Here is a 209,728-nt window from a genome sequence, read left to right as displayed (position 1 = left end):
GCGCCTTGGGTCGCGGGTGGCCGGTGCGGGGCTTGTCAGAGTCGGTGGTGGAACGCGGCCGGCGTGCCGGGCTCCAAGGCGGAGGGCTCCCGACGAGGCTGGCGTGTTGCTCGGCGAAAAAGCGGCCGGCAGCGGCGGACAGGGTGGGTGCTCGGGTCGGGTTCGCCGGGCGTGCGTTCCCGAATGGGCCGGGTTCTTCCGGCGCGCGTCGCGCCTTGGGTCGCGGGTGGCCGGTGCGGGGCTTGTCAGAGTCGGTGGTGGAACGCGGCCGGCGTGCCGGGCTCCAAGGCGGAGGGCTCCCGACGAGACTGGCGTGTTGCTCGGCGAAAAAGCGGCCGGCAGCGGCGGACAGGGTGGGTGCTCGGGTCGGGTCCGCCGGGCGTGCGTTCCCGAGTGGGTCGGGCAGGGCATTTTTTCGAGATGCAGTGGGCGGGTGTGGGGCGAGAGTTCACGAAACCGGACGGCGTTGGGTGCCGTGGCCTCGGTGTGGGAGAAAACCGCAGGTCAGCGCGGAGAGGAGAGCGTTTGGGGTGCCTCGGGATCCGGTTTCGGCTCTCGCTGGGCACTTTCGGTCGTCTTGACGGCCTCTTTGGGGTGGCAGTGTTCGAAGCCGGCTCCGAGTGTGCGGTTTCGGTCTTCGCTCCGGCGTTGAGGGGGTCGGAGCGCACGAAACCGGCACTCGTCGCCCGACTTTCCGCCTCGACCTCGCAAAACCGCAGGTCACTGAGCCTCGAAGCCCACAACCACCCATCGCTATCCGGTTTCGAGCCCCAACTCCCCTCCAACGCCCCCGCAACGTCCCGACCCACCCGGGAAGGCTCCCCGGAGGGCACGACCCAAGCGCTCTCCGGCCCCCACTGCCGGCCGGTTTTCGCCGACCAACACGCCCGCCTCGCCGGAAGCTTCCGGTCTCGGAACCACGCACGCCGGCGGCGGCCCACCACCGACTCAGACCAACCCCGCACCAGCCACCCGCAACCACAAGCACAACGCGCGAACGGAAGCACCCGACCCACTCCAAAACGCACCCCCGGCGAACCCGACCCGAGCACCCACCCCGCCCGCCGCTGCCGGCCGCTTTTTCGCCGACCGACACACCCGCCTCGTCGGAAGCCCCAAGTCTCGGAGCACCGCACGCCGGCGGCGACCCACCACCAACTCAGACCGGCCCCGCACCAGCCCCCGCCACCAAACACCCAGGTTCGGTCGAGGCGGCGGTCGGTAGGGGCGGGGGTGGCGGAGGCGGTCTGGGGGCTCGGGTTGGGTCGGGCCCGTGGGTGGGTGTCGGTGGGGCGTGGGAGGGTGGCTGGTTCAAGATCGTTTGTACGGTGTCCGGGAGCGCGGCGTGGGTGGAATCGGCGAGGGTGTGTACGTGGTGCGCAATGTGCACAGTGGGCTCGTGCTCGAGGTCGAGGGGGGCCGGACCGGGGGTGGGGCCCGGGTGGTGCAGGGGGCCGACGACGGGACGACCGCGCAACATTGGCGGGTCTCGGCGGTCCATCCCGGTGGGGCCGTGTATCACCTGGAGCACGTGGTCGCCGGGAAGCGGCTGGACGTGATCGGGGCCTCCGTGGAGAACGGGGCCTATGTACAGCTCTGGCGGGCCAACAACTTCGGCGCCCAGGAGTGGATCCTGGAGGAGCACGCGGAGGAGGCGGGGCGGGTCACGCTGATCAACTACGTCAGCGGGCTGCTGCTCGAGGTCGCCGACGGCAGTACGGAGGTCGGCGGGGCCGTACGGCAGTGGGAGGACACCGACCACCCGTCGCAGTGGTGGACGCTCGAACCACGCTGAGCCCGCGTCCGCCGCCGAAGCGGCCGGGCCGTGCCCGAGGCGCCCGCCCCTACGCCGCGGCCACCACCTGGGCGCGTGCCAGCGCGGGCGTGGCCGGGTGGGGCCGGGCGCCCGGGCGGGTGAAGACGAACAGGCGCAGCACCACGAAGCGGCCGATCCCGGCCAGGCCGGACGCGCCCAGGTAGACGCCCTGTTCGACCAGCACGCCCGCGCCCGGGGCCGCCGCGTGCAGGCCCAGCATCGCGGCCGTGGTGACCAGGTACGCGGCCAGCGCGCTGAGCGCGGACTGCCCGTGCGGGCGCAGCCCGGCCCGGCCGCCGCCGAAGGTGAACCGGCTGTGCAACTCGGTGGCGGCCACCGTGGAGACCACGGTCACGAACGCGTTGGCGACCGCGATCGGCATCGTGCCGGAGAGTACGACCAGTGCACCGGAGGAGGCGATCCCGGTACCGCCGCCGAAGACCACGAAGCGCGCGAAAGCGGCGATCGGACCGGACTTCCCGCTCTCGCCGCCCGCCGCCTCGCCGCTGGTGTCCGCGCTGCTCTTCCCCGTGGTCTTCATAGGCTTCAGCCTAGAAACGAATGAGGCAAACGAGCTTCCTGATTCGCTCGATGCACGCGGGATTCTCGATAAAAACACAGAACCAAGCCTGGCGGAAGACACAGCCCCGACGCACCGGGTTTTTCACCACCGGCCCCACGCCCACCACCGGGCGCCCCGCCGCCCGAGTGCGCCCCGACCGAAGCCGATCGGAGCGCTCGCTCCCCGGGTGTCGTCGGGCGCTAGTTGGCCGACGTGAAGACCAGCGTCGCGTTGTGTCCGCCGAAGCCGAAGGCGTTGGCCACCGCGACGTTGAGCGGGCCGACCCTGGGTTCCTTGGCGACCACGTCCAGGTCGATGTCCGGGTCCTGCGAGTCCAGGTTGATGGTGGCCGGGACGACCCCGTCGCGCAGCGCCGACACCGCCGCGACCGCGGCGATCGCGCCGGCGCCGCCGCACAGGTGGCCGAGCATCGACTTGATCGCGGTGACCGCCGCGTGCGTACCGATCGCCTCGGTGATCGACGCGGCCTCCAGCACATCGCCGGCCGGGGTCGAGGTCGCGTGCGCCTGGATGTGGTCCACGTCGGCGCCGGTGACGCCCGCCTCGGCCATCGCCAGCCGCAGCGCCCGGACCTGGCCGGGGCCGTACCCGGCGGTGATGTGGTTCGCGTCCGAGGTGACCCCGGCGCCGGCCAGGTACGCGTGTACGAACGCACCGCGCGCCGCCGCGAATTCGGCCCGCTCCAGGACCACGAGCGCGGCCCCCTCGCTCATCACGAAGCCGTTGCGCGTGACGTCGAACGGACGCGACGCGGTCGCGGGGTCGCCGCCGTGCGTGGACAACGCGCGGGCCTGCGCGAAGCCGGCGATGGGCAGCGCGCCTATCGTCGCCTCCGCACCGCCCGCGACCACCACGTCGGCGCGGCCGAGGCGGATCAGGTCCAGGCCGTAGGCGATCGCCTCGGAGCCCGATGCGCACGCGCTCACGGGGGTGTACGCGCCGGCCCGGGCGCCCAGTTCCATGCTCACCTGCGCGGCCGGCCCATTGGGCATCAGCATCGGCACGGTGTGCGGGGACACCCGGCGCACCCCGGACTCGGCCAGCAGGTCGTGCTGCGCGAGCATCGTCATGGCGCCGCCCATGCCGGTGCCGACCACGACGGCGAACCGTTCCGGCTCGACCGCCGGCGCGCCCGCGTCCTGCCACGCCTCACGCGCCGCCACCAGCGCGGCCTGCTGACAGCGGTCGAGCCGCCGGGCCTTGACCCGGTCGAGCACCGTCTCGGGGCAGACCTTCATCCGCCCGGCGATCCGCACCGGCAGGTCGGCTGCCCAGGGATCCGTCAGCGCGCCGATTCCCGACTCGCCCGCCAGCAGGGCCGCCCACGTCGAGGGCACATCCCCGCCCAACGGCGTGGTCGCACCCATCCCCGTCACCACCACATCGGTCCTGCCGAGCGACATACAACGCACCCCAGCTCAGTCGAAGCCTTGTCAAAACGCGACACAGACGACCGGCGCACGATCGCGAGCCGGTCACTTGTCTCGCAACGCTGTCAGGGATACGTCGGCGCCGGGGTATCGACACCGATAAAGAGGACGTCCTAATACTTGTGGAGACTCGACAACCGACCGGTAACCGACCCAGCGTCGCAAATCACCCGAAACGCCCCGATACCGGCCGAAGTCAAACGCCCGCGGCCGGCATCTTCGGCCGGCGCGGGATACGTATCGAGCCGGCCCCGGAGTGGCTCCCGCCGGGGGGCATTATCGACGAATCAGGGATGGTTGGCTCGAATTTCCCAAAGATCGGCTAAAACCGTGCGAAGCGTCGTGACCATGGTCATTCGCGACTTTCCCGTAGTCGATCCCAGGGGGACCGCCATGGCCTGGTACTCCGGAGCCACCAAACGTGAACTACAACCCGAATCCGACTCCCAGCCCGGTATCCGCCCCACCCAGTTGATCCTCCACTCGATCGCCGCACCGTGGTCCGGGGAACGGATGTACGAGTACTGGCGCGACTCGACCAACCTGGAGTCGCACTTCGGCTGCGCGTACGACGGGGGTCTGTTCCAGTTCATCGGCACCGAGACCCGCGCCGACGCCAACGCGTCGGCGAACCGGCGGGCCGACGGCACCGGAGCGGTCAGCTGCGAGAGCGCGAGCAACCTGGAGCACACCGATCCGTGGACCGACGCCCAGGTCGCGAGCCTGATCCGGCTGGGCGTGTGGCTGCACCAACGGCACGGCCTGCCGCTGCGGGTGTGCCGCGCCTGGGACGACCCGGGCTACGGCTACCACCGGATGTTCGCCCAGTGGTCGCTGGGCGGCACCGCCTGCCCCGGTGATGCGCGGGTGCGCCAGTTCACCGAGCTGGTCTTCCCCGGGATCGTGGCCGCCGCCACGGGTGGCCCGGACGTCGAGATCCCGGCCCAGCGGCCCGCCGTGGACCTGGCCGAACTGGTCGCGGCGGCGCGTTCGGACCCGGAGCGGCCCGGGACGCCCGTCACCTACATGGGGACGCGCATGGTCGAGAACGCGCTGGTCGCGGAGGGGTTGCTGGCCGAGGGCCTGGCCGATGGGCACTACGGCACCGCGACCGTGCGGGCGTACGCGGAGTGGCAGCGCAGGCTCGGCTACAGCGGCTCCGACGCCGACGGGATCCCGGGCCGCCGCTCACTGGCCCGGTTGGGTGACCGGCACGGGTTCACGGTGGCGTAGGCGATCCGCGCGCCGCGCGCCGCGAGTCCGCCGGGGCCCGGAGCGCGGCGCCATACGCCCCGATCGGCGTCGCTATACGCCTCGATCGGTGGCCACGAGCAGGCCCGTGACCATCGCCAGGAGCGACCACACCAGCCACGTCCACGCGACCGCTTCGTAGACCGCGCTGTACAGGCCGAGAATGGTCAGCAGCACGAGCGTGCAGACCACCATGCCGCGACTCTGCGGACCGTAGGTACGGATCATCGTCGCCTCCTCCGTCGGAGTCCGGGAACGCACCCGTGCGAGCCACGGTAGCGCAGCGCGTTCGACCACCGACAGATCACGACCGGTCACAAACGCGCAGCGTGCGGGGCCGGCGTCCGAGAGATGGCCGTACCCGCCACCACACGGATGGCCGCACCCGTCACAACACCAGGAGGTCGAACAACCGATCCAGGTCCGCCGCCGGGTTCGCGGTCAACCCGCCGTGTACCGGGCCCGGTTGCACGATCGTGCTGCGCGGCGCGGTCAGCCAGCGAAAGCGCCGGCCGAGCGGTTCCGCGCCCGGCGCGCCGGCCGACTCGCTGCCCGCGCACACCAGCTCCCACGCGGCCAGTACCGCCCTGGCCTGAGTCGGGTCGGCCTCCGGGTCGAGCGCGCACAACCTGGACTGCTCGACGTGCGTACGCGCGCCCAGGAAGTCGAATGCCTGGCTGTACAGGGCCACCCCGACATTCAGACACTCCCCGCGCTCCACGCGCGGCACCAGCCGGATGATCGAGTACTCGAAGAACTCCCGCTGCACGGCCATCGTCATCACTTGAGCCAATCCGGACGGTTCGACGGCTGCGCGGCGCCCTGGCGCGCGGACACCTCGGGCGCGATCTCCGGCAACCACGCGCGCGGGGCGGCGGCGCGGGCCAGCAGGTGCGCGATGTACGCCTCGCGCAGCGCGCCGGGACGGTCCAGGCCGAGCGCCCGCTCCGCGTCGCCCGGTTCCAGCCACTCGTCCGGGACCAGTGCCAGCACTTCGGTCAGCAGCTCGCGGGTGATCCTCGGGGCCAGCTCGGCGTCGGCCTTGAGCAGGCCCGGTCCGCCGAGCGCGGCCAACACGTGGTCGCTCGCGTCGAACGGGCGCGTGGCGGCGGACGCGGCGGCCTGCCACGCGTGGTGGAACCACAACGAGGCGCCGTGGTCGATCAGCCACAACCGGCCGTGCCAGACCAGCAGGTTCGGGTTGCGCCAGGAACGGTCCACGTTGGAGGTGAACGCGTCCAGCCACAACACGCGCGCGGCCAGTTCGGGGTCCGGCTCCCAGGTGGCGGGGGTGAAGTCGGCCGAGCCCGGCAGGAAGTCCATTCCGAGGTTCAGCCCGGCGCTGGCCTGCACCAGCTCCTGTACCTCCTGGTCCGGTTCGCCGCGCGCGATCACCGGATCCACCTCGACCCGCACCAGCGCCGGCACCGGCAGCCCGAGCCGACGCGCCAGTTCGCCCACCACGACCTCGGCGACCAGCACCTTGGGCCCCTGCCCGGCACTGCGGAACTTGACGACATACGTGCCGAGGTCGTCGGCCTCGACGAGCCCGGGCAACGAGCCGCCCTCACGCATGGGCGTGACGTAACGAATGGCATGGACCAGGGGAAGCATGCCCGAAACAATGCCACGCCCTCGACGCCGAAAAACACTCGCCCCGCCGCGCCCGTCCCCGACACCCTGGGCCGATGACCCACACCGACCGCGTCCTGGTCCTGTCCCCACGCAGCACCGACACCGACCGAGCCCTGGCGAGCGCCGCCCATCGCCGCGACCTGCCGGTACGCCGCCTGCACACCTGGCAGGCGCCGGACGACCTGATGGGCACGCGGGCGCACCTGTACGCGGGGCCGCTGTTCGCCGACGCGACCGCGCGCGATCTGGACCTGGGTCTGCTGGAGGCGCCGGAGGACTGGTTGGCGCGGCTGCCGGTCGAGCTGACCCGGCGGGAGATCACCGCGACCACGTTGGCGCACGCGTGGACGCTGCGCCGGCCGATGTTCGTCAAGCCGCCGAACGACAAGTCGTTCCCGGCCAGGGTGTACCGGGACGGCACCCAGCTGCCGGGCAGCGACGCGGCGGACCCGGACACCGCGGTGCTGCTCAGCGAGACCATCGTGTTCCGGGCGGAATACCGGCTGTTCTGCCTGGACGGGGTGGTGCACGCGGCGTCGCGGTACGCCGTCGACGGCGACCTGGACATCGCGCCGATCGCGGCGTGCCGGCGCGGTCCGGACGCGCTCGCGTTCGGCGCCGACGTGCTGGCGGCGGCCGGGGCGGACCTGCCCTCGGCGATCGTGGTGGACGTGGGCGGCACCGACACGGGCTGGGCGGTCGTCGAGGCCAACGCGGCCTGGGCCTCGGGGGGCTACGCGTGCGAGATCGACCGGGTGCTGGACGTGGTGCTGCGCGCCGGTGGGCCGCGCCGGGAACTCCCGGCACGGGACGCGGCGTTTGTCCGGCACGCCCCCGTCATTCGGGACCGGGGGTGAGGGTTCGAGGCCGGCGGGCGACACGGCGATGGGGCCGGGCGACCGGTCCGGAGACAATGGGTGTACCCGGATCCATCAGGATCCCCGCTCCTCGGGACGTGACACGCGTGAGTTCGCCGGAATCCAGCTCGGCGCCGATCGGCGACCTGTTCATGCGCCTGGCCAAGCGCATCCGGATCCGCGCCGGCCGCGAACTCGCCCCGTTGGGTCTGACCCCCGCCCAGGCGCACGCGATGAAGGTGCTCGTGCACGCCGGTGAGCCGCTGCGGATGGCGGACCTCGCCGCGCGCCTGGAGATCGTGCCGCGCTCGGCGACGACGGTGGTGGACGACCTGGCGGCGCGCGGATTGGTCCGGCGCAGCGCCTCGGCGGTGGATCGGCGGGCGACGTTGGTGGAGCCGACGGAGCAGGGGCGCGCCGAGGTGCGTCGGATCCGGGCGATCCGTCAGGGCGCGGGGGCGGCCGTGTTCGATCGGCTCGGCGAGGCGGACCGGGCCGAGCTGCTGCGGTTGTTGCGGTTGTTGGATCGGGAGCTGGCCGAGCAGGAGTCGGTGGACCGGGACGGTGCGGGGCATCCGTGTGCGCGCGGGTCGGCGCGGTGAGTCGGGGGTGCGGGGGCCGGGTCGCCGCTGTGGATGCCCGAGTCGTCCCGGGTCGACGCCCGGGTGATTCCGCCGAGAGCAGAGGGTCCTTCCCGTGGCGGCCGTACGCGGGCAGAGTCTGATCATGAGAACTTTGATCCTGGGTGGTTCCGAATTCGTCGGCCGGGCCCTGACCGACGCCGCGCTCGCCAGGGGTTGGGACGTCACCGTGTTCAACCGCGGTCGGTACGAACTCCCGCCCGAGGTACGCCCGTTGGTCGGTGATCGCACCGTCGAGGGTGGTCTGGCGGCGCTGGCCGACGGCGAGTGGGACGTGGTCCTGGACACGTGGAGTGCCGCACCCAGGGCGGTGCGGGACACGGCCGACCTGCTGGCCGACCGGGTCGGGCGCTATGTGTACATCTCCACGTGCTCGGTGTACGCGGAGCCGACGCTCGCCGGGGTGGGCGAGGAGGCGCCGTTGGTCGAGGGTTCGCCCGACGACGGCGACGTGGCGTACCCGATCGCCAAGCGCGGCGCCGAGATCGCCATCGAGCGGGCCTTCGGCGACCGGTACGTGCACGCGCGCGCCGGCCTGATCCTGGGACCGCGCGAGAACATCGGCCGCCTCCCGTGGTGGCTCAACCGGATCGCCCGAGGCGGCCCCGTGGTCGCACCCGGCCCGCGCGAGTCCCCGCTGCAGTTCATCGACGCGCGCGACCTGGCCGAGTGGTCGGTGCACGCCGCCGAGGCGGGCCTGAGCGGCCCGTACAACCTGATCTCGCCGACGGGCCACACCACGATGGGCGAACTGCTCGACCTGTGCGTGCGGGTCACCGGCTCCACCGCCGAACTGCGCTGGATCGACCCGGAGACGATCCTGGCCGCCGACGTGCAGCCGTGGATCGAACTGCCGGTGTGGATCCCGGCGGGCGAGGACTACAACAGCATCCACCGCCGCGACGTGAGCAAGGCCCTGGCCGCCGGCCTCCGCATCCGCCCGACAGCGGAAACCGTGGCCGACACCTGGACCTGGCTCCGCACCCTGGGCGGAGTGGCTCCCCAACGCCCCGACCGCCCGGTGGTCGGCCTGCCCCCGGAAAAGGAAGCCGAACTCCTCAAGTCCTGAGAGGCCAAGGCGCCGTCGGCAACCCGGACCCCCGGCGGCGCCCCCCGGGGGACGCGAGCCCGCCCGCACCCTGAGCCGAAGCGGTTGGCACACGCCCCGGCGCACGTTGCGGTATGCCCGCGGCCTTGCGCGCCGGCTACCTGTTACCCGGATCGCGATGTCACCCTGAGGGCATGGACCACGACCTCCGCGACCCCGACCGGCCGACCATCGCCACCACCATCAATGGCGTCCCCACCGAACTCCCCGGCACCCTCGTCGACATCCGTGCCGCCCTCCCCGAAGACCGGCGCGACGCCTTCGACAAGGAGATCGACAACGCCCCTCTCAAGGACCTGGCCGCCATCGCCGTCCACTGGGCCATCCCCCCGGAGGAGCACGCCCGCATCGACGCCGACGCCGAGCGCATTCGCTCCGGCGACCTCACCGGCGTCGTCGACATCGACGGGAACCCGGTTGAGCCATGAGCAGCTACTACGTGCAGTACTCCGACCGAGCCCGCAGCGAATACGCCGCCCCCTCCGCCTCGACCCGCCGCGACCCGCCGCGACTTCGACCGCGCGGTAGCCGCCATGGCCCGCGATCCCTACGCCCACGGCGCCGCCATCCGAGGCAACAAGGACCGGCGCTCGGCGTGCCTCGCGGGGGTGATCACCGAGTACGAGATCAGCCGCGACGTCCTGGTGGTCACCATGCTCAAGGTCGTCGGGATCTGAACCAACGACGAGCCTCGCGACCACCACGCCCGACTCCCGCCCCATTCGTTCCCCAGTCGCCCGCCCGGCAAGGACAGGCGCGCGCCGGGCTCGCCCAACGCGTGAACGACCTCGGGACATCGACCTGGACGCACGGGCCGACGGATCGTCCGGCACCGCCCTTCCGAGCCCACGTGGCCGCGTCGGGCGGGCTGGACGCCGCGCAGGGCGTGGAGTCCCGGCGCCTCGCGGATCGCCCGCACGGGATGCACCGCGAGTTCGCCCCACACACGGGTGTGCCGACCGTGCGTGAGGTGGCCGAGAGGGTCGAGGCTGTCCTGGCGATGCCCTACCGGCGGGCAACGCCGCGAGCATGTCGGTGAGCCCGAGGACGCGTTCGAGTCGGATCGGGTCGAGTGGGTGCCGCTGAAAGAAGTGCCGGACCTGATCGCGCGCGGGGAGATTCGTTCCGCCAACGCCGTGGCCGCGCTGCTCATGCTGCACCGGCTCCGTGGACTGTGACGCCGGCCGAGGCGGTCGCGGTGGGAGCCGCGAGACGCGCCCCTCCGGCAACTGTGCCTGCGTCGGCTCCACCGGACACAGACCCGCGTCGGCCGCTCGTAGGCTTCACGCATGACGCATCGTGTGCTGTACGTCGTGGCCGGGGCTGCTCCTGCGCTGGGTGAGCTCGGGAGCCTGGTCCACGCCGTTCGCGCGGACGGCTGGGACACGTGTGTCACGCTCACTCCGACCGCCGCGGCATGGCTCGCCGCGAGTCTCGACGACCTGGCGGCCATCGCGGGCCGTCCGGTGCGCACCCGCGAGCGCGGGCCCGACGACCCGCGGCCGTTCCCGGCCCCGGATGCCCTGCTCGCCTGCCCGTTGACCTTCAACACCCTCAACAAATGGGCACTCGGCATCTCCGACAACGTAGCCCTCGGCACCCTGAACGAGGCGCTGGGCGCAGGCATCCCGGTGGTCGCCGTGCCTTGGTTCAAGAGCGCCCTGGCCGCGCACCCGGCCTCCGTCCGGAGCCTGGACACCCTGCGCGCCTGCGGTGTCGGCCTGGTCCTCGACGAGGACGGCTCACCACTCAACGGCGACGACGAACACGACTGGTCCACGGTAATCGGCCGCCTGCCCGCCCTCGACCCGGGCGCATAACCGGCGCGTGCTCCCTCCGAGTGCGCCGGCTACCGATCACGGTGGGCACGATGCCACGCTGACGGCATGGACGACACCCGCGACCCGCGCGATCCCGACGTCACGATCCACACCGGCGGCGCCCTCTGGCCCACCCCCGGCCAAATCCGCGCCGAACTCCCCGACGACGCCCGCGCCCAGTTCGAACAGGACTACCAACACGCACTGCGCGTCGCGGCCGAACTCGGCGACCTCGCCCAACTCGCCAACATCCTCGAACCTTGGCAACGGCGCCTCATCCACCACCGCGCCGGCGACTACGACGACATTCTCGACCGCGCCCGAGCCGTCCGCGCCGGCGAGGACGTGGGGGCGATCCCCCTCGCCCGACTCCAGGAGGCGGACCGGTGAGCTACACGATCGAGTACCACCCGAAGGCCGAGTTGGTCCGGCGGACCCTGCCACGCACTGCCCTCAACGCTCTCGACACCCTGGAGCACCGGCTACAGCGCGACCCGTGGGGTGCCGGGAAACGCATGGCCGGCGGTCTGAAGGACACCCTGGAAGCGCCGTTCGGCCGCTTCGGGTTCGCCACCTACGTAGTCCAGGACACGCGGGTACTGGTCAGCGTCATCAGCCTCACCTGGACCGGCTGACCATCACCGGACGCCGAGCACGCCCACCCGCCGCGTGTCGGGCCCCGCGGATGGGGTCGCACGGATGTACGGAAACCTTGTCCCATCACCGTGCCGGACCGCGGGAAGGCGCCGCCCGCTGCTCCCGGGAGTGGGCGGCGCCTGCTTGGGGTGGCCCGTGGTCGGGCCCGGCTACTTGGCCGTGTAGTGGACCTGGAGTTCCTTGATGCCGTTGATCCAGGCGTGGCGGAGGCGCCTCGCGTCGGCGGCCTTGGTGATGTCGGGCATCGCGTCGGCGATGGCGTTGAACATCAGGTTGATCTCCATGCGCGCGAGCGAGGCGCCGAGGCAGAAGTGCGGGCCGCCACCGCCGAAGCCCAGGTGCGGGTTGGGGCTGCGGGTGATGTCGAACTTCGTCGGGTTCTCGAACACGTCCGCGTCGAAGTTGGCCGAGCTGTAGAAGATGCCGACCCGCTGGCCCGCCTTGATCTCCTGGCCGCCGAGCACGGTGTCCTGGGTGGCGGTGCGCTGGAAGGACATCACCGGTGAGGAGTAGCGCACGATCTCGTCCGCCGTGGTCTCCGGGCGCTCCGCCTTGTACAGCTCCCACTGGTCGGGGTTGTCGAAGAACGCCAGCATCCCGTGCGTGATCGCGTTGCGCGTGGTCTCGTTGCCGGCCACGGCCAACAGCAGGACGAAGAAGCCGAATTCGTCGGAGGACAGGCTGCCGTCGGATTCGGCGGTGATCAGCCGGGTGACGATGTCCTGCGCCGGGCACGCCTTGCGCTCCTCGGCCATGCCCATCGAGTACAGCATCAGCTCGGCGGCGGCCTGCGCGCCCGCCTCCTGGGTCTCCGCGTACTCGGGGTCGTCGTAGCCGAGCATCTTGTTCGACCACTCGAAGATCTTCCGGCGGTCCTCCTGCGGTACACCGATCAGTTCCGCGATCGCCTGCAGGGGCAGTTCGCAGGCGACCTCGGTGACGAAGTCGCCCGAGCCCTTGGCCTTGGCGTCCGCCACGATCTGCGCGGCGCGTTCGGTCAGCGCGGCCTGGAGGGCGTTGATCGCCCGGGGCGTGAAGCCGCGCTGGACGATGCTGCGCAGCCGGGTGTGCTCCGGCGGGTCTATGTTGATCATGATGAGCTTCTGCGCATCGATGTTGGACATGTCCATGCCCTCGGCGAAGCGGATGATCGCGGTGTTCTTGTTCGTCGAGTAGATCTCCGGCTTGGTGGAGACCTCCTTGACGTCCGCGTGCCGGGTGACCAGCCAGTAGCCGTCGTCGCCGAAGTTGGACACCTCGGGCGTCTGCGGGACCCACACCACCGGGGACGTCTTGCGCAGCAGCGCGAACTCGTCGAGCGGGATGCGCGTGGTGTACAGGTCGGGGTCGGTGGGGTCGAAGCCGTGGTCGAGGACCGGACACGTCATGGTGGAACTCCCGTTGCCGGAGGGTGTGCGAGGTCGCCGCGGGATCCGGCCGGGGACGGGTGCCGAACGTCGCGGTGGAGCGGTGGTGCGATGGAGCGGTGGTGCGGTGAGCGCGTGCTCGATCAGGCCCCGGCGACCGGGCCCGGCGCCCTGCGGCGCGGGCCCAGGAGCTTGCGGACCACACCGCGCAGGATGCGGCCCAGCTCGTCGTCGGGCAGTTCGGGGAAGGCGGCGACGGCGGAGTAGATGCCACCCATCGCCACCGCCGTCGACACGCGGTATTCGATCGAGTCGTCGACGTCGTCGAGGACTTCGCGCACCCGCGCGGTGATCGAGGCGAGTCGGGGCTGAATGGCGGGGTGGCGGCCTATCGCGACGTCCCGGTCGAGGATGACGGCGAGGGTGCGATACCGGATGAGGAAGTCGACGTACCCCTCGAACAGCAGGCGTTGGCGAGCGGTGGTGCCACGCCTGCTCTCGGCGACCTCCAACACCCGGTCCAGATCGTTCAGGGCCGGGCGCAGCAGGGCGTCGAGCAGTTCGTCCTTGGTCCGGAAGTGGTAGTACAGGGCCGCCTTGGTCACCCCGACACGGTCGGCGATGGCCTGCAACGAGGTGCCGGCGAAGCCGTGTTCGCCGAACAGCTCCTCTGCCGCCAGGAGCACCCGGTCGTAGGTGTCCTCCGGTGCCGGAATCGCCACGGGTCCCCCTTCCTGTTGGCCATGAACATACGTCGACCTTTGCCAATCGACAAGGCTGATGGGCCGTCAATTTTGATCCTGGAACGGCTGTTCACAAGGAAACCGGCTTGCCGCTCGGCCAGGAGTGGACCCGGACGGGCTGACGATCCGGCCGGGCGGTGATCACCCGTCGACCGCACCTCGTTCACACCCCGATCGCACCCGCCCACCCGAATCGCCCCGCCGCACACGACGCGCCGGTAGGTTGCCGCCATGAGCGATTTCGAGGCCCGCATCGAGGCCGAGCGGCAGCGGTCGGCCGGCCCGGCATCCGGCGTCGGCCCGACCGCGGCCGCACGTCGACCCGCCGACTGGGCCGCGGTCGCCGAGCGCGTCGAGGCGCTGCTGGCCGCGACGGCGGCCGAGTTCGACCGCCGGGGCCTCGCGGCACTACCCGTACTCGGCTACCCGCCGCCCGGAATACGCTCGCGACTCACCGGCCGCCGACCGATCGTCGTGGCGCACCGCCGACCGGTGCGGGACCTGTTCTCGCTCGACCACGCGGGTCGCCCGTTCCTGGAGCGCGACCCGTTCCCGGCCCGGCAGATCTGGCTGCGCACGTCGCATCCTGGCCGGGCCAGGACCCTGGAGGCGGCCGTACTGCGCGCCGGCCTGACCCCGGACACCCTGATCCTCGACGAGGGCCCACCCATCCCCCTCGATCCGGAGGAGGCCGCCCGCGAGGGCCGGTTGGGCGGCCACTTCGCCGTCGCGGCCGACGGCACCCTGCTGGTGTACCCGACGGCGGCGCACGCCCCACCGATCCCGCTCGTCGAAGCGCTGACGGCCGCCGTGACGGGCGGCGGCACCACGCACCGCTAGGCCCTGTCCGGCGGATCTTGGTGGATCAGGCCGCGTCGTCCGGTGCCGTGCCTCGGCGTGCCGGAGAAGCAGCCGCATAGTGGTTCCATTCGGCTGTTTCTCCGGTGCGGCGAGGTGCGGTGCCGGGCGGCGCGGACCCGCCAAGATCCGCCGGACAGGGCCTAGGCACCACGCACCGCCGGCCCACGGCCGCCCGATTCACTCCACGCCCTCCACGTACATCCCCCCACCACTCGCCCGCGCCCGCAGCGCCGCCCGCAGGCGCGCGGCCCGCCCCGCCGGCATCGCCGCCGCGCCCTGATCCGGTGTCAGCAGGTGCCACGCCCGCAACTCGTCGGCCTGGAGCCGGATTTCCCCGATCCGATCGGCCGTCAACACACCCCCGTCGAACAGCCAGCGCATACCGCCGCGATGCCCGCCCGCCGGCGCCACCCACTGCGCCACGAGCAGGTTCGGCGCACCGTCGAGCACGATCCCCAACTCCTCCCGGACCTCCCGGACGCAGCCCTCCCACGGCGACTCCCCCGGTTCCAGGATCCCGCCGGGAAACTCCAACCCCGGCTTGTAGTCCGGTTCGACGAGCAGCACCCGCCCCTCGGCATCGAAGAACAACGCCCCCGCGGCGCCGGTGATCCGCACGTCCGCCGCGTCTTTCGCACGCCCATTCGCCTGACTGTCCATGCTCCGCAGTCTGGCCGAGCCGCCCGCACGCGCTCCGAGCGGGTCGCCGCGCATCCCACCCGCGTGTTCACCCGGCCGCCGACGCGGCGCGTACTCAGCCGCGCGTCGCCAGCCCGAAGACCACCACGTCGAGCAGCCGGGGCAACCGCTCCGGATCGTCCACCTCACGCTGCTCGTGCGCCCACGCGATCCCGTGCGCGAGGGTGAACAACCCGTCCGTGTCGATGTCGGCGCGCACCTCCCCCACCGCCTGCGCGCGGGTGAGCAGAGCCGCGCCGGCCTCGCGCATCGCATGGCAGGAGGCGTACAACTCCGACGTCTCGTCGGCGAGCGTGGCCATCAGCGTCGCGCTCATCCCCCGGAACGTACCGGCCCCCTCGATCAGCAACCGCAACCACGTGGCCAGCGCGTCCCGCGCGCCGTCGGCGTCGCGCAACGCCGCGGCCCGCGCGGTGAGGCCGTCGTACCGGTCCCGCACCACCGCCTCGACCAGCGCGTCGCGCGTCGGGAAATGCCGGTACAGCGTCCCGATCCCGACCCCGGCCCGCCGGGCCAACTCCTCCAGCGACGCATCGACGCCCTGCTCGCGGAACACCACCCGGGCCTCGGCGAGCAGCCGCTCGTAGTTGCGCCGCGCATCGGCGCGCATCGGCCGGCTCATCGGCACTCCCTCTCGAACGACACCACGATTGTCAAACGGAGCCTGCCTCCATATGGTGGAAGAGGCAAACCGGAGGACCCCTCCGGAATACCGGGCGGAGCCGTGCCCCCGGGCGGAGCCCTGTCTACAGGCGGAGCCCCGCCCACCGGGCGAAGCCATGCCGCGAGGCACCGCGGGTCCGACCCGCGCCCCACCCGCACACCCCGACGAACCGAAACGGAACCCGATGACGCACGACAAGACCGCCCTCGGCCGACTCGGCCTGTGGACCTTCGCGTTCGACGGTCGACCCGCCGGCGCGGTACGCGACGCGGCCGCCGAGATCGAGGCCCTCGGCTACGGCGGCCTGTGGGTCGGCGAGGGCATCGGCCGCGAGGCCACGACGCATGCCCAACTCCTGCTGTCGGCCACGCGTACGCTCCCGGTCGCCACCGGCATCGCGATCATGTCCGAGCGCACCCCACGCCTGATGGCCGCCGCCGAGGCCACGCTCAACGAGGCGTATCCGGGCCGCTTCGTGCTGGGCCTGGGCGGCCACCGCGCCGCCGGGCAGGCGGACATCCCCGGCATGCCCAAGGCGAACACCGCCCCGGCCGTCGCGGGCGTCGGCGCGTACCTCGACGAGATGGACGCCGCCGTACTCGTCGGCGACCCGCCCGAGCACCCCGCTCGCCGTGTGCTCGCCGCCCTCGGCCCCGGGATGCTCGCCCTCGCCGGCCGCCGGACCTGGGGCGCGCACACCTATCTGGTGACGGTGGACCACACCGCGCTCGCCCGGGAGACGATGGGCCCGGACCCGTACCTGTCCGTGGCGCTGACCGTGGTCCCGTCCCCGACCACCGACCCGACCCGGGCCCTGGAGGTCGCGCGCGGCTTCGTGGCCGGCTACCAGGCCGCCCGACACCAGGTGAACAACCTCCGCCGACTCGGCTTCAGCCAGGCCGAACTCGACGGCGAGGGCACGCGCCTGGTCGACTCCCTGTTCGCGATCGGCGACACCGAGACCATCGCCAAGCGCATCCGCGAACACCTCGACGCGGGCGCCGACCACGTCTGCCTCCAGGTCCTCACCCCGGACCAAGGCCGCATCCCGCTCGACGAATGGCGCGAACTTGCGGCGCTTATACCGGAGTTCGCCTGAACAAGCCGGGCGCATGCCGGCGTCCCTACCGAGGGGCGTAGACCACGTGCTCGAAGGGCCACCGGGCGGCGAGCCACGCGGACACCTCGTGGTGGAGCGGAGCATCGAGGTCGGCCCGATCGGCCCGCACCCACGAGCGCACGTTGGTGATCGACGGATCGTCGCGGTCGGGGTAGATGTACACGCACCCGATGACGTCCTCGACGCCCTCCATGCTCTCGGCGCCCTCCGCGCCCCCGACGGCGAGCACCGTATAGGTGAAGCCCACCCGCCGCGTGAAGTCGTCCGCGTGCTTGACCAGGTCGCGCAGGTTGTCCGCCGGGGCCATGCCCTCCGGCGGCGGCCAGTGGCGGCCGGCGAATCCCGGCGTGGCGCGGATGTGGTCGATGCTCGAAGTCCACGCGGCGAGGTCGGCCTCGTTGTGCCGGGCCGCCAAGGGCTCCAGCCGGAAGGACGGCGTGCTCGGCGGTGGGGGGATCACGAAGTCGTCGGGGACGAGAGTGCGTTCGGCCATGATCGGAGCGTACGACAGGAAGCCGGGGGTCACGCCCTGTTCCTCTCCCGCGTCCCCGATCGCATCCGCCAACGACGCGAACCCATACGTGCGTTCCGGGTCCCAATCGGTACTCCGCAACAACCGCTCCCGCATCCCCGCCCACCCCCGCGCCGCGCCCGCCACCACCCAGGCGTCCGGCGCCTGGGCGGTCAACCGCAGTGCCGGGCGCAGCCACGAGGCGGCCTGCTCGGGCCAGGACACGACGCTCACCACCTCGCCCGGCCAGGCCGCCGCGAGCGCGTGCGCGGCGGCGGTGGACGCGCGGTCCCGGCCGTGGCCGATCGCCAGCGTGCGCCGACCGGCCAACTTCCGGAGCAGGTCGGCCAGTTCCGCCTCGGTGTGCGGCGCGGGCGGGCAACCCTTCCAGCGGGCGTACTCGGCCGGCAGGCACACCGCGCAGGGCCGGAACCCCGCCGCCACCGCGTCCGCCTCGGTCGCGAAGAAGACCCGGCTCGCCACATAGCCGCCGCGCGCGATCGCCCGCAACGCGCTGCGGCAGTCCAGCCGCCCGTACAGCCGGCCGTTCGTGGTTCCGCCCAGGGTGCCGGCGGTCGCACTGCGGTAGGGCCGTCCGTCCGGCCCGATCAACGTGTACCCGCCACCCGCGCCGGCGGCACCGTCGTTCACGGCACGCACGGCACTCACGCCGCGTCGTGGAAGACGAGGCCGAGAGTGCGGCGCCGGCCGGAGTGGACCGTGCTGACCCCGTGTCGGATCGGGGCGGCCGACCAGCCCCGGGCCGAGCGGATCGGCCGGTCCCGGGTGGTGAAGACCAGCCCGTGCCCCTGCGGCAGGCTGATCGCGGTGCCGCGCGACTGCGCCCGGAAGCGCTGTTCGGCCAACAGGAATTCGCCACCCGTGTAGTCGACGCCGGGCTCGTCGAGGCCGATCACCACCTGCAGCGGGAAGAGCAGGTCGCCGTACAGGTCGCGGTGCAACGCGTTCCAGTCCCCCGGCCCGTAGCGCAGCAGGATCGGCGTCGGCCGGGTCTGGCCCGCCGCATGACACATCGTCAGCCACTCGTCCAGGGTGTCCGGCCAGGGCGCCGGCCGGCCCAGCCGCTCCGCCCACGCGCGGGCGATCGGCAGCAGGTGCGGGTAGCAGGACGCGCGCAGCGCCGCGATCGGCTCCGGGACGGGTGCGGCGAAGTAGCGGTACTGCCCGGCGCCGAACCGGTGTCGGGCCATGTCGATCGTGGCCCGGAACAGTTCGGGTCGGTCGTACAGATCCGCGATCTCCCGGCAGGTGTCCGGGTCCAGGATCCGGTGGGTCAGCGCGTGGCCGTGCTCGTCGAGGCGCGCGGCGAGGTCGGTGCCGGTCGCCGGTTCGGCGGCGAAGAGGGTGTCCACGGCGCTCACCCCAGCCGCGCCGGCAGCGCGCCCTCGTGGTCGAGCAGGTACTCCTTGCGGTCGAGCCCGCCGGCGTAGCCGCGCAGCGCACCGTCGGCGCCGATCACCCGGTGGCACGGGCGGATCAGGAGCAGCGGGTTGGCGCCGATCGCGGTGCCCACCGCGCGGACGCCCGCCCGCGAGGTGCCCGCACGTTCGGCGATCGCGCCGTACGTGGTCGTGGTGCCGTACGGGATCTCGTCGACCGCGGCCCAGATCCGCTCCTGGAAGGCCGAGCCGCGCGGGGCCAACGGCAGGTCGAAGTCGCGCAGTTCGCCCGCGAAGTAGGCGCCGAGTTGGCGCACCGGCTCGGCGAACACGGTCGCGTCGGCGCGCGAGTGGGCGGCTACCCGAGCCCCACCTTTCTGGCCGGGTACGGACAGCGAGGTCAGTGCGACCGTGCCGTCGGCTCGCTCCTCGCCGATCAGCAGCAGCTCGCCGAGCGGGCTGTCGAGGGTGGTGTGGACGGTCATCATGGCACCTTTCGCCAAGACCGCGGCCGCGGGCCGCGAGTACCGATCCCGGTGCGACACCGGGGCTTCCACCACCCACTGTGCGCGATCCGCGGCGCACCGTCCGGCGGGAATCGGACATGGCGTTGAGGGCCGAAGGCACCTCGCGTCGCGGCCCGACCCGGCGGTGTACGGAAGCCCGAAAATGCGTTCCCCGAGCCGCCGCCGGATCATGCACGATGGTTCCATGATCGAAACCGAGCGCCTCCTGCTCCGCCGCTGGCACGACGACGACCTGCCCGCGCTCACCGCGATGCACGCCGACCCCGAGGTGATGCGCTACGTCGGCGGCGGGCTGCCGCTTACCCCCGAAGAGAGCGCAGCGGCCCTGGCCCGCTACGAACGCGACTGGGAGGCACGCGGGTTCGGCCTGTTCGCGCTCGAGTTGCGTACGCCCGACCCGGGCCCGGTGGGCACGGTCGTCGGCTGGGCGGGCCTGGCCGTACCGGAGTTCCTGCCGGAGATCCTGCCCGCCGTCGAGATCGGCTGGCGACTGGCCCGGCCGTATTGGGGTCACGGCATCGCCACCGAGGCCGCCGTCGAGGTGCTGCGCTTCGCGTTCGAGTACGCCCGCGTCCCGCGCCTGGTGAGCGTGTGCCACGTCGACAACGCCGCCTCGGCCAACGTGATGACGAAGCTCGGCATGACCGAGGAGCGCCGCACCGTGGTCCCGGGCCGCGGCAATCCGGTCCTGGTCACCGAACTCTCCCGGGGTCGCTACCTGCGCGGCCGGGCCTGACCGCCCGCCGCGTGCCGCTCGCGTCGTCCCGTGCGTCGATGCTCTACTGATGCGCGGCTCCGGCCGCCGCCCGGTCCGATCCGGTTCGGTCCGATCCGAGACGAGTGCGCACAACAGGGAGAGTGGCGTCGTGGGTTCTGCTTCGGGTATTCCGCGCTGGGGTCGGACCGTGCCGGCCCTGGCCGGGGCCGCGGCCGGGGCGGTGTGGCTCTGGCGGCATCAGGGCGATCTGATGATGCGGCGTCCGGTGAACGAGTGGACCTTCACCCACATGCACGCGCTGATGCCCAAGACCGTCGTCCCGCGCGCCGCGACGCCGTCTTCGTGGCCGGAGCGGCCCGAGGCGATCGAGGCGACCTACACCCTCGACCGGGTCGAGCGCCCGCTCGCGGACCTGCACGCGCGCACCTTCACCACGTCGTTCCTGGTGCTGCATCGCGGGGCGATCGTGCACGAGAGCTATCCGGGCCGCTGCGCCGGGCCGGGTGTGCGCTTCCAGGCGTTCTCCCTGACCAAGTCGGTGACCTCGATCCTGGTCGGCATCGCGCTGGCCGAGGGCGCGATCACGAGTCTGCACGACCCGGTCGTGACGTACTGCCCCGACCTGGCCGGGACCGCGTTCGAGGGGCCCACCGTCGAGCAGGTGTCGGACATGTGCAGCGGCGTGGGCGCGGTCGAGGACTGGACCGTCCCGGAAAGCGCGATCAACCGCTTCGAACACGCGGTCACCGGCGGCGGATCGATCCTGGACGTGATCCGCTCGCTGCCCCGGATGAGCCCGCCGGGCACCGCGTTCAACTACTCGACGATCGACACGCAGGTGCTGGGGTGGGTCCTGGAGGGCGCGACGGGGATGCCGATCGCGGAGTACGCCGCAAGCCGGCTGTGGTCCCGGATCGGCACCGAGGACGACGCGTACTACTTCCTCACCCGGGGCCGCCCGCGCACCGCGCTCGGCGGCGGCTCGCTCAACGCGAGCACTCGCGATCTGGCCCGGATCGGCCTGCTGATGGCCCGCGACGGCGAGTGGGCGGGCGAGCGGATCGTGCCGAAGGAGTGGGTGGCGCGCAGCCGCGGCCGCGACGTTCCGCACATCGCGGTCGGCGCACTCGGCCCGAGCGGCCGACCGCACTACGGCTATTCCGGTCAGTGGTGGACCCTCGGCGGCGCACGGCGCGCCTTCACCGGCATCGGCGTCTTCGGCCAATACCTCTACGTGGACCCCGAAGCCGACGTCGTCATCGTCAAGACCAGCGCCTGGCCCACCGCCGACGACGAGTCCCTGGACCGGGAGACGATCACCGCGTTGCGGGCGTTGGCGGACCACCTGAACCGGCGCTGAGTCCGGGCGCCGCCGCCGCTACCCCGAGACGCAGAACTCGTTGCCGTCCGGGTCCTGCATGGTGGTCCAGTTCAGTCCGGGCGCGCTGCGATCCCCCACCACCGTGGCGCCGAGCCCGACCAGCCGGTCGACCGCCGCGACGCGGTCGGGGGCGGAAAAGTCGATGTGCAGCCGGTTCTTGCCGACCCGCGGCTCCGGCACCTGCTGGAAGCCGAGGACCAGCGGCTCGGCCGCGACCATGACGAACTCGCCGAAGTCCTGGGCGATCTCCACGCCCAGCGCGTCCGCCCACCAGGCGGCGAGCCGGCCCGCGTCGGCGCAGTCGATCGTGATCATGTGAGGTGTCAGTTCCATGCGCGCACGATATGAGCCCGGGCCGACATCGCGGGCGGACCTCCGCTGCCCGGAGTGTCGCAGCCCGCGCCGACATCAGGTGCGGGCGATGCCGCGCATCAGCGTGCGGGCGGTGCTCGCGGCGAATTCGGCCACGGGCGGGCCGTCCTCGACGCCCATGAAGTGCCGCAGGAACGCCCGCTGGTAGCACGCGCCCAGGAGCAGCGCGGCGGCCGCGTGGGGGTCGGCCTCGGGCGCGATCCGGCCCCGGTCGCGCTCCACCGCGAGGTAGTCGGCGAGCATGCGCAGCGGTACCTGCGGACCGGCGCCGATGCCCCGCAGTGCCTCGCGGTGCCGGTGCAGCAGCGCGGGTTCGGCGAACAGTGACGAGGCGATCGGCATGCTCTCCTCGTAGAACTCCACGGCGCGGCGCACGATCGCCGCCAACCGCCGCTCCACGTCGCCGCCGCCCGCGTCCGCGCCCGCCCCGGACACGGCCGACACGGCCGATTCACCCGTCTCGCCCGACTCGCTCTCCTCGCCGGAGAGTTGCGCGAGCAGCGGACCCAGTGGCGGCAGCCGCTCCTGGAGGACCGCGACGAACAGTTCCTCCTTGCCGGTGAAGTGCTTGTACAGCGCGGCCTCCGAGCACCCGGCGGCGCGCGCGATCTCCTTCGTGGTGGTCCGCGCCAGGCCGAGCGTACGCATCAGATGCTCGGCGGCGTCGACGATGCGCTGCCGGGTGGGCGCCGGCGCCTGCCGGTCCGCGCCCGAGTGGGGCGAGTGGTGCATCGGGGCGGTCGTCCGTTCGTCGTGGGCGGTCCGGGGCCGGGCTTGACGTAGTGGTGAGCAAGTATTCACCATGGAGGGGTGAGTGAACACTCACCCACCTCGGGAGGCGACACATGAGGCTCACCGTTCTCGGCGCGACGGGCGCCACCGGCGGACACGTCCTGCGGCAGGCCGCGGCGGCCGGACACAAGATCACGGCCGTGGTCCGGGCACCGTCCCGGCCCGACTTCGAACACCCGAACATCGACGTCGTCCGGGCCGACGTGACGAATCCGGCCGAGTTGCGCGAGGCGATCGACGGGCACGACGCGGTGCTCTCCGGCATCGGCCCGCGCAACCGCAAGGCCACCGGGATCGCCGCCGCCGCGACCGCCGCGATCATCACCGCGATGGCCGACACGGGCGTGCGGCGCCTGGTGACGATCAGCGCCGCGCCGGTGGGCCCGACACCGTCCGAGGACTCGATCCTCGTCCGCAAGGGCCTGATCCCGATCCTGCGCTCGATGCTCAAGGACGTATACGCGGACCTGGCGGCGATGGAGGCCGAACTCGCCCGCAGCGACACCGACTGGACCGCGATGCGACCGCCGAAGCTGACCAAGGCGGCCGTCACCGGTGTGTACCGCACGCAGATCGGCGGCAGCGTGCCACGCGGCGCCACGATCGCCCGAGCCGACGTGGCACACGCGATGCTCGCGGTCATCGACGACCCGGCGACGTACCGCCAACCGGTCGGCATCGCGTACTGAACACGCGCCGAACACGCACACGCGAGCGCACACGCGGCCCGATGGTGGGACCGCCCGGCGGCGGGGTACACGCGGGCATCCGGCACCGACCCCCAACCGGAGGCAGCCACCATGGCCCAGCGCACTTCGGCCGGCGGACCCACCATCGCCGTCCGCCGCGTCTACGACCCCGTCGACCCGGACGACGGCCTGCGGGTCTTGGTCGACCGCCTGTGGCCGCGCGGAATCACCAAGGCCGACGCCCATCTCGACGACTGGGCCAAGGAGTTGACCCCGTCCACGGAGCTGCGCCGCGCCTTGCACGGCGGCAGTCTCACCGAGGCCGAATTCCGCACCCGCTACCGCGCCGAACTCGATTCCCCGGCAGCCGAATCCGCCCGCACCGCGCTACTGACCCGAGCCGGCACCGGGCGGGTGACCCTGCTCACCGCCGTCCGCGATCCGTCCCACAGCCACGTCCCGGCCCTGATCGCATACCTGACCGAAAAGACCTGAAGACCTGAAGACCTAGGCCAGGTCCGCCCAGGTCCCGCCGACCATGACCGCCCTGACGGCGGTGAGTGCCCCGATGTGGCTGACGGGGTCGCCCTCGCACAGCAGCAGGTCGGCGTCGTGGCCCGCGCGGAGGCGGCCCTTGCGGGTGCCGAGGCCCACCGCGTCGGCGGCGAGGGAGGTGGCGGACGCGAGGGCGTCGGTCGCCGCGACGCCGCCAAAGACCAGGTCGGCGACGGCCGCCGGCAGGCTTCCGTGCGGCTTGGCGGCGCTGATTCCCGAGTCCGCTCCGGAGACGATGCGGACCCCGGCGCGGTGGGTGCGGGCCACATGGGCGAGCCGGACCTCCCTGGTCGCTCCGATGCGCTCCAGCAACTCCCGGGCCGCCGGCGGCGGGAGCGCTTCGGGGTCGGTTCCGAGCGTGGGGCACACGGGGATGCCCCGGGCTGCGAGTCGGTCCAGCAGGTCGTCGGAGATCCGCACGCCCTGCTCGGTCAGGCAGGTCAGGTGCTCGATCCCGTCGGCGTGCGCGGCGAGGGCCTGTTCGACGGCGGGCAGGTTGTGCGCGTGCACCGTCACCGGCAAGCCGGCGGCGTGTGCCTCGTCCACGATCAGGCGCAGCTCCGCCTCGGTGAACTGACAGTGCATCAGATCGGTGCCCGGCGTCATCGTGCCGCCGCTGCCCATCACCTTGACCACATCCGCCCCGCGCTCGGCCCGCTCGCGCACCGCCGCGCGTAGTTGCTCCGGCCCGCCGGCCTGGGTACCGAATCGCCAACAGTGGCCCCCGGCGCTGGTGATCGGCGGCCCCGCGGCCAGGATCGTCGGCACGGCCCGTCCGTCCGGCACCCGATCGCGCCGCCGCAGCACCGACCAGTCGCGGTCGCCGAGATCGCGCACCACGGTCACCCCGACGGCCAGTTCGCGCCGCAGCGAGTCGTCGATCACGGCGTCGAGTTCGGCGGCGGAGTACTCGGGCAACCGGTCGAGCGCGCCGTCACGACCGTCGCCGCCGAGGTGGCTGTGCAGGTCGAACAGGCCGGGAAGGATGGTCGCCGTGGGGTGGTCGACCACCTCCCAGCCGTCCGGCACGTGGGCCTCGCCCGGCTCCAGTGCGACGATCCGACCGTCCGCGACGAAGACCGACACCGGCCCGGGCAGTGCGTGTTCGCCGTCGAAGGCGCGTGCGGCTCGGATCACCAGCATGTCGTTCACGTCCCTTCGGGGGCCGGTCCCTGACACGGCAAACCCTAGCCGGGACCCGGCCGAAGAGACCGGAATACCGACCGAGAGGCACGGGATCGGCCTACCCGTGGGCGTTCTCCAACAGCGGCAACATCGTCCTCGGGTCCTGGCCCGCGAACCACATACCGATCACGATCGCAGCGGTCGCCTCCAGGTAGCCCGCCCGGTCCAGGCCGCCGACCGGCAGCGGTACCGATCCGATGTCGGCGACCAGGGTCTGTGCCACGGCCAGTGCCGTCGGGTCGTCACCGCACAGCGGTACGCCGAGGCCGGTGGCGTGCGGGCCCGCCCACACCTCGGCCGCGCCCAGGTGGAATGCCTTGACCACGTGCGCCCCGGGGGCCGCCGCCGCGAGCGCGTCGGCCGCCGCCGGGCCGCCGTCCGTGGTCAACATCAGGCCGCCCGGTCCGGGGACGATCGGGTTCGAGCAGTCGAGGAGGGCCTTGCCGATCAGGCTCGGCGCCAGCGGCGGGACCACCTCCCCGACCGCCGCGTGCCCGACCGCCACCAGCACCGCCTCCCCATGCCCGGCGGCCTTCGCGAACGTGCCCGCCCGCGCCCCGATCCGCTCGGCGAGCGCCGCGGCCCGCTCCGCCGACCGGGCCCCGACCAGCACGTCATGCCCGGCCCCGACCCACTTGGCCCCCAGCGCCGCCGCCATGTTGCCCGCGCCCAATATTCCGATTCGCATCGCACTTCTCCCATACGACCCACGACGTGTGTCTTTCCGACTCCACGACGCTAGGCGCGCCGATGCACACCGTTCGGTAAGTGACGGCCGGGTGAGAATGGGTGCCATGACCGAGCACGAAGGCGAGTACGTCGCCGACTGCCGCGCCCGCGTCGCCTTCGACCTGCTCACCAACCGCTGGAACAGCGTGGTCGTCTACGCGCTGGCCGACGGCCCGATGCGCCCGGGCGCACTGGCCGCGCGGATCGGCGGGATCAGCGCGAAGGTCCTCACCGAGACGTTGCGCCGGCTCGAATACCACGGCCTGGTCGAGCGCCGTACCTATGCCGAGGCGCCACCGCGCGTCGAGTACGCGCTGACCGACCTGGGCGAATCCCTCCTGGTCCCGTTCCGGGCGCTGGGCGAGTGGTCCCTCGAATACGGCCACCGCGTCCTGGCCGCCCAGGACGCGGCGGAGGCCGCGGCGAACACCGGATAGCACCCGCCGCGGCCCCGACCTCGTCGACGAACACCGGGGGCACCCCCGCGGCCCCCGAACCTCACCGACGCAGTCGCGCCGCCGGCACGGTGGTGACCAACACCGTCGCCGCGATCCACAACGCCGTCACCTCGCCCGCGTGGTGGAAGTCGCCGCCGACCGACAGGTACAGGGTGCCGAACACGGCCACCCCGAGCACCTGGCCGAGCTGGATCATCGTCACCATCAGGCCGGACGCGTCCGACGCCTGCGGCAGCGGCACCCGGCGCAGCGCCAGCGTCATCACCGGGCTGTACGCCACGCCAAGACCGAAACTGCCCGCCGCCATCGTGGCGAGCAGCACCGGCAGCGGTTGCCCGGTGCGGAACGTCCACGCGTTGGCCGCGAAGCCGAGCGCGCCGATCGGCATCCCGATCATCGGCAACCGCGGATGCCACGCGGCGGGCAACACCTGCCAGCGCAGCGACACCGTCGCGAACACCAGCGAGGCCGGGATGAAGGTCAACCCCGCCTCCAGCGCCGAGTAGCCCAGGCCGCCCTGGACGTACAGCGCGGTGGAGAACATCAACCCGCCGAACGCCGTCATCGCGAGCAGCAGCGTCACCGCCCCCGGCAGCACCCCGGGCACTCGCAACAACGACGCCGGAATCAGCGGATGCGACGCGCGCCGTTCGACGAAGCCGAACAGCACGAACAACACGACGCACCCGGCCAGGCTCACCCACCCCCAGGTCGGCCAGTCCAACTCGTGCCCCATCACCAGCGGGACGACCAGGGCCAGCAGGGCGGGGGCGAGCAGGGCCAGACCGGGCAGGTCCAGGCCGCGCGCCGAGGGGATCCCGCCGTCGGGCAGCACCCGCCGCGCGAGCACGTACAGCACGATCCCGACCGGGATGTTGATCAGGAACACCGGGCGCCAGGACAGCCCGAACAGGTCGGCGCTGACCAGGAGTCCGCCGAGCACCTGCCCGGCGACCATGCCGCCGGCGATGGTCGCGGCGTAGCGCCCCATCGCCCGGGCCCGGTCGGCCCCGGCGTAGGTCGCCTGGATCAGATTGAGCACCTGGGGCACCATCAGCGCGGCGCCGCCGCCCTGGACGGCGCGGGCCGCGATCAGCGACGTGTCGTCCCAGGCGAGCCCGCACGCCAGCGACGCGGCGGTGAAGACGACCAGGCCGACGCCGAAGACCCGGCGGAAACCGTGCCGCCCGCCGAGCCGGGAGCCGGTGACGATGAGCATCGCGTAGACGATGGTGTAGCCGGAGACGACCAGTTGCAGACCCGCGCCGCTGGTGTCCAGATCGGTACGGATGGTGGGGCCGGCGACGTTGACGACCGACGTGTCGAGCAGGGCCATGAACTGTGCGGTGAGCAACGCCGTCAGCAGGAGCGGATGGGCGCGCCGCGCCGTGGCCGGCGCGGCTGTTGTCGTGGTCATGCAAGGAGCGTGCGGGGGCGGCGATCCTGTTGCCGAGAGCCTGTCGATCCTGGTACCGAGAGCACCTGGCAGCCCGGCGGGAGAGCGGCGAGGATGGCCGCATGAGCACCAACACCGCCAGCCGGCGCACCGAGTTGGGCGCGTTCCTGCGCAGTCGGCGCGAGCGCCGCACCCCGGAGGAGGTCGGCCTGCCCCCGGGCCTGCGCCGACGCACGCCGGGGCTGCGCCGCGAGGAGGTGGCGCTGCTCGCCGGGGTGGGGGTGACCTGGTACACCTGGCTCGAACAGGGTCGGCCGATCAACGCGAGCATCCAGGTGCTGGACGCGGTCGCGCGCACCCTGGGTCTGGACCCGGCCGAACGCACCCACCTGTACCGCCTCGCGCAGGTGCCCTGGGAGGTCGCGCCGCCGCCGGGGGCGACGCTGCCGGCGGAGATCCAGGAGATCCTGGACACGCTGGTCCCGCATCCGGCGGCGGTGTACAACGCCCGCTACGACGTGTTGGCCTGGAACGGCGCGTACTCCAGGCTGTTTCCGAGCATGGCCGACATGCCGATCGAGGAACGCAACGCGATCTGGGCCACGTTCACGTCGCGGGAGACGTGCAATCCGTTCATCGACCGGGCCTTCGAGGAACCGCGCATGGTCGCCGAGTTGCAGACCGCGTTCGCCCGGCACGTCGGTGAGCCGGAGTGGGAGTCGTTCGTCAGCCGACTGACCGACGCCAGCCCGGAGTTCGCCCGACTGTGGGCTCGCCGCGAGGTCAATTCGGGCAGTCGGCACATCAAGCGACTCCTGCATGTCGCGGTGGGCCGGCTGGATCTCTCGGCCACCCGGTTGCAGCTGAACGTCCCGGAGACCCGGATGATGGTCTACACCCCGGCCGACGACACGACCCGTGCCCGGCTGGCCGAGTTGATGGCGATGCCGGTCACCCCGTGGTGCTGCGACGAATGCCATACGAAGGCCATGCGGCGGCGCCGCGAAACGCTCCACGACACGCCGAACGCACCCGGCACGGACCCCGACCCGATCCCGGAGCCGGCACGGATGTCGTAGGGGCCGGCCCGCGCGGACGTCGACGGGCAGGCCCGCGGGAATGCCGTGCGGACCCGCCCCGCTCAGATGTCGTACGCCACCGTCACCGGCGCGTGATCGGACCAGCGCGCGTCGTAGCTGTCCGCCCGCTCGGTCACCGCCGTGAGCGCCACGTCGGCCAGTTCCGGGGTCGCGACGTGGTAGTCGATCCGCCACCCGGCGTCGGTGTCGAACGCCTTGCCCCGGTACGACCACCACGAGTACGGCCCGGGGCCCTCGGGGTGGATCCGGCGGACCACGTCGTGCCAGTCGGCCGCGCCGAACAGGTCGGTGAGCCAGGCCCGCTCCTCGGGCAGGAACCCGGACTTCTTGACGTTGCCCTTCCAGTTCTTGATGTCGTGCTCGGTGTGCGCGATGTTCCAGTCCCCGCACACCAGCGACTCGCGCCCGCCGATCGCGGCCGTCGCGCGCATCACCTTCAGGTGCGCGAGCAGATCGGCCATGAACCGGTTCTTCTCCTCCTGCTTGGGCGTATCCGCCTCGCCGGTGGGCAGGTACAGGCTGGCCACGGTCACCTTGGGCAGGTCGACCTCGATCCACCGCCCGGACGCGTCGAACTCGGCCGACCCGAAGCCGATCCGGACCGCGCTCGGCCGGATCCGGCTGTACACCGCGACGCCGGCCCGGCCCTTGGCGGTGGCGGGCGCGTAGTAGGCGTACCAGCCCTCGGGGTCGCGGACCTCGTCGCTGAGCTGGTCGGGCGTGGCCCGTACCTCCTGGAGGCACACCACATCGGCCTCGGTGGCGCCCAGCCACTCGGTGAAGCCCTTGCCGGCCGCGGCCCGCAGCCCGTTCACGTTGGCGGTGGAGACGGTGATCATCGGTGCAGATTAGCCCGTTTCGGCCCGGCGGTGCGGCGGGGGGTGGGCCTGGCCCGGCCGTCGGACGCGGCGCGGAGGTGGGCCGGGCCGGGCGTCAGCGCGGCAGCCCCCGGTCAGCCGAACAACGTCGCGTGCAGCGGCAGCCAGGCGGCGCCCGGACAGCGGGCGGCGACCTCGGCCCGCCCGACCCACTCGGCCGCCCCGCACTCCGAGCCCGGCTCCGGGCGGGTGGGCGCGCCCGGGTCCGGCAGCCGCACGGCGTGGAAGGCCTGGAACGCCCGGGCCGGATACCGATAGCCGGCCGGCGGCGGATCCGACAGGGTGATCCGCTGGCCGCCGAGCAACGTCAACCGGCCCGCGTCCACGCGCAGCCCCGTCTCCTCGGCCAGCTCCCGCGCCGCCGCCAGGGCCGGCGTCTCGCCCGGATCCAGGTGCCCACCCGGCACCTCCCAGCCGCGCCCCGACCGGTCGACCCGGGTGAGCAACGTACGTCCCAGCGCGTCCACGGCGAACACGAAGCCGGTGGTCACGGTGTAGCCGGCGGGCACCTCGTCGCAGCGCAGCAGCTCCATGCGATGCGCGACGGGGATCCAGCCCACGGTGAGCGATGCCAACACGATCGACGCCATAAGCCCATCCTGGCGGACCGGTTCTTGGCCGGTGCCGGCGGAGTCGTCCTCGTCCGCCCGCACCGAACTCGCCCGAACCGCACCGCAGCTCGGGCGCTGTGGCACGGTGAGGGCATGACGAAGCTCGCCAAGGGCGCGAACGCCCCTCTGTCGACCGGGAATCTGCACGCCACCCTCAGCTGGCGACCGGGTCCGGGCGTGCCGGACGTCGACGTGTCGGCGCTGCTGCTGAACGGCGAACGCCGGGTGGGCGGCGACGCGGACATGGTCTTCTACAACCAGCCGGCCCACCCTTCGGGTGCGGTCGGCCATCGGGGCAAGCGGCCCGGCTCCGACACCGTGGTCCTCGACCTGGATCGGGCGCCCGACGACCTGGCGGCGGTAATCCTGGCTGCCTCGGCGGACGGTGGCGCGTTCGGCCGGGTGCCGGGCCTGCGGCTGGAGTTGACCGACGCGGCGACCGGCGCCTCGGTGGTCTCGTTCGACATCGACGACGCCACGACGGAGACGGCGTTCGTGTTCGGCGAGGTGTACCGCCGGGCCGGCGGGTGGCGGTTTCGCGCGGTCGGGCAGGGCTACGACTCCGGATTGGCGGGCCTGGCCACGGACTTCGGGATCAGCGTGGCGGCGGAGGAGTCCGCGCCCTCGGCGCCCGTGGTCGACCTCAAGAAGCAGCGGCTGATCTCGATGGAGAAGCGGCTGGCCCGCGACGGCCACGACACGCTGCTCTCGCTGACCAAGAAGGCCGCGATCGGCTTGGAGAAGCACGGCCTGGCCGAGCACACCGCGCGCGTCGCGCTGGTTTTGGACATGTCCATCTCGATGGACGAGATGTACGAGAGCGGCCAGGTGCAGGCGCTGGCCGAGCGGGTGTTGTCGCTGGCGCTGCGCTTCGACGACGACGGCGAGGTGGACGTGTTCCCGTTCGCGGCCTTCGCCCGGCGGTTCGGCGGCATGGACGCGGACAACCATCGGGGGCGGGTGGCGACCGTGTACGCCGAGGCCGACGTGGGCCCGTGGACCGACTACGGCGAGGCGATGCGCGCGGTGCGGGAGTACTACTTCGGCTCCGGCGACCCACGGTCGACGCCGCTGCCCGCGGCCGCGCCGCCCGAGCCGCCGGTGTTCGTGATGTTCGTGACGGACGGTGCGACGAGCGAGGAGGACGCGGCCCGCGAGCACATCCGCTCCTCCGGTTACGAGCCGGTGTTCTGGCAGTTCATGGCCATCGGCGAGCCGGACGAGTTCGAGTTCCTGGCCGAATTGGACGACCTGTCCGGCCGCTTCCTCGACAACACGGCCTATTTCACGGTCGCCGACCTGAACAGCCTGAGCGACGACGAACTCTTCGAGCGGCTGGTGGGCCAGTACCCGCAATGGCTCGCCGCGGCCCGGAGCCGGGGCCTTATCCGCTGACCGCGGCCGAGGGTGTCGTCCGCCTCGCGTCTGCCCAGGTCAGGGCGTTGTCGTGAGTGTTCCGGCGGACCCCCCTCAGGGGACCTTGGAAGACCTCAGGAGACCTTAGGCCGCCTTACGTCGACTTAGGCCGGCTCGGATCGGCTTAGGTACCCGGGGAGCGACGGATCCCCGGATAGATGCGGCATCCGCCTCATGCCCCGACCCCCACTGGGGCGCGAAGCTGTTACCACGAGCCGGGGAGACCGGGTCGAAGTAGCAGAAGGTGGACACAGTGATCGAGTACGAGCTTTACAAGAACCGTCAGCAGGAGCTTCTCACCGTCGCCAGTCGGGACCGGATGGTCGTGGCGGCCCTGCGCAGCCGGCGCACCGCGGCCAAGGCCCGTCGGGCCGAGCGGGTGCAGCAGGAGGCGGTACAGAGCGCCGCGGCGATCGAGTCGCTGCGCATGCGTCGGAACCTGCAGCTGCTCACCCGGTGACGGCGGCGATGACCCCCGACCCGCAGGCCGGCCCGACCGCACGATGTCGAATCCGGCCCGAGGAGCGGCACCGTCGCACGACGGCACCGAAAAGCACCTGGCGACCCCGAGTGGACATACGTCCCTCGGGGTCGTTTCACGTGTGCCCCCGATCGCCGAGACCGCCGCCGACGGGCGGTCGGGCCGGGGCCGGTCCTCGGCGCGGGCGGATACCGTGTCCGGGTCCATCGCAGTGATCCACGGGAAGGTCCGACCGATGCACGTCGCGCTGTTCACGCTCGGGGGCACGATCGCCATGGCGGGCACCGACGGGTCCACCGCCGGCCCGGTGGTGAACCGACTCACCGGCGCCGACCTGACCGCCGCCGTCCCCGGCCTGACCGAGTCGGGCGTGCGGCTGCGCGTACAGGACGTGCGGGCCGTACCCAGCGCCGACCTGACCTTCGCCCGGATCCTCGACGTGGTCGCCGCCGGATCGCGCGCGGTCGCCGAGGGCGCGGCGGGCGTCGTGGTCACCCAGGGCACCGACACCCTGGAGGAGACCGCCTACCTGGTCGACCTCGTGTGGCCGCACCCGGAACCGTTCGTCCTCACCGGGGCAATGCGCAACCCGACCCTGGCGGGCCCCGACGGGCCGGCCAACCTGCTCGCCGCCGTGCGGGTCGCGGCGGCCGAACCGGCGCGCGGGCTCGGCGCGTTGGTGGTCCTGGGCGACGAGATCCACGCCGCGCGCCGGGTCCGCAAGACGCACAGCACCAGCACGAGCGCGTTCGCCTCGCCCGACACCGGGCCGCTGGGCCGGGTGATCGAGGAGCGGGTCCGGATCCTGACCGCTCCCCCGCGACACACCCCGCTGCCGACGCCCTCGGCCGATGCGCTGGCCGCGGCCCGCGTGGCGCTGTACCCGGCCACGTTCGACGACGACGGCGCGCTGCTCGCGGGCCTTCCGGGCGGCCATCGGGGGCTGGTGGTGGCCGGATTCGGCGTCGGCCACGTCTCGTCGGCGCTCGCCCCGACGTTGGGTGCGCTCGCCGAACACATCCCGGTCGTGCTGACCTCGCGCACGGGGGCCGGACCCGTGCTGCGCCACACCTACGGCGCGATCGGTTCGGAAACCGACCTGCAACGCCGCGGCCTGCTCAACGGCGGCCTGCTCGACCCGTACAAGGCCCGCGTACTGCTGCGCCTGCTCCTCGCATCCGGCGCGGACCACGCGGCGATCACGGAAGCCTTCACCGAACACGGGTGAGCGGGGGCGGGCGAGCACATCGGCGCCGGCGGCTCGTGTCGGCGCCGGCGCAACCGGCGTGGCGCCGTCACGCTCCCGCGCCGGCGAGGAAGTGCCGGACATCGGCCGCCAGTACCGACATCTGCTCCCCCGCCGCCAACACCGTCGTCGCCGAAGCGGTCCAGCGGCCGTCGGCGCTACGCCACGGCCGCAGTTCCCAGGTCAGCTCCACCCGGCCCCCCGATCGGAACACCGCCCTGACGGTCAGATCCCGATCGTCCGTACGCCAGGTCCGCTCACCGTCCCACCCCCCGAAGTCCCGGGCGAGGTCCGTCAAAAAGCCGTCGATCTCGGTCGCCTCACCGCTCCAGCCCACCACCCGCTCCAGGCGCGCGGCCAGCCCCGGCCCGCGCAACTCGACCGTGTAGTTGACCAGTCGCGACGCCGGGGAGTGCGCGACCGCGACCTCGTCGTCCGGACTGAACGCGTCCCGAAGACATATCCGGGTATCCCGGTCGTCGGCACACCGAACAACCACGTCGCGCGCAGCGCTCGACTCGTCCGGCTCGTTCGCTTCATTCGCCGCGTCGAAGTGGGGATGCATCCGCCGAACCGTAGGGCAGACCGCCCACCCCCGTCATTCCGGTTACCCCGAAACCCGACCCGGGACTCGGTTTACCCGGCGGGTCAGGTTCGGGCGCGTTCCACGCGGCCCTCGTCCCATACCGGGCCGTCGGTTTCGCGGACGTGGCCGTCCTGGCCGAAGACCATGAAGCGGTCGAACGACGAGGCGAACCAGCGGTCGTGGGTGACGGCCAGGACCGTGCCGTCGAAGGCCTCCAGGGCGTCCTGGAGGGCCTCGGCCGAGACCAGGTCCAGGTTGTCCGTCGGCTCGTCGAGCAGCAGCAGGTTGGCGCCGGAGAGTTCGAGCAACAGCACCTGGAATCGGGCCTGTTGGCCGCCGGACAGGGTGTCGAACGGCTGCTCCGCGCCATAGGCCAGCTCGTACCGGTCGAGCACCCTGGCCGCACCCTCCCGGCCCAGGCCGCTGCGGTGTTCGTCGCCCCGGCCGAGGATGTCGACCAGGGTCTTGCCCGCGAACTCCGGATGGTCGTGCGTCTGCGCGAACCACCCGGGCCGCACCCGCGCGCCGAGCCGGGCCCGACCCGTGTGCGCGACCGGCGCGATCACCGTGTCGCCGACCGGTTCGTGTTCGGCCTCCGGGTCCGTGCCGCCGGCCGCGAGGAGTCGCAGGAAGTGCGACTTGCCCGAGCCGTTCGAGCCGAGCACCGCCACCCGGTCGCCGTACCAGATCTCCGTGTCGAACGGCTTCATCAGACCGCTCAGTTCCAGCGCTTCGGCGACCACCGCACGCTTGCCGGTGCGCGATCCGCGCAACCGCATCTTCACGTCCTGCTCGCGCGGGATGTTCTGCGGCGGGCCGATCTCCTCGAACTTGCGCAGTCGGGTCCGGGCCGCCTGCAACCGCGAGGCCAGGCCGTCGTTGTACGCGGCCTTGGTCTTGTACATCAGGACCAACGCCTTGAGCTTGGCGTGTTCTTCGTCCCACCGACGGCCCAACTCCTCGAAGCGCTCGAATCGCGCGCGCCGGGCCTCGTGGTAGGTGGCGAACGAACCCCCGTGGATCCAGACCGTGTTGCCCGCCGCGCCGAGTTCGATCGTGACGATGCGGTCGGCCGCGCGGGCGAGCAGTTCGCGGTCGTGCGATACCAGCAGGACCGACTTCTGGCTCTCCCGTAGCGACTGCTCCAGCCAGCGCTTGCCGGGTACGTCGAGGTAGTTGTCCGGCTCGTCGAGGATCAGTACCTGGTCCGGCCCGCGCAGCAGCGCCTCCAGGGCCAGCCGCTTCTGCTCGCCGCCGGACAGCGTGCGCACCTCGCGCCACTTGGCGATGTCGTAGGTCGTGCCGAGCGCCGCCTGGCAACACTGGTCCCACGCCGGCTCGATGTCGTAGCCGCCGGCGTCCCCGAACTCGGCCAGCGCGCCGGCGTAGCGCATCTGGTGCTTCTCGTCGTCGTGCTCCATCAGCGCGAGTTCGGCGTCGTCGACGGCGCGCATCGCGTCGCGGATCCGCGGCGGGGCCAGCGAGACCAGCAGGTCGCGCACGGTGGACGCGTCCCGGATCCGGCCGACGAACTGCGGCATGATGCCGAGCCCGCCCGTGCGGGCCACCGCGCCGCCGTCCGGTTTCAGCTCGCCCGTGATGATCCGCAGCAGCGTGGTCTTGCCCGCGCCGTTCGCGCCGATCAGCGCCACGGTGCTGCCGTCGCCGACCCGGAAGCTCACGTCATCGAGCAGCACACGTCCATCCGGCAAGGTGAATGAGATGGCGTTGACATCGATGTAGCCCATGGCGTGCGCGCGTCCTTCGTCCTGCGGTCGGGGTGGAGCGGTCGGGGGTGAGCGGTCGGAGTGGATCCGAGGTGACATCCCTTACTACCGGCTCGGCGCCGGACGGGCCAATACATTTCGGGCTCCGTCACCACTGTGGCGCCTCGGGGCCGCGCTCCGTACCCGATCGAGCGACCGACCGGCCCGCCGGCCGGCGCCCGACTCGGGACACCCTTTTCGCATAGTGCGCCTATTGCTTCGCGCATCGCGTCATGGAACGTTGACGGCCGATCGGTTTCCGGCCGATCGTCCGCTCCCACCCCGTCCAGTCAAGGAGTCGCAGTGGCGCACACGGAAGCGCAGCAGATCGCCCGGCAGGTGGCCCTCGGCGAGCGCGATCCGCTGAAGTTCGGGGTGTTCCTGGCCCCGTTCCATCAGGCGGGACGCAATCCGACCCTGCTGCTCGAACAGGATCTGGCCCTGGTCGAACATCTGGACCGGCTCGGCTACGCCGAGGCGTGGATCGGCGAGCACCACTCGGGCGGCTGGGAGATCGTCGCCTCCCCCGAACTGTTCATCGCGAGCGCCGCGGCCCGAACTCGACACATCCGCCTCGGCACCGGCGTGGTCTCGCTGCCGTACCACCACCCGCTGCACGTCGCGGACCGCATGGTCCTGCTCGACCACCTCACCCGCGGCCGGGTCATGCTCGGCGTCGGTCCAGGCCAACTCGCCTCCGACGCGCACATGCTCGGCATCGACACCGCGCGCCAGCGGGCCATGATGGAGGAATCCCTGGAGGCGATCGTGGCCCTGCTCGCGGGCCGCGAGCCGGTGACCCGGGAGAGCGACTGGTTCACTCTGCGCGACGCCCGGCTGCAACTGCGGCCGTACACCCACCCGTCGTTCGAAATCGCCGTCGCCGCGACCTTCTCCCCCGCCGGACCGCGCACCGCCGGCCGATTCGGCGCGGGCATGCTGTCGATCGCCGCGAGCCAGGAAGGCGGCTTCGACGCGCTCGGCTCGCACTGGGGCATCGCGAACGAGGTGGCCGCGCGCCACGGACGGACCATGGACCGGTCGGCGTGGCGGCTGATGGGCATGATGCACATCGCCGAGACCGAGGAGCAGGCGCGCCGCGAGGTCGCGTACGGCCTCGAAGGCATCCAGAACTACCAGGCCAAGGTGCTGCCGGTCCCGCTCGACGCGGACACCCCACTCGCGCAGCGCATCGATCGGGGCAACGCGACCGGTTCGTTCATCTGCGGCACGCCGGAGATGGCGATTCGGCAGATCGAGCGGTTGTGGCAGAAGTCCGGCGGTTTCGGCACCTACCTGTTCATGGGCGCAGACTTCGCCGACCCGGCGGCGACCAGGCGGTCGTACGAACTGATCGCGCGCGAGGTGATCCCGTACTTCACCGGCGCGGCACACGGCCCGATCGCGTCGCAGGACTGGCAGGTCGGCCTGTCCGAGACCTGGCGGGACCAGACGGCGCAGGCGGTCGGCGGGGCCGTGAAGGACTACGAGAGCACGAAGGGGGCCTCGACGTGAGCGGGCGGACGAACGGGGTGGGGTCGACCGGCGGGGGTCGGATCGAGGGCAGGGTCGCACTGGTGACCGGCGCCGCGGCGGGCATCGGGCGAGCCGTCGCGCGCCGGTTCGTGGCCGAGGGGGCCCTGGTGGTGGCCGGGGACGTGGATGCGGGCGGACTGGCCACGCTCGCCGAGGAGTTGGGCCCGGAGCGCTGCCGCACCCGGTTGTGCGACGTGACCGTCGAGGACGACGTGGCCGCGCTGGTAGGGGCCGCCGTGGACGATTTCGGCGGCCTGGACATCGCGGTGGCCAACGCGGGCGGCGGCACCGCGGCCGAACTGGTCGACCACGACTACGCGGCCTGGCGCCGGGTCGTCGACCTGTGCCTGAACGGCGCGTTCCTGACCGTCAAACACGCCGGCCGCGCGATGCGGGCCCGGCCTGGCGGGGGCGGCTCGATCGTCACCATGGCCTCGCTCAACGCGGTCCAGCCCGGCCGGGGCATGGCCGCGTACTGCGCGGCCAAGGCCGGCGTGGTCGCGCTGACCGAGGTCGCGGCGCTGGAGTTGGGGTCGGCGGGCATCCGGGTGAACGCGGTGGCGCCGGGCCTGATCCGCACGCAGGCCACCGCCGGCATGTGGCATGTCCCGGGCGTGGTCGAGGAGTACGTGGCCAACGCCCCGCTGGGCCGCTTCGCCGAACCGGAGGAGGTGGCCGCCGTGGTGCTGTTCCTGGCCTCGGACGAGGCGGGCTTCGTCTCGGGCAGCACGTACGGGGTGGACGGCGGCGCCCGGACCCGCCGCTACCCGGACCTGATCGCGGCACTGGAGCGGCTGCCGGGGACGTGAGCCGGGGTGGGGGCGGGCCGGGGGCCGGCGAAGGCCGAGCGAGCGCCGACCGGGAGCCGATCGAGGACCTGCCCGGGGCCGTTGCGACCGGCGCGCACCCTCCCCACCGCATCCGTGATCAAGCGGCTGATCAGGGATGAAACGGATCCCGGGGGTTCCCGTTCCGGTTGCTGACGCAGCGTCAAGTTTCTGTTCGGTAATGGCGCTATCGCCTTCGAATGGTCGCCCGCGCGATCGGTTGGCAGCCTGGTCCGGCCGGGTTCGACCTCTTCGATCCGAAGCGGTTTTCCGGCCTCGAACCCGGGCAACCAAAGGGCACCGAACGGGAGCGGGAGGGGACCTGACACCCCCGATGCGCGACGGCGCACCCCCCACCCCGTGGGTATGAAGGGCGCCGGCGGCCGGGTCCACTCCCCCGTGCCCGGCCGTCGGCCGCCGGCTCGACGAAACGCCCCACCCGGCGTCAGGGCCCCGGCGATTCGGCCCGCGTGGCGGTCGGCACGCGGCCGGTCACCGGCACCGTCCGAGAGCACGCCGCACCGCGCCGACGATGCACGGCGGCGAGCGCGGCGACCGCCAGGCCGAACAGCACCAGGACCCCCACACTTCCGTGGAAGGCGACCTTCCAGCGGGGGTCCACCCGTTCGTCGCCGAGCAGGGCGAAGAACACCGCGGTCGCGAGCACACCGCCGAGCACGCCGCCCATCTCCTGCGCCGTACCGATCACCCCGGACGCGGCGGCCACCCGCCCCGGACCGACCCCCGCGAGCACCGCCGAGGTCAACGGCGCCGGCACCAGGCCCATCCCGGCGCCGGCGCCGGCGACCAGCAGACCCATCGGCAACACCACGACCGTCGCCGACGCGCACCCGGCGACCCCGATCCCCGCCGCGAGCAACAGCGCCCCGGCGGTCGGCAGTCGATCGCCGAACCGGCCGTACCACCGCCCGGTTCCGGCCGCCGCGCCCAGAAAGCCGAGGTTGATCGACGCGGCCACCGCACCGGACGCCAACGGCCCGTATCCACATCCGAGTTGCAGGTACAGCGGCAGGATCGTGGACAACCCCGCCGAGGTCCCGAACAACAACCCGAGCGCGGCCACCCCCACCGGAAAACCCCGCTCCCGAAACACCGTCGGGTCCACCAACGGCCGCCGCCCGACCCGCACCCGCCCACGCTGCTGCCGCACCAAAACCGCCGTCGCCCCGATCGCCGCCACGATCCACGGCAGTTGCCGCGACACCGACCCCCCGTCGGCGCCGCCGCGCAACAACGCCCAGGCCGCGCAGCCCAGTCCCACCGCGATCAGCAACGCCCCCACGGGATCGAGCGCCCCTCGACTCCGGACGGTCGGTGCCGGCGCCGGCACCGACCGCGGCGTCAGCACCAGCGCCGCCACCCCGAGCGGCAGATTGACCAGGAAGCAGGCCCGCCACCCGAGTCCGACCGGATCGGCGGCGATCAGCAGCCCGCCCACCACCTGACCGCTCACCCCCGCCGGCCCGACCGTCGCCCCATATCGCCCGAACGCCCGCGCCCGTTCGGCGCCCCGTCGGATACAACGCCCCGATCAGCACCAGCACCTGAGGCGCCATCAGCGCCGCCGCCCCGCCCTGCGCGATCCGGCAGCCGACCAGGCCCGCCGCGTCCGCGGCCGGCCCGCAACCCGCCGAGGCGGCCGTAAAAAGGGCCACGCCGACCAAAAACACCCGCCGCTGACCGTAGAGTTCGCCCAGTCGCGCGGCGGTGATCAGCCCGGCGGCATAGGCCGGCCCGTAGCCGGCGACGACCATCCGCAGCGCGCCGGCCCCCGCGTCGAGGTCACGTTCGATCGCGGGCAGCGCCGCGTTGACGACGAAGAAGTCGAGCGTGGTGACGAGTACCGCGCTCAGCGGCACCGGCAGCGCCCACCGCGAACGCCCCGGCGCAGGCGGATGAGGGTTCCCCGGGCCGGGGACGACGGTCGACACGAGAAAGCTCCACTTTCGACGTGCACACACGGCACGGGTGGCACCGGCTGCACGGGCGATAGGACGACGGCAATTCCGCGACGGAACCGCGCACCCCGATGCAACCGCTCGGCGCGACCCCGCGCCGGCGCATATCGGCCATCACGTTGCCCGCCCGAGCCGGCCCGGCCCGACCACCCGGCCGGTGCTCCCGGCCCGACCTCGCCGCCCGACCGCCCTCAGTGCACGTCGATCCCCCGGAGATGCCGCATGTCGTTGTAGCGGATCCCCCGCAGCCGCCCGTCCCGAACCCGCCAGCGGGAAATGGACGCGTTGCCCACCGGGTCGGTCCGTACCAACCGGTCGACGTCGGTCTCGGTCAGCCCCTCCAGGACGTAACGCAGCATCAGGACGGTCGAGTCGTGCCCCACGATCAGCACACGCGCGCCCGGCGCCTCGTGCCGGAGATCGGCCAGCAGCGTACGCAACCGCAGCGCGACATCGGCCAACGATTCGCCGCCGGGCGGACGGTAGTAGAGGTCGCCGACCCGCCGCCGCCGCTCGGCCTCGTCCGGGTGAAGCCGTTCGATGGCGGCGGCCGTACGCAGCTCCAGCACGCCCATCTCCCGGTCGCGCAACCGCTCGTCGCGTCGGGGCGGGGGCAACAGCAGGCCCACTCGGGCGGCTTCGCGGGCGATGATCCGCATCGTCGAGCGGGCCCGGCGATACGGCGAGACCAGGACCACGTCCGGGGTCTCCCCCCTGAGTGCGAGCCGCCGCCCGACCGCGCCGGCCTGGCCCTCGCCCCGCGCGCTGAGCGCGATGTCGGCGTCGCGCCCGACCAGCGACGGGGCGAACTCGCCGTCCCCATCCGGCTCCTCCGCCTCCCACCCGCCGGCCGGATCCGCCGCGACGCCGGCGGACCGGGCGGCGGCGGAGCGAGCGGCGGAGCGGGCCGCCGCCGCGGCGAAAGCGGCGTTCGCCGTGCTTTCGCCGTGACGTACGGCGACGATCTCGGCCGGCCCGAAGGGCGCGGTGTCCGATGAACCGACCACGGTGCCCCCAAAGCCTCGTCCCTCTCATCGTTCTCACCCCCGGGGCGGCCCCGAAACGCGCCGGCCCGTCGAACGACCACACCGCGGCGCCGATCACCGCCCACGACGCCCGCGCCCGATCCGGCCCGAGCACACGCCCGGCCGAGTCATCCCACGAGACACCGCCCGACTTGTGTGATCATCGATCAGGGTGTCCGGTTAATCTGACGCCATGATCGAACCCCGCGTCGCCCTCGTCACCTGCGCCGAGCTGCCCGACCTCGACCCGGACGACCGTCTGCTCATCGCCCCGCTGGCCGCGCACGGCATCCGCGCCGAGGGCGCCGTGTGGAGCGACCCGACGGTGGACTGGGACGCGTACGACCTCGTGGTGCTGCGCTCGGTGTGGGACTACCCGTCGCACCACAAAGCGTTCGTGAAGTGGGCCGCGAGCGTGCCGCGCCTGGCCAACCCGGCGGCGGTCGTGGCCTGGAACACCGACAAGACCTACCTGCGCGACCTCACCCGGGCCGGCCTGCCCGTGGTCGAGACGATGTGGCTGGAGCCCGACTCGACCGTCACGCTGCCCACCTCCGGGGTACACGTGGTCAAGCCGGCGATAAGCGCCGGGTCGCGCGACACCGAGCGCTACGATCTGGCCTCCCCGGAGGAACGCGCGCTCGCCGCCGGGCACGCCACCGCCCTGCTCGCCGACGGCCGCACCGTCATGGTCCAGCCGTACCTGGAGGCCGTCGACACCGTCGGTGAGACCGCGCTCGTCTACTTCGACGGCGTCTTCAGCCACGCCATCCGCAAGGGCCCCATCCTCGACGGCCGCGGCGGCGAGTTGATCGACGGCCTGTACAAGGCCGAGACGATCGAGCCGCGCGAGCCCTCCGCCGCCGAACTCGCGGTCGGGGCCCGGGTCCTGACCGAGATCCCGATCTCCCCCCTGCTCTACGCGCGCGTCGACCTGGTCCCCGCCGCCGACGGCACGCCGACCCTGCTGGAACTGGAACTGACCGAGCCGTCCCTGTTCCTGTCCCACGCCGAAGGCGCTCCCGACCGCCTGGCCGCCGCGATCGTGGCCGCCCTGCACACCTACGCATAGCCGCGCACCGCCCGCGCGTACCCGCGATCACCGCGCCCGGTCCGAGGGCGACACGACCCGTTCAGTCGTCGCTTTCGTCCGTCTCCCGGGGGTCGGTGAAGTAGATCCGGTGCCAGTGCTCGGCCGAGCGGGCCAGGTCGTCGATGACGTGGAGGAGGAACCGGCTCGTATTCTCCAGTCGGGTGCCAGCGGGGGTGGCGGTGCCGAGTTTGCGGGCCACGACGCCGCACGCCTCGGCGATCAGGGCCTGGTTGTGCACGCCGGCCATGATGGACCGGAACGCTACGTCGTCGTCGACGGCGTAGCGTTCGGCGCGACTGCGGGGGTCGCGTTCGCGGGTGACGAGTGCCTGGCCCTCCAGGTAGCCGATGGCCTTGGAGATCGAGGCGGGGCTGACTCGCAGGCGTCGCACGAGTTCCGCGGAGGTGAGGCTGCCGCCGTCGGTGGTCAGCAACGCGGCGAGCACCCTGGCCATCATCTGCGGGAGCCCCGCCCGAATCATCAACTCCACGCTCTGCGCGTCCACCTCGTCCGCGATTCGTGGATCACGCCCGCCGGGGTCGGCTCCTCCCGGTGACGGTGACGGTGTCGGCGAAGATGTCCCGCGTGGCCGCGCGTCCCGGGTGCCGGCCCGGTGGGCCGCCTCGGCGTGGTAGCCGCGCGGCCCGCCGTTGCGCATCACTTCCCGGGTGACGGTGGAGGTCGGCCGCCCGATGCGGCGGCCGATCGCGGCGTAGGTCAGGTCCTCGCGCAGTCCCCCGGCGATCTGCCGTCGGTCCTGGAGGGTGAGTCTGTCACCGGGCATCGGCGTCCTCCTTGTGGGCATCGGAACCACCTTAATGCAACGTGCAACGTTGCATTAGCCGACACGGCCCATGCAATGATTTAGCCACTCCACCTGCATAGACGTCATTGCTTCACGTATTCATGATTGATGCTTTTGTGAATGCAACGTTACTTTCGTGGTGTGACAAAGGCGCCCCTCCGGCGCCGGATCTCACCCACGGGAGTGAAACAACCCATGACCACCGATCTCGATCGACCCGCGGTCGCGGCGACCGCGGTACGCAAGGCGTACGGCGACCACGTGGTGCTCGACGGCATCGACCTCGACATCCCCGCAGGGTCCGTCTTCGCGCTGCTCGGCCCGAACGGCGCCGGCAAGACCACCATGGTGCAGATCCTGTCCACGCTCATCCGCGCCGACGCCGGCGAGATTCGGATCACCGGCCACGACGTGGTCCTGGATCCGGACGCGGTCCGGGCCGCGATCGGCGTCACCGGCCAGTTCTCCGCGGTGGACGGCTTCCTCACCGGCCGGGAGAACCTGCTGTTGATGGCCGACCTGAACCGCCTGCCCCGCCGGGAACGGCGGCAGCGCGCCGCGGACCTGCTGGCGCGGTTCGATCTCACGGACGCGGCCCACAAGCCCGCGGCGGCCTATTCCGGCGGGATGCGCCGCCGCCTGGACCTGGCGATGACGCTGGTCGGCCGGCCCCGCGTGATCTTCCTCGACGAGCCGACCACCGGCCTGGACCCGCGCAGCAGGCGGACCACGTGGGAGATCATCCGCCGACTGGTGACCGACGAGCGCGTCACGATCTTCCTCACCACCCAGTACCTCGACGAGGCCGACCGGCTCGCCGACCGAATCGCCGTACTGCACCAGGGAAAACTGGTCGCGGAAGGCTCGCCGGAGCAGCTCAAACGCCAGGTCGGCGGCGGCCACGTCAGCCTGCGGTTCGCCGACGCACGCGGTTACGAACACGCGGCCCGGACGCTGGAGGTGACGTCCCGCAACGACGAGACACACACCCTGCAGATCCCCCATCGGGGCGATGTCCGGGCGTTGCGCGCACTGCTGGACCGGCTCGACCACGACACGCTCGCCGTGGACGAACTCCGGGTCCACACCCCCGATCTCGACGACGTCTACTTCGCCCTGACGAGCAACCCGGTCACGGAACAGGAGCCGGCCCGATGAGCAGTGCCGCCATCACCGCTTCGCACGCCTTCACCGACTCGGCGACCATGTTGCGCCGCCAATTGCGGCACATGCTGCGCTATCCGACGCTCGTCCTGACGGCCGCCGGGGTTCCGGTGATCTTCCTGCTGCTGTTCGTCTACGTTCTCGGCGGCATCCTCGGCGCCGGTCTCGACACCGGCCCCGGCGGGCCCTCGGGCGGCCGGGACGCCTACGTGAACTACGTCGTCCCCGGTGTCGTCCTGATGACCGTGGCGACCGCGGCCCAGGGCACGGCGATCTCGGTGTCCATCGACATGACCGAGGGCATCGTCGCCCGGTTCCGCACCATGGCCATCGCCCGGGTCTCGGTGCTCACCGGTCATGTGCTGGGCAGCCTGATCCAGACCCTGCTGGGTATCGCCGCCGTCGTCGGGGTCGCGCTGCTCGTGGGATTCGAGCCGACGGCGGACTTCGGCGCGTGGCTCGGCGCGATCGGCGTGCTCGTCCTGATCATCCTCGCGCTCACCTGGTTGGCGGTCGCACTGGCCATGCTCGCCAAGAGCGTCGCCGGCGCGAGCAACATGTTGACGCCGCTGATGGTCCTGCCCATGACGGGCAGCGGGTTCGTCCCGACCGCCTCGATGCCGGGAGGGCTGAAATGGTTCGCCGAGTACCAGCCGTTCACCCCGTTCATCGAGACTCTGCGCGGGCTGCTGATGGGCACCCCGATCGGCAACAGCGCGATACTGACCGTCGGTTGGTGCACCCTGATCACTCTGGGCAGCTACCTGTGGGCGAAGAGGCTCTACAATCGCGAGCCCACCAAGTGAGCGGAACCGCTCCCGGCGACGAGCACCGACGACACGTGCCGGCGTCCGGGACGGAAAGGCGACGTGATGGATCGGCAGACGCCGCAGGAGCGCAAACGCCTGAGCTACCTGAAGGATCGGCGCAACAGCTACGGCGAGAACGACAAGAGCAGCCGTCGCAACATCCGCCGCAACAAGGCGGCGGTGCACAGCGCCAACCGGCGCCACGAACACCTCGTGCTCGCCGCCCTGGCCGGCATCCGCGACATCGGCGGGGCCGAGGCCGTCGCGGATCGCCTGTACGTGAAGCGGCCGAAGCGGTGGCGCAAGGCACCGGACCAACCGCTCGCGGAGGCGGTCGAGTACGTCCTCGAACGCCGCGTCCGGCTCGGCATCCACGACGACGGCCGAGCCCGTCACCGGATCCACCGCATCCACCGCCGCCTCGACCGCCCGAGCTGACCGGACCCGACCGCACAGCCGCGCCGACCGTCCCCGGCCTGTCGCAACCGGTACGCCCGCGTCGATCGAGGGACGATGGGGCCATGAAGCGCGACATTTCCCTCGAATGGGACAGTGACCCGGGTGCCGACCTCCGGGCCGCGACCGAGGTGTACGCCGCCGCCGGACTCCCGGCGCCGACGGCGCCCTCCGACGTCACCACCTCCGCCGATGCCGGCGATCCCGGCGACCGCATCGGCACGGTCCGCGCCCGCCGTGGCGGGCGGCTGCTCGGCTGGTTGAGCCTGTACGGGAACGGCGAGGCGGGTGTCACCGCCCAGGGTGAGCGCGCCGACCGGCTCGCCCGTCGGCTGGTCCACGGCTCCTATGGCGCGGATCCCGGCGCCACCGCCGAGGAGCGGGCCGCCTTCGTATCGATGTACCGCCGAGCCGCCCGGCGGGCCCGCGCCGGCGGCGCCTCGATGCTGCACTGGAGCGGTACCGACACCGGTCCGGAAGGCGACGCCGCCCGCGCCCTCGGCGCCCGCGCCACCGGCGAGATCGCCCGGATCTGGACCGTGGACCCGCGCGGCTGGTGGGCCCCGGGCGGCCTGCCCGCGATCCGCGCCCGCACCCTCTTGCCGCCGCCCGTGGGGCTGATCGGCGAGGGCGCCGAGCTCACCGTCGACGTCGCCGACGACCGGGCGTACCTCAACGCCGGCGAGGCGATCACCGCCCCCGGCGTCGCCCCCGACATCCTCGGCGCGCTGGTGGCCGCGCTGGTGGACCTGCTGCGTCGGGAGTGGCCCGACGTCCGCGAGTTGGCCGTGTTCGAATTCGACGGCGACACCGAGGGCGCCGTCCGCTTGGCCCTACCCCTCGCCGGCCTGCGCATCGCACACCGCGTGGTGGACTTCGAACTCCCGCTCACCCAGCCGCCCGACGACCCGACGCCCTGACCACCCGCGACCCGGCGACCACCGGGACGCGGGATCGGCCGGGGTGAACCACCCGGCGATCGCACCGCGCTCCGCCGACGCCTTCGCCCTCACGTGCGACTGTACGTCGCCACCGACGTCCCCCCGGCAAGCACCGTCCCACCCGTGTGGGTGAACGCGTGTGCCCCGAACACGCCCGACATCATGGGTATCCCGCTGCCGATCAGGACCGGATAGGTCTTGATCACCAGCTCGTCGATCTCGTCGATCAGACTGCCCGCCAGGCGCCCCCCACCGGCCAGCCAGATGCCCTTGCCGGTCGGTTCGGCCTTCAACTCGCGCACCTTGGCGACCGGGTCGCCGGCGATCAGGGTCACCGCGGGGTCGAGGGTCTCGGTGATCGTCTCGGTGACCACATAGGTCCGGAGATGGCCGTACGGATTGGGAAGCCCCTCCCGAATACCGGGCTCGTAGGTGCCCCGACCCATCACGACCGTGTCGAAGTGCCGGAACTCCGTGTCCGGAGCGACCCCCACGTGCGGGGCGAGGTGTGTCGGCAACGTCTCCGGATACTCGGCGACCAGGTGTGCCACCACATCCTCGCCGACCGGGAAGAAGTCGTAGCCGCCGTCCTTGTCGGCGATGAAGCCGTCGATGGTGGTGGCGATGAAGTAGGTGAGCTTTCGCATGCGGTCTCTTTCCGTGGTGCGTTCCGAACCGGACGACGGCTCAGCAAGATGACTACAGTTATAGTACTTCAGCTGTAGTGGTGCAAGCGTCGAGCCGGGCAGGTTTCCTCACCAGGGACGCGAGTCCGGACCCGGCAGCGGGCGCAGTCCCGGCCAGGACGCCAGCAGACGGCCGCGCAACTCCCGTGCCAGCAGCCCCAGTTCGTGCAACGGCTCGGTCGCGGTGTCGGCCACCACGCCGAGCCGGTGCACCAGCCGCTCACGGGCCGAGATGTAGCCCCATTCGAAGTCCTGCACCGGCACCCGGTCCAGGTGGTCCACGCTGTCCCGGTGCGCCCGCTCGACCAGCGCGTCGCCCCGGATCAGCCAGCCCGCGCAGGCGTCGGCGACGGACGCCTCCGGGTCCAGGTCGCGGCCGGTGTGCGCCCGCCAGGTCGCCGCGTAGACCGCCTCCACCTCGGCCGCCTGCGGTCCGGGCAGCGACATCGCGCACCAGCACGTGGGGAACCCGATCCGCAGGTAGGCCAATTCGACCAGCCCGTCGCCCAGCGCGGCCTGCTCGAAGTCGACGAACCGCACCCCGTCGACGGTCCGCAGGTCGTTGCCCGGACACGGATCGCCGTGCAACAGCGCATACCGCCCGGTCGGGTCGAGCCGGGTCAGCAGGGCGGCCAACTCGGCGGCCACGCCCGCCGGGATCGGTACCTCCAGCGTCGCGGCCAACCGCAGGAAGGACTCGGCGTCGGCGGCGGTCGGCGCCCGCCAGGCCGGCAGCGCGCCCGCGTCCGCCGGCCCGGTGAGCGCATGCAGCCGGGCCAACGCCTCGGCGTAGCCGGGCAGCCAGTCGTCGGTCCGCCCGAGGTCGTCCAGATATTCCAGCACCATCACGCACGCGTCGGGATCGGTGGCCAGCACCCGAGGCCCGACCGGCCCCCGCTCGGCCAGCCGCAACCCGGCCACCTCGCGGGCGAAGCGCGCCGACGCGCCGTCCCGGTTGTCGCCTCCGTCGGTGATCCGCTTGACGATCGCCCGCTCGCCGCCGAACTCCACCCGCCACACCCGCGAACGCGGGCTGCTGTCCAGCAACTTCACCCGCTTCGGCGCACCCAGGCTCGTCCGCAATTCGTCACCGATCGGCACCCTGAATCTCATGGGTCACACACCTACCCAGGCAACACCCCTCACGCAACCCGACCCGACGACCGCCGGGCCGGCCTCACGGATAGTCGAAGAACCGGATCCACCAGGTCGGCGCGTCCTCGACCGTGTAGTGGTCGGCGAGCCGGCTCGCCCCGTCGTACGTGGTCCGCAACAGGTCCTCCGGCACGACGGTGTAGCCGAGGTCGTCGAGCGCGGCGGCGACCCGTTCCGTCTCCTCCGGCCCCACGTAGGCGGGCGCTGCGCCGACGGGGTGCTCGTCCGGCGCGTCGACCCCGATCACCGCCAGGTCGCCGAAGTTGCTCACCACCACGATGATCCGCCCGGTCCCGGACAGCGCGCTCGCGGGCACCACGATCGCCCCGTGCCGACTCGCCGCCCCCGCCTCGCCCTCGACCGGGCACCGACAGTCGAAGTCCGCGTCCAGGCGCGCCACGAGCCGGTCGAACCGCTCGCGCGCGGCGTCGGGGTCGTAGTCCGCGGGGGCGGTCAGGTGGTCCGGGTCGTCCAGGGCACGCAACAGCGCCCAGGCGTGCTCGTCGTCCAGTGTCATCCTCAGCCGATCCATATCCGATGCGCGGCGCCGGCCCGTACCCGACTCCCGGACCGCGCACACCCGGGCCCACCCGACCGCCGCCCATACCCACCCGGAGCCGCCGGTGGGATGATCTTTCTCCGCAGCGGTATACACCCCGCCCGAACCGGTTCGCGAGCGCCCCGCCCGGGGCGGGCCGGGCTCGTGCGGCACGCTGTGGATCCGTGCACCTCGTCCCATCCCCGATCTGGTGGTGAATCCGGCATGACCGCCCTGGACCCGGCCATACCCGAGTCGGCCCGCCCCGCGTCGGCCGATCCCGCGTCCGCCGACCCCGAGCGGGTCGACCGCTCGGACCTGCAACGGCGGACCGTCCGTACCCTGATCGCCGCGCAGGTCGTCGGCGGCGTGGGCATGGGTTCGGCGCTGACCGTCGGCGGGCTGCTGGCCGAGGATCTGTCCGGGTCCAAGAGCTGGTCCGGCGTGGCCACCACCGCGATCACCCTGGGCGCGGCCTTGTTCGCGCTGCCGATGTCGCGCGCCGCGACCCGGTACGGACGTCGCGTCGCGCTCACCGCCGGCTGGGCTGTGGCGGCGGTCGCGGCCGGCGGGGTGATCCTGGCGGCGGTACTCGGGGGGTTCCCGCTGCTGATCGCCGCGCTGCTCGTGTTCGGCGCGGGGACCGCCGCCAATCTCCAGTCGCGCTACGCGGCGACCGACCTCGCCGACGACGCCGGCCGGGCCCGGGCGTTGTCGGTCGTGGTCTGGTCGACCACCGTCGGCGCGGTCCTGGGCCCCAACCTGAACGAGCCGGGCGCGGTGGTCGGCCGCGCCCTGGGCCTGCCGGAGCTGGCCGGTCCGTTCCTGTTCTCGATCGTCTCGTTCGCCGGCGCCGGGATCATCCTGTGGGTGGCGCTGCGCCCGGACCCGCTGCTCGTCGCGCGCGCCGACCTGGGCGACCGGGTGCCGCCCCGGGCCGGTCTGCGCGGCGCGTTCGCGGTGATCCGCCGGGCGCCGCGCGCGCTGCTCGGCCTGGCGACGGTGGCGTTCGGGCACGTGGTGATGGTGTCGGTGATGGCGATGACACCCGTACACATGAAGGACCACGGCACCGCGTTGACCCTGGTGGGGCTGACGATCAGCCTGCACATCGCCGGCATGTACGCGTTGTCCCCCGTGGTCGGCTGGGCGGCCGACCGGTTCGGCCGGATCCCGGTGATCCTGGGCGGCCAGTTCGTGCTGCTGTTCGCGGTGTTCACGGCCGGTACCTCGGGCCACTCCACCTGGCGCACCATGGTCGGCCTGGTCCTGCTCGGCCTCGGCTGGTCGTGCTGCCTCGTGGCGGGCTCGGCGCTGCTGGCCGAGTCGGTGCCGGCGGGTGAGCGGCCGGGTGTACAGGGCGTGTCGGACCTGCTGATGAACCTGGCCGGCGCGGCGGGCGGCGCGGCCTCCGGATCGGTCCTGGGCATGGCCGGCTACGGCGGCCTCAACCTGGTCGCGGGCCTGCTCACCGCCCCGGTCCTGTGCGTGGCGGCCGGCTTCGCGCTCGGTCGTGGTCGCCGCCGAACCGCCTGAGCCCGCATCCGCCGGCGCTCTTCCGGGCCCGTCGCCGCCCGCCGGCGCGCCGCCCCCCGGATGGCCCGTCCCGCTCGTGGCCTCCCCCGCTCGGCCATATGTTTGGACAAAATGTGCCAAATGGTCGCGGGTTTCCTGCCCGGGCCTTCCCGGAAGGGGCAGCCATGGTGCAGCGGGTGGTCGTCGTCGGAGCAGGGTTTGCGGGGTTCGAGACGGTGCGCAGGTTGGAGCGCTCCCTCGGTCCCCGCGAGGCCGAGATCGTGCTGGTCAGTCCGATGGACTACATGGTGTACCGCCCGCTGCTGCCGCAGGTCGCGGCCGGGGTGTTGTCCTCGCGCACCACGGCGGTACCGCTGCACCGGATGTTCGACCGCACGCACGTGCTCCCCGGCGGCGTGATCGGCGTGGACCTGGCCGCGAAGGTCTGCGTGGTGCGCAAGATCTCCGGCGACGTCGGCAACGAGCACTACGACAAGCTGGTCCTGGCTCCGGGCAGCGTCACCCGCACCTTCGACATCCCCGGCCTGACCACCTACGGCCACGGCATGAAGAACCTGGCCGAGGCGGTGTATCTGCGCGACCACGTGATCGCCCAGCTGGAGATCGCCAACTCCAGCACCGATCCGGCCGAGCGCGCCTCGCGCTGCCAGTTCATCGTGGTCGGCGGCGGCTACGCGGGTGTGGAGACCGCCGCCTGCCTGGAGATGTTGACCACCAAGGCGCTGCGGCACTTCCCGCGCCTGGACCCCGCGCAGGTGCGCTGGATGATCGTCGACATCGCGCCGCGCCTGCTGCCCGAACTCGGCGAGAACCTGGGCAAGGCCACCCTGCAGATGCTGGCCAAGCGCGGCGTGGACGTGCGGCTCGGGGTCAGCGTGCAGGAGATCACCGAGGACGCGGTCACCCTGACGACGGGTGAGAAGTTGCCGTGCCGCACGCTGGTCTGGACGGCGGGGGTCACCGCGAGCCCGCTGGTCGGCACGCTGGGCACCGAGTTGGTGCGCGGCCGGCTGGCGGTCGCCGCCGATCTGGCCGTGCCCGGGCATCCGGACGTGTTCGCGCTCGGCGACGCCGCGGCCGTACCGGACCTGGACAAGGGCGACGGCGCGATCTGCCCGCCCACCGCGCAGTACGCGCACCGCCAGGCCAAGATCGCCGCCGCCAACGTGGTCGCCGCGCTGCGCGGCCAACCGCTGAGCCCGTTCCGGCACAAGGACCTGGGGCTGGTCGTCGACCTCGGTGGCACCCAGGCGGTGGCCCGCCCGCTCGGCTACGAGATGCGCGGTCTGCCCGCGCAGGCGATCACGCGCGGCTACCACCTGCTGACGGTGCCGTCGATCCGGGCCCGCACCCGGGTGTTGTCCAACTGGATCCAGCACGCCTTCGCCGGCGACGACCTGGTCCGGCTCGGCTTCATGTCCGACCAGGACGGCCGGATGGGCAACCTGGAGAAGACCGACGCGTACCTGTCCGGCGACGAGATCACCGCCCGCACCGGCTCGCGCGCCGCACACCCGTAGGCGGGGCCACGGTGCCCGCCGCGCGCCCCGATCAGGCGTCGCGTTCGGCGCGCTCCTTCAGACCCTCCGCCTCCATCCGCAGATAGCGCCGGGTCAGATTGCCCGCCACCAGGCCGATCAACGGGGTGAGCAGGCCGCTCTGGCGCAGGATCAGCTCCACCGTGACGCCCTCGTCGCCCCGGATGCGGTGGTCGGCGAAGGTGGTCACCCCGCCGCTGCGCGACGTCCAGGTGAACGATCGCCCCGGTTCGCATTCGGTGACCACCCATTGCGTGGCGGGCAGCCGGGGCTGCTTGACCCGCACCCGGCTGCCGACGCCGAACGGCTCCCGATCCAGTCGGTGCACCTCACTCATGGACGCGGTCCAGGTGGGCCAGCGCTCGACGTCCATCAAGATCTCCCAGACCCGCTCGGCCGTCGCCTCGATGCGAATGCTCTCGTGGTAGGTCACCGTGTCCCCATTCCGCCGGCGAACGCGTCGGTCGTCGTCGGCCCATGGTCCACACGAGGGGGTGGTGGGGCAAGAGGGATGCGTGGCGGTCCAGGGGGCGCGCGTTGCGCGGGCCGGGCGCCGTGCCGGGTGCCGACGGGCGCCGAGGTGGGTACACGGGGGCCATGAACGACGAGCGCACGTCGGCCCGGCTGCGGAACGCGCTGGTGGAGCGATTGCGGCTGGGCGGGAGTGTACGCACCGAGGCGGTCGCGAGTGCGATGGCCGAGGTGCCGCGCGAGGTGTTCATGCCCGGCGGCACCTCGTCGGCGCGTGCGTACGAGGACCGTGTGGTGGTGTTGTCGATCGACGCGCGCGGGTTGCCGGACAGTACGGTCAGCCAGCCGGCGATGATCGCGCTGATGCTCGAACAGCTGGCCGTGCGGCCCGGGATGCGGGTGCTGGAGATCGGCACGGGCAGCGGCTACAACGCGGCGCTGCTGGCGCATCTGGTCGGGGCGACGGGCGAGGTGGTCAGCGTCGAGGTGTCCGCCGAGTTGGCGGGCGCGGCGGCGCGGCGGTTGGCCGGGCTCGGGATACACGTGGACGTGCGGGCCGGGGACGGCTGGGCCGGCGTCGCGGACCGGGCGCCGTTCGACCGGATCGAGGCCACGGTGGGTGTGCCGGATCTGCCGCCGGCGTGGGTGGAGCAGTTGGCCCCGGGCGGGGTGCTGGTCGCGCCGATGTGGTTGCGGCCCGGGTTGGAGTTGGCGGTCGCCTGGGAGCGGACCGGGGGCGCGGCGCTGACCAGCGTGTCGGTCGCGCGCTGCGGATTCCTCCAGTTGCGCGGGCCGCACGCCGGTCCGGGGCGCACCCACGCGCTGACCGGTGATCTCGCGGTGATCGGCGAGGATCTGCCACCGGCGGCGTTGGACGTGTTGCGCGACCTGATCGATCACGGCGCGGTGGACGCGGGTCCGGTGCTCGGCCCGGTGGACGCGCGGCTGACCGGGTTCGCGCTGGCCGAACCGCGCTCGGTGTTGTTCCTGGGGCATCCGGGCGACGGCACGACGTGGGGGCTGTTCGACCCGGAGCGGCCCGCGCTGGCGGTGTTGATGCGTGATCGCATCCTGGTCTACGGCGATCGGGACGCGGCGGTCGATTTGTACTACGGGGTGGCGGGCGCGCCGGTCGTGGACGCCGAGCGGCTGCGGGTCGAGGCGGTTTTGGCGGGTACCGCCTTCCCGCCCGCACCGCGCCCGGACGGGCGGTCGTGGACGGTCGAGCGGGAGCGGTACCACTACCGGCTGACCGAGATGTAGGCCCCGCGCGCCGGTGGGCGAGGTGTTGTCGCGCCTACTGCTGCGGGAGCGCGCGAACGACCTGGCCGAAGCGGGCGGATCCGGTCAGGCTCGCGTGTTCGGGGCCCTTCCACTCGACCTCCAGCTCTTCCAGGATGCCCTCGTGCCACCAGAACATCCCGGTGGACAGGGGCTGTTGGTCCCGGGTCAGGCCCTGTGCGGTCTTCAGTACGAATCCGGCCATGCCCACCGTGCGCTGCGAGTTGAGCGGCAGCGCGAGCAGACCGTTGTCCACCGGCGCGCACACCAACGCGCCGGCGCGCAGCGGGTCGCCGATCGCCTCGCCGAGGCGGAACAGTTGCGCCGATCCGGGCCAGCTCTGGCCGAGCAGCGAGTGCAGCGTGGCTCCGGGGGAGATCTCCATCGGCGTGCCGCCGTAGCCCTCCATCCGCAGGTTGGTCGCGCCTTGGAGCCACACGTCCTCGACGGCCATCCCCCACTGCTGCACCATCGGCGTCTCGATCGTGACCGCGGTGCCGTCCGGCCCCTTCACGCACGCCACGGCGACGATCTCGCCGCGCACACCCAGCGGCCACACCACGCCCTGCGCACCGAGGTGCGGGCCGGCGCGGCTGATCATCAACCGCAGATCCTGCCTGATCCGCTCCGGCGGCGCGCTCATCAGGACACCGCGCACGTCCTGTCCCCAGGCGGTGTTCTGCTGATTACGCGACTGGCGACGAAACAACGCCACGAAAAACTCCTAGCAAGGGGGTGCCGACCGGCCCTGACAAGTCATAGTCAACACCCGCCCCTCGACGCAACATCACCCGCACGCCCGCCGACCATCGGCCGTGAAAGCGTGACGCGGCAGGCGACGGGCCGCACGGCCCGGCACCGCGGTGCCCGATCGCGCGACGAGCCGGGGGGCGGCGCACCGGACGGTGGGGACGCGGTCCACACCTGCCGGCCGTGGGCGGCGCGGCGGGCAGGGCAGCCGGTGGCACAGCGGCGGGCGGAAAGCGAGCCGCAGGCGGAGGGCAGCGGGGTAGGCGGTGGCGCGGCGGCCGTTGGCGCGGTGGGCGACCCCGGCGGCACGCCCTGCGGTGGCCGGCCCCCGCCGGCCGTCGGCCGTGGGTGGTGCGGTCGGCGGTGGTCAGGCCTGGTGGGTGGGGAGGATGATCAGCTGGCGCAGGTTGATGTGGCGGGGGCGGGTTGTGGTGTAGACGATCAGGTCGGCCACGTCGGCCGGGGACAGGGCGCCGATCGTGTCGAACATGGCGCCGAGTTGGCCGGCCTCGCCGAGGGCGGCGTTGTCGATGTGCGAGCCGAGTTCGGTGTCGGTCAGACCGGGCTCGATGTTGGTGACCCGGACGTCGCGCGGGCCCAGTTCACTGCGCAGGGACGCCGACAGGTGGGTGAGCGCGGCCTTGGTCGCGCCGTAGACGGCGTAGTTCGGGAAGGTCACGTGCGCGCCGATCGAGGAGACGTCGACCAGGTCCGCGGTACCGTCCTCGGCCGCCGCCGCGACCAGGTCGGCGGTGAACGCCCGGATGATCCGCAGCGCGCCGGTGACGTTGGTGTCGATCATCCGGGTCCACTCGTCGATCCGGCCGTCGTCGAGCGGGTTGGGCAACATCACCCCGGCCGCGTTGACGACCAGGTCGACGCGGCCCAATTCGGCCCGGATCCGGGCCGCGCCCGCGTCCACCGAGTCCTGGTCGGTGACGTCGACCACGACGGCGAGCGCCGTACCGCCGCCGGCCTCGATCTCGGCGGCGAGGTCCTTCAACCGGTCCTCCCGGCGGGCGAGCAGGGCGACCCGCGCGCCGTTCGCGGCGAGCTGCCGTGCGGTCTCGGCGCCGATGCCGCTGGCGGCCCCGGTGACGACGGCGGTGCGACCGGTGAGTGCGGTGGGTGCGGTGTGGTTCATGAGGGTCTCCCGGGTTGATCCGTACTGCGTGACCTGCTGACTCGGATCACTGTGCCGCCGGACCGCGCGGACACCCAGAGCACACGTTTACCTGGGTCCGGCCGTACCACCTTCGCGCCCGGTCGCCGCGGCGGCCGGGGGCCCGGCAGTAGAGTCCGATCATGAACACCACGTCCGCCGACACGTCCTTCGAGCAGCTGGGCGGGTTTCTGCGCGCCTGCCGCGCCCGGGTCGGGCCCGAGGAGGTCGGCCTGCCCGTGTTCGGCCGCAAGCGCCGGGTGGCGGGGTTGCGGCGCGAGGAGGTGGCGCAGCTCGCCGGCGTGAGCGTCGACTACTACGTGCGCCTGGAGCAGGGCCGCGGACAACACGTCTCGGACGCCGTGCTGGACGCGATCGGGCGGGCGCTGCGGCTGGATCCGACCGAGTACGCGCACATGTGGGATCTGGCCCGGCCGACCCGGGTGAGTGTGCGCCGGCCCGCACCCTCGACCGCGCGGCCGGGCGTACAGGTGCTCCTGGACCGGATCGACGCGCCGGCGTTCGTGCTGGGCCGCTGCATGGACGTGGTGGCGTGGAACCCGCTCGCCGACGCGCTGATGGGACTGAGCGCGGTGGCGCCGCACGCGCGCAACATGGCGCGGCACGCGTTCCTGGCCCCCGACGCGCACACCTTCTACCCCGAGTGGGAACAGGTCGCCGCCGACACCGTCGGGTATCTGCGCCTGGACGCCGCGCGGCACCCCGGAGACACCCGAATGGCCGCCCTCGTCGAGGAGTTGTCCGCCGGCAACCCGCGCTTTCGCCCGCTGTGGGACGCCCACCAGGTGGCCGAGAAGACGCACGGCACCAAGCGTTTGCGCCCCGCCGGCGGCGACCCCGTGGACATCACCTACGAGACGTTGTCCCTGCCCGGGGATCCGGATCTGCTGCTCGTCGTCTACACCACCGGCCCGCGTGCCGAGCCGGTCCGCGCGCAGCCGGACGCGGCGCGCGACCGGGTCTGACCGCCCCGGCCCGACCCCGCCCGCCTCGGCGCGACCTACGCGCTCAGTTCACGGTCCAGAGGGACGCGGAATCGCGGGGTGATGTGGGCGCCCGCCAACCACGAGGTGTGCCGGGCCACTTCCGCCTCGATCGCCTTGGACGCCTCGGGGTCGAGGTCGACCAGGGCGCGCCAGACGAGGTCGCCGTCGGGGCGGGTGGACCAGCCGCCGACCACGCGGCCGTTCCACCAGACGGTCGGGCCGATGTTGCCCATGCGGTCGAACAGGTGCTCGCGCAGGGCGGGGGTGATGTACCAGTCGCGGGCCTTCCACCCCATCGGGGTGGCGTCGAGGGCCGGCAGCAGCGCCGCCCATGGCTCCGGCGCCGGCTCGGGCTCCTCGTCGCCGGGCAGCACCCAGCCGGTCGTGCCGCCGTCCAGCCCCACCTCGACGGCCCGGACCGCGGCCAGGGCATGCCGCACGTCGGCCGTCGTCCAGCCCGTCCACCACTTGAGGTCGTCGGCCGTGCCCGGCCCGAACGCGGCCAGCCAGCCGCGCACCAACTCGGCCTTCGCCTCGGTTTTTCCGATCTCGGGCAGCGGCGGCATGGTCGTGTAGCGGAAGCGACTGGAGAGCCACGACCCCTGCGGCTCGGCCCGGACGATCCGACCCTCGCAGGAGAGGGTGAACAACAAGCGTGTGGAAACCCCCTGGTTCGCCTCGTAGGGCTTGCCCACCGCGACCCGGATCTGGGTACGCAACAGCGGTACCCGCGCGCCCAGTTCGATCGCCGTGGCCTCGCCCAACTCGGCCAGCGCGGCTACCGTGTCCGCCTCGACCCGCTCCAACCACGCCTCGTCGTAGCCGCCGGACGCGAGGAACTGCAGCAGCACCCGGCGCTGCGTGACCGCGACCGCGTCGGTGCTGGAACGCTGGACCACGTGGACGAGTTCGCGCGGGACCACGTAGACGGTGCGCCGCATGCCGGGCATCCGCACCAGGCTGCGGTCGGTGTACAACGCCCGCCGGACCTCGGCAACGGACGGTTCGGCCAGGCGCGCGCAGGTGGACACGTACACCGTCGCCGGGTCGGTGGCGTGCAGCAGGAGCACGGACCGGACCGCGTCCTCCGCGTGCGCGGCGCGCGCGCCGGCCGCCAGTCGGTGCCGAGTGCCCAAACGCGCTCGTCGCTGGTCGTCGGTGATCCGTGGCAACGCAGAGGTCATGCGCCGACCATAGGGGTCCGGTGTGACATGTGGCCGGGAATCGTACGGCGCGGCGATTCCGGATCGCCTTACCGTGACGGGGTCGCGACACGAAAGAATCAAGCGTCGAGTTTTTCCGGTATCACCGCACGTCCGTGTGAAGGAGTCACCATGCCGTCTGCGGGGTCGTCCCGATTCGATTGGCGTCGCCTGACGCCCGCCCGTCGGGCGCCGAGCGCGGGAGGTCCGCCCCCACCGAAATCCGGGAACAATCTGGTGATCGGGGCGGTGATCGTCGGGGTGATCGTGATCCTGGTGTGGTGGGTGCTCTCCGGCGACGACGACAAGAACGACAAGAAGAAGAACGCGTCGAGCACCGTCTCGCCCGGCGCGTCGGGGTCGGCGAACCCGTCGGCGAGCGGGACGGCCGTGCCCTCGCCCACGTCGACGGTGAAGATGGCGGTGATCGCGCGCCAGGCGATCGGCCTGGAAATACGCGAGAAGCCGGGCAAGGGCAAGACCATCACCGAGGTGACCGCGGGCACCCAACTGACCGCGACCTGCCGGGCCAAGGGCGTTGCCCCCGTCTACGGCTGGCGAGGTGGCAAGAGCGACCAGTGGGTGCTGGTGACCACGAGCCAGGGCGCGGGTTACGCGCCCGAGGCGTGGTTGGAGACCACGGGGTCGGTGAAGGACCTGCTGCCCATGTGCTGAGCGTGCGCACGCCGGTGTGGGCCGGCCGGTGTCGAGCGCCGTACGGTCACCGACGCCGGCCGGTCGCCGCGCATGCGTTCGCGGCCGATCACCCACGGGGCGACCGGGGTTCGCGCGACCAGCCAGGCGAACCCGGCCGACCCGGTGGCGACCACCGCCACGAGCACGATGGTGTCCACCGCCGGCGACCACGGCAACGCGGCGGCGAATCCGCTCAGTTCCAGCAGCCGCAGGATCATCGGGTGCACGAGGTAGACACCGAAGGCCAGTTGCGCCCCCAGCGCGGCGGCCCGCCGGCCGGGCACGGGTCGGCGGGCCCGTTCCCAGCGGCCGGCCAGGGCGTACAGCGCGATCACCGCGACCGGGCCCCACAGCAGGCTCACCGGCTGGGTCGCCATCGACGCGGTCGCGGTGTCCCGGCCGCCGGCGACGGTGTGCCGATACCACAGCCAGGTCAGCGCGAGCGTGCCGAGCGTGCCGGCCCACACGGTCCGGGTGTGCCCGACGATCCACGCGTGGAAGGCGTCCAGGTGCACCGCGGCCAGCGCGCCGGACAGGACGAAGAACCCGTAGGTCGGCAACAACATCCCGCCGTGCGTGCGGTACCACTCCAGCGGGCCGCTCAGCGGCGTGGGGTGGAACAGCACCACCAACGCGGCCAGTTGCACCGCGGCGGTGACCACGAGCAGCGGCAGATGCCGACCGGTGGCGACCCGGACCAGCTTGAGCAGGAGCGGGAACAGCACCGCGATCTGGAGCGAGACGAGCAGGAAGTACAGGTGATACCAGGACCCGCCCCAGACGATGCCGCCGCGCAGATCGCCCAGCGCGCCGGGCAGGTCGTCGCGGATGCGCGCGTGGTCGCCCAGTGCCCAGTAGGCGGTGGACCACAGCAGATACGGCGCGCCGAGCAGCTTGAAGCGCCTGCCCAGGAAGGCGCCCACGCGCAGCGGCCGGTGGTACGCGCTGTGGAAGAGCACGAACGTGCTGACGAAGAAGAACACCGCGCGGGTCGCGTGCAGGACCAACTGGGTGAAGGCGGGGCCCTCGCCGGGGAACGGGTAGGTCACGCCGATGACATGCACCACGATCACGCACAGGAAGGCGATGTCGCGGATCAGGTCGACCCGGTGCAGGTGGGGTCGGCGGGCGGTCGCGGGCGGATCGGTCCGGGCCGTCGGGCCGGCCGACTCGGCGGGCGGGCGTGGCTCGGCCGGCTCGGCCGGCGGGCGCGCGGCGGGGGTCGGGCGGGCCGGGGCGCACGCCGGGCGGGCGGGTCGGGTGCGCTTGTCGAAGGTGCCGAAGGAGACTGACATCACCGGACGCCTGCCCCGACCACGCCGATCCGCTCACCGCCCGCCCGATGTTTTCCCCGGGGCGTGACCGGCGGTCGTGCCCTCCCCACCGGGTGCGAGCCGGATCGAACCGCAGGACGCGGGGTGCCACAACGCGGAAAGTCCATGTAGGCAGCATGGACGTGCTTCATGAGTGAATGATTAAAGCCGTCCGAGGGTGACCTTGACGTTGCGTCAGGTTCGGGCAAAGCCCGCTGGCGCGCCGCGAGGACCGGGCGCGCCGGGGTGTGACCATCGGTGTGGTGCGAGTGAAGCGGTCGGCGCCGTGTTCGGGCCGTCGCCGGTCAGCCGCCCGGGGTCGGATCCGGGACGAACACGGCCCGGTCCCGGTGGAAGGTCATGGTGCCGGCGGTGGAGCCGTCCCAGCCCAGGCCGCCGGGTTCGTAGCGCTTGCTGACGGTGGCCCACCACAGGTTGGACGTCATCACGTGGCCGACCTCGTCGAGATAGGCGCGCATCCCCGGCTCCCCGCCGTGCGGGCCGGCCATGATCCGGTCACGCAGGTCGAGGAACTTGCGTTCGGTGGCGTCGATCAGGCCGCAGATCTTGTTCATCGCCCCTTCGAGGTCGAGCCCTTCGGCCTCGCCGAGGTAGTAGACCAGGTTCACCCGGTCGTCCATGACCAGCTCCTTGCGATAGGAGACCAGGTCGTTGATCAGCGTGTAGCCGTCGATCGCGGTGTCGTGGATGGCCACCATGTCGGCGGTCCGGAACGCCTCCTGGGACAGCGCCACGCCGGGCACGCCCTCCTCGGCGAACCCGAACAACCAGCGCACCCCCAGGCTGTGCCGGCGGTCGTCCATGTACGTGTCGTAGTCGGATATCCCGGCGTCGCGCCAGCTCTCCAACTCGGTGGTGAACCCGTGTGCGAAGTCCTCCATGTAGGAGACGAATCGGATCCAGCGCGCGGGCGGCATACGCTCGCGCAACCAGGAGAAGTCCTCGCGCAGGGGGGTCGAGCCGTCCCCCCAGCCGAGCAGGTCGGCCATGAAACGGCCGAAGACGTTGCGGGTGGCGAACGAACTGCCGCCCAGGCCCGCCTTGTCCACGAGACTGTTCTCGATGCCGATCAGATAGTTCATCACCTTGGCCGTGGTCAGCGCGAGTTCGTAGTCGGCGTGCGGAACGGACAACGACACCAGCAGTGTTCCGTCTACGTTCTTGTCTATCCGGGCGGCGTCGCCCGCGTACGCGAAGCCGAGGTGGCGGTGGGCCCACCAGCGGGACTCGCGCATCAGCCGGTCCGTTTCCGGATGGAACGTCATCGGCAACAGGTTCGCGAGCTTCGGCAGGTGGAAGCTGATCGGGAGGTCGACGACGGTCGGTGTGCTCACGCCGGGCTCCTTTCGCCGGTCTGCGTCGGGGTATTCCTGCCCCCACCGCGCGATCCGGCGGAACCGGGCGCGGGGGCACGCAGGGCCGAGGGGTACGCCGACTGCGCGCCGGGGCCCCGCGGGGCGCTCGGGCGGCGCGTCCGGGCGGCCAACCGACTGCCCAGGTGGCCGAGGGCCAGCAGGGTGAAGTGGTCGGCCAGGCTGGGGATCACGTACAGGAACGGCCGGGTGCCGAGCATGTCCGGCACCGAGTCGATCCCGCCGTCGGCGCGTTGTGTGCTCAGCAGGTACTCGACGCCGCGCGCCGCGGGGCGGGGGTCGGCCTGGCGGCACAGCGCAATCAGCGCGTACGCGGTGCTGATCGCGTCGCTGGGGTCGCCGGGTTGTTGGCCCCAGCCGCCGTCGCGGTTCTGCCCCTCGCGCACCGCGGTCAGCGCCCGCTTGACGGTGGCCCGGTAGGCGTCGGGACCGCACGCGTCGATGGCGAGCAGGGCGCGGAAGATCGCGTGGTAGCGGCTGCGGCTCCAGTCCGGGTCGAAGGTGCCGTCGGCGCGCTGCGCGGCGGCCAGGAACCGGCGTGCGGCGGTGATGCGTTGCACGTGCCGGGGCGCGCGTACGCTCAGCGCGTTGACCGCGGCCGCGGTCATGCACGCCTCCGAGGGCGCGCCCGCGATGTACGTGGGGAAGCCGCCGTCGGCGCCCTGGTAGGACCACAGGGCGCGCAAGCCGCAGTCGATCGTGCGCCGGTAGCGCAACGGGTCGGTGGCGTGCAGGAACTCGATCGCCACCGAGGTGTCGTCGACGTCGGCGAGCGCCGCGGCGTCGGTGTACGACCAGCCGCCGTCCACCCGTTGGCGGGCCGCGAGGTGGTCGCCGATCCGGCGGCGGACCTCCATCGGGGCGCCCGACGCGTCCAGCGCGACGCCCGCGGTGACCGCGCACCAGGTGTCCGTGTCGGTCACGAACGGCACCCCGCCGTCCACCCGTTGGTGGACCAGCGCCTTGGCCACGCCGTTGACCAGCACACCGTCCAGGTGCGGCCGACCGACCAGCGCGTGCAGCACCAGGAGGTGCACGAGCAGATTGCCCTCCCACACCCCCGACACCTGCTGGGTGTCCACGAGCAGGCGCACCTCGGACTCGGCGATCTCGTCGGCGTGACCGGTCAGATCGGCCGACGCGACCTTGAGCGCGATGGTCTGCACGTGCGCCCACGGGTGCAGGTTCCCGGTGTCGAACGCGCTCGGGTCGAACGCACGCCGGCGCGCGCTCCGGGGTGGGCCGAGCAGGGCCAGCACCGTTTCGAGCAGAACCCGCTTGCGCGCGTTCAGGAACGCCGGCGCCCGCTGCAGGAAGCGGTCGAGCAGGGCGTCCGTGCCGTGTTCGGCAAGGTCGTCGGGGTGGCGTAAAGCGATCGTCGCGAGCAGCCGATCGAGCGGTTCGGCGTCGTCGGGGCGATCGGCGAGGAACCGGGCGACCCGACGGTGGTGGTCGGATTCGATCCCGGTGCGCTCCAGCAGGCGCAGCAGCAGCGCCGATTCGAGCACGCGGCTGCGACACGGGCTGCGCACCGCCCCGTCGGGTTGCACCGAATCCGCGACCCTACGACGCAGCCGCGCGGTGGCCACGGGGAGCTCCGGCACGAACATGTCCGCAGGCCACCCCGGCATCCGGGTATCTCGCACGCGCATCGGTCAGCGCCTCCCCCATACGTCCTGTCGCAAGCTGTGCCGTTGTGTCGGTAGGGCGCCGAGCGGGGGTTGGGGTGACGCGATCGGGGTACTCGGCGCGGAATGCACGCCCCGGCGGATGAGCGTCCCAGTCGCCCGGTCCGGGTGTGTTCCCAACACGAAATCACCCGAAGGTGTGAATGCGGAAGCCTGTACTCGTTTGTTGTCTGAATTGGTGAGTAATCGCCATCAAATGTGCTGGAAATGAACGGCTATTGACTGCACTTCAGGTGGCCGGGAGCAGTCCTTCGAGCCCGGGAGCGGTCCTGGAGGGCGCGAATTCGACAACGTCGTAGGTGGCCGCGCCCGCCTTCCGGAAGGGGTCCTCCGCGAGCACGGCGTCGAGCGCGGCCCGGTCGTCGGCGCGGGCCAGGATCACCCCGCCGGTGCGGGGGACACGACGCCCGGAGGCGAGCAGGGTGCCGTCCGCGTAGTACCGGTCGAGCCATTCGAGGTGGCCGGGCATGAGCGCGTCGATGTCCTCGACGGGGACGACGTAGGTCAGCGTGATCACGAACATGACTCGATCGTAGGGCGTGGCGGGGGGCCGGGTGCGGGCTACCGCGGAAGAGGGTGGGGCAGGATTCGGGCGGACCGCGGGAGGGCCTGTTGGAGGTGGAGTGGGGCATACTATGCAGCATTACGGGGCATTTCGACACGGCGGCGGCGATTCCGGACGCGGGGTGGAAGTTCCGCGTGGGGACGGGAATGCCGGGCGGGGCGTGCGGGTTGTAGGGGGCGGTCGGTGAGATCGGTGCCCCCGGGCCCACTGATAGCCACTGCGGACTACCGTTCGGCTGGAGCCGCAGTGAGCCTTTCGCCGCGAGGCGGCCCGTCTCACCGACCGTCGACGTGAGCGGTCGCGGTCGGGTTCGGTCGGCGCGACGAAGGTCGCGGTACCGGGCGCGCGGGGCGCGACTTTGGTCGATCGGGATTGCCCGCTCGGCCGTTTCGAAGATCAAGAGGCGTCGATAACGTGACGCCCATGCGCAAGTTCCTGGACATTTTCGGATTGTTCCTGGTCCTCCAAGGCGTCGGTGGGATCGTTCACCACTTCGTCGGTTGGTTCCGGGCCTGGGGACTGCTCGCCCGGCAAGCCTTTTTGCACGGCTATCAGCTGCCGGCGAGCTTCGCCCTGATCGTGCTCGGGTTCGTGGTGTGGGTGCTCGGAGAAACGCTTTTGCCCACAGAGGAGGAGAAGCAGAAAAAGGCATCCTCGAAATCCGCCGTCGAGGATGTACGGCGGAAGGAGCACTGATAAAGGGGTCGACTCGCGTGGCGGGTGTGACCCGGTGGGCGGGAGGTGGCGGCGCACCGAGAGCGCGCACGCGGGGGCTTCGGGGGAAACGTCTTGTTGGAGCGGGGGTGCGTGGGCCATCCTCGGCGCATGATCATTCCCGAGACCAAGAGTTGGACGTGGGTTCTCGACACGTCCTGTCCCGACTGCGGCCTGGACACCCCTGCCGTTCCGCTCGCCCGGATCCCCGCACTGACCCGCGCGAACGCCGCCGCGTGGCACGAGTTGCTCGTCTCCGGCGGCGACGAGCTGCGGAACCGGCCGAATCCGGACACGTGGTCCCCGCTCGAATACGCGTGCCATGTCCGCGACGTCTTCGTGCTGTTCGACGAGCGGCTACGGCTGATGTTGACCCGCGACGCCCCGGATTTCGCGAACTGGGACCAGGACGCGACGGCGATCGAGTCGCGCTACGCCGAGCAGGACCCCGTACGCGTCGCGGCCGATCTCGCGGCGGCGGGCGGCACATTGGCCGACGCGTTCGCGGCGGTGGCCGACGACCAGTGGTCGCGTACCGGCAACCGCAGCGACGGCACGGTCTTCACGGTGGAGTCCTTCGCCCGCTACTTCATCCACGACCCGGTCCACCACCTGTGGGACGTCACGGGCGTGCGGGCGGATTGAGCGGCCGAAACCCGTGTGGGTCGTCCGCCTCCGTGCGCGGGGCGGGCGGGCTCGTGGGGGGACGGCGGGTGAGTTCGCGAAGCAGGGCGTCGGCCACCGCGTCGCGGACCGCCGCCTCGGTCGGGGCGGGGCGACCGGCCTCGGCGGCGAGTTCGGCCAGAGAGGTCATCGTCGTGTCCGGGAGCGCACACGCGGTGAATGTGGTGAACGCGCTCAGGTCGGGGTCGATGTTGAGCGCGAAGCCGTGGCTGCTGACGCCCCGTCGGATCCGCATCCCGATCGACGCGAGCTTGCGGTGGTCCGGTGTCCAGATCCCGACCAGGCTCGGCGCACCCGCCGGGGTCTCGCGCCGTACCGCCGGGAAGCCCAGCGCGTCGAGCGCGGCGAGCAGGCCGTTCTCCATCCGGCGCACCAGGTCGCCCGGGCCGAGCGCGCGGACGTTCAGCACCAGGTAGCCGATCAGCTGACCCGGGCCGTGGTAGGTGGCGTGTCCGCCCCGGTCCACCTCGACGAGCGGGATCGGCGAGGCCGGGTCCGGCAGGTCCGCGGCGGGGGTGCGCGCGCTGTAGGTGATCACCGGAGGATGGGTGAGCAGGAACAGCCGGTCCGGCGCGTCGCCCCGTTGCCGCTCGGCGACCCAGCGCGCCATCTCGGTCTGCGCGAACGGGTAGGCGAGCCGACCCAGGTCGACCCGGACCGGCGTGCCGTCCTCGCGTGCGTGCGGCGACGCCGGTAGGCCGTCAGCCGTGTCGATCGACATCCGTGCTCTCCGATCGTTGCCCGTCGTGGGTCGGCCGACGGCGCCAACGCATCGCGGTCGCGTCGGCCAGGTCGATGAAGTCGGCGTCCGGGAAGACCTCGGCGTAGCGCTCGCGGTACTGCGCGCGGGTGAGGTAATGGTGGGACATCAGGTGGTCCAGCCAGGCCGTGCCGGTGCGGAAGCGGTACAGCCACCAGGCGTCGCGAACGCGCAGCCGGCGCAGGTCCCGGGCCAGTTCGCGGACGGCGAGCAGCACGTGTTGCCGGCGCGTCACGGCGGGCTCGGTGGCCACGTCGTCGACCAGGACGAGTTCGCCGCCGGGGCGGACCAGCGACCCGAGATGGGTGAGCGCGCCGGTCAGGTCCGGGAGATGGTGCAGCGTGCCGATGCTCAGAACCAGGTCGAAGCCCTCGGCGTGGTGTACGTCCAGCAGCGAGGCGACCTCGTAGCGGACCCGCTCGTGCGGCCGGCGGACCCTGGCGACCTCGATCAGCGGCGCGCTCACGTCGGCGGCCACCACCTCGGTATAGGAGCCGGCCAGGGCGAGCGCGTGCCGGCCGGAGCCGCACCCGGCGTCCAGGGCACGGTCGCCGGCGAGTTCGAGATCGGCCAGCCACGCGCCGAAAGGGTCACACAGTCCGGCATATCGGTCGTAGTCGCCCGCGAACGCGTCGAACGATCGGGGATCGGCCTTGAGCGGTTTCATTGACTTGGTCAAGAATGGCTCGCGTGTCCCGAACCACGTACGGGTTCCGAACCAGCCATGGGCCCCGATCCGGGCACGCACCGCCGACCGGATCCGCGCCCCGAACCACCGACGCGCCACCGGACGTTCGCCCTCGATCGGCGTGCGAACGCTCGCCCGATCGGCGACCGGACGCGCCACGCCGATCGTCGGCGCCGGGATCGGATCCGCGCTCTTCGGTACCCCGGTCGCCCGGTCGGACGCCGTGCGACTCGCAGTCCTTCGCCCCTCCATCATGCCGAGGATGACGCCCCCATGTCTTTCGTACTCGTCGACAAGCCCCGCCCCCACGTCACGCTCATCACCCTCAATCGACCGGACCGCATGAACGCCATGGCGTTCGACGTCATGGTCCCCTTCCGTGAGGCTTTGGAAGCAGTGAGTTCCGACAACGATACGCGTGTCGTCATATTGACCGGTGCAGGGAGGGGGTTCTGTTCCGGTGCGGATCTGGAGAATTCCGGACGCATCCCCGGGGTCAAGGGCCTGACCCGGACGAGCATCGCGCGCCGGTCGATGGAGATCCTGGACGACGTGATCCTCGGGCTGCGCCGGCTGCACCAGCCGGTGATCGGCGCGATCAACGGCCCCGCGATCGGCGGCGGTTTCTGCCTCGCCACTGCCACCGACATCCGAATCGCCTCCGACACGGCCTACTTCCGGGCCGCCGGGATCAACAACGGGCTGACCGCGAGCGAGCTCGGAATCAGCTATTTGCTCCCCCGGGCGATCGGGTCGTCTCGGGCATTCGAGATCATGTTGTCCGGGCGGGACGTGGACGCGACCGAGGCCGAGCGGATCGGACTGGTGTCGCGCGTGGTGCCGGGCGAGAAATTGCTCGACGACGCGTACCAACTCGCCGAGCGCATCATCGGGTTCAGTCGAGTGGGGGTGGAGGTGACGAAGCGGTTGCTGTGGTCGGGTCTGGAGGCCGGCAGCATGCACTCGCACATGGATCACGAGGGGCACGCCCAGTTGTACGTCAGGCTGACGACCGAGAACTTCGAGGAGGCCATTCGGGCGCGCCGGGACGGGCGGCGACCGGAGTACCGGGATTGAGGCAGGGATCGAGGCGGGGTCGAGGCCGGATCGAGACCGGGTTCGAGGCAGGGTTCGAGGTGCCGAAGGGCGATCGCATCGAGGAGTCGGTGGATGTACGGCCGAGCGCGGGCGTGAGATCGGCCCCATGTCGGTGTCACATGTCGGTAATTGGTTGGTGCGGACTTCACACGTTGAGTGAATGTTGAACATGTGTTGACCGGGAACGGGCAAGCTCAGGCTCATAGTGCGGCGGTCCGGTCGGATCCGGCGGGGCCGCCGGGCACACCACGGGGGTGTGAGCGAGAAGCGAGGAGATTTTCCGTGCCACACGGAAGGAACGACGAACTGGCCGCCGTCACGGCACTGCTGCAACGGACGCGCGCCGGTGACGGCGGAGCCGTCGTGCTGCGCGGCGCCGCGGGGACGGGCAAGACGACGCTCCTGGCCGAGGCGGTGTGGGCGGCCAAGGGGATGACCGTCCTGCGGACGAGCGGTCCGCGCGGCGGCGGCGCCCTCCCCTATACCGGCCTGCGCCAACTCCTCGCCACGCTGCACCCACGCATCGGCCGGCTGCCGCACACCAGGGCCCAGGCGCTGCGCACCGCCCTCGGCCTGGCCCCCGGCGCCGCCGACCGCACCGTGGTCGCCGCCGCCGCGTGCTCCCTGATCGCCATCGCGGCCCGCGAACAACCGATCCTGGTCCTGGTCGACGACGCCCACTGGCTCGACGCGGCCTCGGCCGCGGTGGTGGCGTACATCGCGGCCCGCGCGGAGGGGCTGCCGATCGCGGTGCTGCGCGCCACGCGGGAGGGGGCGGGCGCCGCGGCGGAGGGTGTCGAGTCGGGTACCGGAGTCGCCGGGGCGGACGACGCCGCGGGGGCCGGGCTCGCCGAAGCGGATGGGCAGCGGTCGGAGCGGGCCGAAGCGGGGGCATCCGGTGGGGCGTTCCGAATGGGTGCAGCCGAGCGGGTGAGCGACTCGGGGGCGCGCGGCGCGGCAAATGCCCCCGGGGACGACCCGGCCGCCACACGAGGGGCCGAGCACGTCGCCGCCGCGGAGTCCGCGGCCGGTCCGGCCGGTTCGCGGAATGCGGGCACGGACGAGGCGACGCGTACGGCCGAACAGGCGACCGACGCCGAATCCACGGCCATCCACGACGGGGCCGCCCGGGCCACGTGTGACGCGGGTAGCACGGCCCGCGTGGCGGCGGAGGCCACCCGGGACGAACTGCCCGAGGACGCCCGGCGGACGAGCGGGGCGGGTGACGCCGAGGCGGGCGCGCGGGCGGGTGACGCGGCCCGGGGGCGCGACGGCGACTTGCCGGTGGCTGCGGGCGGCGGGGCCGCGGCGGCCACGGATGGTCGGCGGGGCGAAGCGGCCGACGGCGTGTTCGCGGCGTCGTCTGCGCGGCGTACGGCGGACGGGTCCCGTTCGGGTGCCGGCTTCGGGGCGAACGAGGCTGCCGGACGAGAGGCTTCGGGCACGGGATCGGGATCGGGCTCGGGCTCGGGCGTCGGTGGGCGGTCGGGGCGGGCCACCGGTACCGACGTCTTCTGGGGTGGCGGACTCGATGCCGGCACGGACGCGGACGCCCGGGGCACGGGCGGCGGCACCGGTACCGGTACCGGGAACGACCACCGGCCCGAGTCCGCGCGGGCCACGCGGTCGGGCGTCGACCGTGACCACGATCGGGTGACGGCGGGTACCTCGTCCGGGTCGACTGTCCGCAGCGGCGAGCGATCGGGTGCCGGCCGCGTCGCGGGCGGTGGCGGGCCGGCGGCCGGCCTGCCCGAGGAGGCGCGCCGACTGCTCGCGCTGGCCGCGCTCGAACCGGCCGCCGACCTCGACCAGTTGGCCGTCGCCGGACGGCGCATCGGCATCGGGCGCGGCGCACGGCTCGCACTCCTGCGGGCCGACCTCGTCGACACCACCGAGCATCGGGTGCGCTTCCGCAACGCGTCGGCGCGCGAGGAGGTACGCCGTTCGCTCAGCGCGGCGGAGCGCCGCTCCCTGCACGGAGCACTGGTCTACGCCGCGAGCGGCGCCCTCGCGTACCGGCGTCCCTGGCATCTGGCCGCGCTGGCCACCGGGCCCGACGCCGATCTCGCCGCGGCTCTGGAGGCCGGCGCGGGCCGTACCCGCCGCGAACTCGGCGCCGGCGCCGCCGCAGCGACGTGGGAGCAGGCCGCCCGGCTCACTGCCGACCGCCCGACCGCCCGCCGCCGCTTCGTCGCCGCCGCGTACGCCGCGTGGGAGGCCGGCTTCCCGGTCCGCGCCCGCGCCCTGCTCGACACCGCCGACGCCACCGATGTCGAGGGTGTCACCGACGAGGGCTCGTCGGCGCACTCCTCCGGTACCGCGATCCGGCTCCGCGCCGCCCTCCGGCACGCGGAAGGGCATCGTTCCGAGGCGGGCGCGCTGCTCCTGGACGCGGCCCATGGTCGCGCCGCCCTGCTGCTCGCCGCGACCGGCGCCGCGTGGGAGGCGGGCGACCGCGCCCGCACCAGCCAGGCCCGGACCGCCCTGGCCGCACTCCCCCTCGCCTCCGACGACCCGCTGCGCACCGTGGTCGCCGCGCTCGGCGCCGACGGCGTCTCCCCCGCGATGGTCGCCCCGGCCACCCGGGCCCGGCTGTACGGCCTGGGCATCGCGCTCTGGGAGGTGACCCCGCTCGCGGTCCACGCGGCGGCGACCGACCAGGCGGCGTACGAGGTCCTGCTCGACGAGGCCGCGGTGCTGCGCACCCACGGCGCGCGGGGCGCACTCGCCGCGGCGCTGATGCCGCTGGCCGTCGCGGGCGCGCTGTCCGGCCGGGCGGTCGAGGCCGAGACCCACGCCGCCGAGGGCCTGCGCCTGGCCCGCTCCACCGGCCAGGGCACGCTGGCCGCCTGGTTCCTGGCCGCGCTGTCCATGGCCGCGACCACCCAGGGCCGCATCGCCGAGGCCCGCGACGGCGCCTGGCAGGCCCTGCGGCTGACCGGCACGCAGGGCCTGACCCCGGTCGGCGCCTACGCCCTGTACGCCCTCGCCGTCGTCGAACGCGCCGAGGGCCGCACCGAGGCCGCCTGCGAACTCCTGGCCACCGCCCTGGCCGCCCCCGCCGGCGCCCTGATGGAGGTCCGCATCCGCGCCGAGTTGGCCACCGCCGGTCCCAACCGCACCGGCCTCGCGGCCCTGCCCCCACGCCCCACCCACCCCCAACTCCCGGCCCTGACCCTGACCGGCCGCATCCCCAGAACCCCCCAACTGGCCGCCGGCAACGGCGCCTGACCCCACCCCGCTCGCGGTCCGGCCGGCTCCCGGCCCGGTGGCCGCGGATCGTCACCGCCACCTACCGGGCGGCGTTCGACCGGGTCGAGGGCCGCCCGACGGCCGAGATCACCTTCGGCCTCGAAGGCGCTCGGGTCGGCACTCGGAACGGCCGCGTCGATCGGGCGGGGGAACGGCCGATGCGGATCGTCGAGAAGATCGTGGCTCGGCACCGCGCCGCCCCGGCACACCGGCGTGGCCGCGGGCCGACCGTCGCGCGGTCGGGCGCCCGAGGGGCGGGCCCGTGTCTCGGCGACCCGCCGCGCCGGCCTCCCACCACGCGGGCGATCCGCTCGTAGGGTGGGTGGCGCAGCGATTTCGCGCGACTTTGATTGCGCCCGGTCCCCGAGGAGAGCGAGAACCAGGCATGCGCGACGCGACAGCGACGTCTCGCGGGACTTCGCGGCGAGTTCCGTGCGCCGGGTGCGGCGGGGCGGACTTGTTCGCCGGCCACGTGGGTAGATCGTCGGCGTGACCGAACGAGGCGCGATCGAGGACTGGGACACCCGGCTGGGTTGGATGCGCGCGCTCGTTTCGGACGACGAGGTCGCCCATCGCCGCGCACTGGACCGGTATCTGCTGGTGACGCGCGACATGCGCGCGGCGCGCGAGGCCTACGACACCATCGTGTTGCGGGTGCCCCGCTCGGTCTCCGCCGAGGAGGGCGCGTGGCGGCGATTTCGCGATGCGTGGCTGCTCGCCCCCGATGCCGCGCTGCTCGCCGACTCGCCCCCGCCCGCCGAGGTCCCGGACTGGGGCGGGTTGCCATACGCGCTGACCTATCTCGAATGGGAGGCCCGGTTCCCCGCCGAGTGGACCCGGCACGCCAAGGTCTGGAGCAGCAAGCAGCGCCTGATCCGGCTGCTCGCCGTCCCCGGTCACCACGGCCCGGCCCGGGCCCGGCTGCTCGACCTGGTCGAACTCGTCGTCTACCGGCGCCACCGCTGCAAGGACCGCGACTACTCGCGGATCGCCCGCGTGATCGACGGCGACGATCTGCGCGCGCGGCTGGAGAAGGCCCGCGTTTCGGGAGAGTCGTGGACCCGCGACCAGGCGGGCCACGTGTTGTGGCTGCTGCGCAACCCGCAGGTCCCGATCAACCGGACGAACTGGTTCCGGTGGATGTCCGCGAAGGCCGACGCGGACGACCCGCTCGACATCGGGACGGAAGGCTTCATCGGACACCCCGAGCAATCGCGACACCGTGAACACCCGGAACACTCGCAACGCCCGGAACACCGCAAGCGCCCGAAACACCCCGGACGCCCGGAAGACCCCGAACACCCGAACACCCAGCCCTCGAAGGCGCCTTCGAACCCGCCCCCGAACCCGCCCGACACCCCGCCGAACCCGCCACCCGCCACCCCTCCCCCCACGCACAGCTGACGCGCCGTCATTCCCGGTACACGGAGCGGCTTCCCGCCATAGGTTGTGCTGCAACATCGGCAACAACCATTCGGGGGCGACATGGGTCGAGCCGACCCACGCGCGACGCGCCGCGTCGTGATCCGCGACGAAGGTGCGTCCACCGAGGCCACCCCGCGAACACCGATCCCGGGCAACCACCCCCACCCGCACCCGAATTCGTCCCCCCATCCGTACCCGGAGCCCCGCGAATCGCGGACTCCCGAAACGGAGGCCGCGATCCGGTGACCGAGGCTCCCGCAACCCCCACCCCGACCCCCACCCCACCCCACGTTCTGGTCGTCGACGACGACCCCTCCATCCGCCGGGCCCTGGAACGCGGCCTGCGCCTGGCCGGCTATCACGTCACCCTCGCCGCCGACGGCACCCGCGCGCTGGACCTGATCGAGCCGGCCGTGCCCACCGCCGCGCCGCAGGTCGTGGTCCTGGACGTGGCCATGCCGGGGATCAGCGGCATCGAGGTGTGCGCCGAACTGCGCGCCCGAGGCGCCGCGACCCCCGTCCTGATGTTGTCCGCCCGCGACGAGACCGCCGATCGCATCGCGGGCCTGGAGAGCGGCGCGGACGACTACCTGGTGAAACCCTTCGATCTGCGCGAACTCGACCTGCGGTTACGGGCGTTGCTGCGGCGCAGACCGCCCGGGCCGGTGGGGGACGTGCCGCTGCGGGTCGGCCCGGTCACGGTGGACGTGTCCGCGCACATCGCCTCCTGCGCCGGCGTCCGGCTCGACCTGACCCGTCGCGAGTTCGCCCTCCTGGAGGTCTTCACCCGCAACCCCGGCCTGGTGCTGACCCGCGATCAACTCCTGGACCGGGTCTGGGGTTACGACTTCGACGTACGCACCGACGTGGTCGACACCTTCGTCAGCTATCTGCGCCGCAAGCTGGAGGCGGACGGTCGGCCGCGCGTGCTGCACACCGTTCGCGGCGTGGGCTTCGTACTTCGGGCCGGCGGCGGTCCCGGATGAAGCTCTCCACCCGCGTCGCGCTGTCGGTCGCCGTCCTGGTGCCCCTGCTCGTGCTGGGCGCCGGCACCCTCGTGGTGCACTGGGTCCGGGCCGATCTGTTGGCACGTCAGGACCAGCAACTCCAGCAGCGCGCCGAGCGGTTGACGCCACCCGCCCGCGCACTGTTGCGGGCCGATCTGGACGTGCGCCAACAGGCCCTCCGTACCCGCCAGTACCGCGTGCTCAGCATGGCGCTCGACGTCGGCGTGCGGGTGGATACCCCGGACGGGCCGCTGATGGTCGGTCCGCAACCACCGCAGACCACGACGCTGCCCGCCCGTGCGCCGAACCCGGTGACCGTACACGCCGGTCGGCTCTCGTGGCGGATGGTCACCCGGCCGCTGCCGACGGGGCCGATGTACGTGTTCCTGCCTTCGGGCGAACCCGAGGCGCAGGCCGCGCTGTTGCGTCGGCGGGTGTACGTGGTGACCGCGTTCGCCGTACCGCTGTCCGCACTCGCCGGGCTGGCCGCCGGGACCGCGGCCACCCGGTCGCTGCGCGCGCTGCGCCGGCGTGCGGCCCGGCTGGATCCGGACGACGGCACGCACGAGGCGGTACACGTGCCGTCGGGCGTGGTCGAGGTGGACGAACTCGGCCGCACCCTCGACGACGTGCTCGGCCGATACGCCGAGCAGACTGCGCGCACCCGCGAAGCCCTGGAGACCGCGCGCTCGTTCGCGGCGACCGTCGACCACGAACTGCGCGGCCCGCTGACCGGAATGCGCACCGACCTGGAGGTGCTGACCACCTATCCGAACCTGGCCGCGACCGAGCGTGCGGACGTGCTCGCCGACCTGTGGGTGGGCCACGAGCGGGTGTTGTCCGTCCTGGCGGCGCTGCGCGCCCTCGCCCAGGGCGACCTGGTGGACGCGACGGCGTTCGAGGAGGTGGAACTGGGCGAGGTGGCGCACGCGTCGGCCCGGAGCGCGCCCGCCCACCGGCCCGGCGTCGAACTCCCGGTCGAGATACGGGTGGAGGCGCCGCACGAGGTGGTGGTGTACGGACTCGCCGCGGGATTGCGGCTGTTGGTGGACAACCTGGTGGGCAACGCACTCGTGCACGGCGCGAGTCGGGTCCTGGTGAAGGTGCTTCCCGGGCTGGACTGCGGCGTGCTGTGCGTGGACGACGACGGGCCCGGGATCGCACCGGAGTTGCGCGACGTGGTGTTCGAGCGTTTCCACCGCGGCCCCGGCAGCGGCGGCGCCGGGCTGGGTCTGACCCTGGTCGCTCAGCAGGTGGCGCTGCACGGCGGGCGGGTCACGGTGGGCGTCCCGCCGAGCGGCCGCGGCACCCGGATCGAAGTGGTCCTCCCCCTGCGCGCCGACCCGACCGCCGCCCGCGAACGCGCCTGGCTCGGCGTCCTGGGCCGCGTGCGGGACGAAAGCCGAACGGCGGACCGGGAGAAACCCGAACCCGCGCCCCCACTCCCCGCCGCGCCCACCGCCCCCACCGTGCCGAAATCCCGATCCGCAGCTCGATCCGGAACGGGATCCGCCGTGAATTCCCGCTCTCCGACGGCCCATTCACAGAAAACCCACAAGGAACGCCCCTAGCCTCCTGCTACGCCGTGCCCGCCCGGGGTGGGGCGGGCCCGGCGTTTCGGGGAGGCCGCGGATGCCTGAACCCCACCGCAGGCGAGGAACGTTCCTCGCCGCCTCGACAACCTCGGGGGCGTTGTGCACCTCGCCCCCCGCGTATGCGGCAACGCCCGGTGGCGGCGGCCACCGGACGACCGCGCAGCCCTCGTGGCACCCGCGCGAGACCGACCTCGGGGCGGTCTCGCGCGGTGTGCCGAACGAGCGGTGAGTCCGGCCGGGTGAGTCGCGGCCTGGCGCTGCCCGGGACGGCGGCGTGCATGCTCGCGGCGGTGATCTCGACCGTCATCGGACTGACCGCGTGCGGCGACGCGACCCAAGGTGGTCCGGGCACGCTCGAGTTGGGGACCACGGGGCCCGCGGCCGCCCCCCGATCCGCCCCGCCGTCCACGTTCGCCTCGCTCGTGTCCGGCCCACGGTACGTCGTTCGCCCCGCACCCGCGGCGGCGGAGATGCCGACGCCCTGAACCTACGGACGGTCCCGTGGGCCGGTGTGGGACGCGCGGATCCCGGAGGGGGAGATCCGCGCGTCCCACACCGGCCCTGCCCCAACCCGTGCGGCGACGGTCACAGCTGCAGGTAGCGCAACACCGCCATCACCCGTCGGTGATCGGTGTCCGAGGGCGGCAGATCCAGTTTGGTGAAGATGTTGCCGACGTGCTTCTCCACCGCCCGCTCGGTCACCACCATCTTCTTCGCGATCGCCGCGTTGGTACGTCCCTCGGCCATCAGGCCCAGGACCTCGTGCTCGCGCGGGGTCAGCGTGTTCAGCCCGCCGCTGCGCAGGCCCGCGCCGAACAACTGGGTGACCACCTCGGGGTCCAGCGCGGTGCCACCGGCCGCGACCCGCTCCAGCGCGTCGGTGAAGTCCCGGGTGTCCACCACCCGTTCCTTGAGCAGGTAACCCACCCCCGCCGCGTTGCCGCCGAGCAGTTGGGCGGCGTAGCGGGTCTCGATGTACTGCGAGAAGACCAGCACGCCGATGCCGGGATGCTCGCGCCGGATGTCGATCGCGGCCCGCAGCCCCTCGTCGGTGTGCGTGGGCGGCATCCGGATGTCGACCACGCACACATCGGGTTTGTGCTCGGCCACCGCCGCCCGCAGCGCGTCGGCGTCGGGGACGGCCGCGGCCACCTCGTGGTCGCGGTCGAGAAGCAGTTGGACGAGGCCGTCCCGCAGGATGGCGGCGTCCTCGGCGATGACGATGCGCATGGGCTCGATCGTCCCATGCCCGGGCCGGCCCCCCGACCGGCGGCCCGGCGACCGGCTCAGCCACGGATCGGCAGGTCCACCGTCACCTGGGTCGGCCCGCCGGTCGGGCTGTCGATGCGCAGTACGCCGTCCACCGTGCGGGCCCGCTCGACCAGTCCGGTGAGGCCGCTGCCCTTGCCCCCGTGCGCGCCGCCGCGCCCGTTGTCGGTGACCGACAACCGCAGCAGGCCCTCGCGCACACTCACGTCGACGATCGCGGCGGTCGCGCCAGAGTGGTGCGCGACGTTGGTGAGCAGCTCGGCGGCGCAGAAGTACGCGATGGTCTCGATCGTGGCGGGCGGCCGGACCGGGATGTCGGTGCGCACCTCGACCGGCACCGCGCTGCACGCCGCAAGGGTGGCCAGCGCGGCGTCCAGGCCCTGGTCGAGCACCGGCGGGTGGATCCCCCGGGCGAGGTCGCGCAGTTCCACGATCGCTTCCCGGGCGTTGCCGAGCGCGCTGTCCACGAGGATGCGGGCGCGGTCCACGTCCATCGGGCGCTCGGTGTCCTCGGCGTCGAGTTTCTCCCTGGCCAGGCTCAGGTTCATCGCGAGCGCCACGAGTCGGGCCTGTGCGCCGTCGTGCAGGTCGCGCTCGATCCGGCGCAGCGTGGCGGCCGAGTCGTCGACGGCGATCGCGCGGGTCTCCTCCAGGTCGGCCATGCGCTGGGCGGACTTGCTGGGCCCGAGCAGGGCGGGGATGAGCAGGCGGTCGAGCAGTACGACGCCTCGGACCGCCCACGGCGCGAGCAGCAGGATCAGCACGCCCACCACGGACACGACCAGTTGCAGCGGCAGGGTGTCGAAGTACAGGTCGTTGATCTGGATTCCCGAGTGGTGCACGACGCCGTCGGAGTCGGTGACGTGCGGGTCGAAGGCGGCCATGAGCACCGGGTAGACCAGCAGGACCAGGCCGTTGCCCCAGAACATGCCGGTGACCATCACGATGAGCAGGCCCAGTGGGAGCTTGAGCACGGTGTACGCGACCGCCCGCCAGCCCTCGGCGTTGCCGAGCGCGGATCCGAGCAGCCCGAGCGGTCCGGGCCGGCGCCGGAAGGGGCTCAGCGGCGGTACCTGGACCCCGAGCATGGCCCGGGCAAGGCCGCGATGCACGCCGCCCCACGCGCGGGCGCCCATCACGAGCAGGGCGAGGAGGGGCAGGCCGATCAGGGTGACGGTCAGGGCGATCCCGAACGCGGCGAGCACGAAGGCGACGCCGAATCCGAACACCGCGAGCGGGAAGGTGAGGATGGCGTAGCCGAACTCGGCCCATGTTCGTCGGGTGAACGGGGCCTTCAGGAAGGTGGGCATCGGCATCCTCGGAGTGCTGCGGACGTGACGGTGGAGTGTGCCCATGCTCTCCGGCACGGGGACGCGGATGCGAGGGTGACAGCCCCCGACGTCACGGTTCGGTTTGCCCCACCTCCCATCACGGACATTGTGCCGCGTAGTCCCGCGGCGACCGGCCGCCGCATCCCCGGGGACCTCGCCGCGCCGGGTCCCCGTTCACCGCCCCGGGCGGGCCGCCCCCGTGTGTACCGCCTCGGCGACCGCGTCGGCCAGCGGGCCGGTCTCCTCGGCGGTGAGCGTGGCCACGGTGATCCGCAGGCCGGGCGGCGAGGTGATCCGGTAGCGCGCGCCGGGGGCCACGACCCATCCCCGGGCGAGCAGGCCGGCGACCGCGGCGGTCTCGTCCCGGACCTCGATCCACACGTTGATCCCGGTGTCGCCCACCGCCCGCACACCCCGCTCGCGCAGTGCCTCGATCAGCCCGGTCCGGCGCACCCGGTACGCCTCCCGGGCCACGCGGATGTGTGCGGCGACCTCGGCGGAGGTCCACGCGTGGGCGACCGCGTGCTGGAGCGCGTGGCTGATCCAGCCGGGGCCGAGCCGCTGCCGGCCGATGATCCGGTCGATGGTGATCGCGTCGCCGGCCAGCATGGCGCAGCGCAGGTCGGGCCCGTACGCCTTGGAGGCCGAGCGGATGTGTGCCCAGTGCGTGGTGATGCCGGCGAGGGTGTGCAGGTCGCGGCCGGAGATGTCGTTGCCGTGGTCGTCCTCCAAGAGCACGACCCGCGGGTGTGCGGCCAGGATCGAGCGCAGCGCGGCGGCGCGTTCGGCGGACACCGAGGCGCCGGTGGGGTTGTGCGCGCGGGCGGTGACCACGAACGCGCGGGCGCCGGCGCGCAGCGCGTCCTCGGTCGCGGCCGGGTCGGGTCCCTGGTCGTCGACGGGGATCGGGCGGGGGGTGAGGTTGAGCGCGCCGAGCAGGTCGAGCAGGTTGCTCCAGCCCGGGTCCTCGACCGCGACCAGGTCGCCGGGGCGCAGGTGGGCGGTGAGCGAGCGCTCGATGCCGTCGAGCGCGCCGGAGGTGGCGGCCAAGTGGTCGGTGGGTACGCCCGCCGCGTCGAGCACGGTGCGGGCGGCGTCCTCGAACGGCCGGTACAGCGCGCCGTGCACGTACAGGGGTCGCCAGTGGCTCGGCTCGGGGAAGACCGGCGAGGGCAGCAGCGCGGGGTCGGGCTCGCCGCTCGCCAGGTCGCGCGCGCCGGGCGGCACGCTCGGGCCCAGGGTGTTGCGCTGGGTGGTGGCCGGGCGAGCCCGGATGCGGGTGCCGGCCCGGCCGTGGGTCTCCACGATGCCGCGTTCGCGCAGGGTGCGGTAGGCGGCGGCGACGGTGTTGGCGTTCACGCCGAGTTCGGCCGCGAGCGTGCGCACGGGCGGCAGCGCGTCGCCGGGGGCGATCTCGCGCGCGTGCAGGTCGCGCTCGACGGATGCGGCGATGTCGGCGGCGGTGCGACCGGTGGTGGCCATGCTTCTCCTGCGTCCTGGACACATTCCGGGAGGAGGTTATGCCGTTGACAGCCTCCCCAGGTCCGGCTTTATTGTACTACTCCAAAGAGCGTTTTGAACTAGTACAAAGGATCTTCGTGATGGCCGAGTACCCCGTCACCGCCGCCACCGCCCCGAAGCGTCACCGCGACCGCATGCGCTACGACGTCGACGTGGTGCACGCGATCCTGGACGCCGGCTTCATGGCGCACGTCTCGTTCACCGTCGGCGGCCGACCCCAGCTGATCCCGCTCGCGTTCGGACGCGACGGGGAGCGCCTGTACCTGCACACCTCCAGCGGCGGGCAACTCGCCCTCGCCGCCCGGGCGAGCGGCGCCGAGGGGGTGCCGGTGGCGATCTCGGTCACCCACGTCGACTCGGTGGTGCTCTCCCGCTCGGCGATGCACCACTCGGTGGACTACCGCTGCGTGATCGCGCACGGCCCGCTCGTGCACGTCACCGACCCCGACGAACAACTGCACGCCTACCGGGTGATCATCGACCACCTGGTGCCCGGCCGTGCCGACGACGTGCGCGCGCCGAGCCCGAAGGAGAACGCGCAGACCACGGTGTTGCGCCTGGACCTGGACCAGGTGGCCGCGAAGGTCCGCGACCACGGCCTGGCCGAGGACCCCGACGACCTCGACCTCCCCTACTACGCGGGCGTGGTCCCCCTCACCACCACCCGGGGCCCCATCCGCCCCGACCGCGCCGACCAGGCCCTCCCGCCCTACCTGGCCACCTGGCTGGGAGCCTCCTGAGCGGTGACGGTGCGGGGGGGACGCCGCCGATGACGCCCCGTCAGTCGTGTTCCACCCGGGCGGCCATGCGGCAGGTCAGGGCGATGGCGACGACGAATACGCCTGCGGTGACGGCCAGTTGGGTGGTGGGGAGGGTGATTTCGTCGTTCGTGGCGGCGTCGGTGAGCACCTTCAGCACTCGGGCCGCCGGGCTGCCGGGGGTGACCAGGGCGGCGAGGGTGAGCAACGCCGCGATCGGGACGGCGTACGCGGCTCGGCGCAACACCGGACGGTTCGTCAGCGCGCCGATCGCGACGCCGGCCAGGATGGTGACGAACTGGGCCATCGCGCCGGCGGCGAGCGCCTCGCCGCGACCGACGCCGTGCGTGGCGTGGTTGGCGATGTGGTCCGTGCCGGCGGCGAGCGCGCCGGTGCAGATCGCGGCGAGCAGGCAGGTCAGGGTCAACGCGACGAGCAGCCCGGCCAGGTGCGCGCGCCCGGGTCCGACCGCCGCCGAGGCGGTGTGCCGGGCCGCCGCGGGCTCGACCGTGACGGCCACGCGCGTCAACCACACCGCGGTCGGCATGATCGCGGCCGCCGCCCACGCGAACGAGGACAGCAGCGGATCGCCGCCCGCCACCCCGATGCCCATCACCGCGGCGTAGAGCAGGACCGGCGGCACCCACCGATACGAGAGCAGCAGCAGCGCCGCCTGATAGCGCACCACGGCGGAGATCACGCGCCGTCTCCTTCCCGATGGACCGCCCGGACGCTGATCCCGGGCACGGCGGTGAGCAGATGCCGCAGCAGCGCGTCGGAGTGCGCGGTGCTGCTGTGCAGGCGCACCACGCCGGGCCTGCTCTGCTCGCGGACGGGATCGCCCGGGAGTCGGTCCAGTTCGGGGCTCGGCCCGGTGTCGATGTCGATCAGCACCCGGATCGCCTGGGCCTCGGGTATCGCCGCGACGACCGCGCCCGCCTCGACCCGATAGGTCTCGTACACCTGGTCGGCGAGCCGCCGGGGGTCGTGGTCGACGAAGACCACGGTGGCGCCCGCCTCGATGCGCTCGACCACACAGCCGTCCAGGACGTCGCGCGAGGGCTGGTCGAGCCCGGTCCATGCCTCGTCCAGGACCAGCAGATCCGGTTCGGCCAGGAACGCCTGGGCCACCGCCACCTTTTGGCAGGTGCCCTTGGACAACCCGCGCAGCGGCGCGCGTATCTTGTCGGCGAAGCCGAGGCGTTCGGCCCACTCGTCCGCGCGGCGCCGGCTCTCCCGGCCGGTGAGGCCGTGCAGTCGGCCCAGGTGGGTCAGGTATCGCCGGGCGGTGAGCGGCAGTTCGGGCGGGAAACGCTCGGGCACGTAGGCGGCCGAGCCGCGTTCGGTGACGCTGCCGGTGGTCGGCTCGCACACGCCGGCCAGCACCCGCAGGAGGGTGGACTTGCCGCCGCCGTTGCCGCCCTCGACCCGGATCAGCGCGCCGCGCGGCAGATGCAGGTCCACCGCGCGCAACACCCACGGGCCGCGCAGGCCGTACCGCTTGCCGACACCCGTCAGGTGCACCGTCGTCCCCCTTCGCCGAACCTCGGCAGCAGACCTTACGGCAGCACGGGGTCCGGCACATCCCGCGGCCGGCCCGGCAACGGCGCCAACTGCCTTGACCGGCAGGGCGGAACGCGCGGACGGGCCCGTCGCCGAGGCGACGGGCCCGTCCTTGCCGAACTCCGGTGCGCGGTGCCCTACAGGGCGGTCTTGGAGACCTTCGGGGCGTCCGCCTTCAGCTTGGCCCCGGCCGCGTTGGGGACCGGGTCGGGCTGCTTCTGGCAGACCGCGTCGGCCGCTCCGTGGCCGTTGCCCTTCGGGGTCTTGCCGGTGATCAGGTACTCGTTCAGGTAGTCGTCCAGGCAGGTGCTGCCGCTGAGCGAGATGCCGTGGTTGCGCCCGCCCTGCTCGACCACGAGGGCCGAGTCGCGCAGCAGGCGGTGCATGGTGACGCCCCCCTCGTACGGGGTCGCGGCGTCGTTGGTCGCCTGGAACAGCAGCGTCTTGGGCAGCTTGTCGTTGGCGACGTTCACCGGCTTGAGGCTGCTGGTGGGCCAGAACGCGCACGCCGCGTTGAACCAGACGTTGTTCCAGGTCAGGAACGGCGCCTTGGCGTAGGTCTTGACCGCGTCCCGGTGCCAGGTGGCCCAGTCCTTCGGCCACGCCGCGTCCCGGCACTGGGTGGCCAGGTAGCCGCTGTTGATGTTGTCGTTGCCGGGACTGGCCGCCGCCAGGTCCTCGTAGGCGGTACGCAGCGGACCGGTGACGTGGTCGACCGCGTAGCCCGAGAAGCCCTCGGCCAACTCGGCCCAGTAGGCGTCGTTGTAGCCGCCCTGCGCGAACGCGTCCTCGAGTTCGGAGGCGCCGACGACACCCTCCGCCGGCGCCTTGGCCAGCGCCGCGCGCATCGTGTACCAGGACTTCTCGACCTGGGCCGGGTCGGTGCCCAGGCGGTAGTTCGCGTCGTACTTGGCGACCCAGGCGAAGAACGCCTTCATGTTGGCGTCGAACGCCACGTCCTGGGTGAGCTGGCCGCCGTACCAGACACTGTCCCTGCTCGGGTCGACGATGCTGTCCAGCACCAGGCGCTTGACCCGGCTCGGGAACAGCTTGGCGTAGACCGAACCGAGGTAGGTGCCGTACGAGTAGCCGAAGTAGCTGATCTGCTTGGCTCCCAGCGCGGCGCGGATCGAGTCCATGTCCGCGGCCTGGGCCGGCGTGTTCATGTACTTCAGGAAGTCGCCGTACTTGTCACCGCACGCCTTGGCGAAGGTGTACACCCGCTTGATGTTGGCGAATTCGTCGCCGAAGTCGTCGGGGACGGTGTTCGGACGCACCGGGTTGTTGAAGCCCGGGACGCAGTCCAGGTGCGGCTCGCTCGCGCCGGCGCCGCGGGGGTCGAAACCGATCACGTCGAACTGCGCGGCCACCTCGGGGCGCAGGTTCTTCGCGACGTAGCCGGCCAGACCGCGGCCGGGCGCGCCGGGGCCGCCGGGGTTGACCAGGAGCGGGCCGAGCGACTTGGCGGCGGTGTGCGGAATCCGCGACACCGCGATCGTGATCTTCTGCCCGTCGGGACGGCTGTGGTCCATCGGGACCTGCAACGAACCGCATTCCAGCTTCGGATAATTCGAGCTGCCGCAGTTCTTCCAGGCGATGGGGGTGGACGCGGACTCGGCCGAGGGTGCCGGGGAGTCGTCCGCCAAAGCCGGCGGGGCGAGGGTCAGGAGCCCGCCCACCAGCGTCGTGGCGGCTGCGAACGCGACGAGAGTGTGTCTCTTCACGTGGGTGTTCCTCCATGTGACGGAGCTGTCACGAGTGACATCGACGCCGCAGATGCTGCCGTGCGAAGGACCGATGCGACGAGGGGACGGTCGGTACGGAACGGAAATCCTTGCCAAGGGGAGTGGTTACCGTTACCCAAATTTTGGGTTTGAACCGTGATACGTCCGTTTGGCCGCTTATATCAGCAATCTGATGGGCAGTCAGCCGCCTGCGGACCGTATCCGACGCGCGTAGCGGCGGAGTCGGGTCGGCTCCCGTTCGGGTTCGGGTCGGGCCCTCGTCGGGCCCGACCCGCGATCCCGTCGGCCGTGCGCCGGCCGGGCGTGTGCTCAGCCCCGATACGGCGGCGTCTGGCCCCAGTCCCAGCGCGGCATGGGTGTTTCGGGCAGCGGCGGCGGGTTGGGGCCGGAGTAGATGATCGCCATCCGGGTGCCCCACTCCAGGTAGTAGGCCAGCACGCCCCGGAACTCCGGGTCGGCGGGCAGTTCCACGTCGTCGGCCGTCTCCAGGAGCAGGGCCACCCAGCGCCGCCGCTGCGTCTCGCTGATCCCGCGGCCCAGGTGCTTCGAGGCCATGTGCCGGTGCCCGCCCAACTCGGTGCTGTAGCGCGCCGGGCCGCCGAACACCTCGGCCAGCCACGCCGCGACGTGCTCCGCATGGTGCGCGTCCATGTCGGCGAACACCGGGGCCAGGATCTCGTCCTTGGCCACCCGCTCGTAGAACGTGGTGAACAACTTCTCGAACGCGGGCGCGCCGCCGGCCCACTCGTACAGCGTCGGCGTCGACCCGCCCCGGCCGACCACTTCGGTCACCGCGTAGTGCCGCATCTCCTCGATCGCGGCCACGTACGGCCGGATCGCGGCGAAGAAGGCGGCGAAGTGCGGACCCTTGCGGAAGCCGTTCAGGTGCTCGTCGGCCGAAGTCCAGCGAATCCGCAGGATGTACGCGGACGGCTCCTCCGCGCATCGGCTCAACTCGTAGTCCACACACTCCGGCGCGGCGGCCAGCGACTCGGCCGCGCGGGCGTAGGCGGCCTCGAATTCACCGGCCTGCCCCTCGGCGATCGTGTAGCGGATGTATTCGACGATCATGAACGGTCCCCCATGCCAGGCGCTGGTTCGATCGCGTCAACCATAGGCAGGATCACCGGCGCGGTGATCATCGACGCGGCCCGATTTCGCCGACCGCGTAAGGGCGTAGGCACCCGTGAAGCGCCGAAACCCGTCCCCCGATCCCGCCGGGCGCGACGCGGCGGGATCGGGACGGACGGGTCCCGGGCCGGCCCGGGTTGGCGGGCCGACTGCGGGGTGCGGCGGATCGGACGATGCGCCCCGCAGAGTTCGGCGACGATCTTTTCATACTTACTCGACGCTGCGCCGGTTGCTCCCGCACCGGGTTTGCGGCACCGGCTTTCGGGTGCCGTGGCGCGGTCGATATCGGCACAGCCACGGCAAAGGATGCACTATCCGAAACTCCCCATCCAACCGGTGTGATCGCGAGGGTGGTCATTCGCGCACCGACGCCTCCCGCAGCAGTGCCACCGTCCGCGACCACGCGTCGGCCGCCGCCTCCGGTCGGTACGTGTCGCGCTCGTCGCAGAAGAACCCGTGCGGGGTGTCCGGGTACAGCACCACCTCGTGCCGCGGGCCCGACCGGGCCGACTCGCGGGCGATCCGGGCGCGGTCCTCGGCCGTGTACAGCGCGATCTCGCCCGTGGTCAGCCATCCCGGGTAGAACGCCACGAGCGCCGCCAACGGCACCTCCGTCGCCGCGTAGTACGCGATGTGCCCGCCCGCGCTCAACCCCACCACACCCGCTCCCCGCCCACGAACGTCTCCACCACCTGCGTCGACCCGATCTCCCCCGCCGCCCCCGCGAACGGATCCCGATCCAACACCACCAGGTCCGCGTGGTTGCCCACCACGATGCTCCCGGTGTCGTCCAGGTGGTTCACGTACGCGCTGCCCGCCGTGTACGCCGCCAGCGCCGCGTGCAGATCCAACCGCTGCTCCGGGAAGAACACCGGGGAGTCCGACCCGAGCACGCGCCGGTTCACCGCCACGTGGATCCCGTGCAGCGGATCGGGGCTGGACACCGGCCAGTCGCTGCCCGCGGCCAAGGTCGCGCCGCAGCGCGCCAGTTCGCCGAACGGGTACTGCCACGCGGCCCGCTCCGGGCCCAGGAACGGGATGGTCAGCGTGTCCATCTGCGGCTCGTGCGCGGCCCACAACGGCTGCATGTTGGCGCTCGCCCCGAGTGCGCGAAAGCGCGGGATGTCGTCCGGGTGCACCACCTGGAGGTGGGCGAGGTGCGGCCGGGTGTCCTTCCAGCCGTTCGCCGCCCGCATCGCCGCGACCGCGTCCAGCGCCTCCCGCACCGCGCGGTCGCCCAGCGCGTGGAAGTGCACCTGGAAGTCGTGCGCGTCCAGGGCCGTCACGTAGCCGCGCAGCGCCTCCGGTTCGATGAAGCTGATCCCGCTGTTGTCCGAGGCGCAGCCGCACGAGGTGAGATACGGGCTGAGCATCGCGGCGGTGAAGTTCTCCGCGATCCCGTCCTGCATGATCTTCACCGTCCGGCAGGACAGCCGGCCCCGGGTGCCCATCTCGCGGCGCGCGAGCAGGTCCTCGATCTGCTCCGCCCCACGATCGCGTTCCCACCACAACGAACCGACCACCCGGGCGGTGAGTTGCCCACGATCCACCGCCGTCAGGTACGCGGAAGTGGCGTCGGTGATGTTGGCGTGCGCGCCCAGGAGCGCGTCCTGCCACGCGGTGACGCCGAGCGAGTGCAGCACCGCCTGTGCCCGCAGCAGCCCGGCGACCTGGTCCTCGGCGGTCGATGGCGGCAGCAGCCGGCCGACCAGGTTGGCAGCCCCCTCCTGGAGCACGCCGGTCGGCTCGCCGTCCGCGTCGCGTTCGATCCGCCCGTCGGCCGGGTCGGCGGTGTCGCGGGTGATGCCCGCGAGGCGCAGCGCGAGGCTGTTCGCCCAGGCGCCGTGGTGGTCGCGGTTGGGCAGGTACACCGGCCGGTCGGGGACGATGTCGTCGAGCATCGACCGGTGCGGCAGGCCGCCGGGGAAGGCCTCCATGGACCAGCCGCCGCCGGTGATCCACTCGACGTCGGCGTCGGCCTCGGCGTACTCCCGGATCACCCGCCGGTAGTCGGCGAGCGTCTCGTACTCGGACAGGTCGCACTGTCCCATCTCCATGCCGGCGCCCACGGGGTGCACGTGCGCATCCTGGAACCCGGGGATCAGCAGTCGGCCCGCGAGGTCCACCACCTCGGTGCGGGTCCCGATCAGTTCGCGCACCTCGTCGTGCCCGACCGCGACGATGCGCCCATCCCGTACGGCGACCGAACTCGCCCGTCCGCGGGCACCGTCGACGACGTACACCGGCCCACCGGTGAAGACCAGGTCGGCGGCCACCGAGGCCGACGCCGGGCGAGTGATGATCGTGGTGGTGCTCATGCGTGCCCCCTGGCCTTGAATGCGTCGAAGTCGGCGGCGTCGTTGTAGCGGTCCATCGGCAGTTCGATCGCGTCACCGTCGGTGCCGCGACCGGTCTCGAAGTAGGGCGATTTGCGTACGTACTTGGCGTAGGCCGCGAAGCCCAGACCGACGAGGATCACCGCCATCGGTACCGAGAACATGAACCAGCCGTTGTCGGGGCTGAGTTCGAAACTGTCGCTCATGGTCAGGTAGTCGTAGGAGAGGTACGCCCCGACCCCGAGCAGCGCGAGGCCGCTGAGCGCGGGAATGACCACCGCCCGCACCCCCTCGCGCGGATCGGTGCGCAGCGTCGGCCCGAAGCGCACGGCGCACGCGATCGCGGTGAGGCCGTAGTAGAAGGCGACGATCAGGCCGATCGAGTTGACCGCCGCCAGGATCATGTCGTTGAGCTTGGGGATGCCGATCGCCAGGACGGCGGTGCCGGCGGCGATCGCCATGATCAGCACCGTGCCGATCGCGGGCGAACCGAACGTCGGGTGGATCCGGGTCCACACCTTGCCGAGCGTCTGGTCCCGGCCCATCGCCAGCATGCCGCGCGCGGTCGGGATGACCCCGGACTGGAGCGAGGCGACCGCGGAGAAGATCAGCGCCAGCAGCGGCAGGCTTGCCCACGGATCGGCGGCGAGGTGGGCGCCGAGGAAGGTCAGGCCCTGCGGCCCGTTCTCGGTCATCTCGGGCACGGTCATCACCCGCTGGAAGGCGATCGCACCGAGCAGGAACATGCCGAGCATCACGAACAGCGCGATCAGTCCGCCCCGGGCCGAGTCCTCGGGGTTCTTGGTCTCCTCGGTGACGCTGAAGGCCGCGTCCCACCCCCAGAAGAAGAAGACCGCGAGCACCAGGCCCTGCGCGAAGTGCGGCGCGGAGTCGATCTCGAACGGGTTGAACCAGGAGAACGAGAACGGCTGCTCGCCGACCGCGATGGCCCAACAGCAGAAGATCAGCAGCACGCTGTACTCGAAAACGAGCAGGAAGGTCTGGAGCCGGGTGGCCTGGTGCACGCCGGTGACCGCGAGCACGGTGACCACCACGAGTACGACCAGCCCCAGCACCGTGCTGAGTTTGGTCGAGTTCGGGTCCAGGGCCAGCCCGACGAACTCGTGCCACCCGGCCTTGTTGGCGAACTGGAGCAGCACCGAGCCGGTGATCGCGCTGGTGTAGGCGAGGAAGATGACCGACCCGGCCAGGGCGACCCAGCCGGTGAGGAAACCGGACCACGGGCCGATCGACTTGCCGACCCAGACATAGCCGCTGCCGCAGTTGGGCTCGACCCGGTTGAGGCGGGCGTACGCGCCGGCGATACCGAGCATGGGCAGGAACGCGATCAGGATGATCACCGGGGTGCTCGACCCGACGGTGGCGGCCAGGCTGCCCATGCCGACGCCGATGCTGGTGGTGGCGGCCGTGCTGGACGCGGCGACCGCGACACCGTCGAGGACGCCGAGCGACTTGCGCAGCGCGGGTGGGCCGTCGTCCCGGGGCAGGTTCGTTGACATCGGCGCTCCAAGGAGGGCAAAAGCTGATGGGGGGTGGACGCCGATGAAACAGCTTGCGTCGGAATTACGTCAATGGTGTTGACATAAGGTGGATCCCCATGGCGGGCACGTCCCCGGAGGAGCAATGGACCCGACAGTCGAGACGAATACATCGAACAGGGCAAAGCAAACACAATCGAACAGTGCGGAGCAATCATCTCGGACAAATCGCGTCATAGGCGAGCGCCGGCGCCGCAGGCCGACCAAGTCCGGGGTGGTTTTGTCCGAGGATGTCATCATCGAGTGTGCCGTACGGCTGATCGGCCACCACGGCGCGGAGGCCCTGACCGTCCGCAGACTCGGCGCCGCCCTGGGGTGCGACCCGACCGCCGTCTACCGTTACTTCCGCAGCACCGACGACCTGCTCCTGGGCATCGCCGACTTCCTGATCGGCGAGACGTTGACCGGCTACCGGCCCGGCCCCGACTGGGTGGCGTCACTGCGCGAACTGGGCCTGCGGGTCCGGGACGGCCAACTGCGGCATCCGCGCGTGGCCACCATCGCCGCCGCGCGGGTCACCCGGCGGCACAACGAGTTCCGGGCGGTGGAACTGGGCGTCTCCCTGTTGCTCTCGGCCGGCTTCTCCCCCGCCGACGCGGCCCGCTACTACCACGTGTTCATCGACACCGTGCTGGCCCACGCGGCTCTGGAGGCGTCCTATGCCACGCTCGCCCCCGAGGTGCGCGAGGCCGACGACCGGTCGTGGGAGGAGACGTACCGGATGTTGCCCACCGCCGACTACCCGGCCATCGGCGCGGTACGTCCGCACCTGGCGGCGGGGATGTCGGGCAGTCCGTTCGAGGACGTCCTGGACCTGCTGCTCGAATCGCTCGCCCGTCGGGTGTGAATCGGTCCGCACCGGCCCGGCCGGGTGCGCCGCCCCCCTTCGCCGCCTCGGCCGCTCGGCGAAAACGGCGGCGGGAAGTGCCACCACCCGTACCGTGGCCACCAGCCGACCCTGTGTCAACAGCACAGGTGGGTACACGCGTCGTGGGGGTGCCGCAGACTCGATAAGGTGGCGCGTGTTTTCAGACCTCACCACTCCCACGGGGGATCCGTGCTGATCGACAAGTTCATGCATGGCGTCGTGGCTCCCACCGCGAAGGCGATCTACCGCCCGCGCACCGAGGGCCGCGAGAATGTTCCGATGACCGGCCCGGTCATCATCGCCAGCAACCACCTGTCGTTCGTTGACAGCGTCGCGATCCCCGTGGTGATGCCACGCAAGGTGTCGTTCCTCGCCAAGGCCGAATACTTCGACGGCCCCGGGCTCAAGGGCCGGGTCAGCAAGGCCTTCTTCACCGGCATCGGCGCCGTCCCCGTGCCCCGCGGTACACACAGCGCGGCGAAGGCCGCGCTGGAGACGGCCCTTTCGGTACTGGAGCGCGGCGACGCGTTCGGCATCTACCCCGAGGGCACCCGCTCGCGCGACGGCCGGCTGTACCGGGGCCGGACGGGCGTCGCGTGGCTGGCCCTGGCCGCGCGGTGCCCGGTCGTCCCGGTCGGGATCATCGGCACCGACCGAATCCAGCCGATCGGCTCGAACATCCCCAAGCTGTCCCCGCGCGCGCTCGCCCGCTTCGGCGAACCGCTCGACTTCTCGCGCCACTACGGGCGGACCGACGTGGCCCGGGCCCGGCGCGAGATCACCGACGAGATCATGGAAGCGATCCAGAAGTTGTCGGGGCAGGACTACGCGGGCGTCTACAACGAGACGCCCGCCGAGGTCTGAGCCGACGGGCGCCCCGCGCCCTCCCGGATCGGGTGGGCGCGGGGCGTTGCGGGCGGAGCGGTGCGCCGGCCGCGCACGGGTCCGCAGGCGGGTTCGCCGGCGGTCCGCGTGCGGCTCAGCGCACGCGGCCGTCCCAGTTCCAGGCGCCGGCCGACACCCGTGGTCTGCCCGGCAGTTCACCCCGACCCGTGCACCACAGCAGGGTCGCCGCCGGCGCCGGCCCCGGCGGTGCGTCGGGGAACAACCGGGTCAGCGCGGGGCCGGCGAGGCCGTCCGGGGGCGTCCAGGCGATGCCGAGCGCCCGGGTGATGTCGTGCGTGTGCATCAGCAGTTCGACCACGCCCATCGCGGCGAAGCCGGTGCGATCCGCATGCCCCCATGGGTGCCACGCGCGCGCCTCGGGCGGGGCGTGCCGCACCGTCGTGGCGAGCAGGGTGCCGGCGATCCGCAGTCCGTCCAGGCACGCGTCGATCGGCGCCTGTGGGTCGAGCGACGCGAACAGCGTGATGTAGCGATCGGTCGGGCGGGCGATCAACAGGCCGGTATAGCCGACCAGGCCGAGCGCGAGGTGGTCGAGCAGTTGCCGGGCCGAGCGCTGCTCGTCCGCGAGGCGGTGCCAGGCGGACGGGTCGGCGGTGGGTGTGGTCGCCGCGGCTCGGGCCAGTACGTCGAGGCAGGTCGCGGTGGCCCGGGTGACCGCGTCGGACCACGTGGGCGCCTCGGTCGCGGGCGCCCCGTGCCCCGCGCCCTGCGTCGCAGGCGCCGCGACCGCTGTCGTCCCGGCGCTCACCCGCGCAGCCCTTCGATCACGCGGGCGTACCCGTCCGCGCCGTGCCCGGCGGCGATCGCCCGCTCGGCGTAGGCGCGATACAGCTCCGGCAGCGCCGTGTCCACGCCGCGGTCCCGGCTCGCGTGGACCAGGTGGTCCATCGTGGCCAGGTGCACGTCCAGCGTGGCGTCGTCGCCGGGGTAGGCGCCGGCGTCCACCTGGGCGGCGTAGTGCCCGATGAAGCCGGTCACCGCCTGGGACAGCCAACGGTTGGCAATCGGAGTGAAGTCGGCGGCCTTGACCCCGTCGGCGCCGACCACGGCCGAACCGTGCAGCCAGCCGGTCAGGGTCGCCCACATCACGCCGAGCAGGGCGGTGTCGTACAGGCTCGCCACGCCCGCGTCCGGCCCCAGGTCGAGCGCATCGCCGAGAGCCCGGAGCGTGCCGACGTGCCGGGCGAACGCGGCGGCGTCGCCGCTGTACAGCAGCATCGACTCCGGCCGGCCGATCCCGGGCGGCGTGGACATGATCGCGCCGTCGACGTAGGCCGCGCCGAGCCGGGCCGCCCACACCGCGGCCTCGCGGGCCTGTTCGGGCGAGCCGGAGCCGAGGTTGACGACGGTCCGGCCCGCGAGCGTGGCCTGGGCCGCGGCGAAGGTCGTGTACATCGCGTCGTAGTCGAGCACGCAGACCACGATCAGCGGGCTCGCCGCGATCGCGTCGGCCACCGTCTCGGCCCGGACCGCACCCCGCGCGACCGGCCCGGCGGCCTTCGCCGGGGAGCGGTTCCATACCGTCGTGGGGTGGCCCGCCGCCCGGAACGCCTCGGTGAGCGCCCGGCCCATCGATCCCATCCCGATGACCGTCACGGCTTCGTGGTTCATGTTCGTCCTTCGTGCTTCGTGCTTCGTCGTTCGGCGGTCGTCGTCGAGCGGTCGCCGTTCGTCGGCCGTCGTTCGCCCGACCCGGACCACCCTCGCAGCGCCGAAACCGCGCCGACAGTGGCAGGAATGCCTCTCATCGCAAAATTCCTGCCGATCGGCGGACTAGGCTGTCCCGTCATGAACGACGACCGACCGCCGACACCCGCCCGCCCCGCGAACCGGGGATCGGGCCCGGGATCCGTGGCCGTCGCGGTGGTCGACGACGCCGCCATCGCGACCTGGGACGTCTACGAACTCGCGATCGCCTGCGCCGTGTTCGGCACCCCGCAGCCGGAACTCACGGACACCTGGTACGACTTCCGCGTCTGCGCGGAACGCCCCGAGCCCGGGTCCGGGGCAGCGGCGAGCGACGCGCCCGGCTTCTCCTTCGGCATCCGCACGCCGTACGGCTGGGACGCCCTGGCCGGCGCGGACACCGTGATCGTGGCGGCCGTCCCGCAGGAGTGCGTCGACCACGACGTCGACCTGCCCGCCCCGTTCCTGACCGCACTGCGCGCCGCCGCCGACGCCGGCGCGCGCATGGTCTCGCTGTGCACCGGCGCCTTCGCCCTCGCCGCCGCCGGCGTCCTGGACGGCCGCCGAGCCACCGCACACTGGGCGCATACCGAGCAACTGGCCCGGCGCCACCCGAAGGTCACCGTCGACGACAGCGTCCTGTACGTGGACGACGGCTCGGTGCTGACCAGCGCCGGCATGACCGCCGGCCTCGACCTGTGCCTGCACATCGTGCGCACCGACCTGGGCGCGCACATCGCCAACCAGCTCGCCCGCCGCCTGGTGGTCCAGGCGCACCGCCCGGGCGGCCAGGCCCAGTTCGTGGACCTGTCCGTCCCGGCCACCGACGACGAGGGCCTGGCCCCGGTGCTGCACTGGGCCGGCCGGCACCTCGACCGCCCGCTCACCGTCGACGACCTCGCCCGCCGGGCCCGGATGAGCCCGCGCACCTTCTTCCGCCGACTCCAGGCCGCCACCGGCACCACCCCGCTGCAATGGCTGCTCACCCAGCGCCTCGCCCGCGCCCAGTCCCTCCTGGAAACCACGGACCTGCCGATCGAACAGATCGGCGAGCGCAGCGGCCTCGGCACCACCGCCAACCTCCGCCACCACTTCGCCGCCCGCCTCGGCACCTCCCCCGCCGACTACCGCCGCGCCTTCCGCCCTTGACCCGTGCCGGCGACGACGGCGGCGACCGTGCCGGACCTGGACCCCGGGCCGCCCGAGTGACAGGCTTGAGACATCAGCCATTCGTCCCGATTTGTCATGAAAGGCGGCGAAACATCATGGCCGAGCACGCACACGCCGCACTCGTTCGCCGAGGATACGAAGCCTTCTCCGCCGGCGACACGGACACGCTTCGCGCCCTGCTGACCTCCGACTGCACACACCACGTCCCGGGCAACCACCCGCTGTCCGGCGACTTCAAGGGCATCGACGCGGTCCTCGGCTACTACGCAAGCCTCGCCACCGCGAGCGACGGCACCTTTCGGGTCGAGTTGCAGCACCTCTTCGTGGACGGCCGGGGCCACGTGATGGCCGTACACCGGGCCACCGCCCGGCGCGCGGACAAGGCGCTCGACCAGGCCGGCGGCATCGTCTTCCGCATCGTCGGCGACAAGGTCTCCGACCTCGACGAGTGTGTGGCGGACCTGGAAGCGGCGGACGCCTTCTGGGCCTGAGCGCCTTCCGCACCGACCCGCGAACCGGACCCGTCACCCGATCCGGAACGTCCCCCCGGGCGGCGCCGGCGACGCCGTGGCCGTCTCGTCGGTGACCGGCGCCCCGTCCCGCGAGAACACCCGCGCCTCGATGCCGGACAACACCCGGGCCGGCGTCTCGTCGCCCGCGGTCCGCCGGGCCAGCGAGGACACCGGCAGCGGCGCCGTGGACGCGACCACGACGAGGTTGCCGAAGCGCCTGCCGCGCAGCACACCCGGCTCGGCCATCAGCGCCACCTCGGGGAACACCGAGCGCAGGGTGGCCACTTGCGCCCGGGCGAAGTCGAGGTCGCCGCCGTCGGCGATGTTGGCCGCGTACACCCCGCCCTGCCGCAACGCCCTGGCCACCTCGACGGCGAACTCGCGCGAGGTGAGGTGCGCGGGTACCTGCGCGCCGCCGAAGACGTCGGCGATGATCAGATCGGCCGAGTCGTCGGGGCGTGCGGTCAACTCCTCGCGGGCGTCGCCCGTACGTACGTCCACCGCCGCCCCGGCCGGCAGCGGCAGGTGTTCCAGGACCAGGGCGACCAGTTCGCCGTCGAGTTCGGCGACCGTCTGCAACGAGCCGGGCCGGGTGGCCGCGATATAGCGGGGCAGGGTCAGTCCGCCGCCGCCCAGGTGCAGCGCGGCGAGCGGTTCGCCCGGCGCGGCGGCCAGGTCGACGACATGCCCGAGCCGTCGGGTGTACTCGAATTCCAGGTGCTCGGGTTTGTCGAGATCCACGTACGACTGCGGCGAATCGTTCAACGTGAGCAACCACGCGCGGGGCCGGTCGATGTCGGGCATCAGCAACGCCGCGCCGAGATCGGTCGCCCGCCCCACCGGGATCGACTCCGGGGCTTCCTGCTGATCCTGATCGTCGTACATGGATCGATTCTCTCGCAGCCGGGGCACCCTTCCCGCCGCATGTCGGCCCCGCACTTGGCATGATCGACGAGGGCCGCGGCAAGAAGCGCCGGGGACGTATCGCGGCACCGACCGCGCGACCCACAGCAGACCCACCGACCCGGGAGAGCAGAGCCATGCGATTCACCAAGCTCGGTCACGCGTGTGTACGTCTGACCACGGCGCACGGCACCGTCGTGATCGACCCGGGGGCGCTCAGCGACCCCGACGCGATGGTCGGTGCGGATGTCGTCCTGATCACCCACGAGCACTTCGACCACGTGGTCCCCGAAACGCTACGGGCCGCCGCGGCGGCGAACCCGGATCTGGAGGTGTGGACCAACCCGGCCGTGGCCGCGCAGTTCCCCGACCTGACCGGCCGGATCCACCCGGTCACCCACGGGGACACGTTCGAGATCGGCGGCGCGCAGGGCGTGTCGGTGCACGTGTACGGCGAAAAGCACGCGGTGATCCACCGCGACATCGACGTCATCGACAACGTCGGCTTCCTGATCGCGGGCGAGGTCTTCCACCCGGGCGACGCGCTCACCGTTCCGGAGGAGACCACGCCCACTCTCCTGGTCCCGGCCGGCGGGCCCTGGCTCGCGCTTCGCGACGCGGCCGACTTCATCCGGGAAGTGGATCCGGCCCGGGCGCTGCTGATCCACGACGGCGTGTTCAACGACACCGGGCTGGCCATGACCGAGCGCCTGCTGGGGCAACTGGCGGGCACCGACAGCCGCTCCGTACGACGCCCGGTCGACGGCGAGGGCATCGAGCTCGCGACGGGCTGATCCGAGCCCGATCGGCGTACCCGCTTCGTCGCGGCGCCGTCACACTCTGGTACCCGCCCGGGCGCGCCACTACCGTGACGAATATGACCGCCGACGACGGCAGACCCGAGAACCAATGGCCGGTACCCCCGCCGTGGATGTGGGGTTGCCCGGAGTGTGTGCGCCTGTATCGCCGGATGAAACGGGTCCAGGAGGAGACCGACGAGCGACGCCGGAGCGGCGATCGCGGCGTCGATCACGACCCGCTGGACAGCATGATCGGATCCCGGATCCGCCTGGCCCGGCACCTGGTCACGGGTCACCGTGAGCATCTGCCGGACTGGACTCCGGGCTGCGAACGTTGCGCCTGGCACCATCGCATCCTGGACGCCGGCCCCGAACCCCACCATCCGGGCAGCGCCGCCGCGATGGTGGCCGCGGAGCATCGGGCCTTCCACCTGTTCGTCCCGCCCCGGGTGGTCGGGCTGATGTAGGCACCCGTCGCCGCGCCGTCCACCGGGTCCGCCGTAGGGTCGTGGGGTCACGGTGGGCGGGTCGCGGGTGGGGAGAGATCGACGGAGCACGGGCGCGTGGATCAGGGACGGGCCGCCGGGGACCGGGTCGGGGTGGAACCGGGCCTGCCCGGCGGGCACTTCGGGGCGGCGGGGCGGCGTCGGCGGGACGCCGCCGAGGCGTGGCGGTTGCGGGAGCACACCGCGCGACTGGTCGCCCTGGACACCCGGTTCGGCGCCGGCGAGCTGCTCGGGCCGGCGGTCCGCGCGGCCGACGCGGCGGGGCGGGCCGTCCTGGGCGCGGCTCCGTCCCGGGAGCGGCTCGCCGCAGTGGCGGAGGCGGATCAGCTCGCCGGGTGGCTGGCCTACGACGCCGACCGGCACCCGCTCGCCCGGCGGCTCACCACGCGGGCGGTGCGGACCGCGCGTCTGGCGGGCGACCGCTCCGCCGAGCACTTCGCGCTGTCCCAGCTCGCGATGCAGGCCATCCACCTGCGCCGGCCCGACGTGGCGCTGCGCATCTGCGACGACGTGTTGCGGGACGAACTGCCGCCCGGCGTCCGTACGTTGTTCGTGATGCGCCGGGCCCGCGCGGTCAACCAGTACGGCGAGCACGCCGCGGCCCGCCGACTGATCGCCGAGACGTACGGCCGACATCTCCAGGGCCCCGGCACCCGCGATCCGGCCTGGGCGTGGTGGCTGGACGCCGCCGAGATCACCTGGCACCACGCGATGACGCACGCCGACAACGGGCATTGGACACGCGCGATCCCCCTGTTCGAGCAGGCCGCTGCGGGACGGATCCCGGGCAGCCGCACCGCGCACAACGACCACGCGTACCTGCTGCACGCCTTCGCCCACACCCGCGCCTGGTCCGACGCCGCCGACCTGCTGACCACACGCGTGCTGCCGGCGCAGCCGGGCGTCTCGTCGGCCCGGATCACCCGCCTCCTGGCCGACACCGCCCGGCTGTTGCACGTCCCGGGTCGCCGACCGGCCGGCCGCGACCTGGCCCACGAGCTGCGGGCCGGGCTCAGCCGAGGCGCACCTCGCTCGGGTGGGGTGTGACGAACGCGAGCAGTCGGGCCGCCTCCGCCTCCAGTGCCTCGCGCGAGGCGGCGTCGATCGGCCGGAACGGTTGCAGTTCCAGGACCAGCGGCGTCCCCGAGGCGGCGCCTGCGGCGACCGAACCGGCCGTCACCGGTTTGCCGCCCCGGGTGAGCCGCCAGATGCCCGCGACGAAACCGTCCACCAGGAACGTGGCGCGGACGATGCCGTTGACCGTGAACAGTCGCTTGCGGTCCGGCTCGGAGATGATCCGCGCACGTTCCGCGTGGGACAGCAGCGCGTTGTCGAACTCCGGCAGGAAGCGCGGCGGCACGGGCGTGTCCTCGGCCGGCAGCGGCGCGTCGGGGACGTCGTACAACACCCGGCCCGCCTCGTCGCGATGGACCACCAGGTTCGGCCGCAACCGCTCGACCACCTCGCGCAGTCGGCCGAGGCCGGACCAGGCCTGTACGTCGGCGACGGTGGCCGGGCCGAACGCCGCCAGGTAGCGCAACACCATCGCGTCGGGCGTGGTGTCCGTACCGAGCGGGCGGCCGAGCCAGTGCTCGGCGGTGGTGCACGCGGACTGCCCGCTGCGCCCCCACAGCGCACGCGGCGGCACCTGGACCAGCGCAGCCTGACTGCGCAGCGCATGCGCCAGCGCCGCCGGGTTCTCGTCGGGGAAACGTTCGCCGAGCGCGAGCCCGAGTTCCTTGGCGGTGAGCGCCCGCTCGACCAGCAACTCGCGGCCGGCGGCGACGAGTTTCCCGACGTCGATGGTGGACTCGCCCAGCCCGTGCTGGGAGTTGCGGTACAGGTCCGCGTCGTAGATCGGCTGCACCACCGGCCTCAGCGCGAGGCAGTCGGCGGCTGTCACGAGGTGCACCGTGCCGCGCATCAGCCCGACCCGGACCACCCGACGATCGGTCAGCGCGTCGGCCAGGTCGGCGGGAGCGAACTCGGCGAGCCGGGTCCACAGCCCGACGTAGGGCGGATGCGGGGCCTGCGCCTGCATGCCGACCAGGTGGGTGATCGCCGCTTCGGCCGAGATCGACTGCCGCCGCGCCAACAACTGGCGTTCGAGCAGGGCGCGGTTGAGCCGACGGACGCTGAGCGTGGTGATCTCCATGCCCGCAGACTAGAAGCGAATGCGGTCGAAAGCTTGCCGCAATGTCCTCGGTTCCCGGTCCTGGAGCGAATCATTTCTTGACCGTTCATTCTCGAATGCCCTAGAGTCACATCCGTGGCCAGGACCAAGGAATTCGATCCCGACGCCGCCTTGCAGTCCGCGCTCGAACTGTTTTGGGAGCGCGGCTACGAGGCGACCTCCATGGCGGACCTCGTGGCGCACCTCGGCATCGCCCGGGCGAGCATCTACGCGACGTTCGGCAACAAACACGACCTCTACCTCGCGGCGCTCGACCGCTACCGCGAGGCGCGCAATCCCGAGCTTTTCGAGGAGTTGTCCCAGCCCGGTCCGGTACTGCCGGCCGTACGGGCGCTGGTCGAGCGGTTCGCCCGTCAGGCGTCCGAGGAGCCGACCCGGCTGCGCGGTTGTTTCCTGACCAACACCGCCGCCGAACTGGCCGCGCACGACGCGGGCGCGGCGCGGATCGTCGAGTGCGGCTGGAATCAGATGGAGACCAATCTGACCCTCGCGCTCACCCGGGCCAGGGCCCAGGGCGAGCTGGGTCCGGATCGGGATCCGCAGGCCCTGGCCCGCTTCCTGCTGGTGGTGCTCCAAGGGATGCGCGTGGTCGGCAAGGCCGGCCCCGACGCGCATCGCCTGCGCGACGCGACGCAGCAGGCGCTGAGCCTGCTCGACTGATCCGGGCGGCGCGCGCGGGGAGCCTCGTCGGCACTCGGGCCGGACCTGCCCGCCGTGATGCGCTCCGTCACTCGATCACTCGATCACTCGATGCGGCATGCCCTGCATCATGCTCTCAATCAAGAACGATCGATCCGAAAAGACTGTCGGCAGCAAGGGGGAATCGACATGACGAGCATCGGGATCGGCAGCAGGCCCGACCACGCGCTCGGCAGCTCGACCGACCGATCGCCGGGCGCCGGGGGCGGCGGAGCCTCGACCGCCGGCGCCTTCGCGCTGCTCGGCACCGTGCAGGCCACGCTGATCTTCACGATCACCATCATCGGCGTGCCGCTGCCCGACATCGGCCGCGAGTTCGGTCTCGGTTCGGCCGATCTGGTGTTGCTCAGCGCCGCCTACGGGCTGCCGTTCAGCGGGTTGTTGCTGTTCGGCGGGCGGCTCGCGGACCGGTACGGCGGGCGCTCGATGTTCACCGCGGGCCTGGTCGTCTTCGGCCTGACCTCGGCGGTCGCCGCGTTCGCGCCGGGCTTCGCGATTTTGGTCGCGGTGCGCTTCGGGCAGGGGCTCGGGGCGGCGCTCGCCGCGCCCGCCGCGATGGCCGTGCTGCGCGCGGTACATCCCGAACCGGACGCGTACCGGCGGGCGATGGCGACCTGGGGCGGCCTGTCCGTCCTGGGCGCCGCCACCGGCAACCTGGCCTCGGGCGTGCTCACCACGTGGGTGTCCTGGCGCTGGATGTTCGCCGTGCCGGTCGCCGTCGCCGCGCTCGGTCTGCTGCTTGCGCCCTCGCGACTGCCCCGCGCGTCCGTACCGGCGGCGCGGCGCCGCCCCGGCCTCGATCCGCTCGGCGCGGTCCTGGCCACGATCGGCATCACGCTCGCGGGCTACGGGCTGACCGTCACCGGCGACCACGCCTGGACGTCGACCGTCGTCCTCCTCCCGCTCGGCGCCGGCGTGGTCCTGCTCGCCGCGTTCCTGGCGGTCGAGCACCGGGTGGCCGATCCGCTGCTGCCCGCGGGCTTCGTCCGTGATCGGCGCCGGATCCTCGGCCTGGTCGGGGTGTTGCTCGCGGCCACCGGCACAGGTTCGATCAGCTTCCTGATCTCGCTCTACCTCCAGCAGGAACACGGCTGGTCTCCGCTCGCGACGGCCGGCGCGTTCGTCCCGTTCACCGCCGCCCTGATCGGGGCGGGCCGGGCGGCCGGGCCGCTGATCGGGCGGTACGGTCCGGTCCGCGCGACCGTGGCGGGGCTGGTCGTGGGCGCCGCCGGGTTGCTCCTGCTCGCCCGGATCGACCACCCGAGCCGCTACGCCGTCGACCTGCTGCCCGGCCTGGTGCTGCTCCCGATCGGCGCCGCGCTCGTCTTCGCGGGCACCGCCGTGCTGACCACCAGGGACGTACCCGCCCACCGGGCGGGCCTGGCCGGCGGCGTCCTCAACACCGCGATGGAACTCGGCCCCACCGTCGGCCTGGCCGCGCTGATGTCGGTGGCCGCCACGCGCACCGACCCGATCCGCGGCTACGCCTGGGCCTTCGGCACCGCCGGAGTCGTCTTCCTGCTGACCGCGGTGGCGGCGGCGGTCCTGGTCCGGGACGGGGGTCCGGACCAGGACCGGGAGCGGGACGGCGAGCAGGCCCGAAATCCCGACCGCGCCCCGTAGTTCACCACCGAACCCGACCATCCCCACCAACCCACCATCACCGCACCACCACACACCTCGGGAGACACCACCATGTCCGCACGTTTCACCGCCAAGACCGTCCTCGTCACCGGCGCCGGCTCCGGTGCCGGCCGGGCGATCGCGCTCGCCTTCGCCCGCGAGGGTGCCGCGGTCGCGGTCGCGGGCCGTAGCGTCGCGCCGCTGGAGGAAACCGTCCGGCTGATCGAGGCCGACGGCGGGCGCGGCGCGGCCATCACCGCCGACGTGACCGACTCGGCGAGCGTGGCCGCGCTCGTCGCCCGCACCGTCGAACTCTTCGGCGGCCTCGACGTCGCGGTCAACAACGCCGGCGCGATCGTCGGCGTGGGCCCGCTCGCCGACCTCGACGAGGCCGACTTCCGGGCCACCCTGGACATCAACGTGACCGGCACGTGGTTGTCCATGAAGCACGAGATCGGCCACATGCGGGCCAACGGCGGCGGCGCGATCGTCAACATCTCGTCCAACCTCGGCGCGCACGGCCGACTGGCCAACCTCGGCGCCTACGTCACCTCCAAGGCCGCGGTCAGCGCACTCACCCGCAACGCCGCCCTCGACCACATCGGCGACGGCGTCCGGATCAACGCGGTCAGCCCCGGCCCGCTGGACACCTCGATGTCGCTGCGCAGCGGCGAGACCGAGGCCGAGCGGTCGGACCGGATGAAGGCGCAGAACCCGTCCGGCCGGGTCGGCGACCTCGCCGAACTCGCCGCCGCCGTGTTGTACCTGGCCTCGGACGAAGCGGGCTTCGCGGTGGGCACCGACCTGGTCCTCGACGGCGGCGCCACCGCCTGACCGGCGGATTCACCCCCCAGCGCCCAGCCCCCGGCCCGGCCGCCGTCCTCCGACGCGCGCCCGGGCCGGCTCGGCGTTTCGCGCCGGGTCAGGCCGAGGTCGTCGGGATCGCCAGTTCCAGACTCCCCGGGATCGCCGCGAAGGCCCGCTCCAGATGCCCGGCCAACCCCGGCCCGGCACCCCGCGCGGTCCACTCCCGCTGCGCCCAGTGCCACGCCGCGAGCATCGTGTCGAGCGGCAGATGCAACAGGATCCGCTCCGGCGCGTCCGGACCGAGCCGGTCGGCGAGCGTATCCACCGCCGCGTCGGTGGTGTCCGCGCAAAACCGCAGGCTGAGCGCGTTCAGCGCGGGGGTGGCGTCGGCGATCCGCCGGCTGGCGGCGAAGCGGTCCGCCCAGTCCGCCGGCATGGCGCCGAGGGTCTCCGTGAGGGCGTCCTGATAGATCGTCAGGACGCGTCCCGCCAACGGGCGTTCGGCCAGGTCGACGAGATAGGCGGTCCACAGCTCGCGCTCGGGGGCGAGGGCCACGTCCTCCTTGGACGCGAAGGTGCGAAAGAACGTGCGCTTGGAGACCTCCACCGCGCCGACGATCTCGTCGAGCGTCGTCGCGTCGAAGCCCTTGGTGGTGAACAACTCCAGGGCAGCCGCGGCCAACGCCTGCCGCGTGCGCAGCTTCTTGCGTTCCCGCAGCGGCAGTTCGGTGGTCATGATCCCACTCTACCCACACATGCCCATCGGCCGCCAAAGCCTCTTGTAAGCAAATGCCACTCAGTGGCACAGTGGGCGCGGCGAGCCCCACACTCGGGCTCGGCAGTCCAGCCCGTACCAGCCCCGGAGCCACCATGCGCGCCCTTGTCATCGACCACGCCGTCGCGTCCCACCTCACCCTCGCCGAGGTGCCCGACCCCGAGCCCGCGCCGGACGAGGCGCTGATTCGGGTCCGGGCGATCTCGATCAACGCGGGTGAGGTGCTCTTCGCGGTGCCGTCCGGGGCGAACGGCACGATCCCCGGCTGGGACGCGGCCGGCGTCGTGGAGCGCGCCGCCGCGGACGGGTCGGGCCCCGCGGTGGGCACCCCCGTGGCCACGCTCGGCGGGGACGGCGCCTGGGCCGAGTTGCGTGCCGTGCCGACGCGACAGTTGGGCGTGGTGCCCGCCGGCCTGCCGATGGCGTCGGCCGCGGCACTGCCCGTGGCGGCCCTGTCCGCCCTGCGCGCCCTGCGCCGGATGGGCCCGATCCTGGGTCGGCGCGTGCTGATCACCGGCGCGGGCGGCGGGGTGGGCCGGTTCGCCGTACAACTGGCCGCGCGCGGCGGCGCCGAGGTGGTCGCGGCCACCGGGGATCCGGCCCGGGTCGACGAACTGCGGGCGCTGGGCGCGGCCGAGGTGCTGACGGGCGGTCTGCCGTACGAGACGGCCCCCGTGTACGGCGTCCTGGACAACGTCGGCGGGCCGCATCTGACCGCCGCCCACGACCTGTTGGCCTCCGGCGGCACGCTCGTCGCGCTCGGCCATTCCACGGGCGAGGGCGAGCAGTTCGCATTCGGCGCGCTGTTCGGCGACGCGGGCCGGCACAACCGCTCGATCGTCACCTATTTCCTGCTCGACGACCTCGCGGGCATCGACGCCGACCTCGCCTGGCTCGCCACCCGAACCGCACACGGCGACCTCGACCCACAGATCGCGTGGCGCGGCTCCTGGACCGACATCGCCGAGGCGGCGACCCTGCTGAGCGACCGCAAACTCGGCGGCAAGGCGGTGTTGACCGTGACCGACGACTCGACGCAGGCATGAACACCGCACACCCGACCGGACGGGGCGAACCGCGTGGCGCCCCGTCCGGGTCGGACCGTCAGGCCACGTCCAGTACCTCGAACAGCGCGTCGGCGAATTCGTCCGGGCGCATGATGTGGCCCACGTGGTCGGCCGGGAATTCGGTGAGGGGGAGATCCAGGCGCTCGGCGAGCACCGCGGCGGTGCGATACAGCGGGGTGTGTGCTCCCTCGTCGCCGGCCACCAGGCGCAGCGGCGCGCCGCGCAGTGCGGCGAGATCGGCTTCGTAACGGGCGAAGGACCGGATTTCGAAGGCCAGGTTGAAGTCCACGTTGGCGAACACCCGGTCGAGCATCTCGCGCGCCGAGTCGGACAGTTCGCCTGGTTCCACGGTCGGGACGGACACGTCGAACAGCCGGATCAACTCCTCCGTCGCGGCCTCCCGTCCGCTGCGCAGGAAGAGGTCGTGGATCTCGTCGAAGGTCTCGCGCCAGTACTTCGCGTCGGGCAGCACACCGGGCAGGAACGGCTCGTGTGCGATCAACAGGCGGACCTGGTCGGGGTGTCGGGCCAGCAGGTCGAGCCCGATGGTGGCCCCGGTCCCGTTGCCGAAGACGGTCGCCGGTTCGTCGGTGAGGGCGGCCAGGAGGCGGTGTGCGTCGTCGGCGTGCTCCTCGATCCGCTGCTCGGTGGGCGGTTCGGTGAGTCGGCTGTGCGAGTTGCCGCGCCGGTCGTAGGTGACGACGGTGTGATGGGCCGCGAGTCGTTCGGCCAGGGTCGTGTACAGGCCGGTATCGGCGTTGCCGCCGCTGATCAGCAGCAGCACGGGCCCCGACCCGTGCACCTGGTAGTACAGCTCGGCTCCGGGTACGGCCAGGGTGGCGGAATCCATGAGTTCTGCCTTCCCGTCGGAAGTCGCTACCCCTCCAAGCTACGGACCCCAAGGACTGCGTGTCCGCCGAATCCGGCTTCCGTTCCCGCCCGGCCGGCCATGTGCGCGATCGTCTCGGCGTCGACGGGCGTGCCCACCAGCACCGTCGCGTCGGGCGCCTCGGCCGGTGTCAGCAGGGACAACGCGAACCGCGGCGACACACCGCGGATCGGCCGGGTCGCCACCGTCCTGGGCGCGAACACCCCGACCGCCCGGCAGTCCCACCATGGCGCCAAGTCCGGGCGCGCCGAGCGCAGTTCGGCGGCGATCTCGGCGCCGCGCGGCTGTTCGGCGCGGGTGCGCAGGTGGCGCACCAGGTCGAGGGCGATCGTCTCGTGCGCGGGGAAGTGCACACGATACGCGGGGTCGGTCAGCAACATCGACAGCAGGTTGCGGCGCTCGGTGGGCAGCTCGGCCGGGTCCGGCGCAATCAGCCGCCAGGCGTGGTTCCAGGCCACCAGGTCCAACGCGGGATCCAACACCAGCGCCGGACTGATCGGCCAGCCCTCGACCATCGCCCGCAGTGCGTCGACCGGCATCGGGCCCGGCCCGGCCGGCACGTGGAAGCCGGCCAGTTCCAGGACGTGCCGGTGGGCGTCGGCGTCCAGGCGCAGCGTGCGCGCCACCGCCTCCAGCACCTGCCGCGAGGTGTCCACCCGGCCCTGCTCCAGCCACGTGTACCAGGCCACGCCCACCCCCGACAGCGCGGCGACCTCCTCGCGGCGCAGCCCGGGGGTGCGGCGGCGCGGCGAGCGGGGCAGCCCGATGTCCTCGGGGGCGAGCAGTTCGCGGTGCGCCCGCAGGAACGCGCCCAACTCGTGCCGGTGATCGTGCTCGTCCCGAATGCCCATCGGCCCAGCCTATGACCGCCGCTCACCGTATAAGCCGGAGCCTGGCTCGACGCCGGCGGCGGCGCGAGGGTGGCGGACGTACCGACGCACACCGCCGGGCGGCACCACCGAGGGCCGCCGGCCACTGGCAAAGGAACCGTTCCGATGACCGACACACCCGTCACCACCCCCGCATGGGCCGAGGCCGCACCCACCGACCCCACCGCGGACATCATGTGGCGCCGCAGCAACGACTCGTCCACGCTGACCACCCCGCGCGCGTTCATCCGCGTCTTCGTCGAGCCCGGCGGCCTGGAGGCGGCCGCCGGGTTCTACGAGGAACTCCAGGGCGTGGAGCGCGACATGTGGTTCACCTTCCGCGAGTTCGGCATCGCCCTCGCCGCGGTCGGCGGCTTCCTGCTGATCGAGGGCGAGCCGGCCACGGTGGAGCGATTCCGCTCCACCACCGGCACCCTCCTGGTACCCGAGCTGGCACCCTACCTCGACCGTCTGGCCGCGGCCGGGGCCGAGATCACCGAGGCGCCGCGCCGCGTCCCGACCGGATCCGGGTTCACCGCGCGGCACGCCGACGGCACCGTGGTGGAGTACGTCGAGCACCGTCCGACGACGGACGGCCGCTGACCCGTCCGCTACCCGGTGTGCGCGGCGCGGTCGCCGAGCACCCGCTCGCACTCGTCCCGGGCGGCGGTGCTGAGCAGGGGGCGAAAGCCCGCCAGCAGGTCCCGAAGGCCCGCGCCGTAGCGGTCGCGGGCCTCGGGGTCGACCCGGACGATGTCGAGTTCGTTGGCCGCGGTCAGTTCGGCGAAGTCGCGGCGTTCGGCCTCGGCGGGCAGGTAGGTCCGGCCGGTGAAGCGGTCCCGGAACGGGCCGTCGACCAGGGTGGGGTGGCTGGTGGCCCGGTCGCAGCTCGCGTAGAAGTAGACGATGCGCTCGGCGTCCACTCCGATCCGGCCGGCCAGCTCCGCGCGGCGGTCCAGCGGGAGCAGGTGGGGGGCGAAGCCGTCCGTGCCGTAGAACGCGTGACACAGGCCGGCCGTACGCAGCGCCGGTCGCGCGCCCCAGGAGTCGAGCAGCGCCTCGACCCGGGTCAGGTGGGCCAGCAGGGTTCCGCCGGGATGTTCGATGCGGTCCGCTCCGAGCATCCGGATGTAGTCGACGATCATGTGCACCCCTTGCCATGTAATGGGTCGGCGCCGGTTGTCCGGTGGCCGCCCGATGACGTCGGGGCAAACGATAGCGCTGACGGACCGTCAGATCACAGCACCTCGGTCATACACCTTGCGAGGAGGCGCCCGGCCGCGTCCCACGACACCACGGACGATCGACGTGCCGGGAATGCCTGCGCGAGCGTCCGCTTTGTGGATAGGGATGGATCGGAAGCGGTAACGAACGAACGAGTACGGAGATCTGCATCGTGGGACCCGATCAGTTCTGTCTGGTGTTGTTGCGACGCATGGGCGATTACCAACCCGATCTGGTCGCGGATGCCGTCCGCGAGTTGGAGTTCACCCGATCCCGGATGCGCGAGGTGAACGCGCAGTGGCAGCGCATGGTGCGCAGCCGGGCGGTCGGCGGCCCCGGGCGCGCCTATCGGGCCGCACTGGGCGAACCGCACGGACGCACCCGACGCGCGATCGGGGATCTCACCGCCGAGGCTCAGTGGTGGACGTTGCCGTTGTGGCCGCAGTTGCGGTTCGAGATCCTGACCGGCCCCGACGGACGGGTCTGGCAGGAGTGGCTGGTCCGCGCCGACCCCGCCACGACCCCGCCCGCCGAAACGGTGGCGGACCTGCGCCCCTGGGACTTCGTGATCGCCGACGTCGCCGCGGCCTTCCCGACCCTGCGCCACACCGAGGGCTCCGCGCCCGGTCGCTGGGCGAGCGTGATCACCGAGAACGGCGTCGAGCACCGCGTCGACTTCACCTGGGGCCTGCTCCAGAACGTCACCCGCCTCGACTGAGCGGGCGCCCGCCGCGCACACCGCCTCCCTAGAGGCGCGGGAGGCGCATCCGGGTGAGGCGGCCGCCCTCCACGGGGGCGGCGTCCGTGGTGCGCACGGCCAGGGAGCGGTAGGTGCCGGGGACCGTGGCCACCCAGAAGCGGTCGGCGAAGATCGTGGCGGGCGCCTGGAGCACGAAGCGGCCTCGGCGGAACTCGATCCGCGGCGGCACACCGTCCTCGGGCAGCACACCCCACGCCAGCGCCCAGGCCGGCTCGCGGCGAGCCGAGCGCAGCGCGCCGCGCAGCAGCGTCGGCGCCAGGGTGGAACCGGCCACCGCCACGTCGATCAGGCGGTAGCCCGCGTATACCTCCAGCGCCGGGCGGCCCCGCGAGCCCCGGCCCACGCGCATCGTGCAGTCGCTGAGCCGCAGATACAGTTCGGCGGTCGTGTGCTGCATAACGTCGGTCATGGCGCCCCCGTTCGAAGCCCCCGACGGGTCAGTCCCCTCGGGCCACACCAGGATTCGCCTTCGGGGTACTTCGCCGCATCGGCTGTACGAACCGTTTCCGCATCACCGTCTACTCCCCCTGTAGGACGGAGATTCCGCGCGTCACTCCCCCGAACGAGCGAGGCGCGCGATTCAGGCGGCGCCCGGCACGGCCAGCCCGGTCTCGTAGGCACAGATCACCGCGTGCACCCGGTCGCGCAGGCCGAGCTTGCCCAGGATGCTGCTGACGTGCGTCTTCACCGTATGTTCGCTGACCACGAGGGCCTCGGCGATCTCCGCGTTGGACATCCCGAGGGCCAGACAGCGCATCGTCTCCCGCTCGCGCGTGGTCAACACGGCCAACCGCTCGGAGGGTTGGGGCTGCTGCTCCGTACGGGGTAGTCGGCGCGTGTAGTCGGCGATCAGTCGCCGGGTCACCGACGGCGCGAGCAGCGCCTCGCCGCTCGCCACCATGCGCACCGCGTGCACCAGGTCGTCGCGTCGTACGTCCTTGAGCAGGAACCCGGCCGCGCCCGCGTAGAGCGCGTCGTAGACGTACTCGTCGACGTCGAACGTGGTCAGCATGACGATCCGACACGCCGGCGCCTCGGCGGACACCACCCGGGCCGCCTCGATGCCGTCCATCCGCGGCATCCGGATGTCCAGGAGCAGTACATCGGGCCGGTGCGCGCGCACCGCCTCGATCGCCGCCACCCCGTCGCCCGCCTCGGCCACCACCGAGATGTCGGACTGCGCGTCCAGGATCATCGCGAAGCCGCTGCGCACCAGTCCCTGGTCGTCGGCGACCACCACCTTGATCGTCATCGCGCCACCCGCGTCGCGTCGAGCGGGATGCGCAGCGCGACCTCGAACCCGGGACCGGTCACCCGCGGTCCGACCACCACAGTGCCCCCGCACGCGCTGGCCCGCTCGCGGATGCCGATCAGCCCGTGGCCCCCGCCCGGACGCGGCCGACCGCCCCGCCCGTCGTCGGTGATGGTGATCCCCATCGTGTCCTCGCCCCATTCGAGTCGTACGGTCACCGTCGTGGCCTGCGCGTGCCGGACCGCATTGGTCAGCGCCTCCTGGACCACACGGTACGCGGCGATCTCCGCGTCGGAGCGCAGCGGTCGACGCTCGCCGACGCTCTCGTACACCACCTTCAGATCGGTCCGCCCGACCTCGGCGACCAGGTCGGCGATATTGGCCACGGTGGGCTGCGGCGCCCGGGCCCCGGCCTCCGCGTCGTCCTTGAGCGTGCCCAGGATGCGCCGGAGTTGGACCATCGCGTCGCGTCCGGCGTCGGCGATCGCGTCGAACGCCGCCTCCGCGCGGGCCGGATCGCTGCGCACCACCACCGGCCCGGCCTCCGCCTGTACGGTCATCAGGCTCACCGCGTGCGCCAGGATGTCGTGCATGTCGCGGGCGATCCTGGCCCGTTCGCGGGCGGCGGCCCGGGCCACCTCGGCGTCGGCGCGCCGGATCTCCAGGTCGCGCTCGTGCTCCAGTCGCCGGGTGCGCTCCTCGATCTCGGCGATGTAGGCGGTGCGGTGCCGGGTGGCCAGCCCGAAGGCGGCGGCGGCGGTCAGCGTCAGGATGTCCAAGGTGGCCTGTTGCGGCGGCTGGTCCTTGGCGAACTCCACCATCAGCGTGATCGGCAGGGCCAGCACCGCGACGGCGATCCGCTCCCAGCGCCGACCGAGCGAGAAGACCGTGTAGATGGCGATCGTCATGCCGAACTGGAAGGACTGGCCGGGCCGATGGTGCAGCGAGGCCGGCACCGCGAACAGCGCGACCACGCACGCGACCACGAACGGTTGCCTGCGCCGCCAGATCAGCGGGATCGCGGTCCCGCTGAGCAGCAGGAACCCGAGCCGGTACGGCGAGCGCAGGTAGATCAGGAACGGCAGCGACACCAGGAACTGCACCAGCAGTGCGATCATGACGTCGAGCAGTTGCGGATCGATCCGCCGCATCAGATCGCGGGTGTGCCGGGCGCGGTCGCGGACGTGCCGGTCGGCGTCGCGCGCGGCGAGGTGATCGACGCAGGGATGATCGGCGTCGTGCGCGGCGAGGTGGTCGGACATACGGCGTACTCCTGGGTGGGCGTCCCCGACAGTGTCGCGGTTGCGCGTTCGGCGGCGCTTCGCTCTCGCGGGGGATCTGCCCACCCGGGATGGGGGAACGCGGCGGGGCCGCTCGGGTAACGATCGAATCCGTGCGCCGGCGGCGAACGCGCGCCCTGTTGGCGATTCGGGTGCCGTCGCGTCTGGTACGACTGGGGGCATGGCTACCGGCAACCGCTTCGTCCCCGACCGCGACCGTTCGACGCCGGCGGCCCGGTGCGGCCGGTCGGCGGGTGCGGTCGCGCGCACATTCGGCCGCCGAAAAAGAGCGGGGGCGCGGCCGTGCGGCCACTGAGGCGGGGCCAGGTGTGGACGATTCCCACCGTCGGCCGCGAACGCACCTTCATGATCGTGCAGAACGACCACGTCGCCGCGCTGCATCCGGGCGCGGCGTTGTGCGCGCTGGTGGACACCATCGGCGACCGCCGCGAGTCGCTGGTCACGGTGCGGATCACCAGCCCGGTCGAGGGTGTGGTGCTCGCTCCGGACCTGTACACGTCACGGCATCACCGCTTCGAGCAGGGCACGTATCTGGGCGACGTCGGGCCGGAGGAAATGGAGCAGGTGGACGTGGCGTTGCGGGCCGTTCTCGGGTTGTGAGCGGGCGGGGCGCCGATGTCCGGACACGGCCGGATCGTTCAGGTCTCCAGCGGCAACAACTCGGCGGCGAACGCGGTCAGGAACGTGGTCCACGAGCGCGGTGTCGTGGCGGGGCGGATCACGAACTTGCTCACTCCGGCCGCCGCGTAGCGCCCGATCAACGCCCGCGTCGCGGCCCATCCGGTGGGCGCCGGCCCGGCGATGTCCACGTCGGGTCGCCGCCGGCGCAACGCGCCGAAGTCGCGGCCCGGTTCGTCCTCGAACGCGACGGTCAGGCTCATCCCGTAGTGGTCGTCGTCGACGGTACGCCCGGCCTGTGCCGCGGCGGCCTCGATCGTGCGTCGCGCCTCGGCGGCCTCGTCGGGGGTCAGCGCCGCGCCGAGCCACCCGTCGCCGAGCCGGCCCACCCGGCGCAACGACCGCGGTCCGGCGCCGCCCAGCCACAGGTCCAGGGGGCGCGCCGGGCGCGGGCCGATGGTGACGTGGTCGAGGGTGTGGTACTTGCCCTCGAACGAGACGTCCTCCCCTTCGAGCAGCAGCCGTACGACGGTCAGCGCCTCGTCCATCACCTCGCCGCGCGGCCCCGGAATCGGGAACAGCGGCCGCTCGCGCCCGGTCGCGTGTTGCACGCCGAACACCGGCAGGATCCGGCCCGGCGCGAGCGCGGCCAGGGTCGCCAACTCCTTGGCCACCGCGACCGGGTTGCGTCCCGGCAGTACGGTCACCCCGCTGCCGAGCTTGAGGCGCGAGGTACGGCCGGCCGCGTAGCCGATGCCGACGAGGGGGTCGGGCAGGTCGCCGCCGAGCAGGTCGGGCAACCACAGCGAATCCACCCCCAGTTGCTCCATGTGCACGACCAGATCGCCGAAGGTGACCGGGTCGGCGGGGTCGCGCGGCCCGAGGCCGACGCCGATGCGGAGTTTCATGGGCCCAGCCAAACCCGGATGCCGGACCCGGTCAAGGAAGGAGCGGGCAGGCGGCCGACAACCGCTCCGCCGCGGTGCGCAACTCGGTGATGTAATCGCGGCGTTCGCTCGGGCCGACGGCGGCCCGCAGCGGGCCGATCTGGAGTTCGTGGGTGGGCCGACCGCGGGCGTCCCGTACCGGCGCGGCCAGATGGCTCAGCGGCAGCGTGCGATCCGAGGTCAACTCGGTGTCGGTGTAGGCGTGTGCGCTGATCGCGGCGAGTTGGTCGAGCACGCGGGCGCGCAGTTCGGCCCGTCCGGGGTGTTCGTCCAACAGGCCCACCACGTCCCGCAGTACCGGCAACAGCTCGGCCGCGTCACGGCGCGGTCGCCAGGCGGCCACGCCGTGCGCGCGGATGGTGTCCAGCACCGGGGCCAACTCTGGTGCGTGTGCGAGCCAGACGGCACGTTCGGCGGCCGGCCGCCAGGGCATCACCGCGGCGCCGGCGGGCGGGCGCAGCGGCAACCGGGTGCCCACCTCGATCCCGGCCGGCACCCGACCCGGTCCCGGCTCGACCGCGACGAACACCACCTGATCGACGCCGACGAGCGACAGGGCCACCCCGCATCCGACCCGCGTCGCGAGTTCGGCCAACACCTCCGCCGCGGCGGCCGGCAGCCGTACCCGGGCCCGGACCGCGTCGGCGACGGCGAGCAGTCCGGCGCCGAGCGTGTACAGCCGATCCGGCCCGCGCAGCACCCAGCCGGGCGCCTCCAGGGCGGCGAGCACCGCGGTCGCGGTGGACCGGTTCAGGTCGAGCCGGGCCGCCACCTCGGACACGCTCAACCCGCGCGGCGCGGCGGCCAGCAACTCGACGACGGCCACGACCCGTTCGGTGGGTGGTGACGCGGCCATGGGCACCCCTTGCTCCGGTCGGACGGCATCCCTAGAGTCAACGAATATACGTCACTTCGACGACGAATATTCGTCACCCGGTCACACCGACGGGCTGCCGTCGTCGCCGGAGCTTCGGCCGAGGAGGCTGGATGACCGTCGACCCGTTCGACCCCCGCGCGCCCTTCGACATCGAGGGCCACGACTTCGCCTTCGACGACATCCCCGACCTGCACGGCGTGCTCGCCGCCGCGCGGGCGCGCAAGCCGTACGCCGTCGTGCCGTTCCTGGGGACCAGGGCACTGCTGTTGCTGACCCACGACCTGGTGACCGCCGCGTTCAAGGACGAAGAGGCATTTCCCGCGTCCGCGATATACGCCGCCACCACCGAACCCGTGCTCGGCCACACCATCCAGTGCATGCGCGGCGCGGAGCACCGGATCAACCGCAAGCTCGTGGTGCCCGCCTTTCGACGTCGGGTGGTCACCGAGCAGGTCGAGGCGATCCTGGAACCGCTCGCCCACGAGCTGGTCGACGGCTTCGCGGCGCGCGGCGAGGCCGATCTGGTCGCCGAGTTCACCCACGGCTACCCGGTCCGGGTGATCACCCGGCTGCTCGGACTGCCGATGGACGACGAGGATCGTTTCCGGCGCTGGGCGGTCGACCTGTTCCATTTCCCGATGGCGCCGGAGGCGGCCGAGCGCGCGTCCCGCGAATTCACCGCGTACGTGACGCCGATCGTCGCGCGTCGGCGGCGGGATCCCGGCGACGACCTGCTCTCCACCCTCGCGCACACCGAGGCGGAGGGGCGTCGGCTCACCGACGAGGAGATCCTGTCCTTCCTGCGGTTGCTCTTCCCGGCCGGCGCCGACACCACGTATCTGGGCCTGGGCAACGCTCTGTTCGCCCTGCTCACCCATCCCGAGCAGTTGTCCCGGACACTCGCCGACCCGGATACCGAACTCGAGTGGGTGGTCGAGGAGGCGCTGCGCTGGGAGCCGCCGGTGGGCCTGCTGCCGAGGATGTGCCCCGCTCCGGTATCCGCCTGGCAGGGCCTCGGCCTCGACATCCCGGCGGAGACGCCGCTGATCTTCGCGATCACCGCCGCGAATCGGGACCCGGCCCGGTATCCCGATCCCGACGTGTTCGACATCGGCCGCCGGACACGCGCCACGCTCGCCTTCGGCGACGGGCCGCACGTGTGCCTGGGCACATGGTTGGCGCTCGCCGAAATCCGCGCCGCCCTGAAGGTTCTCCTCGAACGCCTGCCGGCACTACGACTCACCGCACCCACCCGGGTACGCGGCCTGCTCGGCACGGCACTGCGCGGCCCGGAGTCCCTCCCGGTCCGCTTCGAGCGCCGAACCGGCGCGCACCCGTCCCCTGTCGGCCGCCAACCGGCAACGTGGTGCGGTCGGCGTGGGCAATACACCTAGCGCGTGTCTTCAAACCCCCGCCGAGCTCCACGACGCCCGGCACCGCACCTCGCCGCCCCGGAGAAACACGCCCCGGAGAAACAGGCGAATAGAAAACCACTATGCACCTGCTTCTCCGGCACTCCGATGCACGGCATCCGCCCTTCGGGCTCCTCGCCGCGCTCACGCCGCGGAGCCCGGCGGGGGCCTGAAGACACGCGCTAGCGCGGCAGGGTGATGCGGAAGGTGGTGCGGCCCGGTTCGGAGTCGACGGTGAGCGTGCCGTCGTGGCGTTGCACGATGATGCGGTACGAGATGTCGAGGCCCAGGCCGGTGCCCTCGCCCAGGGCCTTGGTGGTGAAGAACGGCTCGAAGATCCGGTCCTGGATGTCGGGCGCTATGCCGGGGCCGCTGTCCTCGATCTCGACCACCACCGACGCGGTGTCGGCGCGGGCGCGCAGGGTCAGCGTGCCCTTGCCGCCCATCGCGTCGGCGGCGTTGTCGATCAGGTTGGTCCACACCTGGTTCAGCTCGGCCGGATACGCCTGGATCCTGGGCAGGTCCTCGGCGTACTCGCGCTCGACCCGGATGTCGCGCAGCGGGCCGGCCAGCATGGCCACCGTGCTGTCCAGGCCCTTGCGCAGGTCGGTCTCCTGGTAGGGGGCCCGGTCCATCTGGGTGTACTGCCCGGCGGCGGCGAGCAGATCGGTGATCCGGCCCAGCGCGTCGGCGACCTCGTCGAGCAGCGCCTCACCCTCCAGGTTGGCCGCGAGCCAGGTCAGTCCGGGGCGCGCCGCCGCGCCGAGCGCCGTGCCCGCGTCCCGGGCCCAGTCCTCGTACAGGCCGACGTTGACGAACGACGGCGCCGTCTCGTACGCATCCGGCAGGTCCAAGTCCTCGAAGATCTCGGCCACTTCGTCGGTCCGGTCGGCGAACTCCAGCGGGCGCAGCCGGGGCGGCTCCACCTCCCGCCGGGCCAACACCTCGGCCTGGAGCCGGTCCAGCGCCTCCAGCGCGTCGGCGGCGGCGCCGCAGCGGGCCAGTTCGGCCCGGGCCCGGCGCAACTCCCCCAGCCGGGTGCGCAGGTTCGCCGCGGCCCGCTCGGCCGCCGCGGCCGGGTTGCCCAGTTCGTGGGTGAGCCCGGCGGTGAGCGTGCCGAGCGCGACCATACGCTCGCGCTGCCCGACCGCCGAACCGGTCCGGCGCCCGCCGAGGAACATGCCCGCGACCAGGTGCGCGGCCATCGGGAACCACTCGGTGAAGGCCTGCGCCAACTGGGCGGCCGGCAGCACGAAGAAGGTCGAATCGACGTGTGTGCGCGCGGTGTTGCCGTACGCGTGCACCGCCGGGGTCGCGCCCTCGCCGTCCAGGGCCAGTGCCGCGCCGACATAGGCGCCGCGCATCGACGAGCGGTGCACCTCCAACTCGCCGCCGCGCACCGTGCGGTTCATCGTGACCTCGCCGGTGAGCAGCACGAAGAAGCACTCGCCGGGATCGCCCTCGTGGTAGAGCGTGGTGTTCGCCGGGAACGCCTTGACCTTGCCGTGCGCGCACAGCCAGTTCAGGTGTTCGTCGGGCAACTTCTCGAACAGGAACAGGGTGCGCAGTTCCTCCGGCGGCAACACGTCGCACACGCTCATCGTGATCCCTCCGTCGCCGGGGTGCGGGTGTCGGTCGGGGTCGGCGCGTCGGCCGGCCCGCCCGGATCGTGGCCCGGCTTCCGGGTGTCCAGGGTGTCCAGATAGCGGTGCACGAGCATCACCGTCATCGCGCCCTCCCCGACCGCCGAGGCGACCCGCTTGACCGAGGCCGCGCGCGAATCGCCCGCGGCGAACACCCCGGGCACCGCCGTCTCCTGGACGAACGGCGGGCGGCTCCAGCCGTCGAGTTCGCCGTCGCAGTCGTCGAGCAGTTCGCCGCCGGTGAGGATGTAGCCGTCCCGGTCGCGCCGCACGCCGCTGCCGTCCAGCCACCCGGTGCGCGGGCTGGCGCCGATGAAGACGAACAACCACGACGCGGGCACGGTCTCCTCCGTACCGGAGTCCCGGTCGCGCAGGGTGAGTTCGCGCAGGCGCCCGGTGCCGTGCGCCCGGGAGACCTCGGTGCGGACCCGGACCTCGACGTTGGGGATCTGCTCCAACTGCTCGATCAGGTAGTGCGACATGGACGCCTCCAGGCCCGCGCCGCGCACCAGGATGATCACCCTGCGGGCGTAGCGGGAGAAGAACACCGCCGCCTGCCCGGCCGAGTTGGCCGCGCCGACGATGTACACGTCCTGGTCGCGGGTGTCGGGCCCGGTGGTCAGCGCGGCGCCGTAGTACACGCCGCGGTCGGTCAACTCGGCCAGGCCCGGCGCGTCCAGGGTGCGGTAGGACACCCCGGTGGCGAGCACGACCGCGTGTCCGCGGGCGACGACGTCGCCGTCGCAGGAGATGGTGCGCACGTCGCCGTCCACGTGCAGACCGGTCACGTCGCGCGTACTGACTATCTCCGCGCCGAACTTGAGCGCCTGGCGGCGGGCACGGCCGATGAACTGCGAGCCGGAGATGCCGTCGGGGAAGCCGAGGTAGTTCTCGATCCGCGAACTCTGCCCGGCCTGCCCGCCGGTGGCCTGGCGCTCCACGAGCAGCGTGCGCAGCCCCTCGCTGGCCGCGTACACCGCGGCCCCCAGGCCGGCCGGGCCGCCGCCGACGATCACCACGTCGTACAGGTCGTCGGACGCGGTCACCGACAGTCCGACGTACTCGGCCAGTTCGCCCTTGGACGGGCCGCGCAGCACGGTCGAGTCGGGGGCGATCACCACCGGCACGTCGGCCTCGGTGGTGCCGGTCTCGCGCAACAGCCGGCGCGCCTCGGCCTGGCCGACGTCGTACCAGCGATACGGCACGCCGTTGTTGGCGAGGAAGTCGCGCAGCTCGAACGACGGCGCGGAAAAGCGCGCGCCGATCACCGTGGCCCAGCTCTCGTCCGGCACCGGCGCGGTCTCCCACGCGGTGATCAGCGAGTCGAGCACGGGGTAGAGCCGTTCCTCCGGTGGATCCCACGGCTTGAGCAGGTAGTGGTCGATGTCGACGTCGTTGATCGCCCGGATCGCGGCCCCGGTGTCCGCGTAGGCGGTGAGCAGCACCCGTTTCGCGCGTGGGTACCGGTGTGCGGCCTGTTCCAAAAAGGCCACGCCGTCCATCTGCGGCATGCGCTGGTCGGCGATCAGCACCGCGACCTGCTCGCCGCGCTCGTGCAGCTCGGCCAGCGCCTCCAGGGCCTGTGCGCCGGATTCGGCGCGGACGATCCGGTGCCGGTCGCCGTACTGTCGCCGCAGGTCGCGGGCCACCGCACGGGAAACGGCCGGGTCGTCGTCGACGGTCAGCAGGACGGGCTTGTCCACGGTTTTCCTCACGGGCCTGGAGTGGTGCACAAAGGGGGGCCACTGCCCGGTACCGGCCTCGACCATGCGCCGGGCAGTGCGTGCGCCACGTTATCCCGTATCCGAAATCCGCAGCCGGGGAGTTCGAGGGCCGGCCTCGGCGGCGACACCTTCGGCGAAGTCGGGCGCTTTGCCTATCGGTCCACCACGAACATGCCTAACGTGGCGCTATGTCCGAGAATCGACGCCGCCCGCAGCGCGAGACCGTACAGGCCCTCGTCGGCGTGACGGTGATCGTGATCGGCCTGCTGGTGACCCTCGTCCTGCACCTGACCCACGACTCGCACGACCCGGAACCGAGCCCGAGCCCGCTCCCGACCGCCACCGCGCCGACGGCATCCCCGTCGGTGGCGGCGGCCGGACATTAGCCGCGGCGCCGAGGCAGGCGCGCGGCCAGGATTCGCAGAGACTTCTCTGCAAAAGATGCAGAGAACTCTTTGCAGAGAACTCTCTGCGTAATACCGTGGGCATGTGAACGACTCCCGCCGGCGGATCGACGCCCGCAGCCTGCGCGCCCTCGCCCACCCCCTACGCATGCGCCTGCTCGAAATGTTGCGCCTGGATGGCCCCTCGACCGGGACCCACCTCGCCGCCCGGGTCGGCGAGAGCACCGGGACGGTCAGCTGGCACCTGCGCCACCTCGCCGAACACGACTTCATCGAGGACGTGCCCGAGCGCGGCACCCGCCGCGAGCGCTGGTGGCGTGCCGTGGTCGACCCGCGCGACCTGCACACCAGCGAGTTTCGCCAGGACCCCGAGGCCCGGGGCGCGCTCGACGTCTACATCCACGAGTCCTTCCGGCAGCAGGGCGAACGCCTGCTCCAGTCGTTCTCCGACGCCGATGAGATGGGCCCCGAGTGGGTGCGCGCCCGCACCGTCTCGGACTGGAGCGGCGTACGCCTGACCGCCGAACAGCTGGCCGACCTCAACCGCCGGGTCGTCGAACTGGTCCACGAGGCCACCCGCGGCCCCGAGCAACCGGGCGCCGCCACGGTCGTACTCCAGTACCAGTCCTTCCCGCGCCGGCCGAAGGACGGGACCGCATCGGCCGATCCGAGCCCAACCGCCGAAGCCGAAGCCGATCCCCCCTCCGAACCCGACGAGGACCCCTCATGAGCGGCCTGCTGCACCGCCACCGCGACTTCCGCCTGCTGTGGTTCGGCGAGACCACCGGCAAGTTCGGTGCGTCCGTGACCGGTGTGGCAATGCCGCTGATCGCGATCTCGACCCTGGACGCGAGCACCTTCGAGATCGGCCTGCTCGGCGCCGCGGCCTGGCTGCCGTGGTTGCTGATCGGTCTGCCGGTCGGCGTCTGGGTGGACCGGATGGCCCGCCGCCCGATCATGCTCGCCGCCGCCGCGACCTCGTGTGCGCTGTTCCTGGCGGTGCCCCTGGCGCACCGGGCGGGCCTGCTGAGCATCGGTGTGCTGCTCGCCATCACGCTGGCGACGGGGGTGTCCGCGGTGTTCTTCCAGACCGCGTACACCGCCTACCTGCCCGGCATCCTGCTCCCCGCCGACCAGGCCGAGGGCAACAGCAAGCTGCACGGCAGCGCGTCCGCGGCGCAGATCGCCGGGGTCGGCGCGGGCGGCCTGATCGCACAACTGGCGGGCGCCGTTAACGGCATGTTCGTCAACGCCGGCACGTTCCTGACCTCGTTCGTCTGCCTGTTCCGCATCCGCCACCGCGAGCCCGAGTCGAAGCCGGCGCCCGAGGAGCGCGCCGAGCGCTCGCTGATCGGCGAGATCGGCGAGGGCCTGCGCCTGGTCGCGCACGACCCCTGGCTGCGCGCGTTCGCCCTCTTCGGCGGCGTGTCCAACCTGGGTCTGGTCGGCCTCCAGTCGCTGCAACTGGTGTTCCTGATCCGCACGGTCGGCGTCGACGAGGGCCTGGCCGGCGCGCTGATCGCGGGCGGCGCCGTCGGCGGCGTGGCGGGCGCGTTCGTCTCCCACAGGGTGTCCTCCCGGATCGGCACCGCCCGTGCGTTCCTCGTCTTCGAGCCCGGTGTGTCGAGCCTGGTCCTGCTCATCCCCCTGACCACCGCCGGCGCGGGTCTGACCGTGTTCGTCTGCGGCTCGTTCGCGATGTCGGCGGGGGTGGTGGCGAGCAATGTGATCAAGTCGAGCTTCCAACAGCGATACTGCCCACCGCGGTTGCTCGGCCGGATCACCGCGAGCATGCAGTTCGTCAACTACGGCACCATCCCGCTCGGCGCGGTCCTGGCCGGCGCGCTGGGTTCGGCGTTCGGGGTCCGGCCCGCCCTGTGGGTGATGGCCGCGCTCATTTCGGCCTCCGGCCTGATCCTGATCCTGTCCCCGGTGGGCCGCTGCCGCGACCTGCCGACCACCGTGCGAGCCGTCGCCGTGTCCAAGGCCCCGCGCACGGTGGCCTGATCCACAGGCGCGGGCCGACGGGGCGGCCGACACCGGGAGTTCCCGGCGTTCGACCGCCCCGCGGTCGCACGGGATCGGGATCAGATCCGCACGGACCGGCGCCCCGCCGATCGCAGGTACACCGCCCAGGTCAGCACCAGGCAAAACGCGTAGTAACCCAGGAACCCCAGATAGGCGGCGTCCCCGCGTCCGGAATTCAGAAACGACTCGCGAAACGCGATGTTGACCAGAACCCCGCCCAACGCGCCGACCGCTCCCGCGATCCCCATCAACGCCCCCGAAGCGCGCCGCGCGGCCGGTCCCGGGCCGAGCCTGACCGCGAATATCGCGGGGATCATCTTGTACGCCGAGCCGTTGCCCAAACCGCTGAAGACGAACAGCGACACGAATCCGGTCAGGAACAGAGCGAGCGATTCCTGCCGCGAGGCGACGTAGACCACGAACGCGGCGCAGGCCATCGCGACGAAATTCCAGAACGTCACCCGCGCCCCGCCCCACCGGTCGGCGAGCAACCCGCCGACCGGACGCACCAGCGACCCGAGCAGCGGCCCGAGAAAGGTCAGATAGGCGGCCTTGACCGGCGTCGCGAACTCGGCGTGGAACTGCACCTGCAATACCTGCCCGAAGGCGAAACCGAATCCGATGAACGACCCGAACGTGCCGATATACAGCAGCGACATCACCCACGTGTGCGGATCCCGCGTCACCTCCCGCATCGCGCCCTTGTCGTTGCGCAACGACGGGAGGTTGTCCATGTACCGCCCGGAGAGCACCGCGGCGACCACGATCAGCGGGATGTACACCGCGAGCAGCAGCCGAGGATGCTCGGCGCCGGCCGTCGCCAGCACGGACAGCCCGACCAGTTGCACTGCGGGCACCCCGAGGTTGCCGCCACCGGCGTTGACCCCGAGCGCCCACCCCTTCAAGCGCTGCGGGTAGAACGCGTTGATATTGGCCATCGACGAGGCGAAGTTGCCGCCCCCGACGCCGGCCACCGCCGAGACCACGAGCAGCGTGCGATACGAGACACCGGGCTCCAGCACGATCGCGATGGAAATCGTCGGCGCCAGCAACAACAGCGCACTCGCCACGGTCCAGTTCCGCCCGCCGAAACGAGCGACCGCGAAGGTGTAGGGAATCCGCATCGCCGCGCCGACGAGCGTCGGTACGGCGGTCAGCGTGAACTTCTGCGCGGGGTCGAACCCGTACTCGGGCCCGAGGAAGAGCACGATGACCGACCACAAACTCCATACGGAGAAGCCGATATGCTCCGACAGCACCGAGAACACCAGGTTGCGCCGGGCGATTCGAGCGCCCACCCGATCCCAGAATGCCTCGTCCTCGGGCCGCCAGTCGTCGAGCGGCCGATCGCTCCGGACCGGTGCGCTCGCGGTTGTCGTCGTTGTCGTCACGGGAACCTACCTGTCCGGAAGGGCATAAGAACCGACGTCCCGTGACGGTAGAAACCCCAGGTTTCCGTACCGCGCGCCCGCCGCCTCGACAACGCTACATCTCGCTCAACACCCCGATCCCCGGCTGTGAGAATCCGTCGAGCGAGCGTCGCGGATCGGCCGACGCCCACGGCCCGCGCCCGCCTACCTGACACTCACCCGACTACTTGACGGCCACTCGGCCGGTTTCGGGAGAGAGTGGGACGCGCATCGGCCGCCCGAGATCAGGAGTCACCCGTGACCGCGACCAACGCCCCCTCCCCCGCCCCCGAGCACGACCCGGAGTTCGCCGTCGCGGTCAAGGCCCTGAACACACACCTGTCCGGCGCCGCGCTCACCCCCGAGGTCCCCGGCTACGACACCGAACGCACCGGATTCCAGACGGCGTTCCGACAGCAACCGGCGCTGATCGTGGCCGCCGCCTGCGCCGAGGACGTGCGGCTCGCCGTCGAGTTCGCCCGCACGCACGCGCTGCGCGTGTCGGTCCAGGCCACCGGACACGCGCCCGCCGACGCCGCGCCCGGGGGCCTGCTGATCTCCACCCGCCGGATGGCCGAGGTACGCGTCGACCCGATCGCCCGGACCGCGTGGGCCCAGGCCGGCGCCCGCTGGGAGGCCGTGGTGACCGCGAGTACCCCGCACGGGCTTGCCCCGCTCAACGGCTCGGCGCCGCACGTCGGCGTCGTCGCCTACACCCTCGGCGGCGGCCTGAGCCTGCTCGCCCGGGAGTACGGCTACGCGGCCGACCACGTCCGCGCCATCGACGTCGTCACCGCCGACGCCACGCTGCGCCACGTCACCGCCGAGAGCGACCCGGACCTGTTCTGGGCGCTGCGCGGCGGGCGGGACAACTTCGGCATCGTCACCTCGATCGAGGTCGACCTGGTGCCGGTGGCGCGGGTGTACGGCGGCTCGCTGATCTTCGACGCCGACCTGGTCGAGGCGGCGACCGCGGCGTATCTGGCCTGGACCGAGACCGTCCCGGAGGAGCTGACCTCCTCGATCCTGTTCATCGGCCTGCCCGACATCGAGCAGGTGCCGCCGCCGCTGCGGGGCCGGCACACCGCGGCGATCAAGATCGTGTACAGCGGCGACGCCGCCGACGGGGAGCGCCTGGTGGCCCCGCTGCGGGCGATCGGCCCGCGCCTGGTGGACAACCTGGCCGACCTGCCGTACGCCGACTCGCACACGATCCACGCCGACCCGACCTACCCGCACGCCTACCTCGGCGACAACGTCCTGGTCCGCGACCTGGACGCCGCCGTGGCGGGCAAGGTGTACGAACTGACCGGTCCGAACGCGCCGATGATGGTCGTGCACGAGGTGCGCCACCTCGGCGGCGCGCTGTCCCGGCAGCCCTCGGTGCCCAACGCGGTCGGCGGGCGCGACGCGGGCTACATCGTGCGCGTGGTGGCGATGGTCGAGGGCTCGGGGCCGGACGCCGCGCGCGCGTTGCTGGCCGACGTCCACGCCGTGCTCGACCCGCTGTCCGTCGGGCGCAACCTCAACTTCGTCTACGGCGACGGCGTTCCCAGCGACCCGGACAAGGTCGCGTCGATGTACGACCCGCGGAGTTGGACCCGGCTGCGCGACCTCAAGGCGGCGCACGACCCCGACAACCTCTTCACCGGCAACCACAACATCGCACCCGCCGACGCGTCGTGACACCGGGCCGCCGGGCGAGAACGCGACGCTGCGCCCTCGCCCGGCGGCGATTCAGGAACGGGCCCGCACCCGCCAGGTCGACAGCGCCGCCGGCGTCCCGTCCGGCGTGGTCGGCTCGTCCAGGCACTCGCCCGTGCGCAGGTCGAACGCCTGCTGGTACATCGGTGACGTGACGATCGGCACCTCGCCGCGCCGACCCACGATGCCGCGCGACATGACGTAGGCGCCGCTGAACGGGTCGCGGTTGCCCAACGCGTACAACTCGCCCGCGCGCGTGCGGAAGACGGCGACCTGCTCGCCCTCGATCAGCGCCGCCACGCCCCGCCCCGGGGTCAGCCGGTCGTACGGGCAGATCGTGACCCACCCGGTCCCGGCGGCGATCTCGACCGTCGTCTCGACGGCGGTCCCGGTCGTACCCGTCACCCGCGCACCTCCCCTGTCCCCAACACCACGGATCCGCCCCGCTCCCGCTCGGCCGCTCATCGCCCGCGCACCTCCAACCTCTCGAACAACACCGGCTTGATCTGCTCGCGCTCCGCGGTGAACCGCACGGTGGGGTCCGGCACGCCCGGCGCGTTGGCGAACGACACGAAGCGGCGCACCCGTTCCGGGTCGGCCAGCGTCGCGGCCCATTCGTCCTCGTAGGTCTGCACGTGCCGGGCCATCAACTCGTCCAGGTCGGCGCAGATCCCCAGTGCGTCGTCCATGACCACCGCGCGGACGTGGTCGAGGCCGCCCTCGATCCGGGTCAGCCACGACGCGGTGCGCTCCAGGCGGTCGGCGGTGCGGATGTAGAACATCAGGAAGCGGTCGATGGTGCGGATCAGCGTGTCGTGATCGAGGTCGCTCGCGAGCAGTTCGGCGTGGCGCGGGGTGGTGCCGCCGTTGCCGCCGACGTACAGGTTCCAGCCCTCGGCGGTGGCGATCACTCCGAAGTCCTTGCTCTGCGCCTCCGCGCACTCCCGGGTGCAGCCGCTCACCGCGGACTTGAGCTTGTGCGGCGAGCGCAGGCCCCGGTAGCGCAGTTCCAACTCGATCGCGAGCGCCACCGAGTCCTGCACGCCGTAGCGGCACCAGGTCTGCCCCACACACGACTTCACCGTGCGCAGTGCCTTGCCGTACGCGTGGCCCGACTCGAATCCGGCCGCCACCAGGCGCTGCCAGATGCTCGGGAGCTGGTCGACGGTGGCGCCGAACATGTCGATGCGCTGACCACCGGTGATCTTGGTGTAGAGGCCGAAGTCCCGGGCGATCTCGCCGATCGTGATCAGCCCCTCGGGGGTGACCTCGCCGCCGGGGATGCGCGGCACCACCGAATAGGAGCCATTGCGCTGGAGGTTGGCCAGGAAGTGGTCGTTGGTGTCCTGCAGCGCGGCCTGTTCGCCGTCCAGGATGTGCCCGCCGGACAGGCTCGCCAGGATGGAGCCGACGGCGGGTTTGCAGATCTCGCAGCCGTCCGCGTCGGGCCCCTCGGCGCTGCCGTGTTCGTCGATCAGCCGGGCGAAGCCGCCGATGCCCTTGACCCGGACGATCTCGTACAGCTCGGCGCGGGTGTAGCGGGCGAAGTGCTCGCACAGCCCGCGCCGGGTCTCGATGCCCGCCGCGGCCAGTTCCTCCGTGACGATGCTGCCGATCAGCTTCACACAACCGCCGCAGCCGGTACCGGCCTTGGTGCACCGTTTGATGCCGGGTACGTCCACCACGTCGTGTTCGGTGACCGCGGCCCGGATGGTGCCCTTGGCGACGCCGTGGCAGGAGCAGACCACGGCCGTGTCGGGCAGCGCGAGTCGCACGCGCGGGCCGGCGGTGGCGGGCAGCACCAGCTGTTCGGGCGGGACGGGAAGCGGGCTGCCGGTGAGCGGGCGCAGCTGGGCGTACGCGTCGGCGTCGCCGACCAGGACGCCGCCGAGCAGCCGGCCGTCGGCGCCGATCACCAGCTTCTTGTACACGCCGGCGAGCGGATCCGAGTACAGCACCTCCACGCAGTCCTCGGCGACCCCGTGCGCGTCGCCGAAGCCGGCCACGTCCACGCCGAGCAGTTTGAGGCTGGTGGACAGGTCGGCGCCGGTGAAGGTGCGGTCCGGGTCGGGCGGGCCGGCGGCGAGCTGCCGGGCGGCCACCTCGGCCATCGCATAGCCGGGCGCGACCAGGCCGTACACCCGCCCGTCGACGGCCAGCGCGCATTCCCCGATGGCCAGCACGTGCGGGTCGTCGGTGCGGCAGTACTCGTCCACCACGATCCCGCCGCGTTCGCCGACCGCCAGCCCGGCCGCGCGGGCGAGCCGGTCGCGGGGGCGTACCCCGGCGGAGAAGACCACGAGGTCGGTGGCCAGTTCGGTGCCGTCGGACAGCACCATGCCGGCGACCCGACCCGCCCGGTCCACGATCGCTTGGGTGCCGGCGCCGGTGTGTACCGTCACGCCCAGGTCCTGGATCTTGCGGCGCAACACCCGGCCGCCGCCGTCGTCGATCTGCAACGCCATCAGGCGTGACGCGAACTCGACCACGTGGGTGTCCAGGCCCATCGCGGTCAGCGCCCCGGCGGCCTCCAGGCCGAGCAGCCCGCCGCCGACCACCACGCCGATCCGGGCCTGCTCGGCGGCGGCCTTGATCGCCTCCAGGTCCTCGATCGTGCGGTAGACGAAGCAGCCGGGGGTGTCGTGTCCGGGCACGGGCGGCACGAACGGGTAGGAGCCGGTGGCCAGGACGAGCGTGTCGTAGCCGACGGTGTGGCCCGCCCTGGTGGTCACCGTGCGAGCGGCGCGGTCGATCGTCTCGACCGGGTCGCCGAGCCGGATGTCGATCCCGTGCTCCGCGGCGAACCCGTCGCCGCACAGGGACAACTCCTCGGCCGTGGTGCCGGAGAACCACGAGGTCAGGTGCACCCGGTCGTAGGCGCGCCGGGGTTCCTCGGCCAACACCGTGATGCGCAGCCCCGGCGGTCGCGGTTCGGCCTCGGTCAGCGCTTCGAGGAAGCGCTGACCGACCATGCCGTGGCCGACCAGGACCACGTGCGTCTGTTGGGCGTCGGTCACGGATGGGCTCCTTCGAGGCGGGGGCGGGGCGGGCGACTGCTGCTCACCGAAGCGTCCCGAGTCGCTGTTACGGGTCCTGGTCCCCGATGTTGCGCGAGCGGTACGGCCGGCTCACCCGGGGCGCCGGCGACGGTGAGAAGCCCGACACGATCGGGCGCCTTTCGGGCACACGGCCTTACCCCGGGGTGATCGCCCGGCAATACGTCCGTAACACCGGTCCGTCAATCTCACGACATGGTTACTCGTACAGGTGCGGCCGAACCCCTCGTCGGGCTCACGGTCGGGGTCACCGCGGCCCGGCGGCGCGACGAACTCGTCGCGCTCCTGGAGCGCCGGGGCGCGAAGGTCGTGGGCACTCCGACGATGAGCATCGTGCCGCTGCGGGAGGACCGGGAGTTGCGCCGGGCGACCGAGCGCTGCCTGGTCGAGCCGCTGGACTACGTGGTGGCCACCACCGGGGTCGGTTGGCGCGGGTGGATGAACGCGGCGGAGGGGTGGGGGCGTTCCGGCGAGGTGCGGCGGGTGTGCGCGGCGGCGACGGTGATCAGCCGTGGGCCCAAGGCCACCGGCGCGGTGCGCGCGTCCGGGCTGCGCGAGATGTACTCGCCGGGTTCGGAGGCCAACGACGAGTTGCTGCACTGGTTGTTGGCGCGTGATCTGCGCGGGCGGCGGATCGCGGTGCAGGAACACGGCGCGCCGCTGGAGGGCTTCGCGACGGCGCTGCGCGAGCGCGGCGCCGAGGTGATCGAGTTGCCGGTGTATCGGTGGGGGCCGCCGGAGGACCCGGCGGCCGTGCGGCGCCTGGTGGAGCAGGTGGTCCGGGGCGAGGTACACGCGATGACGTTCACCAGCGCGCCGGCGATCGACGCGTTTTTGGCCGCGGCGGGCGAGTCGGGTCGGCGCGAGCAGGTGCTGGACGCGCTGCGCGCCGATGTGTTGACGGTGTGCATCGGCGCGATCTGCGCGAAGCCGCTGTCGGAGGAGGGTGTGCCGGCGTTGTGGCCGGAGCGCGGGCGGCTGGGGTCGATGGTGCGCACGGTCACCGAGACGCTGCCGGCGCGGGTGCGGCGCGAACTGGACACCGGGACGGACCGGCTGGTGCTGCAGGGCAACGCGGTGCTGGTCCGGGGCGGGGTGATCGCGCTGTCGCCGGTGCCGGCCGCGGTGTTGCGGGCGCTGGCGGAAAAGCCGGGGTGGGTGCTCAGCCGCGCCGAACTGCTGCGCCGCGTCTGGCAGGGCGCGAGCGCGGACGAACACGCGGTCGAGGCCGCGGTGGCCCGGCTGCGGAGCGCCCTGGGGCCGCACAAGGGGTTGGTCAAAACGGTGACGAAGCGGGGATATCGGTTGGCCGTGCCGGTGTGATGGGCGGCGGGGCCGGCGCGCTGCGAGGGCGCTTTTCGGCCATCGCCGGGAGTGGGCACGGTCGTCGACGACACGCCACATTCCCTCGGACGGCCCGGCGACGATCGGCACGAGAGCCGCCCGCCGCGGCGGCCGAGGCAACCGTCGGCATCGGCCGGATCCGGCCGAAGGGTGGAAGGCCCCTATCCGGAGCGCCGCGTGTTCATACGATCATTCGAACGATATGGACGGCGACGGGCTTGGGGGCACGGCGGTGCGGGTCGAGGATTTGTTGGGCATGCCCGAGCTGCGACTGGCCCTGCTGGCGGGTACGGGGCGGCTGGGCCGCGAGGTGCGGCGCGTGTCGGCGTACGATCCCATTGCCCCGGGCCGGGGTCTGGCCGGCGGCGAACTCGTGGTGGCCGGCGAAGTGCCCGCATCCCCCGCCGAGTCCGCACACCTCGTCCGCGCCCTCGCCACGAACGGCGCGGCGGCCCTGGTGCTCTCGCCCCGGCCGCCGGTGCCCGAGCCCGGTCCCGACGATGTGCCATATCCCCTGGTCGAGGCCTGTGTTCGGGCCGGCCTGCCGCTGTTCCTGGCGCCGCACTCGATCCCGGCGCTCCGCATCGCCGAGGTGGTCGCCCACCGCATGGCCCGGGAGTCCGATCCCACCACCGAACGCTCCCCCAGCCGCCAGACCCGTCTGCTCACGGCCCTGACCAACGGCGCCGACACCCAGGCCTTGCTCACGGTACTGGCCACCGAACTCGACGCCCCGTGCCATGTGATCACCCCCGCGGGCCGCCTCCTGGCAACCGCGACCCCGTCGCCGGAGGGGAGGGCGGGGTGGAACGGGTCGGCCGACGCGGGGGCGTCCGACCGGTCAACCGCGCCGGAGCGACCCGCCACGAGCACCCCCACCGCCGCACCGGCCCCGCCCGGCTCCACGACATCGCGCGAACCCGTCGTCCCACAGGGGGCGGCGTTCGGTGATGGCCCGCCGGGGGGCCGTTCTCTCGGCAGGTCTGGGCGCCGGGAGGTGGCTCGGGTCATGGCTCGGGGTGGTGAGGGGTTGCCGATTCTGGTGGGTGGGGACACCGTGTTCGCCGTGGGGCGCGGGGCCGGTCCGGTCGGGTATCTGGTCTGCGGTGGCGATCGCCGTACGGACGAGGCTCTGGCGCGCGTGGCCGACCTGTTCGTGCTCGGCGATGCGCGGCGCGCCGAGCGGGCGGCTGTGGAGCAGGGCCACGCGTGGGAGTTGGTCGACCTCGTCGAGTCGGATGCGGCCCCGGACACGATTCGGGCCCGCCTGGGTGCGGCCGGCCTCCCGCCCGACGCGGCGCCGATCGTCTGCTCGGCCGCGGGCCACGGCGCCGACGCGGCGACCGCACGCCTGGTCATCGACCTGATCGAGTACGCACTGGACGAGGAGCCGACCGCACGGTGGGTGGTGGCCGTCGGCAAGGCCGAGGTGGTCGTGTTCGCCGCGGCCGGAACGGGGCCCGGCGGCGCGACGCGCGTCGCTCGTGCGCTGGAGCGGGCGGCCGACTGGTGGGAGCCGCTCCTCGGGGCCGAGCGCCTGGCGATCGGCATTGCCGGGACGTCACCCACGTGGGGGACGGCATTGGCCGAGGCCAGGGGCGCGCGGGACCTCGCATGGACGCGCCCCGGCCGGCTCACCGTGGCCGAAGGCCCCGAGATCGACGCATACCCGGCACTGCTCACCGCGGTCCCCCCGCCCGTGCGCGCCGCGTTCGCGGAGCGGGTGTTGGGCGGGCTGCGGGCGTACGACGCGGAACACGGCACCGACCTGATCGACACCCTGGCCGCGTTCCTGGCCGCCAACGGCGCCTGGCAGCGCTGCGCCGGGGCGCTCGGCGTACACGTCAGCGCACTGCACCAACGCATGGGCCGGGTACGGGATCTGACGGGCCGTGACCTGTTCTCCGCCCGGGACCGGGTGGACCTGCTCCTGGCCCTGGAAACCGACCCGGCCGGCTGACCCCGGACCGAGCAACCGCGCCGACGGCCCGGCTACTTGGCGCCGCTGTCCTGGAGGTCGGCGAGCGATGCGGCCCAGCGGAAGTACTTGTTGCGGCCCAGGTCGCCGATGGTGGTGATCTTCAACGACGCCAGGTGCTCGGCGTGCGCGTCGGTGATCCCGGCCAGTCCGGCGACCGGCGCGGCCAGGACCTCGCTGAGCGTCTTGTTCTCGTAGGCCTTGTCGAGCAGCTTGTCGAGGTCGGCGGTCACGGGCATGAGTACTCCCTGCGGGTTCGTAGCGGCCGTTCGCCGCGATTCGCCCCCATGTTCCGTCGGAATTGTCATCGATTCCGACATTTGCCCGATCGCGCGTGTCGCAGATCGAGTGCCGGACCGCGTACGGGATCGAGCGCCCGATCGCGCGTCCGACCGCATGGCGCCACATGGCACGGCGGGATGGACAGCGGCCGGCGCGACCTCCCGACCGGCGAGCCGATCGGTGCGACGCCGCGCGATCTCCCGCTGCCGACGCCACCGCTCCAACGGCGCCAGGGCCGCGAGGATCAGTACCGCGCACAGCAGCGGAATCGGCACCGGATGCGGTAACGGCCAGACGCCGCCGGACACTTCGGGTGCGGCCCACATGAGCTGTCCTCTCCGCTGCGTGCTTCGGACGTCAGGACCGACGGATCACGATGTCGCCCGAGAGCGTGCGGGCACGCACGTCGACCGTGTCGTCGGTCGGCGCCGGGCCGTCGACCGAGTCCAACGAGGTATGCACCTTGCCGGCCATGGAGTTCAGGTCGAGCCAGGCGGCGGTACCCTCGCGGATCCCCACCTCCAGTTCGCCGGACGCGGTCTCCAGCCGGATCGCGCCGTGCACCACCTCGCCGATCCGGACGCTGCCGGACACGGTCTTGGCGCCGACGGTGGTCAGCGCCCGGTCCACGGTGATGTCGCCGAGTGTGCTGTTCAGGCGCAGGTCGCCACTGACCGCGCCGAGCGAGATGCCGCCGGCGGTGTTGCGAACCACCGCCGTGCCGTCGATCTTGCCGACCCGGATCTCGCCCGCCGCCGCGCTGATGTCGGTGTGGCCCACCGAATGCGCCACCGAGACGTCACCGGAGGTGGAGTTCAGCCGTAGTGCGCCCGTGCGATCCAGTCGGATGTCCCCCGAGGCGACCGAGAGCCGGGTCTCGCCGACCCGCCCCTCGACGTGGATGTCCGCGGCGGCAGCCTGGCCCTCGATTCGAGAGCCGGTGGGCAACTCGATCGTGACGTCCACCGAAGCACTGCGCCCGAAGAACGAACGGCTCTTGTTCCTGGGCACGCGCACCGACAGTCGCCCCGAGGAGCAGGCAACCGACGTCTGCTCGGCGGCCTGCACGGACGCGGTGTGCGACGGGTCGGTGGGGCGTACCTCCACGACCGTGTCGACGCGGTCGCTCGCGCTGATCCGAAGGCTGCCGACGACCAGGTCGACGGTGGCGAAGATCGGCTTGGGAGTATCGAAAGTAGGCATGGCATCCCGTCCTGGGAGTTGAAGGTCGTACTCCGTAGGGGCGTACTCGGTTGCGCACGCACACGCCGCCCGCAAGGCACGCATGCGGCGCGGGCCGATCGGGCGTGTCTCGCGGCAGGCGCCGTCGAGTGCCGGCTGCCGGCGTTTCCCGGGGTCGCCGGCCGCGCATCGGGTCACCGCACCCAGCCGGTGTACCGCTGTCTGGTGCGTGACGTGCCGCGCCGTTCCCGCCCGCGCTCCTCGGCGGGGTCGAGCGCGGCGGTCACCGTACGGGCCAGCCAGGCGTTGACGGACAGGCCCGCCCGACCGGCGGCCTGTTCGATCCGAGGCTTGATGTGCTCGGCGAGCCGCAGCGTGATCCGCGCCGTACCACCCTCCTCGGGCTCCGGCGCGGACGCGGCCGGCGGCGGCCCGGGACGCTCGTCCGGCTCGTCGTCGAAGGCACCTCCGCCGGCCTCCTCGAACGAGCGGGCGACCGCCGGCGACACCACGAAGTCCGGGTCGAGCCCCCGCAATCGCATGTCGACCGACCCCGGCGCCAGGTCGCGGCTGATCTCGTCGGCGGCGGCGGACAGCGCACTCAGCAGCGCGAGCCTGGTCGCCGATTCGAGCGGCCCGATCAACCGCTCGGCAAGCGCCCGCGCCTGCGCACCGTTCGCCTCGGCGGCAACCGCCAGTTCACGGCAGAGCTTGTCGACATAAGGCGTGAGGTCCATGACGTCATCATGACGCCACAATGACGTCATGGCAAGCCGACTACGCCACAACTTGACGTCACATGACGTCAAAACCCCCCGGGACACCACCACGGGCCCTCAGCGGCAACGCCGCCCGCACTCCCCTACGCTCCGCCACAGCCGACGCCACGACCCCGACGCCCCACCCCGGCCCCTGTCCCACTCACCCGCCCACCCCGGCACCCCGACCACGCCGCCGGACACCGGGCGAACGCCACCGAGCCGAGTCGACACGCCCAGGAGTCGAACCGACGGGCAACACACGGGCAGAACCGGGCCGACGACCTGAACGCCCGCCCCGCCCCCTGCCCGCTCCCACCCTCTCGCCCGGCCCCGGCCCCGGCGCCTCGCCCGACCCGCCCCGGCCACCCCACAACTCCCGCGTACGCCCCCCGACCTCACGCCCCCGACCCCCAGACCGACTCACCGCATCTCCGGCCCGTCCCGGTCGCCGGCAACTCCCGCGTGCAGCACCCCACTCGACCGCACACCCCCGGCGCCCCGCCCCACTCACCCCGTGCCTCTCCCCCGCCCCACGCAACCCACCGCGCGCCGGCCCCACCCCGCGAGGCACCGGCAACAAGCGGCAACCGCCCCGGTGTCGGCGCGCCTTAGACTTCGGGCCGTGAGTGAGAACGAGCTTGGTGACTTCCTCCGTAACCGTCGCGCGGCGGTCACGCCTGCCGAAGTCGGGCTGCCCGACGGGCCCCGGCGCCGTGCTCCGGGGTTGCGGCGGTCCGAGTTGGCGGGCCTGGTGGGGGTCAGCGTGGAATACCTGACGCGATTGGAGCAGGGGCGCGACCGACGCCCCTCCGGGCAGGTGCTGGCCGCGCTCGCCGACGCGCTCCGGTTGACCTCGGAGGAGCGGGTCCACGTGCGCCTGCTCGCCCGGGCCGCCACCGGCAACGCGTTCTCGTACGCGGCGGTCGAGCCGCCCACCCGCACGATCCGGCCCACCGTTCGCGCCCTGCTCGACCGGCTCGAACCGGCCCCCGCGCTGCTGGTCGACCGGCTCGGCGACGTCTTGGCGTTCACCAACGGCTACGAGCGGCTGGCCCGCCCCCTCGGCATCCTCGACCCGGACCAACCCAACCTGGTGCGCTACGTGTTCACCGATCCCCGGGCCCGCGCGGCCTACCCCGACTGGGAGCGGATAGCCGACGAACACGCCGCGATCCTGCGCACGGCCGCCTCGTTCGCCGATCCCTACGTCCAGGATTTCCTGGACGGCCTCGCGATCACCGCCGGCACCGTGTTCAGCCGCCGACTGGCCGCGCCGGCCACCCCGCCGCGCCGGGTCGGCGTGGAGCGGCTGGCTCACCCGGAGGCGGGCGAACTGCGCCTGGAACGCGAGATCCTGGACCTCGCCGACGTCGACCAGACACTGGTCGTCTACCTCCCCTGCGACGAACCCACCTCCGCCGCGCTCGACCACCTCACGGGCCGCCACCCGGGCGCGCTGCGCGCGGTCTGACCACCCACCTCCCCCGCCGGCGCCCCGGGTGGCACAACTCGGTGATCAGGTACCGGACTTGCGGCCGTACACGTACACCTCGTCGCCGGTGTGCAGCAGGTCCCAGTAGGCCTTCGCGTCCGCCGGCCGCATGTTGACGCAGCCGTGCGAGCCGGGCGGCGAGGTGACCGAGCCGTCGATCGCGTGGAAGGCGATGCCGCCGTCGAAGAACTGGCTGTATGGCATCGCCACGTCGTAGAGCGTCGACCAGTGGTTCAGCGCCCGGTAGTAGACCTTGTGCAACCCGGTGCGGGTGGCGAAGTCGGCCCGCCCCGAACGAATCTGCACCGGCCCGTACACCCGCTTCGCGCCGTCCTGGATCCAGCTGACCTGCCGGCCGAGGTCCACACACGCGATCCGCCCGACATCGGTCGGACACCCACCCTCCCCGCCGGCGGACCGCCGCTGGAGCGCCGCGTAGGTGACCGGACCGGCGTAACCGGCCGCCGGGCGAATGCCGTTGTCGGCCTGGTACGTCCGGATGGCCCGGCAGTCGGCCTCGGACTCCCGTCCGTCCACCGGCAGTCCGAGCGCCGCCTCCACCTGCCGCTGATACGGCCCGGTCCGCGAGGTACACGCCGTGGCCGCCGCACTCGTCGGCGCCGCGACCACCACCCCCAGCGGCACCACGACCCCGGCCGCGACCACCACCGTCACCACCCGCCGACACACCCGCCCGAGCACACCCATCGCCGCCCCCTTCGCAGTCGACTCCGCCCGCCCGCACCGCCGTTCGACCCACGGACGCTCCGGTCACCGGCAGGTACCCGACCTGCCACACTCCGTCAATCCTGCCCGCGCCCGACGGTGCCGCACACCCACCAACGGGTCCTTTCACCACGACGCGGCAGCACGGCGCACCTCGACGACCCACACCCGACGCCCGAACTCTCCTACGTCATCGTCGACTTCGTCGGCACCAGCAGCACCGCGAGCACCGCGGCGACCAGCAACAATCCACCCGCCGCACCGAGCGATACCGCGTAGCCGTGGGCGAGTTCCCGCTTCGACGCGCCCTCGTCGGGTCCGGTCACCGACGCGGCCAGGGTGACCAGCGCGGCCAGCCCGATCGAACCGCCGATCTGGCGCGAGCTGTTGATCAATCCGCCCGCCATGCCCGCCTCGTGCGCGGCCACGCCGGAGGTGGCGGCGGTACCCAGCGGTACGAAGCACAGGCCCGCGCCGATGCTCGCGACCAGCGACGGCCCCAGGATCGAGCGCAGGAACGTACCGTCGGCATCGAAGGCCAGGCCGAACCACCCGAAGCCGACCCCCACCAGCACCCCGCCCAGCGCGAGCAACCGCCCGAGCCCGACCCGGGCCACCACCTTGGTGGCCAGCACCGAGCCGATCAACACCCCGAGCGAGAAGGGCAGGAACGCCACCCCGGCGGCGGCCGGACCGTAGCCGAGCACCTGCTGGAGATACAGCGAGGTGAAGTAGAACGCGGCGAACTGCCCGGAGAACAACAACAACATGAACAGGTTCGCCCCGACCACCGGCCGACGCCGCAACAGCCCCATCCGCAACAGCGGCGTGGCGACCCGCAGTTCGACCAGGACGAAGGCAACAAGCAACACCACCGCGGCCGTGAGCGTACCGATCGTGACCGCCGAGCCCCAGCCCTGCCGTTCGGCCCGCACCACACCCAGAACCAGCGTGGTCGCCCCGGCGGTGACCAGCAGCGCCCCCGCCGGATCGAGCCCGCCGCCGGCGCCCCGCGCGGGTCGGTCGCCGGGCAGTCGCCGGGCGGCGAGCAGCGCGAAAGCCACGATCGGCACGTTGATCAACATCACCGCCTGCCATCCCGCCGACTCGGTCAGCAGTCCGCCGATCAGCACCCCGCACGCACCCCCGGCCGCCGCCGTCGCACCCCACAGGCCGAGCGCCCGGGAACGGGCCGGCCCGGCCGGGAAGGTCACCGTGATCAGCGCGAACGCCACCGGCGCCAGCGCCGCGGCTCCGACCCCCTGTACCGCACGGGCGGCGATCAGCGCCCCGGGCGAGGAGGCGAAGCCGCCCGCCAGCCCGGCCAGGCCGAACACGGTCAGGCCGCCGATCAGCGTGCGCCGCCGTCCCGCCAGGTCGCCGACGCGCCCGCCGAGCATCAACAACCCGCCGAAGCTCAGCGCATACGCGTTGACCACCCACGGCAACCCGTCGACGCCGAAGCCCAGGTCGTCACGGATGTCCGGCAGCGCGACATTGACCACCGACATGTCCAACGCGACGGTGAACTGCACGGTCAACACGACCAGCAGCAACAACCGGGTACTCGGCTGCCCCCGCCCCGCCCCACCCGAAGCCGCGATCGTCACGGTCGCCCCCGTCGTCGTCCCACCCCTCACCCCGGTCATCCCCGCACCCCGGCCCCGACGGCGCGCGGCTCCGGGCGCGTACCGGCGCGCACCCCGATGGACATCACCTCGGCGGGCCCGTCCGCCTCCGGTCGGTGCCACCGCCCCCGTGGCACCACGAACGCCCCGCCGGGCCCTTCGCGCAATCGCACCGCGGATTCGAACAGGTCGACATACGTCATCGAAACTCCTTGCCACAGGGAAAAGCACGCCGGGAAACACGCCGGCAACGCGTTGACGTACTCTGTACGTGAACAGCCTCAGTCGAACACGTACGCCGTACGTACGTCAAGGAGGAGCAGCATGCCCGCGCCCCGAAAGTTCAGCCGCGAACAACTGCGCACCGCGGCCCTGACCCTGGTCGACACGCACGGCCTGGCCGCGCTGACCATGCGCAGCCTCGCGGCGGCACTCGGCACCGGGGCGATGACCATCTACAACTACGTGGACGGGCGCGAGGGCCTGGAGGGACTGCTCGTCGAGGCCGTCCTGGCGGACGCACTCCCCGCGACCGAACCCGGCGCCGAGGCGGACGACTGGCAGGCCGAGGTCCGCCGGCTGGCCGAGGCGAACTGGCGTGCCGTCCGCGCCCATCCGGACGTGATCCCGCTGATCCTCACCCGCCGGATCACCGACGAGGCGACCCTCGTACACGGCGAGGCGCTGCTGCGCGCCCTGGCCCGAAGCGGTCGCCGAGGCGTCGAACTGCTGTACGCCTTCCGCACCGTGACCGGCTTCGTCACCGGCTTCGCCCAGGCCGAACTCGCCGGCCCGCTCTCGATCGCGCCCGACGAGGATGTGCGGTCCATCACCGACCGGGCCCGAGCGCTGCCCGCCGACCGTTTCCCGTACCTGATCGAGATCGCCGGCGCGGCGGCCGAGAGCTCACCGTCCGACGAGTTCCGGGCGGGCCTGGATCTGCTGCTCGCCGGCCTGGAGCAGCGCCCGGCCGGACCGAACACCGGCCGCCTCGACCCCGGCGCCGCATAGGACGTGTCTTCGAACCCCGCCGAATACCTGCCGAAATCGCCGGGAATGACCCCGGTGGCTCGTTCGTTGTACGGAGCAGTCGGTGAGCGGGTGTCCCCGGGCCCAATCATTGCCGCTGCGAGTTACCGTTCGGCTGGAATCGCGGTGTGCCACCCGCCGAGAGGTGATCCCGTTCACCGACCCGAAGACGACGGCGTCGCCCCCTCCCCCCGAGGGCGGCGCCGTCCCTCGTCTTTCCGGCCCGCACAACCCGCGCCCGGGCCGGCCTCCCGGCATCCGGGACAATCCGCGCTGCAACCGTCCCGCGCCCGAGATCGTCCGTCTTCCCGAAGGCCACCGGCGCAATGATCCGCGACCGGTACATGTACGGTCCGTTCCGGCCGCCCGATACGGTGTCGAGCCAGTCCGCGGCAACGCGACGTCGGTCCGACGACAGCACTCTCGGGGGTTGGTTTGAATTCCGTTCCGGAGCACGGCGGGCGCCGCCGGCGTACTCCCGAGTCCGCGTCCCCCGACCCGGTCGTGCCCACCGATTCCGCGGTCGAGGGCGGCCCCGAGGCGGCCGGAGCCGACGACACCGGCGCGGGCGTACCGCGCCCCCGACGCGCCGACGGCCGGGGCCGCGCCCGCTCCGGACGCAAGGCCAAGCCCACCGGCCACGGCAAGCCGCGCCGCTTTCGCAAGCTCAAGATCACCGCAATCGTCGTGTCGTTGGCGCTGGTCGCGATCGGGATCACCGGCTTCGTGATCTATCAGAAGCTGAACGGCAACATAAAACACAGCAAGCTCAACATCAGCGATGTGGACGTGCCCAAGGAGGCCCCGGACGCGTTCGGGCGCACCCCGATGAACATCCTGATGATCGGCTCGGACGGCCGGGACGACCCGACCGACTGCAAACTCGGCGGTGCATGCGACGGCGGACCGCCGCGCGCGGACGTACAGATGTTGCTGCACGTGTCCGCGGACCGGAGCAACGCGTCGGTGATCAGCATCCCGCGCGACACCCGGGTGCAGGTCCCGACCTGCACCGACCCGAAGACCAAGCAGCGGTTCAACCCGATCAACACCACGATCAACGAGTCGCTGGGCCGCGGCGGACCCGGCTGCGTGGTCGGGACCTGGCAGTCGCTCACCAAGATCCACATCGACCACTTCATGATGGTCACCTTCTCGGGCGTGGTCTCGATGGCCGACGCGGTCGGCGGGGTCGAGGTCTGCGTGCAGTCCAACATCCAGGACGAACAGATCGAGTACGTCAACGGCGTGCGGCACGAGTACGGCTCGCACCTGAAGCTGACCGCCGGCAAGCACACCATCCAGGGCGAGGACGCGCTGAAGTGGCTGCGCACCCGGCACGCCTTCGAGGACGGCGGCGACGTCGGCCGTACGCACGCGCAGCACATGTACCTCAACTCGATGGTGCGCACGCTCAAGTCGAACAGCACGATCACCAACCCGATCAAGCTGTTCAAGGTCGCCGAGGCGGCGACCAAGGCGCTGACCGTGGACGACGGCCTCAACGGGATCCCCAAGCTGACCTCGCTCGCGAACACGCTGAATAAGGTGAACACCAACCGGATCACCATGACGACGATGCCGCACGCACCGGACCCGCAGGCACCGAACGAGCACCTGATCCCGGCCGCGTCCGCGGAAACCCTGTTCAAGATGGTGCGTTCCGACGTGGCCTTCGACAAGAACGGCCCGCCGCCCGGTACCGAGACCAACCCGCCGACCACGCCCGATGCGCCGCCTGCCCCATCCCTGGACAAGGCCGCGGTCCGGGTCACGGTGGTCAACGGCACGACCAGGACGAGCCTGCCGGGCCTGGTCACCGACCGGCTGATCGCCCAGGGCTTCACCAAGGCCGTCCGGGACTCGACCCCGCTCAAGCGGCAGACCACTACGGTGATCCACCCGGCCGACGCCAAGGACCAGGCCCAGGCCGTCGCGGACTCGCTCGGCCTGCCGGCGAGCGCCCTGTCCGCGCAGCCGAACGCGACGCACATCACGGTCCAGATCGGCACCGACTGGGGTTCGGAGGCGACCTTCAAGGGCGGCAAGGGCAGCACGACCTCCGCGCCTCCGTCCGCCCCGCCGCCTCCGCCGGCGGGCGAACTCCCCAAGGATTCGGCCGCGTTGAACGGTGCCGACGAGGGTGCGTGCATGAAGGTCTACACCGAGGCCAAGGACCGCAACGGAAAGCCGATCTACACCTGGTGATCCGGTAACCCCGGTGACATGACGGGCCGGTGGCGAACCGCCGCCGGCCCGTTCGTCGTGTGGTCGCGCCCGACCCCGACCCACCGGCCCGATCGCGCCACTTCTTCGTTCACCATCCCGAACACGGCTGCAAATAAAGCCGGTTCGGGATGGTATGTGCCGACGCCATGTCGGCCTCCCGTCGAAATGACGGTAAGGTGGCTGTACCGAAGACATTCCGTACGTCGGCTTCCTTGTCGACGCCGTCCTCGGTGGGCGACGACGCCGGCCGTGCCGGCGGGTCCGAAGGCGAGTGCACCGGCTGTCCGTGCAGCCCGCCTTGCGTCCGCCGACCAGCGCACAGCGCCATCACCCGGCGCGGGCCCGGCCGCCCGCATCGAGTCCCGTGACCTCGCCGCCTCTTCGGCCCCGCGCGCCTTCGCGCGGCCGTGCGACGACACGGGCCCGGGTGCCCCGCCGCCCGACTCCGGTCCCACCGGACGACTCGAAACCAGGTGCATACCCGATGACCAACCTCCCCCACCATCCCCCCACCGCCCCCGGCATGCCCACCGTCGCCCACGCCATGCGACCTGCCGTGGTGCGGATCGACGCGAACACGATGGTCGACAAGGCGATCGACCTCGTACACGCCGCCGACGCCGACCACGCGATCCTGCACGCCGAGGACGGCCGCTGCCTGGGCATCGTGCGCCGCGCGCAACTCGCGCCGTACCAGACCCGTTCCTGGTACACCGCGCGTACGCCGATCCGGAACATCTCCCACGAACGCGGCCCCTTCGCCCGGCCCACGACACCCGCCGCCGAGGCGCTGGCCACGATGCGCGCCCGCGGCCTGCGGGTATGGGCGGTGACCGACCCGGAGGGCCGAGCCGTCGGCGTACTGACCCCCGAGTCCCTGCGCGCCGTGCTCGCCGACACCGACCGCCCGATCGGCGCGGCGGCATAACTCTCGGGCATCCGACGGCGGTTCGTTCGGTACGGCTCCCGTACCGGCCGAACACCCGCCCGCCGCACCACGATCCACCTTCGATGCGCACATCACCCCCCGGATCGTGCGCCTTTGCGAACTCCGAGCCCAACCCGACCCGTCCCTAGACCCGCTCCGGGACGGTGATCGCCGGATAGTCCACGTAGCCGCGCGCACCGCCGCCGTACACATCCGCCACCGGCGGCGGGGCCGGCGCCAATCCCCGGGCGATCCGCTCCGGCAGGTCGGGGTTGGTGATGAACAACCGGCCGAACGCCACCACGTCGGCGAGGCCGTCGGCGATCAGTCGCTCGCCGGTGGCCGGGTCGACCGGGGTCGGGCCGTTGTGGTTCGCGATCAACATGCCGGACCAGCGCGGCCGCAGGTCGGCGAGCGCCGCGTACGCACCACGTTCGAGGACGTGCAGGTAGGCCAGGCCGATCGGGTCGAGCGTGTCGACCAGCGCCCGGTAGGTGCCGCGCGCGTCCGGCTCCACGAGTTGGTTCTCCGGGTTGTCCGGCGAGATCCGCAGCCCCACCCGGTCCGCGCCGATCTCCGCGGCCACCGCCTCCACCACCTCGAACACGAAACGCAGCCGGTTCTCCCGCGAGCCGCCGTAGCGGTCGGTGCGCAGGTTGCTGTTCTCGGCCAGGAACTGCTGGAAGAGGTATCCGTTGGCGCCGTGGATCTCGATGCCGTCGAATCCGGCCTCGATCGCACGGCGTGCGGCGCGCGCGAACGCGGCCACCACCTCGGCGATTTCGGCGACGGTCAGCGCGCGCGGGACGACGTGCGGGAGCAGGCCGTCGCGGGTGTAAATAGGCGCCTCGGTGATCCGCACCGCCGACGGCGCGGTGGGCGTCTCGCCGTCCAGGGTCACCGGATGGGTCATCCGGCCGACGTGCCACAGCTGGGCGAAGATCCGCCCACCCGCGTCGTGCACGGCGGCGGTGACCTCGCGCCACCGGGCCACCTGTTCGTCCGTACGCAGTGCCGGAATGCCCGGTCCGGCCTTGCCGAGCGGGTGCACCGAGATGCCCTCGGTGATCAACAGCCCGGCGCCGGCGCGCTGTCGGTAGTAGGTGGCGGCCAAATCGCTCGGCACGCCGGTGGTGTCGTCGGCGCGGCCTCGGGTCATCGGGGCCATCGCGATCCGGTTGGGCAGATCCAGGCGGCCGTGGCGATAGGGGGCGAGCAGCGGGTTGGCGGTACGGGTCGGAGAGGTCAACGCGGTATCCATTCCTGTGGGGGTCGGGCGGTCCGGCGGTCGGGTGGCGGCGGTTTCGCGGACTCAGCGGTCCAGCGCGGTGACCTCGACCTCGATCAGCCAGTCGGGCCGGGCCAAGGAGGAGACCTCGACGAGGGTGTCCGCCGGGTACGGCAGGGACAGGAACTCCTCCCGCAGCCGGATCACCTCGTCCAGGTTCTCGGCCATGTTCCGGACGTAGATGCCGACCTTGACCACGTCGGCGAAGGTCACCCCCGCCTCGGCGAGCACCCGCTCCACATTGCGGAAGGCCTGCCGGCCCTGGGCGAGGAAGCCGCCCTCGACGGTGCCTCCGCTCTCGTCGAACCCGGCCTGCCCGGATACGAAGATCAGGCCGCCGGCGCGGATGGCCTGGGAGATCCGGTACGGCTCGTACCAGTCGGGGGTGGTCGCGATGCGCTCGATCCGGGCGCGGGTGGTGTCGCCGGCGGCGTCGTGGGTGGTGGTGACGGTCATCGCATGCTCCAGGGTCAAAAGAATCTGCATGCACATGCATGATTTGCTTGCGCATGCATAATCTGGCACTGCATGTAATCTGCTGTCAACAGCGGATCGATCCGCGCTCGGCCCACCAACGGCCGGACACGGGTTCGACCGGACCGGAGAAAGGACGGGGTCATGGACGCGAAGCTCTGGGAGCAGGTCGTCGTGCTGCACGCGCGCGTCGAGCACGACCTCGGCCGGACACTTCAGCGGCGACACGGCATCGGCCTGTCCGAGTACCGCGCGCTGTCCCGACTCGCGGTGGCGCCCGACGGCGAGTTGCGTATGCAGGAGCTGGCCGACTCGATCGGGCTCAACCAGAGTTCGGTCAGCCGCCTCGCGGTCCGCCTGGAAACCGACGGCCTCACCCGACGCGACCTGTGTCCCAAGGACCGCCGAGGGGTGTACACGGTCATCACCGACGACGGCCGCGCCCGCCTGACCGAGGCCGCCCGAACCTACGCCCAGGCCCTGACCACAGCCCTGGAAAAGGCCGCCGGCGACCCACAACTGACAGAGATCGCCACAGCCCTGGGAGCCGTCCCGACCCCGGTGGGCTGAGCACCCGGCCCACCGGACCGGGAAGCACCTTCCCGGCGCCCGGCTCCGCCCCCCGTGCCGGGCTCAGCGGCCCACTCGGCGTCCGGCCAAAAATCGCCCCTGGTCGGCGAGATAGCCGTCGACGAACAGGTCACGCGGTGCGAAGACCGCGGTGAAGAAGGTTTTCGTCTCCGAACCCTCGATGTCCGCGTCGACCGTCGAGTGCGCCGCGTCCGGGTAGTGACGTACCGTCAATTCGGCCCGCCCGGCGGGCAGTTTGCGACACTCCGCGTCGGTCTCGACGACGTCCACGTTCACGTCGCGCCCCCCGAGCATCAGCAGCACCGGCACCCGCACCCCGGCCAGGTCCGCACTCGCGTCGGCTCCGGCGTTCTTGCGGACGAAGCTCCACCGGTCCGCCGGCATGGTCGCCGCCGAACCCAGCGCGGCGCGGTACTGCTCGTACCCGGCGCCCTGTGCAATCAGCCGCCGAACCTCGTCGCTGCGCCGGACCTCGGTGTCGATCCGGGCCTGCGACGCATGCTCCGCGCGCAACTCGGCGAGCAGGTTGGACCGGCCCTGCCGCAGCCAGTTGATCGCGGGCGACACGGCGATCACGAATTCCACGTCGGGCGTGCGCGCGGCCACCTTCGGCAGCACCCAGCCCGCCTGACTGGCGCCCCACAGGCCGACCCGCGCATGATCCACGTCCGGGCGCGACCGACTCCAGGCGATCGCCGCCTCGGTCTCCCGGGCCCGGTCCTCCATGCTCTGGTCCAGCCAGTTGCCCGGCGACCCGGCCACGCCCGGCTTGTTCCACGAGAGCGTCGCGTAGCCGGCCCGCGCGTACGCCTCCATCTGCGGCCGATAGAAGCCGTCGTTGGTGGCATTCCGCGCACAGGCTCAGCACCCGATGGCGTCGAACGAACCCTCGGATCCCCATGTCGTCATCTCCCTTCGGACAGCGCCTGCGATACCGTAGTTATCAAATCAAAAACGCTCGTTACGGTAATGAACGTTTTTGCATAATGACCCGAATGGCCCGGCCGCAGCCCCGCTCGCCCGCCGGGCGCCACCCACCGGCCCCGGAGGCGGCAATGGACCAGGAACAGGCACCACCCGCGCACGGCAGCCCGAAACCCGCGCCCCCGGCCATCGGTCGCGGGCTGCCGGAGGGCGCGCGGCGGCGGGCGGCCGAGCTGTACTGGGAGGCGTTCGGTCGCAAGTTGGGCGCCGGGCTGGGCCCCGCCGAGGCCGGGATCGCGTTCCTGGCCGAACACCTGCACCCGGACCGCGCCGTGGTCGCGACCCGGGACGGCGAGCTGGTCGGCCTGGCCGGCTACGCCCACGGTGGCCGCGGCCTGACCGGCGGAACCGCGGGCGACGTGCTACGCGCCTACGGCGGAATCCGCGCGCTGCCCCGGCTCGCCGTCCTGGCCCTGTTCGAACGTCGGCCGGGACGTGGGGAGTTGGTGATGGACGGCATCTGCGTCGATGCCGCGCAACGCGGCACGGGCGTCGGCGGCCTGCTCCTCGACGAGGTCGCCGCCGTGGCCCGCGAGCTCGGCTGTCGGCGGATCCGGCTCGATGTGATCGACGTCAACCCGCGGGCCCGGGCGCTCTACGAGCGGCACGGCTTCGTGGCCACCTCGACCCAGCGAACTCCCTTTCTGCGCGGGCTGATGGGCTTCGGCGCGGTGACCACGATGGTCCGCCGGGTCGAGCCCGCGCATCCGGGCGGGCGCGGGTGAGCGCGGGGCCACGGGTGCCGCGCTCGTATGCTCGGGACATGCCAGGAACGCCGGACACGGGCCGCGTCGAAATCCCCACCCGCACCCTCGTACACGCGCTCGTGCGCGGCGACGGCAGCGTCGACACCGGGGAGCTGTACACCGTCGCGGGCGCGCTCGGCATGTCCGACCAGCAGGTGCGGCTGTGCGTCAAGCGCCTGGTCGCCGAGGGCCGTTTCACCCACGAGGGGCGCGGACGCAAGGCGGTGCTCAGGGCGACCGAGGATGCCCGACGCACCCTCGAACCCAACGTCGAGTTCGTGCGGCACGCGTTTCGCCAGGACCGGGGCGAGGCGCCGTGGGACGGCGCATGGCGGCTGGTCGCGTTCGCGATCCCGGAGTCCGCACGATCGGCACGCGACGCGCTGCGCGACACGATCGTGTGGCTGGGCGGCGCGGCGCTGCACGGCGGGCTGTACGCGTGCGCCAACGACTGGACGGAACTGATCGCGGCCGAGGCACACCGCCTGGGCGTGTCCGCCGCGGTCACCCAGCTCACCAGCCGAGACCTGCGCATCGGCGCCATCGACCAACCACGCGCCCTGGCCGCAAAGTTGTGGCCGCTGGACGAAATCGCCGGACGCTACACCCGATTGCTCGACATCGTCCGCCCCCGCCTGACCCGCCTGGAATCCGGCGTCGACCTCACCGACGTCGAACTCCTCACCATCGGCGTCGAGTTGGGCGTCGAGTTCAGCCGCGCAATCGAACCGGACCCGCTCCTACCCCCGGAACTGCTACCCACCCCATGGCCCGGCCGGCAGGCCCGCACCCTACTCACCCAAACCTGGTCAAAACTGTCCAAGCAGGACCAAACCAACACAACAAACCGGCTGTACCGCCTATACGAGAACCTGTCCCACCCCTGACGCATCGCGCGCTTCGTGGTCGTCGAGTCCGTATCCGGCACCGCCCCCCGGGTTGGATATTCGGTGTCTGTGCGTCTCGTGAGGACGCAAGATGGTGCGCATGACTTTGGCCACTCCCGTGCTGTATACCGCTCGCCTGCGGCTGCGGCCGTTCACCGATGGCGACGTGGACTCCCTCTTCGCGCTGCACAGCAGCACCTACGTGATGCGCTACTGGGACTCCCCACCGTGGACCGAACGGGCCCGTGCCGAGCGGTTCGTCACGATGTGCCGGACGATGGCAAACGACGGCACCGGGGCCCGGGTGGCCATCGACCGTGTTTCCGATGGGGCTTTCGTCGGCTGGTGCGGTCTGACCGCGTGGGACGAGGACTGTCGCAGCGCGTCGTTGGGCTACTGCCTCGGCGACGCGATGTGGGGCCACGGCTTCGCGACGGAGGCCGCGCACGCCGTGCTGCGGTGGGCGTTCGACACGCTGGATCTGAATCGGGTTCAGGCCGAGACCGATACGCGCAACGTGGCATCCGCCCGGGTCCTGGAGAAGATGGGATTCATGCGGGAAGGGACGCTGCGGGAAGACTGCGTCGTGAACGGCGAGGTCTCCGACTCGTGGATATTCGGGTTGCTCAGGCGAGAGTGGCAGCCGTCGGCCGTGCAACCATCGAGGCCGTGAGGCCCGGGTGCAGAGGGAGTGGTCGTGGACGTCGAGCAGTTCGCCGTGGTGCTCGGGGAGCGTATGGGGCGTCCACGACGCAACGAGCGCCGCTCCCGTGGTGAACGGCTGTCCGACGCGCTGCGCGACCTGGTCGAGGGTGGCGAATTGCTGGCCGAGACCCGCCTGCCGTCCGAGCGTGCGCTCGCCGACGCCCTCGGGTTCAGCCGGGGCACCGTCGCGACCGCCTACCTCTCGCTGCACCGGATCGGCCTGGTCGAGCGCCGCCACGGCAGCGGGTCCTACGTGCGCGCCGGCGGCCGGCCGACCTTCGCCCGCTGGCTGCGCGAGGGCACCATCGTCGTGGACCTGGCCAAGGCCGCCGTACCCGACACCACACTCCTGCCGCACACCGCGCTGCGCGTCGAGGACCTGCTCGACTCCCGTCCCCCGGACGGCTACGGACCGACCGGCGACCCGCGGCTGCGCGAGCTGATCGCGGCGCACGAGTTGCCCGCCGGCTTCACCGCCGACGACGTCGTGGTGACCTCGGGGGCGCAGCAGGCGATCCACCTGATCGCCGACGCACTGCTCGTGCCCGGCGACCGGGTCCTGGTCGAGCCGACCACGTATCCCGGGATGCTCGCGGCGGCGTACCGCTTCGGCGCCGAGGCGATCCCGGTCCCGGGCGACCGCCACGGCTTCGACCCGGAGGCGCTGCGCGCGGCGATCCGCCGGCATCGGCCCGCCTACGTGTTCTCGCTGCCGGTGCACAACCCGACCGGCGCGGTGGTCTCGGCCCGACGGGCGAAGGCGATCGCCCGGGTCGCTGCCGAGGAGGGCGGGCTCCTGGTCGAGGACCGCACGCTCGCGAGCCTGGCCGACGGGCCGGTGGCCTCGGCGATCGAGCACGGGGCGGACCGTACGGTCTGCCTGGGCTCGTTGTCCAAGACCACGTGGGGCGGCCTGCGCCTGGGCTGGATCGCCGCGCCCCCGGGCGTGCGCTCGCTCCTCGTCGAGGCCAAACAACGTACCGACCTGGCCACCTCGACCCTGGACCAGCAGCTGGCGATCCACCTGCTGCGCGACCCGGGCCGCCCGGCCCGGGTCGGCGAGTGGTTCGCCGATCTGACCCGGCGCCGCGACCACTTCACCGCCGAACTCGCCGAGCGCCTGCCCGAATGGGAGTGGACGACGCCCCGCGGCGGCCTGTCCCTGTGGGCCCGACTGCCCGGCGTGGACGGCGAGGACTTCGTCGCCACCGCACTGCGCCACGGCGTCGCGGTCTCCCCCGGCGCGGTCTTCGCCCCCGCACCGCACACCGCCGGCGACCGCATCCGGCTCAGCTACGCGTGGCCCGAACCGGTCCTGTCCCAGGCGGTGGACCTCCTCGAAGCCGCCTGGCGCGAAACCCCGAAGAGCGCCTGACCCGCCGCTCGTTCGCCGGACGGCGACCTGCCCGTCCCGATCCGCGAACACCCCTAGTGGACCAATATCGATACGGCTAATGTGCCACTTGGTAAGTGGCACATCGACATGCTTGCCAACGATCCACTTTCTCGACATCGAGTCGAGCGACCCCGGTGGGAGCAGCCATGGCACTGATCGAAGCGGACCGGATCTGGATGAACGGCACGCTCGTGCCGTGGGCCGATGCCAAGGTGCACGTACTCAGCAACGGTCTGCACTACGGCACGGGCGTGCTCGAAGGCACCCGCGCGCACGCCACCCCGCGCGGACCCGCCGTGTTCCGGCTGGACGACCACCTGCGCCGGTTTCGGGAAAGCGCGCACATCCTGGGCTTCGAACTGCCCTACGACCCGGCCGCGCTGCACGCCGCGACGCTGGAGTTGATCGCGGCCAACGGACACGACGAGTGCTACCTGCGCCACCTCGCGCACCTGGGCTACGGCGAGATGGGTCCGGGCTTTCGCCCCGGGCTGCCGGTCGAGGTGAGCATCGCGGGCTGGGAGTGGCACGCCTACCTCGGCGACAGCGCCGAGCGCGGCGTCCGGCTCGCCACCAGTTCGTGGCGGCGCAACGACCCCAACGCGATGCCGCCGGCGGCCAAGGCCACGGCCGGCTACCTCAACTCGGCGCTGGCCAAGACCGCCGCGCTGCGCGCCGGTTACGACGAGGCGCTGCTGTTGAACGCGGACGGGTACGTCAGCGAGTGCAGCGCGGCCAACGTGTTCGCGGTGCGCGAGGGCGTGCTCTGCACTCCGCCGCCGAGCGCCGGCGCGCTGCGCGGGATCACCCAGGACACCGTGCTCACCCTGGCTCGCGACCTGGGCCTGGAGGTGCGGGTGCAGAACCTGCTGCGGAGCGATCTGTACACCGCCGAGGAGGTGTTGGTCACCGGCACCGCCGCCGGCGTGATCCCGGTGGCGTCGCTGGACGACCGCGAGGTGGGCAGCGGTCCGATCACCCGCAAGATCCAGGCCGCTTACACCGCGGCGGTCACCGGCCGGGACGAGCGGTACGCGCACTGGCTCACCCTCGTGGACCAGTGACGGCGGCCGAACGGGTCGCATCCGACGGTCGACACACCCCCAAACAGGGGAAATCTCCCATGATGTGCAGTTTTTCGGATATTCGCAGCTCGCCCCGCTCACGCACACTCCACCATGGGAGATGAAATGCGTATCCGTACCACCCTGGTCGCCGTCGCCGGCGCCGCCCTCTTCGCGTTCGCCGGTGCCGGTACCGCCCAGGCCCACGAAAGCGGCGTCGAGGTCGACCACACCACCGTCTCCGGAGTGCTCATCGCGCACGGCTGTGGCCACGGCGGCAAGGTCGCCGCGTTCCACGCCTCGCACACACACGTCTCGATCCGCTGACGTACGCCCGCAGCGAACGCGGAAAGCGGCCCGTCCACCCCCGAGGTGGGCGGGCCGCTCTGCTGTGTACGGTGCACAAGGGCCGGCGACGACCCCAGGGCATCGACGCATCCCGGTCGCCCGCGCCTTGACTTCAAGTCGACTTGAAGTTTTACGGTTCGAACCGAAGTCTCCACGGTTTCGACGTATCGCCCGGGCACCGTCGCCGACCCGCGTCCGGCATCCTGGACCACCCACGGGGAGATCCGCCATGCACAGCCCGCCGTCCACCGACGTCCGCCCGCGCCGCCACCCGGCCGACGTGCACAATCCGATCGACCGTTCCGGCCACGGGCACTACCGTCGGGAGCAGGACCCGCCCCGACGACGCGCGCCCGACCCATGCCCAGGACCGGTGCCCCGCACGAGCCCCGGCCCGAGGCCGCTCCCGGCCGCCGCCTCCTGTCGGCCGCGCTCCCTTGACCCGAAGAGGACATCGTGCTGATCCGACTGCTGCGCGCACATCTGCGCCCCTACGCCAAGCCGATCGGCCTGGTGGTGCTGCTGCAACTGGTCCAGACCCTCGCCACCCTGTACCTGCCGACCCTCAACGCCGACCTGATCAACCACGGCGTGGTCGCGGGCGACACCGGCTACATCCTGCGCGTCGGCGGCGCGATGATCGGCGTCACCCTGGTCCAGATCGTCTGCGCCGCGGTAGCCGTGTACTTCGGGGCCCGCATCGCCATGGGCGTGGGCCGCGACATCCGCTCCGCCGTGTTCGACCGGGTGCAGACCTTCTCCGCGCGCGAGGTCGGCCGGTTCGGCGCCCCGTCCTTGATCACCCGCACCACCAACGACGTGCAACAGGTCCAGATGCTGGCGCTGTTGTCGCTGACCCTGATGGTGTCCGCACCGATCATGTGCTTCGGCGGCATCCTGATGGCGGTCAACCAGGACGTCCCGATGTCCCTGCTTTTCCTGCTGATCGTGCCCGTGCTGATCCTCGCCGTGGGGTGGATCGTACGGGCGATGCCGCCGCTGTTTCGCACGCTGCAGGGCCGGATCGACAACGTGAACCGGATCATGCGCGAGCAGATCACCGGGATCCGGGTGATCCGCGCGTTCGGCCGCGACGGCCACGAACAGGCCCGCTACGCGGACGCCAACGCGGACATCCGCGACGTGTCGCTCTCCGTCGGCCGGCTGATGGCGTTCATGTATCCGTCGGTCCTGCTGGTGTGGGAGACCTCGGCGATCGTCATCGTGTGGATCGGCGGACACCGGATCGGCGACGGGTCGATGGACATCGGCGCGCTGGTCGCCTTCCTCAGCTACCTGATGCAGATCCTGACCTCGGTCATGATGGCCACCTTCATGACCATGATGATCCCGCGCGCGGCGGTGTGCGCCGACCGGATCACCGAGGTCCTGGACACCGAGACCAGCCTGACCGTGTCGAAGGCACCGGTGACGGCGCTGCACGCGCACGGCCGGCTCGAACTGCGCGACGTGAGCTTTTGCTACCCGGGCGCGGAGGAGCCGGTACTGCGCGGCATCGACCTGATCGCCCGGCCCGGCGAGACCACCGCGGTGATCGGCAGCACCGGCGCGGGCAAGACCACGCTGCTCGGCCTGATTCCGCGCCTGTTGGACGTGACCGGCGGCTCGGTACTGATCGGCGGTGTGGACACCCGCGAACTCGAGGCCGGGCTGCTGTCGCGCACGGTGGGTCTGGTCCCGCAGAAGCCGTACCTGTTCTCCGGCACCGTCGCCTCCAACCTGCGCTACGGCAATCCGGACGCCACCGACGAGGAGTTGTGGCGGGCCCTGGAGATCGCCCAGGCCCGCGACTTCGTCGAGGCCCTGCCCGAGAAGCTGGACGCGCCGATCGCCCAGGGCGGCGGCAACGTCTCCGGCGGCCAGCGGCAACGCCTGGCGATCGCCCGGCTGTTGGTGGTCAAACCGGAGATCTACCTGTTCGACGACTCGTTCTCCGCACTCGACTACGCCACCGACGCGGCGCTGCGCGCGGCGCTGCTCGCGGAAACCGCCGAGGCCACCGTGGTGATCGTGGCCCAGCGGGTGGCCACCATCCGGCACGCGGACCGAATCGTGGTGCTGGACGAGGGCCGTGTGGTCGGCACCGGCACCCACGCCGAGTTGATGGCCGACAACGACACCTACCGCGAGATCGTGCTGTCCCAGCTCACCGAGGAGGAGGCGGCGTGACCACCACCGACGAGGGCGCCGGCCCGCGCGAAACCGAGAGCGACACCGAAACCGAGGCCGCCGTCCCCGCCCGCCGTCCGGGACCGCAGGCCGGCGGTGGGCCGATGACGCGGATGATCGGCGGCCCGCCCGTCGAGAAGTCGATGCACTTCAAGGCCAGCAGCCGGCGACTGCTGCGCATGATGGCCCCCGAACGTGCCCGGCTGTACGCACTGCTGTTCTGCGGCATCGCGGGCGTCGGCCTGTCGGTGCTCACCCCCCGGCTGCTCGGCAAGGCCACCGACGCGATCTTCACCGGCGCGGGCCGCGGCGGAGGCATCGACTACGACCACGTCCGCGACATCCTGCTCGTCACCTTCGCGGTGGTGGCCGGCTCGGTGTTGTTCGCGTTCGTCCAGGGCCGACTGACCGCGACCATCGTGCAGCGCACCACCTACCGGCTGCGCGAGCAGGCCGAGACCAAGCTGTCCCGGCTGCCGCTGAACTACTTCGACAAGCAGCCCCGGGGCGAGGTGCTCTCGCGCACCACCAACGACATCGACAACATCGCCCAGACCCTCCAGCAGGCAATGGGCCAGATCGTGCGCTCGCTGCTGACCATCGTCGGCGTGCTGGTGATGATGTTCTGGATCTCCCCGCTGCTCGCGCTGGTCGCGCTGATCAGCGTGCCCACCTCGATCCTGGTCACCATGGTGATCGGCAAGCGCGCCCAGCCGCAGTTCGTCAAGCAGTGGTCGAGCACCGGCAAGCTCAACGCGCACATCGAGGAGATGTACACCGGCCACGCTCTGGTCAAGGTGTTCGGCCGACAGAAGGAGTCCGCCGAGGTCTTCGACAAGCACAACGAGGCGCTGTACACGGCCGGGTTCAAGGCCCAGTTCATCTCCGGCCTGATCCAGCCCGCGATGTCCTTCGTGGGCAACCTCAACTACGTGCTGGTCGCGGTGATCGGCGGGCTGCGGGTGTCCTCGGGCGCGATGACGCTCGGCGACATCCAGGCGTTCATCCAGTACTCGTACGAGTTCAACGGACCCGTCACCCAGGTCGCCGCGATGTCCAACCTGCTCCAGTCCGGGGTGGCCTCGGCGGAGCGGGTGTTCGCGCTGCTCGACGCCAAGGAGCAGTCCCCCGATCCGGAGCCGGCCGTACGCCTGGAGAAGGTGACCGGGCACGTCGCCTTCGAGGGGGTCTCCTTCCGCTACGAGCCGACCAAGCCGCTGATCGAGAACCTGGACCTGGAGGTGCACCCGGGCCAGACGGTGGCCATCGTCGGGCCGACCGGCGCGGGCAAGACCACGCTGGTGAACCTGCTGATGCGGTTCTACGAGGTCACCGAGGGACGGATCACCGTCGACGGCGTGGACATCGCCACGATGACCCGCGAGGACCTGCGCGCGCCGATCGGGATGGTGCTCCAGGACACGTGGCTGATCGGCGGCACGATCGCGGACAACATCGCGTATGGCGTCGGCGACGTCTCGCGCGAGCGCATCGTCGAGGCGGCCCGGGCCACCCACGCCGACCGCTTCGTGCGCACCCTGCCCGACGGATACGACACCGTGCTCGACGACGAGGCCGGCAACCTCAGCGCCGGCGAGAAGCAACTGCTCACCATCGCCCGGGCGTTCCTGACCGAGCCGCAGATCCTGGTGCTCGACGAGGCGACCAGTTCGGTGGACACCCGCACCGAGGTGCTGATCCAGAAGGCGATGAACTCGCTGCGCCGGGGCCGGACCAGCTTCGTGATCGCGCACCGGTTGTCCACGATCCGCGACGCGGACGTGATCCTGGTGATGGAGTCGGGCTCGATCGTCGAACAGGGCACGCACGAGGCGCTGTTGGCTTCGGACGGCGCCTATGCCCGGCTGTACGCCTCGCAGTTCGCCCAGCCTGCGGCGGAAGTCCTGTAGCCCGATGGGCGGTCCGGTGCCGGTGGGTCAGGTGCCGGGCCGCCGGGCGGGTTCGGCGGGTTCGGGTTCGGCGGTGCCGGTCGCGCCGTGGCCGCCGGACAGCACCAGGCCGACCAGGAGTTGGCCGACGGCGGTGACCACGAGGGCCGCCATCGGCACCGTCCAGCCGCCGGTGGCGCCGTGCATCAGGCCGAGCGCGAACGGGCCGGTCGCGGCGACCCCGTAGCCGAGCGATTGGGCCAGCGTGGACAGCGCGGTCGTCTCGGCGGCGCCGGCGCCACTGCCGCCGATCACCGAGAGCACCAGCGGGAACGAGCAGAAGCCCACCCCGACCGCCACCGCCCACACCACCGGCGCCGCGACCGGCGCGATCAGCAGGCCGGTGAAGCCGATCAGCATGCTCACCGAGACCAGGACGAACGCCGGCCGCAGCCGCCCGGTGGCCCGCACGAACGCGAGCAGCGCGAATGTGGCCGGGATGCCCGCGCCCTGGGTGATCGCCAACATCGCGCCCGCGCCGCCGTGGCTCATCCCCCGGTCCGACAGCAGCGTGGGCAACCACCCCACCAGCGCGTAGCAGTTCAACGCCTGCAGCGCGAAGTAGGCGGTGACCAGGCGACCCAGGCGGGTGCGCGCCATCGCCCACGGCGACACGTACCCCGCGGCGCCGGTACCGCCGGCCGCCGCGTGCGGGGCGCGGACCAGCGACCACACGAGCAGCGCCGCCACCGCCGGGATCGCCCACACGGCCAAGCCCAGCGAGGGCGAGTCGAGCCCGTCGGCCACCGGCACGGCCACCGCCGCGGCCAAGGTCGCGCCCAGTGCCATCACCGTCGTGTACACCCCGGTCAGCACCGACACGCGGTGCGGGAAGTGTCCGCGCAGCAGGGCGGGCAGCAGCACATTGCCCACGGCCAGCCCCGACATGCCCACGACGGTGCCGGTCAGCAGCGCCCAGGTGGCCGGCACCATCCGCAGACCCAGCCCGGCGGCGAGCGCGACCAGCGCCACCAGGACCGCGCGCTCGGTGCCGAACCGGCGGGCCAGTGGCGAGGCGGTCAGCCCGGCGGCGGCGAAGCACAGGGTCGGCAGGGTGGGCAGCAGCGACGCGGTCACCGAGCCGAAACCCAGCGTGTCGCGCAGCGCCTCCAGGAGCGCCGCCGCGCTGCTGATGCCGAGCCTCAGGTTGAACGCGATCAGCACGATGCCCACGCCGGCCAGCCACGCGGCCCGCCGACGGGCGGCCGGATCGGCGGCGGTCGGCACCGCGAGCGAGGTGGAGGCGGAGGCGGCGGGAGTCATGGGTCAAAGGTAAGACGTCTGATGAATCCTGTCCAGATGACGTCCGATCATCCGACGTGTACGGAGGTATCCTGAGGTCCGGCGACGGTTTCGGGGCCGGTCGGCGAATTCCGGTCGTCGCCGGAGGGGGCGGCCGTCCCGGTCGCCGCCGACGTCCCAGGTCAGGAGCCCGCGCGCGATGAGCAGCCTCGAATCCGTGCGCCGGCCGGCGCTGTCCGCCGAGGTGATCGCCCGGCTGCGCGAGCGGATCACCTCCGGTGACTGGCCGGTCGGCGGTCGCATCCCGCCCGAGCCCGAACTGATGACACAGCTCCAGGTGGCCCGGGGCACGCTGCGCGAGGCGGTGCGCGCGCTCGCCCACGCGGGCCTGCTCGACGTGCGCCAGGGCGACGGCACGTACGTCCGCGCGGTCAGCGAACTCTCCGGCGCAGTCGAACGCCTCTACGGCGGCAGCGACATCGGCCAGGTCCTGGAGGTACGCCAGGCACTCGACCTCCAGGCCGCCCGGCTCGCCGCGATCCGTGCCGAGGAAGGCGACCTGGCCGCGCTCGACGACGCGCTGCGCCGGCGCCGGGCGGCGTGGGACGCGCGCGACTTCGACGCATGGATCGCCGCCGACTGGGAGTTCCACCTGGGCGTCGCCGACGCGGCGCACAATCCGCTGCTGGCCGAGCTGTACCGCAACCTGTCCGGCCCGGTACGGGCCTCGGTGGCCGACTCCTGGACCGACCCGGGCTACCAGGGCGCGGCACCCGCGGGCCACGAGGATCTGCTCCGCGCGCTGCGCGACCGCGACCCGGCCGAGGCCGCGCGCCAGGCCGATGCCAACCTGACCGACACCCACGACTGGCATGCGGTGCGTTCGACGAACCACCCGACGCCGCAGGCGAGTCGCGCGAAGGCGCAGGCGAATCCTCCGGAGGCGGAGGCGCGGCGTTAGGCTCGACGGTCATGATCTCCGAAGACTCCTCGCCCCGGTCGCGCCCGTCCGGCCCGGGGGAATCGCTGGCCACGGTGCAGCGTTCGCTGGGCGATCCGAGTGTCGAGTTTCCGCTGTGGCCGCCGCTGCTGTCCGGGTGTCCGGTGACGAGCACCGACGAGGTCGCCTTTCCGGTCGAGGTGGACTACGCCTACGACCGGGTCGAGCCGGAGCTGTTCGCGCCGGGTGGCCCGCGCGCCGGACTGGCCCGCTGGGCACCGCTGTTGCCACCGCTGCTCGGGCTCGGTCTGGGCGAGGGCGACACGCCGCTGATCGAGTTCGGCGACGGGGTGTACGTCAAGGACGAATCGCGCAACCCGACCTGGAGCCACAAGGACCGGATCAACCGCTGTACGGTCTCCGCCGCGCTCGCCGTGGGCGCGCCCGGCGTCGTGGTGTCCTCCTCCGGCAACCACGGCGCGTCCGCGGCGGCCTTCGCCGCCCGGGCCGGGCTGCCGGCGGTGGTGTTGGCGTCCTCGGACGCGCCGCCGGCGGTGCACTCGTTCCTGGAGGCGTACGGTGCGACCGTGCTGCCCGTACCGGCCGAGGCGCGGTGGGGACTGATGCGCGAGATCGTCGACCGGCTCGGCTTCCATCCGCTGAGCAACCTCACCACCACGCACACCGGCCATGCCTTCGGCCCCGAGGGCTACAAGACCATCGCGTACGAGATCCACGCCGAACTCGGCGTCCCGGCGGCGGTGTTCGTCCCGACCGGCTACGGCGAGCTGCTGTTCGGGGTGTGGAAGGGCTTCGCCGAACTGCGCCGCCTCGGCCTGACCGACCGCACGCCCCGACTGTTCTCGTGCGAGCCGGCCGCCGGCGGCCCCCTCGCCGCGGCGGTGCGCGCGGGCCTGCCTGCCGCACACGTCCCGGTCGGCCGGACCACCGCGTACGCGATCGACTGCCCCGTCGGCGGCTACCGGGGCGTCCTGGCCGTGGAGCACGACGAACGGCGGGCCCTGCTCCTCACCGACGCCCAACTGGCGGCGGCCCGCGCGGAGTTGAGCCGCCAGGGGATCTGGGTCGAAACCTCCGCCGCGGCGGGCCTGGCGGGCCTGCGGGCACACGGGCCGATCGACGGCCCGGTGGTCTGCGTGGCCACGTCCAGCGGCTTCAAGGATCTCGACGTCGGCACCCACCGACCGGACCCGGTGGAGCCGACGTGGGCGGGGGTCGAGGCCCGCCTGCGGGCGGCGGGAATCGCGGCATAGCGGCGGCGTCGCCGGGGCCCGGTCAGCCCGCCGTCACGCGCTCGCCCGCGCGCAGGACCCGGAACACGTGCTCCACGGTGGACTGCTTCTCGCCGACCGGGGCCACGTAGTCGATCGCCGCCCGGGCCGCCGCCTCGCCCAATGTGCGGGAGATCGTCCAGGCGGCCAGATACTGCGAGGCCATGCAGCCGCCGGCGGTGGCGATCGGGCCGCACGCGTGGAACGGGGCGTCCAGAACCTCGACACCGGCCGCCTCGACCCACGGCCGGGAGGTGGCGTCGGTACAGGCGGGTAGGTCGGTCAGCAGGCCGAGTCGGGCCAGGACCAGGGCGCCGGAGCACTGGGAGCCGACGAGTTGCCGGCCGGGGTCGAGCGGCAGGCTCGCGAGCAGCGTGTCGTCGGCGACCACGTCGCGGGTCCTGATACCGCTGCCGATCAACACCACGTCGGCCTCGGGGATGAAGTCGAACGCGCGTTGCCCGGTGATCTCGACGCCGTTCATCGAGGTGACCGTCGGCGTGGGCGTGGTGATGTACGCCGTCAGACCGTCGCGCCGACAGCGGTTGACGATGGCCGCGGCCACGAAGCTGTCCAGTTCGTTGAAGCCGTCGAAAGTGACCACGGCAACCTGTGTCATCGACCCATCCCCGTTCGAATCGGTGTACCCACACTCTCCCGGCAGGCTACGCCTCGACGGCCGGTACACCCCCACCCCACGGCGGTCGGGCGCGGCCCCGCCTCTACACCGTCCCCATCCGCCGGGTCACCGCGATCTCGATCACCACCCGCTCCGGATTCACCCTCGGCTCGCGGTAGCGCTCGGTGTATCGCCGCACCGCCTCGGCGACGGCCTCCGGATCGCGGTTGACCGTCGCGATCCCCTCCAGCGTGGACCAGCGCCGCCCGGCGACCTGGGAGAGCGCGACGCGGGCGCCCGGTGCCGCCGCGAGCACGTTGCGGACCTTCTTGCTCGCGCCGTGCGAGATGACCCGGGCGATCCCGGACACGTCGTCGTACGTGGCGCCGACGGGCACCTGGTGCGGCGTGCCGTCGGGGCGGTGGGTGACCAGCAGGCACAGGTGTCGTTCCTGCCAGAAGTCCCGGAAATCCGCGGTGATGGTCGGCGGAACGTGCAACGTCATCGAGATCAGATCTTTCACGATCGAGCCGGCCGAATCCGGCGAAGCCGTCCCGGCCCCACCGCCCAGCAGTATGCCGCCCACCGCATGGGTCCGCGCCCGGGGTGGGCCCGCACGGCCACCCGCACGGCCACGCGACCCGGTCTCAGTCCGCCCGGTAGACCTCCGACATCGCCTGCGCCTGTGCATACGTCGGCGCGTCACCCGCCGTCGCCTCCCCGTCGTGCGCGACCGACCACGCCAGGTCCACCGCGCTCCGCACCGCGACCCGGAACAGCAGCGACCCCGTGCTGATCCGTCGTACGCCGAGCCGCGCGAGGCGGGCCCGGGACAGGCCGGTGGGGCTGTACAGGATGTTCAGCGGCGCGTCGGTGGCGCCCACCAGCTTCTCGATCACGGCCTCGTCCTGGACGCCCGGTACGAACACGCCGTCGGCCCCCGCCGCCCGGTAGGCCCGGATCCGCCGCACCGTCTCGTCGAGCGAGGCGCCCGGGCCGCCCGCCCAGTAGGTGTCCGTGCGCGCGTTGACGAACAGCGTCGGCGCGGCCTGCTTGATCGCGGCGATCACCGCGACCTGGTGGTCCGCGTCGGTCAGCGTCCCGTCGGCCCGCCCGTCCTCGATGTTGATCCCCGCCACCCCGGCCCGCACCAGCTCGGCGCCCAACGCCGCGACGTCCTCCGGGCGCTCGGCGAAACCGCCCTCGACGTCGACGCTGACGGGCACCGGCAGCCGCGCGATCCCGACCCCCAGGCGCACCGTCTCCTCACGCGTGCCGCCGACCCCGTCCGGCTTGCCCACCGCGATCGCGACGCCCAGGCTCGTCGTCCCGATCGCCGAGAACCCGCGCTCGACCAGCGCCGCCGCCGTGGCGTGGTCCCACGCGTTCGGCAACACCAGTGGCGTGTCGGCCCGATGCAGGGCCAGGAATTCCGCGTAACGATCGGCGTTGGCGGCCTGGTTCACAGTACTCATCGAGCATGCCCTCCGGATCGACGACGACCGCCCGATCGCGGCCGGCCCCCACGATCCTCCCCCACCGCCCCGGGTCCCGACAGCCGAAATCCCGGCCCGCCCCCCGAACCCGCCGCCCACCTGCGGTAGCGTCCCGGCGAGAAGGTCGGAGGCCCCATGCTGCTGCACGAGATCCTGGTCGCCGCGGCTCGGGAGGTACCCGATCGCACCGCGCTGATCGTCCCCGGACACCCGTTCCGCACCCCATCGGCCACAGCGGTCGCCGACCCGTCCACCACGGCCTGGACGTTCGCCGAACTGGCTGCCCGCTCGCGAGCCCTGGCCACGACCGTGGCCAAGCGCACGTCGCCCGGCGCCCGGGTCGCGATCCTCGCGCACAATCGGGCCGAGTACGTCGCCGCCTACTACGGCGTCCCGTGGGCCGGGCGCGTCCTGGTCCCGCTCAACCCCCGACTGCACCCGCGCGAATGGGCCGACCAACTCGCCCGCTCCGGCGCGGAACTGCTCCTCGGCGACGCCGACCTGCTCGGCACACTCGCGTGGCCGGGCGGCCCGAGCCTGGAACTGGACGCGGCCGTCACCGCCGAGCACACCGGTGCCGAGTGGAGCGCCGACGACCCGCCGACCGACGCCGCCTTCGACCCAGCCGCCGACGAATCCGCCCTGACCTGGCTGCTGTTCACCTCCGGCACCACCGGCCGGCCCAAGGGTGTCCGGCTCACCCACCGCAGCCTGATCGCGGCCATGCGCGCCTCGCTGGCCTGCCGCCCGGTCGACCCGGACACCGTCGTACTGACCCCCTTCCCGCTCGCACACGTGGCCGGCTACCAGGTGTTGGCACACCATCTGGCCTGCCGCCCGGCGGTCGTGCTGCGCCGCTATCTCCCGGCCGAACTGGCCGCCGTGGTCCGCGAGTTCGAGGTGACCAGCCTGTCCCTGGCGCCGACCATGATCGACGCGCTCCTCGACCACGTGCGAGAGGGCGACGGCTTGCGCGAGCGCATCCGCTCGATCAGCTACGGCGCCTCGCCGATCACGCCCGAGCTGATCCGCCGGGTCGACGGGCTGCTCGGCTGCGGCCTGGGGCAGGGGTACGGAATGACGGAGTTGTCGGGCAACGCGGTGTTCCTGAACGCCGCCGACCACCGCAACGCCGCGAGCGATCGCCCGCACCTGTACGCCGCCGCCGGGCGCCCCGGCCCGGGGGTGGAGATCCGGATCGTCGACGACGCGAACCGGCCGCTGCCCGCCGGCGCGGTCGGCGAGATCTCGGTCCGCTCCGAGCAGGTCGCGGACGGTTACTGGCAGGTGGACACCGGCGAGTTCGCAGCGGGCTGGTTCCGCACGGGCGACCTGGGCCGACTCGACGCCGAGGGCTATCTGTACGTCCTGGACCGCAAGAAGGACGTGATCATCACCGGCGGCGAGAACGTCAGCGCCCGCGAGGTGGAGGCGGTCCTGCGCGAACACCCCGGCGTACGCGAGGTCGCGGTGGTCGGCGAACCCGACACCCGGTGGGGCGAACGGGTGGTCGCCGTGGTGGTCCCGACCGCCGGACACACCGTCGACCCGGACGAGTTGGTCACGCTGTGCCGCGCACACCTGGCCGGCTTCAAGGTCCCGCGCCGGGTGGTGTTCACCGACGCGCTGCCGGTCACCGGCACCGGCAAGATCAGCAAGCCCGCCCTGCGCGAACGCGTCCTGGAATGGAGCCGCGCCGACTCCCCGGCCGGACACACGGGGGCCTGAACTACTCCGCGCCCGACGACCCCGCGTCGGCCTGCGTCGACCCCGCCTCCCGCGGCCGGATCTCGTACGCACAGTGCGGGGCGCCGGCCACCATGTGGCTCACCCGCCGCACCTCGGTGTCCGGCAACGCCTCGCGCAGGAACGTCAGTTCCGACGAGCACGCGGTGCCGCAGCGGATCGCCACGTCGAAGATCGCGCAGTTCTGCTCGACGATCAGCCAGCCGCCGCCGTCCGCCAGCGGTCGCGCGGCGGCCAGGTAGCCGTCCTCGTCGAGGATGGCGGCGATCGCGGCCACCCGATCGGCGAGGTCGGGCGCGGTGGTCCGGGTCCGGGCGCGCTCCAGGCGCCGCTCCCGACGCCGGTCGAACAGGCGGTCCACAAAGCCGGGTTCCTCGGCCTGAGCGGTCTCCAGGAGGTCCCCGACCAGGTCGCCGTAGCGCCGGGGGAACAGGTTCTCGCCGGCCGTGGTCAGCCGGTACACGTGCTTCGGCCGGCCCGGCCCCAATCGGGCCTGCCGGTGGGTCACATACCCCTCGGCGACCAGCCCGGACAACTGCTGGCGCATGCCGCTCGCGGTCATCCCGACCGCCTCGGCCAACTCCTCCGCGCGCAGCTCACCCGCGCCCTTGAGGCGCCGCAATATCTCCCGCCGGGTCTCGGGCAACAGTGCGAACGCGTCCTGCTCGCTCACCCCGCTCGCCTCCCTCGTTCGTCCCGAGTACCCCGAGTGTGTGTCACCCCCACCGGACAGGGCCGCACGGGGAACCCCCGCGCGGCCCCGGACCGGACGTCGTTCCTCAGGCGCCCTTGGCGGCCGAGAGGCGCGCGGCGACGTCGTCCCAGTTGAAGACGTTCCACACGGCCTTGAAGAAGTCCGCCTTGACGTTCTTGTACTGGAGGTAGAACGCGTGCTCCCACGCGTCGATCGCGAGCAGCGGCACGGTGCCCTGCGGGATGTTGCCCTGGTGGTCGTAGACCTGGGTGACCACGATGCGCTGCGACAGCGGCTCCCACGCGGCGACGGACCAGCCCGACCCCTGCACGGTCATCGCGGTCTGCGTCATGTGCGCGCGGAACTGCTCGAAGCCGCCGAAGTCGACGCCGATCTGCTCGGCGAGGTCACCGGTGGGCTCGCCGTTGCCGGTCGGGCCCAGGTTGGTCCAGAACAGGCTGTGCAGCACGTGGCCCGAGACGTGGAAGGCCAGGTCCTTCTCCAGCTTGGAGATGGTGCCGTAGGCCTCCTTGTCGCGGGCGTCGGCGAGCTGCTCGAGGGCGGTGTTGGCACCGGCCACGTACGCCGCGTGGTGCTTGTCGTGGTGCAGCTCCATGATGGCGCCGCTGATGTGCGGCTCCAGGGCGGCGTAGTCGTAGGTCAGGTCGGGGAGCGTGTAGACCTTGTCGGCCACGGGAGTTCCTCCTGCGCAGTGGTTGCGGTGACAGAGTCGACCCTATGCTTCTCCCGGGAATACCGGCAAGTTAGGCAAGACTTAACTGTCCTAACCGGAAGTCCCCGGTCCACACTCGGCACACGAAGGAAACGAACGATGCGACAACAAGCCGCCGACGCCTTGGACGAAGCATTCGCACGTCTGCACCGCACCGGCTCCGAATTCGACGACAAGCTGTCCAACCACGGGCCGATGGCCGTCGAAGCCCTCGTGCACGCGGGCCAGTGGGAAGCCGTGCCCGCTTGGCTCGACTCCTACACCCGCCGGCTGGAACCGGTTTCGCGACCCACCGAGCGCATCGCCCGCGACGCGTGGCGCGAGGCACTGGGCGACCGCGCCCGGGACGGCGACTGGATCGCCCTGTTCACGGACGAGATCGCCGAACGGCCGTGGCGCGAGGTGCTCGCGCTGTGGTGGCCCAGGCTGCTCCCGGGACTGCCCGGCGGCGCCACCCACGGGGTGATCCGGGTCGGACACGCGGTCCGCGCCCTGCTGGACCCCGGCGAGAGCCCGGTCCGCCTCGCCGAGTTCGCCCACGCGATGGCGTACTTCGCGTCCAGCAACCAGGCCCTGCCCGAACTGCCGCGGCTCGCGGGGGGCCGCACGCCGTTCGAGGCCCTGGACGCGGTCCCGCCCCTGCCGATCGAGGAGAAGGACCACATCAGCCGCCGGCTCGACTTCCTGGCCGGGTGGGACGCGTGGCTGACCCCGACCCTGTCGGTACAGGAGGCCACGACCCCCGAGCAGGCGCAGGCGCTGCTCGCCGACACCGTGCACGCGGCAACCCTGCGCTACCTGCGCCGCGGACACGGCAGCGGGGTGATGAACGTGCACGCGGTGACCGCCCCGAGCGCGGTGTTGCGGGTGTTGCCGGCGCTGCCGCGCGAGCAGTGGATCCCCTCGTACACCACGGCCTGGGCCACGAGCAGTGCGGTCTTCGCGGTCTACTCGGGCCGCGAGGACGCGACCGGTACGCCCGCTCCCGCGCCCGATCCCGTCGAGGCCGGACAGCGTGCCCTCGCGCACGGCGACGAGCACGTGATCAAGCTCGTGGACACCGCGGTGGACGTGTTCGCCCGCTCCGGCGACACCCGCGCGCTGGCCGCCGGCACGCTCGCGGCGGAGTTGATCGCGCCGGAGCACTGACCGGTCGCGCCGGGCAAGGCGACACGCCCTCGAACGAGTGAGATTCCCCCACTCGGCGCAGCCGATTGCGTTCGCTGGTGCCGCGCACACGCCGTGCGGCACCAGCGAACCATCCAGTGAACGGAGCCCCCATGCGCATCACCCCGCTGCTCACCGCCGTGACGGTCGGCGCCCTGCTCGCCCTGACTCCGGCCGCCCCCGCGCTCGCCGACGGCAACGCGGACACCATCACGAGCGAGACCAGCCGCATCGGCTCGGGCGGCCCGGTCGGCATGATCGGCGAGGACGACGTGCTGCACGACCTGCGTCCGGCCGTGGTGGGTGTGCACCAGGGCATCTCCGGCGGCTTCGTGGAGGTGCCCGCACCGGTGGTCCAGGCCCCGCAGATGCCGCCCATGCCCACCTTCTGACGCCCGCCCGTCTTCCCACACCCACCTCCCGAACGGCCGGCCTCGACCCGGGCCGCGGCGGGCCGGCCCGCCGCGGCCCGGGTCGGGCGCACCCGCTGGATCGGCGCGGTCGACAATGGCCCCATGACCGCACCGAACGCACCCCGCCCGGCGCGCCGATGGTGAACGTACGACCGATCACCCCGACCGCCCTGGTGGACGAGCTGGTCGAGGCGATCGCCCGGCGCGCCGCCGACCGGCCGTGGACCCGGGTGGCTCTGGACGGCGCGGACGCCGCCGAACCGGGCGCGCTCGCCGACGCGTTGGTGGCGCCGCTGCGCCTGCGCGGGCATCCGGTGTTGCGGGTGCGGGCCCGCGACTTCCTGCGGCCGGCGTCGGTGCGCCTGGAGTACGGGCACACCGACGCCGAGTCGTACCTGTGGGGCTGGCTGGACGACGCCGGGCTGCGCCGCGAGGTGTTGGAACCGCTGGCGCCCGGCGGCACCGGGCGGGTGTTGCCGAGCCTGTGGGACGCGGCCCGGGACCGGGCCACCCGCGCCGACTACACCGTGCTGCCCGAGGGCGGGGTACTGCTCCTGGACGGGCCGTTGCTGCTCGGCAAGGGCCTGCCCCTGGAGCTGACGGTGCATCTGTGGTTGTCCCCGGGAGCGCTGCGCCGGCGCACCCCCGCCGAGGACGCCTGGACCATCGAGGCGCTGACCCGCTACGCCGAGGAGATCGTGCCCACGACCGAGGCGGACCTGACCGTGCGCTACGACCATCCCGCGCATCCGGCACTGGTCGAGCCGCAACGCCGCTGACGATCGGCGCGGTCGGCCTCAGTCGACCTCGTCCGGGTCCGGGCCGAGCCGCTCGCCCCGGTCCAGCCGACCGATCGCGTCCAGTTCGGCCGCGTCCAGGTCGAAGTCGAACACCTCGAAGTTCTCCCGGATCCGCGCGGGCGTGACCGACTTGGGGATGACGATGTTCCCCAGGTGCAGGTGCCAGCGCAGCACCACCTGGGCGGGCGATTTGCCGTGCGCGCGGGCCGCCTCGGTGATCACCGGGTCCGCCAGCAGCGCCCCGCCCTTGCCCAGCGGGCTCCACGCCTCTGTCGCGATCGCGTGCGCCCGGTCGTACGCGCGGACCCGGCCCTGCTGGAGGTAGGGGTGCAGTTCGACCTGGTTGACCGAGGGCATCACGGCGGTGTGTTCGAGCAGTCGGGTCAGGTGCTCGGGTTGGAAGTTGGACACCCCGATCGTGCGCACCCGGCCGTCCGCGAGCAGCTTCTCGAACGCGCGCCAGGTGTCCAGGTAGCGGTCCCGACTCGCCGCCGGCCAGTGGATCAGGTACATGTCCACGTAGTCCAGGCCGAGCAGCCGCGCGCTCTCCTCGAACGCGGCGAGCGTCGAGTCGTATCCCTGCTCGGTGTTCCACAACTTGGTGGTGACGAACAGTTCCTCGCGCGGGACGGAGGAGGCGGCCAGGGCCCGGCCCACACCCGCCTCGTTGCCGTAGATCGCGGCGGTGTCGATGCTGCGATAACCCACCTCGATGGCGTTCGTCACGGCGGCGGTGGCCTCGTCGTCGCCGACCTGGAAGACCCCGAAGCCGAGCTGCGGGATGGTGACGCCGTTGTTGAGGGTGACGTCGGGTACGGGGGTGGAACTCATGATGGGGACGGTCCTTCGCGGTGGGGGATGGGGGATGGAGGGCTCGCGGTCAGCGGGAAGTCGGACGGGCCGAGGGGCCGCCGACTCCGGCACGCCGGAGTCACCCTGCCCGCTCTGCCCGCCGGCGGCCCCGGCCACACCGGGGAGGTGTCCGGCGACCGTGCGCGAACGGGTGGGTGGTACTGAGCCGCAGCGCAACCACGCACCTGGTCACCCGGCTGGAGGAGCGCGGACTGCTCTCGCGCCATCTGTGCGACACCGACCGTCGGGGCATCTACACCGAGGTCACCTCTGCGGGCTGCACACTGCTCTCCGCCGCCCGCCCCACCCACGACCGCACCCCGCGCGAAGCCCTCGCCGAGGCCGCGGAGCACACCGAACCGGCCCCGCTGGTCGGCGCGGTCAAGTCGCTCGGCGCGTAGGGCGCGGCACGGAATCGAGGCACATCCGGCCCGACGCCGGACGGATCGAGGCGACCCGTCCGGCGGGCAGGCGGGCCCGGGAGCGGCTAGGCCAGGACGCTGGTCGGGCTGCCGGTCGCGAGGGCGACGCCGAGGGCGGTGAGCCGGCCCGTGCCCGGGTCGCAGCGGAATGCGGTGATCGTGTCGCCGCGCTGGTTCGCCGCGTACAACACGTCGCCGACCAGGGTCAGATCACGCGGCCAGGCCCCGCCCGTCGGGATCTCCTCGACCAGGGCCAACTCCGCGCCGTCGACGGCGAGCACCGAGATCGTGTCCGGCCCCCGGTTGGCCGCGTACACGAAGCGCCCGTCCGCCGAGGCCACAATCCCCGACGGCGCGCCCTCGCCGCCGGACAACACGAACGGCTTGCCCGCCACGGTCAGCGCCCCCGTACGCGGATCGCCGCGCAGCGGGGTGACCGTCGTGTTCAACTCCCCCGCCAGCCAGGCCAGGTCCTTCGGCCCGTACGCGATGTGCCGCGGTCCGGTCCCCGGCGGCAGGGTCACCTTCGGCCCCTCGGCGATGGTCCCCGCCTCGGCGTCGAAGTTCAGGTGGTACACGGTGTCCGAACCCAGGTCGCACACCACCAGCCACCCGCCGCCGGCGGCGAACGTCACCTGGTGCGCGTGCGAGGCCGCCTGCCGGTCCGCCACCGGCCCGGACCCGGTCAGCCGTACGTGCGTGGCGGCCTCGCCGAGCGTGCCGTCGTCGGCGATCGGGTGCACGGTCACACTGCCGCCGCCGTAGTTGGCCACCACCACGAACCGCCCTGTGGGGTCGGCCGCCAGATGACACGGCCCCGCGCCGAGCGTGGAGACCTCGCCCAGCGGCACGAGCCGTTCGTCCTGCACCGAGTACGCGCCGACCGCGCCCTCGCCGGCCCGCTCGCTGACCGCGTACAGGAAGCGGCCCGAGGGGTGCCGGGTCAGATACGACGGCGAGATCGCAGGAATGGCCGCGGACGGCGTACCGAGCAGTCCGCTCTCCGGGTCCTGCCGGCACACGGTGATGCCGGTGCCGTGCCCGTCCATGTCGGGGGTGTACGAGCCCACGTACACCAGCGGTCCGCGTCGGTCGGAAGCATTTGGTGAGGTCACACGGTTCTCCTGTGGTCCGGCCGGTGGCGGCCGATCATCGGTCGACTCCTGATCCATCGACCGAGCCGGCGACGCCGACCACGCAGATCATCGCGGATCGAACGCGCCGCCGCGGCCGATGTCATGCTCCTCCCCGACCCCACCGCCGGCACACCCCCGCCGGAACGCCGGAGCCGGCTCACTCGGATCCGCGAACCGCGTAGCCCAGCACCTCGGCGCTCAACAACGTTTCGACCGCGTCCAGTTGCTCCAGCGCCCGGTCGGCCGTCTCGTCCGGATCGACGCCGTCGGCCAGGCGGCGGCCGATCCCCCGGAAGACGGCCTGCTGGATTCCGGCGAGTTGGCCGGCGATCAACTCCGGTACCGGGTCGGTGGGCGCCACCCCGGCCTCCTCGGCGAGGGTCCGCGCCAGCGCGTCGGCGCCGGCCTGCTGCATCCGCCACAGCCGGCCCACCAGCACCGGCGATTCCAGCATCACCCGCGCCCACCGCTCGTAGCCCGGAAACAGCCCGGCGTAGAGCGAGCGCTCCTCCACGTCCCGGCGCAGCACCGCCAGCACCGCGCGCGTGGCCGACTCGCCCACCGCGCGCTCGCGCACGATTTGGGACAGGCGGTCCACCAGTTCCGACTCGCGGTCGAAGAACAGGTCCTCCTTGGCCGGGAAGTAGTTGTACACGGTGTTCACCGAGACCTCGGCCAGTTCGGCGATCTGCGCGACGGTGACCGCGTCGAACCCGCGTTCCATGAACAACCCGGTCGCGATGTCCGAGATGTGCGTCCGGGTGCGGCGCTTCTTGCGCTCACGCAGACCCTCGGCGGGTTCGGTCTCCGTCATGTCGCCATTGTAGTCATCTTGGTGGTTCTTAAATTTTGGGGCCGTTGCAAAAATTAACCGACTGTGTTTCGGTGGTCCCATGACACCCGTCATCCACACCACCGGGCTCGCCCGGACCTTCCGAACCAAGCGCGGCACGGTCGAGGCCGTCCGCGGCATCGACCTGACCGTCCCCGCCGGCGAGATCCTGGGTTTCCTCGGGCCCAACGGCGCCGGCAAGACCACCACGCTGCGCATGCTCACCACGCTGCTCGCCCCCACCGGCGGCAGCGCCACGGTGGCCGGTCACGACCTGCTGCGCGATCCGGCGGGCGTACGCCGACGGATCGGCTACGTCGCCCAGTCCGGCGGCCTCGACCCGGGCGTGTCCATGCGCGAGGAACTCACCACCCAGGCCCGGCTGTACCGCCTCGACCGGGCCGCCGCCCGGGCGCGCACCGCCGAACTGGCCGCCGCACTGGACCTGGCCGACCTCCTGGACCGGCCGTGCGCCGCGCTCTCCGGCGGCCAGCGCCGCCGGCTCGACATCGCGATGGGCCTGCTCCACCGCCCCGAGGTGTTGTTCCTGGACGAGCCGACCACCGGCCTGGACCCGGGCAGCCGGGTCGACCTGTGGGACCTGGTGCGACGGATCCGCGACGAGTGGGGCACCACGGTCTTCCTGACCACGCACTACCTCGACGAGGCGGACGCGCTCGCCGACCGCCTCGTGGTCGTCGACCATGGCCGGGTCGTCGCCGAGGGCACCGCACACGCACTCAAGACCGAGTACGCCGGCTCCCCCGACGCCTCGCTCCAGGACGCCTTCATCGCCATCACCGGCCGGCGCGCCCCCGCGCCCGCCGAGACCCCGATCGCCGTCTGACCCGCCGAGGTGACCATGTCCACGCCATCCGCGGCGTCCACGCCGGCCACTCCCGCGCCGACCGTGCCGTCCGCGCCGGCCGCGTTCCTGGCCGACACCCTGCTGATCTTCGGCCGCTATCTGCGCCAGACCCTGGCCGCCCGGGTCGGGTTGGTGTTCGGGCTGCTCCAACCCCTGCTGTTCCTGGTCCTGTTCGGGCCGCTCCTGCGCGAGGTCCCCCTCGGTGGGGAGGGCGACTCCTGGCAGACCCTCGTCCCCGGCCTGCTGGTGCAACTCGGTTTGTTCAGCGCCGCGTTCGCCGGTTTCGGCATCCTGATCGAAAAGCAGCAGGGCATCCTGGAGCGGATGCGGGTGACCCCGGTGAGCCGCGTGGCGCTGTTGCTCGGGCGGGTGCTCAAGGACATCGTGCAACTGCTGGTCCAGTCGCTGCTGCTGGTCCTGGTCGGGGTGGCCTTCGGGCTGCGCGCGCCGATCCTCGGGATGCTGGTCGGATTCGGCTTCGTCGCGCTGATGACCGCGTCGATCGCGTCGCTGTCCTACGCGTTGGCGATGCGGGTGGACAGCCCGCAGGAGTTCGCCCCGGTGGTCAACTCGGTCAACCTGCCGGTGATGCTGCTGTCCGGGATCCTGCTGCCGATGTCCCTGGCCCCGGACTGGCTGGACGGGCTCTCCCGGGCCAACCCGCTGCGGTACGTGGTCCTGGCGGTGCGCTCGGCGTTCGTCGGGGACTACGGGGGCACGGTCGGCACGGGGGCACTGGCGGCGCTGGGCCTGACCGCGGTGTCGGTCCCGGTGGCGGTACGGCTGTTCCGGCGGGCCGGGGCGTAGCGGTCGGCCGGTCCGGGCCTCGGCGGCGCGGCGCGGGTGCCTACCCGTACCGCGCCGCCGTCGCGCGTGCGCCTGCGGCGATCGCGGCGCGCAGCTCGGGCGGGCCCAGGACCTCCACCTCCGGCCCCAGTCGCAGCAGTTCGGCCACCCCCACCTCGATCGTCTCGATCGGGAGCCGGGCCCGCACCCGACCGTCGGGCAGCGGCTCCCCCGCGCTCGCCTCCACGACCTCGGCGACATGCGCGCCGAACAGGGGCCGCACCAACCCCCGCGCGCCCTCGGTCAACAACACCTCGGCGTCGATCGGGCGCAACCGCTCGGCGAGCTCCCGCGACGAGTCCTCCCAGTAGGCCGCCAGATCGAAGTCCGGATCACGCTCGAACACCTCGTCGAGCACGTGCAACTCCTCGATCCGCACCACCCGATAGGTGCGCTCGCGGCGCTCCCCCGTCCCGACCGAGCGCGCCACCAGGTACCACTGCCCCGCCTTGAGCACGAGCCCGTACGGCTCCAGCTCGCGGATGACCTCGCCGGCCCAGCGCCGGTAGTGCACCCGGATCCGCCGGTCGGTCCACACCGCGCCCGCGATCCGGGACAGCTCCGGCGAGCGGTCCGCCTCCCGGTACCACCCCGGCGCGTCCAGGTGGAAGCGCGGTCGGGCCCGCTCGACGCGCTCGCGCAGTTCGGCGGGCAGTCCGGCCCGGACCTTGAGCTGCGCGGAGGCGACCACCGCGCCCAGACCCAGTTCCGCCGCCGGGCCCGGCAGCCCGGCCAGGGACAGTGCGTGCGCCTCGTCGTCGGTCAGCCCGTTGATCCGGGTCCGAAAGCCCTCCAGGAGCCGATAGCCGCCCGCGGGACCGCGCTCGGCAAGGACCGGCACCCCGGCCGCCGCCAGCGCCTCCACGTCCCGGTAGACGGTCCGGACGGACACCTCCAACTGCTCGGCCAACTCGGTCGCGGTGACGAGCCCCCGGTTCTGCAGGGTCAGCAGGATGGTCAACAACCGACTCGCACGCATGGTCGCAATTGTGGCGGAGCGGACCCCGGCGGCGCCGAACGAGTGAAATGCCCGGCCGAACCGGTGCACTCGGCTTCGGGATCCTCGATCGTGCGCCGTTCGTTGATCGAATATCGAGTGGACTGTGCACGACTGTGATCTCGGGGCCGGAACGAAACGGAGAACGGCGCCATGAGCGGCTTCCTCGACAAGGCCAAGAAGATGGCCGAGGACACGATGAACACCGGCAAGCAGAAGGTCGAAGAGGTCCAGGTCGGCCGGGACGCGTCGGCGCTGCTGAAGAAGTTGGGCGCCGCGTACTGGAAGGAGCAGCGCGGCGGCGGCTCACACGAGGAGGTCACGCGGGCCCTGGCGGCGCTCGACGAGCACGTGGCCAAGCACGGCGACGCGGCACTGCACGGCTGAACCACCGCCTGGGCCGGGCCCGGGCACACCGAAGGGGGCCGGGTCCACGACCTCGCCCCCGCTTTTCCGTCGCGTATGCCCGCCGCCCGATCAGGCGACGCTGTCCTCCCGGGTCGCCGACGTGGCCCCCGCGAAGTCGCGACGCGCGTCACCCGACGCGGCGTCGGCGGTGGGATCCGCGAACGCCGAGGAACCGTCCTCCTCGGCCTTGCGCCGCCGCCGGCGCCGAATGAGGGTGACGGCCCCGGCCACGATCCCGATCGCCACGATCGCGGCCCCTATCCAACCGGGCACACTCGCCGCCGACGGGTACGCGCTGCCCGCGAGCCGGCCCAGCATGATCGAGCCCGGCACCCACACCACGATGCCGACCGCGTTCCACGGGGCGAACCGTCGATAGGGCATCCCCGCCGCCCCGGCCAATCGCGGCAGCAGCGTACGAGCGAATGCGACCCAACGACCCAGCATCACCGTCACGCCGCCCGCGCCCCGCCCGCGGGTGAACATCTCCTCCGCCCGTTCCCACCGATGCTCACCCACCCTGCGCCCGATATGCCCGGTTCGTATGCGTTCGCTGCGATGTCTGCCGGAGAGGTAACCGAGAGTGTCCCCGGCGAGCGCGGCCGAGGTCGCGATGATCAGTACCGGCACCAGTGCCAGGTGTCCGGTCGAGGTGAGCAGTCCACCGAGCAGGAGCACCGGTTCCGCGGGGGCGAAGACGCCGAGCAGCAGACCCGTCTCGATGATGGCGACCAGTGCGATCACGACATAGGCGTATAGCGGTGGGAGATCTCCCAGCCGGTCCACCCACTCGTGCACGGCATCCACGTGGAACCTCCCCGTTAGGCCGCTTGCCATGTGGCCTGACAAGCATCCGCCCTCAATGGTGTCAACGGATCCTGCGCGCGGCCGAATTCCCGCCTACTCCCCTGGCGGTATGGACCTGACAAAAGTCATCCGGTCCCGCGCGTCTACGTTGGGCACCATGAACGACATCCAAATCCGGCCGGCGAACCGCGACGACCTGGCCGCCATAGTCGGCCTCCTGGTGGACGACACCCTGGGTTCGGGGCGTGACTCGCAGGAGGACATGACCCCCTACCTGGCCGCCTTCGACCGCCTGTCGGCCGACCCGAACCAGGAGGTGGTGGTGATGACCCGCCCGGACCCGGAAACCGGCGCCCCGAAGGTGATCGGCACCCTACAACTCACCATCATCCCGGGCCTGTCCCAACGCGGCACGACCAGAGCCCTGGTGGAGGCGGTCCGCATCCACAGCACCGAACGCGGCAACGGCCTCGGCACGACCCTGATGCACTGGACCATCCAACGCGCCCGAGAACGAGGCGCCACCCTGATCCAACTAACCTCCAACAACACCCGGGAAAACGCCCACCGCTTCTACCGAACCCTGGGCTTCACAGACTCCCACGTAGGCTTCAAACTCCCCCTGCAATAACCACCACCAAAACCCAAGCACCCGCCCACAAGCCCACCCAGCCCGAGCCACCCCACAAAACCAAACAACCCACCCGGCACTCGAGACCACCCAGCCGGTCCGACACTTGAGACCAAGCAACCCGGCCGGCGCATGAGGCCAAGCAACCCGGCCGGCACTTGAGGCCAATCAGCCCGGCCGGCGCTTGAGGCCACCTCGATCGGAGGCCGGGTCACTCAGCCCGGCCGGCACTTGAGGCCAAACAGCCCGGCCGGCGCTTGAGGCCACCTCGACCGGAGGCCGGGTCACTCAGCCCGGCCGGCACTTGAGGCCAAGCAGCCCGGCCGGCGCTTGAGGCCACAGGCCGCCGCACGGCCCGAGTGCGCTTGAGGCCACAGGCCGCCGCACGGCCCGAGTGCGCTTGAGGCCACAGGCCGCCGCACGGCCCGAGTGCGCATGAGACCAACCCGGGTGCCACCAGGCCCGGGCGCCTACTCGCACCCCCCGAGCACAACGCGCACACCCACCGTCCCCGCAACCCCCCGCCGCACCCGGCTCCCGAGCAGCGTCACCCACCCCACCACGCCGAACTTGCGCCGGATCAACCCCCGATACCGCTCCGTCCCGGCCGCGTCCAACAACGACGCGGTCCCCGGCACCGCCTCCCCCCGCACACGCCCCCGCGCATCACACTCGGCGACCGTGACCCGCCCGCTGTTACGGATTCGCTTCACCTTCCCGGACGCCCGCGCCGTCCACACCCCGAGCGCGTCGCCGTCGCGGAAAACCCACACCGGCGTGCCCACCGCCCTCCCGTCCCGGCGAAACGTGGTCAGCAGGACGTATTTGCCCGCCGTGAGTCGATCCAGATCCTCGGGCGTCCCGGGCGAAGTCATGCGCGCGAGTCTAGGGCGCACGCGCGGCGCGGAGGCGGCGCACACGAAGCCGTAGCCAAGATCGTCCGCCGCCCGACCTGCCCGGCGCGCCGCCGCGGATGGGACGATGATCCGATGTCGCGCACATCGGAGGAAACCCGCGTCCAGGTCCGCTCCGCCGTCGAGGCCGACGGGACCAGTCTTGCCGAGATAGACCACCTCACGTGGTCCCCCGACGTCACGCCCGCCCCCCGCTGGGCGGTCGACAAGGTCTTCTTCCGCGACGCCGACCACGTGCGCGACACCCTCGTCGCCCACGAGGGCGACCTCGTCGTCGGCTATCTGCAACTCGAACGCTCGACCCTGTGCCCGGCCTCCGGCCACGTACAGATCATCAACGGCCTCGCGGTGCACCCCGACCACCAGGGCCGCCGGATCGGCCGACTGCTGCTGACCGCAGCCGAGGCCGAGGCGCGCCGGCGCGGTGCCCGCCGCATCACCCTGCGGGTGCTCGGCGGCAACGCGTCCGCGCGCGCCCTGTACGCGGCCTGCGGCTATCGCATCGAGGGCGTCCTGGAGGGCGAGTTCCTGCTCGCCGGACGTTATGTCGACGACGTGCTGATGGCGCTCGACCTCACGAACGAGGCCTAGCCGCCGCGTACTTGACCGCCTCGGCGACCGGCACGTCGCCGCCGACCGCCTCGAGCGTGCGGCCGATCGTCCCGGGCTCGGTGATCAGTTCCGCCAGGATCGCCGCCACGTCGTCCCGACGGATTGCGCCGCCGCCCTCACGTTCGGACAGCGCGATCAGTCCGGTGCCCGGGTCGTCGGTGAGCCGGCCCGGGCGCAGGATGGTCAGGTCCAGCGCACCGCGCGAGCGCAGGTCCTCGTCGGCCTCGCCCTTGGCGGTCAGGTAGAGCGCGAAGTCCGGGTCGGTGTCGGGCGGCGGTGCGGTCGAGGCGCCCATCGAGGAGACGATCACGTAGCGCCGCACTCCCGCGTCCTCGGCCGCGTCCGCCAGCAGGACCGCGCCGCCGTAGTCGACGGTCATGGTGCGCTCGCGGGTGCTGTCCGGGCCCGCACCGGCCGCGAACACCACCGCGTCCGCGCCCGCCAGGTGCTCGGCGACCTCCTCGACCGGGGCCCGCTCCAGATCGCACACGACGGGCTCGGCACCGGCCGCGACCAGGTCGTTCGCGTGATCGGGGTTGCGAATGAACCCGACCACCGTGTGTCCGCGATCGGCGAGCAGGCGCTCCAGCCGAAGGGCGATCTTTCCGTGTCCACCCGCGATGACAATGCGCATGTATGACACGATAAATTCACAAACCGGGACATTCACCACCGTCGACCCGCGACACGTCCAGGTTCCACTGATCGGCCGCGCCCCGGACCCACGCCCCGCCCATGCGCCCCTGCGCCCCTGCACACTCACGCCCGCACCGAACCACCCTCGCCCGGCGCCGCTTCCACCCGCCCCTACAGTCACATGCCATGACAATCACCCCGGGCCCGACCATCGACACCGACCTCACGCACACCCGCGACCTGCTCTTCGCGTACTACAACGCGACCGCCGAGGAGGTCGGCCACCCCGGCTGGGCATCCCCCGACCTGCTGCCCGAGTGGTGCCGCACCGATCACGACGACCCGGCCGACTACTACGCGCACCCCGGCGCCTACTTCACCGCGCACCTGGCCGGCCGGCCCGCGGGCGGCGTCGGCGTACATCTGCTCGACCCGGGGACGGCGGAGGTCAAGCGCCTGTACGTGCTCCCGCACGCCCGGGGCCACGGCACGGCCCGGGCGCTGATGACCCGTCTGCACGCACACGCCCGCGCCGTCGGCGCCGACCGCTGCGTCCTGGACTGCCTCCCGCAGCGCACCCGCGCGATCGCCCTGTACGAAGCCCTCGGCTACCGGCCCATCCCGCCGTATCGGGAGTACACCGCCCACGCACCGCTGTCGTGCTTCGAACTCCGCCTCGACGCGCAGGGGTGAACCCGACTTCAGGTCGACGCTCGCCGACCGCCGAAGTCGCCCATGATCCCCCATTTGCCGTAACCTGCCACGTCGCTTCCCCGCACGATCGGGCGGATTTCGCCCTTTGACCTCCCCCGCGCCCCGCAGCCGTTCTATCGTCGCCCCGTTCGGTGTCACCCGTACGGAAGGGGCCGGTCGTGACCCGAGGAGGCATCGGTGCGGCGCGCGTCGGCAAGGCACTGGGGCTCGTCCCCCGCCAGGTCCGCCTCGCCGCCCGAACAGGACTGCTCGCCCAACACCAGGACGGCACCTTCGACGCGGACGCCGTCGCCCGCGCCGCCGCCGACCCGGGCCCCTTCCTCACCGCCCTGCAACGCGAGGAACCGCTGACCGCCACCGAGGCCGCGCACCGCCTCGGCATCAGCCGCGAGCGCTTCCGTCGGGTCGCCCGGGCCGCCGGGCTGGCGGTCGTCGACCGGGTGCGGGTCACGCGCTACGGCCGCGACATGGAGGTGCGCTACTACCGCACGGCCGACGTGGACACCCTGCACCCGCACATCGCCGCCGACCGCGAACTGCGCGAGGCGGCCCGTACCGTGTCCCGCTCGCTGGCCGCCACCAAGGCCGCCGCCACCCGCGCGCACAACCGCGAACGGGCGCACCACGCGCGCCGCTACCTGGCCACGCTGACCCCCGACCGGCAGACCGACCCGGCCGACGTGATCGCCTTCGCCTGCGCGCTGGCCCGCCTGCACGGCACCGTGCCCGCCCGGCTGCGCCGCTTCATGGCCGACCCGCGCGTACGCGACATCGCCGAGATCGCCGACCAGTGCCGCTACAAGCCGGAAGAAATCGCGGACCTGCTCACCACCTCCGCGCCGCGTGCGATCGCCGCGCTGCGGGCCCTCGCCCGGCCGCACCGGGTCTGGGCCACGCTCGGCGTGCCCGCCGAGGACATCGCCCACCGCGTGCCCTCGATCGATCACCACATCAGCGTCGACCTGCTGCACGAACTGGCCACCGACCCCCCGCGCTGGCTGCTCGAACTGCACGCCGACCGCGAGCTCGAACACGCCTCCGCGGCGGTGACCCGCTGGTTGGACCGGGAGTGGCACGCCCAACAACGGCGCGCCGAGGCGGTGTGTCGCGCGGCCGAGGCGGTGATCGACCAGCTCGCCGACGACGCGGTCGCCGAACTGTTCGCGCTGCCGGTGGAGGTGGTCGTGGAACTGCGCCCGCGCAGCAACAAGTGGACGACCGCGTACGTCGAGGAACTGCTGCACACCCGCCCGCTGTGGTTGCGCAGCCTGGCCCTGGCCCATGCCGAGATCGCCCGCCGCACCGCCGCCCGCACACGCCGTGAGGCGGCCCGCACCCAACGCCGCCTCAACTGGCGCCGCACCTGGGCGAGAGCCCTGTCCGTCCCCCTGGACACCGTGCCCGACACGGTCGAACGCCCCACGCCGGCGGCCCTGCACACCGCGCAAACCGACCCCCCGCCCTGGGCCCGCCCCCACTGACCGACCCGGAAGCGGGCCGGCGTAGCGGTTCAGGCCGGGGCCAGGCCCAGCGCGGTGCGGGCCTCGCCGACCAGTTTGTGCGAGCCCAGGACCACCACCAGGCCACCCTCCCCGGCCAGTTTCCCGGCGCGGCCCAGCGCCGCCGTCACATCCGGCTCGACGCAGTCCGAGCGTGCCGCCCCGGCCGCCGTGCGCAGCGCGAACAGCGCCGCCGGGTCGGCCGCGTCGCCCGAACCGCTCCGGGTCATCACCACGGGCCACTCGACCGGCAGCGCGGCCAACATCCGCGCCGCGGGCTTCTCCCGCATGACGCCGAAGACGACCACCGGCGGCACCCGATCCACGGCCCGCGCGTGCCGGGCGATCTCCGGCGCGACGGTGGCCAGCCCCTGGACGTTGGTCGCCCCGTCCAGCAACACCCGTCCCGACCACTGCCCCACGCGCGCCGACGCGACCAGTTCGAGCCGTCCGGGCCAGCGGGTCGTGGCCAGCCCCGCCCGCAGGCGCTCGTCGCGGTACGCGGGCACATGGCCGCGCTGTACGAGCGCGTCCACGCCGGCCACCGCGAGGGCGAGGTTGTCGTACTGGTGCACGCCCGGCAACGTGCACACCAGGTCGCGATGCACCCCCAGGGGCGTTCGAACGTCGACGAGCGGCGCGCCGCCCGGGCCGCCGTCCCGCGCCTCGACCAGGATCTCCCGCCCCAGCCGCCACACGGTCAGCCCCGCGTGCCCGGCCAGCACCTCCGAGGCCGCCGCGGCGGCCTCCGCCGACAGGCGGCCGAGCAGCACGTGATCCCCGTCCACGGTCGCGCCGACCTTGGCCCGGGCGATCTCCGCCTCGCTCTCGCCCAGCCGCTCGGTGTGGTCCAGGCCGACCCCGGTGAGCACCTTCACGTCCAGCCCGAATTTGCGCACCACCGTGCGCTGCCCGCCGATGTTGGCCTCCGCAGCGACCAGTTCGACCCCCGCCCGCCGAAAGTGCGCCGCCGCCGCGGCCGCGTGCAACGACGAGGCGTTGTAGGCCAGTCCGGTCGCCCGGATCGCATCCACCGCCTCCGTGCAGGCCGCCGCGTACTCCTCCTCCGACACCGGCACCCCGTCGACCCGGATCCGCTCACGCGGCTCCTGCAGATGCGGACTCGGCATGCTCCCCACCCGCAGCCCCATCCCGTTCAACGCCGCGACCGCGAACGCGCACGTGGACCCCTTGCCGTTGGTCCCCACCACCTGCATCCCGCGCAGCGCCCGCTCCGGATGCCCCAATGCCGCCAACAGCTCCGGGAAATGCCGCCCGTTCCCCCGCACGCGGTGATACTCCTCGACCACGTGCGCACACTCGCGATAGTCCATGACCCTCGATCGTGTCACCCCGAGCCACCCTGCGGCCACCCACCGTCGCGACCTTCCGGCGACCCGCAACGGCCGGGCCCCGTCCGAGAGTTGCCGGCCGCCTCGCGGTGCGCGGCACACGCCGTGCGCTCGTGGGGTGATGTCGGGTGAGCGGCCGACCGGGTGAACGCGGCTCGATCCCGGCGCTTTCGGTGTTCCTCGTCGGTGTGGCGACGGAGGGAGGCCGCTCGCGTGGTGGGGCCTGGTACGTGTACAACTCCTACAACACCTCCGTACGGCCCGCGCGCACGACACGCCGGGACTCCGGACGAGCACGGTGCCGCGCCGCGACGCGTCGAAGCGTGTCGTCCGCGGGGGCGAAATGGTGCGACGCGGCCCATTGGGGGAACGATTGCGCCACCCGGCGGGCGCACACCACCCACACCCGTGCCGCACCACCCCGGGGTCTGACCTGCACCGATACCACGTTTGCCCAGGTCAGTGCATTGTTGACACCGCGCCCGCATCGCCCAGTACGTTCGACCCGGTCCACCGCAGGACGACCGGCAGGAGAACACCCTCCCCGAGCACGCGCACGCCTCCGGGCCACAGGTGGCACAGCCACCGGGCGCCAGGTCCGGAACCGACGTGACGCGCGCCCGGGAGGCCGCCCCACGCGGCCACGAACGGCAGAGCGGCACCCGTGCAGCCGCCCCGCCGGACGCGAGCACACCCCACGCCGGAAGGTGAGACCGCGGCAGAGCCCGGTCGCCCAGTAGACAACGACCACCGCGACCGACAGCCAGCCGGTCCGGGGCCGGCCCGAAGGGCGACCGGGTTCCCGCTGCCATCCACCCATGCCGTCGAGCCACCCGCACCGTCGAGCGGGCCACGGGTCTGTCCCAGGGCGAAACCGAATGGCCGGCTCGTCCGTTGTACCGTCACTGCATCACCCGCCCGGCGCACCACCGTGTCGAGCGCGACCGCAGCGATCCACGACGACCCGGCGAGGGGGCCACACGGTGCCGCAGTTCGACCGCGACGCGGCGCCCCGCGCCCGCCACGCGGTCGGCCGCACCCGCGCGTTCCGCCCGCGTACCCCGCCTCCCGCCGCCGCGCCGCGCACCGGGCGCACCCGCGCCGGCCGGCTCGGTTCGGCTCCCGGGGCGATCCTGACTATCGTCGGACACCGCGCCCGCGCCGACACCGGACCCGGAGCCCACACCATCGACAACGCCATCGAAGCCAACGCCATCAAGGAGATGATGTGACCGACCGCGAGCAGACCAGCTTCGCCGATCTCGGCAAGGTGCTCGTCATCATCCCCACCTACAACGAATCGGAGAACATCGAGCCGATCGTTGCGCGCCTGCGCGCCGCGGTGCCCGACGTCGACGTGCTCATCGCCGACGACAACAGCCCCGACGGCACCGGCGACATCGCCGACACCCTCGCCGAGCACGACCCGCACGTCCAGGTCATGCACCGCGCGGGCAAGGAGGGGTTGGGCGCCGCCTACATCGCCGGCTTCCGCTGGGGCATCGATCGCGGTTACGACGTCCTGGTGGAGATGGACGCCGACGGGTCGCACCAGCCCGAGCAACTGCCCCGACTGCTCGAAGCGGTCCGGGACGCGGACCTGGTGCTCGGCTCGCGCTGGGTGCCCGGCGGCGGCGCGGTCAACTGGCCCGGCCACCGCAAGCTCATCTCCCGGGGCGGCAGCACCTACTCGCGGCTGATGCTCGGCGTCGACATCCACGACGTCACCGGCGGCTTCCGGGCGTTTCGCCGGGACACCCTGCTGGGCATCGGCCTGGACGAAGTCGCCTCGCAGGGCTACTGCTTCCAGGTCGACCTGGCCTGGCGCGCGATCCGCAAGGGCTATCGCGTGCTGGAGGTGCCGATCACCTTCATCGAGCGCGAACGCGGCAACAGCAAGATGAGCAACACCATCGTCGCCGAGGCGTTGTGGCGGGTCACCGCGTGGGGCGTCGGCCGCCGGGTGGGCAAGTACGCGGACGAGCCGACCCCGGAACTCGCCCCGAGCAAGGCCGCCGATCGCACCAAGGACGCCGCCGCCGTGCCGGCCCCCGCCGCCCCGACCGACGCCGAAGCCGCCAGTACCTCCGGCACCACCACCGGTGCCACCCCGCCGAGGACGTGATCTCGTGAGTACCCCGCTGCGCCGAGCGGTCAAGCTCCTGCCGATCGTCGCCCTGCCGCTGGCCGAGATCTACGTGATCACCCTGGTGGGCGGCGCCATCGGCGCGGGCGAGACCTTCCTGCTGATCCTGGCCGGCATCGCGGTGGGTTCGCTGGTGATCCGGTACGAGGGCCGCCGGGTGCTGAACCGGCTGCGCGCGCTGGGCGAACGGGCGCAGCGCGAGGGCCAGTCCGACCCGGCCGTGATCGCGGCCCAGGGCAAGGAGGCGACCAAGGCCGCCGCCGACGCCGGTGTGGTCATCCTGGGCGGCGTGCTGCTGATCATCCCGGGCTTCATCAGCGACGCGCTGGGGCTGCTGTGCGTGCTGCCGTTCACCCGGCCGCTGGTCCGCCGGCTGATCGGCACCGTGGTGGCGGCGAAGGTGGCGGGCAGCACCCGGCTGAGCGGCATGACCCGGCAGGCCCGGATCCATCGCCCCGACGGCAAGATCATCCAGGGCGAGGTGATCGACCCCGACCCGCGGCGGGACGACGAACCGCCGCCGCCGCCGCGCCCGCTGCCCTGAGCGCGCCCCGGGCGGTCGGGCGTCGACGGCGCCCAGCACGACGCCCGGGGCGCCACGACCGTGAAGGTCGTCGGCGCCCCGGGCGTCGGTGCCACCTGTCGACGGGATCCGCACGGGCCCGGAGCGGGCTCGTGCGGGGATCGCTCAGGCGCTCTTGCGGTTGTCGCGCGGATCGTGGTGGAGGTTGATCCCACCCGACCGCAATACGGCGAGGCGCTCGGCGAGCACCTCTTCCAGCTCTTCCCTGGTCCGCCGCTCCATGAGCATGTCCCAGTGCGTGCGTGTCGCCTTGTTCTTCTTCTCCTCGGGCGGCGTGCCGTCCACCAGCTGCGCCACGGCGCCGCAGCTGCGGCACTCCCATGTCGACGGGATCTCCGCCTCGACGGAGAACGGCATCTCGAAGCGGTGCCCCCGGGGGCATTCGTATTCCACGGTGCGACGCGGCGCCAGATCGATACCGCGATCGGTCTCGTAGCTGGTGGCGCCAAGGCGTGTGCCGCGGAGAGCTCGCTCACTCATGAATCGTGCCTCCTGGCTGGTAACCCACATCGACAGGTCTTGCTGTCTCGTTCGATTGCAGAACGCGTGACGGGCCTCGAAGATTCCCGACCGAGGGGTCGACGGGGACGGCTCGGGGTCCGTGACGGTGGGTAGCTACCCGAAAACGGATGATTCATTACATCACCGGGAGAAAGTGACATAAAACTCGCACGGTCCACCGGAATCGCGACAACGCGCCGTCGGCGACGTGTACCGCCACGCAGCGAATCCCCACAGGGTGTCACCGGTCGCGGATCTCCGCCCAGACGATCTTCCCGGTGTCGGTGGGCCGCACACCCCAGTCCGTACTGAGCCCGGCCACGATGCACAACCCGCGATGCCGCTCGTCGTGGCCGGGAGAGGCGATCTCCTTGGGCAGTCGCCCGTCGTGGTCGACCACCTCGACGATCAGCCGGCCCGGATGGTGGCGCAGCCGCAATTCCATGGGGGTGCGGGCGTGTTCGGCGGCGTTGGAGACGAGTTCGGTGACCACCGAGCAGGTGGTGTCGCTGTGGTCGACCAGGCCCCAGCGGGCCAGTGTGGCGCGGACGAAGTCGCGCGCCTCGCGGGCCGAGCGCGGGGTGGGCGGCAGGTCGAGGCCGGCGGTGCGCTCGACGCTGTGCCGGGCGCGCACCAGCAGCAGCGCGACGTCGTCGGGCTCCTGGCCGGTGAGCATCGTCTTGGCCAGCAGGTCGGCCACGTCGGCGACGGTGCAGGTACCGCCGGTGGTGCCGTCGATGTGCTCGGTGAGTTCCTGGAGCCGATCGGTGAGCGAGGCGTCGTGCGATTCGACCAGGCCGTCGGTGTACAGCAGCAGTTGGTCGCCGGCGTCGAAGCCGACCATCGCGTCCTCGAAGGTGGTGCCGTCCAGGCCGAGCGGGACGCCGAGGTCGTCCTCCAGGAGTTCGACCTTGCCGTCGGCGCTGATCAACGCGGGCGGCAGGTGTCCGGCGTTGGACCAGTGCACGGTGGCGTCGCCGGGGTCGTAGACGGCGTAGACGCAGGTGATGATCTGGTCCTCGCCGCCGAGCCCGGTCACCAGCCGGTTCAGGTGCCGCATCACCTGCGCGGGCGGCAGGTCCATGACCGCGTACGCCCGGACCGCGGCGCGCAGTTGGCCCATCACGGCGGCGGCCTGGAGGCCCCGGCCCATCACGTCGCCGACCACAAGCGCGATTCGCCCGGCGGACAGCGGGATCACGTCGAACCAGTCGCCGCCGACCTGCTGGCCCTTGGCCCCGGGCAGGTAGCGGAAGGCGATGTCCAGCTCGTCCAGGTCGGGCGGGACCTGCGGGAGAAGGCTGCGCTGGAGTTCCACGGCGGTGTCGCGGACGCTGCGAAACAGCCGGGCGTTCTCGATCGCGGTGGCGGCCTGGGCGGCGATGCCGAGGGCGAGTTGTTCATCGCGTTCGGTGAACACGTCGGCCCGAGTGTGGCAGAAGGAGAACGCGCCCAGGTCCTCGCCGGTGGCGGTGGTCACCGGGATGGTCAGCAGGCTGCGGACCGGGGGTTGCCCGGCGGTGCTGACCCGGTAGGGCAGCAGTCCGGCGGCGCCCGGGTCCTCGGTGAGATCGCCGCGGCGCACGGTGGCCGGCGGGACGACGGTGGTCTGCGGGCGGGTACGCGCCGCGAGGGTGGGGCGCGGGCGCGGGAGGCGGTCGATCAGGGTGGGGTCGGGGCTGGTGACCGCGTAGCGGGTGTCGGCGACGCCGCCGGTGTCGTAGTCGATGTAGCGGAAGATGCCGTGCTCGGCGGCGATCACCGAGGTGGCGGCGTCGGTGGCGGCCTGGACCAGGCGTTCGAGGTTGAGTTCGCGGGTGAGCTTTTGGCCGACGCGGTAGAGCGTCTCGACGATCCGGGTCTCCTGGTCGAGCCGGCGCTGCTTGTAGGCGAGTTGTTCCTGCTGCGAGCGCACCCGGTCGCGGGCGTCGGCGGCGACCAGGGCCGCCTGCGCGGAGGTGTCCTCGTGGGCGGCCAGGAGTTGTTCGAGCGCGTCCAGGCGGGCGGCGGCGAGGTGTGTGACGGGGGTGTGCCGTCCCGGGCCGCCGGCGAACAGGGGCGCGGTGTTGAGCGGGAGCAGGGCCAACCGGGTGGAGACGGCGACGGTGCGGAAGAGTTCGGCGATCCGGGCCGGGATGTACACGCGGGTGAACATCAGGACGGTGAACAGTTCGCCGTCGGGGAGCTTGCCGGCGTAGCCGACCACGGATTTTATGCCGTGGCTCCGGATGAACTCCTTGTCCGGGACGGCGCTGCCGGCCAGCGCGTCGGGGATGTGGGTGATGTCGTGCCGGTCCCATTCGGTGTCGCCGCTCAGCGGGCCGGCCACGATCTCCTCGGCGGTGACCCCGAGTTGGGCCAGCATGGCGCTGATCATCGGCGCCCGGCGGACCGCCTCGGCGCTGGGGAAGGCGACCACCTGGTGCCGGCTCGAGCGGGTGCGGTCGCGCCATTCGGGGTGGTCGCCGGTGGTGGCGAGGAGGGTGAGGCAGCGCAGGTCGGGGTGCGGGACGAGGTCGGGTTGCCGACGCAGGGCGCGCTGTTCCAGGTCCGGGGTGAGGTTGCGCCAGGGCATGGTCTGGAACAGGCGGGTGAGGACGAGTTGGGACCGTCCGGTGTCCGGGTCGCGAAAGGTGGTGCGCAGGTGCTGCACGATCGCCCGGGCGGCGTCCTCGGTGGTGGCCGATTCGGCGGTGACCCGGCGCAGTTCGGAACTGCACACCACCATGTCGCTGACGGTGAAGTTGGCGAGGTCGAACACTGGGCGTCCACGTCCTCCGTGGGGGTGCGGGGCACCATCATGGCGCGCCGGTGCGGGTGAAGTGATGTGTTTTGTGTATTTGGTGGCGTGCCGGGCGAAGACCGGGTACACGCCGAGGCCCTCCGAGCCGTGCCGGCTCGGAGGGCCTTCGGAAGCGTGGGGGCGGCGCGGCGTCCGGGGCAGGGGGCGCGCCGGAAGGTCAGGCGGTCGGTTCGGGCTCTCGCCGGCGCTCCTTCGCGAGCGAGATGGTGGGGTCCTCGACGGTGAGCGCGTCGGTGTGGTGCGGCAGCAGCGCGAGCAGGCGCCGACGTTCGGCCTCGGGGGTGTCCTCTTCGAGCGGGTCCGGGGTGTGCGGGACCTGGATGCGCACCACCGGGCCGTTGCCGATCCGTACGTAGCCGCGCCCGGGCGGCATGTCCTCGCCGCCGGAGACGCCGGGGCCGGTGCCCAGGACGGTCCGGATGGTCTCGGGATCGAGCGGGCCGAGGACGACGCGCGTGTGCGTGTCGGCGATCAACGGGGGGCGCAGCCGGTCCAGGTGGGTGGGGCGGGTGCTGGTGATCACGCCGATGTGGGTGGCCCGGCCCAGGCGCAGCGGCAGGTCGAGCAGTTCCTGGGGGTCGGTGGTGCCCTGCCCGGCGGCGAGGTCGCTGAGTTCGGTGATCTCGTCCAGGATCACCCACAGCGGACGGCGAGCGTTGTCCGGGACCGGCGTGCCGTGTTGTTTGGCGTGGGTGACGGCGGCGATCCGGCGCTCCGTCTCGTGCCGCAGCCAGGTCAGCGTCTCCAGGGCGCCGTGGTATCCGGTCTCGATGCGCAGGATGTTGCGGCGCCCGGCCAGGCAGGCGTAGTCGCCGGAGCCGCTGCCGTCGATCACCACGATGTCGCCGTCGCGGGCGGCCTGGAGGGCGATGGTGCGCAGCAGGTTCGACTTGCCCGCGCCGGGGGCGGCGACGGCGAGCAGGTGTGGGTCGGTGCTGCGGTTGCCCGTGCGCCAGATGACCGGCGGGAGCTGGTGGGTGGCTCCGTCGACCCGGATCGGGGTGCGGCGGTTGGTGCTGTCCGCGTCGGTGATGCCGAGCAGGATTTCGCAGGGCGCGGTGATGAACTGCTGGGCCGGGACGGCGGGGGGCAGCGGGGGCAGCGCGGCGACGATGAGGCGGTTGTTCTCGGTGTCCCAGTCGTGGAAGTACTCGCGACCGCGGCCGAGCTTGGCCTGGAGCACCCGCTCGATCCGGGCACGGGCGCCGGGGTCGTCGTCGGTGAAGTAGGGGCTGTAGGTGAGTTCGAGGCGGGTGATCCGGTCGCCGTCGAGTTCCCAGTCGCGGAAGGCGTCGCGGTACGCGCCGCCCGGGTGGAAGAGCCTGGCCGGGTCGTGGTCGTCGGCGAGGTGCGGCACGAGGCCGTTGTAGACGGCCTGGAGCCGGAGTTCGATGGGGTCGGGGCCGGGCTCGGGGGCGGGGGGCTTGTCCGCACGGCCGAGCCAGGCGGCGGCGGCCAGGATCAGCAGCAGGGCGATCAGCGGGGCATAGGGCAGGAAATAGAGGGCGAGCACCGCGCCGACGACGACCGCGGCCCCGGCCTTGCGCTTGTCCGCGGAGGCGTTCTTCCACCAGCCCCGCGCCCAGGCGAGTTGCCGGTTCAGGCCGCGGCCGAGGGTCAGCACGGGCGAGAAGGTGTCGCGCGTGTGCTGCTGGATCCGCGTGGCGCGCGAGCGGGTGTTGCCGATGCCGTCCTTGGCGCGTTGGGCGATGACGGCGAGGGATTTGGGGCCGGGGGACATGCGGTCTCCGTGGGGGGTTGATGCGGGTAGGCGGGAGGCCCCGGTTCGGGGGACGATCCGGGGCCTGTGCGTGACGTTCGGGGAGCGGTCCGCCCGCCGGGCTCGCCTCGGCGCACGGGTGAGGCACTCGAAGGCGACGCCTGTGCGAGGGCTTCACCGGTGCGCCGAGGCGCGGCGCCGGGGGTGCGGGCGCGGCGGCGGGGCGGCTGGGCGGCGGTCAGAAGGTGATGCCGCTGAGGAGATTGGCGATGCTGTTGGTGCTCGCGGTGATGTGGGGGGCGATCGAGCTGCCCGCCAGATAGAAGCCGAAGAGGGCACAGACGAGGGCGTGCGGGATGCGCAATCCGTCCTTGCGGAACAGGACGTAGGCGATGACGCCGAGGAACAGGACGCCGGAGATGGACAGAACCATGGGGACTCCTTCGGGCGGTGCACTCAATGCGTGGGGGTTGGGGTGAGGATCCCGGTCCGGGCGATCCCGTAGAGGACCAGAACGGTGACGCCGAGGCGACCGGGGGTGGACAACGCCCAGAGGGCGAGGTGCAACGCGATCACCAGCGGGAGCGTGGCGATCGCGTAGACGGTGTGGAACGCGCGGGACTGCGCGTTCGTGGCCTGGACGGCCGGGGCGAGCGTGCGGCGGACGACCGAGACGAGGGTGGGCGCCGCGGGGGCGGCGGGAGCGGGAACGGGCGGGGGGACGGGGGTGGGAGCGGGTGCGGGGGTGTGGCCGGCGGTCTCGGGGGCCGGGTCGGCGGGGGACTTGGTGCGGGGGTAGGGCAGTGGTCGTTGCCGTAGGGGGGTGAGGCGCATGTGGGTGGTTTCTCCCCGAGGTGCCGGTCGGTTGGCATATCGACGTATTACTTAAAGTGCTCTTATCGTGACAAATGGTGCGCACGTGTCAAAGCATCAAACGGGTGGAATCACCATCATTTCCCCGACGATCCACCCGTATGGAGGACGCGTGGAAGCGCCGGGCGCGGGGACGCGGCGGCTCGCGGCGCGCATCGCGGGGCATGCCCGCCGGCGCGGCCGGCTTCTGGCAGCGTGTGGCCATGGCCATCCTGCTCGTGGTGCACCACACGCCCTCGCCGACGCTCGCCGAAATGCTGGAGGCGACCCTCGCGGGCGCCCGCGACCCGGAGATCGAGGGGGTGGAGGTGCGGGTGCGAGCCGCCCTCACCTGCTCACCGGTGGAGGTCCTGGAGGCGGACGGCTACCTCCTCGGCACACCCGCGAACCTGGGCTACATGTCGGGGGCACTGAAACACTTCTTTGACACTGTCTATTACGTGTGTCAGCAAGAGACGACGCGGCGGCCGTACGGGCTGTACGTCCACGGCGGCAGCGACACCACGGGCGCGGTGCGCTCGGTCGAGGCGGCGGCGACCGGTCTGCAGTGGCGCCGGGTCCGCCCACCGGTGGAGGTGGCGGGCCCGCCCACGCGGGAGTCGCTGGCCGCCTGCACGGAGTTGGGCGCGGTTGTGGCGGCCGAGTTGATGTCGCCGGAGTAGCGCGGCCCGGCCCGGGAAGCGTCCTCCCCCGCCCGGTCGCGGGCCATCCGGGGACACCCCGACGGGCTATCGACCTTGGGCCGGCGCGGGTGGGAGGTTGATTCGGTGGCAGATTTCGCGAATCCGCACAAGACGACGGCCGACGACATCGCGCGGGCGCTGCGCCGCGCGGAGGCGGAGCGGCTTCGGGGGGTCGAGGCGGCTCGGGGGGACGGGCCGGGGCCGGCGCGGGAGACGTTGCGGCGCGTGTTGGTCGCGCGCGAACTGGCTCGGATCGCCGGGAGACGACGCGACGGGGGGACGGCCGCGGGCGCCGATGGGCCGGCGGGTGGTACGACCGGGCCGGCAGGCGCGACCGGGGGCGGTGTGCGCCATGGCGGCGGGGCCGTACTCGACGCGCTGCGTGGCCGATCCGCGGCCGCCGCGCCGGGCAAGGCCCGCACCCGCCCCGGCCGGCAGCCCGCCGCCGCACCGCAGCCCGCCCACCCGGCCGGCAAGTCGCCCGCCGCGCCGCGGCACACCACACCCGCCGCGCCACAACCGGCCGCCCCGCGGCCCGCCCCGGCGGGCGACGCCGCTCCCGACGCCGGCGTGCCGCGCGTCGACCTGGCCGAGACGGTACGCACGGCCCCGAACAAGGCCGCCGTCTTCGACACCCTGCGCGCCGCGACCGCCGAGCGCCGTGCCGATCCCGCTGTGCTCCGTGAGGTGCGCGCCCGCTTCGCTACCCAGCCCGACGACCTCTGGCTCGCCGAGACGATCGTGCGATCCGGGCCGGAGCCGCTGTGGAGCACGGCCGACCTGGGCGAACGCAGCCGACGAGCCGGCGGCGCGCAGCCGTGGGCGGCCGAACCGGGCAACATCGCGGGCGGCATCGAGGATCCGGACCCGGATCCGGATGTCGGCTCCGAGCGGGCGCGCCGGATCGCGCCCATTCCCGCATACCTGTTCCCGGGGACCGATCCAAACCTGCGGGCCCTGATCATCGGCGGCGTACACGGGAACGAGCCCGAGGGGCGGGAGGTGGTCGAGCGGTTGCGGGCCCGGTTGACCAAGGAGTCGGCGGAGGGGAGGCCGCCGCGATACACCACGATCCTGGTGCCCGAACTCGTCGTCGCCACCCATCACGCCTACGGTGAGCGCCCCGCCTTCGAGAAGCGCCTGTTGCCGGGCGGCCGGGCACGCTCCGCACCCGGAAGGGTCGAGCCGAACCGGAACCTGCCGTTCCCCGGCACGAGTTACCAGGAAGCGCGGAAGCAGGGCGCCGGCGGGAAGCCGGAGTTGAAGACCCTGCCGATCGACAAGAACGGCAACCCGATCCGCGGCGGGACTCCCGCACCGGAGCCACAACCTCCGCGCGATACCGACAAGTTCCCCACCAGCAGTGTCCGGATGTTGCCCGAGACGCGCGCCCTGCTCGCTCTGCTGGAGCGGTTCGATCCGCAGCGCGTCGTCAGCGTGCACGCGCACGGGCTCACCACGAAGGAAGGCGACGCGCCCGGCGTCTTCGTGGACCCTCGCGGCATCGACCCGCACACCCAGGCGGTCACGGACAGGGCGGCCGGCGAAGCCGACGACAGGCTCACCGCCCGACTGGCCGGCAGGGCCGCCGGAAAGGTGCCCGAGGACCTGCGCGCCGCCGCGTTCGCGGGAAACACCTTCCGCAAGACGTCCGCACCGGACGCCGGCTCCCCCACCGACGTCGGCACCCCCGGCAACGTCCGCTACGCATCGAGCGCACACGGCGAGGGCAACTCCCTGGGCATGTACGCCCCGGTCCCCTCCTCCGCCCGGCATGGCGCGACCACCATCACCGTCGAGGTTCCGGAATTTCCGACGAAGGCAGCCCTGGACCAGGTCACCACCGCCCACGCCGAGGCGATCGACGAAATCGTCCTCCGCGACCCCACCTGACCACCCCACCCCACCGCGACCGGCACATTCGATCCACGCGCTAATCGGAGGGCGACTCGTCCGCGAGCCGGTTGTTGCGGTCGATCTCCGCCATGTGCGTCTCGGCCCAGACCCGTAGGACGGAGAGCGGTCCTTCGAGGGACAGACCCAGCTCGGTGAGCCGGTAGTGCACGGCGGGCGGCACGGTGGGTTCCACACGGCGCGCGACCAGGGCATCGCGGACCAGGCTGTGCAGGGTGACGGACAACATCTTCTGGGAGATGCCCGGGATACGGCGCCGCAGTTCCGCGAAACGGAGCTCACCCGGAGCCTCCTGGGCCAACACCTTGACCACCATCGACGTCCACTTGGTGCCGATGCGGTCGAGCAACCGGCGGGTCGGGCAGCGCGGATCCAGCAGGTCCCCGCGCTCACCGGGTCGCCCGTCACGTGCGCCGGGCCTCGACGTGGTCACCTGGGGCTCACCACCTGAAGGGAAAGTGCCGTCTTGGGCGGACCAGCGTAGTTCCCTAGCGTGACCTGGTCACCATTACTCACCAAGTACCCGGAGTCCCGCCATGCCCGAACTGCGACGCGTCCTCGCCAACGGTGTCGAACTGAACGTCGCCCTCTGCGGATCGGGCCCGGCCGTCCTGCTGTTGCACGGCTTCCCGCACACCTGGGAACTGTGGACGGACGTCATGGCCGATCTCTCCGGCCGCTACCGCGTCATCGCGCCGGACCTGCGCGGGTTCGGCGCGAGCGGCCGGGCCGCCTCCGGATACGACGCGGGCACCCTGGCCGAGGACGCCGCGGCGCTGCTCACCACGCTCGGGGTGTCCTCTGCCGCGGTGGTGGGCATCGACGCGGGCACCGCGCCGGCGTTCCTGCTCGCCCTGCGCCGCCCCGATCTCGTCCGGCGCCTGGTCGTCATGGAATCCCTGCTCGGCAGGCTGCCCGGCGCCGAGGACTTCCTCGCCGACGGACCGCCGTGGTGGTTCGGCTTCCACTCCGCCGCGCCCGACCTCGCCGAGACCGTGGTGGAGGGCCACGAGGCCGCCTACGTCGACTGGTTTCTGAACGCGGGCACGCTCGGCGACGGTGTGCGCCCCGCCCTCCGGGACACGTTCGTCCGCGCGTACACCGGCCGCCAGGCGTTGAGCTGCGCATTCTCGTACTACCGGGCCCTGCCGAAGAGCGCGGAACAGATCGAGCAGGCGGTCGCCGGCGCGCGCCTGACGGTGCCGACCATGGCGCTGGGCGCCCGGCCCGTCGGTCCCGCGCTGGAACGCCAACTCCGCCCGATCACCGACGATCTCACCGGACACGTCATCGAGGACTGCGGCCACATCATCCCGCTGCACCGGCCGCACGCCCTGCTCACGCTGCTGCGTCCGTTCCTGGCCGGCGGCGATGCGAAGACAGCGTGACCGGGGTGGGGCCGACATCGGCCCAAGGTGCTACGACGGTGTGGACCGGGACCCGGCTGTCTTGCGGTGACGGCGGGCGCCGGGGGTCACGGGTCCCGGCTGGAGGAGTCGGTGTGGCGGCGTGGGCCCACGCGCGGATGCGGACGGGGGCGGGGGCGCGGGGTGGGCCGTCGCCGGGCGGCCGTGGCGCGGCGGGTGGGGTCGCGGCCGGGACGAGGTGGGCGGCGTGGGCGGTGGGCCTTGGTCGAGCCGGCGCGGCCGTGTGCCGCCGCCAGGGCTGCCGCGACCGAACCCATCGCGCCGACCAGTGCCGCCAGCACATCCCGCATGACCCCTCCCGAGGTGCGGAACCGGGTGTTCCGCACAGGGCCCACAGTGCCGAGGATCGGCGGTGATGCGTGGAGGGGGCGGGCGGGCTGTGGACAAGTCGGGGGTTGTGGAAACCGCGCTTTCGGGGTGGCCCGGCTCAGGCCATGATGGCCGCGCCCGAGAAGCCCGCGTAGGTGGTGGGGCGGGTGCGTGCGGTCTCGGCCACCGCGGCGGACAGGCGGCGGATGGCTTCGGTCAGGGTGGCCGGGTCGTGGGCGTAGGGCAGACGGACGTGGTGTTCGAAGGTGCCGTCGGTACCGAAGTGGGTTCCCGCCGCCACCCGCACCCCGTGTCGGGCGGCGGTTTCGGCCAGCGTCAGGCTGGAGGTGCCGTCGGTGCGTACCCACAACGACAGGCCGCCCAGGGGCATCGAGAAGGTCCAGTCGGGCAGGTGCTCGGTCAGTGCGTCGGCCAGCGCTCCCCGGGCGGCACGCAGCGCGGGCAGGCGCGTCTCCAGGATGGCGTCCTCGTGGTCGGTGATCAGGTGGTGGGTGACCAACTGGTCCAGCACCGGGGCGCCGACGTCGAACGACGCGCGGGTGGCCGCGATGCGCCGGACCAGATCCGGGGTGGCCCGGATCCAGCCGATCCGCAGGCCGCCCCAGAAGGTCTTCGAGGTGGACCCGATGGTGACCACGTTGTTGGTCCGGTCGAACGCGGCCATCGGCAGCGGCCGGTCCGCCGGGTCGAGGTCCAGGGCCAGGTCGAGGCAGGTCTCGTCGACGATCAGCGTGGTGCCGGTGTTGCGGGCCAGGTCCGCCAGCGTGCGCCGGATCCCGGGATCGGCGAGGTGGCCGGTGGGGTTCTGGTAGTCCGGGATCAGGTAGGCCAGTCGCGGCGCCGCGGTGCGCAGCGTGTCACGCCAGGTCTCCACGTCCCAGCCGGTGTCCGTCATCGGCACCGGGACCGGACGGTTCCCGGCCTGCCGAATCGCGTCCAACACATTGGCGTAGGTGGGTGATTCGACCGCGACCCGGTCGCCGGGGCCGGCCAGCGTGCGCAGCACCAGGGTCACCGCGGCGAGGGCGCCGGGGGTGACCAGGATCTGGTCGGGCGTGGTGGGCACGCCGCGGCGGGTGTAGCGCTGGGCGAGCGTGTCGCGCAGCACCGGCAGGCCGCCGGGGAGGTAGCCGTGGCCGGTGGTGTAGGTGGGCAGCGAGTCGGTGGCGTCGGCGACCGCCTGGTGCAGCGCGCGGCCGGGACCGGGCAGCGCCGCCACGCCGAGGTCGATCACGCCGGTGGTGGTGCTCGGGCTGAGCCCTCGGGTGGGGATCTCGGTGTGCGTCCCGGGCAGGGTGGTCCAGCTGCCGGAGCCGCGGCGGCTGGTCAGGTAGCCGTCGGTGCGCAGCAGCTCGTACGCGGCGGCGACTGTGGTGCGGCTGATCCCGAGCCGGTCGGCGAGGCCGCGTTCGGCGGGCAGGCGCGCGGTCAGCGGGATCCGACCGTCCAGGAGCAGGGCGCGGATGCGGTCGGCGAGCGTGCGGTACGCCGGGCCGGTGCGCGCGGCGGACTGGGTCGCGGTGGTCCAGGGGTGCAGGAGGTCGGCGAGGCGGGTGCTGCTGACGGTCAGGTGAGGCGCGCTCATCAGTCCACTCCTGTCGAATTGGCTATGGATCCGTGATCCGGTGTCCGCGATTCTTTCACCGTTGGCTCTTTTTTGGCAGTCAGGCGCGAAACAGAGGTGCACGGTGGCTTGGTCGTGGGTCCGACGTTTGGTCCAGTTGTACGCGGGGCTCACGCTGTACGGGTTCAGCATGGCGTTGATGATCCGAGCCGAATTGGGCCTGGATCCGTGGGACGTGTTCCATCAGGGTCTCGCCGAGCGCACCGGGTGGAGCTTCGGCGTGGTGACGATCGTGGTGGGCGCCGCGGTCCTGCTGCTGTGGTTGCCGATGCGGCAGCGTCCGGGGCTCGGCACGGTGAGCAACGTGGTGGTGATCGGCCTCGCGGTGGACGCCTCGCTGCGGTGGTTGCCCTCCCCCGACGCGTGGGCCTGGCGCGCGGCCTTCCTGGTCTCGGGTGTGGTGCTGAACGCGGTGGCCGGCGGCGCGTACATCGGTGCCCGGCTCGGGCCGGGGCCGCGCGACGGCCTGATGACGGGGATGGTGCGGCGGACCGGGCGTTCGGTGCGGCTGATCCGGACGAGCATCGAGGTCGCGGTGTTGGCGGTGGGCTTCGTGCTCGGCGGCTCGGTCGGGTTGGGCACGGTCTTGTACGCGCTCACGATCGGCCCGCTGGTGCAGGTCTTCCTGCCACTGCTGACCGTGCCGGAGCGCGCGACGGATCGCCCGGTCGCGGCGGGCGGATCCGGCTCGGGTGAGTCGGCCCAGCCGGCGCCGGGGTCGTCGGGGACCCCGGCGCCGACGCCGGCCTGCTGACCGCGGTCGCGCCGGGGTACTCGCTCGCGCCGGTGTGCGCTCACGCCGGGTCGAGCGCTCCCTCGGCCGCATACACCGTGGTGCCTCGTACCGCAGTGCGCAGGCAGCGCGGCAGCGGCAGTTCGGGATCCAGGTCGGGCAGGCCCGGGGTGCCCGAGCGCGGGTCGGTGGACCAGCCGGAGAGCCGGGTGTCGGGGGCCTGGACGACCAGTTCGGTGGTGTCCCACACCGCGTAGGTGGCGGGCGCGCCGGGGACGAGCACACCCGCGTCGTCGCGCCCCGCGGCCCGGTGACCGCCGCGCGTGTGGGCGGCGAACGCGGCGCGCACGCTGATCCGTTGCCCGGGCGTGCGGTGGAAGGCGGCGGCACGGATCGTGCCCCACGGGTCGAGCGGGGTCACCGGCGCGTCGGAGCCGAACGCGAGCGGGACGCCGGCGGCGCTGAGCGCGGCCAGCGGGTTCATCAGCGCGGCGCGTTCGGCGCCGAGGCGGCGCGCGTACATGCCGTCCGGGCCGCCCCAGGCGGCGTCGAACGCGGGCTGTACGGACGCGGTCAGGCCGAGTTCGGCGAACGCCTTCACCGCGTCGGCGTCGAGGAGTTCGGCGTGTTCGACCCGGTGTCGCAGGGCTCGGAACGCGGCCGCGTGCGGTCCGGCGATCAGGTCGCGCGCGGCGGCGAGGATCGCGCCGATCGCGGCGTCGCCGATGGCGTGGAAGCCGGCCTGGATCCCGGCCCGGGTGCACGCGGCGAGGTGAGTGGCCACCTGCTCGGCGTCCAGATGGGTCAGCCCGGTGCCGGGGGCGTCGGCGTAGGGCGCGTGCAGGCACGCGGTGTGCGAGCCGAGCGAGCCGTCGATGAACAGGTCGCCGCCGAGCCCGTGCGCGCCCAGATCGGCGCGCAGCGCGCGGGCGTGCTCGGCGTCGTGCGCGAGCGCGCCCCAGTAGCCCACGACGTCCGGGCCTGCCTCCTCGGCGGCCAGCGCGGCCAGTGCGCGGAAGTCGGCCTCGCCGGCGATCTCCGGCCCACCGCATTCGTGCAGCGTCCCGATCCCGAGCGCGGCGGCCCGCTCCCGCGTGACGCGCTGTGCGGCGAGCCGGTCGGCCGGGGTCAGCGCGGCGTAGGCGGCGGCCCGCGCGACGTGGTGCGTGGCACCGGTGAGCGGCGTGTCGCCGTGCTCGCCCGGGACCAGCGCGAGCAGCGCGGGCGAGCAGGCGGCGGAGTGCACGTCGGTCCGGGACAGGTACACGGTCGCGCCGCCGGCGGCCCGGTCCAACTCGGCGGGCGTGGGCGGGCGTCCCTCGGGCCAGCCGGTGTCGTCCCAGCCGTGCCCGAGCACGACGCGGCCCGGCTCGTGCAGCCCGCGCGCCTTCGTGTACTCCGCCAGCGCGGTCAGCGCGTGGGCCAACGACGGGGCGCCGCTCAGGTCGAGGCCAGTCGCGGCGAGGCCGGTCGCGGTGGCGTGCACGTGCGCGTCGACGAACGCCGGGGTGACCAGCGCGCCGCCGAGGTCGAGCACCGCGTCGACGGCGTCGACGTGCGCCGCGGCCGCCCCCTCGGCGCCGATCCAGGCGATGGTGTCGTTCTCGACGACCATGGCGGTCGCGAAGGGATCGGCGGGACTGTGCACGGCGCCGTTGCGCAGGAGGAGCGTGGTCATGCCCCCAGTGTGGCCCGCCCCGAGGCAACGCCGAGCCGGAGGTCACCCCTTCGAGCGGCGCGGACTCGCCACGAACCGCGTCCGGGCCCGCGCCGACCCGCCCGGCCGCCCGTCGGGGTCGGCTCAGAAGCGGGGTGCGCGGGCCTCGTACGGCGTGGACAGGACCACCGTGGTGCGGGTCGATACGCCTGCCTGTAGGCGGATCCGGGCCAAAAGCGTCTCCAGGTCGCCCGGGGTCGGGACGCGGACCTTGAGGATGTAGCTCTCGTCGCCGGCCACGCTGTGGCACGCCTCCAGCTCCTCGAGGTCCGCCAACCGTTCGGGGGCGTCGTCGGGGGCGCTGGGGTCGATGGGTTTGACCGAGATGAACGCGGTCAGCGGCAGGCCGATGGCCTCGGTGTCGACCACGGCGGCGTAGCCGCGGATGATGCCGCGTTGTTCGAGTCGGCGTACGCGCTGGTGGGCGGCCGAAGTGGACAGGCCGGTGGCCTTGCCCAGGTCGGTGTAGCTCATCCGCCCGTCCTGCAGCAGCAGTTTGACGATCTGTCGGTCCAGGTCCTCCACATGAGGAACCTATGGCATCGGAGGTGGGAAGTGCGGCCCCGGTGCGGTTCGGGCGTGCTCCGGGCGCGGCCCCGGGGGCGATCCGGGCGCGCTCCGGTGTCGGTGCGCCGCCGCCGAGTGCGCCCCCGCGCCGCGAGTCCCCCGTCCGGCGGCGGTCGGCGCGGCCGGTTCGTCGGTGGCGCCGGCTACAGTGCGAACATGGCCACCGAGGAGCGCGCGCCCGCGCTCGATCAGCTCGACCGGGCCCTGCTGCGCGTCACCGCACGGGCCGACACCTCGGCCGCACGTGCCCGGCAACTGCGCTGGGTGGTGGGCGAGTTGCGCCGCGCACTGGTACAGGAGGGCTTCCCGGCCGAGGCCCGTGCCTCGCTCGCGGCGCTGCTGTCCGCCGAGCCGACGCGGTGCTATCTGGAGCTGGCCCAACGCGGCCGGCTGCGCACCCGCGCGGTCGCGGGCGCCGGCATCTCGACCACGGCGAGCATGCGCGTGCGGATGGACTGCCTGGAGATCCTGGCCCGGGCCGGATCGGTGCCGGTGGAACTGCCGGAGCGGCCGGCCATGCCCGAGCTCAAGACGCCGGTGGGCGCCCGGCAACGCTCGCTCCTCCTGAACTGGCTCGGCGAACACGCCGACCGGGCGGGCGCGGACGCGGGCCGAATCCGACTGTTCGCCCTGATCGGGGTGGTCCTGGACACCGGCGCGCGGGCGGGCGAGTTGTGCGCGATGCGGCTGGACGACCTGGGACCGGACGAGCGCACCGTCACGATCGTGCGACACCCGCAGGCCCGCACCGTCAATCCGGCCGTCACCGAGGTGCTGCCGCTGTCCGGCCCGACCCGCGCGGCACTGCGCCGCTGGTTGGACGTACGCGCCGACCTGGTGTGGCCGCTGCGCGGCGAGGTGGCCGCCGTGTGGGTGTCGGTGCGGGGCAACCACTCGGGCATCCCCGACGAGGACGGCAACTCCCGGCCCCGCCCCGCCGGAATGCCGCTGATGCCGCGCGGCCTGGCCCGGGCGTACACCCGCACGGTGGTCCGCCTGAACGTGGACATGGTCGGCCGGCCCGGTTGGGAGCCCCTCCCCTTCCGCCTGGAACAACTGCGCCGCGCGATCGACGCCGCCCCGATAGCGGCCACCGTGCCCGACACGGCGGCGGCCACGTAGCCGGCGCCGGTGGGGCAACGCGGCGCGTGAGCGCGGAAATCGACCCGGATCAGTACTGCAACGTTCCGGTCGGGCGGACTATCGTCGGCGGAGCGCGCCGTCGCCTCGGCGCCGTGGCGACAGGGGGAGCCCATGAGCATCGCCGTCGACCCATGCTCCGCAACGGTGCAGCGGGACCTCGTCGAGGACTTCGACGACACGAACCACCCCGACCGATCCTCGGACACCACCACCGCCCCGAGCGTGCGGCGCGCGTGCCCGGAGTGCGGCGTCGTACTGGTCCTGGATCCGGTCGCCGACGGCGCGACGGTGCCGGACCACGTGGTGTGCCCGAGCGTGCGGGACCCGTTCGGCATCCGCCCCTGCCCGGGCTCCGGCACGACCGTCACCACCCCGGCCGACCGCCCCACCGCCGGACCGCCCCCGGCGCTCCCGAAGCCACCGATCCGGACGCTGCCCCCGGGCCTGGACTGGCGCGCGCAACCCTTCTCGCACACGGCCTGACCCACCCGGGCACGCGGCCGACTCGGGTCGAACGCTCACCCACCACCTCCGCCGGGCGTCGGACACCGTCGCCCGGCGGCCGTGGCATGCCCGCGTTCACGCGGCGTTGACAGCGCTTCCGAGGCGTTACTAACCTTCAAATAGATTTGCTTTCAAAGCAAAGCTACTTACGAAGCCTGCGCCGATCCCGGAGACGCCCATGCCCGAAACCACCACCCGCACCGACCCGAACGCGCCGATCATCGCCGAGTTCCGAGCCCACAACGGCCGCGTCGGCGGCATGTTCGAGGGCGTCACCCTGGTCCTGATCACCACCGCCGGCCGGCACACCGGCAAGCCGTGGACCACCCCCGTCGTCGCCGAGCGGGACGGCGACCGGTGGCTGGTCTTCGCGTCCAACGCGGGCGGCCCGCGCGACCCGCACTGGTACCTCAACCTGGTCGCCAACCCCCAGGTGACCATGGAGATCGGTACCGACGAGGGCCGCGTGAAACCGTTCGCCGCCCGGGCCGTCCCGCTCACCGGCGACGAACGCGATCGTCAATGGGATCTCCAGTGCGCGCGAAACCCGGCCTTCCGCGACTACGCGGCGACAACGACCCGAACCATCCCCGTGGTCGCCCTGCATCCCCTCGACCTGACCGGGGACCCGGCCCGCGCACGGCTGATCGCGGAGCAGTTGATCCGTCACCACGAGGATCTGCGGGCCGAGATCGACCAGGTCCGGAAGCGGTTCGAACACGCCCTTGCCGGCGAACCGGAGCCGGACGCCCCCGACAACGACACCGACGACACCGCTCGACGACTGCGCCGCCACTGCCTGACCTTCTGCCGGCACCTCCGGCTGCACCACATCCGCGAGGACGGCGCCTTCTCCGCCTTCGAACGCGAATACCCCGAGCTGGTCCCGGCAATCACCCGCCTGCGTGCGGAACACGCGGTCGTGGAACGGGCGTTGGCCGCCTTCGCGGCGCTCCTCGAACGAGCCGCCGGGCCGGACCGGGGGCCGGACGCCGAACCGGCCCACCTGCGCGCGGAGTTCGAGGCGGTGTCGGCCGGCCTGGAGGAACACTTCGCCTACGAGGAGGCCCACCTGCTGCCGGCGCTCCGGGGCTGACCGCTCACCCCTCCTCGCGCGCGGCCCCGTTCTCATAGGCCCCGATCGTCCGCACGAACATCGCCCGATCGGCCGGCGACAGCGGGTCGAAGGCCCGGCGCCAGGCGTCCGCGCCGTTCGCGAGCCAGTTCTCGATCGCCGTCCGGGTCTCCGGGTCGTCGGTGATCGCCACGATCGACCGCCGGCGGTCGGTCGGATCCGTACGTCGTTCCAGCACCCCCTGGCGGCCCAGGTCGCTGACCATCAGGCTCACCGTGGTCGGCGCCACCTCGAGGCGCGCGGCCAGCTGATTGACCGGCATCGGGCCGTCGAAGAGCAGATACGCCAGCAGCGACAGGTGGCGCGGCGCCAGGTTCATCGACCGCAACCGCTCGGGGATCCGGGTGCGCTTGAGCCGGGCGGCCACGCGCGGCATCAACAGCAACATCGCCCGAATCGCCTCGTCGGTGCTGAGCCCCGCGTCGGGCTCGCCCGCCGCCGACCCCGCGTCGGCCCCCGGCCCGGACCCCGCGGCGTGCTCCGTCGTCATCTCCGCGGCCTCCTCGCCTCGACCCGTTCGGCTTCGGAAACGAAGCGCGACCCCCCGGATCCCGCCACCGTACCCGACCCCCACGACCCGATCCCGAAAGGCGCAAACCATCATGCCCGGATCACCCCCACCGGCCCCGAGCGACTACTCCCCCCGCCGCCTGGCGGCCTTCGTCCTCACCCTGGCCGCGACCTTCGTGGACCTGGTCGACGCGAGCGTGCTCAACGTCGCGCTGCCCGCGCTGCGGGCCGACCTGCACGCCTCGACCACCCAACTGGAGTGGGCGATCGCCGGGTACACGCTCGCCTTCGCGGCGGGCCTGATCACCGGCGCGCGTCTGGGCGACCGACTGGGCCGGCTGAGGGTGTTCCAGGTCGGCCTGGCCGCGTTCACGCTCGCCTCGGCGCTCACCGGCGCGGCCGGCGCGCCCGGTCCGCTGATCGCCGCCCGGGTCGCGCAGGGCACGGCGGCGGCGTTGATGGTGCCGCAGGTGTTGGCGATGTTGCGGGTGGAGTTCCCACCCGAGGAGCAGTCCCGCGCGGCCACGCTGTACGGGCTGGTGTTCTCCGTCGGCGGGATCGGCGGTCCCCTGCTCGGTGGAGCCCTGTTGCACGCCGACCTGTTCGGGCTCGGCTGGCGGCCGATCTTCTACGTCAACGTGCCGATCGGCGTCGCCGCGCTGATCGGTACGGCCGTTCTCGGTCGCGAGTCGCGGGCCGAGCGGGCGGCCGACGCGGACGGGCGCGGCCTGGTGCTCTCCACCGCCGCGCTGCTCACGTTGCTGTTCCCGCTGGTGGAGGGTCGGGCGCTGGACTGGCCGTGGTGGTGTGTGCCCGTGGCCGCGCTGTGCCCGGTCCTGCTGTACGCACTGCTGCGGCACGAGCGCGCGCTGGCCCACCGGGGTGGGACGCCGCTGTTCGAACCGGCGTTGTTGCGGCTGCGCGCCACCGCCGGCGGGGTGGCCGCGGCGACGTTGTTCTTCGCCGGTACCGCCTACACCCTCGTGCTGAGCGTGCACCTCCAGACCGGGGTGGGTCTGTCGCCGCTGCGGGCCGCGCTGACCATGGCGCCGTTCGCGGTCGGGGTGGGCCTGTTCTCGCCGTTCGCGACCCGTCTGCGGCCGCTGGGGCGGCGGTTGGCGGTGTTGGGCTCGCTGGTCCTGGCCGGGGCGATGGGCGCGGTCCTGGTCGTGGTCGGGCACGAGGGCGAACGGTTGCGGCCCTGGCATCTCGCCCCGTGGCTGCTGATCGGCGGCGTCGGCATGTCGATGGCCTCCGGCGTGCTGGTCGCCACCGTCCTGGCCCGCACTCCCGCCCGACACGCCGGCGCCGCGGCGGCGCTGGTCGGAACCGCGATCCAGGTCGGCGTGGCGGCGGGCGTGGCCCTGGTCGGCACGGTCTACTTCGGCCTCCTCGACGCGGGCCACTCGCCCACCGAAGCGGCGGTCGGCGGCCTGTCCACCGTGGTCGCCCTGTACGTGCTCGCCGCACCGGCCGCCCTCGTCCTCCCCGGCGGCCGGCTCACGTTCACGACGGCCGCTGCCGAGCCGCCGCCGCTCACCCGTTCCGCAGCAAGTCCCGGGCGATGACCATGCGTTGGATCTGGTTCGTGCCCTCGACGATCTGCAGGCACTTGGCCTCGCGCATGTATCGCTCGGCCGGGAAGTCGGTGGTGTAGCCGTAGCCGCCGAGGATCTGTACCGCGTCGACGGTCACCCGCATCGCCGTGTCGGTACAGAAGAGCTTGGCCATCGCCGCCTGTCGGCCGAACGGCAGCCCCGCGTCGCGTAGGCGGGCGGCGGCCAGGTACAGCGCGCGGCCCGCCTCGATCGTGGTGGCCATGTCGGCGAGCATGAACCGGATGCCCTGCTTGTCGGCGATCGGCCCGCCGAACTGGGTGCGGTCCTGCGCGTACTCGGCCGCCACGTCCAGCGCGGCCTGGGCGACACCCGTGGCGCACGCGGCGATGCCGAGCCGACCGCAGTCGAGGGCGGCGAGCGCGATGGAGAAGCCCTGGCCCTCCGCGCCGATCCGCCGTTCGGCCGGAATTCGGGCGCCGTCCAGGTGGATCTGCGCGGTGGGCGAGGAGCGCATGCCCATCTTGTGCTCCGGCGCGGCGGCGGCCAGGCCCGGGGTGCGCGCGTCGACCAGGAACGCGCTGATCCCGCGCGCGCCTTCGGGCGAGGTACGGGCCAGGACGATGTAGAAGTCGGCGACCCCACCGTGGGTGATCCACGCCTTGGTCCCGGTGAGCGTGTACCCGTCGGCGTCGGCCGCCGCCCTGGTGCTCAGCGCCGCCGCGTCGGAGCCGGAGTGCGGCTCGGACAGGCAGTAGGCGCCGAGCAGTTCGCCGCCCAGCATCGCGGGCAGGTGCGCGGCGCGCTGCTCGGGTGTGCCGAACGTGGCGAGCGGATGGCAGGCCAGCGTGTGCACCGACACGCCGAGGCCGACCGCCAGCCACCCCGCGGCCAGTTCCTCCAGGACCTGGAGGTAGACCTCGTAGGGTTGCGCGCCCCCGCCGTACTCCTCCGGATAGGGCAGCGACAGCAGTCCGGCGGTGCCGAGGGTGGCGAACACCTCGCGGGGGAAACGTCCGTCGGCCTCGTCGGGGGCGGCGCGTGGCGCGATCTCCCGGGCGGTGAGGTCCCGGGTGAGGTCGAGCAGGGCACGGGACTCGTCGGTGGGCAGCGTGCGCGGGACAGCCATGGGAGACGTCCTTCCGTGCGGTCCGGGGGTGGCCGGACCCGGCGGGTGGCCGGCGGCGGACCGGGTGGGGTTCGCCCCCCGGCCGTTGCGCACGATCGTACGGTGACGCCGCGTGTCCGCCGGGCACCGACGCGGCGCACCCGCGTGGTGGGCCCGCCACGCGCCTCGGCCGCGCCCGAGCCCGACCGCCGTCGGCGGCGCCGGCCTCCGGCCCGGGGTCCTCAAACGCCGGACAGGCTGAGTCACGTGGACCATGCACGCCGGATACCCACACGGCAGCGGCCGGCCTCCGGCCCAGGGTCCTCAAACGCCGGACGGGCTGATGTCACGTGGGTTGCACGCCGAGCTGATGTCACGCGGGCCTTGCACACCGGATACCCACACGGCAGCGGCCGGCCTCCGGCCCAGAGTCCTCAAACGCCGGACAGGCTGATGTCACGTGGGTTGCACGCCGAGCTGATGTCACGTGGGTCTTGCACACCGGTTGCCCATTACGCTCGGTCCCCGGCCGGAACGCACTACCTCCAGCCCGTCCGGCGTTTGAGGACACCGGGCCGGAGGCCGGTCGAGGCGACAGGGCCGCGTCCACGAGTGCGCGCCCCGAGCCCGGCCGACCCGTCCCCGGCGTCCGTCCCCGGACGCCGGGCCGCCGTGCCCGAGCGGCCGGAGTCCGGGGACGGTGGGCCGAGTGGACCGGCCCGCCTCGGAAAGGTCTGAAGGGCTTCGAAAGCCCGTCGGAAGAGCCCGGAGCACAAGCGGCCCGGAAGCCCCGAAGCCCCGGCGGAGCCTAAAGCACCGTCAGGCCGTGCGGCCGCACGTTCATCGGGTCGCCGCCGTTCTCCCCGCAGATCACGATGTCCTCGATCCGCGCCCCGTGCGTGTCGGGGATGTAGATGCCGGGCTCGATCGAGAAGGCCATGCCCGGCTCCAGGGGCAGCTTGTTGCCCTGGACGATGTACGGGTGCTCGTGGCTCTCCAGGCCGATGCCGTGGCCCGTGCGGTGGATGAAGTACTCGCCGTAGCCGGCCTCGGTGATGATGTCGCGGCCCACCGCGTCCAGTTCCTCGCACGTCAACCCGGGCCGTACGGCTGCGAGTTGGGCGGCCTGGGCGCGCTCCAGGACGTCGTAGTAGGCGCGGAACTCGGCCGGCGGCTCGCCGACGGCGTACGTCCGGGTCTCGTCCGAGCAGTAGCCGTCCTCGGTGGTGCCGCCGATGTCGACCACGACCACGTCGCCGGTCTCGATCACCCGATCGGACAACTCGTGGTGCGGGCTCGCGGCGTTGGGGCCGGAGCCGACGATCACGAAGTCCACCCGAATGTGTCCCTCGGCGATGATCGCGTCGGCGATGTCCGCGCCCACCTCACGCTCGGTACGACCGGCCCGCAACCACTCGCCCACCCGCGCGTGCACCCGGTCGATCGCCGCGCCGGCCCGGCGCAGCGCCTCGACCTCGGCGGCCGATTTGCGCATCCGCAACTCGCGCAACACATCGCCCGCCAGGCTCTGTTCGGCGGTGGGCAGCGCGGTGCGGAAGGCGAGTACCTTCTCCGCCCACATGTGGTTGTCCAGGCCGACCCGGGCGACCTGCGCGGGCAGTCGCTGCGCGATCAGCGCGTACGGGTCGTCCGTCTCGGCCCAGCCGAGCACGTCGATCCCGAGCGCGCCCGCCGGTGACGCGAGGGCGGCGGGTCGTTCCAGGCCCGGGACGACGAGGAAGGGCTCGGCGGCGACGGGCACCACCAGGCACGTGAGGCGTTCCAGCGGAAGCGCCTCGTAGCCGGTGAGGTAGCGCAGGTCGGCGCCGGGCGAGACGAGCAGGGCGTCGAGTCCCGCGTCGGCGGCTGCCTTTTGAGCGCGGCCGAGGCGGTCGGTGGGGTAAAGGTTCGGGTCGTGGGTCACGCGCCCAAACATATGACATATCACCGGGCGTCCGGCAGCCCCGACGCGGGTTCAGTGCGCGGCGGCGCGTCCCGCCGCGACCGCGTCGCGCACTGCGTCCCACAGATCGGCGCGGGCTCGCAGCGACACCGTGACGGTACCCGCGCTCTCGCGCCAGGCGCGGGCCGGATCGGGGCCGCCGGCGCACAGTTGGGCAAGCAGGCGCAGCGCCATCGGGCCGTGGTCGTCGCCGTCCACCTCGATGTGCCGGGCGAGGTATTCGCGGAACACCGCGAGCCGGCCGTCGTGCATGTCGTCGAGCGTGGTGAGGTGGTCGAACATGCGCGGGATCAGCTCTTCGCGGCCGAGCGCGAAGGACGCGGCGACGCAGTGCAGCGGGGCGTGGGCGACGACCTGCCAGGTGCGGCACACGAACGCGGCGGCGCCGGCGGGGGCGCCGCATGCGCCGACCGCCTCGGGGACGGGGACGCCGTCGGCGATCAGGCCGAGGAAGCGGCGGGCCGGGCGGGTGTCGGCGCCGGCGCCGTCCATCGCGGCGAGGTAGAGCTCGAAGTGACTGAGCGGGCCGAGCGAGGTGGTGTCGCTCTCCTCGCCGAGCACGATCTCGTTGACCATCCGCCGGATCTCCGCGTCGCCGCGCGGCACCCACGGCACCTCGACGCAGGTGAGCCGCCGCTGCAGGCTCTTGAGCAGGGACATGAAGTCCCAGACGGCGAAGACGTGATGCTCCATGAACACCCGGATCGCGACGAGATCGGTGAGGTCGCGGTAGACCGTATGCCGGAGCACCCGTTGCCGTACGGGGGCGGTTTCGCCGAGCAGCCGCGCGATGTGGTCGGCCGGGAGGGTGTTCGCGCGGGCGCGCGGAAGGGTGGTGTCGGTGAGCGCGGTGGTGTCCATGACGACCGATCGTAGAGATTTCACCACTCGGTGAAACATTTGTGCCGGAATGCCGGACACGCCTGGGATGCGCGTGCCACGATGTGCGGTTGCGCGGGCGTGCGTTGCCGGATGGGCGCTGTCGGCTGCCGGGGCCCGGCACCGAGGCCGATGCCGGCGCCGAGTACGTCCGTCCGGGTGACGGCCGAACCGCCCACCGGGGTCAGTCCTTCGGCGCGAGCGCGGCGGCCTGTTCGGGGGTCAGCCCCCAGCCCTCCAGGAGCGCCGCGTCGACGCGACCGGACGCGTCCCGGGCGACCGAGGGGGTCTCGGAGAGCCGGGGCGCGGCGGCGGGCTGGAGGGTGCCGTCGGGGCGGACGAAGGTGGATCGGGCCCGGTTGTGCGGGTGTTCGACCGCCTCGTCCCAGGTCAGCACGGGCGTTACGCAGGCGTCGACGGGCTCGAAGATCGCGGTCCACTCGTCCCGGGTGCGGCCGGCGATCACCTCGGCGAAGCGCTTGCGCAGGAGCGGCCAGCCGGCGCGGTCCGTCTGTGCGGGCAGGTCCTCGTCGGCGAGGCCGAGGCCGGCCAGGAACAGGGCGTAGAACTGCGATTCGATCGCGCCGACGGCGAGGTAGCGGCCGTCGGAGGTGGTGTACACGTCGTAGAACGGCGCGCCGGTGTCGAGCAGGTTGGTGCCGGGCTCGCCGTCCCAGCCGCCCATGCCGCGCATGCCGTGGATGAAGGTGCTCAGCGTCGCCGAGCCGTCCGTCATCGCGGCGTCGACGACCTGGCCGCGTCCGGTGGTTCGCGCGGAGATCAGCGCGGCGAGGATGCCGAACGCGCAGAACATCGCGCCGCCGCCGTAGTCGCCGACCAGGTTCAGCGGCGGCACCGGCCGCTCTCCGGCGCGGGCGAAGGAGTGCAGCACGCCGGAGATCGAGATGTAGTTGATGTCGTGTCCGGCGCGCGGCGCCAGCGGGCCGTCCTGGCCCCAGCCGGTCATCCGGGCGTAGACGAGGCCGGGGTTGGCCGCGAGGCAGATGTCCGGTCCGAGGCCGAGCCGTTCGGCCACGCCGGGCCGGAAGCCTTCGACGAGCACGTCGGCGCCGGCGATCAGCCGCAGTACGGCCTCGCGCGCGACGGGGTCCTTGAGATCGGCCTCGATCGTGCCGAGCCGACCGCGCCCGACCGCCATCGAGGGCATCGAGGCGCCGTCGGGCCGGTCGACCCGGACGACCCCGGCGCCGGCGTCCGCCAACATCATCCCGACGAACGGTCCGGGCCCGATCCCGGCCAACTCGACCACCTTGACGCCATCCAACGCACCCATGCCGACTCCCAGCCCCAGCCCCCACCAAGAATTACGCGGCACAGTCAAGCAGACCGGTCATGATCTGTCCCGAGGTCGGCGACACCGAGATGCAATCCGGGCCGTCCCGCGCCGTCCCGCCCCGCCCCGAGCCGCCGCTCCGGGGTGTCTTACGTGTCGGTCGTGCTCGGCCTCGGGCCCGGGCTCACGGCCTCGGGTCACGGCCTCGGGATGTTGCGGAGGTTGGTCCGGGCCATTTGGAGCATCTGCCCCACGCCGCCGCTCAGAACGGTGCGGCCGGCGCTCAGGGCGAAGCCCTGGATCTGGTCGGCGGTGATCTTCGGCGGGATGGACAGCGCCTTCGGGTCGGTGACGATGTCGACCAGGGCCGGGCCCTTGTGGGCGAACGCCTCGCGGAGCGCGCCGCGGACCTTGTTCGGCTTCTCCACCCGCACCCCGAAGGCACCGGCCGCGCGGGCGATCGCGGCGAAGTCCGGGTTCTTGTTGGTGGTGCCGAACGGGGTGAGGCCGGCGACCATCATCTCCAGTTCGACCATCCCCAGTGACGAGTTGTTGAACAGCACGATCTTCACCGGCAGTTCGGACTGCACCAGGGTGAGCAGGTCGCCCATCAGCATGGAGAATCCGCCGTCGCCGGACATCGACACGATCTGCCGGTCCGGGTACGGGAACTGCGCGCCGATCGCCTGGGGCAACGCGTTGGCCATCGAACCGTGCGAGAACGAACCGATGACCCGGCGCCGCCCGTTCGGGGTCAGGTAGCGGGCCGCCCACACATTGCACATGCCGGTGTCGACGGTGAAGATCGCGTCGTCGTCGGCCTCCTCGTCCAGGATCGAGGCGACGTACTCCGGGTGGATGGGCACATGCTTTTCCACCTTGCGGGTGTACGCCTTGACCACCCCTTCGAGGGCGTCGGCGTGCTTGTTCAACATGCGGTCCAGGAATCGGCGATCGGTCTTGGCCCGCACCATCGGGGTCAGCGCGCGCAGCGTCTCGCGCACGTCGCCCCACACCGCCAGGTCCAGCTTCGTGCGCCGGCCCAGGTGTGCCGGCCGTACGTCCACCTGCACGGTGGCCACGTCCTGCGGCAGGAAGGCGTTGTACGGGAAGTCGGTGCCGAGCAGGATGAGCAGGTCCGCCTCGTGCATCGCCTCGTACGCCGCGCCGTAGCCGAGCAGCCCCGACATGCCCACGTCGAACGGATTGTCGTACTGGATGTGCTCCTTGCCGCGCAGCGCGTGCCCCACCGGAGCGTTGATCCGCTCGGCGAACGCCATCACCTCGGCGTGCGCGCCCGCCGTGCCCGCGCCGCAGAACAGGGTGACCCGCCGGGCCTCGTCCACCATCCGGGTCAGCGCCGCCAGATCCGCGTCGCCGGGGCGCACCGACGGCAGCGAGGTGGGCAGCGTCACCGGATAGCCCCGCTCCGGCGCCGGCCGCGCGGCCACGTCACCCGGGAGGGTGACGACGGACACCCCGCCCAGGCCCACCGCGTGCTGGATCGCCGACTGGAGCACCCGGGGCATCTGCTCGGGCGTGCCGATCATCTCGCTGTAGTGGCTGCACTCCACGAACAGCCGATCCGGGTGCGTCTCCTGGAAGAAGGCCGTGCCGATCTCGCCGCCCGGGATGTGCGACGCGAGCGCCAGCACCGGCGCGTGTGAGCGGTGCGCGTCGAACAGGCCGTTGATCAGGTGCAGATTGCCCGGACCGCAACTGCCCGCGCACGCGGTCAGCCGACCGGTCAACTGCGCCTCCGCGCCCGCGGCGAACGCGGCCACCTCCTCGTGCCGTACGTGCACCCAGTCGATCGCCGCGTTGCGGCGCACCGCGTCCACGATCGGGTTGAGACTGTCGCCCACCACGCCGTACAGCCGGCGCACACCGGCCTGGGCGAGGATGTCCACGAACTGCTCGGCGACGCTCTGCTTGGCCACGGGGAGACCCTTCCGTCCGGCTACGACCGGGTCGAACCGGATCGGGCCGGGGTCGGACCGCATCCGCCCGCCTCGGTGCGAGTGGTGACCGGATACGCCTACCCGTGCCACGCCCGGCTATCCCCGGCCGTCGGCCAGATCCCCGTACGCCTGGAACAGGTCGGACAGGCGCAGTGTGGTCAGCTCGGCCAGATCCGGGCCCTCGGGCAACTCGACCAGGCGCACGTCCCGATACATGCAGCACTTCTCGTACAGGGTCCGGACGAATCGGGCGTTGCCCAGTTCGTCGATCCAGCCCTGCTCGCGGACGTGCCCGGTGATGCTGCGCAGCTCGGCCGCCGCGTCCTCGTCCCAGGTGTCGCCGCCGCCGGCCGCCATCACCTCGGCGATCCGGGCCAGGTCCTCCGCGCCGTAGGAGGGGAACTCGACCCGGGTGGTGAAGCGCGACGTCAGGCCGGGGTTCGAGGTGAGCAGTCGGTCCATGCCCTCGGGGTAGCCGGCCAGGATGATCACCAGCCGGTCGCGGTCGTCCTCGGCCCGCTTCAGCAACACCTGGAGCGCTTCGTCGCCGTACGCGTCGCCCTTGGAGTAGCCCACGTTGGTGAGGCCGTACGCCTCGTCCACGAACAACACGCCGCCCAGCGCCGAGTCGATCAACTCGCTGGTCTTGACCGCGGTCTGGCCCAGATACTCGCCGACCAGGTCGGAGCGCTGCGCCTCGACCAGGCGATCGCTCTCCAGCAGGCCGAGCGCCGCGAAGACCCGGCCGAGGAGGCGGGCCACGGTGGTCTTGCCGGTGCCGGAGGGCCCGGAGAAGACGAAGTGCCGCTTGGGCGCCTGCGCGGGCAGGCCCTGCGCCTCGCGCAGCCGGGCCATCCGCATCTGCGCGGACAGCGCCCGGACCTGGCGTTTGACCGGCTCCAGGCCGACCATCGACTCCAATTCGGCGAGCACGAGGGCGAGTTCCTCGGGGGCGGCGGCGGGGCGCATCGGCGCCGCCCGGTCGGCCGCCCGCGCGTCGACGTCGGCCTGTGGGTCGGCCTCGCCGTCCGGGACGGGCTCCGGCTCGCGCTCGGTCTCCACCGCCGGCGGCGGCCCGGCGGGCGGGGGCGCGGTCGCGGGTATGGGCGGGAGCACGTCGGGCAGCGGGCCGCGACCGACCACGGGGCCGGCCAGGCGCGCGGTCATCCCGCCGTACTCGTCCAGCGGCTCGCCCGCCGCCAGCGAGGACAACCTCGCGGCGGTGTCCATGAACGACGGGTCGGCCTGGTGCACCGCGCGGTACAGGGGCAGCGCGGCCGGGGTGCGGCCGGTCTCCTCGTACGCGCGGGCGAGCCAGTAGCGCAGCTCCTTGCGCTGCGGGTGCTCCGAGCGGCAGCGCACCAGGGCGGTGGCGAGTACCTGTTCGGCCTTGGCGTACAGCCCCAGGCGGACCCGGGCCATGCCGGCGAACAGGCCCGCCTCGACGCCGAGCAGCGCGTCGTCGTCCAGGCCCGCGGTGTGCCGGAGCAACTGCTGCCAGTCCTTGCCCAGATAGGCCCGACAGGCGAGCAGGAAGCGGGTGGCGGCGTCCTGTTCGGCGGGCGGGCACAGGGCGAGCGCGGCGTCCAGCTCGGGCAGGTGCCGGCCGTCCAACCAGTGCGAGGCGTGCGCGAGCGCGAGGTCGCGCGGGGTCTCCAGTACGAGCTGGACCCACCAGCCCAGCCAGTACCAGGAGTTGAGCGGCCGACCGTACTTCGCGCGCTGCTCCCCGAAGCGCTCGCGATGGGTGTGCATGGCGACCACCGCGGTGGCCACCTCGACCTTGAGCGCGTGCAGCCCCAGCCAGGCGTCGGCCATACCCGGGTCGGCCTCGACCGCGGCCCGGAACTGCACCTCCGCCTGGCCGTATTCGCCGGCGACATAGGCGTCCATGCCGCGCAACCAGGCCAGTTCGGCCGGACTACCGGTGCGTGCGCCACGTTCGGTCTGTCCCACGGTGGACCCCCCTTCCCCCGGCCGGTCCTCTCCGCGTGCCCGTGTCCCCGAGGGGACTTCGAGAGGATGTCGGCCCGCTGCCGATGAATCCCGGTGCGCCCATTCCGCTCGATCGGCGACGCCCCTTAAAGCCTCTCCCGTTCCGCTGTCCGTCACGCACGCATCGGTCACGGATGGTGTCCGTTTCGCCACGCGTTCGCCCCCCGGGGCATCGTACCGAGCGGGAGCGGTCAAGCCGAGGGGCGAATGGGACTCGAGGTGGTGAGCCGCCGCCGGCGGATGCGAGCCGGGGGTGCGGCGGGGGCGGTGAAGTCCCCCGGGGCGGACGCGAGTCGGCCCGGCGCACACGAGGAAGCCCCCGGTCGCGGGGGAACGATCGGGGGCTTCGTCTCGGCGCGGGACCGGGGCCGTCCTCGGGGTCGCCGCCGTACCGCAAGTTATGGCGATCCGGACACAACGGTCAAGCGCGCCACGCGGGTAAATCCCGGGACGGAATCCGATGTTGCCGAGACGGCCCTCGCGGGGGGATCGTGCGCCGGGCGCACTCCGGGGGTGCGCTGCCCGCACGCTCTCGGCGGTGCTGACGCGCTCGTGTTCGTAACGCTACGGTCGGTATATGGGCAACCTCGGGGACGCGGGCGGAACGGCAACCGGGGGCGAACCGCAGTTTCGTCCCGGGGACAAGAGCGGCGGAGCCGGCCGCGCGACGGTGGCCGGAGCGGCGCCGCGTCGGCTGCCGCCACGGCGCCGCAAGGTGGTCGGGGGCGGCGCCAGCGCCCCCGAGCCCGACCCGACCCCGCGCGCCCGGGTCGCGGGCGCCTCGACCGCGTGGGAGGCGGGCAAGGACCCGCGCCCGCAGCCCACGGTCCCGGCACCCGCAGCACCCCCGGACGCGGGCGGCCCCGGGCAGGCGGTACGGCCGGGCGGGCGGGCGCTCGTGGACACCGCGATCGGCTTGGCGGGGCGGCTGGCGCAGGCCGCCGCCGACGCCAAGTACCGCAGCGACCTGATGCGCGACCTGCTGACGGGGCGCGGCACGGACCTGACGGGCTGGGCGGTATTGCCGACCGGGCCGCTCCTGGTGGTGGTGGCCGAGGCCGACCCGCCCGCGGCCGGCCGCGACCCGAGGGCGATCCGGGCCGGGCAGGAGGCACTGGCCCTCGCCTGGTCCGGCGCGGTCGGCGCACGCGCCCCGGAGGCGGCGGTCGCCGCGTATCCGCGCGAGGTGGTCACCCTGCTCGGCGCACCCGCCGACGGCCAGGCCGCCCGGCTGGTGACCGAACTCGCGGCCGTGGTGCACGCGGATTGCGGCCCGACGATCCGCTCGTTCACGACGGGGGTGAGCCGACCGGCGGAGTCACTCGACGCGCTGCCGGCCGCGTACGAGCAGGCCCGCCGCGCGGTCGCCGCCGGTCGGCGCATCCACGGCCCCGGCGCGGTGGCCGACTTCGACCAGCTCGGCGTCTTCCGACTGCTCAGCCTGATCCCCGATCCGAGTGAACTCGACCGCTTCGCCCGCGAGGCCCTGCGCACACTGGCCCACCCCCGCGACCCGGAGGCAGCCGACCTGCGCAACACACTGCAGGCGCTGCTCGACACGAACCTGAACGTGGCCGAAACGGCACGGCGGCTGTATGTGCACTACAACACGCTGCGGTATCGAATCACCAAACTGGAGCGACTGCTCGGCCCGTTCACGCAGGATCCGCATCTGCGCCTGAACCTGATGATCGCGCTACAGATCGTCCGCATACAGGGTCGCTGACGCTCGGGAGGGGGCGGGGGCAGGCTCGCGGTGCGCGTCGGCTGCGCCGGCCCGACACGGGGGCGGCCGGCCTCCGGCCCGGCTGTCCCCAAACGCCGGACGGGCCGGCGGGTTCGGGCACGGGCGCGGGTGGGCGCGGGTGAGCGCGGCACGCTCCGTTGCGGGGGCGGGCGGCATGGGGTCGGGTCGGGTGCTTCCGGCGGGGGGTTGGGCTTTTGGTTGCGTGGGCTGGTCCGCAGCGGTCTGAGTCGCGGGGTGGGCCGCCGCCGGCGTGCGGGGCTCCGAGACCGGGGGTTCCCGACGAGACGGGCGTGTTGCTCGGCGAAAACCGACCAGCAGCGGCGGGCAGGGAGAAGGATCGGGTCGAGTCCTCCGGGGGGCCTTCCGGAGTGGGTCGGGCGCTTCCGGCGGGCGTTGCGCTTGTCGTTGCGTGGGCTGGTCCGGAGCGGTCTGAGTCGCGGGGTGGGCCGCCGCCGGCGTGCGGAGCTCCGAGACCGGGGGCTCCCGACGAGACGGGCACGTTGCTCGGCGAAAACCGGCCGGCAGCGGCGGGCAGCGTGAGGGGTTGGGTCGAGTCCTCCGGGGGGCCTTCCGGAGTGGGTCAGGTGCTTCCGGCGGGCGTTGCGCTTGTTGCTGCGTGGGCTGGTCCGGAGCGGTCTGAGTCGCGGGGTGGGCCGCCGCCGGCGTGCGGAGCTCCGAGACCGGGGGCTCCCGACGAGACGGGCACGT

General features: G+C 72.5%; 205 protein-coding genes and 4 pseudogenes. 103 read left to right on the top strand and 106 right to left on the bottom strand.

Annotation, left to right across the window (positions count from 1 at the left end; translation table 11 throughout):
• The first annotated feature begins 1,345 nt into the window (after positions 1-1,345).
• Positions 1,346-1,795, top strand: coding sequence for an RICIN domain-containing protein (locus tag ACFXKZ_RS18635; protein ID WP_380001702.1), 450 nt, complete (start codon positions 1,346-1,348; stop codon positions 1,793-1,795).
• A gap of 49 nt (positions 1,796-1,844) precedes the next feature.
• Here the strand turns inward: ACFXKZ_RS18635 and ACFXKZ_RS18630 are convergent, their stop codons facing one another.
• Positions 1,845-2,357: a hypothetical protein gene (locus tag ACFXKZ_RS18630; protein WP_380001700.1), complete on the bottom strand. Its 513-nt coding sequence runs from the start codon at positions 2,355-2,357 to the stop codon at positions 1,845-1,847.
• A 221-nt stretch (positions 2,358-2,578) separates the two neighbouring features.
• Positions 2,579-3,802 carry a beta-ketoacyl-[acyl-carrier-protein] synthase family protein gene (locus ACFXKZ_RS18625; RefSeq protein ID WP_380001698.1) on the bottom strand — a complete coding sequence of 408 codons (1,224 nt, stop codon included), beginning with the start codon at positions 3,800-3,802 and terminating at the stop codon, positions 2,579-2,581.
• Between the two features lie 420 nt (positions 3,803-4,222).
• Between ACFXKZ_RS18625 and ACFXKZ_RS18620 the strand changes: the two genes are divergently transcribed.
• A complete protein-coding gene (locus tag ACFXKZ_RS18620) occupies positions 4,223-5,062 on the top strand; it encodes an N-acetylmuramoyl-L-alanine amidase (RefSeq protein ID WP_380001696.1) in 840 nt (279 codons plus the stop codon).
• Between the two features lie 72 nt (positions 5,063-5,134).
• Here the strand turns inward: ACFXKZ_RS18620 and ACFXKZ_RS18615 are convergent, their stop codons facing one another.
• From ACFXKZ_RS18615 to ACFXKZ_RS18605, 3 genes are all read right to left on the bottom strand, one after another.
• Positions 5,135-5,308, bottom strand: coding sequence for a hypothetical protein (locus ACFXKZ_RS18615; protein ID WP_380001694.1), 174 nt, complete (start codon positions 5,306-5,308; stop codon positions 5,135-5,137).
• 160 nt (positions 5,309-5,468) lie between these two features.
• On the bottom strand, positions 5,469-5,861 hold the full coding sequence (locus tag ACFXKZ_RS18610) for a DUF3037 domain-containing protein (RefSeq protein WP_078974045.1): 393 nt from the start codon (positions 5,859-5,861) through the stop codon (positions 5,469-5,471).
• Positions 5,861-6,694 (bottom strand): HipA family kinase, encoded by an 834-nt coding sequence (locus ACFXKZ_RS18605; RefSeq protein WP_380001692.1) that lies wholly within the window; start codon positions 6,692-6,694, stop codon positions 5,861-5,863. The genes ACFXKZ_RS18610 and ACFXKZ_RS18605 overlap by 1 nt, the downstream gene beginning before the upstream one ends.
• Positions 6,695-6,768: 74 nt before the next feature.
• On the opposite strand from ACFXKZ_RS18605, the gene ACFXKZ_RS18600 reads away from it, so the two are divergent.
• From ACFXKZ_RS18600 to ACFXKZ_RS18560, 9 genes and pseudogenes are all read left to right on the top strand, one after another.
• The gene (locus tag ACFXKZ_RS18600; protein ID WP_380001690.1) at positions 6,769-7,572 is read left to right on the top strand and encodes an ATP-grasp domain-containing protein; all 804 of its coding nucleotides are present in this window, start codon (positions 6,769-6,771) and stop codon (positions 7,570-7,572) included.
• A 107-nt stretch (positions 7,573-7,679) separates the two neighbouring features.
• On the top strand, positions 7,680-8,174 hold the full coding sequence (locus ACFXKZ_RS18595; protein WP_380001688.1) for a MarR family winged helix-turn-helix transcriptional regulator: 495 nt from the start codon (positions 7,680-7,682) through the stop codon (positions 8,172-8,174).
• Positions 8,175-8,298: 124 nt separating this feature from the next.
• Positions 8,299-9,282 carry an SDR family oxidoreductase gene (locus ACFXKZ_RS18590; protein ID WP_380001686.1) on the top strand — a complete coding sequence of 328 codons (984 nt, stop codon included), beginning with the start codon at positions 8,299-8,301 and terminating at the stop codon, positions 9,280-9,282.
• A gap of 173 nt (positions 9,283-9,455) precedes the next feature.
• Positions 9,456-9,749: a hypothetical protein gene (locus ACFXKZ_RS18585; RefSeq protein WP_380001684.1), complete on the top strand. Its 294-nt coding sequence runs from the start codon at positions 9,456-9,458 to the stop codon at positions 9,747-9,749.
• Positions 9,750-9,854: 105 nt separating this feature from the next.
• On the top strand, positions 9,855-9,998 hold the full coding sequence (locus ACFXKZ_RS18580) for a hypothetical protein (RefSeq protein WP_380001682.1): 144 nt from the start codon (positions 9,855-9,857) through the stop codon (positions 9,996-9,998).
• 348 nt (positions 9,999-10,346) lie between these two features.
• Positions 10,347-10,499, top strand: a pseudogene (locus tag ACFXKZ_RS18575) (NUDIX hydrolase); the annotation flags it as partial.
• A gap of 111 nt (positions 10,500-10,610) precedes the next feature.
• A complete protein-coding gene (locus tag ACFXKZ_RS18570) occupies positions 10,611-11,141 on the top strand; it encodes a flavoprotein (RefSeq protein ID WP_380001680.1) in 531 nt (176 codons plus the stop codon).
• Between the two features lie 66 nt (positions 11,142-11,207).
• The gene (locus tag ACFXKZ_RS18565; RefSeq protein WP_380001678.1) at positions 11,208-11,531 is read left to right on the top strand and encodes a DUF6247 family protein; all 324 of its coding nucleotides are present in this window, start codon (positions 11,208-11,210) and stop codon (positions 11,529-11,531) included.
• Complete coding sequence (locus tag ACFXKZ_RS18560) at positions 11,528-11,776, top strand: type II toxin-antitoxin system RelE/ParE family toxin (protein WP_380001676.1); 249 nt, start codon at positions 11,528-11,530, stop codon at positions 11,774-11,776. The genes ACFXKZ_RS18565 and ACFXKZ_RS18560 overlap by 4 nt, the downstream gene beginning before the upstream one ends.
• 171 nt (positions 11,777-11,947) lie before the next feature.
• Here ACFXKZ_RS18560 and ACFXKZ_RS18555 read toward each other — a convergent pair whose 3' ends face one another.
• Together ACFXKZ_RS18555 and ACFXKZ_RS18550 are read right to left on the bottom strand one after the other, a co-directional pair.
• Positions 11,948-13,186 carry a cytochrome P450 gene (locus tag ACFXKZ_RS18555; protein WP_380001674.1) on the bottom strand — a complete coding sequence of 413 codons (1,239 nt, stop codon included), beginning with the start codon at positions 13,184-13,186 and terminating at the stop codon, positions 11,948-11,950.
• A 122-nt stretch (positions 13,187-13,308) separates the two neighbouring features.
• The gene (locus tag ACFXKZ_RS18550; protein ID WP_380001672.1) at positions 13,309-13,887 is read right to left on the bottom strand and encodes a TetR/AcrR family transcriptional regulator; all 579 of its coding nucleotides are present in this window, start codon (positions 13,885-13,887) and stop codon (positions 13,309-13,311) included.
• 252 nt (positions 13,888-14,139) lie between these two features.
• On the opposite strand from ACFXKZ_RS18550, the gene ACFXKZ_RS18545 reads away from it, so the two are divergent.
• Entirely contained in the window at positions 14,140-14,748 is a 609-nt protein-coding gene (locus tag ACFXKZ_RS18545; RefSeq protein ID WP_380001670.1) for a hypothetical protein, read from the top strand.
• 198 nt (positions 14,749-14,946) lie between these two features.
• On the opposite strand, the gene ACFXKZ_RS18540 is transcribed toward ACFXKZ_RS18545, so the two are convergent.
• Complete coding sequence (locus ACFXKZ_RS18540; RefSeq protein WP_380001668.1) at positions 14,947-15,429, bottom strand: NUDIX domain-containing protein; 483 nt, start codon at positions 15,427-15,429, stop codon at positions 14,947-14,949.
• Between the two features lie 94 nt (positions 15,430-15,523).
• On the bottom strand, positions 15,524-16,090 hold the full coding sequence (locus ACFXKZ_RS18535) for a TetR/AcrR family transcriptional regulator (protein WP_380001666.1): 567 nt from the start codon (positions 16,088-16,090) through the stop codon (positions 15,524-15,526).
• Positions 16,091-16,316: 226 nt separating this feature from the next.
• Between ACFXKZ_RS18535 and ACFXKZ_RS18530 the strand changes: the two genes are divergently transcribed.
• Entirely contained in the window at positions 16,317-17,231 is a 915-nt protein-coding gene (locus ACFXKZ_RS18530) for a TIGR03620 family F420-dependent LLM class oxidoreductase (RefSeq protein ID WP_380001664.1), read from the top strand.
• Positions 17,232-17,256: 25 nt separating this feature from the next.
• Here ACFXKZ_RS18530 and ACFXKZ_RS18525 read toward each other — a convergent pair whose 3' ends face one another.
• Genes ACFXKZ_RS18525 through ACFXKZ_RS18515 form a run of 3 tightly spaced genes read right to left on the bottom strand, consistent with a single transcriptional unit; the run spans position 17,257 to position 19,648 of the window.
• Complete coding sequence (locus tag ACFXKZ_RS18525) at positions 17,257-18,414, bottom strand: hypothetical protein (RefSeq protein WP_380001662.1); 1,158 nt, start codon at positions 18,412-18,414, stop codon at positions 17,257-17,259.
• Between the two features lie 14 nt (positions 18,415-18,428).
• Entirely contained in the window at positions 18,429-19,145 is a 717-nt protein-coding gene (locus tag ACFXKZ_RS18520; protein ID WP_380001660.1) for a 2OG-Fe(II) oxygenase, read from the bottom strand.
• Positions 19,142-19,648 carry a methylated-DNA--[protein]-cysteine S-methyltransferase gene (locus ACFXKZ_RS18515; protein ID WP_380001658.1) on the bottom strand — a complete coding sequence of 169 codons (507 nt, stop codon included), beginning with the start codon at positions 19,646-19,648 and terminating at the stop codon, positions 19,142-19,144. Before ACFXKZ_RS18515 ends, ACFXKZ_RS18520 begins: the two co-directional genes overlap by 4 nt.
• A gap of 226 nt (positions 19,649-19,874) precedes the next feature.
• Here ACFXKZ_RS18515 and ACFXKZ_RS18510 point away from each other — a divergent pair, with 226 nt between their 5' ends.
• The gene (locus ACFXKZ_RS18510) at positions 19,875-20,426 is read left to right on the top strand and encodes a GNAT family N-acetyltransferase (protein WP_380001656.1); all 552 of its coding nucleotides are present in this window, start codon (positions 19,875-19,877) and stop codon (positions 20,424-20,426) included.
• Between the two features lie 130 nt (positions 20,427-20,556).
• On the top strand, positions 20,557-21,768 hold the full coding sequence (locus ACFXKZ_RS18505) for a serine hydrolase domain-containing protein (protein ID WP_380001654.1): 1,212 nt from the start codon (positions 20,557-20,559) through the stop codon (positions 21,766-21,768).
• A gap of 18 nt (positions 21,769-21,786) precedes the next feature.
• On the opposite strand, the gene ACFXKZ_RS18500 is transcribed toward ACFXKZ_RS18505, so the two are convergent.
• Positions 21,787-22,122, bottom strand: coding sequence for a VOC family protein (locus ACFXKZ_RS18500; protein WP_380001652.1), 336 nt, complete (start codon positions 22,120-22,122; stop codon positions 21,787-21,789).
• A gap of 75 nt (positions 22,123-22,197) precedes the next feature.
• Positions 22,198-22,893 (bottom strand): TetR/AcrR family transcriptional regulator, encoded by a 696-nt coding sequence (locus ACFXKZ_RS18495; protein WP_380001650.1) that lies wholly within the window; start codon positions 22,891-22,893, stop codon positions 22,198-22,200.
• 113 nt (positions 22,894-23,006) lie between these two features.
• Here ACFXKZ_RS18495 and ACFXKZ_RS18490 point away from each other — a divergent pair, with 113 nt between their 5' ends.
• Both ACFXKZ_RS18490 and ACFXKZ_RS18485 read left to right on the top strand, forming a co-directional pair.
• Positions 23,007-23,642, top strand: a complete 636-nt coding sequence (locus ACFXKZ_RS18490; protein ID WP_380001648.1) for an NAD(P)-dependent oxidoreductase — start codon at positions 23,007-23,009, stop codon at positions 23,640-23,642.
• A gap of 111 nt (positions 23,643-23,753) precedes the next feature.
• The gene (locus ACFXKZ_RS18485) at positions 23,754-24,137 is read left to right on the top strand and encodes a DUF488 domain-containing protein (protein ID WP_380001646.1); all 384 of its coding nucleotides are present in this window, start codon (positions 23,754-23,756) and stop codon (positions 24,135-24,137) included.
• Between the two features lie 12 nt (positions 24,138-24,149).
• Here the strand turns inward: ACFXKZ_RS18485 and ACFXKZ_RS18480 are convergent, their stop codons facing one another.
• Both ACFXKZ_RS18480 and ACFXKZ_RS18475 read right to left on the bottom strand, forming a co-directional pair.
• Positions 24,150-25,340 (bottom strand): amidohydrolase family protein, encoded by a 1,191-nt coding sequence (locus tag ACFXKZ_RS18480; protein ID WP_380001644.1) that lies wholly within the window; start codon positions 25,338-25,340, stop codon positions 24,150-24,152.
• 100 nt (positions 25,341-25,440) lie between these two features.
• Positions 25,441-26,070 carry an NADPH-dependent F420 reductase gene (locus ACFXKZ_RS18475; protein ID WP_380001642.1) on the bottom strand — a complete coding sequence of 210 codons (630 nt, stop codon included), beginning with the start codon at positions 26,068-26,070 and terminating at the stop codon, positions 25,441-25,443.
• A 106-nt stretch (positions 26,071-26,176) separates the two neighbouring features.
• Here ACFXKZ_RS18475 and ACFXKZ_RS18470 point away from each other — a divergent pair, with 106 nt between their 5' ends.
• Positions 26,177-26,548, top strand: coding sequence for a winged helix-turn-helix transcriptional regulator (locus ACFXKZ_RS18470; protein ID WP_380001640.1), 372 nt, complete (start codon positions 26,177-26,179; stop codon positions 26,546-26,548).
• Between the two features lie 61 nt (positions 26,549-26,609).
• Here ACFXKZ_RS18470 and ACFXKZ_RS18465 read toward each other — a convergent pair whose 3' ends face one another.
• Positions 26,610-27,986: an MFS transporter gene (locus ACFXKZ_RS18465; RefSeq protein ID WP_380001638.1), complete on the bottom strand. Its 1,377-nt coding sequence runs from the start codon at positions 27,984-27,986 to the stop codon at positions 26,610-26,612.
• Between the two features lie 101 nt (positions 27,987-28,087).
• On the opposite strand from ACFXKZ_RS18465, the gene ACFXKZ_RS18460 reads away from it, so the two are divergent.
• Positions 28,088-29,044: a helix-turn-helix transcriptional regulator gene (locus ACFXKZ_RS18460; protein WP_380001636.1), complete on the top strand. Its 957-nt coding sequence runs from the start codon at positions 28,088-28,090 to the stop codon at positions 29,042-29,044.
• Between the two features lie 62 nt (positions 29,045-29,106).
• Here ACFXKZ_RS18460 and ACFXKZ_RS18455 read toward each other — a convergent pair whose 3' ends face one another.
• On the bottom strand, positions 29,107-29,904 hold the full coding sequence (locus ACFXKZ_RS18455; RefSeq protein WP_380001634.1) for an exodeoxyribonuclease III: 798 nt from the start codon (positions 29,902-29,904) through the stop codon (positions 29,107-29,109).
• Between the two features lie 113 nt (positions 29,905-30,017).
• Positions 30,018-30,533 (bottom strand): NUDIX domain-containing protein, encoded by a 516-nt coding sequence (locus tag ACFXKZ_RS18450; RefSeq protein ID WP_380001632.1) that lies wholly within the window; start codon positions 30,531-30,533, stop codon positions 30,018-30,020.
• 114 nt (positions 30,534-30,647) lie between these two features.
• On the opposite strand from ACFXKZ_RS18450, the gene ACFXKZ_RS18445 reads away from it, so the two are divergent.
• The 3 genes from ACFXKZ_RS18445 to ACFXKZ_RS18435 all read left to right on the top strand — a co-directional run bounded on the left by ACFXKZ_RS18445 (position 30,648) and on the right by ACFXKZ_RS18435 (position 33,679).
• Entirely contained in the window at positions 30,648-31,949 is a 1,302-nt protein-coding gene (locus ACFXKZ_RS18445) for a VWA domain-containing protein (protein WP_380001630.1), read from the top strand.
• Between the two features lie 265 nt (positions 31,950-32,214).
• Positions 32,215-32,430 carry a hypothetical protein gene (locus tag ACFXKZ_RS18440; RefSeq protein WP_380001628.1) on the top strand — a complete coding sequence of 72 codons (216 nt, stop codon included), beginning with the start codon at positions 32,215-32,217 and terminating at the stop codon, positions 32,428-32,430.
• 256 nt (positions 32,431-32,686) lie between these two features.
• Positions 32,687-33,679: an asparaginase gene (locus ACFXKZ_RS18435; protein ID WP_380001626.1), complete on the top strand. Its 993-nt coding sequence runs from the start codon at positions 32,687-32,689 to the stop codon at positions 33,677-33,679.
• A 67-nt stretch (positions 33,680-33,746) separates the two neighbouring features.
• Here ACFXKZ_RS18435 and ACFXKZ_RS18430 read toward each other — a convergent pair whose 3' ends face one another.
• Both ACFXKZ_RS18430 and ACFXKZ_RS18425 read right to left on the bottom strand, forming a co-directional pair.
• Entirely contained in the window at positions 33,747-34,262 is a 516-nt protein-coding gene (locus ACFXKZ_RS18430; protein WP_380001624.1) for a DUF6228 family protein, read from the bottom strand.
• A gap of 83 nt (positions 34,263-34,345) precedes the next feature.
• Positions 34,346-36,031: an ABC-F family ATP-binding cassette domain-containing protein gene (locus tag ACFXKZ_RS18425; RefSeq protein WP_380001622.1), complete on the bottom strand. Its 1,686-nt coding sequence runs from the start codon at positions 36,029-36,031 to the stop codon at positions 34,346-34,348.
• A 321-nt stretch (positions 36,032-36,352) separates the two neighbouring features.
• Between ACFXKZ_RS18425 and ACFXKZ_RS18420 the strand changes: the two genes are divergently transcribed.
• Both ACFXKZ_RS18420 and ACFXKZ_RS18415 read left to right on the top strand, forming a co-directional pair.
• Entirely contained in the window at positions 36,353-37,564 is a 1,212-nt protein-coding gene (locus tag ACFXKZ_RS18420; RefSeq protein ID WP_380001620.1) for an LLM class flavin-dependent oxidoreductase, read from the top strand.
• The gene (locus tag ACFXKZ_RS18415) at positions 37,561-38,394 is read left to right on the top strand and encodes an SDR family NAD(P)-dependent oxidoreductase (protein ID WP_380001618.1); all 834 of its coding nucleotides are present in this window, start codon (positions 37,561-37,563) and stop codon (positions 38,392-38,394) included. The genes ACFXKZ_RS18420 and ACFXKZ_RS18415 overlap by 4 nt, the downstream gene beginning before the upstream one ends.
• A 463-nt stretch (positions 38,395-38,857) precedes the next feature.
• Here ACFXKZ_RS18415 and ACFXKZ_RS18410 read toward each other — a convergent pair whose 3' ends face one another.
• The 3 genes and pseudogenes from ACFXKZ_RS18410 to ACFXKZ_RS18400 all read right to left on the bottom strand — a co-directional run bounded on the left by ACFXKZ_RS18410 (position 38,858) and on the right by ACFXKZ_RS18400 (position 41,398).
• On the bottom strand, positions 38,858-39,952 hold the full coding sequence (locus tag ACFXKZ_RS18410) for an MFS transporter (RefSeq protein ID WP_380002065.1): 1,095 nt from the start codon (positions 39,950-39,952) through the stop codon (positions 38,858-38,860).
• 4 nt (positions 39,953-39,956) lie between these two features.
• Positions 39,957-40,292: pseudogene (locus ACFXKZ_RS18405) on the bottom strand (MFS transporter); the annotation flags it as partial.
• Positions 40,293-40,582: 290 nt separating this feature from the next.
• Positions 40,583-41,398: a histidine phosphatase family protein gene (locus ACFXKZ_RS18400; protein ID WP_380001616.1), complete on the bottom strand. Its 816-nt coding sequence runs from the start codon at positions 41,396-41,398 to the stop codon at positions 40,583-40,585.
• Between the two features lie 211 nt (positions 41,399-41,609).
• On the opposite strand from ACFXKZ_RS18400, the gene ACFXKZ_RS18395 reads away from it, so the two are divergent.
• Positions 41,610-42,488 carry a RimK family alpha-L-glutamate ligase gene (locus tag ACFXKZ_RS18395; protein WP_380001614.1) on the top strand — a complete coding sequence of 293 codons (879 nt, stop codon included), beginning with the start codon at positions 41,610-41,612 and terminating at the stop codon, positions 42,486-42,488.
• A 61-nt stretch (positions 42,489-42,549) separates the two neighbouring features.
• Here ACFXKZ_RS18395 and ACFXKZ_RS18390 read toward each other — a convergent pair whose 3' ends face one another.
• Complete coding sequence (locus ACFXKZ_RS18390; RefSeq protein ID WP_380001612.1) at positions 42,550-43,293, bottom strand: helix-turn-helix domain-containing protein; 744 nt, start codon at positions 43,291-43,293, stop codon at positions 42,550-42,552.
• A 216-nt stretch (positions 43,294-43,509) separates the two neighbouring features.
• On the opposite strand from ACFXKZ_RS18390, the gene ACFXKZ_RS18385 reads away from it, so the two are divergent.
• The 4 genes from ACFXKZ_RS18385 to ACFXKZ_RS18370 all read left to right on the top strand — a co-directional run bounded on the left by ACFXKZ_RS18385 (position 43,510) and on the right by ACFXKZ_RS18370 (position 46,663).
• Complete coding sequence (locus ACFXKZ_RS18385; RefSeq protein ID WP_380001610.1) at positions 43,510-44,472, top strand: ATP-binding cassette domain-containing protein; 963 nt, start codon at positions 43,510-43,512, stop codon at positions 44,470-44,472.
• Positions 44,469-45,284 carry an ABC transporter permease gene (locus ACFXKZ_RS18380; protein ID WP_380001608.1) on the top strand — a complete coding sequence of 272 codons (816 nt, stop codon included), beginning with the start codon at positions 44,469-44,471 and terminating at the stop codon, positions 45,282-45,284. The genes ACFXKZ_RS18385 and ACFXKZ_RS18380 overlap by 4 nt, the downstream gene beginning before the upstream one ends.
• 66 nt (positions 45,285-45,350) lie before the next feature.
• Entirely contained in the window at positions 45,351-45,725 is a 375-nt protein-coding gene (locus tag ACFXKZ_RS18375) for a hypothetical protein (RefSeq protein ID WP_380001606.1), read from the top strand.
• Between the two features lie 83 nt (positions 45,726-45,808).
• Positions 45,809-46,663: a hypothetical protein gene (locus tag ACFXKZ_RS18370; protein ID WP_380001604.1), complete on the top strand. Its 855-nt coding sequence runs from the start codon at positions 45,809-45,811 to the stop codon at positions 46,661-46,663.
• A gap of 89 nt (positions 46,664-46,752) precedes the next feature.
• Here ACFXKZ_RS18370 and ACFXKZ_RS18365 read toward each other — a convergent pair whose 3' ends face one another.
• From ACFXKZ_RS18365 to ACFXKZ_RS18355, 3 genes are all read right to left on the bottom strand, one after another.
• Positions 46,753-47,331 (bottom strand): dihydrofolate reductase family protein, encoded by a 579-nt coding sequence (locus ACFXKZ_RS18365; protein ID WP_380001602.1) that lies wholly within the window; start codon positions 47,329-47,331, stop codon positions 46,753-46,755.
• A 108-nt stretch (positions 47,332-47,439) separates the two neighbouring features.
• Entirely contained in the window at positions 47,440-48,483 is a 1,044-nt protein-coding gene (locus ACFXKZ_RS18360) for a phosphotransferase (RefSeq protein WP_380001600.1), read from the bottom strand.
• A 64-nt stretch (positions 48,484-48,547) separates the two neighbouring features.
• Positions 48,548-49,042, bottom strand: a complete 495-nt coding sequence (locus ACFXKZ_RS18355; protein WP_380001598.1) for a hypothetical protein — start codon at positions 49,040-49,042, stop codon at positions 48,548-48,550.
• A gap of 246 nt (positions 49,043-49,288) precedes the next feature.
• Between ACFXKZ_RS18355 and ACFXKZ_RS18350 the strand changes: the two genes are divergently transcribed.
• Together ACFXKZ_RS18350 and ACFXKZ_RS18345 are read left to right on the top strand one after the other, a co-directional pair.
• Positions 49,289-50,599, top strand: coding sequence for an MFS transporter (locus tag ACFXKZ_RS18350; protein WP_380001596.1), 1,311 nt, complete (start codon positions 49,289-49,291; stop codon positions 50,597-50,599).
• 164 nt (positions 50,600-50,763) lie between these two features.
• Complete coding sequence (locus tag ACFXKZ_RS18345; protein ID WP_380001594.1) at positions 50,764-52,119, top strand: NAD(P)/FAD-dependent oxidoreductase; 1,356 nt, start codon at positions 50,764-50,766, stop codon at positions 52,117-52,119.
• A 31-nt stretch (positions 52,120-52,150) separates the two neighbouring features.
• Here ACFXKZ_RS18345 and ACFXKZ_RS18340 read toward each other — a convergent pair whose 3' ends face one another.
• The gene (locus ACFXKZ_RS18340) at positions 52,151-52,570 is read right to left on the bottom strand and encodes an SRPBCC family protein (RefSeq protein WP_380001592.1); all 420 of its coding nucleotides are present in this window, start codon (positions 52,568-52,570) and stop codon (positions 52,151-52,153) included.
• Between the two features lie 164 nt (positions 52,571-52,734).
• Between ACFXKZ_RS18340 and ACFXKZ_RS18335 the strand changes: the two genes are divergently transcribed.
• Complete coding sequence (locus tag ACFXKZ_RS18335) at positions 52,735-53,871, top strand: methyltransferase domain-containing protein (protein WP_380001590.1); 1,137 nt, start codon at positions 52,735-52,737, stop codon at positions 53,869-53,871.
• A 34-nt stretch (positions 53,872-53,905) separates the two neighbouring features.
• Here ACFXKZ_RS18335 and ACFXKZ_RS18330 read toward each other — a convergent pair whose 3' ends face one another.
• Complete coding sequence (locus ACFXKZ_RS18330; protein WP_380001588.1) at positions 53,906-54,604, bottom strand: hypothetical protein; 699 nt, start codon at positions 54,602-54,604, stop codon at positions 53,906-53,908.
• Between the two features lie 402 nt (positions 54,605-55,006).
• On the bottom strand, positions 55,007-55,783 hold the full coding sequence (locus ACFXKZ_RS18325) for an SDR family oxidoreductase (protein ID WP_380001586.1): 777 nt from the start codon (positions 55,781-55,783) through the stop codon (positions 55,007-55,009).
• 161 nt (positions 55,784-55,944) lie between these two features.
• Here ACFXKZ_RS18325 and ACFXKZ_RS18320 point away from each other — a divergent pair, with 161 nt between their 5' ends.
• The gene (locus ACFXKZ_RS18320) at positions 55,945-56,787 is read left to right on the top strand and encodes a helix-turn-helix transcriptional regulator (protein WP_380001584.1); all 843 of its coding nucleotides are present in this window, start codon (positions 55,945-55,947) and stop codon (positions 56,785-56,787) included.
• A 35-nt stretch (positions 56,788-56,822) separates the two neighbouring features.
• On the opposite strand, the gene ACFXKZ_RS18315 is transcribed toward ACFXKZ_RS18320, so the two are convergent.
• Positions 56,823-57,992: a winged helix DNA-binding domain-containing protein gene (locus ACFXKZ_RS18315; RefSeq protein ID WP_380001582.1), complete on the bottom strand. Its 1,170-nt coding sequence runs from the start codon at positions 57,990-57,992 to the stop codon at positions 56,823-56,825.
• Between the two features lie 150 nt (positions 57,993-58,142).
• On the opposite strand from ACFXKZ_RS18315, the gene ACFXKZ_RS18310 reads away from it, so the two are divergent.
• Positions 58,143-58,685, top strand: coding sequence for a hypothetical protein (locus ACFXKZ_RS18310; protein ID WP_380001580.1), 543 nt, complete (start codon positions 58,143-58,145; stop codon positions 58,683-58,685).
• Here ACFXKZ_RS18310 and ACFXKZ_RS18305 read toward each other — a convergent pair.
• From ACFXKZ_RS18305 to ACFXKZ_RS18290, 4 genes are all read right to left on the bottom strand, one after another.
• The gene (locus ACFXKZ_RS18305; protein ID WP_380001578.1) at positions 58,622-60,001 is read right to left on the bottom strand and encodes an acyltransferase; all 1,380 of its coding nucleotides are present in this window, start codon (positions 59,999-60,001) and stop codon (positions 58,622-58,624) included. The two genes, ACFXKZ_RS18310 and ACFXKZ_RS18305, sit on opposite strands and share 64 nt — an antisense overlap.
• 323 nt (positions 60,002-60,324) lie before the next feature.
• A complete protein-coding gene (locus tag ACFXKZ_RS18300; protein ID WP_380001576.1) occupies positions 60,325-61,374 on the bottom strand; it encodes a hypothetical protein in 1,050 nt (349 codons plus the stop codon).
• Complete coding sequence (locus tag ACFXKZ_RS18295) at positions 61,371-63,023, bottom strand: prenyltransferase/squalene oxidase repeat-containing protein (protein ID WP_380001574.1); 1,653 nt, start codon at positions 63,021-63,023, stop codon at positions 61,371-61,373. Before ACFXKZ_RS18295 ends, ACFXKZ_RS18300 begins: the two co-directional genes overlap by 4 nt.
• Before the next feature lie 307 nt (positions 63,024-63,330).
• Positions 63,331-63,624, bottom strand: a complete 294-nt coding sequence (locus ACFXKZ_RS18290) for a YciI family protein (protein ID WP_126639987.1) — start codon at positions 63,622-63,624, stop codon at positions 63,331-63,333.
• A 465-nt stretch (positions 63,625-64,089) separates the two neighbouring features.
• On the opposite strand from ACFXKZ_RS18290, the gene ACFXKZ_RS18285 reads away from it, so the two are divergent.
• Both ACFXKZ_RS18285 and ACFXKZ_RS18280 read left to right on the top strand, forming a co-directional pair.
• Positions 64,090-64,362 carry a hypothetical protein gene (locus ACFXKZ_RS18285; RefSeq protein WP_380001572.1) on the top strand — a complete coding sequence of 91 codons (273 nt, stop codon included), beginning with the start codon at positions 64,090-64,092 and terminating at the stop codon, positions 64,360-64,362.
• 129 nt (positions 64,363-64,491) lie between these two features.
• Positions 64,492-65,025, top strand: a complete 534-nt coding sequence (locus ACFXKZ_RS18280) for a DinB family protein (protein ID WP_380001570.1) — start codon at positions 64,492-64,494, stop codon at positions 65,023-65,025.
• On the opposite strand, the gene lipB is transcribed toward ACFXKZ_RS18280, so the two are convergent.
• Both lipB and ACFXKZ_RS18270 read right to left on the bottom strand, forming a co-directional pair.
• Positions 65,003-65,785: a lipoyl(octanoyl) transferase LipB gene (lipB, locus tag ACFXKZ_RS18275; RefSeq protein ID WP_380001568.1), complete on the bottom strand. Its 783-nt coding sequence runs from the start codon at positions 65,783-65,785 to the stop codon at positions 65,003-65,005. The two genes, ACFXKZ_RS18280 and lipB, sit on opposite strands and share 23 nt — an antisense overlap.
• Entirely contained in the window at positions 65,766-66,503 is a 738-nt protein-coding gene (locus tag ACFXKZ_RS18270; protein WP_380001567.1) for a class I SAM-dependent methyltransferase, read from the bottom strand. Before ACFXKZ_RS18270 ends, lipB begins: the two co-directional genes overlap by 20 nt.
• Positions 66,504-66,785: 282 nt before the next feature.
• On the opposite strand from ACFXKZ_RS18270, the gene ACFXKZ_RS18265 reads away from it, so the two are divergent.
• From ACFXKZ_RS18265 to ACFXKZ_RS18240, 6 genes are all read left to right on the top strand, one after another.
• On the top strand, positions 66,786-67,589 hold the full coding sequence (locus ACFXKZ_RS18265; protein WP_380001565.1) for an enoyl-CoA hydratase: 804 nt from the start codon (positions 66,786-66,788) through the stop codon (positions 67,587-67,589).
• 303 nt (positions 67,590-67,892) lie between these two features.
• The gene (locus ACFXKZ_RS18260; protein ID WP_380001563.1) at positions 67,893-70,841 is read left to right on the top strand and encodes an AAA family ATPase; all 2,949 of its coding nucleotides are present in this window, start codon (positions 67,893-67,895) and stop codon (positions 70,839-70,841) included.
• 510 nt (positions 70,842-71,351) lie between these two features.
• The gene (locus ACFXKZ_RS18255) at positions 71,352-72,266 is read left to right on the top strand and encodes a hypothetical protein (protein ID WP_380001561.1); all 915 of its coding nucleotides are present in this window, start codon (positions 71,352-71,354) and stop codon (positions 72,264-72,266) included.
• 263 nt (positions 72,267-72,529) lie between these two features.
• On the top strand, positions 72,530-73,273 hold the full coding sequence (locus ACFXKZ_RS18250) for a response regulator transcription factor (RefSeq protein WP_380001559.1): 744 nt from the start codon (positions 72,530-72,532) through the stop codon (positions 73,271-73,273).
• Entirely contained in the window at positions 73,270-74,865 is a 1,596-nt protein-coding gene (locus ACFXKZ_RS18245) for a sensor histidine kinase (protein WP_380001557.1), read from the top strand. The genes ACFXKZ_RS18250 and ACFXKZ_RS18245 overlap by 4 nt, the downstream gene beginning before the upstream one ends.
• 263 nt (positions 74,866-75,128) lie before the next feature.
• The gene (locus tag ACFXKZ_RS18240) at positions 75,129-75,374 is read left to right on the top strand and encodes a hypothetical protein (RefSeq protein WP_380001555.1); all 246 of its coding nucleotides are present in this window, start codon (positions 75,129-75,131) and stop codon (positions 75,372-75,374) included.
• Between the two features lie 100 nt (positions 75,375-75,474).
• On the opposite strand, the gene ACFXKZ_RS18235 is transcribed toward ACFXKZ_RS18240, so the two are convergent.
• The 3 genes from ACFXKZ_RS18235 to ACFXKZ_RS18225 all read right to left on the bottom strand — a co-directional run bounded on the left by ACFXKZ_RS18235 (position 75,475) and on the right by ACFXKZ_RS18225 (position 78,971).
• Entirely contained in the window at positions 75,475-76,119 is a 645-nt protein-coding gene (locus ACFXKZ_RS18235; protein WP_380001553.1) for a response regulator transcription factor, read from the bottom strand.
• Between the two features lie 56 nt (positions 76,120-76,175).
• Positions 76,176-77,468 carry a sensor histidine kinase gene (locus tag ACFXKZ_RS18230; RefSeq protein WP_380001551.1) on the bottom strand — a complete coding sequence of 431 codons (1,293 nt, stop codon included), beginning with the start codon at positions 77,466-77,468 and terminating at the stop codon, positions 76,176-76,178.
• Between the two features lie 195 nt (positions 77,469-77,663).
• Positions 77,664-78,971 carry an aminotransferase class I/II-fold pyridoxal phosphate-dependent enzyme gene (locus tag ACFXKZ_RS18225; RefSeq protein WP_380001549.1) on the bottom strand — a complete coding sequence of 436 codons (1,308 nt, stop codon included), beginning with the start codon at positions 78,969-78,971 and terminating at the stop codon, positions 77,664-77,666.
• 119 nt (positions 78,972-79,090) lie between these two features.
• On the opposite strand from ACFXKZ_RS18225, the gene ACFXKZ_RS18220 reads away from it, so the two are divergent.
• Positions 79,091-79,750 (top strand): pyridoxamine 5'-phosphate oxidase family protein, encoded by a 660-nt coding sequence (locus tag ACFXKZ_RS18220; RefSeq protein ID WP_380001547.1) that lies wholly within the window; start codon positions 79,091-79,093, stop codon positions 79,748-79,750.
• 40 nt (positions 79,751-79,790) lie between these two features.
• Here ACFXKZ_RS18220 and ACFXKZ_RS18215 read toward each other — a convergent pair whose 3' ends face one another.
• The 7 genes from ACFXKZ_RS18215 to ACFXKZ_RS18185 all read right to left on the bottom strand — a co-directional run bounded on the left by ACFXKZ_RS18215 (position 79,791) and on the right by ACFXKZ_RS18185 (position 88,063).
• A complete protein-coding gene (locus tag ACFXKZ_RS18215; RefSeq protein ID WP_380001545.1) occupies positions 79,791-80,468 on the bottom strand; it encodes an ABC transporter in 678 nt (225 codons plus the stop codon).
• Positions 80,465-81,292, bottom strand: coding sequence for an ATP-binding cassette domain-containing protein (locus tag ACFXKZ_RS18210; protein ID WP_380001543.1), 828 nt, complete (start codon positions 81,290-81,292; stop codon positions 80,465-80,467). Before ACFXKZ_RS18210 ends, ACFXKZ_RS18215 begins: the two co-directional genes overlap by 4 nt.
• A 176-nt stretch (positions 81,293-81,468) precedes the next feature.
• A complete protein-coding gene (locus ACFXKZ_RS18205) occupies positions 81,469-82,863 on the bottom strand; it encodes an alpha/beta hydrolase (protein WP_380002063.1) in 1,395 nt (464 codons plus the stop codon).
• A 522-nt stretch (positions 82,864-83,385) separates the two neighbouring features.
• On the bottom strand, positions 83,386-84,147 hold the full coding sequence (locus tag ACFXKZ_RS18200) for a group II truncated hemoglobin (protein WP_380001541.1): 762 nt from the start codon (positions 84,145-84,147) through the stop codon (positions 83,386-83,388).
• A gap of 414 nt (positions 84,148-84,561) precedes the next feature.
• A complete protein-coding gene (locus ACFXKZ_RS18195) occupies positions 84,562-84,867 on the bottom strand; it encodes a dienelactone hydrolase family protein (RefSeq protein WP_380001539.1) in 306 nt (101 codons plus the stop codon).
• A complete protein-coding gene (locus ACFXKZ_RS18190) occupies positions 84,855-86,525 on the bottom strand; it encodes an amidohydrolase (protein ID WP_380001537.1) in 1,671 nt (556 codons plus the stop codon). The genes ACFXKZ_RS18195 and ACFXKZ_RS18190 overlap by 13 nt, the downstream gene beginning before the upstream one ends.
• Positions 86,522-88,063: an APC family permease gene (locus ACFXKZ_RS18185; RefSeq protein WP_380001535.1), complete on the bottom strand. Its 1,542-nt coding sequence runs from the start codon at positions 88,061-88,063 to the stop codon at positions 86,522-86,524. Before ACFXKZ_RS18185 ends, ACFXKZ_RS18190 begins: the two co-directional genes overlap by 4 nt.
• Before the next feature lie 253 nt (positions 88,064-88,316).
• Here ACFXKZ_RS18185 and ACFXKZ_RS18180 point away from each other — a divergent pair, with 253 nt between their 5' ends.
• Positions 88,317-88,949 (top strand): TetR/AcrR family transcriptional regulator, encoded by a 633-nt coding sequence (locus ACFXKZ_RS18180; protein ID WP_380001533.1) that lies wholly within the window; start codon positions 88,317-88,319, stop codon positions 88,947-88,949.
• Positions 88,950-89,159: 210 nt separating this feature from the next.
• Positions 89,160-89,834 (top strand): lysophospholipid acyltransferase family protein, encoded by a 675-nt coding sequence (locus ACFXKZ_RS18175; protein WP_380001531.1) that lies wholly within the window; start codon positions 89,160-89,162, stop codon positions 89,832-89,834.
• A gap of 115 nt (positions 89,835-89,949) precedes the next feature.
• On the opposite strand, the gene ACFXKZ_RS18170 is transcribed toward ACFXKZ_RS18175, so the two are convergent.
• Both ACFXKZ_RS18170 and ACFXKZ_RS18165 read right to left on the bottom strand, forming a co-directional pair.
• Complete coding sequence (locus ACFXKZ_RS18170) at positions 89,950-90,624, bottom strand: hypothetical protein (protein ID WP_380001529.1); 675 nt, start codon at positions 90,622-90,624, stop codon at positions 89,950-89,952.
• A complete protein-coding gene (locus ACFXKZ_RS18165; protein ID WP_380001527.1) occupies positions 90,621-91,577 on the bottom strand; it encodes an NAD(P)-dependent oxidoreductase in 957 nt (318 codons plus the stop codon). The genes ACFXKZ_RS18170 and ACFXKZ_RS18165 overlap by 4 nt, the downstream gene beginning before the upstream one ends.
• A gap of 87 nt (positions 91,578-91,664) precedes the next feature.
• Between ACFXKZ_RS18165 and ACFXKZ_RS18160 the strand changes: the two genes are divergently transcribed.
• Both ACFXKZ_RS18160 and ACFXKZ_RS18155 read left to right on the top strand, forming a co-directional pair.
• Entirely contained in the window at positions 91,665-92,711 is a 1,047-nt protein-coding gene (locus tag ACFXKZ_RS18160; RefSeq protein ID WP_380001525.1) for a GlxA family transcriptional regulator, read from the top strand.
• Positions 92,712-92,827: 116 nt separating this feature from the next.
• Positions 92,828-93,223, top strand: coding sequence for a nuclear transport factor 2 family protein (locus tag ACFXKZ_RS18155; protein ID WP_380001523.1), 396 nt, complete (start codon positions 92,828-92,830; stop codon positions 93,221-93,223).
• 33 nt (positions 93,224-93,256) lie between these two features.
• Here the strand turns inward: ACFXKZ_RS18155 and ACFXKZ_RS18150 are convergent, their stop codons facing one another.
• Complete coding sequence (locus ACFXKZ_RS18150) at positions 93,257-94,129, bottom strand: spermidine synthase (RefSeq protein WP_380001521.1); 873 nt, start codon at positions 94,127-94,129, stop codon at positions 93,257-93,259.
• 155 nt (positions 94,130-94,284) lie between these two features.
• Here ACFXKZ_RS18150 and ACFXKZ_RS18145 point away from each other — a divergent pair, with 155 nt between their 5' ends.
• The 3 genes from ACFXKZ_RS18145 to ACFXKZ_RS18135 all read left to right on the top strand — a co-directional run bounded on the left by ACFXKZ_RS18145 (position 94,285) and on the right by ACFXKZ_RS18135 (position 96,500).
• Positions 94,285-94,941: an MBL fold metallo-hydrolase gene (locus ACFXKZ_RS18145; RefSeq protein ID WP_380001519.1), complete on the top strand. Its 657-nt coding sequence runs from the start codon at positions 94,285-94,287 to the stop codon at positions 94,939-94,941.
• 83 nt (positions 94,942-95,024) lie between these two features.
• Positions 95,025-95,414: a hypothetical protein gene (locus tag ACFXKZ_RS18140; RefSeq protein WP_380001517.1), complete on the top strand. Its 390-nt coding sequence runs from the start codon at positions 95,025-95,027 to the stop codon at positions 95,412-95,414.
• A 96-nt stretch (positions 95,415-95,510) separates the two neighbouring features.
• The gene (locus ACFXKZ_RS18135; RefSeq protein WP_380001515.1) at positions 95,511-96,500 is read left to right on the top strand and encodes a hypothetical protein; all 990 of its coding nucleotides are present in this window, start codon (positions 95,511-95,513) and stop codon (positions 96,498-96,500) included.
• Here the strand turns inward: ACFXKZ_RS18135 and ACFXKZ_RS18130 are convergent.
• Complete coding sequence (locus ACFXKZ_RS18130) at positions 96,466-97,608, bottom strand: winged helix DNA-binding domain-containing protein (RefSeq protein ID WP_380001513.1); 1,143 nt, start codon at positions 97,606-97,608, stop codon at positions 96,466-96,468. The genes ACFXKZ_RS18135 and ACFXKZ_RS18130 overlap by 35 nt on opposite strands.
• Before the next feature lie 114 nt (positions 97,609-97,722).
• Here ACFXKZ_RS18130 and ACFXKZ_RS18125 point away from each other — a divergent pair, with 114 nt between their 5' ends.
• From ACFXKZ_RS18125 to ACFXKZ_RS18115, 3 genes are all read left to right on the top strand, one after another.
• Positions 97,723-98,307 carry a TetR/AcrR family transcriptional regulator gene (locus ACFXKZ_RS18125; RefSeq protein WP_380001511.1) on the top strand — a complete coding sequence of 195 codons (585 nt, stop codon included), beginning with the start codon at positions 97,723-97,725 and terminating at the stop codon, positions 98,305-98,307.
• 168 nt (positions 98,308-98,475) lie between these two features.
• Positions 98,476-99,969: an MFS transporter gene (locus tag ACFXKZ_RS18120; protein ID WP_380001509.1), complete on the top strand. Its 1,494-nt coding sequence runs from the start codon at positions 98,476-98,478 to the stop codon at positions 99,967-99,969.
• 72 nt (positions 99,970-100,041) lie between these two features.
• Positions 100,042-100,803: an SDR family NAD(P)-dependent oxidoreductase gene (locus tag ACFXKZ_RS18115; RefSeq protein ID WP_380001507.1), complete on the top strand. Its 762-nt coding sequence runs from the start codon at positions 100,042-100,044 to the stop codon at positions 100,801-100,803.
• Between the two features lie 88 nt (positions 100,804-100,891).
• On the opposite strand, the gene ACFXKZ_RS18110 is transcribed toward ACFXKZ_RS18115, so the two are convergent.
• Complete coding sequence (locus ACFXKZ_RS18110) at positions 100,892-101,512, bottom strand: TetR family transcriptional regulator (RefSeq protein WP_380001505.1); 621 nt, start codon at positions 101,510-101,512, stop codon at positions 100,892-100,894.
• A 134-nt stretch (positions 101,513-101,646) separates the two neighbouring features.
• On the opposite strand from ACFXKZ_RS18110, the gene ACFXKZ_RS18105 reads away from it, so the two are divergent.
• Entirely contained in the window at positions 101,647-102,597 is a 951-nt protein-coding gene (locus ACFXKZ_RS18105) for a zinc-binding dehydrogenase (protein ID WP_380001503.1), read from the top strand.
• A 58-nt stretch (positions 102,598-102,655) separates the two neighbouring features.
• Here ACFXKZ_RS18105 and ACFXKZ_RS18100 read toward each other — a convergent pair whose 3' ends face one another.
• Both ACFXKZ_RS18100 and ACFXKZ_RS18095 read right to left on the bottom strand, forming a co-directional pair.
• Positions 102,656-103,468 (bottom strand): alpha/beta fold hydrolase, encoded by an 813-nt coding sequence (locus tag ACFXKZ_RS18100; RefSeq protein WP_380001501.1) that lies wholly within the window; start codon positions 103,466-103,468, stop codon positions 102,656-102,658.
• 26 nt (positions 103,469-103,494) lie between these two features.
• Positions 103,495-104,358, bottom strand: coding sequence for a helix-turn-helix transcriptional regulator (locus tag ACFXKZ_RS18095; RefSeq protein ID WP_380001499.1), 864 nt, complete (start codon positions 104,356-104,358; stop codon positions 103,495-103,497).
• 144 nt (positions 104,359-104,502) lie between these two features.
• Here ACFXKZ_RS18095 and ACFXKZ_RS18090 point away from each other — a divergent pair, with 144 nt between their 5' ends.
• A complete protein-coding gene (locus ACFXKZ_RS18090) occupies positions 104,503-104,979 on the top strand; it encodes a VOC family protein (RefSeq protein ID WP_380001497.1) in 477 nt (158 codons plus the stop codon).
• A gap of 8 nt (positions 104,980-104,987) precedes the next feature.
• Here ACFXKZ_RS18090 and ACFXKZ_RS18085 read toward each other — a convergent pair whose 3' ends face one another.
• On the bottom strand, positions 104,988-105,521 hold the full coding sequence (locus tag ACFXKZ_RS18085) for a DUF6817 domain-containing protein (protein ID WP_380001495.1): 534 nt from the start codon (positions 105,519-105,521) through the stop codon (positions 104,988-104,990).
• Between the two features lie 251 nt (positions 105,522-105,772).
• Between ACFXKZ_RS18085 and ACFXKZ_RS18080 the strand changes: the two genes are divergently transcribed.
• Positions 105,773-106,318 (top strand): hypothetical protein, encoded by a 546-nt coding sequence (locus ACFXKZ_RS18080; protein ID WP_380001493.1) that lies wholly within the window; start codon positions 105,773-105,775, stop codon positions 106,316-106,318.
• Between the two features lie 28 nt (positions 106,319-106,346).
• Here ACFXKZ_RS18080 and ACFXKZ_RS18075 read toward each other — a convergent pair whose 3' ends face one another.
• The 3 genes from ACFXKZ_RS18075 to ACFXKZ_RS18065 form a co-directional block, all read right to left on the bottom strand.
• Entirely contained in the window at positions 106,347-106,769 is a 423-nt protein-coding gene (locus tag ACFXKZ_RS18075; RefSeq protein WP_380001491.1) for a hypothetical protein, read from the bottom strand.
• 171 nt (positions 106,770-106,940) lie between these two features.
• The gene (locus ACFXKZ_RS18070) at positions 106,941-107,612 is read right to left on the bottom strand and encodes a response regulator (protein ID WP_380001489.1); all 672 of its coding nucleotides are present in this window, start codon (positions 107,610-107,612) and stop codon (positions 106,941-106,943) included.
• Positions 107,609-108,874 carry a sensor histidine kinase gene (locus ACFXKZ_RS18065; protein ID WP_380001487.1) on the bottom strand — a complete coding sequence of 422 codons (1,266 nt, stop codon included), beginning with the start codon at positions 108,872-108,874 and terminating at the stop codon, positions 107,609-107,611. The genes ACFXKZ_RS18070 and ACFXKZ_RS18065 overlap by 4 nt, the downstream gene beginning before the upstream one ends.
• Before the next feature lie 345 nt (positions 108,875-109,219).
• Between ACFXKZ_RS18065 and ACFXKZ_RS18060 the strand changes: the two genes are divergently transcribed.
• A complete protein-coding gene (locus ACFXKZ_RS18060) occupies positions 109,220-109,513 on the top strand; it encodes a type II toxin-antitoxin system PemK/MazF family toxin (protein ID WP_126640024.1) in 294 nt (97 codons plus the stop codon).
• A gap of 38 nt (positions 109,514-109,551) precedes the next feature.
• Here ACFXKZ_RS18060 and ACFXKZ_RS18055 read toward each other — a convergent pair whose 3' ends face one another.
• Positions 109,552-110,439 (bottom strand): TIGR03854 family LLM class F420-dependent oxidoreductase, encoded by an 888-nt coding sequence (locus tag ACFXKZ_RS18055; RefSeq protein ID WP_380001484.1) that lies wholly within the window; start codon positions 110,437-110,439, stop codon positions 109,552-109,554.
• Positions 110,440-110,470: 31 nt separating this feature from the next.
• Complete coding sequence (locus ACFXKZ_RS18050; protein ID WP_380001482.1) at positions 110,471-111,334, bottom strand: helix-turn-helix domain-containing protein; 864 nt, start codon at positions 111,332-111,334, stop codon at positions 110,471-110,473.
• A gap of 131 nt (positions 111,335-111,465) precedes the next feature.
• Here ACFXKZ_RS18050 and ACFXKZ_RS18045 point away from each other — a divergent pair, with 131 nt between their 5' ends.
• Positions 111,466-112,749: a cytochrome P450 gene (locus tag ACFXKZ_RS18045; RefSeq protein WP_380001480.1), complete on the top strand. Its 1,284-nt coding sequence runs from the start codon at positions 111,466-111,468 to the stop codon at positions 112,747-112,749.
• A 200-nt stretch (positions 112,750-112,949) separates the two neighbouring features.
• Here ACFXKZ_RS18045 and ACFXKZ_RS18040 read toward each other — a convergent pair whose 3' ends face one another.
• Positions 112,950-114,368, bottom strand: a complete 1,419-nt coding sequence (locus ACFXKZ_RS18040) for an ATP-binding protein (protein ID WP_380001478.1) — start codon at positions 114,366-114,368, stop codon at positions 112,950-112,952.
• Positions 114,365-116,113, bottom strand: coding sequence for an FAD-dependent oxidoreductase (locus ACFXKZ_RS18035; protein ID WP_380001476.1), 1,749 nt, complete (start codon positions 116,111-116,113; stop codon positions 114,365-114,367). Before ACFXKZ_RS18035 ends, ACFXKZ_RS18040 begins: the two co-directional genes overlap by 4 nt.
• 209 nt (positions 116,114-116,322) lie before the next feature.
• Between ACFXKZ_RS18035 and ACFXKZ_RS18030 the strand changes: the two genes are divergently transcribed.
• From ACFXKZ_RS18030 to ACFXKZ_RS18020, 3 genes are all read left to right on the top strand, one after another.
• Complete coding sequence (locus ACFXKZ_RS18030) at positions 116,323-116,520, top strand: hypothetical protein (protein ID WP_380001474.1); 198 nt, start codon at positions 116,323-116,325, stop codon at positions 116,518-116,520.
• 103 nt (positions 116,521-116,623) lie between these two features.
• On the top strand, positions 116,624-117,268 hold the full coding sequence (locus ACFXKZ_RS18025) for an ArsR/SmtB family transcription factor (protein WP_380001472.1): 645 nt from the start codon (positions 116,624-116,626) through the stop codon (positions 117,266-117,268).
• A complete protein-coding gene (locus tag ACFXKZ_RS18020) occupies positions 117,265-118,545 on the top strand; it encodes an MFS transporter (RefSeq protein ID WP_380001470.1) in 1,281 nt (426 codons plus the stop codon). The genes ACFXKZ_RS18025 and ACFXKZ_RS18020 overlap by 4 nt, the downstream gene beginning before the upstream one ends.
• 80 nt (positions 118,546-118,625) lie before the next feature.
• Here the strand turns inward: ACFXKZ_RS18020 and ACFXKZ_RS18015 are convergent, their stop codons facing one another.
• Positions 118,626-119,957: a nitrate/nitrite transporter gene (locus ACFXKZ_RS18015; RefSeq protein ID WP_380001468.1), complete on the bottom strand. Its 1,332-nt coding sequence runs from the start codon at positions 119,955-119,957 to the stop codon at positions 118,626-118,628.
• A gap of 276 nt (positions 119,958-120,233) precedes the next feature.
• On the opposite strand from ACFXKZ_RS18015, the gene ACFXKZ_RS18010 reads away from it, so the two are divergent.
• A complete protein-coding gene (locus ACFXKZ_RS18010) occupies positions 120,234-121,661 on the top strand; it encodes an FAD-binding oxidoreductase (protein ID WP_380001466.1) in 1,428 nt (475 codons plus the stop codon).
• 51 nt (positions 121,662-121,712) lie between these two features.
• Here the strand turns inward: ACFXKZ_RS18010 and nirD are convergent, their stop codons facing one another.
• On the bottom strand, positions 121,713-122,084 hold the full coding sequence (gene nirD, locus ACFXKZ_RS18005) for a nitrite reductase small subunit NirD (protein WP_380001464.1): 372 nt from the start codon (positions 122,082-122,084) through the stop codon (positions 121,713-121,715).
• A 56-nt stretch (positions 122,085-122,140) separates the two neighbouring features.
• On the bottom strand, positions 122,141-124,651 hold the full coding sequence (gene nirB, locus ACFXKZ_RS18000; RefSeq protein ID WP_380002061.1) for a nitrite reductase large subunit NirB: 2,511 nt from the start codon (positions 124,649-124,651) through the stop codon (positions 122,141-122,143).
• A 279-nt stretch (positions 124,652-124,930) separates the two neighbouring features.
• Here nirB and ACFXKZ_RS17995 point away from each other — a divergent pair, with 279 nt between their 5' ends.
• Both ACFXKZ_RS17995 and ACFXKZ_RS17990 read left to right on the top strand, forming a co-directional pair.
• Positions 124,931-126,058: a uroporphyrinogen-III synthase gene (locus ACFXKZ_RS17995; protein ID WP_380001462.1), complete on the top strand. Its 1,128-nt coding sequence runs from the start codon at positions 124,931-124,933 to the stop codon at positions 126,056-126,058.
• 277 nt (positions 126,059-126,335) lie between these two features.
• Positions 126,336-128,039: a helix-turn-helix domain-containing protein gene (locus tag ACFXKZ_RS17990; protein WP_380001460.1), complete on the top strand. Its 1,704-nt coding sequence runs from the start codon at positions 126,336-126,338 to the stop codon at positions 128,037-128,039.
• Positions 128,040-128,071: 32 nt separating this feature from the next.
• Here the strand turns inward: ACFXKZ_RS17990 and ACFXKZ_RS17985 are convergent, their stop codons facing one another.
• The 3 genes from ACFXKZ_RS17985 to ACFXKZ_RS17975 form a co-directional block, all read right to left on the bottom strand.
• Positions 128,072-128,296: a hypothetical protein gene (locus ACFXKZ_RS17985; protein WP_078974137.1), complete on the bottom strand. Its 225-nt coding sequence runs from the start codon at positions 128,294-128,296 to the stop codon at positions 128,072-128,074.
• Between the two features lie 400 nt (positions 128,297-128,696).
• Positions 128,697-129,542: a DUF4097 domain-containing protein gene (locus ACFXKZ_RS17980; RefSeq protein ID WP_380001458.1), complete on the bottom strand. Its 846-nt coding sequence runs from the start codon at positions 129,540-129,542 to the stop codon at positions 128,697-128,699.
• Positions 129,543-129,715: 173 nt separating this feature from the next.
• Complete coding sequence (locus tag ACFXKZ_RS17975; RefSeq protein WP_380001456.1) at positions 129,716-130,258, bottom strand: hypothetical protein; 543 nt, start codon at positions 130,256-130,258, stop codon at positions 129,716-129,718.
• A gap of 646 nt (positions 130,259-130,904) precedes the next feature.
• Here ACFXKZ_RS17975 and ACFXKZ_RS17970 point away from each other — a divergent pair.
• Positions 130,905-131,753: a helix-turn-helix domain-containing protein gene (locus ACFXKZ_RS17970; protein ID WP_380001454.1), complete on the top strand. Its 849-nt coding sequence runs from the start codon at positions 130,905-130,907 to the stop codon at positions 131,751-131,753.
• Positions 131,754-131,798: 45 nt separating this feature from the next.
• Here ACFXKZ_RS17970 and ACFXKZ_RS17965 read toward each other — a convergent pair whose 3' ends face one another.
• The 3 genes from ACFXKZ_RS17965 to ACFXKZ_RS17955 form a co-directional block, all read right to left on the bottom strand.
• On the bottom strand, positions 131,799-132,482 hold the full coding sequence (locus ACFXKZ_RS17965) for a L,D-transpeptidase family protein (RefSeq protein WP_380001452.1): 684 nt from the start codon (positions 132,480-132,482) through the stop codon (positions 131,799-131,801).
• Between the two features lie 203 nt (positions 132,483-132,685).
• A complete protein-coding gene (locus ACFXKZ_RS17960; protein WP_380001451.1) occupies positions 132,686-134,149 on the bottom strand; it encodes an MFS transporter in 1,464 nt (487 codons plus the stop codon).
• Entirely contained in the window at positions 134,146-134,331 is a 186-nt protein-coding gene (locus ACFXKZ_RS17955) for a hypothetical protein (protein WP_380001449.1), read from the bottom strand. Before ACFXKZ_RS17955 ends, ACFXKZ_RS17960 begins: the two co-directional genes overlap by 4 nt.
• A 121-nt stretch (positions 134,332-134,452) precedes the next feature.
• Between ACFXKZ_RS17955 and ACFXKZ_RS17950 the strand changes: the two genes are divergently transcribed.
• The 3 genes from ACFXKZ_RS17950 (at position 134,453) to ACFXKZ_RS17940 (ending at position 138,314) form a co-directional block, all read left to right on the top strand.
• Complete coding sequence (locus tag ACFXKZ_RS17950) at positions 134,453-135,139, top strand: TetR/AcrR family transcriptional regulator (RefSeq protein ID WP_380001447.1); 687 nt, start codon at positions 134,453-134,455, stop codon at positions 135,137-135,139.
• A gap of 522 nt (positions 135,140-135,661) precedes the next feature.
• Positions 135,662-137,365, top strand: coding sequence for an LCP family protein (locus ACFXKZ_RS17945; RefSeq protein ID WP_380001445.1), 1,704 nt, complete (start codon positions 135,662-135,664; stop codon positions 137,363-137,365).
• Positions 137,366-137,870: 505 nt separating this feature from the next.
• Entirely contained in the window at positions 137,871-138,314 is a 444-nt protein-coding gene (locus ACFXKZ_RS17940) for a CBS domain-containing protein (protein WP_380001443.1), read from the top strand.
• Between the two features lie 145 nt (positions 138,315-138,459).
• On the opposite strand, the gene ACFXKZ_RS17935 is transcribed toward ACFXKZ_RS17940, so the two are convergent.
• Together ACFXKZ_RS17935 and ACFXKZ_RS17930 are read right to left on the bottom strand one after the other, a co-directional pair.
• Positions 138,460-139,575 (bottom strand): alkene reductase, encoded by a 1,116-nt coding sequence (locus ACFXKZ_RS17935; RefSeq protein WP_380001441.1) that lies wholly within the window; start codon positions 139,573-139,575, stop codon positions 138,460-138,462.
• Between the two features lie 51 nt (positions 139,576-139,626).
• Positions 139,627-140,088 carry a RidA family protein gene (locus ACFXKZ_RS17930; protein ID WP_380001439.1) on the bottom strand — a complete coding sequence of 154 codons (462 nt, stop codon included), beginning with the start codon at positions 140,086-140,088 and terminating at the stop codon, positions 139,627-139,629.
• 132 nt (positions 140,089-140,220) lie between these two features.
• On the opposite strand from ACFXKZ_RS17930, the gene ACFXKZ_RS17925 reads away from it, so the two are divergent.
• Complete coding sequence (locus ACFXKZ_RS17925; RefSeq protein WP_380001437.1) at positions 140,221-140,646, top strand: MarR family winged helix-turn-helix transcriptional regulator; 426 nt, start codon at positions 140,221-140,223, stop codon at positions 140,644-140,646.
• A gap of 63 nt (positions 140,647-140,709) precedes the next feature.
• Here the strand turns inward: ACFXKZ_RS17925 and ACFXKZ_RS17920 are convergent.
• Positions 140,710-141,489 (bottom strand): annotated as a pseudogene (locus ACFXKZ_RS17920) (alpha/beta hydrolase family protein); the annotation flags it as partial.
• Positions 141,490-141,722: 233 nt separating this feature from the next.
• Between ACFXKZ_RS17920 and ACFXKZ_RS17915 the strand changes: the two are divergent.
• The 8 genes from ACFXKZ_RS17915 (at position 141,723) to ACFXKZ_RS17880 (ending at position 150,897) form a co-directional block, all read left to right on the top strand.
• Positions 141,723-142,376: a GNAT family N-acetyltransferase gene (locus ACFXKZ_RS17915; RefSeq protein ID WP_380001435.1), complete on the top strand. Its 654-nt coding sequence runs from the start codon at positions 141,723-141,725 to the stop codon at positions 142,374-142,376.
• 38 nt (positions 142,377-142,414) lie between these two features.
• The gene (locus ACFXKZ_RS17910; protein WP_380001433.1) at positions 142,415-143,284 is read left to right on the top strand and encodes a PaaX family transcriptional regulator C-terminal domain-containing protein; all 870 of its coding nucleotides are present in this window, start codon (positions 142,415-142,417) and stop codon (positions 143,282-143,284) included.
• A 100-nt stretch (positions 143,285-143,384) separates the two neighbouring features.
• On the top strand, positions 143,385-143,957 hold the full coding sequence (locus ACFXKZ_RS17905; RefSeq protein ID WP_380001431.1) for a GNAT family N-acetyltransferase: 573 nt from the start codon (positions 143,385-143,387) through the stop codon (positions 143,955-143,957).
• Between the two features lie 24 nt (positions 143,958-143,981).
• Complete coding sequence (locus ACFXKZ_RS17900; protein ID WP_380001429.1) at positions 143,982-145,364, top strand: PLP-dependent aminotransferase family protein; 1,383 nt, start codon at positions 143,982-143,984, stop codon at positions 145,362-145,364.
• Between the two features lie 167 nt (positions 145,365-145,531).
• A complete protein-coding gene (locus ACFXKZ_RS17895) occupies positions 145,532-146,449 on the top strand; it encodes a branched-chain amino acid transaminase (RefSeq protein WP_380001427.1) in 918 nt (305 codons plus the stop codon).
• Between the two features lie 126 nt (positions 146,450-146,575).
• The gene (locus tag ACFXKZ_RS17890; protein ID WP_380001425.1) at positions 146,576-146,776 is read left to right on the top strand and encodes a hypothetical protein; all 201 of its coding nucleotides are present in this window, start codon (positions 146,576-146,578) and stop codon (positions 146,774-146,776) included.
• 477 nt (positions 146,777-147,253) lie between these two features.
• The gene (locus ACFXKZ_RS17885; RefSeq protein ID WP_380001423.1) at positions 147,254-148,987 is read left to right on the top strand and encodes an ABC transporter ATP-binding protein; all 1,734 of its coding nucleotides are present in this window, start codon (positions 147,254-147,256) and stop codon (positions 148,985-148,987) included.
• Positions 148,984-150,897 carry an ABC transporter ATP-binding protein gene (locus tag ACFXKZ_RS17880; RefSeq protein ID WP_380001422.1) on the top strand — a complete coding sequence of 638 codons (1,914 nt, stop codon included), beginning with the start codon at positions 148,984-148,986 and terminating at the stop codon, positions 150,895-150,897. The genes ACFXKZ_RS17885 and ACFXKZ_RS17880 overlap by 4 nt, the downstream gene beginning before the upstream one ends.
• A gap of 27 nt (positions 150,898-150,924) precedes the next feature.
• Here ACFXKZ_RS17880 and ACFXKZ_RS17875 read toward each other — a convergent pair whose 3' ends face one another.
• Positions 150,925-152,199, bottom strand: coding sequence for an MFS transporter (locus tag ACFXKZ_RS17875; protein ID WP_380001420.1), 1,275 nt, complete (start codon positions 152,197-152,199; stop codon positions 150,925-150,927).
• A 178-nt stretch (positions 152,200-152,377) separates the two neighbouring features.
• Here ACFXKZ_RS17875 and ACFXKZ_RS17870 point away from each other — a divergent pair, with 178 nt between their 5' ends.
• On the top strand, positions 152,378-153,139 hold the full coding sequence (locus tag ACFXKZ_RS17870) for a FadR/GntR family transcriptional regulator (RefSeq protein ID WP_380001418.1): 762 nt from the start codon (positions 152,378-152,380) through the stop codon (positions 153,137-153,139).
• Positions 153,140-153,150: 11 nt separating this feature from the next.
• Positions 153,151-154,392 (top strand): pyridoxal-phosphate dependent enzyme, encoded by a 1,242-nt coding sequence (locus ACFXKZ_RS17865; protein ID WP_380001416.1) that lies wholly within the window; start codon positions 153,151-153,153, stop codon positions 154,390-154,392.
• Between the two features lie 22 nt (positions 154,393-154,414).
• On the opposite strand, the gene ACFXKZ_RS17860 is transcribed toward ACFXKZ_RS17865, so the two are convergent.
• The 3 genes from ACFXKZ_RS17860 to ACFXKZ_RS17850 all read right to left on the bottom strand — a co-directional run bounded on the left by ACFXKZ_RS17860 (position 154,415) and on the right by ACFXKZ_RS17850 (position 156,504).
• Complete coding sequence (locus ACFXKZ_RS17860; RefSeq protein WP_380001414.1) at positions 154,415-155,029, bottom strand: DJ-1/PfpI family protein; 615 nt, start codon at positions 155,027-155,029, stop codon at positions 154,415-154,417.
• 103 nt (positions 155,030-155,132) lie between these two features.
• Positions 155,133-155,534: a pyridoxamine 5'-phosphate oxidase family protein gene (locus ACFXKZ_RS17855; protein WP_380001412.1), complete on the bottom strand. Its 402-nt coding sequence runs from the start codon at positions 155,532-155,534 to the stop codon at positions 155,133-155,135.
• A gap of 142 nt (positions 155,535-155,676) precedes the next feature.
• Positions 155,677-156,504 (bottom strand): isocitrate lyase/phosphoenolpyruvate mutase family protein, encoded by an 828-nt coding sequence (locus ACFXKZ_RS17850; protein WP_380001410.1) that lies wholly within the window; start codon positions 156,502-156,504, stop codon positions 155,677-155,679.
• Between the two features lie 156 nt (positions 156,505-156,660).
• On the opposite strand from ACFXKZ_RS17850, the gene ACFXKZ_RS17845 reads away from it, so the two are divergent.
• Positions 156,661-158,253 (top strand): class I adenylate-forming enzyme family protein, encoded by a 1,593-nt coding sequence (locus ACFXKZ_RS17845; protein ID WP_380001408.1) that lies wholly within the window; start codon positions 156,661-156,663, stop codon positions 158,251-158,253.
• Position 158,254: 1 nt separating this feature from the next.
• On the opposite strand, the gene ACFXKZ_RS17840 is transcribed toward ACFXKZ_RS17845, so the two are convergent.
• Positions 158,255-158,944 (bottom strand): helix-turn-helix transcriptional regulator, encoded by a 690-nt coding sequence (locus tag ACFXKZ_RS17840; RefSeq protein WP_380001406.1) that lies wholly within the window; start codon positions 158,942-158,944, stop codon positions 158,255-158,257.
• A gap of 106 nt (positions 158,945-159,050) precedes the next feature.
• Positions 159,051-159,659, bottom strand: a complete 609-nt coding sequence (locus tag ACFXKZ_RS17835) for a superoxide dismutase (RefSeq protein WP_078974164.1) — start codon at positions 159,657-159,659, stop codon at positions 159,051-159,053.
• Positions 159,660-159,797: 138 nt separating this feature from the next.
• Between ACFXKZ_RS17835 and ACFXKZ_RS17830 the strand changes: the two genes are divergently transcribed.
• From ACFXKZ_RS17830 to ACFXKZ_RS17820, 3 genes are all read left to right on the top strand, one after another.
• On the top strand, positions 159,798-160,847 hold the full coding sequence (locus tag ACFXKZ_RS17830; protein WP_380001404.1) for a questin oxidase family protein: 1,050 nt from the start codon (positions 159,798-159,800) through the stop codon (positions 160,845-160,847).
• A gap of 131 nt (positions 160,848-160,978) precedes the next feature.
• Positions 160,979-161,257, top strand: a complete 279-nt coding sequence (locus tag ACFXKZ_RS17825; protein ID WP_380001402.1) for a hypothetical protein — start codon at positions 160,979-160,981, stop codon at positions 161,255-161,257.
• 158 nt (positions 161,258-161,415) lie between these two features.
• On the top strand, positions 161,416-162,057 hold the full coding sequence (locus ACFXKZ_RS17820) for a uridine kinase (protein WP_380001400.1): 642 nt from the start codon (positions 161,416-161,418) through the stop codon (positions 162,055-162,057).
• Between the two features lie 18 nt (positions 162,058-162,075).
• Here ACFXKZ_RS17820 and ACFXKZ_RS17815 read toward each other — a convergent pair whose 3' ends face one another.
• Positions 162,076-162,909, bottom strand: a complete 834-nt coding sequence (locus ACFXKZ_RS17815) for an aldo/keto reductase (protein WP_380001398.1) — start codon at positions 162,907-162,909, stop codon at positions 162,076-162,078.
• Between the two features lie 176 nt (positions 162,910-163,085).
• On the opposite strand from ACFXKZ_RS17815, the pseudogene ACFXKZ_RS17810 reads away from it, so the two are divergent.
• Positions 163,086-163,331 (top strand): annotated as a pseudogene (locus tag ACFXKZ_RS17810) (MarR family winged helix-turn-helix transcriptional regulator); the annotation flags it as partial.
• An 86-nt stretch (positions 163,332-163,417) separates the two neighbouring features.
• Here ACFXKZ_RS17810 and ACFXKZ_RS17805 read toward each other — a convergent pair.
• Positions 163,418-164,467, bottom strand: coding sequence for a lactonase family protein (locus tag ACFXKZ_RS17805; RefSeq protein ID WP_380001396.1), 1,050 nt, complete (start codon positions 164,465-164,467; stop codon positions 163,418-163,420).
• A gap of 178 nt (positions 164,468-164,645) precedes the next feature.
• A complete protein-coding gene (locus tag ACFXKZ_RS17800) occupies positions 164,646-165,302 on the bottom strand; it encodes a TetR/AcrR family transcriptional regulator (RefSeq protein WP_380001394.1) in 657 nt (218 codons plus the stop codon).
• A 79-nt stretch (positions 165,303-165,381) separates the two neighbouring features.
• Here ACFXKZ_RS17800 and ACFXKZ_RS17795 point away from each other — a divergent pair, with 79 nt between their 5' ends.
• Together ACFXKZ_RS17795 and ACFXKZ_RS17790 are read left to right on the top strand one after the other, a co-directional pair.
• Entirely contained in the window at positions 165,382-166,167 is a 786-nt protein-coding gene (locus ACFXKZ_RS17795) for an ABC transporter ATP-binding protein (protein WP_380001392.1), read from the top strand.
• Between the two features lie 15 nt (positions 166,168-166,182).
• Positions 166,183-166,995 carry an ABC transporter permease gene (locus ACFXKZ_RS17790; RefSeq protein ID WP_380001390.1) on the top strand — a complete coding sequence of 271 codons (813 nt, stop codon included), beginning with the start codon at positions 166,183-166,185 and terminating at the stop codon, positions 166,993-166,995.
• A gap of 40 nt (positions 166,996-167,035) precedes the next feature.
• Here the strand turns inward: ACFXKZ_RS17790 and ACFXKZ_RS17785 are convergent, their stop codons facing one another.
• A complete protein-coding gene (locus ACFXKZ_RS17785) occupies positions 167,036-168,013 on the bottom strand; it encodes a helix-turn-helix transcriptional regulator (RefSeq protein WP_380001388.1) in 978 nt (325 codons plus the stop codon).
• A 171-nt stretch (positions 168,014-168,184) separates the two neighbouring features.
• On the opposite strand from ACFXKZ_RS17785, the gene ACFXKZ_RS17780 reads away from it, so the two are divergent.
• Positions 168,185-168,418 (top strand): hypothetical protein, encoded by a 234-nt coding sequence (locus ACFXKZ_RS17780; RefSeq protein ID WP_380001386.1) that lies wholly within the window; start codon positions 168,185-168,187, stop codon positions 168,416-168,418.
• 90 nt (positions 168,419-168,508) lie between these two features.
• Here ACFXKZ_RS17780 and ACFXKZ_RS17775 read toward each other — a convergent pair whose 3' ends face one another.
• Positions 168,509-169,246: a DedA family protein gene (locus ACFXKZ_RS17775; RefSeq protein ID WP_380001384.1), complete on the bottom strand. Its 738-nt coding sequence runs from the start codon at positions 169,244-169,246 to the stop codon at positions 168,509-168,511.
• A 157-nt stretch (positions 169,247-169,403) separates the two neighbouring features.
• Between ACFXKZ_RS17775 and ACFXKZ_RS17770 the strand changes: the two genes are divergently transcribed.
• On the top strand, positions 169,404-169,877 hold the full coding sequence (locus ACFXKZ_RS17770; protein ID WP_380001382.1) for a GNAT family N-acetyltransferase: 474 nt from the start codon (positions 169,404-169,406) through the stop codon (positions 169,875-169,877).
• A gap of 470 nt (positions 169,878-170,347) precedes the next feature.
• Here ACFXKZ_RS17770 and ACFXKZ_RS17765 read toward each other — a convergent pair whose 3' ends face one another.
• The gene (locus tag ACFXKZ_RS17765; RefSeq protein WP_380001380.1) at positions 170,348-170,752 is read right to left on the bottom strand and encodes a PPOX class F420-dependent oxidoreductase; all 405 of its coding nucleotides are present in this window, start codon (positions 170,750-170,752) and stop codon (positions 170,348-170,350) included.
• Between the two features lie 114 nt (positions 170,753-170,866).
• Between ACFXKZ_RS17765 and ACFXKZ_RS17760 the strand changes: the two genes are divergently transcribed.
• Positions 170,867-171,382 (top strand): GNAT family N-acetyltransferase, encoded by a 516-nt coding sequence (locus ACFXKZ_RS17760; RefSeq protein ID WP_380001378.1) that lies wholly within the window; start codon positions 170,867-170,869, stop codon positions 171,380-171,382.
• Here ACFXKZ_RS17760 and ACFXKZ_RS17755 read toward each other — a convergent pair.
• Positions 171,366-172,037: an SDR family oxidoreductase gene (locus ACFXKZ_RS17755; protein WP_380001376.1), complete on the bottom strand. Its 672-nt coding sequence runs from the start codon at positions 172,035-172,037 to the stop codon at positions 171,366-171,368. The genes ACFXKZ_RS17760 and ACFXKZ_RS17755 overlap by 17 nt on opposite strands.
• A 188-nt stretch (positions 172,038-172,225) precedes the next feature.
• Between ACFXKZ_RS17755 and ACFXKZ_RS17750 the strand changes: the two genes are divergently transcribed.
• Both ACFXKZ_RS17750 and ACFXKZ_RS17745 read left to right on the top strand, forming a co-directional pair.
• Positions 172,226-172,732, top strand: a complete 507-nt coding sequence (locus ACFXKZ_RS17750; RefSeq protein ID WP_380001374.1) for a GNAT family N-acetyltransferase — start codon at positions 172,226-172,228, stop codon at positions 172,730-172,732.
• A gap of 179 nt (positions 172,733-172,911) precedes the next feature.
• Positions 172,912-174,234, top strand: a complete 1,323-nt coding sequence (locus tag ACFXKZ_RS17745) for a hypothetical protein (RefSeq protein WP_380001372.1) — start codon at positions 172,912-172,914, stop codon at positions 174,232-174,234.
• A 29-nt stretch (positions 174,235-174,263) separates the two neighbouring features.
• On the opposite strand, the gene ACFXKZ_RS17740 is transcribed toward ACFXKZ_RS17745, so the two are convergent.
• Entirely contained in the window at positions 174,264-175,586 is a 1,323-nt protein-coding gene (locus ACFXKZ_RS17740; protein WP_380001370.1) for a bifunctional folylpolyglutamate synthase/dihydrofolate synthase, read from the bottom strand.
• Between the two features lie 1,001 nt (positions 175,587-176,587).
• Between ACFXKZ_RS17740 and ACFXKZ_RS17735 the strand changes: the two genes are divergently transcribed.
• From ACFXKZ_RS17735 to ACFXKZ_RS17725, 3 genes are read left to right on the top strand one after another with little or no spacing between them, the layout of a single operon-like run.
• Positions 176,588-176,836 carry a hypothetical protein gene (locus ACFXKZ_RS17735; protein ID WP_380001368.1) on the top strand — a complete coding sequence of 83 codons (249 nt, stop codon included), beginning with the start codon at positions 176,588-176,590 and terminating at the stop codon, positions 176,834-176,836.
• Positions 176,833-177,729: a polyprenol monophosphomannose synthase gene (locus ACFXKZ_RS17730; protein WP_380001366.1), complete on the top strand. Its 897-nt coding sequence runs from the start codon at positions 176,833-176,835 to the stop codon at positions 177,727-177,729. The genes ACFXKZ_RS17735 and ACFXKZ_RS17730 overlap by 4 nt, the downstream gene beginning before the upstream one ends.
• Before the next feature lie 4 nt (positions 177,730-177,733).
• Positions 177,734-178,294, top strand: coding sequence for an FxsA family protein (locus ACFXKZ_RS17725; protein WP_380001364.1), 561 nt, complete (start codon positions 177,734-177,736; stop codon positions 178,292-178,294).
• Between the two features lie 144 nt (positions 178,295-178,438).
• Here ACFXKZ_RS17725 and ACFXKZ_RS17720 read toward each other — a convergent pair whose 3' ends face one another.
• The 5 genes from ACFXKZ_RS17720 to ACFXKZ_RS17700 form a co-directional block, all read right to left on the bottom strand.
• Positions 178,439-178,813 carry an RNA polymerase-binding protein RbpA gene (locus ACFXKZ_RS17720; protein WP_380001362.1) on the bottom strand — a complete coding sequence of 125 codons (375 nt, stop codon included), beginning with the start codon at positions 178,811-178,813 and terminating at the stop codon, positions 178,439-178,441.
• A gap of 262 nt (positions 178,814-179,075) precedes the next feature.
• A complete protein-coding gene (locus tag ACFXKZ_RS17715) occupies positions 179,076-181,595 on the bottom strand; it encodes a SpoIIE family protein phosphatase (RefSeq protein ID WP_380001360.1) in 2,520 nt (839 codons plus the stop codon).
• A gap of 199 nt (positions 181,596-181,794) precedes the next feature.
• The gene (locus ACFXKZ_RS17710; RefSeq protein WP_380001358.1) at positions 181,795-183,378 is read right to left on the bottom strand and encodes an ATP-binding protein; all 1,584 of its coding nucleotides are present in this window, start codon (positions 183,376-183,378) and stop codon (positions 181,795-181,797) included.
• Between the two features lie 217 nt (positions 183,379-183,595).
• Positions 183,596-183,790, bottom strand: a complete 195-nt coding sequence (locus ACFXKZ_RS17705; protein WP_380001356.1) for a DUF2304 domain-containing protein — start codon at positions 183,788-183,790, stop codon at positions 183,596-183,598.
• A gap of 23 nt (positions 183,791-183,813) precedes the next feature.
• The gene (locus ACFXKZ_RS17700; protein WP_380001354.1) at positions 183,814-184,191 is read right to left on the bottom strand and encodes a hypothetical protein; all 378 of its coding nucleotides are present in this window, start codon (positions 184,189-184,191) and stop codon (positions 183,814-183,816) included.
• A gap of 242 nt (positions 184,192-184,433) precedes the next feature.
• Between ACFXKZ_RS17700 and ACFXKZ_RS17695 the strand changes: the two genes are divergently transcribed.
• Together ACFXKZ_RS17695 and ACFXKZ_RS17690 are read left to right on the top strand one after the other, a co-directional pair.
• The gene (locus ACFXKZ_RS17695) at positions 184,434-184,892 is read left to right on the top strand and encodes a flavodoxin family protein (protein WP_380002059.1); all 459 of its coding nucleotides are present in this window, start codon (positions 184,434-184,436) and stop codon (positions 184,890-184,892) included.
• A gap of 105 nt (positions 184,893-184,997) precedes the next feature.
• Positions 184,998-186,806, top strand: coding sequence for a hypothetical protein (locus ACFXKZ_RS17690; protein ID WP_380001352.1), 1,809 nt, complete (start codon positions 184,998-185,000; stop codon positions 186,804-186,806).
• A gap of 40 nt (positions 186,807-186,846) precedes the next feature.
• Here the strand turns inward: ACFXKZ_RS17690 and ACFXKZ_RS17685 are convergent, their stop codons facing one another.
• Positions 186,847-187,260: a winged helix-turn-helix transcriptional regulator gene (locus ACFXKZ_RS17685; RefSeq protein WP_380001350.1), complete on the bottom strand. Its 414-nt coding sequence runs from the start codon at positions 187,258-187,260 to the stop codon at positions 186,847-186,849.
• 103 nt (positions 187,261-187,363) lie between these two features.
• Here ACFXKZ_RS17685 and ACFXKZ_RS17680 point away from each other — a divergent pair, with 103 nt between their 5' ends.
• Positions 187,364-188,215: an alpha/beta fold hydrolase gene (locus tag ACFXKZ_RS17680; RefSeq protein ID WP_380001348.1), complete on the top strand. Its 852-nt coding sequence runs from the start codon at positions 187,364-187,366 to the stop codon at positions 188,213-188,215.
• A gap of 86 nt (positions 188,216-188,301) precedes the next feature.
• On the opposite strand, the gene ACFXKZ_RS17675 is transcribed toward ACFXKZ_RS17680, so the two are convergent.
• Both ACFXKZ_RS17675 and ACFXKZ_RS17670 read right to left on the bottom strand, forming a co-directional pair.
• Positions 188,302-188,544 carry a hypothetical protein gene (locus ACFXKZ_RS17675; protein ID WP_380001346.1) on the bottom strand — a complete coding sequence of 81 codons (243 nt, stop codon included), beginning with the start codon at positions 188,542-188,544 and terminating at the stop codon, positions 188,302-188,304.
• A gap of 137 nt (positions 188,545-188,681) precedes the next feature.
• Positions 188,682-190,169 (bottom strand): PLP-dependent aminotransferase family protein, encoded by a 1,488-nt coding sequence (locus tag ACFXKZ_RS17670; protein WP_380001344.1) that lies wholly within the window; start codon positions 190,167-190,169, stop codon positions 188,682-188,684.
• Positions 190,170-190,338: 169 nt separating this feature from the next.
• Here ACFXKZ_RS17670 and ACFXKZ_RS17665 point away from each other — a divergent pair, with 169 nt between their 5' ends.
• Positions 190,339-190,962 carry a YitT family protein gene (locus ACFXKZ_RS17665; protein ID WP_380002057.1) on the top strand — a complete coding sequence of 208 codons (624 nt, stop codon included), beginning with the start codon at positions 190,339-190,341 and terminating at the stop codon, positions 190,960-190,962.
• Between the two features lie 40 nt (positions 190,963-191,002).
• Here ACFXKZ_RS17665 and ACFXKZ_RS17660 read toward each other — a convergent pair whose 3' ends face one another.
• The gene (locus ACFXKZ_RS17660) at positions 191,003-192,619 is read right to left on the bottom strand and encodes an amidohydrolase (RefSeq protein ID WP_380001342.1); all 1,617 of its coding nucleotides are present in this window, start codon (positions 192,617-192,619) and stop codon (positions 191,003-191,005) included.
• A gap of 123 nt (positions 192,620-192,742) precedes the next feature.
• Positions 192,743-193,183 (bottom strand): Lrp/AsnC family transcriptional regulator, encoded by a 441-nt coding sequence (locus ACFXKZ_RS17655; protein WP_020549917.1) that lies wholly within the window; start codon positions 193,181-193,183, stop codon positions 192,743-192,745.
• Between the two features lie 198 nt (positions 193,184-193,381).
• Between ACFXKZ_RS17655 and ACFXKZ_RS17650 the strand changes: the two genes are divergently transcribed.
• The 3 genes from ACFXKZ_RS17650 to ACFXKZ_RS17640 all read left to right on the top strand — a co-directional run bounded on the left by ACFXKZ_RS17650 (position 193,382) and on the right by ACFXKZ_RS17640 (position 195,968).
• Positions 193,382-194,347, top strand: a complete 966-nt coding sequence (locus ACFXKZ_RS17650) for a hypothetical protein (RefSeq protein ID WP_380001340.1) — start codon at positions 193,382-193,384, stop codon at positions 194,345-194,347.
• Positions 194,348-194,479: 132 nt separating this feature from the next.
• Entirely contained in the window at positions 194,480-194,851 is a 372-nt protein-coding gene (locus ACFXKZ_RS17645) for a hypothetical protein (protein ID WP_380001338.1), read from the top strand.
• 199 nt (positions 194,852-195,050) lie between these two features.
• The gene (locus ACFXKZ_RS17640; RefSeq protein WP_380001336.1) at positions 195,051-195,968 is read left to right on the top strand and encodes a nitroreductase/quinone reductase family protein; all 918 of its coding nucleotides are present in this window, start codon (positions 195,051-195,053) and stop codon (positions 195,966-195,968) included.
• Positions 195,969-195,972: 4 nt separating this feature from the next.
• Here ACFXKZ_RS17640 and ACFXKZ_RS17635 read toward each other — a convergent pair whose 3' ends face one another.
• Positions 195,973-196,395, bottom strand: a complete 423-nt coding sequence (locus ACFXKZ_RS17635; protein WP_380002055.1) for a MarR family winged helix-turn-helix transcriptional regulator — start codon at positions 196,393-196,395, stop codon at positions 195,973-195,975.
• A gap of 214 nt (positions 196,396-196,609) precedes the next feature.
• Between ACFXKZ_RS17635 and ACFXKZ_RS17630 the strand changes: the two genes are divergently transcribed.
• On the top strand, positions 196,610-198,085 hold the full coding sequence (locus ACFXKZ_RS17630; protein WP_380001334.1) for an MFS transporter: 1,476 nt from the start codon (positions 196,610-196,612) through the stop codon (positions 198,083-198,085).
• On the opposite strand, the gene ACFXKZ_RS17625 is transcribed toward ACFXKZ_RS17630, so the two are convergent.
• The 6 genes from ACFXKZ_RS17625 to ACFXKZ_RS17600 all read right to left on the bottom strand — a co-directional run bounded on the left by ACFXKZ_RS17625 (position 198,054) and on the right by ACFXKZ_RS17600 (position 207,171).
• A complete protein-coding gene (locus tag ACFXKZ_RS17625) occupies positions 198,054-199,202 on the bottom strand; it encodes an acyl-CoA dehydrogenase family protein (protein ID WP_380001332.1) in 1,149 nt (382 codons plus the stop codon). The two genes, ACFXKZ_RS17630 and ACFXKZ_RS17625, sit on opposite strands and share 32 nt — an antisense overlap.
• Before the next feature lie 787 nt (positions 199,203-199,989).
• The gene (locus tag ACFXKZ_RS17620; RefSeq protein ID WP_380001330.1) at positions 199,990-201,117 is read right to left on the bottom strand and encodes a M24 family metallopeptidase; all 1,128 of its coding nucleotides are present in this window, start codon (positions 201,115-201,117) and stop codon (positions 199,990-199,992) included.
• Positions 201,118-201,156: 39 nt separating this feature from the next.
• A complete protein-coding gene (locus tag ACFXKZ_RS17615) occupies positions 201,157-202,005 on the bottom strand; it encodes a DUF3050 domain-containing protein (RefSeq protein ID WP_380001328.1) in 849 nt (282 codons plus the stop codon).
• A gap of 202 nt (positions 202,006-202,207) precedes the next feature.
• A complete protein-coding gene (locus ACFXKZ_RS17610) occupies positions 202,208-203,317 on the bottom strand; it encodes a CaiB/BaiF CoA transferase family protein (protein ID WP_380001326.1) in 1,110 nt (369 codons plus the stop codon).
• 197 nt (positions 203,318-203,514) lie between these two features.
• Positions 203,515-205,257 (bottom strand): pyruvate dehydrogenase, encoded by a 1,743-nt coding sequence (locus tag ACFXKZ_RS17605; RefSeq protein WP_380001324.1) that lies wholly within the window; start codon positions 205,255-205,257, stop codon positions 203,515-203,517.
• Between the two features lie 117 nt (positions 205,258-205,374).
• Positions 205,375-207,171 carry an AAA family ATPase gene (locus ACFXKZ_RS17600; RefSeq protein WP_380002053.1) on the bottom strand — a complete coding sequence of 599 codons (1,797 nt, stop codon included), beginning with the start codon at positions 207,169-207,171 and terminating at the stop codon, positions 205,375-205,377.
• A 679-nt stretch (positions 207,172-207,850) separates the two neighbouring features.
• On the opposite strand from ACFXKZ_RS17600, the gene ACFXKZ_RS17595 reads away from it, so the two are divergent.
• On the top strand, positions 207,851-208,999 hold the full coding sequence (locus ACFXKZ_RS17595) for a PucR family transcriptional regulator (protein WP_380001322.1): 1,149 nt from the start codon (positions 207,851-207,853) through the stop codon (positions 208,997-208,999).
• Positions 209,000-209,728 lie beyond the last annotated feature (729 nt).

Source organism: Embleya sp. NPDC059237, from assembly GCF_042754105.1.
GTDB lineage: Bacteria > Actinomycetota > Actinomycetes > Streptomycetales > Streptomycetaceae > Embleya.
The sequence above is the reverse complement of the archived record's forward strand: the minus strand, read 5'-3'. Positions and strand labels throughout refer to the sequence as shown.

Excerpts from the sequence above, each read along its gene's own strand:
- ACFXKZ_RS18280 (WP_380001570.1), top strand. The coding sequence starts at position 64,492 with ATGATCATTCCCGAGACCAAGAGTTGGACGTGGGTTCTCGACACGTCC.
- ACFXKZ_RS17750 (WP_380001374.1), top strand. The coding sequence starts at position 172,226 with ATGACAATCACCCCGGGCCCGACCATCGACACCGACCTCACGCACACC.
- ACFXKZ_RS17995 (WP_380001462.1), top strand. The coding sequence starts at position 124,931 with ATGGTTACTCGTACAGGTGCGGCCGAACCCCTCGTCGGGCTCACGGTC.
- ACFXKZ_RS17845 (WP_380001408.1), top strand. The coding sequence starts at position 156,661 with ATGCTGCTGCACGAGATCCTGGTCGCCGCGGCTCGGGAGGTACCCGAT.
- ACFXKZ_RS17660 (WP_380001342.1), bottom strand. The coding sequence starts at position 192,619 with ATGACCACGCTCCTCCTGCGCAACGGCGCCGTGCACAGTCCCGCCGAT.
- ACFXKZ_RS18225 (WP_380001549.1), bottom strand. The coding sequence starts at position 78,971 with ATGGCCACCACCGGTCGCACCGCCGCCGACATCGCCGCATCCGTCGAG.
- ACFXKZ_RS17915 (WP_380001435.1), top strand. The coding sequence starts at position 141,723 with ATGGACCAGGAACAGGCACCACCCGCGCACGGCAGCCCGAAACCCGCG.
- ACFXKZ_RS17600 (WP_380002053.1), bottom strand. The coding sequence starts at position 207,171 with ATGGACGCCTATGTCGCCGGCGAATACGGCCAGGCGGAGGTGCAGTTC.
- ACFXKZ_RS18445 (WP_380001630.1), top strand. The coding sequence starts at position 30,648 with ATGACGAAGCTCGCCAAGGGCGCGAACGCCCCTCTGTCGACCGGGAAT.
- ACFXKZ_RS17830 (WP_380001404.1), top strand. The coding sequence starts at position 159,798 with ATGCGACAACAAGCCGCCGACGCCTTGGACGAAGCATTCGCACGTCTG.
- ACFXKZ_RS18460 (WP_380001636.1), top strand. The coding sequence starts at position 28,088 with ATGAGCACCAACACCGCCAGCCGGCGCACCGAGTTGGGCGCGTTCCTG.
- ACFXKZ_RS18185 (WP_380001535.1), bottom strand. The coding sequence starts at position 88,063 with ATGTCAACGAACCTGCCCCGGGACGACGGCCCACCCGCGCTGCGCAAG.
- ACFXKZ_RS18570 (WP_380001680.1), top strand. The coding sequence starts at position 10,611 with ATGACGCATCGTGTGCTGTACGTCGTGGCCGGGGCTGCTCCTGCGCTG.
- ACFXKZ_RS17795 (WP_380001392.1), top strand. The coding sequence starts at position 165,382 with ATGACACCCGTCATCCACACCACCGGGCTCGCCCGGACCTTCCGAACC.
- ACFXKZ_RS18345 (WP_380001594.1), top strand. The coding sequence starts at position 50,764 with ATGGTGCAGCGGGTGGTCGTCGTCGGAGCAGGGTTTGCGGGGTTCGAG.
- ACFXKZ_RS18325 (WP_380001586.1), bottom strand. The coding sequence starts at position 55,783 with ATGAACCACACCGCACCCACCGCACTCACCGGTCGCACCGCCGTCGTC.
- ACFXKZ_RS18370 (WP_380001604.1), top strand. The coding sequence starts at position 45,809 with ATGAAGCGCGACATTTCCCTCGAATGGGACAGTGACCCGGGTGCCGAC.
- ACFXKZ_RS18235 (WP_380001553.1), bottom strand. The coding sequence starts at position 76,119 with ATGCGCATCGTCATCGCCGAGGACGCCGCCATCCTGCGGGACGGCCTC.
- ACFXKZ_RS18510 (WP_380001656.1), top strand. The coding sequence starts at position 19,875 with ATGATCGAAACCGAGCGCCTCCTGCTCCGCCGCTGGCACGACGACGAC.
- ACFXKZ_RS17865 (WP_380001416.1), top strand. The coding sequence starts at position 153,151 with ATGATCTCCGAAGACTCCTCGCCCCGGTCGCGCCCGTCCGGCCCGGGG.
- ACFXKZ_RS18070 (WP_380001489.1), bottom strand. The coding sequence starts at position 107,612 with ATGACGATCAAGGTGGTGGTCGCCGACGACCAGGGACTGGTGCGCAGC.
- ACFXKZ_RS18130 (WP_380001513.1), bottom strand. The coding sequence starts at position 97,608 with ATGGAGATCACCACGCTCAGCGTCCGTCGGCTCAACCGCGCCCTGCTC.
- ACFXKZ_RS18245 (WP_380001557.1), top strand. The coding sequence starts at position 73,270 with ATGAAGCTCTCCACCCGCGTCGCGCTGTCGGTCGCCGTCCTGGTGCCC.
- ACFXKZ_RS18150 (WP_380001521.1), bottom strand. The coding sequence starts at position 94,129 with ATGTACGACGATCAGGATCAGCAGGAAGCCCCGGAGTCGATCCCGGTG.
- ACFXKZ_RS17635 (WP_380002055.1), bottom strand. The coding sequence starts at position 196,395 with ATGTTGCTGTTGATGCCGCGCGTGGCCGCCCGGCTCAAGCGCACCCGG.
- ACFXKZ_RS18395 (WP_380001614.1), top strand. The coding sequence starts at position 41,610 with ATGATCGAACCCCGCGTCGCCCTCGTCACCTGCGCCGAGCTGCCCGAC.
- ACFXKZ_RS18555 (WP_380001674.1), bottom strand. The coding sequence starts at position 13,186 with ATGACGTGTCCGGTCCTCGACCACGGCTTCGACCCCACCGACCCCGAC.
- ACFXKZ_RS17870 (WP_380001418.1), top strand. The coding sequence starts at position 152,378 with ATGAGCAGCCTCGAATCCGTGCGCCGGCCGGCGCTGTCCGCCGAGGTG.
- ACFXKZ_RS18425 (WP_380001622.1), bottom strand. The coding sequence starts at position 36,031 with ATGGGCTACATCGATGTCAACGCCATCTCATTCACCTTGCCGGATGGA.
- ACFXKZ_RS18355 (WP_380001598.1), bottom strand. The coding sequence starts at position 49,042 with ATGACACTGGACGACGAGCACGCCTGGGCGCTGTTGCGTGCCCTGGAC.
- ACFXKZ_RS18495 (WP_380001650.1), bottom strand. The coding sequence starts at position 22,893 with ATGCACCACTCGCCCCACTCGGGCGCGGACCGGCAGGCGCCGGCGCCC.
- ACFXKZ_RS18610 (WP_078974045.1), bottom strand. The coding sequence starts at position 5,861 with ATGACGATGGCCGTGCAGCGGGAGTTCTTCGAGTACTCGATCATCCGG.
- ACFXKZ_RS18335 (WP_380001590.1), top strand. The coding sequence starts at position 52,735 with ATGAACGACGAGCGCACGTCGGCCCGGCTGCGGAACGCGCTGGTGGAG.
- ACFXKZ_RS17620 (WP_380001330.1), bottom strand. The coding sequence starts at position 201,117 with ATGTTTGGGCGCGTGACCCACGACCCGAACCTTTACCCCACCGACCGC.
- ACFXKZ_RS17980 (WP_380001458.1), bottom strand. The coding sequence starts at position 129,542 with ATGCCTACTTTCGATACTCCCAAGCCGATCTTCGCCACCGTCGACCTG.
- ACFXKZ_RS18050 (WP_380001482.1), bottom strand. The coding sequence starts at position 111,334 with ATGGCCGCGTCACCACCCACCGAACGGGTCGTGGCCGTCGTCGAGTTG.
- ACFXKZ_RS18085 (WP_380001495.1), bottom strand. The coding sequence starts at position 105,521 with ATGATCGTCGACTACATCCGGATGCTCGGAGCGGACCGCATCGAACAT.
- ACFXKZ_RS18455 (WP_380001634.1), bottom strand. The coding sequence starts at position 29,904 with ATGATCACCGTCTCCACCGCCAACGTGAACGGGCTGCGGGCCGCGGCC.
- ACFXKZ_RS17940 (WP_380001443.1), top strand. The coding sequence starts at position 137,871 with ATGACCAACCTCCCCCACCATCCCCCCACCGCCCCCGGCATGCCCACC.
- ACFXKZ_RS18305 (WP_380001578.1), bottom strand. The coding sequence starts at position 60,001 with ATGTCAGTCTCCTTCGGCACCTTCGACAAGCGCACCCGACCCGCCCGC.
- ACFXKZ_RS18100 (WP_380001501.1), bottom strand. The coding sequence starts at position 103,468 with ATGGATTCCGCCACCCTGGCCGTACCCGGAGCCGAGCTGTACTACCAG.
- ACFXKZ_RS17905 (WP_380001431.1), top strand. The coding sequence starts at position 143,385 with ATGACTTTGGCCACTCCCGTGCTGTATACCGCTCGCCTGCGGCTGCGG.
- ACFXKZ_RS17955 (WP_380001449.1), bottom strand. The coding sequence starts at position 134,331 with ATGACGTATGTCGACCTGTTCGAATCCGCGGTGCGATTGCGCGAAGGG.
- ACFXKZ_RS18040 (WP_380001478.1), bottom strand. The coding sequence starts at position 114,368 with ATGAGCGTGTGCGACGTGTTGCCGCCGGAGGAACTGCGCACCCTGTTC.
- ACFXKZ_RS17780 (WP_380001386.1), top strand. The coding sequence starts at position 168,185 with ATGAGCGGCTTCCTCGACAAGGCCAAGAAGATGGCCGAGGACACGATG.
- ACFXKZ_RS18490 (WP_380001648.1), top strand. The coding sequence starts at position 23,007 with ATGAGGCTCACCGTTCTCGGCGCGACGGGCGCCACCGGCGGACACGTC.
- ACFXKZ_RS17875 (WP_380001420.1), bottom strand. The coding sequence starts at position 152,199 with ATGACTCCCGCCGCCTCCGCCTCCACCTCGCTCGCGGTGCCGACCGCC.
- ACFXKZ_RS18590 (WP_380001686.1), top strand. The coding sequence starts at position 8,299 with ATGAGAACTTTGATCCTGGGTGGTTCCGAATTCGTCGGCCGGGCCCTG.
- ACFXKZ_RS18360 (WP_380001600.1), bottom strand. The coding sequence starts at position 48,483 with ATGAGATTCAGGGTGCCGATCGGTGACGAATTGCGGACGAGCCTGGGT.
- ACFXKZ_RS18430 (WP_380001624.1), bottom strand. The coding sequence starts at position 34,262 with ATGCATCCCCACTTCGACGCGGCGAATGAAGCGAACGAGCCGGACGAG.
- ACFXKZ_RS17680 (WP_380001348.1), top strand. The coding sequence starts at position 187,364 with ATGCCCGAACTGCGACGCGTCCTCGCCAACGGTGTCGAACTGAACGTC.
- ACFXKZ_RS18435 (WP_380001626.1), top strand. The coding sequence starts at position 32,687 with ATGCACGTCGCGCTGTTCACGCTCGGGGGCACGATCGCCATGGCGGGC.
- ACFXKZ_RS17990 (WP_380001460.1), top strand. The coding sequence starts at position 126,336 with ATGCCCGAGCTGCGACTGGCCCTGCTGGCGGGTACGGGGCGGCTGGGC.
- ACFXKZ_RS17630 (WP_380001334.1), top strand. The coding sequence starts at position 196,610 with ATGCCCGGATCACCCCCACCGGCCCCGAGCGACTACTCCCCCCGCCGC.
- ACFXKZ_RS18205 (WP_380002063.1), bottom strand. The coding sequence starts at position 82,863 with ATGGACCACAGCCGTCCCGACGGGCAGAAGATCACGATCGCGGTGTCG.
- ACFXKZ_RS17930 (WP_380001439.1), bottom strand. The coding sequence starts at position 140,088 with ATGCAGATTCTTTTGACCCTGGAGCATGCGATGACCGTCACCACCACC.
- ACFXKZ_RS17650 (WP_380001340.1), top strand. The coding sequence starts at position 193,382 with ATGGCCACCGAGGAGCGCGCGCCCGCGCTCGATCAGCTCGACCGGGCC.
- ACFXKZ_RS18230 (WP_380001551.1), bottom strand. The coding sequence starts at position 77,468 with ATGCCCACCTTCCTGAAGGCCCCGTTCACCCGACGAACATGGGCCGAG.
- ACFXKZ_RS17950 (WP_380001447.1), top strand. The coding sequence starts at position 134,453 with ATGCCCGCGCCCCGAAAGTTCAGCCGCGAACAACTGCGCACCGCGGCC.
- ACFXKZ_RS17645 (WP_380001338.1), top strand. The coding sequence starts at position 194,480 with ATGAGCATCGCCGTCGACCCATGCTCCGCAACGGTGCAGCGGGACCTC.
- ACFXKZ_RS17935 (WP_380001441.1), bottom strand. The coding sequence starts at position 139,575 with ATGGATACCGCGTTGACCTCTCCGACCCGTACCGCCAACCCGCTGCTC.
- ACFXKZ_RS18140 (WP_380001517.1), top strand. The coding sequence starts at position 95,025 with ATGACCGCCGACGACGGCAGACCCGAGAACCAATGGCCGGTACCCCCG.
- ACFXKZ_RS18155 (WP_380001523.1), top strand. The coding sequence starts at position 92,828 with ATGGCCGAGCACGCACACGCCGCACTCGTTCGCCGAGGATACGAAGCC.
- ACFXKZ_RS18075 (WP_380001491.1), bottom strand. The coding sequence starts at position 106,769 with ATGACCGACGTTATGCAGCACACGACCGCCGAACTGTATCTGCGGCTC.
- ACFXKZ_RS17820 (WP_380001400.1), top strand. The coding sequence starts at position 161,416 with ATGGTGAACGTACGACCGATCACCCCGACCGCCCTGGTGGACGAGCTG.
- ACFXKZ_RS18620 (WP_380001696.1), top strand. The coding sequence starts at position 4,223 with ATGGCCTGGTACTCCGGAGCCACCAAACGTGAACTACAACCCGAATCC.
- ACFXKZ_RS18220 (WP_380001547.1), top strand. The coding sequence starts at position 79,091 with ATGGCCGAGTACCCCGTCACCGCCGCCACCGCCCCGAAGCGTCACCGC.
- ACFXKZ_RS18465 (WP_380001638.1), bottom strand. The coding sequence starts at position 27,986 with ATGACCACGACAACAGCCGCGCCGGCCACGGCGCGGCGCGCCCATCCG.
- ACFXKZ_RS17895 (WP_380001427.1), top strand. The coding sequence starts at position 145,532 with ATGGCACTGATCGAAGCGGACCGGATCTGGATGAACGGCACGCTCGTG.
- ACFXKZ_RS18475 (WP_380001642.1), bottom strand. The coding sequence starts at position 26,070 with ATGCGAATCGGAATATTGGGCGCGGGCAACATGGCGGCGGCGCTGGGG.
- ACFXKZ_RS18095 (WP_380001499.1), bottom strand. The coding sequence starts at position 104,358 with ATGGGCATTCGGGACGAGCACGATCACCGGCACGAGTTGGGCGCGTTC.
- ACFXKZ_RS18485 (WP_380001646.1), top strand. The coding sequence starts at position 23,754 with ATGGCCCAGCGCACTTCGGCCGGCGGACCCACCATCGCCGTCCGCCGC.
- ACFXKZ_RS17705 (WP_380001356.1), bottom strand. The coding sequence starts at position 183,790 with ATGGTTCTGTCCATCTCCGGCGTCCTGTTCCTCGGCGTCATCGCCTAC.
- ACFXKZ_RS17670 (WP_380001344.1), bottom strand. The coding sequence starts at position 190,169 with ATGAGCGCGCCTCACCTGACCGTCAGCAGCACCCGCCTCGCCGACCTC.
- ACFXKZ_RS17825 (WP_380001402.1), top strand. The coding sequence starts at position 160,979 with ATGCGCATCACCCCGCTGCTCACCGCCGTGACGGTCGGCGCCCTGCTC.
- ACFXKZ_RS18545 (WP_380001670.1), top strand. The coding sequence starts at position 14,140 with ATGAGCGATTTCGAGGCCCGCATCGAGGCCGAGCGGCAGCGGTCGGCC.
- ACFXKZ_RS18115 (WP_380001507.1), top strand. The coding sequence starts at position 100,042 with ATGTCCGCACGTTTCACCGCCAAGACCGTCCTCGTCACCGGCGCCGGC.
- ACFXKZ_RS17910 (WP_380001433.1), top strand. The coding sequence starts at position 142,415 with ATGCCAGGAACGCCGGACACGGGCCGCGTCGAAATCCCCACCCGCACC.
- ACFXKZ_RS17850 (WP_380001410.1), bottom strand. The coding sequence starts at position 156,504 with ATGAGTACTGTGAACCAGGCCGCCAACGCCGATCGTTACGCGGAATTC.
- ACFXKZ_RS18390 (WP_380001612.1), bottom strand. The coding sequence starts at position 43,293 with ATGCCCGGTGACAGACTCACCCTCCAGGACCGACGGCAGATCGCCGGG.
- ACFXKZ_RS18530 (WP_380001664.1), top strand. The coding sequence starts at position 16,317 with ATGACGCACGACAAGACCGCCCTCGGCCGACTCGGCCTGTGGACCTTC.
- ACFXKZ_RS18190 (WP_380001537.1), bottom strand. The coding sequence starts at position 86,525 with ATGAGCACCACCACGATCATCACTCGCCCGGCGTCGGCCTCGGTGGCC.
- ACFXKZ_RS18615 (WP_380001694.1), bottom strand. The coding sequence starts at position 5,308 with ATGATCCGTACCTACGGTCCGCAGAGTCGCGGCATGGTGGTCTGCACG.
- ACFXKZ_RS17665 (WP_380002057.1), top strand. The coding sequence starts at position 190,339 with ATGGCGTTGATGATCCGAGCCGAATTGGGCCTGGATCCGTGGGACGTG.
- ACFXKZ_RS18515 (WP_380001658.1), bottom strand. The coding sequence starts at position 19,648 with ATGACCGTCCACACCACCCTCGACAGCCCGCTCGGCGAGCTGCTGCTG.
- ACFXKZ_RS17595 (WP_380001322.1), top strand. The coding sequence starts at position 207,851 with ATGGGCAACCTCGGGGACGCGGGCGGAACGGCAACCGGGGGCGAACCG.
- ACFXKZ_RS18600 (WP_380001690.1), top strand. The coding sequence starts at position 6,769 with ATGACCCACACCGACCGCGTCCTGGTCCTGTCCCCACGCAGCACCGAC.
- ACFXKZ_RS18295 (WP_380001574.1), bottom strand. The coding sequence starts at position 63,023 with ATGTTCGTGCCGGAGCTCCCCGTGGCCACCGCGCGGCTGCGTCGTAGG.
- ACFXKZ_RS17785 (WP_380001388.1), bottom strand. The coding sequence starts at position 168,013 with ATGCGTGCGAGTCGGTTGTTGACCATCCTGCTGACCCTGCAGAACCGG.
- ACFXKZ_RS17770 (WP_380001382.1), top strand. The coding sequence starts at position 169,404 with ATGAACGACATCCAAATCCGGCCGGCGAACCGCGACGACCTGGCCGCC.
- ACFXKZ_RS18565 (WP_380001678.1), top strand. The coding sequence starts at position 11,208 with ATGGACGACACCCGCGACCCGCGCGATCCCGACGTCACGATCCACACC.
- ACFXKZ_RS18385 (WP_380001610.1), top strand. The coding sequence starts at position 43,510 with ATGACCACCGATCTCGATCGACCCGCGGTCGCGGCGACCGCGGTACGC.
- ACFXKZ_RS18350 (WP_380001596.1), top strand. The coding sequence starts at position 49,289 with ATGACCGCCCTGGACCCGGCCATACCCGAGTCGGCCCGCCCCGCGTCG.
- ACFXKZ_RS17975 (WP_380001456.1), bottom strand. The coding sequence starts at position 130,258 with ATGGACCTCACGCCTTATGTCGACAAGCTCTGCCGTGAACTGGCGGTT.
- ACFXKZ_RS18630 (WP_380001700.1), bottom strand. The coding sequence starts at position 2,357 with ATGAAGACCACGGGGAAGAGCAGCGCGGACACCAGCGGCGAGGCGGCG.
- ACFXKZ_RS17890 (WP_380001425.1), top strand. The coding sequence starts at position 146,576 with ATGCGTATCCGTACCACCCTGGTCGCCGTCGCCGGCGCCGCCCTCTTC.
- ACFXKZ_RS18480 (WP_380001644.1), bottom strand. The coding sequence starts at position 25,340 with ATGCTGGTGATCCGAGCCGCACGCGCCTTCGACGGCGAACACGCACTG.
- ACFXKZ_RS18200 (WP_380001541.1), bottom strand. The coding sequence starts at position 84,147 with ATGATCGTCGAATACATCCGCTACACGATCGCCGAGGGGCAGGCCGGT.
- ACFXKZ_RS18055 (WP_380001484.1), bottom strand. The coding sequence starts at position 110,439 with ATGAAACTCCGCATCGGCGTCGGCCTCGGGCCGCGCGACCCCGCCGAC.
- ACFXKZ_RS17860 (WP_380001414.1), bottom strand. The coding sequence starts at position 155,029 with ATGACACAGGTTGCCGTGGTCACTTTCGACGGCTTCAACGAACTGGAC.
- ACFXKZ_RS17925 (WP_380001437.1), top strand. The coding sequence starts at position 140,221 with ATGGACGCGAAGCTCTGGGAGCAGGTCGTCGTGCTGCACGCGCGCGTC.
- ACFXKZ_RS18105 (WP_380001503.1), top strand. The coding sequence starts at position 101,647 with ATGCGCGCCCTTGTCATCGACCACGCCGTCGCGTCCCACCTCACCCTC.
- ACFXKZ_RS18470 (WP_380001640.1), top strand. The coding sequence starts at position 26,177 with ATGACCGAGCACGAAGGCGAGTACGTCGCCGACTGCCGCGCCCGCGTC.
- ACFXKZ_RS18625 (WP_380001698.1), bottom strand. The coding sequence starts at position 3,802 with ATGTCGCTCGGCAGGACCGATGTGGTGGTGACGGGGATGGGTGCGACC.
- ACFXKZ_RS17985 (WP_078974137.1), bottom strand. The coding sequence starts at position 128,296 with ATGCCCGTGACCGCCGACCTCGACAAGCTGCTCGACAAGGCCTACGAG.
- ACFXKZ_RS17760 (WP_380001378.1), top strand. The coding sequence starts at position 170,867 with ATGTCGCGCACATCGGAGGAAACCCGCGTCCAGGTCCGCTCCGCCGTC.
- ACFXKZ_RS17710 (WP_380001358.1), bottom strand. The coding sequence starts at position 183,378 with ATGTCCCCCGGCCCCAAATCCCTCGCCGTCATCGCCCAACGCGCCAAG.
- lipB (WP_380001568.1), bottom strand. The coding sequence starts at position 65,785 with ATGTCGATCGACACGGCTGACGGCCTACCGGCGTCGCCGCACGCACGC.
- ACFXKZ_RS18500 (WP_380001652.1), bottom strand. The coding sequence starts at position 22,122 with ATGGAACTGACACCTCACATGATCACGATCGACTGCGCCGACGCGGGC.
- ACFXKZ_RS18605 (WP_380001692.1), bottom strand. The coding sequence starts at position 6,694 with ATGCTTCCCCTGGTCCATGCCATTCGTTACGTCACGCCCATGCGTGAG.
- ACFXKZ_RS17610 (WP_380001326.1), bottom strand. The coding sequence starts at position 203,317 with ATGGGTGCGTTGGATGGCGTCAAGGTGGTCGAGTTGGCCGGGATCGGG.
- ACFXKZ_RS17765 (WP_380001380.1), bottom strand. The coding sequence starts at position 170,752 with ATGACTTCGCCCGGGACGCCCGAGGATCTGGATCGACTCACGGCGGGC.
- ACFXKZ_RS18110 (WP_380001505.1), bottom strand. The coding sequence starts at position 101,512 with ATGACCACCGAACTGCCGCTGCGGGAACGCAAGAAGCTGCGCACGCGG.
- ACFXKZ_RS17855 (WP_380001412.1), bottom strand. The coding sequence starts at position 155,534 with ATGACGTTGCACGTTCCGCCGACCATCACCGCGGATTTCCGGGACTTC.
- ACFXKZ_RS18020 (WP_380001470.1), top strand. The coding sequence starts at position 117,265 with ATGAGCGGCCTGCTGCACCGCCACCGCGACTTCCGCCTGCTGTGGTTC.
- ACFXKZ_RS18310 (WP_380001580.1), top strand. The coding sequence starts at position 58,143 with ATGCCGTCTGCGGGGTCGTCCCGATTCGATTGGCGTCGCCTGACGCCC.
- ACFXKZ_RS18380 (WP_380001608.1), top strand. The coding sequence starts at position 44,469 with ATGAGCAGTGCCGCCATCACCGCTTCGCACGCCTTCACCGACTCGGCG.
- ACFXKZ_RS18090 (WP_380001497.1), top strand. The coding sequence starts at position 104,503 with ATGACCGACACACCCGTCACCACCCCCGCATGGGCCGAGGCCGCACCC.
- ACFXKZ_RS18320 (WP_380001584.1), top strand. The coding sequence starts at position 55,945 with ATGAACACCACGTCCGCCGACACGTCCTTCGAGCAGCTGGGCGGGTTT.
- ACFXKZ_RS17700 (WP_380001354.1), bottom strand. The coding sequence starts at position 184,191 with ATGCGCCTCACCCCCCTACGGCAACGACCACTGCCCTACCCCCGCACC.
- ACFXKZ_RS18315 (WP_380001582.1), bottom strand. The coding sequence starts at position 57,992 with ATGACCTCTGCGTTGCCACGGATCACCGACGACCAGCGACGAGCGCGT.
- ACFXKZ_RS18285 (WP_380001572.1), top strand. The coding sequence starts at position 64,090 with ATGCGCAAGTTCCTGGACATTTTCGGATTGTTCCTGGTCCTCCAAGGC.
- ACFXKZ_RS18535 (WP_380001666.1), bottom strand. The coding sequence starts at position 16,090 with ATGAGCCGGCCGATGCGCGCCGATGCGCGGCGCAACTACGAGCGGCTG.
- ACFXKZ_RS18580 (WP_380001682.1), top strand. The coding sequence starts at position 9,855 with ATGGCCCGCGATCCCTACGCCCACGGCGCCGCCATCCGAGGCAACAAG.
- ACFXKZ_RS18365 (WP_380001602.1), bottom strand. The coding sequence starts at position 47,331 with ATGCGAAAGCTCACCTACTTCATCGCCACCACCATCGACGGCTTCATC.
- ACFXKZ_RS17800 (WP_380001394.1), bottom strand. The coding sequence starts at position 165,302 with ATGACGGAGACCGAACCCGCCGAGGGTCTGCGTGAGCGCAAGAAGCGC.
- ACFXKZ_RS18145 (WP_380001519.1), top strand. The coding sequence starts at position 94,285 with ATGCGATTCACCAAGCTCGGTCACGCGTGTGTACGTCTGACCACGGCG.
- ACFXKZ_RS17675 (WP_380001346.1), bottom strand. The coding sequence starts at position 188,544 with ATGCGGGATGTGCTGGCGGCACTGGTCGGCGCGATGGGTTCGGTCGCG.
- ACFXKZ_RS18120 (WP_380001509.1), top strand. The coding sequence starts at position 98,476 with ATGACGAGCATCGGGATCGGCAGCAGGCCCGACCACGCGCTCGGCAGC.
- nirB (WP_380002061.1), bottom strand. The coding sequence starts at position 124,651 with ATGGTCGGTCAGCGCTTCCTCGAAGCGCTGACCGAGGCCGAACCGCGA.
- ACFXKZ_RS17815 (WP_380001398.1), bottom strand. The coding sequence starts at position 162,909 with ATGAGTTCCACCCCCGTACCCGACGTCACCCTCAACAACGGCGTCACC.
- ACFXKZ_RS17965 (WP_380001452.1), bottom strand. The coding sequence starts at position 132,482 with ATGGGTGTGCTCGGGCGGGTGTGTCGGCGGGTGGTGACGGTGGTGGTC.
- ACFXKZ_RS17790 (WP_380001390.1), top strand. The coding sequence starts at position 166,183 with ATGTCCACGCCATCCGCGGCGTCCACGCCGGCCACTCCCGCGCCGACC.
- ACFXKZ_RS18540 (WP_380001668.1), bottom strand. The coding sequence starts at position 15,429 with ATGGACAGTCAGGCGAATGGGCGTGCGAAAGACGCGGCGGACGTGCGG.
- ACFXKZ_RS17695 (WP_380002059.1), top strand. The coding sequence starts at position 184,434 with ATGGCCATCCTGCTCGTGGTGCACCACACGCCCTCGCCGACGCTCGCC.
- ACFXKZ_RS18585 (WP_380001684.1), top strand. The coding sequence starts at position 9,456 with ATGGACCACGACCTCCGCGACCCCGACCGGCCGACCATCGCCACCACC.
- ACFXKZ_RS17755 (WP_380001376.1), bottom strand. The coding sequence starts at position 172,037 with ATGCGCATTGTCATCGCGGGTGGACACGGAAAGATCGCCCTTCGGCTG.
- ACFXKZ_RS17615 (WP_380001328.1), bottom strand. The coding sequence starts at position 202,005 with ATGGACACCACCGCGCTCACCGACACCACCCTTCCGCGCGCCCGCGCG.
- ACFXKZ_RS18450 (WP_380001632.1), bottom strand. The coding sequence starts at position 30,533 with ATGGCGTCGATCGTGTTGGCATCGCTCACCGTGGGCTGGATCCCCGTC.
- ACFXKZ_RS18375 (WP_380001606.1), top strand. The coding sequence starts at position 45,351 with ATGGATCGGCAGACGCCGCAGGAGCGCAAACGCCTGAGCTACCTGAAG.
- ACFXKZ_RS17640 (WP_380001336.1), top strand. The coding sequence starts at position 195,051 with ATGCCCGAAACCACCACCCGCACCGACCCGAACGCGCCGATCATCGCC.
- ACFXKZ_RS18265 (WP_380001565.1), top strand. The coding sequence starts at position 66,786 with ATGTCTTTCGTACTCGTCGACAAGCCCCGCCCCCACGTCACGCTCATC.
- ACFXKZ_RS17720 (WP_380001362.1), bottom strand. The coding sequence starts at position 178,813 with ATGAGTGAGCGAGCTCTCCGCGGCACACGCCTTGGCGCCACCAGCTAC.
- ACFXKZ_RS18045 (WP_380001480.1), top strand. The coding sequence starts at position 111,466 with ATGACCGTCGACCCGTTCGACCCCCGCGCGCCCTTCGACATCGAGGGC.
- ACFXKZ_RS18065 (WP_380001487.1), bottom strand. The coding sequence starts at position 108,874 with ATGTCCGACCACCTCGCCGCGCACGACGCCGATCATCCCTGCGTCGAT.
- ACFXKZ_RS17625 (WP_380001332.1), bottom strand. The coding sequence starts at position 199,202 with ATGGCTGTCCCGCGCACGCTGCCCACCGACGAGTCCCGTGCCCTGCTC.
- ACFXKZ_RS17740 (WP_380001370.1), bottom strand. The coding sequence starts at position 175,586 with ATGGACTATCGCGAGTGTGCGCACGTGGTCGAGGAGTATCACCGCGTG.
- ACFXKZ_RS17960 (WP_380001451.1), bottom strand. The coding sequence starts at position 134,149 with ATGACCGGGGTGAGGGGTGGGACGACGACGGGGGCGACCGTGACGATC.
- ACFXKZ_RS18030 (WP_380001474.1), top strand. The coding sequence starts at position 116,323 with ATGTCCGAGAATCGACGCCGCCCGCAGCGCGAGACCGTACAGGCCCTC.
- ACFXKZ_RS18160 (WP_380001525.1), top strand. The coding sequence starts at position 91,665 with ATGAACGACGACCGACCGCCGACACCCGCCCGCCCCGCGAACCGGGGA.
- ACFXKZ_RS18290 (WP_126639987.1), bottom strand. The coding sequence starts at position 63,624 with ATGTTCGTGATCACGCTGACCTACGTCGTCCCCGTCGAGGACATCGAC.